The sequence below is a fragment of the Paenibacillus sp. CB74 genome (assembly GCF_055687625.1).
Window position 1 is genome coordinate 3,747,388 of the sequence record NZ_CM146009.1, and the last position, 230,686, is coordinate 3,978,073.

192 protein-coding genes, 3 pseudogenes and 1 other annotated feature (1 of these 196 cut by a window edge) are annotated in these 230,686 nt (G+C 46.7%); of the genes and pseudogenes, 51 read left to right on the forward strand and 144 right to left on the reverse strand.

All coding sequences use genetic code 11. The annotated features are described in order from the left end of the window. Positions 1–27: 27 nt before the first annotated feature. The 5 genes from ACX9NY_RS16765 to ACX9NY_RS16785 form a co-directional block, all read right to left on the reverse strand. Positions 28–315 carry a hypothetical protein gene (locus ACX9NY_RS16765; RefSeq protein WP_339240332.1) on the reverse strand — a complete coding sequence of 96 codons (288 nt, stop codon included), beginning with the start codon at positions 313–315 and terminating at the stop codon, positions 28–30. Positions 316–503: 188 nt separating this feature from the next. Then, a complete protein-coding gene (locus ACX9NY_RS16770) occupies positions 504–992 on the reverse strand; it encodes a DinB family protein (protein WP_472473899.1) in 489 nt (162 codons plus the stop codon). A 31-nt stretch (positions 993–1,023) separates the two neighbouring features. Further along, entirely contained in the window at positions 1,024–1,959 is a 936-nt protein-coding gene (locus ACX9NY_RS16775) for a helix-turn-helix domain-containing protein (protein WP_472473901.1), read from the reverse strand. 215 nt (positions 1,960–2,174) lie between these two features. Further along, positions 2,175–3,341: a hypothetical protein gene (locus ACX9NY_RS16780; protein WP_472473903.1), complete on the reverse strand. Its 1,167-nt coding sequence runs from the start codon at positions 3,339–3,341 to the stop codon at positions 2,175–2,177. Positions 3,342–3,403: 62 nt separating this feature from the next. Further along, positions 3,404–4,624 (reverse strand): metal-dependent hydrolase family protein, encoded by a 1,221-nt coding sequence (locus tag ACX9NY_RS16785; RefSeq protein WP_472473905.1) that lies wholly within the window; start codon positions 4,622–4,624, stop codon positions 3,404–3,406. A gap of 497 nt (positions 4,625–5,121) precedes the next feature. On the opposite strand from ACX9NY_RS16785, the gene ACX9NY_RS16790 reads away from it, so the two are divergent. Continuing rightward, positions 5,122–7,176, forward strand: a complete 2,055-nt coding sequence (locus ACX9NY_RS16790) for a helix-turn-helix domain-containing protein (protein ID WP_472473907.1) — start codon at positions 5,122–5,124, stop codon at positions 7,174–7,176. A gap of 5 nt (positions 7,177–7,181) precedes the next feature. On the opposite strand, the gene ACX9NY_RS16795 is transcribed toward ACX9NY_RS16790, so the two are convergent. Then, entirely contained in the window at positions 7,182–8,015 is an 834-nt protein-coding gene (locus ACX9NY_RS16795; RefSeq protein WP_342572165.1) for an AraC family transcriptional regulator, read from the reverse strand. A 126-nt stretch (positions 8,016–8,141) separates the two neighbouring features. On the opposite strand from ACX9NY_RS16795, the gene lacZ reads away from it, so the two are divergent. Continuing rightward, entirely contained in the window at positions 8,142–11,261 is a 3,120-nt protein-coding gene (gene lacZ, locus ACX9NY_RS16800; RefSeq protein WP_472473909.1) for a beta-galactosidase, LacZ type, read from the forward strand. Between the two features lie 401 nt (positions 11,262–11,662). Next, positions 11,663–12,232, forward strand: a complete 570-nt coding sequence (locus tag ACX9NY_RS16805; RefSeq protein WP_472473911.1) for a hypothetical protein — start codon at positions 11,663–11,665, stop codon at positions 12,230–12,232. Between the two features lie 124 nt (positions 12,233–12,356). Here the strand turns inward: ACX9NY_RS16805 and ACX9NY_RS16810 are convergent, their stop codons facing one another. From ACX9NY_RS16810 to ACX9NY_RS16855, 10 genes are all read right to left on the reverse strand, one after another. Further along, on the reverse strand, positions 12,357–12,704 hold the full coding sequence (locus tag ACX9NY_RS16810) for a hypothetical protein (RefSeq protein ID WP_339259447.1): 348 nt from the start codon (positions 12,702–12,704) through the stop codon (positions 12,357–12,359). 88 nt (positions 12,705–12,792) lie between these two features. Continuing rightward, positions 12,793–13,836, reverse strand: a complete 1,044-nt coding sequence (locus ACX9NY_RS16815; protein WP_472473913.1) for a flavin-containing monooxygenase — start codon at positions 13,834–13,836, stop codon at positions 12,793–12,795. 768 nt (positions 13,837–14,604) lie between these two features. After that, positions 14,605–15,618, reverse strand: coding sequence for a hypothetical protein (locus ACX9NY_RS16820; protein WP_472473915.1), 1,014 nt, complete (start codon positions 15,616–15,618; stop codon positions 14,605–14,607). 544 nt (positions 15,619–16,162) lie between these two features. After that, positions 16,163–17,797 (reverse strand): chaperonin GroEL, encoded by a 1,635-nt coding sequence (groL, locus tag ACX9NY_RS16825; RefSeq protein ID WP_094939589.1) that lies wholly within the window; start codon positions 17,795–17,797, stop codon positions 16,163–16,165. 73 nt (positions 17,798–17,870) lie between these two features. After that, positions 17,871–18,152: a co-chaperone GroES gene (gene groES, locus ACX9NY_RS16830; protein WP_153977313.1), complete on the reverse strand. Its 282-nt coding sequence runs from the start codon at positions 18,150–18,152 to the stop codon at positions 17,871–17,873. A 459-nt stretch (positions 18,153–18,611) separates the two neighbouring features. Then, a complete protein-coding gene (tatC, locus tag ACX9NY_RS16835; RefSeq protein ID WP_339240316.1) occupies positions 18,612–19,394 on the reverse strand; it encodes a twin-arginine translocase subunit TatC in 783 nt (260 codons plus the stop codon). Between the two features lie 79 nt (positions 19,395–19,473). Continuing rightward, entirely contained in the window at positions 19,474–19,722 is a 249-nt protein-coding gene (gene tatA, locus ACX9NY_RS16840; protein ID WP_036611264.1) for a twin-arginine translocase TatA/TatE family subunit, read from the reverse strand. 202 nt (positions 19,723–19,924) lie between these two features. Beyond that, positions 19,925–20,410, reverse strand: coding sequence for a MogA/MoaB family molybdenum cofactor biosynthesis protein (locus ACX9NY_RS16845; protein WP_017690080.1), 486 nt, complete (start codon positions 20,408–20,410; stop codon positions 19,925–19,927). A gap of 37 nt (positions 20,411–20,447) precedes the next feature. Next, positions 20,448–20,951 carry a cyclic pyranopterin monophosphate synthase MoaC gene (gene moaC / locus ACX9NY_RS16850; protein WP_223869015.1) on the reverse strand — a complete coding sequence of 168 codons (504 nt, stop codon included), beginning with the start codon at positions 20,949–20,951 and terminating at the stop codon, positions 20,448–20,450. Positions 20,952–20,966: 15 nt separating this feature from the next. Then, a complete protein-coding gene (locus ACX9NY_RS16855; RefSeq protein WP_339240315.1) occupies positions 20,967–21,605 on the reverse strand; it encodes a 5-formyltetrahydrofolate cyclo-ligase in 639 nt (212 codons plus the stop codon). A gap of 280 nt (positions 21,606–21,885) precedes the next feature. Between ACX9NY_RS16855 and ACX9NY_RS16860 the strand changes: the two genes are divergently transcribed. Then, positions 21,886–23,844 carry an ABC-F family ATP-binding cassette domain-containing protein gene (locus ACX9NY_RS16860; RefSeq protein WP_339240314.1) on the forward strand — a complete coding sequence of 653 codons (1,959 nt, stop codon included), beginning with the start codon at positions 21,886–21,888 and terminating at the stop codon, positions 23,842–23,844. 571 nt (positions 23,845–24,415) lie between these two features. Here the strand turns inward: ACX9NY_RS16860 and ACX9NY_RS16865 are convergent. The 7 genes from ACX9NY_RS16865 to ACX9NY_RS16895 all read right to left on the reverse strand — a co-directional run bounded on the left by ACX9NY_RS16865 (position 24,416) and on the right by ACX9NY_RS16895 (position 30,990). Next, a complete protein-coding gene (locus ACX9NY_RS16865; protein ID WP_472473919.1) occupies positions 24,416–25,972 on the reverse strand; it encodes a 2-isopropylmalate synthase in 1,557 nt (518 codons plus the stop codon). 760 nt (positions 25,973–26,732) lie between these two features. Next, positions 26,733–27,090, reverse strand: a binding site (T-box leader). Positions 27,091–27,180: 90 nt separating this feature from the next. Beyond that, positions 27,181–28,236, reverse strand: a complete 1,056-nt coding sequence (gene tsaD / locus ACX9NY_RS16870; protein WP_339303614.1) for a tRNA (adenosine(37)-N6)-threonylcarbamoyltransferase complex transferase subunit TsaD — start codon at positions 28,234–28,236, stop codon at positions 27,181–27,183. After that, on the reverse strand, positions 28,233–28,754 hold the full coding sequence (gene rimI, locus ACX9NY_RS16875; RefSeq protein ID WP_472473921.1) for a ribosomal protein S18-alanine N-acetyltransferase: 522 nt from the start codon (positions 28,752–28,754) through the stop codon (positions 28,233–28,235). The genes tsaD and rimI overlap by 4 nt, the downstream gene beginning before the upstream one ends. A gap of 235 nt (positions 28,755–28,989) precedes the next feature. Further along, entirely contained in the window at positions 28,990–29,838 is an 849-nt protein-coding gene (gene tsaB, locus ACX9NY_RS16880; RefSeq protein ID WP_446723778.1) for a tRNA (adenosine(37)-N6)-threonylcarbamoyltransferase complex dimerization subunit type 1 TsaB, read from the reverse strand. A 2-nt stretch (positions 29,839–29,840) separates the two neighbouring features. Beyond that, complete coding sequence (tsaE, locus tag ACX9NY_RS16885) at positions 29,841–30,323, reverse strand: tRNA (adenosine(37)-N6)-threonylcarbamoyltransferase complex ATPase subunit type 1 TsaE (RefSeq protein ID WP_472473923.1); 483 nt, start codon at positions 30,321–30,323, stop codon at positions 29,841–29,843. 189 nt (positions 30,324–30,512) lie between these two features. Beyond that, positions 30,513–30,689: an H-type small acid-soluble spore protein gene (locus tag ACX9NY_RS16890; protein WP_026081228.1), complete on the reverse strand. Its 177-nt coding sequence runs from the start codon at positions 30,687–30,689 to the stop codon at positions 30,513–30,515. 4 nt (positions 30,690–30,693) lie between these two features. Then, a complete protein-coding gene (locus ACX9NY_RS16895; RefSeq protein ID WP_339240309.1) occupies positions 30,694–30,990 on the reverse strand; it encodes a hypothetical protein in 297 nt (98 codons plus the stop codon). Between the two features lie 226 nt (positions 30,991–31,216). Between ACX9NY_RS16895 and ku the strand changes: the two genes are divergently transcribed. From ku to ligD, 5 genes are all read left to right on the forward strand, one after another. Further along, positions 31,217–32,128, forward strand: a complete 912-nt coding sequence (gene ku, locus ACX9NY_RS16900; RefSeq protein WP_339240307.1) for a non-homologous end joining protein Ku — start codon at positions 31,217–31,219, stop codon at positions 32,126–32,128. A 269-nt stretch (positions 32,129–32,397) separates the two neighbouring features. Continuing rightward, positions 32,398–33,267, forward strand: coding sequence for a VOC family protein (locus tag ACX9NY_RS16905; RefSeq protein ID WP_472473925.1), 870 nt, complete (start codon positions 32,398–32,400; stop codon positions 33,265–33,267). Between the two features lie 182 nt (positions 33,268–33,449). Then, the gene (locus ACX9NY_RS16910) at positions 33,450–34,547 is read left to right on the forward strand and encodes a GerAB/ArcD/ProY family transporter (protein ID WP_442031364.1); all 1,098 of its coding nucleotides are present in this window, start codon (positions 33,450–33,452) and stop codon (positions 34,545–34,547) included. Between the two features lie 54 nt (positions 34,548–34,601). After that, complete coding sequence (locus ACX9NY_RS16915) at positions 34,602–35,552, forward strand: ATP-dependent DNA ligase (protein ID WP_472473927.1); 951 nt, start codon at positions 34,602–34,604, stop codon at positions 35,550–35,552. Positions 35,553–35,591: 39 nt separating this feature from the next. After that, positions 35,592–36,482, forward strand: coding sequence for a non-homologous end-joining DNA ligase (ligD, locus tag ACX9NY_RS16920; protein ID WP_339259435.1), 891 nt, complete (start codon positions 35,592–35,594; stop codon positions 36,480–36,482). A gap of 55 nt (positions 36,483–36,537) precedes the next feature. Here the strand turns inward: ligD and ACX9NY_RS16925 are convergent, their stop codons facing one another. Together ACX9NY_RS16925 and cls are read right to left on the reverse strand one after the other, a co-directional pair. After that, a complete protein-coding gene (locus tag ACX9NY_RS16925) occupies positions 36,538–37,449 on the reverse strand; it encodes a YitT family protein (protein WP_278296378.1) in 912 nt (303 codons plus the stop codon). A gap of 349 nt (positions 37,450–37,798) precedes the next feature. Beyond that, positions 37,799–39,238 carry a cardiolipin synthase gene (gene cls / locus ACX9NY_RS16930; RefSeq protein WP_339259433.1) on the reverse strand — a complete coding sequence of 480 codons (1,440 nt, stop codon included), beginning with the start codon at positions 39,236–39,238 and terminating at the stop codon, positions 37,799–37,801. Between the two features lie 375 nt (positions 39,239–39,613). Here cls and ACX9NY_RS16935 point away from each other — a divergent pair, with 375 nt between their 5' ends. After that, positions 39,614–40,972, forward strand: coding sequence for a hemolysin family protein (locus ACX9NY_RS16935; RefSeq protein WP_339240298.1), 1,359 nt, complete (start codon positions 39,614–39,616; stop codon positions 40,970–40,972). Positions 40,973–41,069: 97 nt separating this feature from the next. Here ACX9NY_RS16935 and ACX9NY_RS16940 read toward each other — a convergent pair whose 3' ends face one another. From ACX9NY_RS16940 to ACX9NY_RS17075, 28 genes are all read right to left on the reverse strand, one after another. Beyond that, a complete protein-coding gene (locus ACX9NY_RS16940) occupies positions 41,070–42,653 on the reverse strand; it encodes an alpha/beta hydrolase family protein (RefSeq protein ID WP_472473930.1) in 1,584 nt (527 codons plus the stop codon). A gap of 50 nt (positions 42,654–42,703) precedes the next feature. After that, positions 42,704–43,804 (reverse strand): DUF1648 domain-containing protein, encoded by a 1,101-nt coding sequence (locus ACX9NY_RS16945; RefSeq protein ID WP_472473932.1) that lies wholly within the window; start codon positions 43,802–43,804, stop codon positions 42,704–42,706. Positions 43,805–43,827: 23 nt separating this feature from the next. Further along, positions 43,828–44,223, reverse strand: coding sequence for a GntR family transcriptional regulator (locus tag ACX9NY_RS16950; protein WP_339240294.1), 396 nt, complete (start codon positions 44,221–44,223; stop codon positions 43,828–43,830). Positions 44,224–44,447: 224 nt separating this feature from the next. Then, entirely contained in the window at positions 44,448–45,521 is a 1,074-nt protein-coding gene (locus tag ACX9NY_RS16955; RefSeq protein ID WP_339240293.1) for an AI-2E family transporter, read from the reverse strand. A 176-nt stretch (positions 45,522–45,697) separates the two neighbouring features. Then, positions 45,698–46,477 carry an ABC transporter permease gene (locus ACX9NY_RS16960; protein WP_472473934.1) on the reverse strand — a complete coding sequence of 260 codons (780 nt, stop codon included), beginning with the start codon at positions 46,475–46,477 and terminating at the stop codon, positions 45,698–45,700. Next, the gene (locus ACX9NY_RS16965; protein ID WP_472473936.1) at positions 46,470–47,378 is read right to left on the reverse strand and encodes an ABC transporter ATP-binding protein; all 909 of its coding nucleotides are present in this window, start codon (positions 47,376–47,378) and stop codon (positions 46,470–46,472) included. Before ACX9NY_RS16965 ends, ACX9NY_RS16960 begins: the two co-directional genes overlap by 8 nt. A 32-nt stretch (positions 47,379–47,410) precedes the next feature. Further along, positions 47,411–47,590 (reverse strand): hypothetical protein, encoded by a 180-nt coding sequence (locus ACX9NY_RS16970; protein WP_036668929.1) that lies wholly within the window; start codon positions 47,588–47,590, stop codon positions 47,411–47,413. Between the two features lie 362 nt (positions 47,591–47,952). Beyond that, a complete protein-coding gene (locus tag ACX9NY_RS16975) occupies positions 47,953–48,474 on the reverse strand; it encodes a hypothetical protein (protein WP_472473938.1) in 522 nt (173 codons plus the stop codon). A gap of 86 nt (positions 48,475–48,560) precedes the next feature. Beyond that, positions 48,561–49,145, reverse strand: a complete 585-nt coding sequence (locus ACX9NY_RS16980) for a VanZ family protein (RefSeq protein ID WP_339259425.1) — start codon at positions 49,143–49,145, stop codon at positions 48,561–48,563. A gap of 10 nt (positions 49,146–49,155) precedes the next feature. Beyond that, positions 49,156–51,315, reverse strand: a complete 2,160-nt coding sequence (locus ACX9NY_RS16985; protein ID WP_339259423.1) for a WD40/YVTN/BNR-like repeat-containing protein — start codon at positions 51,313–51,315, stop codon at positions 49,156–49,158. A gap of 21 nt (positions 51,316–51,336) precedes the next feature. Next, positions 51,337–52,257 (reverse strand): LCP family glycopolymer transferase, encoded by a 921-nt coding sequence (locus tag ACX9NY_RS16990; protein WP_339259421.1) that lies wholly within the window; start codon positions 52,255–52,257, stop codon positions 51,337–51,339. A gap of 13 nt (positions 52,258–52,270) precedes the next feature. Further along, positions 52,271–53,602, reverse strand: a complete 1,332-nt coding sequence (locus ACX9NY_RS16995; protein ID WP_472473940.1) for a UDP-glucose dehydrogenase family protein — start codon at positions 53,600–53,602, stop codon at positions 52,271–52,273. Between the two features lie 32 nt (positions 53,603–53,634). Further along, on the reverse strand, positions 53,635–55,017 hold the full coding sequence (locus tag ACX9NY_RS17000) for a sugar phosphate nucleotidyltransferase (protein WP_339240284.1): 1,383 nt from the start codon (positions 55,015–55,017) through the stop codon (positions 53,635–53,637). Next, on the reverse strand, positions 55,014–56,042 hold the full coding sequence (locus tag ACX9NY_RS17005) for a polysaccharide pyruvyl transferase family protein (protein ID WP_339240282.1): 1,029 nt from the start codon (positions 56,040–56,042) through the stop codon (positions 55,014–55,016). Before ACX9NY_RS17005 ends, ACX9NY_RS17000 begins: the two co-directional genes overlap by 4 nt. Beyond that, entirely contained in the window at positions 56,029–57,405 is a 1,377-nt protein-coding gene (locus ACX9NY_RS17010) for a lipopolysaccharide biosynthesis protein (protein WP_339240280.1), read from the reverse strand. Before ACX9NY_RS17010 ends, ACX9NY_RS17005 begins: the two co-directional genes overlap by 14 nt. Positions 57,406–57,413: 8 nt before the next feature. Beyond that, positions 57,414–58,319, reverse strand: a complete 906-nt coding sequence (locus ACX9NY_RS17015) for a glycosyltransferase (protein ID WP_339259415.1) — start codon at positions 58,317–58,319, stop codon at positions 57,414–57,416. Between the two features lie 43 nt (positions 58,320–58,362). Then, the gene (locus tag ACX9NY_RS17020; RefSeq protein ID WP_472473943.1) at positions 58,363–59,385 is read right to left on the reverse strand and encodes a glycosyltransferase; all 1,023 of its coding nucleotides are present in this window, start codon (positions 59,383–59,385) and stop codon (positions 58,363–58,365) included. Between the two features lie 11 nt (positions 59,386–59,396). Next, on the reverse strand, positions 59,397–60,341 hold the full coding sequence (locus ACX9NY_RS17025) for a glycosyltransferase family 2 protein (protein ID WP_472473945.1): 945 nt from the start codon (positions 60,339–60,341) through the stop codon (positions 59,397–59,399). 21 nt (positions 60,342–60,362) lie between these two features. Beyond that, on the reverse strand, positions 60,363–61,430 hold the full coding sequence (locus ACX9NY_RS17030) for a glycosyltransferase family 4 protein (RefSeq protein WP_339240273.1): 1,068 nt from the start codon (positions 61,428–61,430) through the stop codon (positions 60,363–60,365). A 37-nt stretch (positions 61,431–61,467) separates the two neighbouring features. After that, positions 61,468–61,947: a PssE/Cps14G family polysaccharide biosynthesis glycosyltransferase gene (pssE, locus tag ACX9NY_RS17035; RefSeq protein ID WP_339259410.1), complete on the reverse strand. Its 480-nt coding sequence runs from the start codon at positions 61,945–61,947 to the stop codon at positions 61,468–61,470. Beyond that, a complete protein-coding gene (gene pssD, locus ACX9NY_RS17040) occupies positions 61,944–62,402 on the reverse strand; it encodes a PssD/Cps14F family polysaccharide biosynthesis glycosyltransferase (protein WP_339240270.1) in 459 nt (152 codons plus the stop codon). The genes pssE and pssD overlap by 4 nt, the downstream gene beginning before the upstream one ends. Continuing rightward, positions 62,399–63,775, reverse strand: coding sequence for an O-antigen ligase family protein (locus ACX9NY_RS17045; RefSeq protein ID WP_472473948.1), 1,377 nt, complete (start codon positions 63,773–63,775; stop codon positions 62,399–62,401). Before ACX9NY_RS17045 ends, pssD begins: the two co-directional genes overlap by 4 nt. A gap of 34 nt (positions 63,776–63,809) precedes the next feature. Continuing rightward, positions 63,810–64,508, reverse strand: a complete 699-nt coding sequence (locus ACX9NY_RS17050; protein ID WP_413405052.1) for a sugar transferase — start codon at positions 64,506–64,508, stop codon at positions 63,810–63,812. Further along, positions 64,505–65,407, reverse strand: coding sequence for a UTP--glucose-1-phosphate uridylyltransferase GalU (gene galU / locus ACX9NY_RS17055; RefSeq protein WP_253431548.1), 903 nt, complete (start codon positions 65,405–65,407; stop codon positions 64,505–64,507). The genes ACX9NY_RS17050 and galU overlap by 4 nt, the downstream gene beginning before the upstream one ends. 180 nt (positions 65,408–65,587) lie before the next feature. After that, on the reverse strand, positions 65,588–66,265 hold the full coding sequence (locus ACX9NY_RS17060) for a CpsD/CapB family tyrosine-protein kinase (protein WP_339240268.1): 678 nt from the start codon (positions 66,263–66,265) through the stop codon (positions 65,588–65,590). Next, on the reverse strand, positions 66,246–66,995 hold the full coding sequence (locus ACX9NY_RS17065; protein ID WP_472473951.1) for a YveK family protein: 750 nt from the start codon (positions 66,993–66,995) through the stop codon (positions 66,246–66,248). The genes ACX9NY_RS17060 and ACX9NY_RS17065 overlap by 20 nt, the downstream gene beginning before the upstream one ends. 38 nt (positions 66,996–67,033) lie before the next feature. After that, positions 67,034–67,792: a tyrosine-protein phosphatase gene (locus tag ACX9NY_RS17070; RefSeq protein ID WP_339240266.1), complete on the reverse strand. Its 759-nt coding sequence runs from the start codon at positions 67,790–67,792 to the stop codon at positions 67,034–67,036. Between the two features lie 155 nt (positions 67,793–67,947). Continuing rightward, positions 67,948–68,382 (reverse strand): hypothetical protein, encoded by a 435-nt coding sequence (locus tag ACX9NY_RS17075; protein ID WP_472473954.1) that lies wholly within the window; start codon positions 68,380–68,382, stop codon positions 67,948–67,950. Between the two features lie 348 nt (positions 68,383–68,730). Between ACX9NY_RS17075 and ACX9NY_RS17080 the strand changes: the two genes are divergently transcribed. After that, positions 68,731–69,099 carry a helix-turn-helix domain-containing protein gene (locus ACX9NY_RS17080; RefSeq protein ID WP_047841965.1) on the forward strand — a complete coding sequence of 123 codons (369 nt, stop codon included), beginning with the start codon at positions 68,731–68,733 and terminating at the stop codon, positions 69,097–69,099. 97 nt (positions 69,100–69,196) lie between these two features. Here the strand turns inward: ACX9NY_RS17080 and ACX9NY_RS17085 are convergent, their stop codons facing one another. The 4 genes from ACX9NY_RS17085 to ACX9NY_RS17100 form a co-directional block, all read right to left on the reverse strand. Next, positions 69,197–69,352: a hypothetical protein gene (locus ACX9NY_RS17085; protein ID WP_215078381.1), complete on the reverse strand. Its 156-nt coding sequence runs from the start codon at positions 69,350–69,352 to the stop codon at positions 69,197–69,199. A 226-nt stretch (positions 69,353–69,578) separates the two neighbouring features. Beyond that, positions 69,579–74,177 carry a glutamate synthase large subunit gene (gltB, locus tag ACX9NY_RS17090; RefSeq protein ID WP_472473957.1) on the reverse strand — a complete coding sequence of 1,533 codons (4,599 nt, stop codon included), beginning with the start codon at positions 74,175–74,177 and terminating at the stop codon, positions 69,579–69,581. 674 nt (positions 74,178–74,851) lie between these two features. Continuing rightward, positions 74,852–77,134, reverse strand: coding sequence for a YhgE/Pip family protein (locus ACX9NY_RS17095; RefSeq protein WP_472473959.1), 2,283 nt, complete (start codon positions 77,132–77,134; stop codon positions 74,852–74,854). Positions 77,135–77,340: 206 nt separating this feature from the next. Next, positions 77,341–77,922 carry a TetR/AcrR family transcriptional regulator gene (locus ACX9NY_RS17100; protein WP_339240260.1) on the reverse strand — a complete coding sequence of 194 codons (582 nt, stop codon included), beginning with the start codon at positions 77,920–77,922 and terminating at the stop codon, positions 77,341–77,343. A 381-nt stretch (positions 77,923–78,303) separates the two neighbouring features. Between ACX9NY_RS17100 and ACX9NY_RS17105 the strand changes: the two genes are divergently transcribed. Further along, positions 78,304–79,518 carry an MGDG synthase family glycosyltransferase gene (locus ACX9NY_RS17105; RefSeq protein WP_339240259.1) on the forward strand — a complete coding sequence of 405 codons (1,215 nt, stop codon included), beginning with the start codon at positions 78,304–78,306 and terminating at the stop codon, positions 79,516–79,518. A gap of 275 nt (positions 79,519–79,793) precedes the next feature. On the opposite strand, the gene ACX9NY_RS17110 is transcribed toward ACX9NY_RS17105, so the two are convergent. Further along, entirely contained in the window at positions 79,794–80,639 is an 846-nt protein-coding gene (locus ACX9NY_RS17110; RefSeq protein ID WP_339259394.1) for a cell wall hydrolase, read from the reverse strand. A gap of 130 nt (positions 80,640–80,769) precedes the next feature. Further along, the gene (gene thpR / locus ACX9NY_RS17115) at positions 80,770–81,372 is read right to left on the reverse strand and encodes an RNA 2',3'-cyclic phosphodiesterase (protein WP_472473961.1); all 603 of its coding nucleotides are present in this window, start codon (positions 81,370–81,372) and stop codon (positions 80,770–80,772) included. 206 nt (positions 81,373–81,578) lie between these two features. Here thpR and ACX9NY_RS17120 point away from each other — a divergent pair, with 206 nt between their 5' ends. Beyond that, the gene (locus tag ACX9NY_RS17120) at positions 81,579–82,535 is read left to right on the forward strand and encodes a D-2-hydroxyacid dehydrogenase (RefSeq protein ID WP_472473963.1); all 957 of its coding nucleotides are present in this window, start codon (positions 81,579–81,581) and stop codon (positions 82,533–82,535) included. Between the two features lie 341 nt (positions 82,536–82,876). Here the strand turns inward: ACX9NY_RS17120 and ACX9NY_RS17125 are convergent, their stop codons facing one another. The 37 genes from ACX9NY_RS17125 to ACX9NY_RS17305 all read right to left on the reverse strand — a co-directional run bounded on the left by ACX9NY_RS17125 (position 82,877) and on the right by ACX9NY_RS17305 (position 125,613). Next, positions 82,877–83,854 (reverse strand): TRM11 family SAM-dependent methyltransferase, encoded by a 978-nt coding sequence (locus tag ACX9NY_RS17125; RefSeq protein ID WP_472473965.1) that lies wholly within the window; start codon positions 83,852–83,854, stop codon positions 82,877–82,879. 268 nt (positions 83,855–84,122) lie between these two features. Then, on the reverse strand, positions 84,123–85,835 hold the full coding sequence (locus ACX9NY_RS17130) for a methyl-accepting chemotaxis protein (protein ID WP_472473967.1): 1,713 nt from the start codon (positions 85,833–85,835) through the stop codon (positions 84,123–84,125). Positions 85,836–86,091: 256 nt separating this feature from the next. Continuing rightward, on the reverse strand, positions 86,092–87,147 hold the full coding sequence (locus tag ACX9NY_RS17135; protein WP_472473969.1) for an MsnO8 family LLM class oxidoreductase: 1,056 nt from the start codon (positions 87,145–87,147) through the stop codon (positions 86,092–86,094). 21 nt (positions 87,148–87,168) lie between these two features. After that, positions 87,169–88,584 carry a deoxyguanosinetriphosphate triphosphohydrolase family protein gene (locus tag ACX9NY_RS17140; RefSeq protein ID WP_105597648.1) on the reverse strand — a complete coding sequence of 472 codons (1,416 nt, stop codon included), beginning with the start codon at positions 88,582–88,584 and terminating at the stop codon, positions 87,169–87,171. 718 nt (positions 88,585–89,302) lie between these two features. Next, complete coding sequence (gene htpG, locus ACX9NY_RS17145; RefSeq protein ID WP_472473971.1) at positions 89,303–91,183, reverse strand: molecular chaperone HtpG; 1,881 nt, start codon at positions 91,181–91,183, stop codon at positions 89,303–89,305. Between the two features lie 1,312 nt (positions 91,184–92,495). After that, complete coding sequence (gene nikC, locus ACX9NY_RS17150; protein ID WP_472473973.1) at positions 92,496–93,395, reverse strand: nickel transporter permease; 900 nt, start codon at positions 93,393–93,395, stop codon at positions 92,496–92,498. 41 nt (positions 93,396–93,436) lie between these two features. Continuing rightward, positions 93,437–94,441 carry an ABC transporter permease gene (locus tag ACX9NY_RS17155; protein ID WP_339259388.1) on the reverse strand — a complete coding sequence of 335 codons (1,005 nt, stop codon included), beginning with the start codon at positions 94,439–94,441 and terminating at the stop codon, positions 93,437–93,439. Positions 94,442–94,664: 223 nt separating this feature from the next. Further along, the gene (locus ACX9NY_RS17160) at positions 94,665–96,314 is read right to left on the reverse strand and encodes an ABC transporter substrate-binding protein (protein WP_472479326.1); all 1,650 of its coding nucleotides are present in this window, start codon (positions 96,312–96,314) and stop codon (positions 94,665–94,667) included. A 941-nt stretch (positions 96,315–97,255) separates the two neighbouring features. Beyond that, positions 97,256–98,203 (reverse strand): glycoside hydrolase family 25 protein, encoded by a 948-nt coding sequence (locus tag ACX9NY_RS17165; protein WP_472473976.1) that lies wholly within the window; start codon positions 98,201–98,203, stop codon positions 97,256–97,258. Positions 98,204–98,569: 366 nt separating this feature from the next. Then, positions 98,570–99,067 (reverse strand): phage holin family protein, encoded by a 498-nt coding sequence (locus ACX9NY_RS17170; protein ID WP_472473978.1) that lies wholly within the window; start codon positions 99,065–99,067, stop codon positions 98,570–98,572. A gap of 118 nt (positions 99,068–99,185) precedes the next feature. Continuing rightward, entirely contained in the window at positions 99,186–102,209 is a 3,024-nt protein-coding gene (locus ACX9NY_RS17175; RefSeq protein ID WP_472473980.1) for a pyocin knob domain-containing protein, read from the reverse strand. Further along, the gene (locus ACX9NY_RS17180) at positions 102,210–102,755 is read right to left on the reverse strand and encodes a putative phage tail protein (protein WP_472473982.1); all 546 of its coding nucleotides are present in this window, start codon (positions 102,753–102,755) and stop codon (positions 102,210–102,212) included. It lies immediately after the preceding gene. Next, entirely contained in the window at positions 102,752–103,810 is a 1,059-nt protein-coding gene (locus ACX9NY_RS17185; protein WP_472473984.1) for a baseplate J/gp47 family protein, read from the reverse strand. The genes ACX9NY_RS17180 and ACX9NY_RS17185 overlap by 4 nt, the downstream gene beginning before the upstream one ends. Continuing rightward, positions 103,803–104,216: a DUF2634 domain-containing protein gene (locus tag ACX9NY_RS17190; protein ID WP_472473986.1), complete on the reverse strand. Its 414-nt coding sequence runs from the start codon at positions 104,214–104,216 to the stop codon at positions 103,803–103,805. The genes ACX9NY_RS17185 and ACX9NY_RS17190 overlap by 8 nt, the downstream gene beginning before the upstream one ends. Further along, entirely contained in the window at positions 104,213–104,470 is a 258-nt protein-coding gene (locus tag ACX9NY_RS17195) for a DUF2577 family protein (protein WP_175383663.1), read from the reverse strand. The genes ACX9NY_RS17190 and ACX9NY_RS17195 overlap by 4 nt, the downstream gene beginning before the upstream one ends. Positions 104,471–104,476: 6 nt before the next feature. Beyond that, the gene (locus tag ACX9NY_RS17200; protein ID WP_449005325.1) at positions 104,477–105,487 is read right to left on the reverse strand and encodes an XkdQ/YqbQ family protein; all 1,011 of its coding nucleotides are present in this window, start codon (positions 105,485–105,487) and stop codon (positions 104,477–104,479) included. Positions 105,488–105,500: 13 nt separating this feature from the next. Then, the gene (locus ACX9NY_RS17205; RefSeq protein ID WP_036668863.1) at positions 105,501–106,196 is read right to left on the reverse strand and encodes a LysM peptidoglycan-binding domain-containing protein; all 696 of its coding nucleotides are present in this window, start codon (positions 106,194–106,196) and stop codon (positions 105,501–105,503) included. Continuing rightward, a complete protein-coding gene (locus tag ACX9NY_RS17210) occupies positions 106,197–108,170 on the reverse strand; it encodes a hypothetical protein (RefSeq protein WP_472473988.1) in 1,974 nt (657 codons plus the stop codon). A 201-nt stretch (positions 108,171–108,371) separates the two neighbouring features. Then, the gene (locus tag ACX9NY_RS17215; RefSeq protein WP_342572128.1) at positions 108,372–108,794 is read right to left on the reverse strand and encodes a phage tail assembly chaperone; all 423 of its coding nucleotides are present in this window, start codon (positions 108,792–108,794) and stop codon (positions 108,372–108,374) included. A 171-nt stretch (positions 108,795–108,965) separates the two neighbouring features. Next, positions 108,966–109,424 carry a phage tail tube protein gene (locus ACX9NY_RS17220; RefSeq protein WP_017690162.1) on the reverse strand — a complete coding sequence of 153 codons (459 nt, stop codon included), beginning with the start codon at positions 109,422–109,424 and terminating at the stop codon, positions 108,966–108,968. Position 109,425: 1 nt separating this feature from the next. Further along, positions 109,426–110,742, reverse strand: a complete 1,317-nt coding sequence (locus ACX9NY_RS17225) for a phage tail sheath family protein (protein WP_472473991.1) — start codon at positions 110,740–110,742, stop codon at positions 109,426–109,428. Next, complete coding sequence (locus tag ACX9NY_RS17230; protein ID WP_472473993.1) at positions 110,742–110,951, reverse strand: YqzN/YkzM domain-containing protein; 210 nt, start codon at positions 110,949–110,951, stop codon at positions 110,742–110,744. The genes ACX9NY_RS17225 and ACX9NY_RS17230 overlap by 1 nt, the downstream gene beginning before the upstream one ends. A 125-nt stretch (positions 110,952–111,076) precedes the next feature. Beyond that, complete coding sequence (locus tag ACX9NY_RS17235) at positions 111,077–111,508, reverse strand: phage tail terminator family protein (RefSeq protein ID WP_472473995.1); 432 nt, start codon at positions 111,506–111,508, stop codon at positions 111,077–111,079. Between the two features lie 413 nt (positions 111,509–111,921). Then, a complete protein-coding gene (locus ACX9NY_RS17240; protein WP_472473997.1) occupies positions 111,922–113,076 on the reverse strand; it encodes a tail fiber protein in 1,155 nt (384 codons plus the stop codon). Beyond that, complete coding sequence (locus tag ACX9NY_RS17245; protein ID WP_472473999.1) at positions 113,076–113,666, reverse strand: YmfQ family protein; 591 nt, start codon at positions 113,664–113,666, stop codon at positions 113,076–113,078. The genes ACX9NY_RS17240 and ACX9NY_RS17245 overlap by 1 nt, the downstream gene beginning before the upstream one ends. 212 nt (positions 113,667–113,878) lie before the next feature. Beyond that, on the reverse strand, positions 113,879–115,018 hold the full coding sequence (locus ACX9NY_RS17250; protein ID WP_472474001.1) for a baseplate J/gp47 family protein: 1,140 nt from the start codon (positions 115,016–115,018) through the stop codon (positions 113,879–113,881). 4 nt (positions 115,019–115,022) lie between these two features. Next, complete coding sequence (locus tag ACX9NY_RS17255) at positions 115,023–115,478, reverse strand: DUF2634 domain-containing protein (RefSeq protein WP_339259378.1); 456 nt, start codon at positions 115,476–115,478, stop codon at positions 115,023–115,025. Further along, a complete protein-coding gene (locus ACX9NY_RS17260; protein WP_472474003.1) occupies positions 115,471–115,881 on the reverse strand; it encodes a hypothetical protein in 411 nt (136 codons plus the stop codon). Before ACX9NY_RS17260 ends, ACX9NY_RS17255 begins: the two co-directional genes overlap by 8 nt. Further along, positions 115,874–116,860 (reverse strand): XkdQ/YqbQ family protein, encoded by a 987-nt coding sequence (locus ACX9NY_RS17265; RefSeq protein WP_472474005.1) that lies wholly within the window; start codon positions 116,858–116,860, stop codon positions 115,874–115,876. Before ACX9NY_RS17265 ends, ACX9NY_RS17260 begins: the two co-directional genes overlap by 8 nt. Then, positions 116,857–117,486: a LysM peptidoglycan-binding domain-containing protein gene (locus tag ACX9NY_RS17270; RefSeq protein ID WP_339261335.1), complete on the reverse strand. Its 630-nt coding sequence runs from the start codon at positions 117,484–117,486 to the stop codon at positions 116,857–116,859. The genes ACX9NY_RS17265 and ACX9NY_RS17270 overlap by 4 nt, the downstream gene beginning before the upstream one ends. A gap of 54 nt (positions 117,487–117,540) precedes the next feature. Next, on the reverse strand, positions 117,541–119,304 hold the full coding sequence (locus ACX9NY_RS17275) for a hypothetical protein (RefSeq protein WP_472474007.1): 1,764 nt from the start codon (positions 119,302–119,304) through the stop codon (positions 117,541–117,543). A 182-nt stretch (positions 119,305–119,486) separates the two neighbouring features. Next, a complete protein-coding gene (locus ACX9NY_RS17280) occupies positions 119,487–119,921 on the reverse strand; it encodes a phage tail assembly chaperone (protein ID WP_017690174.1) in 435 nt (144 codons plus the stop codon). A gap of 256 nt (positions 119,922–120,177) precedes the next feature. After that, positions 120,178–120,585 carry a phage tail tube protein gene (locus tag ACX9NY_RS17285; protein WP_472474009.1) on the reverse strand — a complete coding sequence of 136 codons (408 nt, stop codon included), beginning with the start codon at positions 120,583–120,585 and terminating at the stop codon, positions 120,178–120,180. Positions 120,586–120,680: 95 nt separating this feature from the next. Then, positions 120,681–122,144, reverse strand: coding sequence for a phage tail sheath subtilisin-like domain-containing protein (locus tag ACX9NY_RS17290; protein WP_472474011.1), 1,464 nt, complete (start codon positions 122,142–122,144; stop codon positions 120,681–120,683). After that, complete coding sequence (locus tag ACX9NY_RS17295) at positions 122,144–122,344, reverse strand: YqzN/YkzM domain-containing protein (protein ID WP_472474013.1); 201 nt, start codon at positions 122,342–122,344, stop codon at positions 122,144–122,146. The genes ACX9NY_RS17290 and ACX9NY_RS17295 overlap by 1 nt, the downstream gene beginning before the upstream one ends. A 179-nt stretch (positions 122,345–122,523) precedes the next feature. After that, positions 122,524–123,432: a hypothetical protein gene (locus ACX9NY_RS17300; RefSeq protein WP_472474015.1), complete on the reverse strand. Its 909-nt coding sequence runs from the start codon at positions 123,430–123,432 to the stop codon at positions 122,524–122,526. Positions 123,433–123,762: 330 nt separating this feature from the next. Further along, a complete protein-coding gene (locus ACX9NY_RS17305) occupies positions 123,763–125,613 on the reverse strand; it encodes a DUF4127 family protein (protein WP_472474017.1) in 1,851 nt (616 codons plus the stop codon). Between the two features lie 345 nt (positions 125,614–125,958). Between ACX9NY_RS17305 and ACX9NY_RS17310 the strand changes: the two genes are divergently transcribed. Next, positions 125,959–126,441 (forward strand): hypothetical protein, encoded by a 483-nt coding sequence (locus ACX9NY_RS17310; protein WP_472474019.1) that lies wholly within the window; start codon positions 125,959–125,961, stop codon positions 126,439–126,441. Positions 126,442–126,549: 108 nt separating this feature from the next. On the opposite strand, the gene ACX9NY_RS17315 is transcribed toward ACX9NY_RS17310, so the two are convergent. The 7 genes from ACX9NY_RS17315 to ACX9NY_RS17345 form a co-directional block, all read right to left on the reverse strand. Next, the gene (locus ACX9NY_RS17315) at positions 126,550–127,509 is read right to left on the reverse strand and encodes a hypothetical protein (RefSeq protein ID WP_472474021.1); all 960 of its coding nucleotides are present in this window, start codon (positions 127,507–127,509) and stop codon (positions 126,550–126,552) included. 161 nt (positions 127,510–127,670) lie between these two features. Continuing rightward, on the reverse strand, positions 127,671–128,306 hold the full coding sequence (locus ACX9NY_RS17320) for a VOC family protein (RefSeq protein WP_472474023.1): 636 nt from the start codon (positions 128,304–128,306) through the stop codon (positions 127,671–127,673). Beyond that, the gene (locus ACX9NY_RS17325; protein WP_472474025.1) at positions 128,303–128,761 is read right to left on the reverse strand and encodes a VOC family protein; all 459 of its coding nucleotides are present in this window, start codon (positions 128,759–128,761) and stop codon (positions 128,303–128,305) included. Before ACX9NY_RS17325 ends, ACX9NY_RS17320 begins: the two co-directional genes overlap by 4 nt. A gap of 45 nt (positions 128,762–128,806) precedes the next feature. After that, on the reverse strand, positions 128,807–129,382 hold the full coding sequence (locus ACX9NY_RS17330) for an NADPH-dependent FMN reductase (protein WP_339259357.1): 576 nt from the start codon (positions 129,380–129,382) through the stop codon (positions 128,807–128,809). Between the two features lie 189 nt (positions 129,383–129,571). Beyond that, a complete protein-coding gene (locus ACX9NY_RS17335) occupies positions 129,572–130,306 on the reverse strand; it encodes a response regulator transcription factor (RefSeq protein WP_339259355.1) in 735 nt (244 codons plus the stop codon). Between the two features lie 18 nt (positions 130,307–130,324). Next, complete coding sequence (locus tag ACX9NY_RS17340) at positions 130,325–132,043, reverse strand: GAF domain-containing sensor histidine kinase (protein WP_472474027.1); 1,719 nt, start codon at positions 132,041–132,043, stop codon at positions 130,325–130,327. 55 nt (positions 132,044–132,098) lie between these two features. Beyond that, positions 132,099–132,581, reverse strand: coding sequence for an ArpU family phage packaging/lysis transcriptional regulator (locus ACX9NY_RS17345; RefSeq protein WP_017690187.1), 483 nt, complete (start codon positions 132,579–132,581; stop codon positions 132,099–132,101). Between the two features lie 882 nt (positions 132,582–133,463). Between ACX9NY_RS17345 and ACX9NY_RS17350 the strand changes: the two genes are divergently transcribed. From ACX9NY_RS17350 to ACX9NY_RS17360, 3 genes are all read left to right on the forward strand, one after another. Next, positions 133,464–133,907, forward strand: a complete 444-nt coding sequence (locus ACX9NY_RS17350) for a helix-turn-helix domain-containing protein (protein WP_339240212.1) — start codon at positions 133,464–133,466, stop codon at positions 133,905–133,907. Between the two features lie 42 nt (positions 133,908–133,949). Continuing rightward, positions 133,950–134,366: an ImmA/IrrE family metallo-endopeptidase gene (locus ACX9NY_RS17355; protein ID WP_339240211.1), complete on the forward strand. Its 417-nt coding sequence runs from the start codon at positions 133,950–133,952 to the stop codon at positions 134,364–134,366. A gap of 173 nt (positions 134,367–134,539) precedes the next feature. Beyond that, a complete protein-coding gene (locus ACX9NY_RS17360) occupies positions 134,540–136,339 on the forward strand; it encodes a 5'-nucleotidase C-terminal domain-containing protein (RefSeq protein ID WP_339240209.1) in 1,800 nt (599 codons plus the stop codon). Positions 136,340–136,948: 609 nt separating this feature from the next. Here the strand turns inward: ACX9NY_RS17360 and ACX9NY_RS17365 are convergent. Together ACX9NY_RS17365 and ACX9NY_RS17370 are read right to left on the reverse strand one after the other, a co-directional pair. Continuing rightward, positions 136,949–138,733: a proline--tRNA ligase gene (locus tag ACX9NY_RS17365; protein WP_472474030.1), complete on the reverse strand. Its 1,785-nt coding sequence runs from the start codon at positions 138,731–138,733 to the stop codon at positions 136,949–136,951. 343 nt (positions 138,734–139,076) lie between these two features. Beyond that, positions 139,077–141,038: an FAD-dependent oxidoreductase gene (locus tag ACX9NY_RS17370; protein WP_472474032.1), complete on the reverse strand. Its 1,962-nt coding sequence runs from the start codon at positions 141,036–141,038 to the stop codon at positions 139,077–139,079. Between the two features lie 426 nt (positions 141,039–141,464). On the opposite strand from ACX9NY_RS17370, the gene ACX9NY_RS17375 reads away from it, so the two are divergent. After that, positions 141,465–142,136: a 3'-5' exonuclease gene (locus tag ACX9NY_RS17375; protein ID WP_339259345.1), complete on the forward strand. Its 672-nt coding sequence runs from the start codon at positions 141,465–141,467 to the stop codon at positions 142,134–142,136. Between the two features lie 50 nt (positions 142,137–142,186). Here the strand turns inward: ACX9NY_RS17375 and ACX9NY_RS17380 are convergent, their stop codons facing one another. The 3 genes from ACX9NY_RS17380 to ACX9NY_RS17390 form a co-directional block, all read right to left on the reverse strand. Further along, positions 142,187–143,164 (reverse strand): helix-turn-helix transcriptional regulator, encoded by a 978-nt coding sequence (locus ACX9NY_RS17380; protein WP_342572106.1) that lies wholly within the window; start codon positions 143,162–143,164, stop codon positions 142,187–142,189. A 158-nt stretch (positions 143,165–143,322) separates the two neighbouring features. After that, entirely contained in the window at positions 143,323–144,027 is a 705-nt protein-coding gene (locus ACX9NY_RS17385; RefSeq protein ID WP_342572105.1) for a hypothetical protein, read from the reverse strand. Positions 144,028–144,234: 207 nt separating this feature from the next. Further along, positions 144,235–144,402, reverse strand: coding sequence for a hypothetical protein (locus ACX9NY_RS17390; protein ID WP_339259341.1), 168 nt, complete (start codon positions 144,400–144,402; stop codon positions 144,235–144,237). 331 nt (positions 144,403–144,733) lie between these two features. Here ACX9NY_RS17390 and ACX9NY_RS17395 point away from each other — a divergent pair, with 331 nt between their 5' ends. The 6 genes from ACX9NY_RS17395 to queF all read left to right on the forward strand — a co-directional run bounded on the left by ACX9NY_RS17395 (position 144,734) and on the right by queF (position 148,874). After that, positions 144,734–145,189, forward strand: a complete 456-nt coding sequence (locus ACX9NY_RS17395; protein WP_472474035.1) for a hypothetical protein — start codon at positions 144,734–144,736, stop codon at positions 145,187–145,189. Positions 145,190–145,206: 17 nt separating this feature from the next. Beyond that, complete coding sequence (locus ACX9NY_RS17400; RefSeq protein ID WP_339240194.1) at positions 145,207–145,911, forward strand: AIM24 family protein; 705 nt, start codon at positions 145,207–145,209, stop codon at positions 145,909–145,911. Positions 145,912–146,291: 380 nt separating this feature from the next. Beyond that, positions 146,292–146,972 (forward strand): 7-cyano-7-deazaguanine synthase QueC, encoded by a 681-nt coding sequence (gene queC / locus ACX9NY_RS17405; RefSeq protein ID WP_339261333.1) that lies wholly within the window; start codon positions 146,292–146,294, stop codon positions 146,970–146,972. Next, on the forward strand, positions 146,969–147,460 hold the full coding sequence (queD, locus tag ACX9NY_RS17410) for a 6-carboxytetrahydropterin synthase QueD (protein WP_339259335.1): 492 nt from the start codon (positions 146,969–146,971) through the stop codon (positions 147,458–147,460). The genes queC and queD overlap by 4 nt, the downstream gene beginning before the upstream one ends. Beyond that, a complete protein-coding gene (queE, locus tag ACX9NY_RS17415; RefSeq protein WP_342572103.1) occupies positions 147,453–148,226 on the forward strand; it encodes a 7-carboxy-7-deazaguanine synthase QueE in 774 nt (257 codons plus the stop codon). The genes queD and queE overlap by 8 nt, the downstream gene beginning before the upstream one ends. Positions 148,227–148,382: 156 nt before the next feature. Then, complete coding sequence (gene queF, locus ACX9NY_RS17420) at positions 148,383–148,874, forward strand: preQ(1) synthase (RefSeq protein WP_017690202.1); 492 nt, start codon at positions 148,383–148,385, stop codon at positions 148,872–148,874. Positions 148,875–149,011: 137 nt separating this feature from the next. Here the strand turns inward: queF and ACX9NY_RS17425 are convergent, their stop codons facing one another. Further along, positions 149,012–149,224 carry a hypothetical protein gene (locus ACX9NY_RS17425; RefSeq protein ID WP_339240188.1) on the reverse strand — a complete coding sequence of 71 codons (213 nt, stop codon included), beginning with the start codon at positions 149,222–149,224 and terminating at the stop codon, positions 149,012–149,014. 210 nt (positions 149,225–149,434) lie between these two features. Here ACX9NY_RS17425 and ACX9NY_RS17430 point away from each other — a divergent pair, with 210 nt between their 5' ends. Beyond that, positions 149,435–150,709 (forward strand): MFS transporter, encoded by a 1,275-nt coding sequence (locus ACX9NY_RS17430; RefSeq protein WP_339240187.1) that lies wholly within the window; start codon positions 149,435–149,437, stop codon positions 150,707–150,709. Between the two features lie 861 nt (positions 150,710–151,570). On the opposite strand, the gene ACX9NY_RS17435 is transcribed toward ACX9NY_RS17430, so the two are convergent. The 7 genes from ACX9NY_RS17435 to ACX9NY_RS17465 form a co-directional block, all read right to left on the reverse strand. Then, complete coding sequence (locus ACX9NY_RS17435; protein WP_472474039.1) at positions 151,571–152,416, reverse strand: EcsC family protein; 846 nt, start codon at positions 152,414–152,416, stop codon at positions 151,571–151,573. A 197-nt stretch (positions 152,417–152,613) separates the two neighbouring features. Further along, a complete protein-coding gene (locus ACX9NY_RS17440; protein WP_339259325.1) occupies positions 152,614–153,594 on the reverse strand; it encodes a glycoside hydrolase family 43 protein in 981 nt (326 codons plus the stop codon). Positions 153,595–154,941: 1,347 nt separating this feature from the next. Then, the gene (locus tag ACX9NY_RS17445; protein ID WP_472479329.1) at positions 154,942–156,363 is read right to left on the reverse strand and encodes a family 43 glycosylhydrolase; all 1,422 of its coding nucleotides are present in this window, start codon (positions 156,361–156,363) and stop codon (positions 154,942–154,944) included. Between the two features lie 56 nt (positions 156,364–156,419). Next, positions 156,420–157,262: a carbohydrate ABC transporter permease gene (locus tag ACX9NY_RS17450; protein ID WP_339259323.1), complete on the reverse strand. Its 843-nt coding sequence runs from the start codon at positions 157,260–157,262 to the stop codon at positions 156,420–156,422. Between the two features lie 26 nt (positions 157,263–157,288). Then, positions 157,289–158,179 carry a carbohydrate ABC transporter permease gene (locus ACX9NY_RS17455; RefSeq protein ID WP_036611613.1) on the reverse strand — a complete coding sequence of 297 codons (891 nt, stop codon included), beginning with the start codon at positions 158,177–158,179 and terminating at the stop codon, positions 157,289–157,291. A 156-nt stretch (positions 158,180–158,335) separates the two neighbouring features. After that, on the reverse strand, positions 158,336–159,679 hold the full coding sequence (locus tag ACX9NY_RS17460; protein ID WP_472474042.1) for an ABC transporter substrate-binding protein: 1,344 nt from the start codon (positions 159,677–159,679) through the stop codon (positions 158,336–158,338). Between the two features lie 132 nt (positions 159,680–159,811). Further along, a complete protein-coding gene (locus ACX9NY_RS17465) occupies positions 159,812–160,780 on the reverse strand; it encodes a glycoside hydrolase family 43 protein (RefSeq protein ID WP_445252810.1) in 969 nt (322 codons plus the stop codon). A 337-nt stretch (positions 160,781–161,117) separates the two neighbouring features. Here ACX9NY_RS17465 and ACX9NY_RS17470 point away from each other — a divergent pair, with 337 nt between their 5' ends. The 4 genes from ACX9NY_RS17470 (at position 161,118) to ACX9NY_RS17485 (ending at position 164,395) form a co-directional block, all read left to right on the forward strand. After that, a complete protein-coding gene (locus ACX9NY_RS17470) occupies positions 161,118–162,035 on the forward strand; it encodes an ArsR/SmtB family transcription factor (RefSeq protein ID WP_339240179.1) in 918 nt (305 codons plus the stop codon). Between the two features lie 269 nt (positions 162,036–162,304). Then, positions 162,305–163,222, forward strand: a complete 918-nt coding sequence (locus tag ACX9NY_RS17475) for a helix-turn-helix transcriptional regulator (protein WP_472474044.1) — start codon at positions 162,305–162,307, stop codon at positions 163,220–163,222. Between the two features lie 82 nt (positions 163,223–163,304). Beyond that, on the forward strand, positions 163,305–163,814 hold the full coding sequence (locus ACX9NY_RS17480; protein WP_105600771.1) for a DinB family protein: 510 nt from the start codon (positions 163,305–163,307) through the stop codon (positions 163,812–163,814). An 11-nt stretch (positions 163,815–163,825) separates the two neighbouring features. Beyond that, positions 163,826–164,395, forward strand: a complete 570-nt coding sequence (locus tag ACX9NY_RS17485; protein ID WP_472474046.1) for a YdeI/OmpD-associated family protein — start codon at positions 163,826–163,828, stop codon at positions 164,393–164,395. Between the two features lie 135 nt (positions 164,396–164,530). Here the strand turns inward: ACX9NY_RS17485 and ACX9NY_RS17490 are convergent, their stop codons facing one another. Further along, positions 164,531–165,394 carry a helix-turn-helix domain-containing protein gene (locus tag ACX9NY_RS17490; protein ID WP_339259313.1) on the reverse strand — a complete coding sequence of 288 codons (864 nt, stop codon included), beginning with the start codon at positions 165,392–165,394 and terminating at the stop codon, positions 164,531–164,533. A 173-nt stretch (positions 165,395–165,567) separates the two neighbouring features. Here ACX9NY_RS17490 and ACX9NY_RS17495 point away from each other — a divergent pair, with 173 nt between their 5' ends. Continuing rightward, positions 165,568–167,082 carry a glycoside hydrolase family 43 protein gene (locus ACX9NY_RS17495; RefSeq protein ID WP_472479331.1) on the forward strand — a complete coding sequence of 505 codons (1,515 nt, stop codon included), beginning with the start codon at positions 165,568–165,570 and terminating at the stop codon, positions 167,080–167,082. A gap of 314 nt (positions 167,083–167,396) precedes the next feature. Beyond that, the gene (locus tag ACX9NY_RS17500; RefSeq protein WP_472474048.1) at positions 167,397–169,697 is read left to right on the forward strand and encodes a helix-turn-helix domain-containing protein; all 2,301 of its coding nucleotides are present in this window, start codon (positions 167,397–167,399) and stop codon (positions 169,695–169,697) included. Between the two features lie 161 nt (positions 169,698–169,858). Here the strand turns inward: ACX9NY_RS17500 and ACX9NY_RS17505 are convergent. The 8 genes and pseudogenes from ACX9NY_RS17505 to ACX9NY_RS17540 all read right to left on the reverse strand — a co-directional run bounded on the left by ACX9NY_RS17505 (position 169,859) and on the right by ACX9NY_RS17540 (position 181,305). After that, positions 169,859–170,905, reverse strand: a pseudogene (locus tag ACX9NY_RS17505) (glycoside hydrolase family 18 protein). 5 nt (positions 170,906–170,910) lie between these two features. After that, complete coding sequence (locus ACX9NY_RS17510; protein WP_472474050.1) at positions 170,911–173,544, reverse strand: transglutaminase domain-containing protein; 2,634 nt, start codon at positions 173,542–173,544, stop codon at positions 170,911–170,913. Positions 173,545–173,551: 7 nt separating this feature from the next. Continuing rightward, positions 173,552–174,573, reverse strand: a pseudogene (locus ACX9NY_RS17515) (carbohydrate-binding family 9-like protein). 63 nt (positions 174,574–174,636) lie between these two features. Beyond that, positions 174,637–175,923: pseudogene (locus ACX9NY_RS17520) on the reverse strand (alpha-L-fucosidase). Positions 175,924–176,035: 112 nt separating this feature from the next. Further along, positions 176,036–177,631: an extracellular solute-binding protein gene (locus ACX9NY_RS17525; RefSeq protein ID WP_339240164.1), complete on the reverse strand. Its 1,596-nt coding sequence runs from the start codon at positions 177,629–177,631 to the stop codon at positions 176,036–176,038. Positions 177,632–177,672: 41 nt separating this feature from the next. Next, complete coding sequence (locus tag ACX9NY_RS17530; protein WP_105600785.1) at positions 177,673–178,581, reverse strand: carbohydrate ABC transporter permease; 909 nt, start codon at positions 178,579–178,581, stop codon at positions 177,673–177,675. 15 nt (positions 178,582–178,596) lie between these two features. Then, on the reverse strand, positions 178,597–179,568 hold the full coding sequence (locus ACX9NY_RS17535; RefSeq protein ID WP_339240163.1) for an ABC transporter permease: 972 nt from the start codon (positions 179,566–179,568) through the stop codon (positions 178,597–178,599). Positions 179,569–180,381: 813 nt separating this feature from the next. Beyond that, positions 180,382–181,305, reverse strand: coding sequence for an S-layer homology domain-containing protein (locus ACX9NY_RS17540; protein WP_339240162.1), 924 nt, complete (start codon positions 181,303–181,305; stop codon positions 180,382–180,384). Positions 181,306–181,666: 361 nt separating this feature from the next. On the opposite strand from ACX9NY_RS17540, the gene ACX9NY_RS17545 reads away from it, so the two are divergent. The 3 genes from ACX9NY_RS17545 (at position 181,667) to ACX9NY_RS17555 (ending at position 185,874) form a co-directional block, all read left to right on the forward strand. Continuing rightward, on the forward strand, positions 181,667–183,409 hold the full coding sequence (locus ACX9NY_RS17545; RefSeq protein ID WP_472474053.1) for an ABC transporter ATP-binding protein: 1,743 nt from the start codon (positions 181,667–181,669) through the stop codon (positions 183,407–183,409). Continuing rightward, positions 183,402–185,213: an ABC transporter ATP-binding protein gene (locus tag ACX9NY_RS17550; protein ID WP_472474055.1), complete on the forward strand. Its 1,812-nt coding sequence runs from the start codon at positions 183,402–183,404 to the stop codon at positions 185,211–185,213. Before ACX9NY_RS17545 ends, ACX9NY_RS17550 begins: the two co-directional genes overlap by 8 nt. Positions 185,214–185,364: 151 nt before the next feature. Next, positions 185,365–185,874 carry a hypothetical protein gene (locus ACX9NY_RS17555; protein ID WP_472474057.1) on the forward strand — a complete coding sequence of 170 codons (510 nt, stop codon included), beginning with the start codon at positions 185,365–185,367 and terminating at the stop codon, positions 185,872–185,874. 29 nt (positions 185,875–185,903) lie between these two features. On the opposite strand, the gene ACX9NY_RS17560 is transcribed toward ACX9NY_RS17555, so the two are convergent. Further along, positions 185,904–186,335: an Lrp/AsnC family transcriptional regulator gene (locus ACX9NY_RS17560; protein WP_339240158.1), complete on the reverse strand. Its 432-nt coding sequence runs from the start codon at positions 186,333–186,335 to the stop codon at positions 185,904–185,906. A 131-nt stretch (positions 186,336–186,466) separates the two neighbouring features. Between ACX9NY_RS17560 and ACX9NY_RS17565 the strand changes: the two genes are divergently transcribed. Further along, positions 186,467–187,219: an MBL fold metallo-hydrolase gene (locus tag ACX9NY_RS17565; protein WP_472474059.1), complete on the forward strand. Its 753-nt coding sequence runs from the start codon at positions 186,467–186,469 to the stop codon at positions 187,217–187,219. 563 nt (positions 187,220–187,782) lie between these two features. On the opposite strand, the gene arfA is transcribed toward ACX9NY_RS17565, so the two are convergent. Continuing rightward, the gene (gene arfA, locus ACX9NY_RS17570) at positions 187,783–189,288 is read right to left on the reverse strand and encodes an arabinosylfuranosidase ArfA (protein WP_339240155.1); all 1,506 of its coding nucleotides are present in this window, start codon (positions 189,286–189,288) and stop codon (positions 187,783–187,785) included. A 182-nt stretch (positions 189,289–189,470) separates the two neighbouring features. Here arfA and ACX9NY_RS17575 point away from each other — a divergent pair, with 182 nt between their 5' ends. After that, positions 189,471–190,376 (forward strand): ArsR/SmtB family transcription factor, encoded by a 906-nt coding sequence (locus ACX9NY_RS17575; RefSeq protein ID WP_472479333.1) that lies wholly within the window; start codon positions 189,471–189,473, stop codon positions 190,374–190,376. A 130-nt stretch (positions 190,377–190,506) separates the two neighbouring features. Here ACX9NY_RS17575 and ACX9NY_RS17580 read toward each other — a convergent pair whose 3' ends face one another. From ACX9NY_RS17580 to ACX9NY_RS17600, 5 genes are all read right to left on the reverse strand, one after another. Continuing rightward, positions 190,507–191,301: a C40 family peptidase gene (locus ACX9NY_RS17580; RefSeq protein ID WP_472474061.1), complete on the reverse strand. Its 795-nt coding sequence runs from the start codon at positions 191,299–191,301 to the stop codon at positions 190,507–190,509. A 465-nt stretch (positions 191,302–191,766) separates the two neighbouring features. Beyond that, on the reverse strand, positions 191,767–195,042 hold the full coding sequence (locus ACX9NY_RS17585; protein WP_472474063.1) for a glycoside hydrolase family 48 protein: 3,276 nt from the start codon (positions 195,040–195,042) through the stop codon (positions 191,767–191,769). A gap of 305 nt (positions 195,043–195,347) precedes the next feature. Continuing rightward, positions 195,348–198,269 (reverse strand): glycoside hydrolase family 9 protein, encoded by a 2,922-nt coding sequence (locus tag ACX9NY_RS17590; protein ID WP_472479335.1) that lies wholly within the window; start codon positions 198,267–198,269, stop codon positions 195,348–195,350. 411 nt (positions 198,270–198,680) lie between these two features. Next, positions 198,681–200,396, reverse strand: a complete 1,716-nt coding sequence (locus tag ACX9NY_RS17595; protein WP_472479337.1) for a methyl-accepting chemotaxis protein — start codon at positions 200,394–200,396, stop codon at positions 198,681–198,683. A 240-nt stretch (positions 200,397–200,636) separates the two neighbouring features. Then, positions 200,637–201,188: an undecaprenyl-diphosphatase gene (locus ACX9NY_RS17600; protein WP_339240148.1), complete on the reverse strand. Its 552-nt coding sequence runs from the start codon at positions 201,186–201,188 to the stop codon at positions 200,637–200,639. A gap of 184 nt (positions 201,189–201,372) precedes the next feature. Between ACX9NY_RS17600 and ACX9NY_RS17605 the strand changes: the two genes are divergently transcribed. Both ACX9NY_RS17605 and ACX9NY_RS17610 read left to right on the forward strand, forming a co-directional pair. After that, entirely contained in the window at positions 201,373–202,368 is a 996-nt protein-coding gene (locus tag ACX9NY_RS17605) for an LCP family protein (RefSeq protein ID WP_339240145.1), read from the forward strand. Positions 202,369–202,546: 178 nt separating this feature from the next. Further along, entirely contained in the window at positions 202,547–203,800 is a 1,254-nt protein-coding gene (locus ACX9NY_RS17610; protein ID WP_472474065.1) for an acyltransferase, read from the forward strand. A gap of 37 nt (positions 203,801–203,837) precedes the next feature. Here the strand turns inward: ACX9NY_RS17610 and ACX9NY_RS17615 are convergent, their stop codons facing one another. Next, complete coding sequence (locus ACX9NY_RS17615; RefSeq protein ID WP_472474067.1) at positions 203,838–204,575, reverse strand: hypothetical protein; 738 nt, start codon at positions 204,573–204,575, stop codon at positions 203,838–203,840. Between the two features lie 219 nt (positions 204,576–204,794). Between ACX9NY_RS17615 and ACX9NY_RS17620 the strand changes: the two genes are divergently transcribed. Then, positions 204,795–205,742: a hypothetical protein gene (locus ACX9NY_RS17620; protein WP_472474069.1), complete on the forward strand. Its 948-nt coding sequence runs from the start codon at positions 204,795–204,797 to the stop codon at positions 205,740–205,742. Between the two features lie 54 nt (positions 205,743–205,796). Further along, positions 205,797–206,039, forward strand: a complete 243-nt coding sequence (locus tag ACX9NY_RS17625) for an NHLP leader peptide family RiPP precursor (protein WP_017690236.1) — start codon at positions 205,797–205,799, stop codon at positions 206,037–206,039. 76 nt (positions 206,040–206,115) lie between these two features. Here the strand turns inward: ACX9NY_RS17625 and ACX9NY_RS17630 are convergent, their stop codons facing one another. Together ACX9NY_RS17630 and ACX9NY_RS17635 are read right to left on the reverse strand one after the other, a co-directional pair. Continuing rightward, positions 206,116–208,014: a sensor histidine kinase gene (locus tag ACX9NY_RS17630; protein ID WP_339240139.1), complete on the reverse strand. Its 1,899-nt coding sequence runs from the start codon at positions 208,012–208,014 to the stop codon at positions 206,116–206,118. A 152-nt stretch (positions 208,015–208,166) separates the two neighbouring features. Beyond that, positions 208,167–208,448 (reverse strand): hypothetical protein, encoded by a 282-nt coding sequence (locus ACX9NY_RS17635; protein ID WP_062832955.1) that lies wholly within the window; start codon positions 208,446–208,448, stop codon positions 208,167–208,169. A 145-nt stretch (positions 208,449–208,593) separates the two neighbouring features. Between ACX9NY_RS17635 and ACX9NY_RS17640 the strand changes: the two genes are divergently transcribed. The 4 genes from ACX9NY_RS17640 to ACX9NY_RS17655 all read left to right on the forward strand — a co-directional run bounded on the left by ACX9NY_RS17640 (position 208,594) and on the right by ACX9NY_RS17655 (position 210,076). Next, positions 208,594–208,755 carry a hypothetical protein gene (locus tag ACX9NY_RS17640; RefSeq protein ID WP_221819028.1) on the forward strand — a complete coding sequence of 54 codons (162 nt, stop codon included), beginning with the start codon at positions 208,594–208,596 and terminating at the stop codon, positions 208,753–208,755. A gap of 119 nt (positions 208,756–208,874) precedes the next feature. Next, positions 208,875–209,246 (forward strand): hypothetical protein, encoded by a 372-nt coding sequence (locus ACX9NY_RS17645; RefSeq protein ID WP_339259284.1) that lies wholly within the window; start codon positions 208,875–208,877, stop codon positions 209,244–209,246. A 39-nt stretch (positions 209,247–209,285) separates the two neighbouring features. Beyond that, on the forward strand, positions 209,286–209,480 hold the full coding sequence (locus ACX9NY_RS17650; protein ID WP_339240136.1) for a hypothetical protein: 195 nt from the start codon (positions 209,286–209,288) through the stop codon (positions 209,478–209,480). Positions 209,481–209,653: 173 nt separating this feature from the next. Beyond that, positions 209,654–210,076 carry a VOC family protein gene (locus tag ACX9NY_RS17655; RefSeq protein WP_472474072.1) on the forward strand — a complete coding sequence of 141 codons (423 nt, stop codon included), beginning with the start codon at positions 209,654–209,656 and terminating at the stop codon, positions 210,074–210,076. A gap of 196 nt (positions 210,077–210,272) precedes the next feature. Here the strand turns inward: ACX9NY_RS17655 and ACX9NY_RS17660 are convergent, their stop codons facing one another. After that, positions 210,273–211,487: an MFS transporter gene (locus tag ACX9NY_RS17660; RefSeq protein WP_472479339.1), complete on the reverse strand. Its 1,215-nt coding sequence runs from the start codon at positions 211,485–211,487 to the stop codon at positions 210,273–210,275. A gap of 256 nt (positions 211,488–211,743) precedes the next feature. On the opposite strand from ACX9NY_RS17660, the gene ACX9NY_RS17665 reads away from it, so the two are divergent. The 3 genes from ACX9NY_RS17665 to ACX9NY_RS17675 all read left to right on the forward strand — a co-directional run bounded on the left by ACX9NY_RS17665 (position 211,744) and on the right by ACX9NY_RS17675 (position 214,145). Then, complete coding sequence (locus ACX9NY_RS17665) at positions 211,744–212,394, forward strand: peptidylprolyl isomerase (protein ID WP_472474074.1); 651 nt, start codon at positions 211,744–211,746, stop codon at positions 212,392–212,394. 484 nt (positions 212,395–212,878) lie between these two features. Next, complete coding sequence (locus ACX9NY_RS17670; protein ID WP_339240130.1) at positions 212,879–213,142, forward strand: YqkE family protein; 264 nt, start codon at positions 212,879–212,881, stop codon at positions 213,140–213,142. Positions 213,143–213,350: 208 nt separating this feature from the next. Beyond that, positions 213,351–214,145, forward strand: coding sequence for an SDR family oxidoreductase (locus ACX9NY_RS17675; RefSeq protein WP_472474076.1), 795 nt, complete (start codon positions 213,351–213,353; stop codon positions 214,143–214,145). Between the two features lie 139 nt (positions 214,146–214,284). Here the strand turns inward: ACX9NY_RS17675 and ACX9NY_RS17680 are convergent, their stop codons facing one another. Continuing rightward, complete coding sequence (locus tag ACX9NY_RS17680; protein ID WP_472474078.1) at positions 214,285–215,046, reverse strand: YwaF family protein; 762 nt, start codon at positions 215,044–215,046, stop codon at positions 214,285–214,287. Between the two features lie 241 nt (positions 215,047–215,287). On the opposite strand from ACX9NY_RS17680, the gene ACX9NY_RS17685 reads away from it, so the two are divergent. Then, positions 215,288–216,262 carry a ring-cleaving dioxygenase gene (locus ACX9NY_RS17685; RefSeq protein ID WP_472474080.1) on the forward strand — a complete coding sequence of 325 codons (975 nt, stop codon included), beginning with the start codon at positions 215,288–215,290 and terminating at the stop codon, positions 216,260–216,262. A gap of 165 nt (positions 216,263–216,427) precedes the next feature. Here the strand turns inward: ACX9NY_RS17685 and ACX9NY_RS17690 are convergent, their stop codons facing one another. The 3 genes from ACX9NY_RS17690 to ACX9NY_RS17700 all read right to left on the reverse strand — a co-directional run bounded on the left by ACX9NY_RS17690 (position 216,428) and on the right by ACX9NY_RS17700 (position 219,726). Next, a complete protein-coding gene (locus tag ACX9NY_RS17690) occupies positions 216,428–217,135 on the reverse strand; it encodes a stalk domain-containing protein (RefSeq protein WP_339240124.1) in 708 nt (235 codons plus the stop codon). A gap of 269 nt (positions 217,136–217,404) precedes the next feature. After that, positions 217,405–218,250 (reverse strand): hypothetical protein, encoded by an 846-nt coding sequence (locus ACX9NY_RS17695; RefSeq protein WP_339259272.1) that lies wholly within the window; start codon positions 218,248–218,250, stop codon positions 217,405–217,407. Between the two features lie 198 nt (positions 218,251–218,448). Beyond that, positions 218,449–219,726, reverse strand: coding sequence for a methyl-accepting chemotaxis protein (locus tag ACX9NY_RS17700; protein WP_339240122.1), 1,278 nt, complete (start codon positions 219,724–219,726; stop codon positions 218,449–218,451). A 333-nt stretch (positions 219,727–220,059) separates the two neighbouring features. On the opposite strand from ACX9NY_RS17700, the gene ACX9NY_RS17705 reads away from it, so the two are divergent. Next, entirely contained in the window at positions 220,060–221,493 is a 1,434-nt protein-coding gene (locus ACX9NY_RS17705) for an aspartate ammonia-lyase (protein WP_339240121.1), read from the forward strand. A gap of 121 nt (positions 221,494–221,614) precedes the next feature. Here ACX9NY_RS17705 and rpoN read toward each other — a convergent pair whose 3' ends face one another. Then, positions 221,615–222,919: an RNA polymerase factor sigma-54 gene (gene rpoN, locus ACX9NY_RS17710; RefSeq protein ID WP_472474083.1), complete on the reverse strand. Its 1,305-nt coding sequence runs from the start codon at positions 222,917–222,919 to the stop codon at positions 221,615–221,617. 129 nt (positions 222,920–223,048) lie between these two features. After that, on the reverse strand, positions 223,049–224,596 hold the full coding sequence (pruA, locus tag ACX9NY_RS17715) for an L-glutamate gamma-semialdehyde dehydrogenase (RefSeq protein ID WP_339303722.1): 1,548 nt from the start codon (positions 224,594–224,596) through the stop codon (positions 223,049–223,051). A 259-nt stretch (positions 224,597–224,855) separates the two neighbouring features. Here pruA and ACX9NY_RS17720 point away from each other — a divergent pair, with 259 nt between their 5' ends. Both ACX9NY_RS17720 and ACX9NY_RS17725 read left to right on the forward strand, forming a co-directional pair. Further along, positions 224,856–225,779 carry a proline dehydrogenase family protein gene (locus ACX9NY_RS17720; RefSeq protein ID WP_339259266.1) on the forward strand — a complete coding sequence of 308 codons (924 nt, stop codon included), beginning with the start codon at positions 224,856–224,858 and terminating at the stop codon, positions 225,777–225,779. Positions 225,780–226,249: 470 nt separating this feature from the next. Next, positions 226,250–228,097: a sigma-54 interaction domain-containing protein gene (locus tag ACX9NY_RS17725; RefSeq protein WP_472474085.1), complete on the forward strand. Its 1,848-nt coding sequence runs from the start codon at positions 226,250–226,252 to the stop codon at positions 228,095–228,097. 47 nt (positions 228,098–228,144) lie between these two features. Here the strand turns inward: ACX9NY_RS17725 and ACX9NY_RS17730 are convergent, their stop codons facing one another. Next, positions 228,145–230,214: an ATP-binding protein gene (locus ACX9NY_RS17730; RefSeq protein ID WP_472474087.1), complete on the reverse strand. Its 2,070-nt coding sequence runs from the start codon at positions 230,212–230,214 to the stop codon at positions 228,145–228,147. Positions 230,215–230,578: 364 nt separating this feature from the next. Continuing rightward, a protein-coding gene (locus ACX9NY_RS17735; protein ID WP_339240112.1) for a hypothetical protein crosses the window boundary here: on the reverse strand, positions 230,579–230,686 show its 3' portion. Its footprint extends 24 nt past the window's final position; only the last 108 of its 132 coding nucleotides appear in the window; its start codon lies off the right edge, out of view — the gene reads right to left on this strand; it ends in the stop codon at positions 230,579–230,581.

The following is a 230,686-nucleotide window of genomic DNA, read 5'->3' on the forward strand; positions in this document are numbered from 1 at the left end:
CAGAGGTTCAACAAGTACATTACATCATTAGAAATCAGATGTTGCAATTTGAATCGTACCCGTAGATGCACCAGCTGCACTGGTCAATAACGCAGCGACGAGCAGCAAATCTACAGACAGTGTAAGGCTGTTGCCAGCAGGGATCAAATACGTGATTACCGGTGCATTCACACGAGTAACAACCAGGTCAACTGCGAACGGACCAAAGTTATTAACCGTAATACTCGCATTGGTTCCTCCAGTCAGATCTTCGTAATACGACTTGCCCACACTTGGATCCAGATTGTAAATCTGTTGCGGTAAAAGGATGGCCATTTGAAATCACCTCCTTTTGCTTTGATACGTTATTCTATGCTTGAAATCTATTAAAGCAACGGTGAATTACCCTTGTCATAGTGTCCATTTTTGATAGACTTCATAGATTAATAGACCACTGTACGCCAAAAGCCCCACCGGAACGTCCGATGGAGCCAACTACTCTTACTTTAATATTACAGATTTAACTACGAATACAGCATGAAGAAATTTAATTCATGGCCCTGCTGCTTCAGATAATTATAGAGCTGCGAGCGGTGATGGAATACATGCGTTAACGTTTCAATCTGCCATTGTGCCTGCAAGTGACCGTGTTCCATATAGAAAGCTTTGGTAGAGCGGTTCAGATAATCTTCTTCGCTTAATCCCGTGATATAGGCTTTGTAGGATTCGAAATTACTCCACAATGTTGCTTCAAGCTCCTCGATATCCTGAGTCCCCGACAGGCTATTCTCTACCAGTCCAACCTCAGCTTCATCTTTTTCCTGCATGATGGCAAGGTCCGATGCGGTAATCTGGATAAAATGATGTACAAGCTCCACCAATGAACGCATATTCTCCTGTGGACGATACGACCAATCCTCCGGACGGATCAATCGAATTAACGAAGCCCCTGTCCGTACTCCTGTTTCCAGTTCAGTTAACAAATGATCCCGAATCTGCAATGTTCCATTCATATATGATGTCTCCCTTATCTTTTATTCTCACTCATGATCTTAGTATAACTGAAGACTCTACAGATCTATTGTACAAATCGGACAACATCCTGCCATGCTCTCTGGCTGCCGTCAACGGAGTCTCTCCATAAAACTTGCGAAATTGCCGAATCAGATGGGCTTGGTCAAAAAAACCATGATTCTGGGCAAGCATGGCCCAGTCTGCCGTGTTCCCCTGATGAATATCGCTCAGTACACGATGAAAACGAACCACCTCGCTGAATCGCTTGGGGCTGATTCCGACCCATTCCGAGAATCTGCGATGCAACTGCCGTTCACTGATCACTTCACGCATTGCCAGCTCCTGGACACTCATACGTCCCCCATCTATAAAAATACGGTGCAACACGTTTTTCATCAGATCGTTCTCAGATGTGCTGGTCTGCACGGACAACGGATTCAAATATGCGTTCATGACCTCTACCCGTTCTGCAAAACTATTCGTTTCAGCCATCCGTTCCTGAAGCTCGTTCAGCCCCTCCGGCCAACATTCCTGAAGGGCAACTCGCTTATCCGTAAACCACTCCAGAGGCATGCCATGGAAGATATGCGCTCCACCTGGGAAGAACCGGACACCAAAAGTATAATCTCCAGCAGGAGGACCATCATCAGATGGCTCAGGTATAGTGAATGGCTGTGTATAATTGCCACAATATGCATAGGCGTACTTTGAACGGACGTGATCATATGTAATCAGCATGTCCGTGCAACCATCAGGCAATACTCGGGCAGGTACAGATATCACCGACTGATCTCGACCTGCTCCCTTAGCAACATCCCTGCGTGTGCTTGAAAGAGATCCCGATTCCCAATAACAGGCCACATATGCCATTAAGCCAGTAGCAGGTATTTTCTCAACATAATAACTGTTCAAATACGTTCCATTCATCTGAATCGGCTTAAACAACGGGTGCAAGCTGTGATCCACTATGCAATCCTCCGATCACTAGAGTTGGTTACACATTATGTATTCATCTATCATACCATCAACCGCACAAAGGAAGAAAAAAAGTGCCCTACCGGAGGACAATCCGATAGGGCCAGTCACACATCTATTTAACACGAGAAGGGGTTTACAAGACTTATCTTACCTCCGTAACCTTAATAGAAACTGAAATTGGGATGAAAAGAACATCAATTTTTCTAAAGTGTCTTGATCAGTATGGACGCAATTAACACAGATGCTGTTGTGACTGTTGTGAATCCACCCACCAGCATTGGCGTTAAAATCTCATCGAGGATGGCTTTGCGTTCATTTTCATCACGTCCAACCGAACGGCTTACTTCCTCACAGATAATATAGTCCCCCGGAAAACCGAATAGTGCGGTCAGTGCTACAGGCAGACCTTTGAGCGGGTCCCATTTGAACAGCTTGGAACCGACAAATCCACCGATTAGCACCCCAACTACACCGATTGCGATAATGAATAACACCGGAATAATGGAACTAACCACCGCATCGAAAGTGATCGACTCCATACTTGTCATCACGACTACGATCAGACCTGTCATGGCAATCCCCGATGTACTTGCTTTATCCAGAATACGAGATGGGAATAGTCCAATCAGATGTCCTAGCACCCCAAGCAACAGAGCCCAGATACTGTAGCTAAGTCCGGTTACATTGCCTAGATAAATGGAGAGACTGCCCATAATGAACAAAAGCAACAGCAGAATAGGTGCGGTTTGGAAACGTTGTGGAAGGAATATTTTGGCATTCGCTTCTTTAATGTTCACATTGGATTCGCCTGCAACCCTGTTCTCAAAAGCACCCTGTTTCTGTAGTTTCAGCGCATATCTGCGCAGCATGTTGGTTGCAATCGGCATTCCCACGAGAGAGTGAATTCCCAGAATAACGGCTGGTATCGTAATCAGATGCCCCAAGTTCATCTCCTGCAACTTCGTCGTTGTGATCAGATATGAGATAATGCCACCGACAACCGGACTTGATCCGGCAACAGCGGTAGGATAACCATAGAACGGTGATACGATTAACAGGATAAGACCTGTCGCCGTGAGTGAGGCGAACAAAGAGATCAGTATTGCTTTATATTGGGAACGTATTAACTTCAGCGGTATTAATGTGCCCATGTGTACAATCAGCGGAGCCACCATGAGAGCCCCGAACGCAGTGAGAGCGGAGCTCGATACTACTCCTTTGGGAAATAACCCCGCCCAGTTCAGCAGCAAATATCCAATCAGAATCACAAGCAAGGAAGGAATTCGTGCTTTGGACCAGATCGAAACCAGTTCCCCTATAGCTAAAATAACAAGTAATACCGTGGCGATATATATCGGTTGACTAAACATGGTGGCTTCTCCCCATTCTCTATGTTGTCAGTGCAGTACACGCAGAACCATCTTTCTCTTTCTTATTTCAAGCGTTCACCTGATAAATAGACCTGTTCGATATTCTCTGTGTTTTCGAGCAGTCCGATATCCGTTAACGGATTCATATTTAATACCAGCAGATCAGCAGCTTTCCCCGGCTCAATCGTCCCAATCTCCGCTTCCATCTGCATCGCTCTTGCTGCATCTCGTGTTGCAGCCACGATCGCTTCCATCGGCGTAAATCCAACATCTTCCACAAGCAATCGCAGTTCGAGTGCATTCCCGCCATGCTCAACAGGTGCACACGTGCAGAAATCTGTCCCTACTGCAATGGTTACGCCTGCCTTACGCGCAATAATCATGTTCTCAATATGCTCCTGATATACACTTTTGGCTTTGCGGATGCCAAATTCGGGAACACCGTATTTATGCCCTTCTTTGATAATCCGATGTACAATGGCCAACGTTGGAACCAGAACCGCCTTTTGATCCAGCATCATGCTAATACCTTCTTCATCAATGTAGATTCCGTGTTCAATCGTGCGCACGCCCGCTTCCAGCGCATTTTTGATCCCCTGTGTACCTTGCGCATGTGCAGCCACATATGACTGTACCGCTTCCGCTTCATACACGATCGCCTTCAGCTCATCCAAGCGGAATTGCGACCAGCGAGGGTCATCTTTCTCCGAAAGCACCCCGCCTGTGGAACACACTTTAATGAAATCCGCCCCTTCACGGAACTGCGTACGTGTTGCCTTAATCACTTCGGGAACGCCGTCACACACGGTAAACATATTCAGTTCCGTTGGAATCATATGAATATCTGCATGTCCACCCGTCTGAGAGAGCATATGACGGGATGTTTTAATTCGCGGCCCCTTCACCACACCTTCCTTGATCAGGTCACGAATGTACACAGCAACGTGGCTGCCTACATCCCTGACGGTTGTAAAACCCGCGTTGATCAGCTTCGGCAGATCCTGAAGTGCTCTCCCCATCTGAAGTTCATTGGCTTCCAGCGCCACCGCAGCCATATTCAGGTTTTTGGCTCCATGCACGTGGACATGGGCATCAATTAATCCGGGCATCACCGTTTTGCCTGTTACATCAACAAGCTTGGCACTTTCCGGAACTGGAACGGTCGCCTTCGCACCCGCAGCTATGAATTTTCCGTTCTCAACCAGGACCACACTATCGGAAACAGGCTCTCCACCTTGTCCATCAATCAACAATGCACCTACAAAAGCAGTAATTTGACTCATCTGTACTCCACCTCATTTTCAGACTTGGTTGTCAGTTCAATTAAAGAATATTTACACTTCCACTCCGATGACAGAATAACCTTCCGATCACTGTTATCCCCAGATTTTTTTGATCCCCTTCTCCAAAGGGAAAATCCGGGGATAGCGTATGCTTCCGAAGCAGCTTTCTTTCAGAAAGCTTTTAGGCGAACGCTTTGCTTCTTCACGTTATTTCTGTCCTCTCCGTTCTCGTGTAAAAAGTTAAGTTGAACTTCAATATTACGTGTACACGTTTGACTTATAACTCTATTGCTGTACTACGATGAAATTGTATAGTGTTAAAGTTAATGACATTATATAAGTTGCAAATGTATAATGTCATTGTTGATAACAACAGCATTTTGATATTTATTATGGTGATATACACAATATCGAATATAAATTACACAGCATAGTGAAGGTCATGTTATATATGTAAGCATTTGCCACCGTGTGAACACGAAAGGAGTACGTTTGCTATGATTCATGAAGCAGTTCGCTCATTTATGGTTAAGGTCTTTGGATCTGCTTCGTACGGAATCTGGATGAAGGACGAATACGATTTCCAATGGAATAACTGGCTGCGCGAAGGAGAGGTACCTGAATATACAGATCAAGAACAGATCGAGCCATCCTGGAAGATTCTCAGGTATACGTTTGATTTTCTGTCCAATATCAAGATTCGTGTGGTGATCGATACCCAGAAACAACTCACCCTGCTACAAAGTGAACGTCTGGAGTCCTTGATTCGGGAAGGACTGCTGAAGCAGCAGATTGAGATGGAACGTGCACACAATGATCGATGGTTGACCGGACTGCGGGAGCTGACCTGTTCCCTGGAGTTGAACGACTTGTTATTCAAAATCATGGAGAATGCACTGCATGTCATCCCTTCTCTTTCCTGTGGACTGTTCATGATGGTTGATCCGGACTCTGGCAAGATGATCCCTAGAGCCAAGGTCGGTTTTCAGGATAGTGTGTATCAATATCAGGGCGAGCTGGATGAGGGCATTACGGGAAAAGTATACGAGGAAGGCATTGGCCGAATGTACAGCACACCGGATGATGCCTTTAAGGATATGGGCAATGTCAGTCAGGAGAATGCGGATATCATTGTACGTTCATTGCCTGATGGTGTTATGGCGAAAGGGCTTATCGCCGTTCCTGTGACGATGAACACCCATAAAATCGGAGTGATGCTGGTATACCAATTTGAACAACACAGACGATTTGCCCCACATGATCTGAATGTGATGCAGGGATTCGCGGATCAGGCAGCCATTGCGATCTCCAATGCCACCATGTATTCAGAACTGCTGGAAACGAACCGATATCTCGTTAGCCGCAATGAAATTCATAATCAATTCACGGCCCTTTCCATTGAACATGTGAGCCTTGAACATATCATTGAGACGGTTGGGTCGATGTTGAAGCTTCCTACCTATTATGTGGACATGGCCAGAAATGACTGGTACCCCGTTCTCCCAGAAAGTGTCTTGTTAAGTGAGCTAGATATATACACTGCTCTGGACAGTCAGTTTAACCCCATCATCTTATCCGGGGGAACGGATCAAAGCGATTATTACCTGTATCCGATTGTGAACGGATCTCTGATGCTTGGCTGTTTTGCCATCCAATTAGATCATCCGTTAGGTCAGCTGGATCATGTGATTTTGGAGCAAGGCGGAGCTATTGTCATGCTGGAGATGATGAACACCTACTCCCTCACTGAAATGTCCTATCGAAAAAACCAGGATTTCTTCAGCGATCTGGTGCAATATAGAGATCCACAGCAGTTGGAGGCACGACTTTCCAGCTTTCAATTGCCAGCCCATCAGTCCTTGTTCGTCGCACAATTGCAGCTCTATGGGGAACATCCCGATATGAAAACCACTGAAAATTGGGTGCGCAAATTGATTGGTTTTATCGAAAAGGAACTAGGCACCCGTGAACATCTGTTGTTCAGTGCACATCACAAAATTACGATTCTGGCTGCGGCACCCGAGCCCAAGGTCAGACATTGGATCATCAGCAGGCTGGAATCGGCTGTAGAGAAATGGACCACCTCCAAAACCCCTGCCCTATCTATCGGTATCGGCGGACTTTATCAAGGGCTTGAGTACGTGTCCAAAAGCAATGACGAGGCTACACGCTCGTTATCCTTTTTGCTGAAACAAAACAAAGCGGGCCTGATGCTCTACGAAGAAATCGGGATCAATCGGCTGTTTCTGAATCAGGAACCGTCTGATATTGAGAACTACATTGATGAAATTCTGTCGCCTCTTCAACAGCAAAAATCAGGAGAGCTTGAACTCACACTCAAAACCTACATTGCCGCAAATCGATCTGTGCAAGTCACAGCCGAACGTCTTCATATTCATACCAATACGCTGTACCTGCGTCTGCGCAAAATAGAGGAGATTCTACGCGTGGATCTGAACGATTCCGAGGGTTGGATGAAGGTGTATCTGGCATGTCATTTAAGTGATGTGTACTCTGTTGCCCCTAGGGCAGGTGGAGCATCAAAATTGTAACTTCATCAATTCAGTCCATGCAGTTTGCGAAAACGTTCGGGACTCATGCCTGTATGCCGTTTGAACATCGCACAGAAATAACTGGCGTTCTCGTAACCCACTCGATCAGCCACTTCATAGATTCGCAGCTCTCTTTCACTGAACATAAGTTGTTTGCTCCGATTGATCCGTTCTTGGTTCACGTAAAATACAGGCCTGATATGGAGCGCCTTCTGAAACAGCCTGCACAAATATTGGGGAGATACTACAGCCACATCGGCCAGTTCCTTCAGTGAAAGTGAACGATCCAGATGCTCTGCAATATAACGCAGCACAGGCTTCAATCGCTCCAGTTCATCATTATAATTGGCGGAAGCGATGAGCATTGGCTTTAGATCCAGCAGCAGGGCATATAATTGTTTGGAGCATTCCACATCGTAATCTGCGTAATCCGTCGTATCCCCATGCTCTCCTCTAACCAGAAGTTGCTCCAGGCCACGTAACAGCGTGGCTTTTCTGAGTCTGCACACGCTTGAACCGGTTATCCCCGCGTAAGATAATAACTGGCTGGCCTCTCTCCCCTGGAACGACACCCAAGCCAGCTCCCAACGATCACTGATGGGCATATATCGATGCGGAATATCAGGATACAGAAAGAAAACGTCTCCCGGGCTGACGATATACTCTTCTTCCTGTATAATCAGTCTCCCCTGGCCATGAATAATCTGATGGATCTGATAATCCGGGAATCCCTCTGGACGCTCGGTTTCATATTGGTGTTCCCAGTAACCAACCGTGGTCATATAGATGGGCAGGCGAGCAGCTTCTTCTGTTTTACCAAAAAAAATCCGGGTATCCATCCAGTCCCCCCCTTTCTCCATCGTTAGTTTCATATTGTGATATATATGGGCAATATTCTTTATTCTCTAAGTCATCATTCAATTCTATAATGACAATATTATAACATTTCAGAAGGAGTTGCTGTTATGCGAAACAAATTGGTATACACCCCTCCGGCTAATGGATACCCGGAATGGAACAACAATCCTGAGACTTTTCAAGTAGGCCGTCTACCCGCACATGCGTCTATGGTAGCGTTTCCATCTGTAGCAGAAGCGTTATCCAATGAATCCAGCGCATCGCCATGGTACGCATCACTGAATGGTCAGTGGAAGTTTGCCTTTGCGGAGACACCGGAGCAACGGATCTCTTCCTTTTATGAGAACAACTATGATGCCAGTGACTGGGACGAGATCGCCGTTCCTTCCAACTGGCAGCTACAAGGTTACGATTATCCCCAATATACAAATATGACGTATCCGTGGGTCGAGCGTGAGCCTGAATTGAAGCCACCCTTTGCACCAACGACTTATAATCCGGTGGGTTCGTACATCCGTACGTTTACGGTTCCTGCAGACTGGAAAGACCGGCCTGTTCTGCTGCACTTTGAGGGCGTTGAATCCGCCTTTTATGTATGGGTTAACGGGGAGCTCGTCGGTTATAGCGAAGACACGTTCACACCCGCAGAATTCGATATCACTGCATATCTGACGGAAGGTGAAAACAAGCTGGCTGTGGAGGTATATCGATGGTGTGATGCGAGCTGGCTGGAGAATCAGGATTTCTGGCGGCTAAGCGGCATATTCCGTGGTGTATACCTGCATTCACCTTCACCGGTTCAGATCGCCGATTTCTTTGTTCGCACTGAACTGGATGATGCCTATCAGGATGCGGAGCTGCTGCTGGATGTAAAATTATTCAATCATAACGCGGTGCAGACCACAGCCGGATTGTCCGTTCAGGCACAGCTCTATGATGCACAACAGCAGACTGTATTGAAGCAACCACTTACTGCGGCGGTCACTTTCCAGGGTGAGGATGAACTTTCATTCCAATTGTCAGCAGAGGTTATCCAGCCGCTTCTATGGAGCGCCGAGACTCCTCATCTGTATACACTTGTGCTGTCCATTCAGAATGAATCAGGCGAAACGCTGGAAGCGGTTCGCAGCCGGATCGGATTCCGCAAGTTTGAACTCAAGGATGGCCTGATGCAAATCAACGGCAAACGCATTGTATTCAAGGGCGTGAATCGTCATGAATTTTCCCCGGATACAGGTCGAGCCATTGGTCGGGAAGACATGGTCCGTGACATCGAGCTGATGAAGTCCTATAACGTTAACGCTGTGCGTACATCCCATTATCCGAATCAGTCACTCTGGTACGAACTGTGTGATGAATATGGCCTCTATGTCATTGATGAAACGAATCTGGAGACTCACGGCACCTGGTACTATGGGCAAAAGGAAATGAATGAGAACAACATCCCGGCAAGCAAACCGGAATGGCGTAACAACGTCATCGATCGCTGTAACTCGATGTTCCAGCGGGACAAAAACCATCCTTCCGTTATTATCTGGTCTCTGGGTAACGAGTCCTTCGGCGGCGATAACTTCATCGCCATGTACGATTATCTGAAACAAGTCGATCCGACCCGTCTCGTTCATTATGAAGGGACATTCCATTATCGCCCTTCCGATTCGGCAAGCGACATTGAATCGACGATGTATATCAGTCCTGAGGATGTGGAGAATTATGCTCGCATGCAAGGACCGAAGAAACCTTATATTATCTGTGAATACAGCCATGCCATGGGTAACTCCTGCGGCGGCCTGCATCTGTATTGGGAATTGTTCGATAAATATGATGTGTTGCAAGGTGCATTCATCTGGGACTGGGTCGATCAGTCCATTCGTACCACGACGGCAGACGGTATAGAATATCTCGCATACGGCGGAGATTTCGGCGAATCCCCTCATGATGGCAATTTCTGCGGAAACGGACTGATTCTGGCCGATAAGACGGTTACACCGAAGCTGGAAGAAGTGAAGAAATGTTATCAGAACGTTCGTATGGAGGCTATTGATGTCAAAGACGGCCTGCTGCGTATAAGAAACCAGTTCCTGTTCACGAATCTGAGCGAATATTCGCTCGTATGGACAGTAACACACGATGGTGTATCCGTAGAGAACGGCACGTTGGACATCGCGGTACCGCCTGGCGAATCAGCTGAAGTGCGTATCCCTTACACGCCATCATCCGATCTGTTCCAGGAAGCGGTGCTGACTGTATCTCTGGTAACCAAAGTCGCAACCAAATGGGCAGGAGTCGGTCACGAAATTGCCTGGGATCAGTTCGTGGTATCTCCGCGACTGCGTCCAATCCAACCGGTACACCAAGGACAAGGCAATTCACCACAGGTACAGGAACTGCAAGATGAATTGAAAGTAGCTACAGGGCAAGTCACGTTGAGCTTTAACCCGACTACTGGCGTGTTAACGTCTTATCAGATCAACAATCAGGAACAATTGCTGGCACCGATCCGGCCGAATTTCTGGAGAGCCATGACAGACAACGATATGGGGAACAAGCTGAATATGCGTTCTGCTTTCTGGAGAGATGCTCACGCTACCAGTAGATTAATTCGCTTTGAACACCATTCAGACGAACAAGGCATTCTCGTGACGACCGATCATACGTGGGATCAACATCCGGGATGTACGTTGTCCATCTCGTACCGTATTGATATGGATGGTGTATTGGAAATCAGTCAAACGCTTATTCCAGGCGAGGGCCTACCTGATCTACCAGAGTTCGGCATGTTGCTGCAACTGAGTAACAGCCTGGATACAATCTCTTGGTACGGCAGAGGCCCGCATGACAATTACGCAGACCGCCTAACCAGTGCACGTCTCGGCTATTACACAGGTGCGGTTCGAGATCAATTCGTTCCATACCTGAAACCACAAGAGTGTGGTAACAAAACCGATGTACGCTTTGCTGAAATCACGTCAACGGATGGTCAAAGTGGCCTGCACGTTGAAGCCAACATACCATTTGAGATCAATGCGTTGCCGTGGACACCTGAGGAACTCGAAGCCAATGATCATGTGTATAAATTACCTCAGAGTACACAGACTGTCGCCCGCATTAATTATAAACAAATGGGTGTCGGCGGGGATGATAGCTGGGGCGCACGTACCCACGCTGAATACACCTTGCCGGCCAACCGCGCGTATTCCTTCACCTTTACGGTAAGACCTGTATAACATCAAGCAAGCACTGCTGGCAGTATGCCGGCAGTGCTTTTTTTTGTTGGGGACAGTGAGCATTGGAAGTTTGAACTTTTTGATGGAACCATTATAATGAATGAGGCGCAAATGGAATTGTGCCCGCTGGAATAGGCCCAATTCTACATATATCATTTTGGGCCACAGATGTTGAGACACACTTATTAAGCATTTGATACAGTACTATTCCAAATACCCGTCTACTACGAGGTGAGCATGTGCAATACCTTTTTACAGTCATCTTTATTCTTGGCTTACTTCCTTTCTTGGGATTTCTTGTTTTGATGATCCTCTCCATGCGCAAACATAACCGGATAACGATAAGACATACTATTCTATCCGTGCTATGCTTCGGAATGGCTTCAATAGGGTTATATGGCATGCTGACTTTATCTTCGAACTCCGCTCAGACTGGACAAGATCAGACAGTGGAACGAAATTCAGGTAATGTTACCACAGACAAAGAACAGGAAGCTGCAAATCAGACGAGTCCCTCAGGCTTCCACATGACTACCGAAGAGTTTAAAAACAAGTTTAATGGCGCCGTGGGCAAATACCGACTGAATGGGTTGAGTATTACCCGCTTGAATATGAAAGAGTCTTCCAATCAGGTTACTAGCACTTTCGAGTATGTGTTCAATGACGAATTGCGCCTGGTTGGTGTAGTGAATGCAGATGAGAGCTTACAGGAAGTCACGTTATATGATACTGGTGATACCATAGAACCAACGGGTGGAATTTTTTTGACCGCTATGGCCACGCTCATTCTCACAACCAATAGTGAGTACACGTATAACGATGCACAAGATGTCATTCAGGATATCGGTCTATTGGATCGCGATGTGAATCAGTCAGATTTTGATGGGGCAACGGTTAGAAATGGATTGGAATATCGCTTCAGCATCCAGGATCATGAACAATCTACTTTTGAAATAACTGTTGCGAAGTGAGATGCATTGGAGTAAAAAGGCCGCTCCATGAAGGAACGGCCTATCGGGTGATATGTTCTATGTACTATAGATTGACTCAGTGGTTGCCACCAAACCAATGATGAACACCTCCGCCATGCGAGATTTACTCAAAAGTTATAGTCTCGCTTTGATTGTTCCAACTCATTTTAAAGGTAATCGGATCTTTCATTTTCTCCGTCTCAGTTATTGTTCCCGACATCGTGAACGGTACCCCTTCTTCATCAAGTGATTTCCCCTGTTGTGATAAATTGTTGCCCGTAAGGTCAAACACAAAATCTTTTATACGCTTTTCATCACCGATGTAGGTTATCGTATAGATCCCTGTCGATCTCTGAAGAGATATATTCCAGTTATCGCTCTTTCCGCGGATGATATCATCCGCACCACAAGCTGAGACAATAGATACAAGCACTATAATACAAAGAATCATTGGCAGTTTATATAATTTCATAAAATCCCTCCTTTTAGGAATATACCCAAAAATGTGAGATGTGATATTTGCCTAATTATCCCCAGCATCTGCTCCAGTATAATGTGTCTTACCTTTGAATCACATGACTAATGATCTTCTGAGCATCGTACTTGACCCATCCCAACAGTGCTGAGCCCCGAGATGTTTGCCAAGGTAGTCCAACATAGTACAGTCCAGCAACCGGTGATACGCCTCTCTCGTGTATCATTTCACCTTTGGAATCAAAAGCAGTATGGATATCGATCCAACTATCATTTCGCTTAAATCCAGTCGCCCAGATCATATTGTCTATTCGTGTCTCACTCCCATCCTCATATAGGATGCGGTCATCTATCGCATTAATGGCACGTTGGCGCATGTTGACCTTCCCCTGGGTCATCAATTCTTTTAACGCATAGCCATAGACGTACTCAGGCTGATTCCGCAACCATTTTCCAACCATACGGTCAGCACTTGCACGTAATATTCCGAGCTTTTCGAAATACCAGAATATACTTCGTTTCATAATATGCAATGGCCTAAAGGTAATATTTCGAGCTATGGATATGTACACGGTTTGTTTATCATCTGATGCTAACTCTACAGCGATTTGGGCGCCTGAATTCCCTCCGCCTACAACTACTGTTATGCCAGGGAGCAATTGAGAGATATTTTTATACTCTGATGAATGAAGCTGAATTACACTCTCGGATAATGACTTTGCAAAAGATGGAACATTTGGGGTCTGGAAAGGCCCTGTGGCAACGATAATATTGCGCGCTTCAATTATTTCATCATTGGTTTCAGCATAGTACACCTCATCTTGCTTGGAGAGACGGGAGATTAAACAGTTTAACTTTATGGGAAGATGCATTTGCTTGGCGTAACTTTCAAAATAATCTGCAATTTCATCTTTGCTTGGCAGATCATTTTCGTTTCCACCAAGCGGCATTCCCGGTAACCCATCATACATTCGTGGAGTAAAAAGACGCAAGGAATCGTACCGTTTACGCCAAGATTCCCCGACAGATGAAGCAGCGTCAACGATTACAAAGGTTAAGCCCGACCTCTGAAGATAGTAACCTGCTGCCAATCCTGCTTGCCCAGCTCCGATAACCAATGCATCGTACATATGAATCATCTCCAATATAGTTTATATATTAATATATGAGCGCTTGTTCATATATTATTTTACTTAAGAATTTGCTGTTTAGCAACAGAAGAAATCATCCGTACTTTTTTGAAAAAATCAACATAAAAAAGACTCCCTCACGGGAGCCTTTGCTCATTTTAGTGTACCATGAGATCCCATAAGGGATGTCCGCTGATAATGCCCACAGTAAGCCGTTTAGTTCGACACTAAAGTCTGAAACGTTCCACCTCGAAGATCTTAGGTGCACAACGAAGGCAATCGTTGAACAGACTCTTTAAGTCTACATCAACTTCTGAAACTTCATTCGGATTCAAGCGAAACTAAACAAACAGTCTCAGATAAAATTCCGATGACGGTTGCTAAAGCCTACAAGGTGTCTTGATTCTTGTCAATCAAAAGGGGTTCAGTCCCACACTTGTAACAAACCTCTTTAATTTCGAGTTTGTGTGGTAGTCATAAATTTATTCGGAACGTATGTTTCTAATGCGGGAATACACGTCTTAGTTCACATTTTGTTGGGGTAGGTTAAAGCATGCTTTCAATAATGTTCGAGCGCTTATTCTATAAAGATTTTAGACTTTTTCACTACAAGTGTTTACTCAGTCAATCCCGCACTTTTTCTACATCAGTTTTAGATATGTACATTAAACGAGTTCATCCCTAAACTTGTAATCGCAGTGAAGTTTCTTTACATGAAAAACACTATTTGTACTATTCGAATGCATCGACTGTTGATTGACTTAATAGTTATTCAAGGATTAACTCTAAAAACATCTGATTTATAGAATTTTTATCCTCATTCTTTGAATTATTTAATCGTAGAATTTCTCTTTTTTCTGTTATAACTAAAACCATTAGTTGACGAATTAAAGAATCCAATTTTTCTGATATTTGCTGTAAAGACTCCTTAGTTTTTCTTTTTGAAGTCATATCTTGGTGTCCATGTACAAATTTTGAACGTATATCATATGCTATTTTAATTAACTGATAGTTTTTTATTCTTGTTTCTAAGTCGCCAGCAAGGAATAACGATGTTCTTTCACAAACCATATGCGTTACTTCACCTGAACCTGTATTAAATAGACATTCTAGGGTGGCAATGTAAAATGAAATCTTAATTGGAATAAAAGAATTTTTTCTTGCTGTACATATTAAAGTGTGTGCTCTAGAAAGCTTGCTATAATTATTATAAGGTAAGTCATTATAGAGTCCATACCCAAACTTGATGTTGTCCACTTCATCGAGAGAATCTACTTCTTTAAAACATGATACGTAGAATAGAGCTTTTTTAATTTCATCTATAGTGAACATGTTTGTTTGTAATTCGCCTCTGCTGGTTGAAAATATTAAGTATGTTATGTGATGGAACGTTTGTTCCAATGTTTCATTTTCATTTTCTATATAATTATTAAGAAATATACTATCTATATGAGCACTATTATCTTTAACTAACCATAGACATGTAAAGAAAATTTGAATTACTCCTTTAACAACATTAAAGATTTCATCTTCATCTTTAATTCCAACAATATCTAATTTATCATAGATCGACCGCTTTCCTGATCCATTGCAAAAAATGTATATCGAATCCTTAAGTGATTTTTCTGATATTTTACCTATATTCTCAATTACAGTGTTATTTAAAATTTGACTTATTGTAGCCTCTTTGTTTGATAATCTCAATCCACTCATTATATCCAATGAAGTGTTTGCTACTTCTAATTGAAAGTATCTAACAGTAGCAAATAAATTTTGTTTCAATTCAAAACGCCCTCCCTAATCTGATCAACATCGCCCAAGTATTTAATAATAACTGATTGAAATTTTTAGTAGATTGTGATGGAAATAGTTGATGCCCACTTTATCGTCTTGTAATACTTTTAAGCTAACATCTTTTTTTGAAAGTGCTCTTCATCTTCTGAATTGTTAATTGTAAATATGTGTAAATTTTCGTTTCAGTATATCTTTATATCTGTGAAGTGTTCTTTTATATACTCATCTTCCCCTTTCTGTTTTAATTTCTATAATTACGAATTATTACTTTATAAGTGATTAATATTTGACATTTAATAAGATCAATACTCCCGATGATGTTTACAAGCTAGTTGATACTGAGTTACGTCATTTTAAGAGCACTTGGAGCTGTTTGAAAAATATTTGTTGTAGCTTTTGAATCTATAACTTATTTTAAACACTTAGAAAACAATTAAAGAATAGACCATTCGTAGTAATACGAATGGTCTATTCTTTTTGATGGTTTCTTATCAAGGGAAACCATGATGCATTTAAGGTTTTTACACCTTTATTACATCATGCCGCCCATTCCACCCATACCGCCCATGTCAGGCATTCCGCCACCAGCACCTGCTGGTTCTGGTTTGTCAGCGATAACTGCTTCAGTAGTCAGGAACATTGCTGCTACGGAAGCAGCGTTTTGCAATGCATAACGTGTTACTTTCGCAGGGTCAACGATACCTGCTTCGATCATGTTAACCCACTCGCCAGTCGCAGCGTTGAAGCCTACGCCAGTTTGTTCTTTTTTCAGACGTTCCACGATTACGGAACCTTCTTCGCCAGCGTTAGCTGCGATTGTACGGATTGGTGCTTCCAAAGCGCGCAGGACGATGTTTACGCCTGTTTGCTCGTCACCGGAAAGGGCTACGCCTGCAACCGCGTTGTATACGTTCATGAGCGCTGTACCACCACCGGATACGATACCTTCTTCAACCGCAGCGCGAGTTGCGTTCAGGGCATCTTCGATGCGAAGTTTGCGTTCTTTCAATTCTGTTTCAGTAGCTGCACCGACTTTGATTACTGCTACACCGCCGGACAATTTAGCCAGACGCTCTTGCAGTTTCTCTTTGTCGAACTCGGAAGTTGTTTCTTCCAGTTGTGTACGGATTTGGCTAACACGTGCATCGATATCGGATTTGTTACCAGCACCGTCAACGATGATTGTGTTTTCTTTAGTTACACGGATTTGACGAGCTGTACCCAGTTGTTCCACAACAGCGGATTTCAGGTCCAGACCCAGTTCTTCCGTGATCAATTGGCCACCAGTAAGGGCAGCGATGTCTTGCAGCATTGCTTTACGACGGTCACCGAATCCTGGAGCTTTAACAGCTACAGCATTGAATGTTCCACGCAGTTTGTTCACAACCAGCATAGCCAGTGCTTCGCCTTCGATATCTTCAGCGATCAATACCAGTGGTTTGCCTTGTTGAACGATTTTCTCAAGCAATGGCAAGATGTCTTGCGTGCTGGAGATTTTTTTGTCTGTGATCAGGATGTACGGATTGTCCAAAACAGCTTCCATTTTGTCCGTGTCTGTGATCATGTATGGAGAGATGTATCCACGGTCGAATTGCATACCTTCAACCACTTCAAGCTCCGTAGCGAATCCACGGGATTCTTCTACAGTGATAACGCCGTCTTTACCTACTTTTTCCATAGCCTCAGCGATCAGTTCGCCTACTTCTTCGTCAGCTGCAGAGATTGCTGCAACTTGTGCGATGGATTGTTTGGTTTCAACCGGTTTGGAGATGGATTGCAATTCAGCAACCGCAGCTTTAACCGCTTTGTCGATCCCTTTACGGATACCGATTGGGCTAGCACCTGCAGTTACGTTTTTCAGACCTTCTGTAATCAGCGCTTGCGCGAGTACAGTTGCTGTTGTAGTACCGTCACCGGCAACATCGTTGGTTTTAGTAGCTACTTCTTTAACCAGTTGTGCACCCATGTTCTCGAATGCATCTTCCAGTTCGATTTCTTTAGCAATCGTTACACCATCGTTAGTGATGAGCGGGCTTCCGAATTTTTTCTCCAGAACCACGTTACGGCCTTTAGGACCGAGTGTTACTTTTACTGCATTAGCCAATGCATCCACACCACGAAGCATGGAGCGACGAGCGTCTTCACTGAATTTAATGTCTTTAGCCATGTTAAGAAAACCTCCCTAGTTTTTGTTGGAAAATGGTATTGCTATATGGTTCGGTTATCCGATTAAATTTGAATTAGTCGAGAATCGCGTGAATATCGCTTTCTTTCATAATCAAATATTCTTTACCTTCGAACTTGATTTCTGTACCGGCATATTTGGAGAAAATAACGCGATCTCCTTCTTTCACTTCCAGAGCCACACGTACGCCGTCTTTCAATGCTCCAGCACCAACTGCAATGATTCTACCCTCTTGCGGTTTTTCTTTGGCGGAGTCCGGGAGTACGATCCCGAAAGAAGTTGTTTGCTCTTGCTCCAGTGGTTCTACCAATACGCGTTCACCTAAAGGTCTGATCATGAAAAATAGCCTCCTTTTGAAATTATATAACGTTACATTGTAGGTTGTAGCCATATGTATTAGCACTCGACAGTGTTCAGTGCTAACAACCAACTTTATGATACTCAACTTGAAGCATGATTTCAAGTCCTTTTGACGAATTCCTATGAGAATTTACCTTGAATTTACACGAACATAGCCAAAGTACACCCGCTGTGCCTGGTTCTATGTGGAAATTCACTATTCTTATTTTACGAAATTCTTGAGCCCTTCTGCAACGTTAGCAGACAGTCCCTTTCCCATTGTATCCATTGTTGAACATAATATGCCTGCTTGTCCTGCCTAGCTGCGGAACAATCTACAACAATAGCCCGGAAAAGAACAAACCGTCTTCTCCGGGCACATTACAGTTACTGATCATCCTCATTCACACGCATACCAGTCATATACCAGTGTTCCATTTTGATACCATCTTATGTTCTAACCCGCATGCTTCTTATCCTCGGCACGGACGTAACGGGATTCGATCTCTTCATCGGCCGCAAGCTGCTTGCGGTATACAATTGCGGATAATAACACACTGATCTCATATAACAGGAGCAAGGGAATCATCACCAGCAGATCGGATATGAAGTCTGGAGGTGTAATCACCACTGCAATGAAGATCAGGACAAAATAAGCCACTCTGCGCATCTTGCGAAGACGAATGGGATTCAGAATCCGCAGTCCTGTCAGAAACATAATAAGCAAAGGAAGCTCGAATAACAGGGATACAGGCAGCACAATGCCAAACAGGAAGCTGAAATACTGTTTCATCCCGTAGGTCTCCACAAGCCCCATCTTCTCCGTAATCGCTGTTGTAAAGGCGAGTGCCATCGGAAATATAACATAATACGAAAAAGCCATCCCTATAAGAAATAACAGAAATACATAGGGAACATACTTCAGCGTTGCTTTTCGTTCGCGCGGTTTAAGCCCCGGACTAACAAACTTCCAGATCTGATACACCGTAAACGGCAGCGTAATGATAAGTGAAAATAAACCTGCAATCTTCATGTAAATGCCAATCCCGTCCCAGAACGAGAAGGCATGCAATACAAAACCTTTGGCCGACTCTGACTTGGTCAGATATTGGTATACCGGGTCCGCTACAAAAAATCCTGCAATCAGTCCCAGCACAAAAATACTTAATACGTAGATCAGCCGCTTCCGCAGCTCACTCAGATGTTCCGTAATCGACATTTCTTCCATTTGCTGCGTCATGCCTGCCCCCCCATTATTGCCAGCTTAAAATACAAAACCCTTCCGGCAGGAAGGGATTTCTCTTTCATTGCCGTCAAGATTATTCCGGCAGGCGTTTATCAGCAGGCTTGTCTGCAGGTGTGCTCTCAGCCGCCAGTGGTTTTGCCTTCTCCTGCTCTTTGCGATTGGACGAGTCATCCTCAGAGATAATCTCGCGAGCGCCCTCTTTGAATTCACGGAAGGTACGCCCAACTGCACGTCCCAGTTCCGGAAGTTTGTTGGGTCCAAACAACAGCAATGCAATCACGGCCAGCAAAATAAAACCCGTTGGTCCAATGGAACTTAACATTGATATTCCTCCTCGTCTCAAGCTTCAAAGATGCGCATATTCGGCCAGATGTTCATAGATGTCTTCTGCGTCGTTCTTAATTTAAGCCCATCATACCACAGATGTAACCACTTACATAACCCGCAATATTCACAAATAAGAGATATTACCTGAACAATGGTTTATGTCTAATCGAATATCATGCACGAGAGTCCGTACTCGCTTATTGCTTGAACTGACCGGTAACCATCAACAGCGCTTCCGGAAGCTGATCCATAATGGCAGCCAGATGTTCGTGCACACCCTTTGGCGTACCTGGGAGATTGACAATCAGCGTGCGGCCACGAATGCCACAGACCCCACGGAAGAGCATGGCAGAACGGTTTTTGCTCATTACACTGTACCGCATAGCCTCTGCCATCCCTGGAACTTCCCGTTCAATTACGCGCCGGGTCGCTTCTGGAGTAATATCACGAATGGCCAGCTCCGTTCCACCGGTAGTCAGCACCAGATCGGCGTGAAAATAATCCGTCATCTCAATCAAAGCCGCGATAATCTCATCGGGTTCATCCGGAACGATACGGTACTCCACGATTTGACCACCCAGCTCTTCTTCCACCAGCTCCCGAATGACTTGTGCACTCGTATCCTCACGTTCCCCGCGGGCTCCTTTGTCACTGGCTGTCAGGATTGCTGTTCTCCACACCATAAAGATCACCCTTCTCCTCTATGAAAATAAATATTGTCTATCGGCTGTAATCACCGTTTTTGCCACCACTCTTGGAATTCAGCATGGTTGGACCGATAATCATATCTTTTTGCATGGCCTTGCACATGTCATAGACCGTCAGTGCTGCAGCCGAGGCAGCCGTGAGCGCCTCCATCTCAACACCCGTCTTACCTTCGGTTTTGACAGTAACTTCAATGTGTAATTCATCCACTCCGTTATCATGAAAACGAATATCCACACCCGTCAGTGCCAGCGGATGGCACATCGGAATCCAGTCCGACGTTTTCTTCGCGCCTTGAATCCCGGCAATCTGAGCCACAGCCAGAACATCACCTTTGCCGATTCGGCCCTCCCGAATCGCTTCCAGTGTATCTGGATTCATCGTCACCTTGGTTACGGCCACAGCCGTACGCACGGTAATTTCCTTACCCGAAATATCAACCATCCGGGCCCGCCCCTGTTCATTAAAATGGGTCAGTTTTCCACCCGAAGCCTGGCCGTTGTTCACTTCTGAACTCAATCACATCACAACCCTTTATTCGATATGTAATATACCTTCGGTTGTTATCAACAGATCCATCCGCAGATCGAGCAGGTCCATCGGGATCTCCTCTTGTAACTGACCCGGCAATACCATCGCAGCCATCAAAGGTTTCTTGCCCGTCATCACACATGTTGCTGCAAGCGTCTCGGCAAAACGATCATAATAACCGCCACCGTAACCAATACGCCCCCCATGCAGATCATAACCAAGCCCCGGTACCAGTACGAGATCGATATCCGGCCAATCTTCAGGCTTGAGAACTTCACAGGAATCCTTGGGTTCCGGTATCCCCCATATGCCTGGCTCCAGATCCCGTTCTCCGGTCACTCGCCGTAGCTCCATTCGAGGTGGGTTCGCCAACACTTTCGGTGCATACATCACATCTCCATGATTCCAGCCCTCTTGAAAAAGAAAAGCTGTGGATGCTTCGCTTCCATAGGACAGATAACTGAATATGACGAGTGGTCTGTTCATGACCTTACTCTTGGCCTGTCTAAGGCGATCCAGCTCACGCCTCATTCCAACGTTAATCTTAGTCATCGCCTGCTGATGCATGCTCGCATCCATCAGATCACGGCTCTGTCTCAGTCTGGATCGAAGCTGGCTTTTCAGTTCCGCATGATCCTGCATATCCTTGAATAACCTCCTGTTGATAGGGAAGGTACAAAAAAGCGCTCATTAAAAAACAATTTATATGTTATGACCAGTTGTCATCTTGTTGAAAAGGTTAAAATGATTCATTTTCTGCAAAATCCTCATGTAATAACATGCCTTCTTTCAGTTTATCATTGATTGATCAAAAAGACTACATGCCCCATGCGTTCCCAATCGGTGCAATTGCTCTGTATTTCATGTAAACTGGGATATAGTTGTCATATCAAGAACTGGACCTATGGAGGAACTTAATTTTATGCTGCTGCAAGTATCCGGAATTATCAAACGTTTTGGTGTCGATCCAATCCTGGACGGCGTGAACTTACAAATATTAGAACGCGAGCGCATCGGCCTCGTTGGTGTAAACGGTGCAGGAAAATCCACTTTGCTCAAAATTGTAGCTGGTGAAATGTCTTATGACGGGGGACAGATTTTCAAATCCAAAGAAACGACGCTCGGTTACCTGGCTCAGAATAGCGGGCTGCAATCCGATCGCACCATCTGGGAAGAAATGATGAACGTGTTCGCTCACCTGACACAGGCTGAAGCCGATTTGCGTCAGATGGAGCGCGATATTGCCGACCCTGCCCAGATGGAAGACGAGAAAAAGTACGCGGACCTGCTGGAACGTTATGCGAAACGCTCCGACTGGTTCAAGGACCATGGCGGTTATGAGATGGAAACCCGCATTCGCAGCGTATTGCACGGGATGGGATTCGGGGAATTTTCGCCGGACACCCCCATTGCTACGCTGAGCGGCGGGCAGAAGACACGCCTTGCACTTGCTCGCATTTTGCTTCAGGCACCCGATCTGCTCATGCTGGACGAGCCTACCAACTATCTCGATATCGCAACCCTCACCTGGTTGGAAGATTATCTGAGAGGTTATTCAGGCGCATTGCTCGTGGTATCCCATGACCGGTACTTCCTCGATCGGCTCGTAACGACCATCGTAGAGATCGAACGGCATCGCTCCAAAAAATATACGGGCAATTATAGCCGTTATATGGAACTCAAGGCTGCCGAATATGAGACGCAGATGAAGCAATATGAGAAACAACAGGGTGAAATCTCGAAGATGGAAGATTTTGTCCAGAAAAATATTGTACGTGCATCGACGACCAAACGGGCTCAAAGTCGCCGGAAGGCCCTCGAAAAAATGGAGCGCCTAGATAAGCCGATGGGAGATTTGAAAAAAGCTCATTTTTCCTTCGAAACAGCCGTGATGTCTGGCAAAGAAGTGCTTCGTGTGGATCAACTGTCTGTCGCTTATGACGAGGCTTCTCCATTGTTCCGCAATGTATCCTTTGATCTGCGGCGCGGGGAAACCGTTGCTCTGATCGGTCCAAACGGTATCGGCAAATCCACCATGCTGAAGTGTCTCACCGGAAGTTTACGTCCGGTATCCGGGGATATCCAATGGGGAACGAAAGTCCAGATTGGCTATTATGATCAGGAACAGACGGGGCTCAATCCGTCCAACACGGTTCTGGAAGAACTGTGGAGTGCCTATCCGGGGATGGAAGAAGCACGTATTCGTACCGTACTCGGGAATTTTTTGTTCAGCGGTGACGATGTGCTCAAGAAAATCTCTTCCCTCAGCGGCGGCGAGAAAGCACGTGTCTCTCTATCCAAGCTGATGCTGAAGGAAGCCAATATGCTCATTCTGGATGAGCCTACGAACCATCTCGACCTGTTTGCCAAAGAGGTGCTGGAAGCGGCGTTAATGGATTATGAAGGTACCCTGCTGTTCATTTCCCATGACCGATACTTCCTCAACAAAATGGCCGAGCGCATTGTCGAGCTTCATCCAGGTGGAACAGAACACTATCTCGGAAATTATGATGATTATGTGGAGAAGAAACAGGAGCTTGAGGACATCGCACGCGAAGCTGCTGAGGCACGTCAAGCTTCATCCAAGAACTCTTCCAAATCCGATCCGAGTACAGCAACAACCGAAAAATCTGGAGCGGCTTCGTTCGAAGCGGAAAAACAAGCAAAGCGTGAAGAACGTAACCGGCAACGCAAGCAGGAAGCTCTGGAACAACAGATCGCGGAACTGGAAACGAAAATTACAGAGCTTGAGGAGCAGATGGCTCTGCCTGAAATCTACCAGGATTATATGAAGCTGCAAGAACTCCAGCAACAATCGGAGGAGCGCAAAGCAGAGCTCACCAAGGCGTATGAGGAGTGGGAAGAACTAGCTATGGAATAGCCCAAATTGAGAAACATGGCTTGAACAAGTCCTTACAAATATAGTTGTACCTCGGCTGATTCCTTACTGGGATCAGCTTTTTGTTTAAGTTGGGGTGACTTGTTTTGGATTTTGTCAAATTCACTCGAATGAGGAGAAATATTTTTATACGCCCATCTTTCATACTTATCCACAGCAAAGCAAGATAGCAAGCACATTAATAACCTTAATTATACAGCGGTAGAATAGCCTTTTACACACAAAAACCATATTTATCCACCAAGTTATCCACGTTATCCACAACTTTGTGGATAGTAAGGAGTCGTTCTATCCCCTAAACCCTTTTCGTTTCGAAAACTGCACTGGTTTGACTTTATCCCAGTTACCCACAATTTTCACTGGATATGTGGATAACTATAGTCACACCTTGACAAATAGACTTTCCCTCTCTTCATACTTCCTCCATAAAAAGACAAAAGCAGACCTCTGTCGTTCAAGGCCTGCCCGTTGTTTACTCACATGATGCAATGTAGATCAAATCGAATCGCGATGAGTACTATACCTGCTGCACATACGATCTGACCCAGATGATCTACGCATGTGCTTGTTCATGATGTTCGGAAGGCTCCGCCTTCAGCCCAGCAGCATTGCAAGCCGCCACATAAGCCAAACCGGCAGCCATGACGATATCATTATGTGTTGCCGTTCCCCGGAACTCACGTCCTGCACGCTCCACGGTAACTACAGCCTCCGCACTTGCACCCTCTCCACCGCTCAAGGCATGCATCTCCATATCAACAAAAGCAATGTCATCCGAAATACTCTGACCAATCGCACGAATGGTCGCATCCACTGGACCCCCGCCAACGGCAGAGTAAGACTGTTCTCCAGCACTTGTACGAATACGAACGGCGGCCATTCGATCGGTCATGCTGCCCGCCGTCACCTGCAATTCAACCAGCTCATAATCCTGTGCAGGAATATTCATGGTCTGGCTAACCATCTGCAGCAACTGGTCGTCACTGACCACTTTTTGCTGGTCTGCGGTTTCTTTGAACACCTCATACAATTGCTCCATTTGTTGCTCATCCGGCTCAAAACCGTATTTGCGAACCCGATCCTTCAGAGCGTGACGACCAGAGTGTTTGCCCAGAATAATCATGCTGCGAGGGATACCCAGCGCTTCCGGGTCCATAATCTCATAAGTGCTCCGATTCTTCAGCAGACCATCCTGATGGATGCCGGATTCATGCTGGAATGCATTACGTCCCACCACCGGTTTGTTGTATGCAATCGGGAAGTGCATGGCACGGCTAATCTGACGAGAAGTCTCATACAGCTGGTTCAGCTTAATGTTGGTCGTTGCACCAATTGCATCTCCCCGGGTCTCCAGAGCCATAATCAGTTCTTCCAGTGCACAGTTCCCCGTCCGTTCTCCGATACCATTGATCGTCACTTCAATCTGGGAAGCCCCATTGGCAATCGCGGCCAAACTATTCGCTACAGCCAGGCCCAGATCATTGTGACAGTGTGCACTATAGCGAACCTGATCGCCGCCTCTTGCACCCTCACGTACCCGGCGGAACATCTCACCATACTCATGTGGAAGAGCATAACCAACGGTATCCGGCAGGTTGATAATACTCGCTCCAGCTTCAATAGCGACTTCAACCATTTCAATCAGATCGTCCATCTTGGTACGAGCCGCATCCATAGCAGTGAACTCTACGATGTCCGTGAACTGACGCGCATAAGATACCATCTCACGAGCGGTAGCCACCACTTCACTACGCGGACGGCGCAGCTGATGCTCTATATGAATATCCGAGGAAGAGATAAACAGGTGAATTCGGCGCCGTGCTGCATCCGCTGTTGCTTGAACGGCTGCATCAATATCACCTTTGACCGCACGCGCGAATCCACAGATCTCCACGTCCTGCAACTGTCTCGAAATCGCCTGAACCGCCGCGAACTCACCTGGACTGGAGATCGGGAATCCAGGCTCAATGACGTCAATCCCCAGAGATGCCAGTTGGTGTGCCAGTTCGATCTTTTGCTCGGGTTGCAGACTCGCTCCCGGTGCCTGTTCTCCATCGCGCAGCGTTGTATCAAAAATCTCAATCATGCGTTTGTTATTAATCGTTGTCATATTCATCAACCTCCATCAAATTTTATATTCATTTTTGTTACGATCCACGAGCCATAGAACACCCGCTGATCGCCTTCAATGTTGTTATATATTTTGTTTGTAAATGCGTATGTCGTTAGTAGCTTAGTCCTTGGTAATCATTAGAGCCTATTGCATATTTAGTGCCTATACTTGATATTTCATGTTCATTTACTCGATGTTCCATATTCATTGCTCGTTTGTTAAATAGCCTACTTGCTTGTGACAGGTTGTACGTCGACTTACACCCTGTCTTTCTCCCTTTTCAATCTCCATATGGTTTATCCCACGCCCACCCTGCTGCCGGCAGCAAACACAAATAACCCGCCATCTCATATAAGAGACGGCGGGTTATTCTCCCCTCCGCGGTACCACTCTTGCTTGATGGGCCAGACTTACGCCGGACTCCATCCACCTCGTCGTCTCCGAAATCCGTTGGATGTGTGTGCACGTACGACATCACTGGAATTCGGAGAAACACCCTATAACGCGGGTTAACCGTTGCTGTGTAACACATGTCGTTGTCCATTAGGACAACTGGGCTATTGAAATCGTCCCCACGCTTCCACAACTCCGTTCCCGGGCGAGATTCGAATGACTCAAGCCACTGCGTCGCACCACCCCGCAGCTCTCTGAGCGCTTTATCATTCTACTGCTCCCGTTCATCACATTTAACCTATGACCTAACTTCATTCATCCTTATTTTAAAAATCAAAAAAAGCCTGCCACCTCATGCAATAATGCAAGAGACGACAGGCTGTTCACCTTCGCGGTACCACTCTTGTTGACTTCCTTCCTGTTCATTCAAGAGAACCCCTAGATGCTTTCGCACCTCCGGATCACTTGAAGCAGCCTGAAAGCCCCCTCAGTTATTGTCGGCAATCCTTGTAATAACGGTCCTTCCGACAACGGCCCATTCACGGAGGCAACCCGTAACCATGTACTTTGGGCCATAATCGGCCTTCGGATTCTCCCGGGGAGTCACCGTGTTCCATCGTTCCGCTTCCAGGTGAGTTTCAGGTTTCCTTCGACTGCGTTGCACCAACCCGCAGCTCTCTAAACCGGGAATTGACCTTACTATTCCTGTTCATCGCGTTTAACCATTCAGGAAAATAACTTCCTGTTTAAATTTGTAACTAATATACATTCTTCACATGCAGGCTGTCAACTCTTAATCTCAAACGGCCTGTTTATAGGGACTGAACGGACCATGCCTCCAGGGAAAGCCCCGGGTCAGCTTTGGCATCAAATTCAGAGATTTCTCCCCGCTGCCATTTCAGATATGCAGCCGCTCCGATCATGGCCGCGTTATCCGTACAATATTCCATTGGCGGGATTAACAGCTCAAGCCCTTCCTTCGTGCATCGCTCCTGTAATGCAGAGCGCAATCCCCGGTTAGCGGCAACACCACCACACAACAGCAATTGTTTTGAACCATACTCACGAACGGCTCTTACTGCTTTCTCCACCAGGACTTCTACGACAGCTTCCTGGAAACCACGTGCAACGGCAGATGGCTCCAAGGTTTCTCCGCGCATTTTAGCCTGATTGAGCGCATTCAGTACAGCAGACTTCAGACCACTGAGACTGAAATCATATGAACCTGCTTCCAGCCATACCCTTGGTAGTGGTACCACATCCTCCGCTTCAGACGCCATCCGGTCCACATGCGGACCTCCCGGATAAGGACAGCCCAATGCACGTGCTACTTTGTCATAGGCTTCGCCGACGGCATCATCTCGCGTACGACCAATCAACTTGAACTTGCCTTCGGATTCCATATGCACAAGTTCTGTATGTCCACCCGATACGACCAGTGCCATCGCCGGGTATTGCAGTTCATGGGTAAGTCGGTTGGCATAAATATGCCCAGCAATATGGTGTGTGCCAATGAGCGGTTTGCCGAGTGCCATCGCCAGCGTTTTGGCCGCAACGATTCCGACCAGCAATGCCCCAACGAGTCCCGGACCTTGCGTCACAGCAATCGCACTCAGATCACGCGGACGAATGCCGGACTGTTCAATCGCCTGTTCCAGCATCAACGTAATGACTTCCACGTGTTTACGTGAAGCGACTTCAGGGACCACACCACCAAATGCCTTATGCGTCTCGATCTGACTTGAGATCAGATTGGACAGCACTTCCCGTCCGTCCTTGACTACAGCTACCGATGTTTCATCACAGCTTGTCTCCACCGCCAAAATGTAAGATGGTGCAGAATTTATTTTTTCATTGAGTTCGTTCATGAATCCAGTACGCTTCCTTCCTCTTCGCCGCTCCGGCCTGCAGACGGCAAGTTCGCCCACATAATCATCGCATCTTCCCCATTATCGGAGTAATACCCTTTACGAAGACCCGCCGATTCAAACCCTTTTTTCTGATATAAACGCTGAGCTATGCTGTTCGACACTCTGACCTCCAGCGTCATTCGTTCCATCCCGAGATAAGCCGCTGTACTCATTAATTCATCCAGTAACTTTTCGCCAAGCTTGCGTCCACGATACGTGCCTCTGACTGCAATATTGGTAATATGGGCTTCATCCATAATCGTCCACATTCCGGCATAACCAATGGCTTTGCCTTCCAATTCCATCACCATATATTTAGCAAAATGATTGTGTGTCAATTCATTTTGAAATGCTTCTTCCGTCCAGGGCAGGGTAAAGGCCTCATGTTCAATCTCCATCACATCGGGAATATCCGCGAGTGTCATGAACCTGAACTGAAGCGATGCTTCCTGCTTGTTATTCGCCACGTTGTCCATCTGCTTCCCCCCTTTAGTGCGTGTTCAAAAAGATCGGTTTTCAGTACCGAGAAGATGGAATGAAGCTAGAAATGGAGTAGCGGAGCGTAGTCAAAACTACGTGAGCAACTACAATGTTTCCAAAGGAAACATACTTCGTAAGCCCCCGCTTATTTCGGCTGAATTCCATATTCGATGCTGATGATGCCACTAGGCATCCTTCGTAATCAAAAGTGGACTTTTTGAACAACCTCTTTTAGCTTTTGCGCAGCAGATTGGCTTCCGCTTCAGACAACTGGGTGTAGTTCGGCACCAGCGCATGCACGTCATCACGCTGACCTGCAAGCAGCGCGGCGGCGCCAAGCCGCCCAACCCAGCGGCCTTCCAGCTCATAAGGTACGAGCTGGAGCGCCGTTCCTGCGGGACAGCGAAGCTCCGCCGCTGCCGCAGCATGAGGGCCCGTCTCGCCGACGAACCAGACGGCTGCGGGCCGCTCTTCCGGCGCCGCCTCCGCCATTCGGGCGGCGAGGGCTTCCAGCCATCCGTCCATCTTGCGGATGGCATCAGGCGCCAGACGCCGGGGCGCATCGCTCCCGGCGGAGGCAAACAGCGCGGTGCACGCTTGACCGCGCCTTGCATCCACAAGCGGAACGATCCAGTGGACAGGGGCAGCACCTGTGCTGCCCTGGTCCGCGGATGGCGTTCCGCCAGCCCCTGCTGCGGCATCGTCTGCCGCAGCTTCCGCCTTGGCGGCAAGGCCGCTGTGCCAGCCGCCCCAGGCGAGGGCCTGAAGGCTGGACACCCCGGCTACGGGGATGTCCCATGCCCAGGCTAGTGTCTTCGCCGCGGTCACTGCAATGCGGATGCCCGTGTACGAGCCTGGCCCAACGCCAACGGCAATGCCATCCAGTTGGCCAGGCTGTGTGCTGCTGGCGGCCAGCAGCTGTTCCATCACCGGTACAACGTGTACCGAATGGTTGCGCTCAGCCCGTTCATTGCGTTCTTCCAGAAGCGCATGACCTTCCATCATCGCAGCAGCCATTACTGCGGTGGATGTATCCAACGCCAAAAACCGCTGACGCGGCTCTTTTTGTAAATCTTCCATCATCATTTGACCCCATTCTGTCTGAACTGTCGGCACAAGGCTGCATAAGTCTCGCCGTACCCATCCAGTGTAATCGTTCGATCCTCCAGGCCCGTTGTTTCAATCTGCACATGCAAGTGCTCTTGCGGCAGCAATTCGGGAATGATACTAGACCACTCCACCAGACTGACTCCGGCTCCATAGAAATATTCATCAAGTCCAAGCTCATCCGCTTCTTCCAGCGATATGCGATATACATCCATGTGATATAAAGGCAGACGCCCTTCGTACTCCTTGATTAGCGTGAATGTGGGACTGCTCACCACATCACGTACACCCAAATGCCAGGCAAATTTCTGCGAAAATGCCGTTTTACCCGCACCCAGATCACCATTCAAAGCAATTACCATGCCGGCGTTTGCCTGTCTGGCGAGTGCGGAAGCGAGTGCTTCTGTATCTGCAATGCCATGGGATAAAAACACCCACTGCTCGTGCGCCTGATTCAATATTCGCCCCACCTTTGGCGGTCTAGCCGCCTGAGTTCACTTTGAACCTTATTATATCGGTCCCTTTCTTCCCCCGCAACAACCCTAGCAAAAACCAAAAACCGGCACCTCCCGGTACCGGCTGTGTTAATACATATATTCAGCTTTTATTCATTCTCGAATTGCTTAATAACAATATGCTACTTGTACTTACTCCTCCAAGCGATCCACACGTACCGTCTGGGTATTTCCTGGTCTGCTGCCAACCTGAACGGTCGCCATACCATTGGCTTCATCCACGTTCTCGATCCAGACCGGATCTCCTTCCAGCGTAACGGCAATCGTATCCTTGGAATCATATATCGCTTTGGCACGCTTTGCATCCATCATCTTATTCATACTCCCCTTCCGGATCCTCATGTGATTCTCGAACCATGCTATCTGTTGTACTTTCACCAATATAACCGTTATCGTCCGTAACTTGTCCCCCGCCTAACCCTTCATTCACCATCCGGTCAATGTCAAGCATGAACGACTCCCGATCAAGGGGCAATTTTTCTGAGGTTACCGCTTCCCAGTTCACAGCTGTAGCGGGTGTATAGAATTCTTCTGCGCTTTCGGCTTCCGCAAGAGGATACGGAGAAAACGCATGCTTGTGTGCTTCCTCTTCATCCCGTCTGTTCTTCATTTCAGCACCTCCCAGCTTAATCATTGTGAGATCACTTCTGTTATCATCCCCGAGTCTCGTCGAACCATACGAATTCGTTCGTCCATAAGACGATTATCCCTTGCGCCATATGCCCATACTATTGAATATAAATCCGTGTTCAACAAATCCGTTTTTCAGTAACGGACATTCGGCTGAGGTAATTAAAAGCTGAATTTTTGAACACCCTTTCGAAAGGAGCCGACCTATGCATACCGTCTGGAAAGGCGCAATCAGTTTTGGCCTTGTTCATGTCCCTGTCAAAATGTTCTCGGCTACCGAAGACAAAGACATCTCCATGCGCTATATCCATAAAGTCTGCGGCAGCCCGCTCGCTTATGTTCGCCAATGTCCATCCTGTGAAGTGGACGTCAAATGGGAAGAGATCACCAAAGGCTATGAATATGAAAAAGGAAAGTTCGTACTCTTCGAAAAAGATGAATTAGAAGCGCTAAATGATTCCACCAACAAAACCATCACCATACTTGATTTTGTAGACTTAACTGAGATTGACCCGATTTATTTTCAGAAAACATATTATCTTTCGCCCGATCAGGCCGGGGGAAATGCCTACCAGCTGTTGATGAACGCGATGCGGGATACCGGCAAAATCGGCATCGCCAAAATCTCCATTCGTTCCAAGAGCAGTCTGGCTGCCATACGCGTGTTGGAAGATTGCCTCTCCATGGAGACGATTTTCTATCCGGACGAGATTCGTCCTGTCTCCCAGGTGCCCAACTTGCCGGAAGTGCAAAACGTGAATGAGAAGGAACTCACGATGGCAAAGCTGTTGATTGATCAATTGTCTACGCCTTTTGAACCTGGTAAATACACCGATGACTATCGCAACAAACTGCTTGATCTTATCCAGCACAAAGTGGCAGGCGAAGAAATCAAGATTGCTCCAGCCAAACCTGAAGCTAATGTGATGGATTTGATGGCTGCCTTACAGGCAAGCATCGAGGCGGTGAAACCTATTCCGGCTGACCCTGGGACAACAACGGCCAAACCGAAGAAACGCGCAGCGCGAAAAACGTCCGCTCAGGCGGCTGCCGGAGGGGAATCCGATGCACCTGCACCAGCCAAAAGGAAAAAGGCAGCACCCAAACCAAAAGTTTGAATGTCGTCAAGGCAAGAACGATTTTGTTATCTGCTCATGTAATGAAATTTACTCCAATCCGGCTTCACAGTCGGATTTTTTGTTTTTGTAAAATGCGATTGACGAAAGCTGATTTATATTTTATATTAACTTATGAAAAGTAACTTATTTATGAATATACAGTCACTCTGCAATCCTGCTTTAACAACATGCAATCTAATAATTCATCTTCAACGCATATACACATTCAAACGAGAACCCGTATTATTTATTATCAGGAGGAAACAATCATGAATACGCCGTATCAAATCCCTGCCACAACCCATCTGGGTGAAGTGAGTCTCCGAATTATGAATCTGGACCGTTCGATTAAGTTCTATACCGATGTAGTTGGATTGAAATTACTGGAGCGGAGTGACAAAGTGGCTACGTTGACAGCCGACGGTGTACAGTCCCTGCTGCGATTGGAAGAGCTCACGGATGGCATTACCCTGCCGGAACGCTCACACGCTGGCTTGTACCATTTCGCCATTCTGCTGCCTGACCGTAAGTCCCTGGGTCTCGCTCTTCGTAATCTGGCTGCATCCGGTATCGATATCGGTCAAGGCGATCACTTGGTCAGTGAAGCCTTCTATATCTCCGATCCTGATCAGAACGGAATTGAGATCTATGCTGACCGTGCACGTGATACCTGGAAACGGGATAGCGACAATAACTACGTGATGGCAAGTGATCCGGTTGATGTGGAAAGCCTGTTTGCCATATCGGAGAATGAACCTTGGCAAGGTCTGCCTGCTGGCACAGTTATCGGTCACGTTCATTTCCACGTCCGCAGCCTGGAAGAAGCCCGCAACTTCTACACCGGCATACTCGGTTTTGATATCGTGGGTAACTTCGCCAACATGTCAGCACTATTTGTATCCGCAGGCGGCTATCATCATCATCTGGGACTCAATATCTGGGCAGGAGTGAATGCACCTGTCAATCCAGATAACGCTACAGGAATTGATTACTTCACCATTGTGTACGCCACCAAGGAACAATTGGAACAGGCACTTGAACAATTACGTCAATCCGGTGCAGTCGTTACACCAGTAGAGGACACTTGGTTTACGGTAGACCCACAGAATATTCGTATACGTCTGACAACTGCGAACTGATTCTATGTAGCCGTTACAATACAATATGATTGCTTAACCACATGTTAATAAGCCCGGGTAACTGATTTCTCTACATCACAGAGAGATCGGCTGCACGGGCTTTTTACGTTGGCTTTTATAAAACTGGCACAATTGGTGCATTCTAACCAATACATAGACATGATCTGTTAAGGAGATACCTCATGATCGAAAAGGGACGTTTGACTGTTAGACAGCTCGCTTCACTTATGTTCCTGTGCACCATCGGGGAGCAAATTCTCGTCTTCCCTTCCATGATCACATCCTATGCTCATCAGGATGCCTGGTTATCAGCCTTGTTGGGAGTCGCAGGGGGCCTTGGAATACTCTTCATTATGCTTGTTGCCTACAGAACGCATCCCCGGCTGAATCTGATTCAAAATGCCCTTCGAACATTGGGACCCTGGATCGGGACGTTGTTTGGTTCTTTTTATATTTTTTATTTCCTAATCAGCACCTCAACGTTCATTAGGGAGATTGGCGATTTTATGTCTACCCAGATCTTGCCGGAATCTCCATTAATGATCCTTCATTTGGTTTTTATGTGTGCGCTTGTCTGGGGGCTTCTTTCCGGTCTGGAGAGCATTGGTAAGACTGCTGAGGTCTTTCTTCCTCTAATCGTGTTGTTTCTGCTTTTTCTGACGGTATTTCTAATCCCCCATATACGTATAGCTAACATCCAACCTGTGCTTGCACAAGGCTTTCTTGATCCATTCAAAGGTTTTGTTGCTGTACTCACCTATCCTTACTGCGAGTTGTGCATCTTCATGATGCTTTTTCCCTACACGAAAGATGAGCCCCATCTGCAAAAGGACATTCTGTTCGCTGGCATGATTGGTGGATTGTTACTCACATTGACGCTAAGTATGTGTCTGTTCGTTATGGGACCATGGATGACGCAGCATCACTGGTTCGCTTCATTCAACCTTTCACAGAAGATCAATATCGGAAACTTTATGCAACGCGTCGAAGCCTTCATAACATCGGTCTGGATTATTGCTGTTTTCTTCAAAGCTGCTCTGTTCTTCTACGGTTTTATCCTGGGCGTCGCTCACCTGTTTCACTTGTCCAGTCACCGTTCTCTGATCCTGCCGGGTTCCATGCTTATTCTCGCCATGTCTATTCTAATCGCTCCGAACGAGACCTTTTATCTCAAGGTCATCATTCCCTATTGGATTGATTGGGATCTGACCTGTGGTATTGCACTTCCGTTACTGCTCATTCTGGTGCATCATATGAAGTCCCGCTTCCAAAAAATATAACAAAATTCTGAATGAACCTGCGCCGGATCATTAGGGCGAGGAAGGAGTTCCCCCATGTTCAAACCCCTGATTCCGTTCGAACCCATCTCCAGGGATACCTTGCCCACAGGACCTCAATGGATTGCACAAATCAAGTGGGATGGAGTCCGTATGCTTGCTTATGAGGACGGGCATGAGCTTCGCCTGGTGAATCGCAGGTTACATGATCGAACCGCACAGTATCCCGAGTTGGTCACACCACGTAATTTATGTTCAGGAGCATCCTATATCTTGGATGGAGAAGTAATTGCACTGGACCCGGACACCGGCAAACCTTCGTTTTATCACGTTCTGCGGCGGGATCGCATGAGCAGACCGGAAGGCATCGCCCAAGCCATACATCAGATTCCGGTCACGTATATGGTATTTGATATCCTGTTCTATGAGGGACAATGGGTGACGGATCAGCCTTTGGCAGATCGACAGCGCCTGTTGCACGAGGTTCTTAACAGCGCTCCCCATGTTCAGGAGGTTACCAATACACTTGATGCCGCATCCCTGCTTACGGTCATGAGACAGCATCAGATGGAAGGCATCGTCTGCAAGGATCTCACCAGCACTTATGGCGTACAGGGTAAGGATCAGCGCTGGCAGAAGGTCAAAATCATGCATGATGTATATGCCATGATCGGGGGTGTCACGTACCGAAGCGGTATTGTGAACGCCATCGCGGTTGGCGTATATGATGGGCCTAACTTTGTCTATATTGGTCATGTCGGGACAGGCAAGCTGAACTCCAATACTTGGCGTGAACTCACCCATCAGGTTGAGCCTCTGATTAGGCAGGACCGACCGTTCCATAATGTACCCGAACGCAGTGCGGAAACCACCTGGGTAGAACCACGAATAGGTGTCAAAGTGCAATATATGGAACTGACGCATCATCGCACACTACGCCATCCCAGTATTCAGACCTTCGCAGAGGTAACCCGTGAGGATTGCCTGGCGAATCAGCTTCTTCAATGAATGAGTTCGTATATAGATTACGTATAGGAGGTGTTCGGTGTGGCCCCTAAGATTCAAGGAACCATCATAATAGAAGGCACAGAGCTAACCGTTACGAACCCGGACAAGCTGTTATGGCCGGAAGCAGGTGTCACCAAAGCAATCTATCTGCAAAAGCTGGCAGCTTTAGCTCCATATCTGCTCACATATACAAGCAATCGACTATTAACCACCATAAGATACCCCCATGGAGCGGGAGGGACATTTTTCTACCAAAAGAATGCCCCCGAACCCGTCCCGGATTATGTTCGGACTGAAGTACACGATGGCATCCGTTATGTGGTAATGAATGGACTGCCTGAATTATTGTGGCTCGGCAACCTGGCTGCACTTGAATTCCATCCTTCTCTTCATGCTGTCGGAAGCCTGCTGCCCTGTGAATGGATGATTGATCTGGACCCCTCTCAGGAACATGAGCCACGGATCATGCAGGCTGCACTCATCGTTGGAGAAACCTTGACTTCTCTTGGTCTGAGGTCCATTCCCAAAACTTCAGGGGCAACCGGCGTTCAGATTATCGTTCCTATTGTGCAAGGTGTAACCTTTGATGAGTTGCGGGATATCGGTTATTTTGTTGGCAAATATGTCACGCAGAAGCACCCCGATCTGTTCACACTGGAACGACTCAAAAAGGATCGTGGAGACCGCATATATTTTGACTACCTCCAGCATTATGGTGGCAAGACCCTTGCGGCCCCCTATACACCTCGTGCCAAATCAGGAGCCACCGTATCTACGCCACTTACCTGGGATGAGGTTCGAAACAACGTCTCCATCCAGGATTACCATCTGATGAACATTGTGGAGCGCCTGAATGATATCGGAGATTTGATCGCAGCCGTCGAGCCGCAACCGGTTGAACTCATTCTCAAGCATTTGAAGAAAAAATAGCCGACCCCCTTATCACAAGGGAGTCGGCTATTATCATATATGCGTGGATAAATCGCTAATGGATACCTTTTTTCTTGAAACGTCCGCCCTTCACGTCGTGAATGTTACCGATCGCCACAAAAGCTTGCGGGTCCCAATCTTCAACGATGGACTTGAGTTTGGCTTCTTCCAAGCGGGTAATGACAACAAAGATGATCTTTTTCTCGTCCCCGCTGAATCCACCCTCGCCATCTAGGAAAGTTACACCACGACCAAGACGGTCTGTCAGGGCTGAACCGATATCACGATACTTCTCACTAATGATCCATACCGATTTGGACTGATCCAGTCCCTCATTCACGATATCAATCATCTTCATCGCAATATAATATGCAATCATGGAATACAGGGCATTCGGCCAACCGAATACAAATCCTGCACCTGCGAAAATAAATACGTTAATGAACAATACAATCTGTCCTACAGACAACGGTGACTTCTCACTAAGCAGGATAGCCACAATCTCCGTACCGTCCAGTGAACCGCCAGACCGAATAACGAGTCCAACACCCACACCCAGAATCAATCCGCCAAAAACTGCTCCCAGCAAAGGCTCACCCGGTGTTAATGCAGGAACATGGTGCAATAACGAAGTCCCGATGGACATGACCACGATCCCCAGCAATGTGGATAACGCAAATGTTTTACCAATCTGCTTGTAACCCAGAATCAGGAACGGCAAGTTGAGCAAGGTCAGGAATACGCCGAGTGGCAGATGTGTAAGCTCTGACACCATAATTGAAATCCCCGTAATCCCACCATCAATAACACCATTCGGTACGAGAAATACTTCAAGCGATACAGCCATTAGTGCAGCACCGATCAGAATCATCACAATACGTTGCAGCAGCTTTAAAGTAAACACCGAGCTTTTGACCCCGCGGTCAGCTTGCTTGGCTGTTAGTTCTTTCACCGTTACATTGGACATGGTATCCCCCCCGTTAAATCAGTGTGTGAATCCATTTTATAAATCATTTAAATACTCAGGGTGAATCGACATATAGAAAACAGCAAACTGCGTTCTACATGTACCCTGGCCATACAAGCACAAGCATCTAAAGGCGATATAAAATGGATTCAAAATGTTCTTCATCCCGGTTTGTACTTTCAAAAGAGAGCAAAAGGGAGCCTGTTTTCCCGCAGACTCCCCTCCTTCGCCAAGACATGATTTATATATCTATTATATCATAAAAGATCAAATTTGCGCAAAATACTAAGCAAAAAGAAGATAAATTCACAAAAAGTGAACTTATCTTCAGAAATCTGTCCTAAATCGGCTAAAGAAGCGGAGAAAGCATCCGAGAAAGCATTTCTGCGCCTTTTTGTCCCCGTGAACGCTTCTGAAATACCTTCCCATCGATCTGACTGCATTCCCCGAGATCACGTTCAAAGTCATTCATCAAACGCTGAATCGCAGAGGATTCGAACAGGACCGCCGTCAACTCGAAATTGCAGAAAAAACTGCGCATATCCATGTTGGCTGTTCCGACTGTAGCGAGCAACTCATCTACAATCATCACTTTGGCATGTACAAAACCTTTGCGATATTGGAAAAACTGCACACCTGCTCGCAACAGTTCCTCCACATAAGAAAGTGACGCCAGGTGTACGAGTTTTGAATCGGATTGATACGGAATGATAATTCTCACATCGACGCCACTGACTGCAGCTGTTTTGAGCGCCTCATATAGTGCGGGATCAGGTATAAAATAAGGTGTGGTAATGTAGATCCGTTCACAAGCTACCGAAATGGCCCCAAAACACATCTCCTGAATCGCATCCCAGTCCTGATCCGGTCCGCTAGCCAATATCTGAATTCGCTCTTCCCCGCTACAGATATGCGGAGGAAATAATTCTGCAAGCTGGGGTTCGGTAATTCGCTCACCAGCAGCCAGTTTCCAGTCATTAAGGAACGTACTTTGCAGAAAGTATACAGCGTCTCCCTCAATCTGCACATGTGTATCCCGCCAGAAACCTACCTCTGGATATTGTCCAAGATAATCATCACCTACGTTAATACCGCCCACAAAGCCAACCCGTCCATCCACAACAACAATTTTGCGGTGGTTCCGGTAGTTCACTCTGCGGTCAATCGTAGCGATCAGCGGTGGGAGAAAATAATGGAATTCCACACCAGCATCCTGAAGTTTGCGGATAAAGCTTCCACTCATCTTGTGGCTGCCGAGACCGTCGCAGATAAACCGAACCTTCACTCCCTCTTGCGCCTTACGAATCATGACATCCTGAAACATGGTGCTGATGACATCATCACGAAAAATATAAAATTCCACATGAAGATGGTGCTTTGCTTTTTTCATTTCTCTCAGCATTGCCGCAAATGCCTCTTCACCATTGGTGAGTACCGTACTGTGGTTACAACCCGTGATCGGGCTCTCCGACAGATGGGTTAACAGGTTAAACAATCGATGTTGATGGCTGAAACGATCGCCAGGCATCTGTTCAACATCCCCGATGATGTGGGCTTGTTTCCAGATCGTTTCCTTCATTTCACGGAAGATTCGCGATCCACCCTTGCGGAGTTTTTTTCGTTTGTTATAATCCTGCGCCACGAAATAATACACTACAAAACCGATCAAAGGCACGCAGAACAAAATAAACAGCCAAGCCACAGCTTTAGCCGGATTCCGAAATTCCAGCAAAAGAATCGTGGCTGCCTGAAAAATAAATACGACTAATATAATGACCAGCCAGAACATTCGGCTTCCTCCTTAGGTGGCAAGCTTCATGACCTTGCCGTTCTCTCACTTACACAGCTTTGACGATTATGCATACAGCTAATCATAGATACCCAATGTAGCCCCTATTCGTAACGTTTGCTTAGATAAAACTTTACATAAGCAGACCGCATACTTGATTCTGGTAATCGGAATATCTCATCACAGGTTGTATATTATGACTGTGTTACCTTCTACATATCAGATTAATCATGATACAGAACCGCATTGCAGCGCCAATTTGCTCATCGTCCCTTCCAGACTCTTCCTCTTTTCTTCATGAGAAGGTGGTCTTCTTACGTAAAATTAGATATAATACTCGTTAAAAACTTATTACTTAAAGGAGAACAGTAGTGAATGGACAGTGAGAGGTATGCGTTAAATTTAATATTGGTTGCGTTTTTGATAGGACTTTCGGCGTTTTTTGTTGCAGTGGAGTTCGCTCTGGTACGGGTTCGTCCAAGCCGGATCGACCAAATGATTGCAGAAGGAAACAAGCGTGCGCTGGCTGTGAAACAAGCCGTTGCCAATCTGGATGGATATTTGTCCGCCTGCCAGCTCGGCATCACGATTACCTCTCTGGGACTGGGCTGGTTGGGTGAACCGACGGTAGAGAAGATTCTCCACCCTGTGTTCGAAAGCTTGCAAATTCCTGAGGCGGTTTCTTCATTCTTATCATTTGTTATTGCGTTTGCTTCCATCACGTATCTGCATGTTGTGGTTGGTGAACTTGCTCCAAAAACGATTGCAATCCGCAAAGCAGAGACTGTAGCCCTGCTGACGTCTACACCTATCATCTGGTTTAACCGAATTATGTATCCTTTTATCTGGCTGTTAAACGGCTCAGCGAACCAACTGGTGAAACTGTTCGGAATCAAACCTGCTTCCGAGCACGAAGATGCTCACTCTGAAGAAGAGTTGCAGATCATTATTAATGAAAGCTTCGAAAACGGTAAAATAAACCAAGCCGAGTTCGGTTATGTAAGCCGGATTTTTGCTTTTGATGAGATGTTAGCCAAAGAAATCATGGTACCCCGGACCGATATGGTCTGCCTTTATGTAAATAGAACGAATGAGGAAAACCTGGAGATTATTCGTGAAGAACAGTATACCCGTTTTCCAGTAGTTAATGAGAGCAAAGACGATATTATCGGTATCATTAATACGAAGCAATTCTTCCTGGAACTATACGGAAATGATGAGCCTGTCGATCTGTCTTCCCTGATTCAGCCTGTATCCGCTGTTCACGAAACAACTCCTGTAAAGGACTTGCTCAAGAAAATGCAGAAGGATGGCGTGCACATCGCCGTGCTGGTGGATGAATATGGAGGAACATCCGGAATTGTAACCATCGAGGATGTGCTTGAACAGATTGTCGGTGAGATCCGCGATGAGTTCGACGCAGACGAAGTGGAAGATATTCAGGTCATCAATGAGAACTATGTCATTATGGATGGTAAGGTTTCCTTATCGAAGGTGAACGACATGTTTATGTCCAGCCTGGATGCAGATGAGTGGGACACCATTGGTGGATGGCTCTACAGTCATCGTCCCGAGATGAACGAACAGGAAGAATATGAGTTCGAGAATCTTACTTTTGTTTTGCTGGAAAAAGACAAGAATCGGTTCTACAAAGTGGCCATTGTCCCCAAGGAACCATTGACGATGTCTGATTACACCGATGAAGACGACAAAGAGTCCAATCGGGTTAAATAAAGCACATTCATAAACAAAAAAAGAGGAGCAGCTGCCTACATTGGCAAGTGCTCCTCTTTTATATTATTTTAGGCTCAATGTGTTACTCTTCTCCATGTCATTTTAATACCCAATTCGCTATATCATCGATAATGGCTTTGGAGACATTAGACGGCTCAGCGTACTCTTGACCAATCGAAAGTCCATCATAGCTGGATAAAAGATGATTTACCTTTGGATAGCTATTGTACGTTACATTGGAATGACCTTGAAGAGCCGATTTCCAGGTTTGGAACTGATCCATAGACACTTGCACATCGTTTTCGCCTTGTATAACAAGCATAGGAGTATTTTGTGTTTTAGCCAATTCCGCAGGCACATAATCTCTCTGCTCAAACCACCAATAAGCAGGTTGGAGTGGAAATGCCTCAGGAAGATGATCCATAGAGTATTGAGGATCTTTGACGATCGCAGCAGCATTTTTATAAAAAGCAGCTTGTTCTTTGATGATCTTCGTGTCTAAACCTAGCCGCTCCATCCGGTCTACCAATTCGTCCTGCTGCTCGATAAGCACATCCGCAAAGCTGCTACTTGGCGCAGCAAGCAGAATGCTCCCTGCAAGATCATGCTGCTTATCGTCAGCAATGATTAACGGTACTGCAAACCCGCCTTGACTATGTCCAGCCACAAAAATGGCTGTAGGATCAATATTTGAATTCTTTTTAAGCAAATCTACTGCATCGGCTACCTGATCTACACTTTCTTGTTTTAACGTGAATTTAGGCTGTGAAGCGACCTTATAGGTATGCTCATACGTGACCTTATCGTATCTCAATACGGCAACGCCTTGTGAAGCTAAACCTACCGCAAGATCACGGAATGGCTTCGCCCCACCAATGGCAGCGTCTCGATTGCTAGGCCCAGAACCGTGTACCAGAATGACAACCGGGAAAGGACCCTCTCCTTTGGGCAATGTTAATGTTCCTGGTAAAGCTAAATCGCCCTGACCCACCGTTATGTCTTGTTCTATGTACGCAGATGGGTCGTCGTAGCTTGGTTTTTGATACACATCTGGAGTAGCGGCGGCAATATGCAAGTCATCCACAAGTCCATTATCATTCATTCTGACCGTAATATTAATACGAGTAAGCTCTGTCTTGAACGTGTAGGTGACATTGCGATGCACGGTGTTATTTTCTACGTGTTTAGCTATGGCTTTATTTGTGATTTTACCATTTTGTCCTTCTAATGCTGTCCATAACTGACTCAACAACGTAGGAGACAACACTCCACTCACAGAGCTATGAACATACTTCGCAGCTTCCTTGCCATTGCCCTCACTTATAAGTGAAATGAACCGATCCTCAGTTGATGTCTTCAAAGTCTCGTTAAGAAATCCTTCATCCATGAAGGTAACCCCTTTCGTTAACCGAACAGGATTGCTTATGGGTACGACTTGCCCATTCACTATCGCCTGTTTCTCCCCTACCTTAACTACAATGATAAGTTCATTTTTGCGTATCGTGATCTGTCCTGTTTTTTGTTGCCAAGATACCTCTGCACCATTCTGTTCTGCAATCTCACGAATAGGAACCAGATTTTCATTCCCAGCTTGTTCTTCAGCAGCTGCTGAGATCGATGTCACTGGCAAGATGAGACATACGAAACTAAGAGACAGGAGTAGCTTTTTCCAATTGGTCATGGTCATATTTCCTCCAAATCATTTTTATAATATGCATAGTCTATGAGCCTTTATTGGCTCAGAACTCTGCTTAAAACAACAATAGCAATAATGAGTAACACTAGGACCCAAGATAGTGGACGAGCAAAGTTAATCGTCCAGCCTATGCCATAACGTTTTTCTACGGTAAAAGAAGGATCATTGGCATTGAAGTAAATAAAGCCAAGCTTCCAATAATCATCATCATTCACAGGCTGCTCCTTGGACCGTTCGCGATCTTCCTGATGATTCCTAATTTTCCCACCGCCTTGTCTGCCTGTGAGAGACAATAAAATAGCACCTAATAAGATCCCCACTGAGGTGATCAGACTAATCGCTGTTAACAAGACCTGATTAGGAACGAACATATTTATCTGAATGAAGGCAAATAAGATGGTAAGAAGCAAGCCTGTTATGATCGTAAATAGAGACCACTTACGGCGGAATCGGATATGATCAGCAGCAAATTGGGCAGGATTAGATGGAGCAAGCTGTTGTTTGCTTGTTTTAATACTCCAGTTCACCAACATCATCAGTGCAATGATACCTAGCTGTACAAGGTTAATAGCCAGTACCGAAAGATAGGTTTTGGGCACACTGGAAGTGACATTGCCCTGAAGATCATATTTCATCGGAATGACGTTAGGCAGTGCGTTATAATTCAAGATTGTAATGATCGCAATGGCTACAATAATAGCTATGTGAACGAGAAACCAATAGTTGGAATAGGTGAGTTTATTTTGGCGGAAGGTGGTGTCGATTTTAACCCTTTGAGGTGCTTCTACAGTTGTAAGTGTTTCTTTTATCTTTTTCATCTTGAAATGAAATACTATGTGTAGTGCGGACCAGTACACAATGAATATCATGGTGCAAACACCGGTGATCATTGCGGTAGACTCTTCATTGGCAGATCGGAGTACATACAGACAGGCAAGAATAATCAGACCGTTTCCGATCAGACTTACTGTGGTAAACGTTCTCCGGAGCTTACGTAAGACCGGTGTGTAGTAATTATATTGACTTACCGTAACCCCAAAGCTGATGGTTTCCCTTGTCACATAAGGTGCAAAGGATAAAAGTAGGGCTAATGGAGCAAAGATTAAAATGATAGGCAATATACTAAATAGTTGCATACATAACACACTCCCTTGATTCTTTATTCTTTGTTGTGACCCATCTTTACATCATCATACATTTGGTCTAATACCGCAGACAGTTCCTCTTTGGTCATTCCGCGACATATTGCTTCGGCAATAATCGGTCTTAATTCTCTTTGTTGCTTTTTCAAAAAATCATCCGTTAAATTAGGCATTCCATCAGGGTTTACCACAACGCCCTTTTGTCTATGAACCAGAATGTACCCGTCTTGCTTGAGTATTGTATAAGCCTTGTTGACTGTATGAAGGTTAACACCAATATCTGCGGCCAAATTCCGAACCGAAGGTAACGCCTCACCTAGCTGTAACTCTCCACTGGCAATGCCTTCAATAATTTGATAAACGAGTTGCGAATATATGGGAAGTTCAGATTGCATATCCAGTTGAATAATCAAGGGTTCACCTTCTTTTTTGTTATCTGTTATATATCAAGTATAACAGCTATAACATAAGTGAGCAATAAAAATGAAAATAAAAAAATAAAGCCGCATATCCATCGTGAGTGCCAACTTACCTGACCCATCACCATTGATATGCGGCTTATCCTATTGAGCTTATTCTATGTGATTCAAAATAACCTTAGTGTTATCCTATGACAGCGGGATATTTAGAATGCTCTTCAAAGTTCAGTCTTATCTTCGACAATCCGATAATGGATTTTGCGAACGATAATTTTCAATATCATATACAGCGGAATAACGATAATCATGCCCAGGATATTCCCCAGATCGGCACCCACGAGCAATAGAATAACGGTAGTGAGAGGATGAATATCAAGCTGTTTGCCATAAACGTAAGGTGAGATCAGGTTATCCTGAATTTGCTGTGCGATCACAATAATCACCAGTGACCAGATCGCCATCGAAGGGGATTCAATAAACGCGACAATGACAACCGGAATAGCTGCCAGCAATGCACCCACATAAGGGATGAAGTTCAGAATAATCGACACAACAGTCAACAGCAATGCATACGGCAGACCCAAGATAAGAAAACCGATGTACATCAGAATGCCCAGAGCAACATTAACAATGACCCGGCCAACAATATAGTTGCTTAGTGCTTCATCGATCTCATGGACGGTTTCTTCTCCATCCTTCCGATAATGCCTTGGCAACAATAAGGTCAGATTCGTTCCAAACTTGCTGCCTTCCTTGAGCATGTAATACAGCATGATTGGGAACGTCGCCAGAATGATAACCAGATTCGATACTACGGAGAATAACCCGGAGACGTAATCGGTAACCTGCGTGATCCCTTGGCTCAGAACATCGGATAATCGTGAGAATAGATTGGAATCATCAGGTAGGTATCTGGATACAAAATTGCTCTTTTCAAGTGCATTCAACTGTTCGCTGAGCGAAGTAACCAATGCTGGAGCATTCTCCACAAAATTCAGCAGCTGCTCTCTCAATGAAGGCCATACCAGTACACTGAAACCTGCAATCATCAATGCAGTCACGACATAAATGATCAGAACTGACAATGCACGCTTAATCTTGTGCCTTTCCATATAATCGACGAGCGGTCTCAGCAGATAATAGAAGAACCCGGCAATCAGCAGCGGAATGATGATGATATGAATCAGTGAGGTCAGGGGGCTGAATATAAAGTTTACTTTATCCCCAAGGTACACAATGAGCAGCAACAAAATAATTGCTGTACATATGCGGTAGAACTTGTTGTTAATCAAGGAACGTGATCCCTCCATGCGCTGCTCGGCCAAAGTGACTGCGGCGTTCATATGTATATCTAGTCATTTACTTATGGTACTAATTACCCTTAAATGACAGTCATGCCACAGGCGATGCTGATTATACACTGTTTTCTTACCAAGACAGCATTGGAGCAAAAAAAAAGAAGCAGGCGTTAGCCTGCCACATCTCTTTTGCTGAATACAACCCAGGAAATCACCATGAAAATAACATAATACACTGCCAGGACTGCAATGGAGAAACCAAGTGTCATTCCTGCACTCGGACCACCCATGAGCGCAAAATCCGCTCCCGAGTTCATGTATTTGCTAAGGTCCATGTTGTTGAATAGAACATACTTGGCCCACTCATAACGGGCCGGATTAAATATGAGTGAGAAGATACTTTGTGAGAACATAATGAACAGGGATAAGCCAATTGCAAGTGCGCCTGAACGGAATACGGACGACACCATGAAGGCAATCGCAAGTGTAATGAACAGATCAACGTACAAATATCCCCATAACGTTAGTGCATTGCCACTCCCCGAAGGAGCATCATGCGAGAACAGCAGATAGGACATCCCTGTTGCCATGACAATGACAACCAGAGTACTCAAAATGCTGAAGATGATCACAGTGAGGTACTTGGAAGCCAGAATTTTGCTTCGTGACCATGGACGAATAAGCAGCAGTTTGATTGTTCCCCAAGTAAATTCGCCCGCGACCGCTTCCGCTGCAATCACAACACAGAAGATCGTATTCAGAAAGAATACAATCTGAACAGTGGTTACAGCCGCTTCCCAGAATGGAACACCAGCGGAACCCATTCCTTCTCGCAATAACACGGGCATTAACAGTGAGATCAGCACCAGAATTGATAACATGATCCAGGTACGTGGACGACGGAATATTTTCATATTTTCATTCAATATCAGATTACCGAAACTACCCAATGCCTCCACCCCCAGTGACTTGCAAGAATTGTTCTTCCAGGGTATGAGTCACGTTACGAATACCGTATACCTGAAACCCTTCGCTAACCAGCTTGGCATTGATATCTGGAATCTGCTCACGAGACACCCGTGCCACAAGCACATTGCCCTGTGCAGTAGCACCCTGAATCAGGTTGACAGCGCGTTCTGCATCATTCACTTCAAAAGCCACTTCAATTAATGCATCCGCACCCGTTTCAGCTCGAAGGTTTCTTACATCAATCAACTTGCCGTTCTGGATAATAGCCACCGTATCACACATCAGTTCCATCTCCGACAGCAAATGGCTGGAGACGAAGACCGTAATGCCTTCCTCTTGGGTGAGCTCACGCAAATAGTCTCTCAGTTCCCGTATGCCCTGTGGGTCCAGTCCATTGGTTGGCTCATCCAGTACAAGCAACTTCGGTTTATGTAATATCGCTTGTGCGACACCCAGACGCTGGCGCATGCCCAGTGAGTAGGTTTTGACTTTATCGTGAATACGGGCGGTAAGCCCGACACGCTCAATCGTTTCCGCAATTCGTTCCTTGGTAACTCCAGGTGACATGCGGGCAAAGTGTACGAGATTCTGATACCCGGTCAGAAACTTGTACATCTCCGGATTTTCCACAATGGCTCCTACCTGCGCTACCGCCTGCTCGAACTCATTCTTCACACTGTGTCCCGAGATTAAAATGTCACCCTTACTGATGGACATCAGTCCAACCATCATTCGGATCGTCGTTGTTTTCCCCGCGCCATTAGGTCCTAAAAAACCAAAAACCTGCCCCGGAGAAATATCCAGAGTCAGGTCGCTGACCAATGATCGGGAGGATATGATTTTGCTGACGCCCTGAATCCGGACGACCGGCTCCTGCTGCATTCAATCCCCTCCTTCATGGACGAACATATACATCATGCCCGTTTCTCATATGCACATAGTGTATCATAATCTTTAGTATATTGTCCCGCAAACTGGGATTTCCCCTGACGTTTCGCTTCAACTACACACGCTTCACAGCATCCAAGCGGCATTTCACTCCGGTAGAATCCGGTGCGAAATACGTGATTGCCTCCATTGCCCTCTTCCTTCATTTCGACAGAGCTCCTAGCGACCGACACAATCATCCCACAACTGACACAGTAAAAGCGGCCCGTTTCGATCAATGATATTCCTTCCCCTCACAAGGAGCTTAGAAGTCCTTGTTATTTGTCGTTAGACGCTGAAAATTGATACATTTTGTATCTATCTCGTAATTTACTTGACACCGGGACTGTTGTCAAGGCTTTACAGCCATAAAAACGAGGAAAACACAAAAAAAGCTCCATAAATGCGACAAAAGTCTCGCATTCACAGAGCTTCATGTAAGGTAAATGATACAATATGGTTCAATGTATAGGTGAATATCATCATGACAGAGTTCCAGTCTCTCTCACAACGATCCCACGATGCCGGATCAGTCACTATTGTCGACATGTGAGGTATCCTTATTCTTCTGATTTGGATAATACCAGAGTAATGTCCACTCATCACCGTCCTCTACCAGATAACAGGTCTGCACAATATCGAATTGGCCGAAGGTACCGGAGTACTTCTGGGTGACACGGATTCTGTAGGCTTCAGAAAATGGCTTAACGCCATCGATCACGGTTACATCGAATTCGCGCTCCGGCTTTTCCATCTCCAGTTCAAAGGTCTCCACGCCAAAATGCTGCATGAATATATGTGCTCGGTTCTGTACATATGCGCTTTTCGGAAACCGCTCTTTCATCAGCGGATGAAAGAGTTCCCACGAACTGCCGAAGTCACCCGTCTGCTCATATTTGTAAAATTCTTCAGCAACAGCTGCAGCTTCATCCGGTGTATCTGCACGAAATACATATGGAATGGTTCTGCCGATTAACCATAGTAACATTAGAATGATCGCAATGAAACCGATCTTCTTAAACATAGCATTCCTGTTCCTTCTTCGCAGCATGTCCCCGCCCTCCTTGTCCTACTCCATACTTATGATGGTTGGAAGACAAGTAGAAGCAGGTTCTGAAGACAGCATTTCCTGGGAAATCACTTATCGTAGATGGAAGCACGCCTTTTCTTTATAATCCTGCGAATAATGGAATGAAGTCCTGCATATATGGCAATTCCACAGCAACCACCGAGCAAATCCACTCCAACATCACGTATCGAGCTTGTCCGGTCCGGGCTGAACTGCTGAATATACTCATCGATAGAGGCTATGACGAACACTACAGCCAGAGCAGACACGATACTGGTCAAAAGGGATGTTCTCCTGTATCGAAGCCCGCCATACACAAGCATGGCAAGCACAGCGTAGACAAATAAGTGCGCACTCTTGCGAAAGATGAACTCTGCAAAATCATACGGCCTCTGTTTCAGTGAATACTCGTACTCCCCGTAAGTGAATTGCACATCGGGAAGCGTAAAACCGATGTGCAATTTTTGAGACCATTTATGAAGCCAAGGCTGAATGTCTTGCTGTTGAGAGGATTGCGTTGACATGGACCAGATGACCAGAATCCAGATCACAATCAACAGCAGAGCAATGAGAAACCCGTACGTTCTTCGTACATGCTTTTGTCTCGCGCGCCCGGAGCCCTCCTCCATCATGTTGATCTTCACCACTTTCATATCTCTCTCGTTATTCTATTGATCCAACATACATGCCTCTGCCATTCGTACCTACATATACCTGACCATAGATTTGACGGTCTGCCGCCATAATTTGCGGCTCATTGCCTAGCCCAATTCCTTCACCTACTGGACCTATATTGTTCCAGGTTACTCCCATATCATCTGAACGGAAGAAACCATGCACGTTATTAACGGTGCCGTATACATAGACGGCTGGAACCAATTTTCCTGGCTTAGCTTTTCCAAAGGCAAATAATTTGGAATTCTGCACGCTCTGGATTTTGGAAAATGTATTTCCCGAGTTCGTCGATGCATATAGTCCATCGGTTCCCAGACTTACCCATACGGCATTCGCCACACCTGGGGCAGCCTCGACTTTAATGAAGCTCGTATTGATATCCGTGTTAACAGGAAGACGAACCGTATTGGCTTTGGACCAGTTCGCACCTGCATCCGTTGAGCGATACATATAACCAGCAGCGTACATATAAAATTTATATCCATTGATGCGATCCGCAGCCAGTGGATGGTTATAGGCGAAGACCATATTTCCCCCAATGGCCTGAAAAGGGGCACCATTCATATTTTGCCACGTTGCGCCACGATTCGTGCTTCTGACCGGATTACCTGTCTGAGGGTAATAAACAATTACATTTGGATTAATGGCAGAATAGGCCACTCGCCCCAGTGTAGAGCCTGCCGGAACATTTACCGGAGTTACTGTAACTCCGTTATTAGAAGAGACAAATAAGCGTGTGGTCGTACCATACCAGTCACTGCTTCCGAGAAATATCATGTAATTCGGATTTGCCTCATGATAGTCAATACTCACAATTTCTCGCATACCTGCGAGCGGAATTTTATTAAGAGGAACATTATTTACATTGTCATGTCTAAATCCGACCTGATCCGTTAACCCACTAAAGAACGATACACCTTGAGGCGGTGTGGATGCAGTGAGTGCAACGACTTCTTCATGACCATCGGTAATGGCTTCCCAAGTACTCGACGTATTGCCAGTCAATCCATTGGTACCATTGATATTTTCCGTCTTGTACACGCCAAACCAGTCTGTAGCGTATACGGTGCCCGGATGAATTGGATCAAACTTGATACTGGATGTTGCTGAGAAAAACATGTTGGGTGTCCACCATGATGGTTTGGATACCAGCGTTTTATTAACTACAGTCCAACTAATTCCGCCGTTTACCGAACGATACAGGGGCAGATTATCTCCGCCTGTACGAACGGCTACCAGGATATGATTATCGTTATTGGGATCGATGGTGATCCCATAGTAAGAAGAGTAACTGGAACTTGGTGTGATATTCGTCCACTGCACACCATTGAACTTATAGACGCCCTGATTATCCGTGGTGACATATAAGGTTCCGTTCTTCGCCACAGTCATACGCGCAGGATATTCGGGACTTCTCCCGGTAAGCTGCCATGTGGTCTGCCCATTGCTTCTAGGTGCTTTGCTATAGACACCAATACCGCGAACTCCCGCATACACAACCTGACCTTGTTTCGTCACCGGATTTAATCCATATGCTACACTCCGTATGCCCTCACCGGCCAACCCGTTTGGTACATCCCACACTTTGCTCCATGTGGCTGCCCCGTCACTGGAGGTATACAATCCATCATATCGTGTACCAACGTGCAGGTAATTGGAATTGGTTGGATTCACAGCGATGCTCTCTCCCATGGCTCGATGGATATTTCCATTCGATTCATTCCGAAGATTAAGTCCGGTTCGAATCCAGGTTTCTCCTCGGTCTGTAGATTTTAGAATATCGCTTGGCCCCACATTCCCGTACTTCCCAGCAGCGATATACACGACATTGGGATTTTGCTGATCCAGCGCAATGCCATCCACACCATACAGATTGCTATCCTCATCTCCAAAATGATCAAGCAGTGGAACCCAATCTCCTGAAGTTACATCCAGTCGGTAGGCTCCCCCCACATCAGTTCGAGCGTATACCAGATCAGGCTCAGTCGGATGAATGACCACACCTGTAACGTACCCCCCTCCACCAATGGGGATATTTTTCCATTGATAGTCTTGGGCTGATTGAACAACGTTTGTACTTGCGGGTATCATGAGCATATACATTAGTAGCACAATCAGGGATAATTTCAATAGCCTGGAGATACGCATCTGGTTCACCGCCCTATCTGATCATTTTAAATGGCCTTCAATCATCTGATGTATTCTGTCTCGCTCTGACTGTTCCACGATATAGTAATACACGCCGTCTATTTTCTTGCCTGTGCCTTTGATCTCTACAGATTCAATATGATTCAGCACCGGACGATAGTTGGAGAACATCTGCTTCATTTCATCAAAGGTAACGTCGGTTCTCACATGTGCACTGACTTCGTCCAGCAACGTCTCTAGTTGCAACACATTGGATACCTGGACCGTATTCTTCAGCACTTGTTTGATAATCTCCCGCTGGCGGTCATTACGCCCGAGATCTCCCTTTGGATCATCATAACGCATCCGCGAAAATCCCAAAGCAGCTTCACCATCCAGATGAATATTCCCCTGTTCAAACCGGTAACCCTCGTAGTCAAATGCGAACGGGTTATTCACGTCCACTCCACCCACCATGTCGATGACCTGTGCAAAGCCCTCCATATTCACTTTCATGTAGTAATGTATGGGAATGTCAAGCATTTGTTCCACCGTTTGCACAGACATGTTAACGCCCCCAAAGGCATAGGCATGGTTGATCTTATCCTCCGTACCATGCCCAACGATACTAGTTCGGGTATCCCGGGGGATGTTAAACATAAGTACCGATTGTTTCGCAGGATTAACACTCAATACAATCATGGTGTCGGAGCGACCCCGATCATTCGAACGCTCATCCACACCCAGAATCAAAGCATTGAAAGGTTCCTCATTCTCCATGTCCACGGGGAAATCTCCCCCGCCCCTCTGGTCGACAATAGATACCTGCTTGATGGGCTCCCGGGGTTCATACATCTGATCTGCCGCTGATTTAACATGCAGATACAGATACACAGAATATCCAATCATAACGACTGCAACAAGGGAAATGGCACCTATTGTTATTTTAATCCCGCGTCTCATGTTATGGCCTCCGTCAGATAACTGCTGTTTTTCTTCCATCGATATTGGTTAGACCTGGACGACCGACGGAGTAGTATTGAAAGGGGGTGTCTTGAATCTGTTCTTCTCCATAAATATTTCTTCCATCAATCAGAATGGGCTGATTCATATGTGCTGCCAAATCGGTCAGATTAACCTCCATGAACTCTTTCCATTCGGTCAGAACACAGAGTGCATCAGCGCCCTCCGCTGCGTTCATCGCACGATCCTCCCACGTAATGGATGAAGAATCCACCTCTTTGCGGAAGTTCTCAGTAGCAATGGGGTCGTACGCCCGAATGACTGCTCCTTGCTCAAGCAAACGCTGAATGATCTCAATTGCCGGAGCATCCCGAACATCATCCGTATCCGGCTTGAAGGCGAGCCCCCAGATCGCAATCTCTTTCCCTTCAAGCGAGCCCAACGCGTCTTCCAGTTTGCGAATGACGTTGAAGCGTTGATCCTTGTTCACTTCCACCACCGACTTCAACAGTTTGAAGTCATAATCCACATTACCTGCAATTTGAATCAGAGCTTGTGTATCCTTAGGGAAACAGGACCCTCCGTAACCAATGCCTGCCTTGAGGAAGGAAGCACCGATTCGTCTGTCATATCCCATCCCCTCAGCAACGCGGCTGACATCTGCGCCTACTTTTTCACAGATGTTAGAAATTTCATTGATAAAGGATATCTTGGTTGCCAGAAATGCGTTGGATGCATATTTAATCATTTCGGCTGAGCGAATATCCGTGACAATAATCTGATCGGTTAATGGCTGATGCAGCTCTTTCAAGGTGGCAACTGCCCGATCGCTATGTGTGCCAATGACTATCCGGTCAGGATACAGTGTGTCCTGCACAGCGGTACCTTCACGCAGGAACTCTGGTACCGATGCCATGTCAAATGGATGATTCGTCAAACTGCTGATCCATTCCTGAATACGATCGTTAGTTCCGACAGGAACAGTGCTTTTAGTCATTATTATTTTATAATTATCCATATGAGAACCAATTTCTCGTGCAACAAGCTCAATATAACTCAGATTCGCTTCGCCATTAGGCAGGGATGGTGTCCCTACAGCGATGATAATAATATCCGAACGACTGATGGCATCCTGAATGTTCGTCGTGAAGGACAGCCTACCCGCTTTCATATTGGCATTCATAATGTCCTTGAGACCCGGTTCATAGATCGGAACCTGACCATCCGTCAACAAATTCACTTTTTCCACATTATTGTCGACACAGATCACGTTATTTCCCAGTTCCGAAAAGCATACGCCTGATACCAAACCCACATACCCTGTGCCAATCACCGTAATATTCATTCCATAATCTCCCCCATGTCCTAATGTGTTGGTTACGCGTGCTTCACATATGTCTGAACAATGTCCTGCCATTCGGTAGACACTCTAACGATATCTTCCTCGATCAACTGGCTTCCGATCTGTACTTCGATGATCTCCAGTTCCGTAACGGCTCTGACGGAATGAAGCATGCTCCGGTCAATGACCACCGTATCTCCCTGCCCGATCATTCGGCTCTGCCCATCCAGAATCAATTCGCCTGTTCCCGATACAACCGTCCACACCTCATTGCGAAGCAAATGGTATTGATAACTCAGATTTTTCCCGGCACTGATGCAGATTCGTTTGGTAAGAACCTCACCACCAGCTTCGTTTCTGGTGTAATCCAGAACCCGGTAGCAACCCCACCTGCGCTCCTCATACATGGGACGTTGATCCTCGTTCTTCAAGATTTCCTTGATGCGTGGACTTGCCTCTTTGTCACTGACCAGAATGCCATCCGGACTTACGGCCACCACCACATTCGACAAGCCCAATATGGCAACCGGAATGTTCAGTTCATTGACCAGATGTGTGTTCAGGGAATCGCCTGTAATCCACCCTTTTCCTACCACCGAAGTTCCCATCTCTTCCGTGAGTGTGTTCCATGTGCCTAGATCTTTCCAAAATCCGTTATACGGAATAGCGATAATCTGATTCGCCTTCTCGACAACCTGGTAATCAAAGCTGATCTTGTTCAACCTTCCGTATTGCTTCAGCATCTCGTCGTACTGGATCGGCAGTTCCATCTCAATCAGCAGATTGATCAAATACCCCAGCTTAAAAGCAAAAACCCCGCAATTCCATAATGCGGCCTGCTCCATCATAAGGACCGCATCGGATTCGCAGGGTTTCTCCTGGAACTTCGCTACATTGACGTATTCATCGTTATTTTCACTGGAAGATCGGGATTGCGGAATGATGTATCCATACTTCTCTGACGGATAGGTCGGCACAACTCCCATTAAGGCCAGATCGGCACCTGACTTATCGAGTATCTCCGGCAAGGTTGCCAGCACTTCGAAGAATTCTTTTTCAACAAAAGGATCCACCGGCAACACTGCAATCGTCTCATTCAAACTCACACTCTCTACGGAATAAAGATAGGAGGCTGCCAGCGCAATTGCAGGAAACGTATCTCTCCGTTCTGGCTCCACGACCAGTCTCACATCATCTCCCAACTGAGAAGTCAGAATCTCGACCTGTGGCAAACTAGTTGCGATCAGCGCCTGTGATGCAAGTCCGGCATGATTCAACTGTCGCCATACCCGCTGTACCATGGATTCCGGACTCCCCCCCGGCCCATGGAGCACTTTAAGAAACTGCTTGGATCTGGAATCATTGGATAACGGCCAGAGTCGCTTGCCAGAACCACCGGATAACAGAATACTTCTCATAGGGCTGCACCATCTGACAGTACAACCGAACTCGCTCCCTTGCCGGTCTCGGTCTGCTTGGTATATGTGCTGGTCTGATTGGATTCGAGTCTGCCTGCTGGGTTGCTCTTGGTCCAGGCTGCATAATAATTCGAGTTCTTGCCATATGAATTATCCAGCAGAATATTCGGTTGATCCAGGAGACAGGCCAGAATGTGTCCATGCAGACGGGATGTCGTAATGGTTTGGTACTTATTGAATTCCTTAATGGCCGTATGTACCATCCGATCAGAGTATTTGTACCACAACCAGCGGGCGAAAGAGCTTCCTTTCCCTGACTTCAACCGGGATGTAATCATGCGAATGATTTTCCGGTCAACCCGGTTGTACAATGTCTCCCAGTCTTTAAACGTGGCTTTAGGTCCACTGACGGATTCGTAATGCACCTGATTCTGAGTCTTCTCAATGTCTTTACGGAAGAAATACAACATCTCTGCATTGGGCTTGCTCTTGGACTTCAGTGGCCACAATTGATGCGCCATATCGGGAGACAGATAAACATTTGTTTGTTGAAATTCTTTACTGGCTATCTCATAAGATAAGGTATCCCGGACAAAAAAGTGCACATCCTTATGACGATTGAATACTTGGGCTGTTTTTTTCAATTCAATATCACTTTTGTAAAACATCGTCTGAGGCAGAATGACAATCCGATGATTCGGATGCTGGGCAATCATTCGTTCTCTCAATTTCTGATGAGCAGGGTACAGGTCACCAAAGTTACCTCCCCCATGCAACACAATTGTGATACCTTCCGGTACCTTGAGAGACAAAGGGCAATCCAGAATGCTGTATCTGGCACGTACTTGAATATCATTGTCCCGGAAGAAAGCCTCAGTCCCTTTCATAATCAACAAGTCGCCACCATTGCTATGCACCGGGTAATCCAAATAATAGATTTCGGTACGCGGTGGAATGACCTTCAAAATCTGACGTAAATGTCCCTTCAACTCTTCCATTGGATGAATATTGTTAGTGCCCAGCATCTCCATCTCCTCCTTGGGTGACTCTTCTTCTTTTTTTGTTTAACCGTTCATAGAGAAACGGCAGATCTTCCTTGTCATAGAACATGGCGGCGAACTTCACCTTGAATACAATCTTCATCGCGGCCACAGTGACTACCATTCGTACAATGGACCCGATCAATAAAGCAATCGCAATTCCGTTGAGCCCCCATAGCGGGGTGAACACGAAGAACAAGGCCACCGTCACCGAGAGTGCAATGAGCTGTCTGATCATCACAAGCCCTGGTCGTCCAAGCGCATTAAATGCGGATGCCAGAATCCATGAACCACCACCAATGATGCATTCCACAGCCAAAATATAAAATGCGACGCTCGCTTCCAGGAATTCGGAGCCAAACAGAAGACCCATCAGGTAGTTCCCCACAAACATGGTAGGAATTACGATGATCATCATGACCATGAGCGAGATGCGGAAGGCTCTGCCAACCGTTCGAATAATCTGCTCTTGAGGCAATCCGGTCACTTTTGGGAAAACCACATTGCTAATCGCCGTCTGAACGGCATTATAGATTCGGGATAAGGCAAATACGACAGAATACAGTCCAAAATCACGCGGGGTGAGCAAAGCCAAAATAATGATTTTATCGAACTGGGTATACAGCGTTCCTAACAATTCAACGCCATACACCCTGCTGCCATAACCAAAAAGCTTCTTGGCTGAGCTCCGGTCCACCCGATCCTTGAACCATCTCAGTCTCAATTCATTACGGTTGGCATAGATGGCCCATGCCACCACGGAGAAGCTGGTTACAAAATAGATCGCAGCCGCGAGCTGAATGCTCAGCATGCCCAGACCCCATAACACAAAAAGCCCACCTACATTAAACAGGGGGATCATTAACCGGATGCCATTATATACAGCAAATTTCTCCCGACTCTGCGAGAGGGCTGATATGAGATTGATGACAATAAGTACAGGAACCGTAGCAATCGTATACCATCTGGAGATCTGCACGACCTCCGGCGGAAAGCTGGAGAGCCAGAAAGGTAATCCAAACCAGGCCACAACACCAATGATGATGCACACCGGAACTTGAAAAAGAAAACTTAATCGAACATACTGTGCACTCTTCTCGGTTGCACTCTGTTTGATGTTATAGATGATAGACGTGGGTAGTCCGAATCCGACCAATCCGGTTAAGAGCGCAGGCCAGAACAGGATGGCCGAGAACGCGCCCTTTCCCTCTACGCCGAACATGCGTGACGTCAAAATGGAAGACAGCATCGTCAGTGTCATGACCAGCAGATTGGTTCCACTTGTCTGAAATATGGCACTCATTAAGCCATTTCCTCTGAATACTTTGCGAAGTGCAACTTGCGCCATAGCGATCCTCATCCCTTACTGTTTTGACGAAGCGACCCAACAATCATGCCGTTTCGGTAACATACTTTGGCAAGCTGACGTGTGAACCGATCTGCATTATAGATGTAGATCAGAGAAGTTGTTATCCCCTGTGCCAGCTTGATGCCATGTTTGGCCGTACGCACAACACCACGATCCTGATCACGAATGGCATCACTCACACCCTGCCAATAGATTCGGCGCAGAAACCAGTTCTTCGTCGTTCGCTCTTTGGCTACTTTATGTTGTACTGCCCCATACGGCGTGTAATATACCTTGAACTTTGTCCGTATTCTTGCAATTAACTCACTCTCTTCACTGGAGAGAAGATTGTTTCCCACTCTTCCAAGGTCTTCACGGAAGGGAGCCAGTTGATCAAAGACGGATAACCGAAAAGCCACATTCGCACCAAATGGAATATAGGGGCTTTTCATTTCAGTGACTTCATCTGCAAAATCCAGAATGGTGAACAGTGACCTATTCTCGGGTGGAATCCACATCGGTTCTGGCACTTCCCAGATCGGATCAATCTTGCCACCGACACATCCGATATCTTCGCTCATCTCAAACACACTAACGATCTGGCGAATCCAATCCCTGCAAGCAAAGGCATCATCGTCAAGAAACAGGATATACTCGCCGCGCGCCTCGTGAATGGCCCGGTTACGGGCTACAGACAAGCCTTGCTTTTCTTCCAACACATACCGGATCGAATGGGTCTCATGCTGCAAGATCGTTTGAAGCACGATTTCCCGTGTGTTATCTTTCGAATTATTATCAATCAGTATGATCTCATAGTCGCTGCTTGCGTAATTCTGTTGTATTGCACTTCGTATCGCCTCTACCGCATCATGTGCACGGTTATACGTACAGATCGCGACGGTTACCTTCATCATTTCATCCCCATATTGTTCAATTAGGTCCACCCTCTCATCTGCACTAACTGGAGTACAGGGTAAGTGTCCTTTGGGCAATCACTGGCCAATCCAGCCGCTCTAACGCTTTGACAAAACCACTGCCTTCCTGAAACACCGATTGTTTTAAACGGATCATATTCATCGCTTTAAGCAATCCATCCGGATCGGAAGGTTCATAGAGTACTGCACAATCATCGGGCAGGTATTCCTCCAACAAGCCAATCCGTGGTGCCACCACCGGTTTACAGAAGGTCAAAGCCAGAATTGCACTACCAGAAGTTGCAATTTGCTTGTATGGCAGAATGATGGAATCGACCGCATCAAAATAGTCCGAATATTCATCATCTTCAATAAAATGAAAATGGGTATGAATATGACCGCTCTTGAGGAATTCTTCACCGAGATCGTAGTCCTTCACTTTTTTACCGGCAATCAACAAATGGGCCTGGTCCGAATCCAGTTCCTTGAATGCCTCCAGCAAATCATCCACGCCCTTGTAGGGTGACACCTGACCGAAGAACGCGTACACATAACTATCCTCCGGGATGCCAAACCGGGAGCGAATATTCACGCCTTTTCCCTGATACACGCCCTTGTAATGTCCATGCGGAATAACCTCGATCCGGCTGGGATCAATCCCGAACGTCGAACAGATCTCAGAGATCAGGGGTTTGCCCATGACAATCAGCTTGGAGCAGTTTCGGACAAGTATTTTTCTCATCCAATAATCGAAGCGCGTCTTACCGCTGTTGTGAGGCCAAATGTTGTGCACCGTCCAAAACAACTTGACACCGCGCACACGCGCAAAACAAATCATCAAAACATATAGAATGGATTTGATCACGGTTGACAGCACGGATGAACCTCTGTAATAGAAGCTGGGCCAATGAAAATGCAGCACATCATTTTTTCTCAGTTTGATTAGATCTTTTTTGGTAAACTGTTTTACTTCCCATCCCTTGTTCTCAATGGAATCGGATAACAGCTCATTGAATTTATTGTTCTCAATCATCTTAGGCAGCATATACACCGTCGGATTTTCCATCCAGACACCTCTTACTTTAGTTTCATTCGCACAGGTTCCTCTGTATACGTTCCAACTGCGCGTCTTGCATGAAATCTCATCAGAAAACCTTGCATCATAATTTTGGTATTACGCTTGAGCAGCACCCAATCTTTCCACCAGGGATACAGCGACAGTGCTTTTTTCAAATAAACGTTATTGCGCAGAGTATTTCTCGACCATTCGAGCATTCGATAATGATGTAATTGGCGGCGTTTCTGTTCCTTGGACATATCGTTGTAGTATTTCAAAATAATCTTGCGTTGGCCTTTGTACTTGGCCGTTGTGGAGGTTGAAATGCGCGGCCCACTATGGATATTGATATCCACGAGCGGTTCTTTCACATTCACGGCAATGTAGCCTCGTTTCAATATGCGCAGATAAAAATCATAGTCCTGAGCGGATGTCAGATTCTCATCGAATCGAACTTCACGGGCAAGCGAGGTGAGTACCATGATTTTGGACGTTTCCCCGATCCAATTGAATGTAAGCAGATCCTCATACCGTACAACATCACGAGGCTCCACCGACAATTTCCGTTTGACCACCTGATGCTGCTCATTCGTGTATGCGAGATACTTGCTGCAAAAGGTAAACGATTCCTGCGTACGCTCCAGCACTTCCGCCTGGGTTTTAATTTTGTCGGCCATCCATTCATCATCATCATCCAGGAAGGCAATGTACTTGCCATTGGCTTGGGATATCCCCACATTCCGTGCATGATTGGCTCCTTTGGGATATGGAACCCGAATGTACCGAATCCGTGAATCATCCCGGGCCCAAGCCTGACAGATCTCTGGCGTCTGGTCTTCTGATCCATCATCCACAATGAAAATCTCCAGATACGGATGTGTTTGCTCTCGTACACTTCTCAACGCATTTTTCAATAACTCGGCCCGGTTATGGGTCGTAATGATGCAAGATACCAAGGGGTTCATTTCATCACCTTTTCCTGTTCACTAGGATACCTTCACTTGAAGTGCATCATATATTCCTGACAGCCTGCCTACGAGAAGATTCATATCGAACCTATCCGATATAATCGCTCTGTTATATGAACCCATTCTTGCTCTAATCTCTTCATCCGTAATGAGATATTCCAGTGCTGATGTTAGCCCGTGCACATCTCCCGGCTCGATTAACAGCCCATTATGACCGGATGTAATCACTTCGGGAATGCCTCCGACGTTGGTCGATATAATGGGCAAGCCACAATTCATTGCTTCAAGTATGGCCATAGGTAATCCCTCATGATAAGAAGGCAGGACCAGCAGATCCGCTTCCCGCATCAGCTTTTCCTTTTGCTCTCCGTTAATCCAGCCGAGTACGTTGACACGCTCTTCGATTCCATACTGCTGTACAAGCGCTTTGACCTCTTCGACTTCGCCATCCCCCGCCAGATTGAAGGTAGCTGTAACGCCCAGCGCCTTTAATTGCTGAATAGACTGAAGCAGATCATAGACGCCTTTTCGCTCACCCAGTCTTCCCATGAAGAGAGCATTAACTGCCGCCTTCTGCTCCTTCGCAAAGGGCTCTTTCACAAAGACTCCGTTATAGAGCACCTCAATAGCTGTCTCCGGAACAATCGTGACAAAGTATTCTTTCCACGTCTGGGATAAGACAATCAATTTATCGGCTTGATTCAAAATGTAGTGACAATACTTGCGCTGCAGGGCGAATCGATTGTAGAAATCATCAAAGCTGGCCGCATGAATATGCAGAATGACTGACTTTCGAAACAATTTTCTTGCGGTTAGCAGGAATAGTGACTTCCGATAAAAGCTCCCGTTGTTCGCCATATGAATATGAACAATATCCGGCTTGAACGTGTACAGCTTCATCCAGAATTGAATGAATCCCCGTATAAAAATAAGCAGCCGTGAGAACACGCTGCCCGTGATATACGTTTCCACCCGCTGCATGGCATACATATCAGAGATGGAAGAATCCTCAATGTTTTTGATGACACTCACAATTCCACCCATATCCTTCAAGGATGATCCAACAACCAATACTTTTGGTTTCATGATAGACTCCTTTTTTCATGGTTAATCTTCAGAATACTTACAGACTATTCACGTAATTTTTGATGGATGAGATCAGATCAGACTGTTTTCTCACATAAGGCTGGAACGTCTGCTCCTCTATGCAAGGAACCAGTTTTTGTAATTCAGCCTGACTCTCTGCAACGGCAACATAGCCGTTCTCCTGAAAAACCTTAGAAATCTCAAGTTGATGATCATCAACATGTTCACCCCACTCTTTCCGGCGCGGAATGACGATCACCGGCTTGCCGCGTTCGAGACAATTCGTGATGGAGCCAACACCCGCATGAGTGATAATACATCTGCTGCGCTGCACGTATCCATTCATCTCTTCCTGCGTCAGGAAAGGAATTGCAGTGAAGTTTCGCGGCTGATACTCCGTATATCCCGACTGGGCAATAACTTCCTCTTCAATAATTCCAGCCTCAATCGCCTCATCAATAAGCTCGAACATGCGATTGAAGGGAAAGCGCTGGGTTCCAACAATAGCAAATATCAAAATAAAGCCCCCCTGTATTTTGCATTGGGATAGCTATCCTGCAACGTTTCCCACTGGATAAAGAACTCATCCGAGATTTTGTACATCAATCTCCCGGTTGCGCTAGAGGAATAGATTTTGGCATAACTTTCGATATAAATCAGCTTGGCACCGAAGATTTTACCGATGAGGCAAAATGGATATGTGGCCCCTGCCCCTGTCGTAATGATGACCTTTGGACGCTCGCGCAGATATAAAAAGAATGATTTGATAATGTTAGCCATAAAAATCAGCAAAAACATCGCATTCTTACGCTCTTGCTGCATTAAGAAGTATATTTTGCCCTGAGATGAATCTACTTTTCTGCTTTTGTTCTTCTCGGTAATCAGGAAATAATCATGTTCTTCAACCGCAGGTATAATCTTGGTCAATTCATCAAAATGACCGCCTGTAGAACTGATCAAACAGACCTTCATGTTCTAATCTCCTTTGAAAAGGATGCGTCCTTGGCTCGCTGTACCTGGATATCCACTTCTGCTTCCGCCCCTGAGTTGGAGTGTACTCCTTTTCCCGTAGCATATAATGCGTTCAGGAAGATACAGAATGGAGCAATCAGATGAACGGTGGACAGGGTATTGTCAAAAAAGGAATAGGTCAGGAAACCGATAATCATACCGGCAAAATACAACCGGATCATGCCGCTCAATCGGAAGAATACGGCACGGAATACCAGAAGCAACGATAGAAACAACAGGATGGCTCCAACTAACCCGCCATCGTAATAAAAACGAATGTATTCATTATGCGGAACGACGAAGCCAGAAAAGATACTTCCATCATTAGCCACGAGCGTTGAGCCAAGCCCACGTCCAAATATCGGATACTCATTAGCTTTACCAATGAAATAGTTCCAGGCTACATCCCTTCCCGACAAGCCTTTGCTCTCTGATCTCATCTCATAGTTGTCCCACTGCGCAATCACCATATAGGCGACGGCCACAACGAATAGAATGAGAGGAATAATGGCACTGACCCTGCCTTTGATGAAGGCTTTCAGTTGATCAAAAAGATAGACCAGAATAATTGGAATGAGTGCAATAAGTGGTCCCCTTGTTCCTGTCTGGACCAGAATAACCAGATGTGTCAAGGTAAGCATGTAATACAGTACAACCTGATGGCCTTGCTTGATCTGGATCAGACAGACGCAGATCGAGATAAAACACAACATGGCCAGATGCGCGGCGATATTAGCTCCCTGTAACCGGGTTACGCCCGACATCTCCAGGTTCGTAATGGACAATATGCCGGCGAGTTGCAGAATATAACCACCAGCGAGACTGAACAGTGGTAACCATGCGAGTACACGTATAATTCGTTGACTGATCTCTCTTGAAAAATGGGGCATCAGCAACAAAAAAGGAACAATGACTCCTAGAAAGGCCTTGAATGGATCCAGCGGATTAACCTTACTGGGCAGATCCGATAGAAAATAACTCTCCACAAATAAAAAAACAATTGCGAGTGCAGGATATATCAGATCTTTTCGAATACCAAATCGTAAAAAAAGAGAAATGACAAAACCCAGAATCGCCAGCTTGTAGAAGGACAGCGAATCCAGTCCTGCCAGATGAATGCTAAATATCTTATCAATGGACAATGAGAAACTTACAATAAGAATCATAAAAATCCAGCTGGGCTGTTTAATATAAACGCCCAGCAGAATCACAGCTATAAGTGCAACAACTGAAACTAGCGGAAGATAGATTGCTGCGAAGACGATTATCAGTGAAAACAAAATGATGTTAAACGACTTCAAATTTAATGCAGCAAGTATACCGGTTTTTTGCATATCTGCTATGCCACCTCAAAGCCAGAATCGTGTTTCAAAACGCATCCTTCGAACCTACCAGCACCTTGAACGTTCTGAAGATAATTTTGATATCCACCATCATGCTGCGTTCACGGGCATACGTCAGATCCAGCTCTACCATTTCTTCAAACCCAACACTATTGCGACCGCTGACTTGCCATAATCCCGTACATCCCGGGATCATCTGCAGGCGTTGTCTGTCATAGGAAGTGTAGTTCTTCACTTCTCTGGGCAGAGCTGGTCTGGGTCCAACGAGACTCATCTCACCTCTGAACACGTTCCACAACTGAGGCAGCTCATCCAGACTGGTCTTCCGAATGAACTTGCCAATGCGGGTAATGCGGGGGTCGTTTTTCATTTTGAACATATTCCCGTTCACTTCATTCTGATCGATCAGTTGTTCCAGCAAATCTTCAGCATTCGCAACCATGGACCTGAATTTGTACATATGAAACTCTTTCCCATTCTGTCCAACCCGTACCTGACGAAAAAAAACAGACCCCTGAGGGGCCTCGATTTTGATTAGTATTCCGATGACCGCAAACAAGGGGCACAAAATGATCAAACCTATGAAAGAACCCAGCAAATCGAGCATTCTTTTCATAAATAGATACACTTTATCCGCATTTTGTCCTGACATCGTTGATGCGTTGTACCCCAGACTTGGGTCCATAACAATCTCCGCTTCCTTCGTTTGGGGAGATGGACTCATTCAAACTCCCCCCCGGCTGCATATTCTACCGACTCTTTTTCCAAAATATGTTGCAGTGCTTGCAGCATTGGAATTCTAAGTTCCTGTTTTTGCAGAGCGAAGTCAATGGTTGTCAGGATGAATCCCAGTTTCTCGCCCACGTCATAACGTACTCCCTCGAAATCGTAAGCATACACTCCTTGTGTCTCATTTAAACGCTGAATCGCATCTGTTAATTGAATCTCTCCCCCTTGGCCAATCTCTTGTTGTTCCAGATGTTCGAAAATCTCTGGACTCAGTACGTATCTCCCCATAATCGCCAGGTTGGAAGGCGCTGTGCCTTGGGCAGGTTTCTCTACGAACCTGAGAACCTCTGTCAAACGGCCATCCGATTGAAGCGGGTCCACAATGCCGTATCTGTCTGTTTGTTCAGCAAGTACGGTTTGTACGCCAACAATGGAATGTTGAACCTGATCATATTGATCAATCAATTGTTTGGTGCATGGCACTTCCGATACGACGATATCATCTCCGAGCAACACGGCAAAAGGTTCGTCACCGATAAAGTTACGTGCACACCAGACAGCATGACCAAGTCCTTTGGCCTCTTTTTGTCTTATGTAGTGGATATCCACGTTAGAGGATTTGCGAACCTCTTCAAGCAGGCCCAGCTTCCCTTTTTCCAGCAAGTTATGTTCCAGTTCAAAAGCGTTGTCGAAATGATCTTCAATCGCACGCTTCCCTTTACCTGTTACGATGATAATGTCTTCAATTCCAGAGGCAATGGCTTCCTCAACGATATACTGTATAGTTGGTTTGTCCACAATAGGGAGCATTTCTTTGGGCATCGCTTTCGTGGCTGGCAAAAAACGTGTACCCAGTCCAGCTGCAGGAATGATTGCTTTTCTCACTTTTTTCATAAATACCACCCTATCCTCTTTTTTTAGTTTAAAAGTTGAACCAGGGCATCTAACCCGTCCTCACGTCATACCTTCGACGATTAACGTCTAAGGTTCACTGAACCCACAGCATGACCGAGTGCCTACAGTGATAAAGGTGCAGTAGACATTACCTGTTTACCTGGAGCAACGGACAGAACTTTATTTCTCTCCGTAACCCACCGGAACTGCAACGTTTTTGATATTGTTCAGGATTGCGCCCAGGATTCGTGCATTCACATGCTCCAGAGCAGCCTTGGTCTTCTTCACCAATTCCTTCTTGACCTTGCCTGAGTTCACGACCAGCAGCACACCATCACACAGCGAACTCACAATGAGCGCATCCGTTACTGCGAGCACCGGTGGCGTGTCAAACATGATGACATCATATTGATCCTCTAACTTCTCCATGAGCCTCTTCATCCGGTTGGAACCGATCATCTCGGACGGATTGGGCGGAATTGGGCCGGAAGTGAATAACTGAAGATTATCGATATAGCTCTCTCTGAGCACTTCTTCCACACCGTACTGATTGGACAGCACACTGCTAAGCCCGATATGATTGGGTACGGAAAACACCTGGTGCAAAGAAGGGTTACGCAGATCGGCATCAATCAGCAGAACCTTTTTGCCTTCCTGAGCATAGGTGACCGCCAGGTTGCTAATGGTGGTGGTCTTGCCTTCACCGGCTTCGGCCGAAGCCACCATGATTTTTTTGATATGACTGTCGATTGAGGAGAACTGAATATTGGTCCGCAATTTACGGTACCCCTCCGAGATTTGAGATTTGGAGTTAAAATAGGTCACCAGACTGTTATTATCATTGGTTAGCCGTGACATATTTGCCATCCCCCACTTTCTGTTGAGATACGTAATTTTTCGTATTTTTCAGATCATCTTTTTTCATCTTGGATATCACCGTAAGCACAGGCAGGCCTAGTTCTTTTTCAAGTTCAGTCTCGGATTTGAATGTGTCATCCAGATAATCCATCAGGAATACAAGTGCAATCGCGAGCACAAAACCTGCGAACAGACTGACAATGATGCTTAATGTGGTTTTCATATTAATTGGAGATGCGTTACTATCCACTTTGGCTTCGCTGAGGATAGCGACATTATCGATTTTCATGATTAGGGGGATTTGAGATTGGAACACGTTGGAGATGGCATTGACCGTTTTTGCGGCTTTTTCGTAGGAAGTCCCCTGTACAGTTATGCTCATCACTTGGGATTCGCTGGCTGTAGAGACGGAGGTGCTATTCATGAGCTGTGCTGAGGTTAAGCCAAGGTCTGGATACGTGGAAGCCACTTTATCCATAATGGCTGAAGATTTAATAATTTCTCTGTAGGAGTTAATGAGTTTGATATTGGTTTGAATCATGCTGAAGTCCATCATCGCCTGGCCTTGAACATTGGAGGTCTGGTTCACGATAAGCTTGGAACTCGCCTCATAGATCGGTTGGGTGAAGAAAATACTTTTGACCCCTGCACCCACACCCGCTACCAGAGCAATTGCAACAATCAACCACAGTTTCTTTTGTAAGAGTCGAAAATATCCTTTCAGTTCCACTTTCATTCCTCCTATACGTTGTGATCTATCCTATGTAACTACCAGATGGACAGTAGCCATTTGCGAGGTTTCCAGCGTTCTGTGACAAGACACGAATTCGATAGGATGTGCGACGCATTCTCTGCAAGCCTCTTAACGGCCTCAGCTCCAAAACGACGCTCAATCACCCGCTCCCCTTCACTTATGGCAAATGTCCTTTTGCACGTATCATGTGCATCTGATGAAATGAAATGAAACCCGTTTTCTTTACAAAAATGAAAACACCACTGCCGAACTTTCCGTCCGAAAAGCCCAGTGAAAGATTGAGCCGTAAGCTGACATAGCCCGCCTTGACTCAAATAATCCGCCAACAACTTTGGCTTCTTCAAAATGATACGATTGCGTTCCGGATGAGCAATGATAGGGGTAATTCCCGCTATTCGTAATTCATGCAGTATCCTGGGGAACTGTGAGGGAATATGACCAAAGGGCAGTTCCAGCAACATGTAACGACTTCCGGCGAGTGTGCAGCACTTTCCTGCATATAAGTCTCCAATCAGGTTGTCATGCACCCTGATCTCCTGTCCGGGACGGATCTCCAGGCGAATGTTACGTTTGTGAAGTTCTGCATGTAGCAGGTTCACGGCCTGATTAACCACCATCGGTTCATTGTTGTATTGCCCGTTCAGGTGATGCGGAGTAGCAATAATGGAGGTGATTCCAGAGGCTGCCGCCTTCTCAGCCATCGCAACGGACTGCTCCATTCGAACAGGACCATCATCCAGACCGGATAATATGTGGCAGTGCATTTCAACCATATCCAAACTTCCTGAAATAGTATGAGCCCCCTCGCCCATTTATTCATTGCGCAAATGCTTTTGGTGTTAAAGAACTAATGCATAACGCTATGAAATATAGTAAAATGGCGTTAAGTACATGTTTTGTTCAGAATTTGTTAAGAATCGACTTGGAATTATATGGTGAAATCAATGTAATGATAGGTTTTCTGCAGATCCTTCTGCTCTGTTGCCTTTTCATACTGAGAACGGGAAACCGTGGGAAACTGAACTTCAGTAAGCATTGTGTTTAACTGTCCAGTTATATATAGTTTCTGTTCGTGCTGAATATGCAAATTTGAATGATACATTGTGAGCTCTCCGAAGGGCTGTTTCCATTGCAACCTTGCGTGAAGTCTTACACATACATGCTGATCTTCAACATCCAAACCTATGAGCATTTCTGATGATACTGGCAAGTTCAGGTCGCTCAGGAAGGTGATTGCTTGAGTGTCCATTCCAAGTAACAGAACAGGGCGTCTTTTGTGGTCTACCATTTTCTTATGAAACTCCTGAATGTACATATGGACATTTAATTTCATATCAGCCCATTCCTGAATTATTGATTGCATGGTTTCATTCCTTTAGAATGGATTAGCCTACATGGACTGCCTCTACTTCCTTCTCACAGGTATATGGTCCAGGCAACAAGGAGATACTTAAAATATCCCAAATGATACATTTTGTAACTCCATACGTCCAATTTACGATACAAAACGTATCATGTCAAGCGGTATTTGGACATGGTTCTTTTGATTTACGACAATTTGAGATGTCCTTAGACAGACCTATTTACAAATGGAAATGGGTTAAAGGAAACTTATGAGGAGTTACTCTTTTGCAGGAAAGCTGCCCTGATCAAAAACTTGGCTCAGGATTGTTTCTATATATATTTGATGTCGTTCAGGGGGAAATAGCTTATGAGCTACGGAAATCGCATTGCTGAATTACGGGAACAGCGGGGACTTACTCAAGAAGAACTTGCGAGCTCCATTCATATTACCAGAGCTGCTCTCTCCCACTACGAGAAGAACCGACGTAAACCGGACTTCGAAGTGTTAACGAGACTTGCTGACATCTTTGATGTGTCTATTGATTATCTTATAGGACGTACGAAGCAAAGCGATGTCGTGATGGATGAGGACGTACGTGAATTCGTTGATACCTTGGAGTTATCGGACAAAGAAGTGTTAGAACGCTTCGATCTGATGATTGATGGGAAGTCCTTAACGGAAGAAGAGGCACGTCGTTTTATTGCGTTTGTCCGCATGGAACGCAGCATGGACTAAACCCGAAAAGAGGACCCAGTTCCCAAGAGATGCTATCTCTGGCTTCTGGGCTTTTTTTTGTGTCCTAATTCCCTCCATTCCATGGTTATCTATTGTGTCAAGGACGCTTGTTGTTGACGGAGGATATGAAATGGTTCCAACGCTCCGGGTCGATTCCGCATTGCAGTAAAACTTTCATGATGTCCATCTGGGTTGCTTCGACTTGTTTCCCTGTCGGCCTACGATCGTCCCTGTTTGGATGCTTCATATTCATTCCGCTAACCTCTCTTATCTATATACTTTCCCTGCCCTCCAAAACTAGCCTTATTATACTTGAGAACGTTCCGTGATGTTGTCGTCTCATGACGATAACGTTTTTTGAAGGGGTTCTAATTTTGTCGAAAGCCAAATAGGAGCTATATGGTGCCAAAATGGCAACCATATAGCTCCTATTATTCTTAATACAACCTGTTCATGCACGTTCACCTTTGAACAAGGAGTTAACCCCCAGCACGTGCAAGTTCACGCATATTTGCTTCAAACGCTGCAAGCAGTGCTGCTTCTCCAGTCAAGCCCGTCGCCTGAACCCGTTCAATCTGCTCAGTCATACGCTTGAAGTCCTTCGGAATAACCCGAACGAACTGGTTCACCGCATCTTGCCAGTTATCCAGAACGCGCTGACCGACAGCACTTCCTGTATTGGCAACATGACGTTGAATCATGCCTCGCAGATCTGCACTTTCGGCAACATCTTCGATACGCTCCAAAAGAACCATTTCCAGATTACAACGTTGCAAGAATGTGCCTTCCGGATCATAGACATAGGCAATACCTCCGGACATCCCTGCTGCAAAGTTACGACCTGTATCGCCGAGTACAACGACACGTCCACCCGTCATATACTCACAACCATGGTCGCCTACCCCTTCAACGACTACTTTGGCACCGGAGTTACGTACAGCAAATCGCTCACCCGCAATACCACGGATATACGCTTCACCGCTTGTTGCACCGTAGAGAGCCGTGTTACCGATAATGATGTTATCTTCCGCCTCAAACGTTGCTTTCGGAGAAGGCATCACGATCAGTTTACCTCCGGACAATCCTTTACCTACGTAGTCATTGGAATCCCCTTCAACGGTCAAGGTCATGCCTTTAGGTACAAAGGCCCCAAAGCTTTGTCCGGCAGAGCCCACAAATTTGAATTTAACCGTATCTTCAGGCAATCCTGCGAGTCCATATTTACGTGTGATCTCACTACCCAGAATGGTACCTACTGCACGGTTAACGTTCGTAATTGGAAGCACCGCTTCAACCGGTTGACCGGATTCAATAGCAGACTGTGCCAGTGGCAACAATTGCTGCATATCCAGCGTTTCTTCCAATTGGTGGTTCTGATGCTGTGTACGGTAACGCGCAGAGCCTTCCGGCATTTCAGGCACGTGCAGCAATACAGACAGATCCACACCTTTTTTCTTCCAGTGATCTACGGCTTCTACCGTTTCGAGGCAATCTGTACGTCCGACCATCTCCTGAATAGTACGGAAACCAAGATCAGCCATGATCTCACGCACATCTTCAGCAACAAATCGCATGAAGTTAACCACATGAGCCGGATCACCCATATAATTTTTACGCAACTCCGGATTCTGTGTTGCTACACCCACCGGACAGGTATCCATTTGACAGACACGCATCATGATACAGCCAAGTGCAACGAGTGGTGCGGTAGAGAAACCATACTCTTCAGCTCCAAGCAAAGCTGCAATCGCCAAGTCACGGCCGTTAAGCATTTTGCCATCTGTTTCGAGTACGACGCGATCACGCAGATTGTTCAGCATCAACGTTTGATGTGTCTCTGCAAGACCCAGTTCCCACGGCATACCCGCATGTCGAATCGAACCTTGCGGAGATGCACCTGTACCACCGTCATAACCGCTGACGAGGATAATATCGGCACGCCCTTTGGCTACACCTGCCGCAATGGTACCCACGCCCACTTCCGATACGAGCTTCACGTTGATCTCAGCACGCGGATTGGCATTTTTCAAGTCATAGATCAGCTCTGCCAGATCCTCGATCGAGTAGATATCGTGATGCGGCGGTGGCGAGATCAGACCTACACCCGGTGTTGAACCACGGACTTCAGCAACCCAAGGATACACTTTGCGTCCTGGCAGTTGTCCGCCTTCACCCGGTTTTGCCCCCTGTGCCATTTTGATCTGAATTTCGTCGGCATTAACCAAGTAGTTGGAAGTAACACCGAAACGTCCGGATGCGACCTGTTTAATAGCACTGCGACGGGAATCCCCGTTGCTATCTTTAATGAAGCGAGCCGGATCTTCTCCACCTTCACCGGTATTGGACTTACCTCCAACACGGTTCATTGCAATGGCAAGATCTTCATGCGCCTCTTTACTAATTGAACCGAAGGACATTGCACCCGTTTTGAAACGACGCATGATATCTTCTACGGATTCAACTTCTTCAAGTGGAATGGAAGCTCCAACCGGTTTCAGTTTCAGCATGGAGCGAATGGTCAACAGCTGATCATTCTCACCTTGCACAAGTTTGGAATATTTTTTATACAGCTTGTAATCTCCGGTACGAACTGCGTGTTGCAACGTATGAATGGTTTGCGGATTGAACAGATGCTCTTCTCCGTCGTTACGCCATTGATAATCGCCACCGGAATCCAATACTTTATCGTTACCGTCTTTATCCGTAAAGGCACGGTTGTGATGTGTCAGCGCTTCGGCTGCCACTTCTTCCAACCCAATTCCACCGATCCGGGAAGGTGTCCAGGTAAAGTAACGGTCAACGAAGTCTGATTTCAGACCCACCGCTTCAAAGATTTGAGCGCCACGATATGATTGAATCGTAGAAATCCCCATTTTGGACAACACTTTCGTAACGCCTTTGGTAGCTGCTTTAATGTAGTTTTTCACTGCTTTCTCATGCGAAATGCCACGAAGCAATCCTTGCTGAATCATGTCATCCAGCGTTTCAAAGGCCAGATAAGGGTTCACAGCACTCACACCGTAACCCAGCAGTAATGCGTAGTGGTGAATATCACGCGGCTCTGCTGATTCAAGCAAAATGCTGACTTTTGTTCTGGTTCCCTGACGAATCAGATGGTGATGCAGACCTGCTACAGCAAGCAATGCAGGAATGGCCGCATTCTCTGCGTCTACACCGCGGTCAGACAGGATCAGAATGTTATGACCTTTGTCGATGACACGGTCCGCAGCTTCGAAGAGCAGATCCATTGCTTTGCGCAGTCCTTCTGCTCCTTCCGCAGCGGTGAAGAAAATCGGAATCGTCATGGAGCGGAAGCCTGGGCGACGCACATGGCGAATCTTTGCAAAGTCTTCATTGGACAATACCGGTGTATCCAGACGGATCTGGCGACAGCTCTCCGGTTCAGGGTTCAATAAGTTGCGCTCAGGACCAATGGTTGTTGCCGTAGACGTTACAATCTCTTCACGGATTGCATCGATTGGCGGGTTGGTTACCTGGGCGAACATCTGTTTAAAGTAGTTGTACAGACGCTGCGGACGATCCGACAGCACAGCCAGTGGTGCATCATAGCCCATCGAACCGGTAGCTTCCATACCTGTTGTCGCCATTGGCTCCAGGATTTTGCGAAGCTCTTCAAATGTATATCCATATGCCAGCTGAAGCTGGGTCACGTTATCATGTTTTGGATCAGGAAGTTCCGGTGCTTCCGGCAGCTCGCTCAGATCCATCAAATGCTCATCAAGCCAATCCTGATACGGATTCTCGGCTGCAATGATCGCTTTTACTTCTTCATCTGAGATGATGCGGCCTTCTTGTGTATCCACAAGCAACATCCGACCTGGACGCAGACGATCTTTGTACAGGATCTCTTCAGGCGCAATATCAAGCACCCCAACTTCTGAGGACAGGATAATGCGGTCATCCTTGGTTACATAATAACGAGCTGGACGCAAACCGTTACGGTCAAGTGTGGCACCAATCTGCAAACCATCTGTGAAGGCCATTGCTGCTGGTCCATCCCAAGGCTCCATCATTGTGCTGTGATATTCATAAAATGCCTTTTTGGCAGGGTCCATGCCCTCATCTGTGCTCCAAGGTTCAGGAACCATCATCATGGCCACGTGTGGCAGTGAACGACCACTGAGATAGAGGAACTCCAGTGTGTTATCGAACATCGCTGTATCGGAACCATCCGGGTTAATGACCGGTTTCACTTTGGCGATGTCGTCACCGAACAATTCACTCTCGAACAAGGACTGCCGTGCATGCATCCAGTTCACGTTACCACGCATCGTATTGATCTCACCGTTGTGGATCATGAAGCGATACGGGTGGGCACGTTCCCAGCTCGGGAAGGTGTTCGTACTGAAACGGGAATGCACGAGTGCAATCGCAGATTCCACGAGATCATGCTGCAGATCCAGATAGAATTCTCCCACCTGTTCCGTTGTGAGCATGCCTTTATAAACAATTTTGCGACAAGACAAGCTTGGCAGGTAGAATGAACCACCTTCTGCTTCATCTGCCGAATATCGAATAGCCAACTCAGCGCGTCTGCGAACAACATACAGTTTACGTTCGAATCCAAGCTCATCCTTCACATCTGCGGATCTTCCAATGAACACCTGACGTACATAAGGTTTCGCTGCAAGTGCAGAACGGCCAAGCATTTCATCAAAAGTAGGCACATCCCGGAAACCCAGGAACGTCTGTCCTTCTTCTTCAATAATCTTCTTGAGGCTCTCTTCGTGCGCACTACGGATGGCAGGGTCTTGGGACATGAACAACATTCCCACGCCATAGAATCCCTGTTCAGGTAATGCAAAACCAAGACGGTCTGCTTCCTGTGCAAAATAACGATGTGGAATCTGAATCAGGATACCTGCTCCGTCACCGGAATTCGGCTCACTTCCCTGTCCTCCACGGTGCTCCATGTTACTGAGCATGGTTAGTGCCTGACTAACGATATCGTGTGAAGGTACTCCTTTGATGTTGGCAACAAAACCCATTCCGCATGCGTCTTTTTCGAACTGCGGGTCATATAGACCCTGTTTTGGAGGTAATCCGATGTGTCTCATGGAACGCAACCTTTCTATAATGAAGTATTTCGGAAAGATCAAGAACATAGGCAACAGGCAACAATGAAACGGGAGGAGCTGGCCTTTCGCTTGCGATAGAGCCTGCTAGATAGAAGAGGTGACAGCATGAGACTGTCAAAAATAAGCCTGCTATTGGGCAGAAGCCATTGAATGAGATGGGCTGATCCGGACGATCCGGCAAACAGCATCATGTATAAATCAACACGCAGCCGCTGGCACGGCTACTGAAATGGAGCGACGTTTTTTTGATATAGTTATATTATTTTAACACCGACCTAACATCAGCGCAATTTAAACTTTTTAATACCTCTGATAAGAAATGTTTTGCAGTACAGCTTTACAGTAGTGACGTTTAAATTCATCTCTTTTTCGAATAATTATACACTTTTTAAGCCAGAGTACAACTGAATTAAATTGCTGACAGAAGAAAATCGTTCCATGTACCGCCTGCGTTTATCCATAATTCAACCAAATTTCCACTGCGTAAGCCAGCGAATCTTTACTTCTTTATGCATTTGTATACAAAATAGCCTGTAACCCCTTTTTGGGGTCACAGGCTATTTGCACTATTTGACTACTATATTGCATAATTTCACTACAAGAAAATAAAGTTTTTATTCAAAAATATGACCCTGCTGAAGATCAGGTTCGACTTATGCCGTCACAACTTGACCGGAATCAGCCTGTTCGACTTCTTTTTTCGGACGTCTGCCATTCCAAAGGAAGTAAGCAAGCGTCAGCAGAATAGATGCACCTGCATAGATACTAAGAATTCCTGCCTGATGCCACATCACATCCAGATTACCACTCGATACAACAGCTTTGAAGCCCATAATGCTGTGTGTCATTGGCAACCAAGGGCTAAATGCCTGAAGCCACGATGGAATCAGTTCTACCGGGAATGTACCTGCACTAGCCGCAAGTTGGAAGACCAGCAGCAGAATGACAACATAACGTCCAGGCAGATCCAGCCAGGTTACAAGCGCCTGAACGATCAACATGAAGGTCAGCCCTGTAATAATGGTAAACAGATAGAACAGCCCTACACTGTGCGTCTCCAGTCCAAGACCATATAACATGAAGCTTGCCACGATAACCGATTGGAAGATACTCACGGAGCCAAATACCAGTGTCCGGCTGACAAAACGATTCCAGCCTGTTGCACCAGGTACGGACGTTTCCCGCATTTTTAATACAATCGTCGAAATCAATGATCCCACAAACAGACCGATCGACAGGAAGAACGGTGTCAATCCTGTACCATAATTGCTCACGTTCTCTGCTGTGTTCTCCGAGGAGTTCACCGGTTCAGCGAACATGTTCACCACATCATCCGTTTTCTTCACTTCGGATGTTTTCTGCGCGGCATCATTCAGCTTGGTTGCCAGTTCACTTGAACCATCTTTTAGCTCAGTAAGACCGTCAGCCAGTTTGCCTGCGCCATCACCCAGTTGCTTGGAACCATCGGTTAGTGAACTAACGCCACCACTGAGTTTGCCCACACCCGTTTGCAAAGCTGTTGTACCTGAGCCCAGCTGCTTGGCACCATTCGCCAACAATGTACCGCCACTTGCAGCATCACCCAATTTGCCGCTGAACTGCTTCAGACCATCGGAGAGTTTCGCTCCCCCTTGACTAAGCTGTCCGGCTCCAGCCAGCAATTGCTTCTGTCCATCTACCAGCTGGTCTGCACCAGCAAGTAGTTGCTTCTGACCACCATGGAGCTCGGACGCACCCGCGGCCAACTGCTGGTTGCCCTGATGCAGCTGATCTGCACCCTGTGCAAGCTTCTGCTCGCTCTCATGCAGTTGCGCACTTCCATCAGCAACCGCTTCACTCGCCGCAAGCAGTTTCTGTACATCCGCATTTTCGGCGAGTTCCGGGTTCGATGCAGCAAGCTGCTTCAATCCGGCGGCTACGCTCTGTGCTCCGTCCGCAACCTTCCCACTGCCATCCACAGCCGATTGCAGGCCTGTTGCTAGTGTACCGCTGCCCTGAACGGCACTTTGCAGACCGTCAGACAGCTTCTCACTGCCCTGTTCTGACGATGCCAGGCCAGCCTGCAACTTACTTGTACCATCCAGTGAAGATTGAAGGCCCGTTTCCAACTTGGCACTGCCATCCTTCAACTGATCTGCTCCGCTCTGAAGCTGGCTCGAAGCGGCTGCCTGAAGCTGTTGCAGACCCGATACAAGATTCGTTGTTCCACTTTCAAGCTTGGTCGCACCCGTGTGCAACGCGTTAACCCCATCACTTAATGGAGAAAGTCCTTCCTGAAGTTCAAGCGTCCCGGATGCAAGCTTCGCCAAGTTATCCTTGAGCTTAACTGCACCATCATCCAGTTTGCCTGCGCCGGTATTCAGTTCACCAGCTCCATCACCCGCCTCCGCTAAGCCATCAGATACTTCTGAGAACTTGTCGAGCAAAGTCTCTGCATAGGATTCTGTTACTTTGGCTGAGACTTTGGCTTTCAGATCCTTAATCGCAGTCTTGCCGATCTGTGCACCGACAAAGCTATAATTGCCATTCGGTTCATAGATCAGGTCAGCCGGTGCTGGCTTGTCATCGAGCAACGTTGTTGCTTGGGATGAGAAGTTCTCCGGAATCGTAATTTGCATATAATATTTGTCATTACTCATGCCTTCTTTGGCTTGGCTCGCACTGACAAAGTCCCATTTAAAATCTGCATTTTTCTTCAGCTCATCCACCAGATCATTACCTACATGAAGTGATTTGCCCTCCAGCTCTGCGCCTTTATCCAGATTGACAACGGCAACCGGCATCTCATCCACATGACCATATGGGTCCCAATAAGCCGCCAGATAGATGCCACTATACAGGATCGGTATAAACATAATTGCAATAACAGGGATCAACACCTTCGGGTTTCTCACGGCCGATCCCACATCCTTGAAAAACACGGATAAAGATTTCATGTCATTTTCTCCCCTTAATCTCTCTGCTTCATGAGCAGGAATAACTATAATGAAATAAAATGTCGCGTTCCAGAAAAATTACCGAAACACGAAGTGACCATTTTCCTCAAACGGTCAATTTAAAGCAAAAAAACAAACCTGTCTTCCGACAAGCCTCGCTGCCATACATGTATGATAACCCTTATTTATAGTAGAATAAATTCGGATTACGTTACAGCAGCAATTCCTTCCATTAAGAAAAGGCGAAAGTAATTCTTGATTTCCTCTTTGCTCAGTGGTTGATGTTGTTTGTTCCAATCAGAGGTGAGTGCAATATACAAGCGAATCATCATAAAAGCGACCACTTGCGGATCACAATCCCGAATCTCTCCATTATCCTTCGCTTTCTCAAGCTCCCGGGCCAAAAAATCGGAAATAACTTTCTCCACTTTGTCCAAACCTTCCTTGGCCTGCAGTGTTCCAAAGTCCTTCAATTCCTGTGATAACTTAACCAGCAGCTCGTGATCACGGCGGAATTCCAACAACGCATCCAGCACCCGAAAGAGATTATCAAAAAATGCACTTTCCTGATGCACTTCACGATGTGCGATGTTCTTCATTTCCTGAATCACTTCTACCAGAATCTGATCAAACAATTGTTCCTTGTTGGTGAAAAACGTATAGATCGTTCCTTTGCCCACGTTCGCAATCTTGGCGACCTGGTCCATCGTAGTTGCTTTGTATCCAAACATGGCAAACGACTGGGCTGCTGCATGAATAACCTGCTGTCTCCTGTCAATCGGAGCCATCATATCCCTCCTTTTACTCCATTCAATGTTCATTCGTCCTACATGAATGACCAAAAATACAATTCGGTCATTCGGTCAAAATATACATTACCACCTCAGCAATAAGATTGCAACCCTAACATTTTAAATATTGTGTTAATTTTTTTTAACCGAAATGCAGTGGAAACTCCTTCTGTCGTCGTCTATAGTGTAAGATGACTCAAACATACGTATATAAATGAAGCCAGACTGTCTCAGACCAAGAGATATGGTGTAAATATTTATGGATGAAACATGATTCTGCGCTTCAATGTATATTCATGTAGTAATGTATGATCCATAGCTAACGAAAACGATGAATATCTTCATTATGAATTAAAACTTATGAATAAAGGTGAACTCATGCGAAAACCAAGAGTGCTCTTATTATCGGAAGGATTCGGTACCGGTCACACTCAGGCCGCTCATGCGCTGGCACATGGCATCAAAAAAGTCAGTCCACATGTTCACAGTCGTGTCATTGAACTAGGCAAATTTTTAAACCCAACGGTAGCTCCATTAATCTTTTCTGCATATCGGAAGACACTGTCGGTTCAACCCAAACTGGTCAGTCTGTTGTACCGCACACAGTACAACAAGTCATTAAATGGCTTTACCAAGCTGGCGTTGCATCGAATTTTCTATACACAGACAGCACAGGTCGTATCCCAACTGAAACCAGATGCGGTGATCTGTACCCATCCTTTTCCAAATGCAGTGATCTCCCGGCTCAAACGCCAGGGCCTGAATATCCCGCTCTATACCGTCGTGACGGATTATGACGTGCATGGAACATGGATTAATCCGGAAGTGAACAAATATCTGGTCTCCACCCCTCAGGTCAAAGCATTACTTGAAATTCGAGGGGTCGATCCCTCCCACATTCAGATCACGGGAATTCCTGTGCATCCTGACTTCTGGGAAGCGGGCGACAAAGTAAAGCTGCGGCAAGAGATGGGGCTTCAGAACATGCCTACCGCGCTGCTTATGGGTGGAGGCTGGGGACTTTCTTTTGATGAGGATCATATGAAAGCTCTCACGTCCTGGGCAGATCGTGTGCAATTGGTGTTCTGTCTTGGTAGCAACGAGAAAATGATTGCAAAAATGAAGGAGATGCCTTGCTTCCAGCACCCTAATATTCGTATTCTGGGATATACCCGTGAAGTAAGCAAACTGATGGATGTATCCGATGTGCTAATCACGAAGCCTGGTGGCATGACATGTACCGAAGCGTTGGCTAAGCGGTTACCCATGCTGTTCATTCCTCCGCTGGCGGGTCAAGAAGAAGAGAACTGTGAATACTTTGTACAAGCCGGATACGGCCAGGTCATCCACTCTGCCGACGTGATTACCAAACGTTTCAGCCAACTCTGTGAACAGGCTTCCACTCAAGCTGAAAGCCCGCTGAACGTAGCACATATTACCGGCAGCCGTTCAGCCTATGATCCAACGTGTTGCGCCCAAGCTGTTCATGATTTATTATTCCCGACGACTGCCGAAGTTACGAAAACACCCGTAGAGCGATTCTCAGCCGGAATTGCTGCCACGTCCTTATCAGGTACCAGAATCCCATTCTAACGTCTCTATGGACCTATAGAACTGCTCTCATGAGGTGTTATAGAGGACAAGGCAAGTGCTCACGATATACAAAGAAGGTTCCCTTCCGAATTATTGGAAGGGAACCTTCTTTTATTTTCATTGATTTTGACCGTATGATTTGGCAGAAAAAAGGGTAATTTAGAGTATAACCATATTTTAAATAACGAAATAAAACTACGATTCAGGCTTTTTGAAGGGCCGTGTGAAGCACACACTGTTAACTACCCTGCCTGTTTGCAGAATTTACGGGTCGATTACTTGTAGAAAGTATGATGACCGATCGTTTTTACTTTTTTCTGCGAGCGGGCAACTGTCAGATCGTCCGCAAGCGTCAATGATAAGAAATAATACGTATCATCGGCAACTTCCTTCTTCCCGTTCAGCGCAGCATTCACTGCTTTGATACTGTCCTCGTTGGGAACCACACGTTTCAAACGTCCGTTCGCTACAGGACTGAACTGGGATTTCTGATAGATCACCTTGTAAATGGTATCGGGAAAATTGGCTGACCGCAGCCGGTTTAAGACAACATTGGCAACTGCCACTTTGCCTTCGTACGGTTCACCTTCCGCCTCTGCCATGACGATTTTTTGCAGCAGATGCAGTTCTTTATCGGACACACTGTATGACCAGGTTGCGAGTTTCGAGTCTTCCTGGTTCAGAAGTTTGGTCCGCGTAAAGTATAGTTTTTGGGGGGGAGTTGTTACAGCAGCCACCGCTTTGGCACGTTCCACTTTGGCCAATTTCAGTGCAGCTTCTTTTTTGGCTTTGGCCGCAGCTACAGCTCTAGCTTTGTTCTTGGCCTTGGCTTCTTGCAATTCCTGCTTTTCTTGAGCAGTCGTCAACCAGTTCTTCGCTGGCAGAGATTCAGTCCACGCTACGGTTTGTGTAGACAGACTTGTCCCATCTTCCATCATGCGCCTCTCTTCTTGCGCAGATGTTTGTTTATTTTGCACAGAAGCCGCAAGTTCGGTCATCTGTTTACTATCACTAGCTTCATTCCACTTCCCCGTCGCCTGAACGACATTTACCCCCACTATACATACAAGCAGCACTGATAACATCGGTGCTACCCAACGATTCTTGCTTATAATGTTCATTCGAAGATTCCTCCTGTCGAAACATTTCCCTTATCTAAGTAACCCAAAAAAAAGAATTTGAATAACGATGGCTAATATTACATAGGGATAAACGTAATGTCAATGTGATTTTATGGCATAAAAATGATTATCAGGAAAAAGAGAACGTGTCCACGACCTCATACATTGGAGATTGTCCAAGCCTTGTCACATAAAGTACAATGTCCTCCACCATCCATGAATTAACACCTGAGGTATGTTCCGGAAGCACTCCAGATACCCCTTTATTCTCATTACCTGGGAGTTGTCCCAGATATTTTCTAGCAACGGTGATGTGGGGAGCATATGGTCTTAATTCAGCTTCGAATCCAAGAGTCGATGTGGCCTGAACGATTTGTTTTTGCAGTGAAATCAACCGATCCATCTCTCCGCTAACACCCTTCCATAATACTTTAGGCGCTTCTTCAAGTCCAAATGTGCCCCAATCCGCAAGCTGAAGTTCAAACGCCTGGAATTCAACTGCTACTGAGCGCAACGCTTTCCGAAGATGTCCAATCTCACTAACAAGTGTATCCCCAAGAAATTGCAAGGTTATATGATAATCCCGATAATCTGTCCATTTACGAAAATCAAGTTTGTTCTGTACAAGCCTCGCGTCCATCTGAAGAGACTGCTGAACAGGACCAGGAAGACGAATCGCCACAAACAATCTTTCCCGTCGGGATGAATGATCCTGATGTGATTGGTTATTCATTGCATACACCTCTCTAAAGTTCGCTCTATTATTTCATAACTATACATATCGTTTCAAGTTGGGTAAGTATAGAGTGACACAAAGATAACCATTTGCAAATAAGGCTAGATTCCTGCATTCACCACCTTATGCACATCCAACATCAAATCTGATACACTTCAATTATCAAACTTATCAAACTATTGATCTCAGGAGGACCACACATTATGGGTAAAATTGTATGTTTTCCATCTCTATCCGAAGAACAGAAACAACGCATTCAGAACGCCGCACCGGGGTACACCCTGACATTCGGAAAAGCCAAGGAATTGGACCCTGCTGAGTTGAAAGAGGCTGAGATTATTCTCGGTTGGTCACCTCTTGTCACTGAACATGCATTGAGACAAGACAGCCTGTTGAAGTGGGTTCAGGTCTGGTCCGCTGGTGTGGACAATCTTCCTTTTGCAGATTTGCAGCAGAAGAACATTCAGGTCACCAGTGCAAATGGAGTTCACGCCATTCCAATCACCGAAATTATTCTGGGCATGATGTTATCCCACAGCCGCTGGCTGAGACAAGCCATGTTGCATCAACAGCAATCCGAATGGAAAGCTCCCGCCAACCCCCTACCCGAACTGCACGGTAAAACAGCGGTCATCGTTGGTGTAGGTGAGATTGGAACCGAAACAGCCCGCATCCTCAAAGCACTCGGCATGCGAACGATCGGAGTTCGTCGCTCAGGCAAAGATGTCCCCAACGTGGATCAGATGTACGACATGACCGGGCTGCATGAAGCCTTGAGCCAAGGCGATTATGTGATTAACATTTTACCGTTGACCGATGAAACCAAACATATATATGATCAAACTGCATTTGAGCATTTCCAATCTGGTGCATGTTTCGTCAATGTGGGCCGCGGCCCCAGTGTGAAAACGGAAGCCTTGCTGAATGCACTCCAAAACGGCCAGGTTGCCTTCGCCGCACTGGACGTTTTCGAAGAAGAACCCCTTCCGGCAGACCACCCGTTATGGGGTATGGATAACGTCTTAATGACGCCACATATCGCAGGAAGCACGGAGCAATACACGGATCGTGCCCTCGATATTTTCGTCAAAAATCTGGAAGCTTATGTAGCTGGCCAGACACTTCCGCTTAACCTGGTGGATTATAGTCATAAATATTAACACAAACATCCGTTCCCATGCAATATTGTGCAAATCAGATCAACGATATCAATTGAACTAAACAATATTTACACTTACAACTCCGATGACAGAACAACCTTCCGCTCACTGTTATTCCCAGATTTTTTTGACTCACTTTTAGAAAAGTGAAAATCTGTGAATAAAGGCGAAGAGTATGCTTACGATGCAGCTTTCTTGCAGAAAGCTTTTAGCTCCGCTTCTTCATTTTTTTCTGTCCTCTACGTTTCTCGTGTAAATCGTTAGTTCAATTAAAATGTACACAGTAAAAAAACTCTACCTCTGGAAATTTCCTTAGAGGTAGAGTTTTGTTTTTTTTATACTTACACACACAACCAGATATGACGTATAAACGTGCCTTTGTTTACTGTTCGGTACTCTTTTACTGTCCATCCCGCTTCCAACAAGTGCTCTTCTACCCACTCTGTGGAAACAATCACTGCCCGCTGGGTCAATCTGCGCAAGCTCTTCAGCATGTCTCGTTGCTCAGCATCTGGGAGTACAGAACAGAGATTATAGGGCATGTCCAAAATCGCTGCATCATACCGATCTTGCAGTTCATTCATATCCCCTAACGTGATTCGATCCGAATCATATCCATAATGCGGCAGATTGATACGTGCACCTCGGACAGCCAGAGGATTCAAGTCGTTACCTCTCGCATCAATTCCCATGGATAAAGCTTCAATGACAACTGTTCCCATACCGCAGCACGGATCAAGTAATCGATGGTTTTCCACGTTCGGAACAGCAATATTCACCAGCGCTCTGGCAAGCGTGATGCCAAATCCCGTCGAGTAGTTTTGCGGCTTCTGCCGATGTATCTGCCATGATCGATCAGCTTCTGTCCACTGGCCCAAGATCCATTTTTCTCCTGTTTGGATTAGGCCGAAAGTCACTTTTGGTTGCTTCATCTGTGCCTTGCCTTTAATGCACATGCAGACTTCTTTTTCCAGTTGACGAGACTGTGCATAATCAGGGGCATGATCCCCTTCTTTCAGACAAATCACCTTAAATGTCTCTTCTGGCAGCAGCTGAATCTCTTTGGCAAGAGGGAGCAGATCATTCACCGTATCGCCTTCACCGATTAGATCTAATCTGCCATGGATAAAAGGACTACGTCCAGGTGATATATGTCGTTCAGACCACACATATGCTCCCCTATCCATACCGATCTCTGAACTCGGTTCAAGCAACGTATTCAGCTCCAGCATGCATAATTCACGCTCGTTCTCGTGGCAAGCAAAGGTGTAGAGGTATTTCCCAGAAGTAGTGTAACTACCAAGTGTTTCATCAGGCAAAATTTTCCTCTCCTTCCTTCATTAATCATGTTTCTTCTATATAGATAGTAGCTCAGTGTATACATATCAAATATCAGCTGTTACGAATGCTTCAGGTAGTCATTGTATACAATGTTAGACGGCTAGACAACTATCCATTTCTTTGGAGGTAACTATTTGGAAAGAAAAAAATAAGGTGTCCCCAGGATCGAGGAACACCTTATTTTATTTTGAGATTCTCAACAGCCCGCCCATGCACGAGCCAGTTTCTTCTATTATAAGAAGAAGGTTATATTTTTAATTTTTCAATGGATGTTAGCAAATCTTCCGATAATTCTTTCAGACTTTGAATGTTGCCACTAATCGTTTCCATGGAACTGACCTGCTCTTCCGCCGATGCAGAAACTTCTTCCACACTTGCTGCTGATTGTTCCGAAACAGCCGAAATCTGCTGACTGAAATCATTCATTCGTCCGCTTGCTTCCTGCATTCCCGCGAGGCCATCTGTCATGGTGCTGATCACACCTACCATGCCTTCCACCGATTCATTAATCGTACGGAAGAGCTGACCTGAAGCAAGTACATGTTCCTGACCCAGTTCGGTCTCCTGAACGCCTGTACGCAATTCCGCAACCACCCCTTGTGACTCCTGCTGAATATCCTCGGTAATCGCCGTGATCTCTTCGACCGAAGTCTGCACAGCTTCCGATAACTTCCGCACTTCTGAGGCCACTACGGCGAACCCGCGTCCACTCTCTCCCGCACGGGCTGCTTCAATGGAGGCATTCAATGCCAGCAGGTTGGTTTGGCGTGCAATGTCATGAATGACCTGAACCAGCTTGGAGATATCTTCATTTTTACGATTCAGCCGTTCCATTTTATTCATGGAAGTTGAGACCGCTCCGGAAATCTGTTGCATCTGCTGAACTGACTGTTCCATCGCCTTGCGACCATTCAGCCCTTGCTCCAGTACAAGATCCGACATGACGCGTAGCTGACTGCCTTGCTCCGTATGATTCTGGATGTGATCATTCAGCACTTCAACCGTACGAGCTGATTCCACCGCTGTCTCTGCCTGACTTTCCGCAGCCTTGGCCGACTCTTCCATGGTCATTGCAATTTGGCGACTGCCAATCTTAACCTCTTCGGAGGAGATTGCCAGTTCCCCGCTCTGACGATTGACAGCTTCCGCAATTCGTCTAACGCTCAGAACCATGGAAGTCAGGTTACCTTTCATGTCATTCACCGCTTTGGCCAGAACACCGACTTCGTCCTCATGTCTGGTATGTATATCCTGTACATTCAATTGGCCTTCTGCAATCAGTTTTACCGCACTAATAACACGCAGCAGTGGTTTCACGACCTGTGAACGAATAATCGGAATACTGATCGCCGTAATGACAATCATGACAAGAACACCGATAATAATGATTATTCTACCATCCTGAACCGATCTGATCGTTTGGGCCGCCGCAATATCGGACTGTTTTTGATTGTATTCCACAAGATAATCCAGATCGACTTGCATGGCGTCAAAGGAGTCTGCACCTTTTTCAGCGACTTCCTTGGCCAGCTGTGTCTGACCCTCATCACTCAGTTTGATTGCTTGCGTATTAATCTTAAGATACGCTTCCCATTTATTCTTGAACGCATTCCAGTGTTCGAGTTCCTCCGTAGACTTTTCCTGCTGGTCATAAATTTTAATCGCCTGTGTCGTTTCACGAATATACTTGGTACGCTCTTCTAACAAAGCTCCCTTGTCCGATGTATCCGCGTCAAAGTGACGATAACTTAGCGAAAGAACGTGCTCCGTAGTGTAGTTTAACCGGTTAATTTGCTGGATTGATGGCATCCAATTGTTTGTAATCTCATTTGTGTTGGATTCGATTGAATTCATGCGGGTGACAATGGTGACACTCAAAATAATCAAACAGAGGATTAACAAGTAGAACGCGATGCTGATACGCAGACCGATACTTTTGATCTTAAATCTGCTGAACATATGATTTCCCCCTTGACCTCTTCGGTCATCCCGAATTCAGGTGCTTTTGTCATTGTTTTCCCCTTCTTTTGACCTCTTGTCAAAAGAACTTATCTATATTATATCGATAGGAAAATAGACGTAAAGTATTATAACATTATTTTGTTATTAAGAAGCTTAATTTAGTAAAGTCTTGTTGAATTTTGGCATATTCTAAAATAAAGAGCTGCAGCATACGGTAACATCCCGATCTGCAGCTCTCTGCTTTATTCAAATTTTAACGGTTTGCATCATAAAGTGCTTCGCCTACTTCAAGATTGCTCTGTCTTTGCTCGGCCAGCAATCGGTAAGAATTCAGCCTGCGCTCATAATCGGGTCCTGCCGTAACCAGAAGCAACCGATCCGTATTCAGTCTGCGACTTACTTGTTCCAATTGAGCCCATACCTGCTCAGGTGTACCTGCATAGTGCCGCTCAGCTTCATGAAGATCAGCACTGGCTGAATCATTCGTGCCGGAGACCTCGATACTATTCGAATTCAGCTCGCTTAAACGTTCTTTTCCATCCGCCCTGCGTCTCTCTGCCATGTCACGACTCCAGGCCAAGGCATCCGTCTCTGACTCCGCACACAATACGCTGACTGCCACCATAACTTCAGGTTCCTTCATGGTTGCACTGGGAACAAATCCTTCTCGGTATCGCCTTACAGCCTCTGTACCATCAGCATCACTCATGAATTGACCAAAGACATAGCCCATGCCGAACCGTGCCGCAAATTCTGCGCTCTTTACGTTGGTCCCCAACATCCAAAGCGATAACGGGAGCTTGGGAATCGGACGAGCCGTCACAGGATGATCCTCGTAGGTATATCGATCTTCAAGCAGTTCGGTCAGTGCTGCAAGTGATTCGGGCAGCTTGGACACATGTTGCAAGTAATTGCCACTGAGTGCCATCGTCGCATGAGGACCACCGCCAGGAGCACGTCCGAGCCCAAGCTCAATGCGCCCCGGATAGAGGGTAGCCAGGAGACGGAACGACTCTGCAACCTTGAGCGGACTGTAGTGTGGCAACAGGACCGCTCCAGAGCCAAGCTGGATCGTTGTCGTTCTTGCTCCGATGTGGGATAGCAGTACTTCGGGAGAGGCCGATGCCAGTTCAGCCATATCATGATGCTCTGATGTCCAGTATCGGGTGTATCCCCAAGCCTCAGCCTGTTGCGCAAGTGCCACGGATTGTTGAAGTGCCTGTTCCGCTGTGGCATCGTTTAACCTTGGAACAAGGTCAAGTACGCCCAGACTGAACGTCTCACTCATTCTTGTAGCCAAGCGTCTCATCTCCCTTTATATCGGTTCATTTTAATCCAGATCGTAGATGGAACCTACCTTCAGTCCATAAAGTTCATTGTATATTTTCTCGGCAAATGCATCCGTCATTCCTGCAATATAATCAATCACCATATGTTCCCAGGTCCAGATCGGTTGCGCTTTGGCCTGATCCTTCTCATACCGCTGCAGCCAGTCGGATGGAATAATGGATTTGGACGTTTCCGGATCGAGGAATGCATCCCATAATCGCTTAATCATCCACTCACTTCGCTTCTGTAGCCGTTGCACACGCAGATCACGTATCATCGTCACCCATGCAAAACTCTTAAGCACACTCACCGTACGCAGCATATCAAGGTCTTCAGCCCCTTCACGGACAAAGGTAACCTTCTTCCAGTCACCATCATCAATAACACCTAGGCTGCCTACAAAGAAACTCACCCAATAAGCTTTCACCTCACGTCGGGTACGCGAGTAATCATGCTCACAGAACGGCATCTTCTCATTCCAGATGCGCAGGAACGAAGCGAGCACCTCTTCTACCTTTTGCCCAATTGCTTCCCGAGTCCATCCGTTCCAGAACAGATCCTCCAACGTTGTAATCTTATCCACAATCAGTCGATTCACATGAGGATCTTGCAGGAAGTGCTCGTGTACTTCAATTTTGCCTGCTTTGATACCATCCTCCAGGTCATGCGAGGAGTACGCAATATCGTCACATAGGTCCATCAGCTGTGCTTCAAGCGTCTTCTTGCCTGCCGGCACGTTCCAACGTTCACGGATCTCACGAATATATTGCCACTCATGATGATACATGCCTTTCTTGCTCTCTGTCCCGGGGTACGGATACTTGTTGATTCCCAGTAATACCGCATCAGACAGGTTCAGTCCGTCGATATCCTCACGCTTCTCCAAATGCATAATGAGACGGAAATTGTGTGCATTTCCTTCAAAATGCTCATATTTCCGTTTTAGCTCGGCACGAACCTCAGACTCCACCTTGGGAACTTTGGCGCTGCGGCTTTTTTTCATAATTTTCTTAGCCTCGGTGTTAATAAGGTCATCCAGAATACCGTCTAATACTTCTTCACCTTTATGTCCAAACGGCGGGTGACCGAAATCATGTGCGATTGCAGCACACTCCACCACTTCTGAATCAATAATAAGGCCCGGGTTATCGGCACGGTCCCAGTCCACCTCGGGAAAACGACGAATCAGGCTGCGGGCAGCCTCTCGTGCAATCTGCGCCACCTCCAGGGAATGGGTCAAACGAGTACGATAATAATCCCCCGTTCCTGCGCCAAACACCTGTGATTTGCCCTGTAACCGACGGAAGGTCGGTGAATGAATGAGTCTGGAATAGTCCCGTTCGTATGCTGCACGAGATCCATCCAATTTGGTTAGTTCAGGATATTGTCTATGTTCTCTCAGATCGTTCCATTGCATGGGGATCACTCCTAGCCGACTGTCTCTATTTTGAGTGATTATACACAACATCTGTGGTTTCGAAAAGTAAAACCTGTCTGCGATTGTCATCTCTTCTTACATCAACTTGTAATAAACAGTCCTATTCTTTTATTATACCCTGCCAGACTATCATTCGTGCACCTAAATGATCATGATTCTATATTGAAAGTGACTTATGATGAAAAAAAAGTGCATGATACAGTTGGCGTGGCCGTTCCGGTTACGGATCGTTCTTATGATCGCTGTTATTCCCAAATTTCTTTGATTCCCTTTAGAAAGGGAGAAATTCGGTAATAGCATGTGCTTCCGATGCAGCTTTCTTGCAGAAAGCTTTCAGGCGAACGCTTCGCTTCTTCAGAATCGATTCCGTCCCCTTCACTACTTTTGCCGTTTAATTCACACCCAATCTAAGTGACAACACATCCCCTAGAAAAGGGGATTTCATCACATTTTTGAATGACTAAAGAATTCCATTAAGATGTTTATCCATCGCTGCAATGATAGTCTGCCTACCCCGCACCCTGCCCGTTGTGGGGGAAAAGACAAAAAACCGACAGAACGGAAATGCCCTGTCGGATAAATATGGTAGATGCTTCGAAGTAATTTAACTTCCAGCCTTAATGCTCAAGCCATTTAACTCTTGAAGCGGTTTGAATTTTTGCATCAGGGATGTTATGGCACCCTTGTATAACTGATGTTACACCATAACCTTGCAGATATCGTTGGTGAACTCTACTGGATCCTGAATAGGCAATCCCTCAATCAACAGTGCCTGATGGTACAACAAGCTTGTGTAGAGGTTCAGTTTTTCCTGATCCTGTGCGAAAGCGTCTTTCAGCGATTTGAATACATCGTGATTCACGTTGATTTCAAGCACTTTGTCGGCTTGTACGTTTTCACTGTTCGGCATAGCTTTCAGGATTTTCTCCATTTCAATCGTCAGCTCACCTTCAGTAGACAAACATACCGGGTGGCTTCTGAGACGTTTGGAAGCTTTAACGGCTTTGACTTTACCCGCCAATTGAGCTTGCATCGCTTCAAACAGCTCTTTGTTATCGTTGTCCTGAGCGTCCGTTTCTTCTTGGTCCGCGCTATCTTCGATACCCAGGTCACCACTGGAGATGGATTTGAACTCTTTCTCCTTGTAGTTCAAGATCATCTTGATTGCGAACTCGTCGATATCATCGGTGAAGTACAGTACTTCGTACCCTTTCTCAAGAACGCCCTCGATCTGTGGCAGCTTCTCGATCCGGCTAATGGACTCACCGGATGCATAGTAGATGTACTTCTGATCTTCCGGCATTCTGGAGACGTATTCGTCCAGGCTCACAAGTTTGCCCTCTTTGGAAGACGTGAACAACAGCAGATCCTGCAATGTATCCTTGTTCACCCCATAGTCACTGTATACTCCATATTTCAATTGACGACCAAACGCTTGGTAGAACTTCTCGTAGTTCTCACGCTCGTCCTTCAACAGGCTTTGCAGTTGGCTCTTGATTTTGTTCTTAATATTCTTCGCGATCAGGCTAAGCTGACGGTCATGTTGCAACATCTCACGGGAAATGTTCAGGGACAGGTCTTCCGAATCCACCATACCTTTGACAAATCCGAAGTAATCTGGCAACAGATCCCCGCATTTATCCATGATCAGTACACCGTTGGAGTAGAGTTCAAGGCCTTTTTCATACTCTTTGGTATAGTAGTCAAACGGCGTATTCTCCGGTATAAACAGGATTGCATTGTATACCACAGCGCCATCTGCGCTGATGTGCAGGTGTTTGAGCGGTTTGTCAAAACCGTAGCGTTTTTCCATATAGAAGTTATTGTAATCTTCTTCGGTTAATTCGCTTTTATTTTTACGCCAGATCGGTACCATGCTGTTCACGGTTTGCTCTTCTTGGTATTCCTCGAACTCGTTCTCCGTGCCCTCTTTCGCACGTTGACCCGTCACATCCATCTTGATCGGGTAGCGAATGAAGTCGGAGTATTTCTTGATGATGGATCTCAGTCGGTACTCTTCCAAAAATTCGTCATACGAATCTTCTTCGGTATTTTCTTTGATCGTCAGGACGATCTCTGTACCTACGGAATCTTTCTCAGCCGGTGTGATCGTGTAACCATCCGCGCCCTCGGACTCCCATTTCCAAGCCTCGTCGCTGCCCAGCGTTTTACTTGTTACGGTAAGCTTGTCCGCCACCATAAATGCCGAGTAGAAACCAACCCCGAATTGTCCGATGATATTATGGCCGTCTTTGGCTTCATTTTCCTTCTTAAACGCCAGGGAACCACTTTTCGCAATAACGCCCAGATTGTTCTCCAGCTCTTCCTGTGTCATCCCGATTCCGGTATCCGTCAGTGTGAGCGTGCGATTTTCTTTGTCGATGGTAAGCTTGATGAAGTAGTCCTCTTTGTTGAAAACGAGCGTATCGTCTGTCAGTGCTCTGTAGTAAATTTTATCAATGGCGTCACTGGAGTTGGAGATCAATTCTCTCAAAAAGATTTCTCTTTGGGTATAAATGGAGTTGATCATCATATCCAGCAAACGTTTGGATTCTGCTTGGAATTCTTTTTTAGCCATGAATGGTTGGACTCCTTTCAGATTTGAATATCGAATGATTTGATTGAAAATAGAAATAACTGAGATATTCCTGCGACCATTAGGAGACTCAAAAACCTTTGAGCGCTCTAGTCCTCAGATAAGGTGACTCACACTAATGAGTCATTGCAAAAAATAAGTACATGACGTTCTGCAATGTAGCCGTTCCGGTTACGAATCGTTTTTCGGATCGCTGTTATCCCCAGATTTCTTTGATTCCTTTATATAAGGGAGTAATCCGGTGATAAAGGCGAACGCTTCGCTTCCTCCTAATCGATTTCGTCCCCTGCACTACTTTCGCATTTAATCAGGAACTGGTATGAGGATTAGAGCCTTCTATTTAGATGGAGTCTGTAGATTAAGCAAACATTTCGCTTCTTCAGGTCTGTGCGTCCCTTGGCTTCGCATGTCCTACTCAGATTCAATATCTATTTTCAAAAACAGAATCATTCCATATGTAGGCGTATAGTAAAAACATCATTTGTTAGCACTCTAATGATCGGAGTGCTAAACCCTTCCTTTTATATAACATATGGGAAAATTGGGTGTCAATACGCAGGCGGTTATTTTAACAAAAAGATCGAATACCCCTTTAACTTTGACACATCACCAATCATTTTAACGTAATCCCGCAGGTAAAACAAAAGCCGCCTCGAACCGAAGTTCGAACCGGCTTATTGGGGAAGATCGTAATCTGTCCATTGGTATCGTGGATGGCTTTAAAACTTGTCTATTTAATGCGCCTCGGAATATCCTCGGGTTTGCAGTGTTGAGACTGCCGTATCGATGTGTTCGTATTGATATGTCCGTATTGCTATTTTTGTGTTGATATATTGTGTTGATATATTCGTTGGTATATTGGTAACTTGGTCCTGTGATTGCTTGAATGTCTTGAGAAGTATGGCAGTCGCGCTAACGAACCTCAGAGGCGTTAAATGGCCTTTTTTGGATGAATTTGTAATCTAACGAACCCTAGACACGCTATTGCTCAATTTAATCCAATCTATGGAGCACATTCGAAAGTTTTTCACATATTAGGGTGTGTGAAGTTCGTTAGATTAGGAAATCAGCTAAAAATCGTAGAATAAGGCTTCCCAGGTTCGTTAGAGATGATGCAGAAGTTAGCGTTACAGCTACACATAGGATTACGGCAGAAAGTTAGCACATACGGTTAGTTTAGAGTTATCTGTAGCGTGTAAGGTGCGGAACAGATAAAATCAGAGTACAAATTAGGGTTATAGGTTACGGTTACGGTTTGAGTTTGAGTTTGAGTTTGAGTTTGAGTTTGAAAATTCTAGTTTTTTGCCATTTTCGGATCAAGGGTATCGCGGAGTCCATCGCCCATGAGGTTGAAGCCGAGGACGGTCAACATGATGGAAACGCCGGGGAAGATGAGTGTCCACGGTGCTTTTTGTATAAACTGACGGGAGTCCGACAGCATTTTCCCCCACTCCGGGTCGGGTGGTTGTGCACCCATGCCCAGAAATCCAAGTGCTGCGGCCTCGATGATCGCCGTCCCAATACCGAGCGTACCCTGTACGATCAGTGGAGTAAGGCTGTTGGGTAAGATGTGGCGGAATAAGATCCGCCCGTTGCCCGCCCCAAGTGTCCGTGCCGACGTAATGAATTCCTCCTGTCTCAAGCTGAGTACACGTGAACGCACCAATCTTCCGTAGGTCGGGATGTTCACGATGGCGATGGCGAGCAGTGCATTTTGCAACGACGGGCCTAATATCGCCACAATGGCGATGGCCAGCAAAATCCCCGGGAATGCGAGCAGGATATCAAATAAACGCGAGATGAGCATGTCCGCCCATTTTCCATAAAATCCAGCAATCAGACCAAGCAGCGTACCCGCGATAATGGAACCAATGACAGAGAAGAAGCCCACCCACAAGGAAATGCGCGCTCCATGCAGCACTCTGGAAAACACGTCACGCCCCAGATCATCGGTACCAAACCAATGCTCTGCCGAAGGGGCCTGAAGCCGATCCACCAGCACCTGTTCTTTGTAATCGTAAGGTGCGATGTATGGCGCAAGGAAGGCCAACAGGATAAAAAACACGATAATAATCAAGCCCGCAAGCGCAAGCCGGTTTTTCCGAAACGTTCTCCACGCTTCCCGCCAAGGACCGGATGTGCTCGCCGACGCAGCATCAATCGATTGTCCGGTATTAGTCGATAATTTGGCCATGCGGCGTCTCCTTTCTTGGATATGAATGATTGATGAATTTCCTATTTATAACTAATACGAGGATCGAACACGGCGTAGAGTAAGTCCACAATCAGATTGATCACCACGAAAAAGAATGCCACGATCAGAATGCCACTCTGGATTACCGGATAGTCCCGCGAACTAATCGCTTCATATATATAACGTCCCACTCCTGGCCATGCAAAGATCGTCTCAGTCAGCACCGCACCCCCAAGCAACGATCCCGTCTGGATGCCGATAACCGTAAGCACGGGGATAAACGCATTTTTGAGTGCATGCCCATAGACAACAAAAAACGGCCCCAGTCCCTTGGCTTTTGCAGTACGAATGTAATCGGAACTCATCACTTCCAGCATGCTGGAACGGGTCATCCGGGCAATAACGGCCATTGGAATGGTGCCCAGCGCAATACTCGGGAGCAACAAATGTTTCGTTACGGTCCACAACTGATTCCATTGTCCAGCAATCATCGTATCCAGCACATACAAGCCCGTAATGGCTTCCACCGGATCACGTGCATTCATGCGCCCAATGGATGGCAGCCACTGCAATTTGTTCGCAAACAGCCATTGTTCCATCAGGCCGAGCCAGAAGATCGGCATGGATACACCCACTAGAGCAATGACCATACAGCAATAATCAAACCAGGAGTTGTGCTTCCATGCGCTGATAATCCCCGCATTCACCCCGATAATGACAGCAAACAACATACTTGCCATCGTTAATTCGAGGGTAGCTGTCAGATAAGGCACAATTTCCTGGGCAATAGGCACCTTGGTGCGGATGGATGTTCCGAGGTCGCCTTTGAGCAAATCGCCCAAGTAGGCGAAATATTGCTGGAACCAGGGTTTATCCAGACCGAGCTGGTCACGAAGGGCCTGCTTGGATTGTTCGGTTGCCTTTTGCCCAAGTATGGTCTCGGCCGGATCACCCGGGATGGCGTGGATGATGGAAAAGACAATCAGGGTCATGCCCAGCAGTACGGGCAGCAACACAAGCACACGTTTGACAATATAGCTGTTCAATCCTGTTCACCTGCCTTCGACATATCGTGCAAAATAAAAAGCGCTGGCAGATACGCATGCTTTGGATAGTTACGTCCGGATGTGGGTTCTGCCAAGCATTTCGTCTCACCAGCGCTTTAATAGAAAGAAATTACACCTACTCACTCCGAGGTGCAGTGCCCTCTTCAGAGTGATTCTCCACTCTCCGTTATCCTGAAATGGATAAGTTCAGCTTACGTCTGTATTATTCGAAGTAGGCACCAGCATAGGATTCACTGCCTAGCGGAGATGGTACAAAACCTTTCAGGTTCGATTTACCCGCCAGAATTGGCGTGGTGTGCACAAGTGGAATCCAAGGTGCGTCTTCCTTGATAATCATCTGCGCTTGTTTGTACAGCTCGGCACGTTTCTCCTGATCTGTTTCTTTCTGCGCATCCGTCAGCAGCACATGCAACTCTTCGTTGACGTAGAAGCTACGGTTGTTGCCCGGAATGGCGTCTTTGTCCAGCAATGTATACAGGAAGTTATCCGGGTCCCCGTTATCCCCCGTCCAACCGAGCATGTAGATATCGTCTTTCTCCCCGGCTTTGGCATCATCCAGATACGTCGCCCATTCTGGGGATTCGATGTTCGTGGTCACGCCGATTTTCTCAAAATCAGCCTGGATCGCTTCCGCTACTTTCTTGCCATCAGGCATATACGGGCGGGATACCGGCATGGCATAGAAGGTTACCGGATCAGGCAAACCGTCAGGGAAGCCAGCTTCGGCGAGTAGAGCTTTTGCTTTTTCCAGATCATATGGGTAATCCTCAATGGTATCGTTGTATCCCCACAGCGTTGGCGGCATCGGATTGACAGCAGGCTCAGCTTGTCCAGCAAAGAACGCATCAATAATGGCCTGCTTGTTCACCGCATGGTTGAGGGCTTGTCTGACTTTGACATTATCAAATGGTTTCTTCTTGAAGTTAAAGCCGATATACGCCACGTTGAACGGTGGACGCTCAATCTTCTGCAACTCACTGTTGCCTTCAAGGATGGACAGATCGTCCGGGTTCAAGTCTTCCATGACATCAATCTCGCCGTTTTGCAGGGCATTGAAGCGAGCGGTATTATCCGGAATCGAACGCACGATAACTTTGTTCAGCTTCGGCAGTCCTTCTTTCCAATAATCCTCGTTTTTCTCCAGGGTAATGGAGTCGTTACGCTTCCACTCTTTGAATACAAATGGTCCGGTGCCCACAGGCTCGCTCTTGAAGTTTTCTTTTTTCTCCTGAATCGCGGTTGGACTGGCAATGCCGAATGGCGTCATCGCAATATTTTGCAGAAAAGGCGCTTGTGGCTGGTTCAATGTGAACTCCACCGTAGTCTCGTCCGTCGCCTTCACTTCCTTGATCACACGTCCGTCCTCTGGACCAAACATGGAGTCGTAATAATCGAAGGAGTCTCCTTCGAATTTATATTCACTCGCCGGATCACCCCAGCGGTTGAAGTTGAACACAACAGCCTCAGCGTTGAAGTCAGTTCCATCATGGAATTTCACACCGGACTTCAGCTTAAACACATACTTGAGTCCATCCGCCGAAATCTCCCAGCTCTCTGCCAGTCCAGGAACGACTTCTGTTCCGCCTTCCTTGTAATCCAGCAACGAGTCAAACACCTGATGTCCAATCTTCAGCGACTCTCCATCGGTCACAATCGCCGGATCGAGTGCAACGGAATCCCCGCCACGCCCCATGATCATCGTATCTTGCGCTTCTGTCACTTCGGCTGGTGGCTCACTGACTTCCGCCGGAGCAGGTGAATTCCCAGCCCCCTCATTGCTCGAACAGCCTGACAACACCAAGACGGTACTCAAAGCCAGAGTCAAAAAACCGGACATCCATTTCTTTCTCATTCGCATACGTACAACACCCTTCCCTGTCTCATAATGTGTGTAATGCTGGCATGAAAAAACTTCAATGATAGCCATTGGTTCGGTGCTTGCTTGTATCAATGAAAGGCTTTAGGTGCCTGTGATACCTGAATTAAAGTTCCGGGAGAAGTAAGGCATGTATATGAAACTTAAAAAAAGTATGGTAGAAAGATGAATAATGGATATAAGTAAACGCCAGATCATCCTGCGCATGGATTACGGATATGGACGATTACTTTTATAGAGAAAGAAGACGTACAACAAAACAAAGTGCCTTGTGAGATGACTCTATGAAAATGAATGAGATTGTTGCGATTTATTTGAACTAAGGTCAATAAGTAATAGCGAACGGTTACGGACCGGTAAGACCAAGTTCAAGTCACTAGATCAGAAATACAAATGGGCATATGGATACTACGCTGCTGGGTACCAATAACGTCTGTTCCTTGAGCGGGTCGCGGGTCGTCTTGAGTATGCAGTGTGGGAGCTGGACTAGGTATCGTTTGCAATACGTACGAAAGAAAGTCAACATAGGCTAGGTTGTTTAAATGTGTGAGTTGTTTATTAGGGTGGTTATCTCTTGCAGATTGGATGTGTAAAACGTATGAACGAGTCATCTTGAGATGTTGGATTGTACAACAGGGAGACATTACAATAACTTCATATGTTATGGTTTTGTCATGATGAGGAGGATTGTGTAAATAAACTGTGGTGAAAAACAATTTCGTGTAACTTACTTTACATCACATTAATCAATTAGACAAGAGATTTACAGACATAAGTCTTCAACTTTATTATATGCGTTAATATTACTTACACAAAAGACAAAAAAGGAACACAGTTCGACAAAAAGCGTCTCGTGTTCCTTCTCCATTCCATCCACATTCATATAAAATTAATATTTTAATTAGCTAAGAATCAGCTCACTTTTTAAACAAACCTCTGCGATGCATCACGGTAATAAAACGGTAAAAATCATAACTCGCCCCATTATCGATGCTGAACAATGGATTTTTGGTGTCATATTCCAGCGCTGCATCCACAGCTGCTTTTGCCCATACTGGAACTTCCATTTGCTGACGCGCCTGCAGTTTGTCGACTTGGGATTTGAGCGCATCAAACGCTGCTTTCTCTTCGGCTGTCATCGGTTCGCCCCCTTTCGGTGGTTCGGTTGGTGGATTCGGATTACTTGGATTCGTTGGATTGGTTGGCTCCGGAGGTTTCGGAGTGACTGCTGCGTATCTTGCTCTGAGTTGTGCCGCCGTTCCCTCGAATTCGTTCATATCCACGTTGCCGTTGATGCCATTCACCTTGCCTGAATCCGTATACTGATAGAACGTCCAACGCTTCCATGCCGGCTGGTCGTCCGGTACACGGGTGCTGCTGTAACGCGCGATCCACAGATCGTATGAGCTGAGTGATGTGTCAAAATTCCCGGCAAATGAATTGCCCGTGTATATGATCGGTTTTACACCTGTCAGACGTTGTAATTCGGTTAAAAAGGCTTTCGCTACCGTATTCATCTGTGCTTTGCTCAGGTTGCCGGGATTGTTCTCGTAGTCCATGACGGGTGGCAGCTGTAACGCCTTGGCGCCTCCAACTTTGTTCAGGGTATTGGCGTAATGCGCCGCTTCTGCCTTTGCAACATCGATAGAAGTCGCGCGGAAGAAATGGTACGTTCCCACCAGCATGCCCGCCGCCAGTGCACCTGTTACGTTTTTCTGGTAATTCGGATCGGTATACGTCTGTCCCTCGGTTGCCTTGATGAATACAAATGTCATGCCACTTGCCTTCACTTTGGCCCAGTCAATATTGCCCTGGTACCGGGAGACGTCAATGCCCTGTGTGTTGCCCGAACTTCTCGTTTGCATGTTTCTCACACCCTTTATGCGGCAAATTGCCGTTTGTATATAGTTAATGCGGTTGAGTTAGAGGTTGCTTGTGTGCGTGTCCCTTGTTGATGGTAATAGCTATGTTCAAATAGTATCTATCCTCTTAGGAAAAAATATCAAGCGGTACGCGACCGTTCCAGATACGGATCGTTCTTATGATCGCTGTTGTCTCCAAATTTTTATGATTTTATTTCTAATGGTTAAAATTTAGAGACAAAGGCGACCGCTCTGCTTCTTCAGAATCGATTCCGTCTCTTTCACTACTTGTAGGCTACTGGTGCAGACTTTCGACTCTGTAGTACTCTATATCTTGCCACAGGACAATTTTTAATGAATGCTGAGTCTTTACTTCGTTTCATCTCTAATCTGTTGATCAACGTCCTCATGATCTGACTGTACAAAAGATTCTTTGGAATCAGGAGTATAGTTACCCGAGATCCCCCCGGTTCCCCCTTTTCCCTTAAGCACTTCAATGGCTTGCCGAATCACAGGCGGAATCGGAGCACCCAACTTACCCCCGTTTTCAATGATAGACAACAACTCATTTGCGATATAAAAAAAGGCGACCGCATCCCTGAACAAATGTCCGTCTCCCAGAACACCGTCCACCAGATGAGCCACCGATACCATTGCAAATATAAATACCTTCCGCGCAATACCGAACATGCCGACATTACTTTCTAACTTGCCACTCATACCCGCAGCCACGATGCCGGTTAGGTAGTCGAGGATGACGAACACGAGCAGTACGCCGAGTACTCCTGACCAACCCCCAAAGAAGTAGGTTACTGAGCTGCTCATGAGTGCAATTCCCCATTTCCATAGGGTGTCCCATCGTTCCATAATTTCACCTCCTTTGGTTTTAATTCTAGTCGTTGAACTTCTAAAGCTAAGACTTTAATTCCTTTTGGTTACATACAAATTCTTCATATGCCAAACTATAAAAACTATTGGGACACCGCTACTCTGTTGCAAAATAGTTGTATGTTCTTTGATCTGTTATTCCTGTACCACTCACATTAAAACCATTTACAGTAGGTATGATTTTATCATCAACAGACAAGCCGTTATCTAAACCAACCACTCTGTTAAGAACACGTGTACCACCAGTACCATAGTTATTCCTTGGTGATTCTTCACTGTAGATACCATAATAAATATAGTTTGGAGTATTAGTAGCATTTGCAAATGTTATATGGCGCGGCTTAAATGCCAATCCATTCACTGAACCAGTTCCATTTGAGCCTATAACAAATTGTCCTGTCGCAAATTGCTTACCAGTTTTAATTTGCTTTATCTTGTTTGCTAATGTTGACCATGTGTCATTCATGGATGCGCTTGTTCCCATGGCGCTAATGGCATCCACGATCCCATTTTTAGCATTAACGCCAGATTGAAAAACATCAGGGCTCCATGCGCTCCATATATTATCCATACATGTTCGCATGTATAACGTTGGTGTATTATGCGTATCCAATCTCGATGCACGTTGAATTACATGAGTTGGTGCGTTTGAATGCACAAGGACTTCGACGTAAAACCAAGCGTTAGCCACACCACCTGGTCCATTTATAGCGTTGAAACAATCGTAGTGCCCCCCTTTTTTTATATCATTTAAGTTCGAACTGTGCGGAAGTTGAATAACACTCCCATTATCTTGTGTGATTTTAAACTTTTGCCATGGCTTATTATCCACATAATTTTTAATCCGCCCCCCATCCTCAATAGCAATTCCCAACACAGTGGTCTCAGCCACGTTTTGCTGCACAATATCGCTTAGACTTGTAAGCAATGCCTTCTCGTTGATTGCATATGAGCCACTAAATGAGACTGACGGAGACACATCCAGCATCAGGTATGTGACACTGTATGTGGCAAACGGATCAAAAAGCGTTACGTCTATAAACGCACGTTCTAATCCATAGGTATTCATATCTGTAGACCTTGACCATTTATCTACTCTGCTATTTTTATAAACCTTTAAGACTTTTTGTGCTTTGTATTTTAGAGGATTCGGTGCTACCGACCCCACTGTATTGACTGAATTTATCTCATAAGTACTATACATCTTAGACAGCGGGGGCATTGTACTCTCGCGCAGCACAATTCCCGTTCCGACCTCCACCAAATTACTGTCCTCAATTAACGTCAATTGTCCTTCAGACGTGATTGGTTCGACAATTGGCGTTGCAAGTTGATAGATGAGCTGGTATGGCCTCCAGTTCGGTGCTTGAGTTGTCGGCAGCGTCGTCGTCCCCGTTCCAGGTGTTGTAATGCCATCAGACAGCTTATGCCAATATTTCGTGCCTGTCCCATTGTAAGGCGTACCCCCAGACGAACCATCATACATACGCCAGCCCATGAAATACGCCTTAATCTCATCGTTGGTTAGGCCTGTATAACTGTCTCCCCATCCACTGTCTTCGTTAGATATCGATACTTGGAATTCAGATAGATTTGCCATTGGGAAATAACAGTTATCAGGGGTCAACATACTTGCCGTACTTGTTAGAATTTTTCCATCGTATTTTTGTACGGCCAACTTATCATACTTAATAGCAGCGTTGAACCCCACCGAACCGACTATCTTAAACCCAATCGCTTTGCCAGGAGAATACCAAATCGACGCCCCGTCCAAGACTACCTTTTTCCATTTCGCCAACTTGAAAAACTGACCGTCTCGTTCGAACAATTCATCAGCATGCGCTCCTGTTATTGGATCGGCGCACAGATCAGTTTGCATTGCGAGCATGGCGTCTTCACGTGGTTTGAATGGCAATGCGACACTTCCGATATTGAACATAATATTTTTAAAAGTTTGCGATTTAATTGAACTTGTGGACGAAAAATCGTCAACAACAGCAAACAATTGTATATACGTCGCACCATCAGGGACAACGTAAGTGCCTCTGTACTTTCGAGTCGTAGTGTCTTCTCCGGGAAGTCTTTTGCCGTCATTGCCCGCCCAGTAAAAAAACAATCCATCTCTATCATCAGCTTCTGATTTAAATACTTCCCCGCTTAATGTATATGTTTTTCCGATAATAACTGGAATGAAAGTTGATAGTGAAACGTAATTCGATGAGTCTTTAGATTCTTGATAAAGTTCATATGGCTGAATAATTGTGTTTTTAAAAGACCCCGCCGTGAAGTAACTCCATTCATAAAACGGTGGTATCAAATTCCCCCCGTAACGAATCGCATACGGGTTTCGGACAGGCTGAATGCTATCAACATAAGGATATTTAAATCCGACTTGTTCCGGCGTCATGTTGTCCAGTGAAGCGTATTCAGCTGCGCTGACTTCGTAAAGACGCACATTGTCCGCATTGAATACTTGCCCAGAGACCCCACCACCTACAACTGCAATCGCATGGGTTGAAGCTGTCGCCGTGAACTTAGCGAATGAGGTTCCAAATGTAGATCCCGTTACTATATTTCCGTTAATTACAGTGGATATCGATACGAATGTACTGCTAGTCGATACGTTTTTGACGTCCGCTACCAGTACATATGTCTTACCAACTGACGTAGACACTGTCTTGCTTATGTTACTGTTGGTAGAGGCAAGGGTTACCTTTAATGAACTCATACTACCTTTGGCATACACCGTAGTATCTAAAATCGCTGACGCTGCGCCTATCCCCCAGTTACTGTAACCTTCGAAACCACCATCACGCCCTAACAAATTCACCAATGTGCGCCCCTTCAACCCTTCCAACTTAAATGCCGAGGCACGTTCAGCATTAATGATCTGCAATCCTGGCTCCAACGTCACTGATCTACGCTTCTCCGTATCCAACCGTTCCTGAATACTACTCACCTGTGCCGCAATTTCCTCAGCCTTTTCTTCCACTTGACCTACACCCTCATCAACATTCTCCCAGTTCTGATCCAGATACTTATCCAGATCAAAATAGGTCGTTGATGGCGAAGAACGGTCAATTTTATTCAATCCCAAGTTTGGTGTTTTTGGTTCAGTCATTTATGCTCCACCTCCTGCAAATTTATCCTGCCGGGTCTGTTCGATCTCCTCCAGCGTCATGCTTTCAACCTCCGAAATCGTCAAATACCGTAGACGATAGTCAACGGTCATATGTGCTGGTTTAATATCCTCAATCGCTGCCTTCAGATCGTCCAAATTGGGTGGCAAGCCCCATGTGTCGATGAAGCGGATTCGGATCAAATATTCCTCGGGCGAAACGGATACATCAATCCCGCCACTTTCGTAGGCCTGCGCCACATTCTTGAGCATGGAGCCAGAGACTTTGCCGCTGCCGCGCATCTTGGAGATGATCACGGATGTTCGCTGGTCGTCTGGCTTGGCTTGATTCGTTGGAATCTGCAAATCCCGCTCATAACGTTCTAATGCCCAGGTCGCAGACTCCGGGTAGAATTGATCCAGCACACTTTCCAAAACCACCGTAAGCTTGTCCAGCTCTACACCTTCGGTCTCGGTAAGAAGCTGCATCTCCAGCACATTTTCATACAACGGGGGCAAAAGAGTCATTAATGCCTCTGCGTTACTCATGTCACCTTCACCGTCCCAAGAACAGCTACGGCGCCGGGGGCGATCTCCAGATTGGACATCCCACCATTCACCAGCAGATCACTGTAATCGATCACGGGCGGAATATCCAGAATGACATTGGCAATACGTGTCCAACGAACTAACGGATCGGCAAAGGCCAGTTCTTTCAGATACGCCGTAACTCCCTTTTCAATTAGTGTCTTCACGCCCTCGTACGTTGAACCAGAAGCAAGCGTGACCTGTACCTCCACATCGATGGGTACTTCTTCCGCCCCCACCACCGTGACCACGGGTCCAATTGGAGCAGCACCTTCGCCCATTCCATCCTGAGTTGGATCGATATATTCCTGCACCGCCTCAATGACCGCCTCAGCAGGTGTTTGCATTTCATTATTCAGCAATGCTACTTTGACTGTACCTGGACCATCCCACAGTGGAAAAGCCTTTGCTTTGCCAACCCCGGAGTTTTCCCGTGCCCATAACTCATACTGATATTTGTTGGCACTCGTGACTGGACGGGATACTTTATCCTGATATCGGTCATACAAGGCCTGATCCGTTTCCTCGTCTTCGCCAGGAACAAGCAACTGTGTCAATTCAGTCGTCGTCAGGCCAGCAATATAATCGATGGGCAGCAGCGCCCCCGTATATTCATTACCTTCCGCTCCCGCGACTTCACATTCCAACACATATCGTCCTGCCGCGATGCGCTCCACTATAACGTACACCCGATCCCCCGTGGAAAAACGACTCTCTAAAGGAACCTCAACAGGCTTACCTTCGTTATCCCGGAAACTGCCAACCCAACGTGCCTTCGTGGCCGCTTTCCGACGAATGCCAGACCAAGCCACCGCGCGATCTAGATACTCTCCAGATGCTGTATCTGCAAACTTCAGATTGGCGTTCACATCCAGCTCGATATACATCTGAGCCATTTCCACAGCTGCTGGCGCAAGCGCATCATAGATAATACTGCCTTCACGTTTATCCACACCATCCGGTACCCTATCCAGCATTCGGTTTAAAATAACTTCAAACGTCTGCTCATCATACATTCATGTTCACCTCCGTCTCTTCCCTGAAGCTGCCAAAATCCGTTTCCACGGTAAAAGAAACCCGCACCCCATCTTCCTCGTGGACAAAATCGAACTCGGTTACATCCGAAATGCGATCATCTGGAAGCAGCGCTTCGCGAATCCAGCGTTCCAGTTCCGATTCAACCATGGATCTCCCTGCCATTCCTTCCCAGGACCATTCCATGCCATAATCCGAAGAATAGATTAGATGCTCATAGCGGCGTGTGGACAACGCTTTATACACCGCCTGTTTTACCGCATCTTTTCCATCCAGTTGCAATCTTCCAATTCGTTGTCCCGAAGCTTGAAATACATACGTCAGACTCGGAAGCACAGCAGCTTCTTCCAGATCTTCTGCGCTAATCTGCGCACCCTGTGGAATCATGGATTCACCAGCCGATCCAGCACAACAAAGCTGTCTCCACCTTGAACACGTAACAACAAGACATGGTCACCCACGGTCCAAGCTTTGTTCACTACGGATTCCGGCAGTACCAGAAAAGGCTCAGCCAATGCCAGCCGTTGTTCAACGGTAATCTCCAGAGGCTGTGTGTTTGTCACGCTTCCGTACATTACCTGAACGGGAGACTTGGCATCTACAGCGGCCACCGCCGCCTTTTTAATCACGTCCAGCATCATTTATCGTTACACCACCTTCAAATCCAGTGACATCGTATGCACGCCCCCCTGTACCTTATGCGTACATTCGTCTACCAGAAAATATTGATTAATCTTCAGTTCATTGATCTGGATGTTGACAAAACTGCCTGCCCTCACCTTGAAATCACCAAGCGCATCCACTTTCAACGTCTGCGTCTCGCGGTTACGGAGGGTCATCAGGGTCTTGAGCATTTCATCAATCTGACCTTCGTTCAGGCCATCATCCGCTTTTTGGTACAAAAAAAGCAGCCCCCATTGACGGATGCTGCCTGAATCCTGATGAACAAACGTTTCTCTTTTTCCCGTATCCTTGTTATCCCGATACAGCTTGATCTTGTTATATGTCTGGTCGTCAATCGACCTTGTATAACTGTAATCCGTGAGCAGACTGTTATCCCCGATGACAAAGCCGTAAGGCATCTCTTCCACATCCCGAAGCACAAGTTTGCCGAAATCATCGTAGAAGATATAGTTTTTACCGCCATAGATCAGCGTTCGGTCGAGCGCCTCACAGATCATGTCAATCAGCTTTTTGTTATCGAATAACATACGCGGAATAACATATTTCGGCTGAATCAGATCACCAGTCTTCAACAGGAAATCCTTTGAAATTCGTTTAATTACATCCGCAGCAGTGGCATTAACGAACTTGTACGTCTGATTCGCGGTTAGATAACGAGTCTGGTCGTAGGCCTTGATTTTGACACTTTCGTCCTTACCGCTATCCACCGAGAAGATATATCCGTAAAATATGCCTACCTCGTTGCTGATATATTTCACGACATATCCATTCTCATATGTGAATTTCTTATTCTGGTACAGACTGCCCTTGATCAACGTGAATTCCAGAGAGGAAGGTTTGCCGATGCGGGAGGTTTTGTACGTAATGTCACCGGCAATTTCGCTAATGTCCCAGATGTTGCCCTGCTTGTCATCCAGTAATAACCGTTCCTTCATGTTTGCCAGCTTATCATCCAACCTGATCTGCTCTTGCATATTGCCTCTCCTTTCACGGAAGCTTGATCACAAGTCCAATCGGCAGCTTCTTCAGTTGTGCATCTTTGATGCTATTCAGCTTTTGCAACTCTTTCCAGCGAGATCCATCTCCCAGATGGGCTTTAGCTACAGACCACAAGGAGTCTCCGGCTTTGAGTGTGACGGTCTTTGGCTGAATTTTTTCATTGGGCCGAGAGGCTTTGGTTTTTGTTTTCGAAGCAGCCGTATCCTTGCTGTCCTTGAGTGGCACTACTTTTTTGGCGGCATAAAAAATGAACTGCTTCAGCTTGATATCGTACTGGATATCCCCCACCGTACCCGCTGTCTCCTTCCAGTCGAAGCTCTCAATGGAAACCGCCATATTAATGGTGTACCTTGCACTGGAAAAGAACAGTCTGACGGGTCTGCCCGTCTGCATCCAGCGGATGATCTTTTTAACATATTCATAGGGATCACGGTAAAACTGCTTCTGAATTGCCGGATGTCTTGCATCGTAGTTCAGATGATAAGGGCTGTAATCTGCCGGAAAAATCCCGCTGAAACTGACTTCGCGCAGCTTCGGCGACTTGATCACGTTAATTTCACCTAAAGCGCTCACGTTAAACGTACTACCGTCTCCCGAATCCGAAAACTCAATGCTCTCTGGTGTCACCGGGAAAAACATGTATTCAGAGCGGTTATTGAAACTCAGTTGAATATAATATTCCATTTATCCATACACCCCCTGGGCACTGGAGACGATCTGACTGTTCAGTCCATCGGTGATTTTGCTGATAATGCTGTCCACATCATGTCCGCTGTTGATATCCCCTGTGGTGACCTGAACGGTTGGCGTCAGACTGACAAATCGCTGAATCGCCTGCATCTCTGCAAGCTCACGCATCAGTTTCAGATCCTCGCTCGTCACATCCACTGTGCCGTCCACGTCACCGATCTTGTCCACCTGTCCGATATTGTTGATTTTGTTGATGTTACTCATGTTGCTATTGGGAACAACGGTGGGAGCAGGTGCAGTTGGCATCGATGGCATGGAAGGTGTTTTTGGAGTTGAGCCGCCGAAGTTTCCGGGTAATTTTGTTTCTTTGGAATTTGGATCAGGCAGAGAAGGTATTTTTGATAATAGTTTTTTTGCTGCATCTTGTCCCTTGTCAGAAACCTTTGGATCGAATTCTCCGTCCATTCGATTCATGTGGAATACATCTTTGTCACTCTGTGGCTCAAATGATTTCAATGTATCCATCCAACCCTTGACGTTTTTACTAGCAATGTTGATATCGGCTTCGGACATGACAGCAAAATTTGTACCAAAGATATCATTAATAAAGGAAGCTACCTTCCCAATTGCCCCCATCGCTTTGCCCAGAAAGTCCTCAATTCCTACAATAAGATTGTAAAATATCTGCATCCCGAACATTCCCAAATCGTAAAGCAATTTCTGAAATGCATAGAATGGGTCTTTGAAGACATTGGCTATGAACTCTGCGAAGATGGCAAAATAATTCCACATTGTAGCGATTACAACTCGTACCATCTCCCCAAGCAGTATAAATGTACCGATAATCGCTCCCAAAATCTCAGTTCCCGATATTCCCATCATCCTTAAAATATTAATAACAGCTGCGATGGCGGCAATGACGAGCAGAATAGGCCAATTCAGTAATAACCAGGCTGCAACCAGACTGTAAACTTGGATAATGACCAAAGCCAGAGCCACAAGCGCAAGCGCCATAAGGATGGGCTGAATAATATCCCAGTTTTGTTGGATCACACTCGCGATATACAAAATCCCGTCTACCAACATCGTCAGCGCGTTTGCAGCAACCGTAAATGCATTGCTAAGCCATTCAATAATGCCAGTGAATTCACCATTGGCAAAAGCCTCATTTAATCGATCTAGTAGAGGCGTCAAGGCAACAAGAGCTACCTGTCCAATTTGTCCCAGAACCCCATTAAACTGATTCACAAGCATGTTCCATTTCTGTAGTGGTGAATCCAACATGGTATCAAAAGCCTGTTGGGTATAGCCTTGTTTTTGCAAAATAACATCAAGCTTTGTGATAAATCCATCCAGATTAGATGAATCAATGGTTTGTTGCAGACCTGCTCCGTTTAGAGCTTCAGCAGGAATGTTAAAAGAATTGGCAAGTTCACCATTGTCTCCGTTCATGGCAGCAACCAAGGCACTGGATGCATCCGACATGTTTTTACCATCTGGATTTAGCATGCTCAACCGCTTAGCCATATCCCTCAGTTGATCAACTTGGTCGGTATTCTGTGCATACGGAATAAGAGATAGTGTGCCTTTCAAAGCGTCTGTAACATTCTGTCCGCTCTTGAAAGCTTCCGCACGGTAGCGATTAAAGATCGTCTCCCCCTGAGCATCGTCACCCGTAGCAGCCATATAGCGATGCTTCAAATCCTCTTCTTGTGCTGCTGGAACAAGAACCGCCTGTCCTGCTGACTTGATCATGCTGATCCAGGATCGCACGCGCTGGGCTCCTTCTGCAAAAGCTGCGTTTACTTTGGCTTGTTCCTCGGATACCCCCTGTAACAGTTTGGATGCCATTGCAATACTGTTCAGTCGAGCAGAATTAAACATGGCAGTTATAGCAGCAGGTAATTGTTGAAATTGCGTTACTATACGTGTGGAAGTAAGGTATAGTCTTGCAAACATGGCATACATTCATTTCTCCCTCCTTTCCTTTTTATTTCTTCCGGGCGCGGCTCTTGGACCGTTCTTTCTTCTCTTCCTCAACCCGGATGGAGATCATCGCATAAATGGCCGCTCGTTCTCGCATGGAGAAAGCCATTAGCTCGTGCGGCAAAATGTTTAATTCATGGAGAGCGTAATAAGCCAGATTGGCTTCGGAATCGCCCTCTTTAATTAGTTTTTTACGTCATCCACCAGTTCGTTCATGTCCTGATTGAAGCCGTTCAACTTCTGGACCTGTTCGCCAAGCGAAGCAAATTCCCCAGGCAACAGCATTTTCCGCAAAAGCGATTCCGCCCCCATCACGCCATATGACCGCTGGAGTTCTGCGTTTTTCAAATCGGGAAATACTACACTTGCGCTCATCAGGCGAGCCATGTAATCATTCGCATCGATGTCGGGTGTGTAGACACCGTTCTTGCCCTTGATTTTGCGAGTAGCTGCCTTGCGGCATTCCTGGTTTTCGTCCTCGGTCATGCTGCGCAGTTTCCAAGCAACGGGTTCACCTTTCTCATCTTTAAATCGGGGGGACACGATATACTCCTCCGTTGTATCCATTGCTGCATTTTGGGCAAAAAACATACTCAATCCACTCATATATTGTTCCTCCTCTAAAGTTAGGCTCCCCGCCGCATGAAGCGGCGAAGAGCAGAAATATGACACGCCAAATAGCCCGTAACACAGGCAAGTTGAACAGGTTTCTTTTACAAACCCGCTGCTAAGTTAAACTGTTTATAAATCTTAAATTACTAAGCTTTCCACGCTAAATTACTTAGGAAGGTTGAACGATACAGGCATATCGACATCTTCAAAAGTAAAGCTCACTTCTTCCTCCAACGCCTCAGCCTCGGTATCCAGAGATGCCATGATCACACTGTCGAGGTTGACACCTTTGAGGGTCACGGTCTGTTTGCCAATTGTAGAGGAAGGATCTTCGTTGGTCACTTCAATGTCGAAGTACGTGTCCACACCATTTTGCATGTACTGGAGCATCAGCTCGCGGAAACGGGATGTGGTATAAAAGATCGTCATGGAACCCGAACCGGACCAACCGGTTGCTTTGTGCTGTACACCACGACGGCCCAACGTTTTGACCTCTGCTTTTTGTTTCTCCACTGTTGCTTCCAGCGTCTTCACATAAAACATTTCTTCCGTCTGTCCGTTAATCGTTGCGTATGCGCGGCCTTCCTGGCCGGAGATTGTGTCGCTTGCTTTCAAAAATGCCATCTTAAACCACCTTCACTTTCATATATACTTTTTCAACGGAATCCACAGGTTGGACCTGAATCTCGATCAGAATACTGTCGGTTTCATTGCCCGGAGCAACAGTGATGTCTGTTTTGGAATCAAAATTTTGAATGGCACCAATATCCTGAAGTTGCTTCAGATAAGTGACACATTGGGAACGGAACAGGCTGCGCCCATCTTCGTTGTTGTTCACTTTGCCGATGTAGTAGGACTCAAAGATCCGTTTCATGTCGTTAGCGATACCATCGAGAACACGGACAACACGGTTTTTGACAAAATGACGTGCCTTATCCGGTGTCACCGAACGGAACGTATTTACATCCTGCTCCACCACTGCACGGTTGCTGCTCGCGGTAAAGACAAACTCGCCATTACGCAATGCTGCTTCTGTCTCGCTATGCGTCAATCTGCCATTCACATCCACGGCATCGTCATACGCACGGAACGTCAGGGATTCATTCAGGTTAGCTCCCGCTGTTGCACCGGCAGTCCATGCTACCGTTTGTTTTGGCGTAAGAACGGTACCGTCTGCAAGCACAACACCATTTTTGACACTGATGATACCTTCATGATCTGCTGCCGGATAATCGGACAGAACCAGTTGCACCTTCTTGCCTTCGGTATCACGCAAACGCTTGATGTAAGCTGTGTAGACTGACTTGAGTGTGGCATCGTCTGAGATCAGACCAACCGTGTTAAAATCCAATACTTCCAGCTTGGTCAGGAAATCAGCATGCTCTTGGTTCGTTGCTGTACCATCCAATCCACCTGTTAGTGGAAGTGACGCTGTAGCTGTGAGTGCACCTTCACCAGTAAATGTGACGTATGCGTTGGATTCCAGAGCTTCGATGGTGGATGAAGTTTGTTTGTCCACTTCTTTACCAGCAAGCAACGTGGAAACGTCCAGTTGTTCTGGATCATTGATATTGGCGGAGACTACAACTGCCAGATCGTTACCACGTACACCACCGTGTTGAGCAGTCACTGTCAATTTGTCCAAGGTTGCCTTGGCCTGGGTCCCTGCATTGAGTCGGTACAGAAGCAAGGTCTGCGCCCGTTTCAATGCCTCGCGGATCAGCAGTAATTGCGGTGCTGTCCAGTCATAGCCCAATTTGGCTTGTACATCTTCACCTGCTTGTACCGTCAGGATTGTACCTGCTTGCCCCCATGACAATGGAAGCGCCAAAGCGACCGTTCCTCGCTCTCCTACCGTACCCGGCAATGAGCCCTCTGATGCAAAATTCATATATACGCCGGGGCGTACCTTGTTTTGTGTTGTCCATGTTCCTCCAGCCATTATTGTGCCTCCCCATTCATAAATTGTTGGATGTGTTGCTGTGCTTCTTCCAATGTGTATGTTTGTTGTTCCAGTAGAACTGCTGCCAAAATATCTTTCTCGATCCGGCTAAGTTGCCGGGATTCAGCGAACTGTGCTTTGCTGTATTTTGGATTGTTTTTCTGTTGGGCTTCCGGTTTTTTAGGGTCCTGTTCTTTTTTCGTAAACATTGCCAATGCGCCTCCTATTCCTTTCATGTAGATCCCCTCATTCGGTTAGTTAAGTTCAATAAAAAAAATAGCTATACTGACCACTTTAAGGAAAGGATAACCATCGTTCGGTTGAACTAATATAGTTATTCTCTTGTAGCCTTAAGTGCGGTAGGTCGCTGTTCCAGTTGTTGCATGGTACGGGCGGACTCCGACATTTTGGTGGTTCGCATGGTGTAATACACCAGCATTCGTGGCGTATCGTTCTCCGTCTCCCAACGCATCTCCGTTGCGCGATAGGGTGTACCCTCCACATCGATGGTCTCCAATGCTTCGAACAACTCGTCCGGAAGGGTTGCTGGGATATCGTTTGGATCGAGCCACCGAATTTCAAAGGCGTGAGATTGCACGAAGCGATCGCTGCGTTCCCGAGTGAGTTGAGCGGACAGCAAGTGGTAGGAGATGCCTTTTTCGGCAGGAGCCGAGTTACCACCTACTGATGCTGGGTGGATCGGGATGTTAGGGAAATGCTGCGTCAGAGCATCAGCAATGGCAGTGGTTAGTTGGTTTATGGTCATGGTTCACCTCCCATTTTTGATTAGAATTGATATGAAGTATGATTTTGTATTTAACAAGCGGTAGCTTACGATCTTATGTGTTCTAAATATAAGTTCAGAACTAGTCTTAAGACACAAGCGATTCACCTGTTGTCATATCCAGTATTAGATAGAATTTCATTGAAAATATAAACCATACGACTGCACCCTAAATATGGTGACCATCATCTAGGAGGACATCCATCAGTTGATCTATAGCCAACATTATGAAAATAAACGTCTTACCTTCAAATTTTAAACAATCCCATATTGTCTTGAGCTGCCGGCGTCAACAATGACACTACCAGTTGGATACTTTCTCCAACTCAGTTGCTCAAAAAAGTCTCCTAATTACTCCAGAGGACTTAATAATCCGCACCACTTTAGCACATCTTTTACATTGATTCGACTATTAATGCACTATTGTTACCTGGGAAATTCACAGATCCCTCACTAACTACAATTAAACTAAAGTTACGACTATTATCAAAACCACCGTTAGGTTTCGTGGTTGAGTTGCTATAACCGTAACCACCTTGATGCACATTATTCCACGACACATACGAATCAACTCGTGCAACCACCATCGCAACTCCCGATAGCAGGTTTACATGTATTTGTGCAATTGACCAAAATGAATTTACGCTATCGTTTGTAGTACCATTACTTCCAATGTAATTATGAGTTGATAGGATCCAGTCAACCCCGTTAGCATCTCTTAATCGAAGTTCAAACTTATCAGACGCTTTACTCTGAACAGACCATCTGTCATTGAATATACTTGATCCAATAGGCGTACGCCCATAAGCCGATATAATACTTGTACCACCTGGAAATGTTGCAAGTACAAACGGGACACCCGACCCTGAATTAATAAAACCTGCGGGTGAAGTTGTTGACTGATAATACGCTTGTTTAACTTTAGTTACATTACTCGCCATCGTTGCGAAAGAAGCATTTGCCGCTGTTAGTACTCCCTTGCCAGTAATCGCAGCAGCAATTGATGCTTTACCGTTACTGACAGATTGCTTTAAATCAGAAAGTGCTGTCACTCCGTTCTTATCTCTGAATAACAATTCTCCTCCGTATTCGTTTGCGATTGTAAAGTCCTTCCCACCGGGAGTACCAAATCCGACGTATCCCTTTCTACCTGAGTTCTGGCCTTCTGGCAAGAAACCTTGATAAACATGAGTTGAACCCACGAGGTGTAATACTCCTGCATCGCCAACTATAGATCCCCCGGACCTTGGCAGGCTAGCATTCTTCGCATTTGTCTCAGCCGCCACCCTCGCATCCCTTATCGCCTTCTCCGTTGCCGCCACCGTCTCAGATGTCCCATCCGTCTTACTGGACAACTGCACCTTCCCTTTCTGCGTCAAAGACGCATCGGGAATATCCATCTGACTCACCGCTTCACGAAGCGCATCCAAATCCGCTTGCGTTGCAACACCAGCATCAATCTTTTCAAAAATCCCGTTAATACTCTCCCGGGTCACATTCTCATTCCCCAAGGGAAGAGGTAATTTCAGTCGATCTGTTTCTTTTGGCATTACGCCCACACCTCCAGTTCATTCCACGTAAGTGACGCGGCATCGAGTTCGTCCCATGTTTTCTGCTTCTTGTCCAGATCATCCCAGACCAGATAGCGATACTCATATTCCACGGCCATATGGGCCGGTTTTAATTCCTCAATCGCCCGTTTGAGATCATCGATATTAGGCGGGATGCCCATCGTATCCACAAAGCTCACCGTAAAACTCCACGCTTCCGGCCGAAACGTTACATCCACCTTGCCCCCGGCATATGCCTCAGCTACATTCGCAACCAACCTGCCAGAGAACTTTCCGGCACCACGGAGCTTCGACTCCACCACGGCACGCCGCTGCTCCACTGGTTTGAGACGATCTGTCTCAATGCCAAGCTCCTGTTCCCAGAAGTCCAGCCCCCACGTCGCTGTACGGACAAAAAATTGCGCCAACGTCTCATCCAGCGCCTGATACAGCATATCCATCTCGGTGCCTTTGGCCTGCATATCGGCCTGCATGACGCGCGAAGTCTCATAATACCTTGGCAAATACGAGAACAACTCCCGCCCTTTCTCACTCGTCAGTCCAACATCTACAATAGAAGGAGCACTCATGCCCTGTCCCCTCCCTTCCTTGCACATCGATGCAAACCGCTTCGCTCAAATGCTCAGTTCCCGAGCCGCTTATCTCACGACCCAAGCACTCTTCTGGCCCACCACTTTCTTCATTTCCAGCTAAACCAGATGCCGCATAGTCAGAACATTTCCGATGTCCTACATTACCGCTGCCCCCACATCCGTACTTTGCTCTCACCATCTGCCCAACACTACTCATGCACATCCACCGCCCCCAGCACCGCCACCTGACTCGTGGTCATCTCAATATTCTGGTCGCTCACACCGTTCACGGTAAGCTCTGAATAGTCGATAATGGGCGGAATATCCAGCAGGATCGCGGCAATGCGAGTATAACGCACGAGCGGATCGGCAAAAGCCAACTGCTTCAGATACGCGGTCACCCCGCGTTCGATCAGTGCCCGTACATCAGCCAACGTTGCATCACTTGCCAGCGTCAACTTCACCTGAATGTTCATCGGTACTTCTTCTGCTGGCATCACGGACACCACCGGCCCCGCCGGCGCAACACCTTCACCTTGTCCATCCTGCGTTGGATCGACGTACTTCTGTACGGCCGCCACCAGATCGGTACCCGCAGCACGTTTGTCCGTATCCAGCAGATACAATCCCACCGTGCCCGGCCCCTGCCATAACGGAATCACACGCGTTGCACCAACACCTGGCACTTCACTGGCCCATTGCACATATTGCGACTTGTTGCCGCTGGTCCCCTGGTTGCGGACTTTGGCATAAAAACGCTCCAGTAGCGCTGCATCGGCCTCGATATCTGCACCGCCTTTAATCACATCAACGTTCGTGACTGAAGTCACGCCACTTACAGGTGTAGACAGCACAGTTACCGTGCCCGCAGGTACATTGCTCTCTTTTCCGGCAACAAGCGCTCGCACGCCTACTACCCCGAAGCCCTCTGCATCCAGTTCCACACGTCCCACTGTCTCATATTCGAGCGAAGCTTCGGCAGATACTTCATCCGCGAGTGTAGCTACGACCGTTCCCGCAGGCACTACTTTCCCCGGCGTACCCATAAACCTCACCGAACCCTGCGCCGCCACCGCGGCCCGCCGCGTGATACCGTGTTCTCCCGCCCGCAGATCCAGCTCTTCCGAACGAAAATTCGGATCACTGCTCGCAGCCGTACTTGCAAACCCCCGCCGGAGTAATTCCTGCGCCCACAAAGCCGCCTCAGACAGCATAAACGCTACCGGAGCTTCCGCATCCCACAGAAACGAACCCTCCGACTTATCCAGATCCGCGGGCAGACGATCCAGCATACGCTGCATAATCTGTTCCTCCGTCTGGTCCTCCAAATAACGCGGAATCTCAGCCATCCCGTCAGATCACCTCACTTTCCAGAATAAACATCTCTTCCTGCACACTCGCCACCCGGCACGAGAACATGCACTGTTCCCGATTCCAATCGAATGTAAACTGGTCTACCGAATCCGTGCGTGGATCAGCCAACAGCGTTTCCGTCACCATCCTGGTAATTTCACTTTCCATCACGCCGCGACTATCACCATGACCCACCAGCTCCTCCAGCTCCGAACCATAGTCCCGAGAATAAATCACATGTCTGTACCTTGGGGTTTTCACGGCCTTGATGCACCATTGCACCCAGGCTTCATGCCCATCAGCAGCAGCGACTTTGCCACTTGGGGTCAGCACAAAATCGCCTGTATCGTAATCAAATCGCCAACTTCGTCCAAAGCGTACCTCTTCAGATGCCGCCCCCGACAGATCCTCCTCATCTCCCCAGACCATACCCGTTTCCGGGAACAAACTAGGCATTGGCACTCACCACCTTACACAGCACCACAATGTCGTTACCGCCATTCACCCGCATCGCCAGTACGCGATCTCCCGCTTTTAATCCTTTACCAAGAGACCACACCGCTTCTTCCACTTCCTCTTCTTGCAAAAGAAACCGTCCCGTGCCCGTCGTTCCTCCGTTTGCCACGTCAGATATACCCGAGATCACGCCAGTAGCCTCGCGCTCCGGCAGTCCAAGCGTGCCCGGCAACTCGGCCACGAGATAATCCTGCACTTCGTGCTTGAAATCATCCAGCTTCACGCCTGACGAGGTCATCGTACCCAATACTGCTCCCAGACCGCTCACGGCCTGACGAGAATGGGTACTCATCGCACCCCGCATGACGTCGGCAAAATGCCCATACGGATCATCTTTATTCAAGGTAATACCTCCTTTTCACCAGTTCAGCCGTCCCCAGTTCTAATGTCATTGTTCCAGGTCCGGCAGACAGATCACGGCTGACCGACATGACGATTAGCTTGAGCCCTTTTAACAACACGGCGTCCCCGGCGCGAATCGTATTCACGTCCGGTGCGGAGATCGTAAAGGTCTCCTGAATCCCCGTCAGATGACTTTTCGCCAGTTTCTTCGCGGCGGTTGTCGATTTTACCTGATCGTCCTCGATCAGCTTTTGCAATGTGCCCAATTCTTCCACACCATTCTGCTCAATCGCGAGCACTTTGGAGGGAACCTCTTTGCCACTGCCAGACTCCGATGCCGCCATCACCTTCACTTTGGTGACCGCTCCTTCGAGCGTACGCATCTGGGTCAGATCAATCAGCCGATCCAGCTCATACACCTTCGCATTACTTCCGATCTGGAAGAGCTGCAACCCGCCGGGTGTCATCCTCGGATGATACATCTCCCCGCCAGACTTCGCCGTTTCCTTCAGATCAGCAAATATCATGGAGAAAATCGTCTGTGACCGATACACCGCTTTGCCCAGCTTTGTCTTGGTATCAGGCAGTGAAGCGTATGGAATCTTCCACTCTTTGGCGTAGGTTTTAAGCCGCTGTGTAGCCGTCTGATCCTTTGGTAGCAGGAACTCGTCCTCCGATTTCTCCAGATAGATCATCCGGTCGTACACCGTGAGAGATAGCCGCTTGGTGCCGCTATTCGAGCTTTCCACCTCCCAGATGACCGCAGGATGCAGCAAGTGAACCATGGATTTTTCGCCAAAAGGAACCCCGCTAATCCGCACCGCCATGCCCGGTGAAATCGAAGGCAGACCCGAAGATGCAGACACCGCCAGCCGGATGTTGGCCTGATACGCAATCTGGTCGAGCGAGTCCTTCAGCGTAATCGTCTCTACCAGCTTGGTGATGTCATATTTATCGTCGACAATGACCTTGTAGGTCATGGCATCACCAGCTTTTGCCCGGGCTTGATCCGGTTCGGATCAGTGCCGATGATCTTCTTGTTGAGCTTGTAGATCTCGTTCCATTTGGAACTGCTGCCCAGCTCAAGCTTTGCTATTTTGGACAGAGAGTCACCGGATTTGACGGTGTAGGTCTTGCTAGACTTTTTCAAATCCGTACGAGAACCTGACTTGCTCCCGGATGCGGCAGAACCCACCTTCTCCACCTTGGAATCCCGCCATGTGCGCAGGGTTAGGTCGAAGTAAATATCTCCGCTCTCGCCGCCCCGGAAGGTCGTATTGTGCGAGATCAGATATACCGGCACATTCACCCCCGTGTTGGTGATGATGAAGCGCAGCGGCTTCTTCGATATCAAAAACGTATTCAGCATATTCATCGCTACCCGCGGATCAGGCAAATCTTCGTACATGCAATAGGACGCATCATACTCTTTGGGAAAAAAAGAAGAGAAGGTGATCTCCTTCACCTTCTCCCCCTGTGCAAAATCAAACTCGCCATGCTCCAGCATATTAATCGTTTCGTACCCTTTGGAACGTGAGATCGTCAATTCTTCCGGTTTCACTGGAAATTGAAACTGCGTTTTCCCATCGATCAGGGTAAATTCTATTCGGATCTCTTCCACTGTATCTTCAAATACAGACATACACGGCCTCCTTTCTGCTTAGGCCATAATCGTTTTTCGGTTTTCCATCGCACGACGCACTTCCCCTACAATACGTTGTCCAACTTGACGTGACAGCCCATCGTAGTCAATGGCATTTTCACGAACGGTCACCTGCACCGCGCCTGGTGGAATATTGATCGCAATCTGATTGGTAGTTTCGGTTTTGAAATCCTTCAAGTAACCGGACAGACTGCTCATCTGGTCTTCGGATATTTGTACCGTCATCGTGGACGATTTTCCATTCGTCTGCGTAGCACCGTTACCAAGCGCCATGGCTTGGTTTTGCATCATGCTTGTTCCCATGAAGCCAGCAGATGTAGGCTGACCGACCTTGCTGTTCATATAAGCCGTTGGGCCTGTCATGGCCAGTGCTGGTGGAATATAAGCAGGTGCCATCTGCGGCCCTGTTGGTAATTGCGACGGTGCAGCTACTGTTGCTGCCGAGACCGTCTTCTCTTCTTTTTTGGAACCAAAGCCGAAGAAGTTGGATATGCCATCGGTGATTTTTTTGGTTTTCTCAGAGACATAGTCCGCTGCACCCGACAATGCATCCCCTACACCCTCGCTAGCACTAGACATAAAGTTTCCAATATCCTTCGCTTTGTCTCCGATCCAACCGCCTGCTGCACTTCCGGCCCAACCACCTACTGCACCACCAACCCATGTCCCTATACCAGGTAAAAGTACACTACCGATGGCGCTACCAATCGCAGTGCCTGCTGTGCCGCCAATCATGGAACCTACCGCTCGACCACGTTCTTCCGGGGGTGCTGTCGCTACATTCGCCACATCTGCGAGCATGCTTATGGGTCCGAGAAGCCTTTTGGCACCTTTGGCGAAACCTCCGCTCAAGCTGTCCATCAACCCACTACCTGCCAGCATATCGGTTAATGATCCGAGTGAACCAGAGTCTGCGAAGCCTAAGCCACCCATACCTCTAACTCTTCGTCCTCTTCTCCCATTTCTATTTCGATCGGGTGGAGGATTAGGCGGATCAGGTACAGGTGGCCTCGGTACCGGATTTGGTCTTGGGCCTGGATTCGGGCCGTTGCCTGATCTTCTACCACTTCGGTAGCCTCTTCTGCCCCGATCAGGGCCTCCTCCACCGTTCGCATTGGGTGACCGAACTCTGCGGTTCTTGCCCATCTTTCCACCTGTACAACAGCAGCATTTGGAAGCAGGGCTTCTGGTTGGATCTGGTGCAGGACTGTCATCCTTTTTCTTTTTGAATAAACCAATAATATCCCCTACATTAAACGCTGCATCTTTCACATCATTGAATGCTTGAATTCCTTCAAGCCACTTTTCCCACCACTTTTTAGGTTCTTCTTCCTTGGCAGAATTATTGACCGTATTATTATTGCTCCCAATGTTCAGTGCCAACGAAGGCCCACTCGCCGGGTTCATCTTCCCCATCGCCACTTCGATCTTCTGCCGAACCTCAAGTGATACTGTACCCGAAGCCGTAACCATCTGGTCCCTGAAACTGTTCAGTTTCGCCAATGCGCGATCCAATGCTGGACTGAGCTTATCAATCAACCCAACCGTCGGTGTAATTCGCAGCCTACTGATTCGCACAGCCATACTATAAATATGCTCCAACCTGCGCCCAGTCGTTCTCAGTTCATTGTTCACCTTGATTAGACTCTGATATCGAACTCTTCCCAGCCGTTCCGTAGAACGCTGGATCTGATCCAGGTATCGAAGGGTTGTCCGCATTTCGGCATTGGACTTGGATAGACCTACAATCATTTCTGCCATTTTTTCACCTCCTGCCTTATATCGTTATCGATTCATTTGCGCGGTAATCGCTGACATTTCCTCTTCCGAGAACGCAATCAACAGCGAACGCTCCCCGCGTGGCAAAGACCAGAACTCTCCGGGCCGGAGATGATGACGCACCCACATGTGATACAGGAACGTGGTCATCCCGCCGGAGTGAATCAGTTTTTTAGGTCTTCAATCTCCACACCGAAGCCGGACAGCTCCAGCACTTTGTCACCTACAGCATCCAATTCACCCGCGAGCAGCATACGGCGAACCGCCTGTTCTCCACCAGACAGCTTCATGCGACCGGTAATGCGGGTATCCCCCCAGCCGGACAGTTCCAGGCTGCGTACTTTCAATTTCACGGTTGCTTCGGAAATGAGAAGCGCGTTAAATGTTTCCGTATCCACCTTTTCCTCGGTGCGGCCTTTGGTCGTTTTTCGAATTGTACAGCGTTCGCGAATGTGATCCACTTTGGAGGACGTCAGTCCACGCAAGGTCAACAGCAGATCCAGACGCTGAATCCGCACATTCTCCTCTGGCAAACGTTCTGCTGCTTCAAACAATTGATCCAAAATCTGTTCTTCGGACATATTTTCATTCATACTCATTGGGCGTTATCTCCTTCTTGCTCACATTTTGCAATCATAATGGTACACTAGCCACTCCGATGACAGAATAACCTTCCGATCGCTGTTATCCCCAGATTTTTTTGATTCCCCTCTTCAAGGGAAAATCCGGGGATAAAGGCGAACGCTCCACTTCTTCACGTTATTTCTGTCCTCTCCGTTATCGTGTAGATACTAAATTTGCTTTAAGTAGACAACAAAGAGACCGAGATCATCTCGGCCTCCATTAAAGTCCTTTTTAGTTCGCCACAATCGGATTTAACAATTCAAATCCTTCAAACGTAAAGCCCGTTTCCTCCGGTACTTCCTCACCCGCTGTCCAGTTGGCAAGCTGGATTTTGTCCACCATGCAACCTTTTAGCAGAACACTCTCGTGTCCATACGATTCAGGGTCGTTCAGCTTCGAAATAATCTCGAATTTGGTGAAGCCGCGCAGGATCATATCCGAAGTGACCTTGTAGCCCGTCATCGTGCCTGTTCCTTTTTTTGCGCCGTTTTTGTGCACTTTCCAGTCGTTACCGACCAGGCTCAGCTCACGCTTTTCAATCTCCACACTCGCTTCCAACTTGTTAATGTTTGTCTGCCACACACCATCAATATGCAGCTGACCATGGGTACCGAGAATTACTCTTGACGCATCCAACATATATTTTCCTCCTTGAAATTAAAAAATATCGTGTAAACCATCAGCTCAACGTGCAGTAATTATTCTAGAAAACAGTTCTTTCCTTCCACACAACCTTATTGCACGTAAAATGTACCAAACAACTGCTCCATCACATCCGTCAGCTTCACATTCCATTGCAGGAATACCTGATCCGCTTCCGGTTTGAGAACTGGAGCAGTGCCATAATACGCCGGATCAAGAATGACATCGTAACCGTCAGCTTCAATCACATTGCTCTGTGCGAGCAGCGCCAAATAGGCCTTCATGGCACTAATCAGTGCCTGACGACCCTCTTCAGTATTGTTCACTTTACCGATATACGTATCTTCCGCGGAACGTTGCAGATCCGTGTTAATGGCGTCCAACACACGAATAGATCGGATTTTTTTCCACGCATTATTCTGGCCAGCCGCTAGGGTTACCAGTGTGTTTACACCACGAAGGGCTTTCACCTGACGTCCATCATGGAAGAAAATAAATACGCCATTCTGTACCGCCTGCTCCTGTTCCGTGCGCGTCCAACGACGCGTCACATCATCGAACGGAGTAGCTGCATAAGTTGTAGATTGGTTCAGACGTTGTCCCGCGATCAGTCCGGCAACATAAGCAGACGTTTCTGCCGAGCTGTAAAATGCATCTCCAAGGCGCACGCCTGTACCGACGTTAATCACACCTTCATGGTTGAGCGCAAGCGAACGTGCTGCTGCTTTTTGTGCTGCTGTAGCGGAGGTATCATCCGCTGCGGAACCGCCAAATACAGCCATCACTGGCTTGCCTTCACCACGCACACGTTTCACCCATGCCGCAAAGCTCGCAAGCAGAGGTGCATCAGCCGCCTGATCCAAAGCCAAGACGTCGAATTGCTCTCCTTCCAGCGCACCCTGCACAGCAATGTATTCCGCATTGGTTAGGTCATCATTGCCACTTACGCCGCCTTTGAATGCCGCACCCGCAACAGTAGCTACCACACCCGCACCATCACCAATCGCCTGCGCCGTCACCCAGACATTTCGTTCATCCGAATTAATCTCTTTTGCCAGAGAAGCTGCTGTGATATCCGCAGTCAGGAGCGCATACAACATCCGGTTACCTTCAAAGAGGCGCACTTCATGTTTCGTATTATCAATTACACCTGGCTGGATGGTGACGTAGAATCCATTCGCACGATCCCCAGGATACTTCGCATCCAGTTGCAGCACATTGGCATCACTGCTGTCCTTCAAGGTGAGCGTAGCTGTTTTGGCAGCAGCATTTGCTACCCGATAAGCGAGCAACTTCTTCGGCCCGCCCAACAGGGCAAGCTTCAAGGACGTATAAGCTGTACCGTTGTCCAGCGCATTCGCCGCATAGATACGTTCAATCGCCGCTTCGCTCCCTACTTCAACAAAAGTCCCTACAGGACCCCAGTTGGCCTTGATAGGCACAACGACCGTTCCCCGCGTACCTGCCTGAATGGCCGAGGATGCTGCCGCCTGAAAATTCATATATAAGCCCGGAAGGACCGGACGATTCGTTTGTTCCCAAGTTCCACCTGCCATTATGCCTTCACCTTCGCTTTCATAAATTGGTTAATTCGTTCTTGTGTTTCTTCAATGGAAAACGTCTCTTGCGCCGCTTCGTACAGCGCACCGTACAGCACCTCTGCCTTAACGGCAAAGAGGGCTTCTGAATGATTCATCAGTTCTGCCCTTGTATACCGCGGAGCGGTCTGTTTGTTTTTTTTCACTGAGCTTGCCATTGCCATCTCACCTCATTTGTTGGACTGCTAATTTCGTTAACATTGATCTTTAAGCGTAACCTATGAATTTTCGACCCTATGAACCTATGAATTTGAAGCTATAATATTGAAGCTAAACCAATCTACTCAAAGCTATAATCTGGAACCACCTTTAATAGAAGGTTCCTCTCGACTAACGTTTACTCCATACCTTTGCTATGGTAAATCTCACGGATCAAAGGTACATTCGTACCCGGACGACGAATCCGCTGTTGTAGTGTCAGACGAATCTGACCATTCAGATACGCATCCGCCTGCAGATCTGCGGTGACCTCATCCACTGTAATATATCTCGTGTTACCTTCGTGCGCTTCGCCCCCCGTTTCATTAACGGCAAGACGAGATTGCACAGCAAGCTTTTCGACCAACCGAGTAACTGTGTGCCGTGTTAGCACTGTATGATCGGTGAGCACATGCCCAATCCACTGTTGTCGAACCTCCAATGCGGAAGTGCCCGCCACAGACGTGCTGCATCCGGCCAATCGCCATAACACAGACGGCGTATCGTATCCACCAGGCCAGGCATCACCATATACCGACCAGTTCGAGCCAAGTTCCTGCTGTGTCCAGCCTTGAAGCGCAGCTAACCACGCATCCTCTGATTCAACGAGAGCAGCTCCCGAGTCTTCGGGAACATACACTCCGAACCGCAGACTGCGCGTAAACATTCCAGACCCTGCATCCACCCGGTCACTATCTGAAGAACCCAGATAGATACAAGTGAAGGACTCACCTGCTTCATCCACTAGCCTTACTTGATGCAATCCTTCTATTAGTTCAGCGGACCAAGCTTCCACTTGTTCAGCGCCGCCATCTTCCGGACGAGCGTATGGTGAGATTTTAATAATCCTTCGATATCCCGCCCAGGCAGACTTCGGCACTTCTTCGGCAAACGCAACCACGGCACAAGGCCCAGCCAACACTTCGCCTGAAGCAGGTACATCCAGCACACGATCATCCCAATCTGGAACAAGGACCGCGAGCTTCTGTTTTAGCGTTTTTTTTATGAGCGTGCTCATGATCGTGCTAATCTCATTGTTCATAGACACATTCATTTCGCCCCCTTTGGCTGCAAGTTTGAGATCTGCCCACACCGTGCAGCGACAATGCAGCAGCAGTAGACTCCCCCTTTGAACTCAGAGTCTGTATTCCGATCGAACCAGTACCGGGACTAATTCACCGCATCAAAAAGACCGGCCACCTGGCCGGTCTGTACATTAGCGTATGTGCTTTCGGTGCGTCCCTTGTTATTGATCCGATAATACAATCTTACACTCTTTCATCCCTAGCGCGGATGGTGTTCCGTACGACTTCGGTGCGATAAAGGGGGTCGTTCGGGTGGAAAAAAGACGACATAACGCGTTCTACTATTTCAAACCTTAGTTCAAAGTAACCTTCGGGTTCAACGTAATCTCAAATGCACGGCCCCAGATGAAATCGGGATTCGCATATTCCAGCAGTGCACTGCCATACGTGGCATAGGACAATTCGTCATTACAGATCTGCTTAATCGCCACATTGCCTGTATGGAAGGCTGTCTTATTCGCAAGCGCCGTGGTATAAGTTTGCATCAGATCACGGAGCAATGTTTGCAGATGGGCATAATCTTCCTCCGAGTTGAACAGCAACATATTTTGATCTGAAAGAGTAGCCACATTGGTATACAACGCGTGAGCTCGGGAATACGTGCGAATCTCTGCAATCGCTACCGCTTTATAGTAATAATCCTTCAGGAAACGTTTAAACAACAGTGAGCCATGTGCATTCATTGCATCTCGCAATTTATGCTCATGCTTCTTTGTGGTGATCAACGCGTACCTGGACTGCCCCATACCTACGGCAATACCGATCTTGTTGCCCGGTGTATTCCAAGCACTGTATCCCAACACCCGTCCGGTATATGGACTGCTCAGCAACGCTTCAGCAACATCAACATTCGCTGGACCTTTTCCCACAAAATCAATCAACACCGAAGGCAGACCTTGCTCCCCATTCAGCGTCAACTGCTCCAACGCAGCCTGCACCTGATCCAGAGCGGTAATCGCAATAATCTCGATGTCGACGGCTGTGTTCTCTCCGGAATTTCCCGGGTGACCCTTTGTCATACGATCCAGTTCGGAAGCCATATCAAATGGAACAACTTGCTCGACTGATACAGCCACCAGCTGTTCATTATCCACACTAGTCATCGGATCCGTCACCACCTCCGGTTCAGGATATGCCGAATCGGCCACAAGCACACCGCCCACAATATCCACATGACGAACCACATTCTCGTGTACGTCCATGTATTCATATGTGTTAATGATCGTATTGCCGTGAGGACCAAAATATTTCACGGCGTAACGTGTCTTCGCCCCGCCTCGGAACAACTGGTTAGCCATGCGAGCAACCAAAGCGTGCCCCAGACCATCCGCATCCGGCAAGATGATGGCACGATCCGGATTTTGTCCATTGGTTCCACTGAGCCATTCATTGATCCGTGCTTCTACATAGTTGATTTCATTAATCTGAACACCCTGCGTGTTGGCATCGTCGACACCCACGGCGAGGAAATCGATATAACCTGAGCGAGCCAGCTGATCCAAAATGTACAGATTTGTTTTGAATTTATGCTGTCTTGTATTGTAATACTGTTCTTTATCAAAATAGGTCGTTGTCCCATATTCCACTCCATCCGGGGACAGGTTATAACCTTGAATAATATCTTCAAATTCGGTGTATGTCTGACGCGGCTGCTGCATCAACGCACGGGACTCATTATATGCATCGAGTGCCAAACCATCTGCAAAAGAGGTTGTAGCCAGACGCATGATGGTATCCATTACGAACACAGGTTTACGTGGATATTTTTGCTTGATTACGCGGATCACATCCAGCAAACGCGTAGTTTCTTCATCGTACTCTGGATAGGAACCTCCCCCATCTTCGCGGAGCTGACGACTACCAATCAGACCGCCATAGGCGAGCATATCGGATGAGATAATGAATCCGTCGACCTTGGCAGCATGTTTCAGAATAAAGTCGTGAATCTTGGACGGTTTGCCATAAACCGGCGTGGAGGTGCCGAGCAGCGTTGTGCCATCTACGGTTTTCTCCGAGTCCAGACGATTCTTAATATCACTCAGGCTCGGTGTAACGATATGGATACCGGCTGCTTTCCCTTGCACAATCACATCATCCAGATTCGCTGGACGATCATCCAGTGGAACATACAATACTGTTTTCATATCACGTAGCCTCCTGTTATCTGTTTAGTCTTATTACCCGATCAGGGCAAGGGAACAATCACCGAATTAAAAAACCGGCCCCATGGCCGGTCTGTACTTTAGCGTATGAGCTGTCAGTGTTGTCTGCCTTGCTGCTGATCCGATAATACCATTTTACCGCCTTTGCCCACTCGCGCTGATGGTAATCGGGATGAATTACGCCTGAATGTGGTCGTCTCTATGGCGGTTAAATGCCGATTTATTGTGAGGAATTCCTATCGTTAACCCAACCAAACCCATCCTGTTGATGTTTATATGACGTAAGCAGCTTTCAAATTCTACGAACAATAAAGGATGAATATGACCATGAAGAAAAGGTATTTCTTCTATCTTTGGATTGCTGTCACCAGTTATATGGCGGGCCCCGCTATGTATGCGTTGGCGATGTACATCTTATATCAGGAAACAGATGTTGTAACAACATCTCTCATTGGATGGACCGCGGCAACATTCTTATCCGTTGGTATCCTGTTTATCCTGATCACAGTCATCGTGCTACGAGTGTTCAACATCTATTATTTCTGGCTGCAAACCCTGCTCTTTGAGTTGTTTTTCCTTGTCCTCGTCTATATGACCACTGTTCTTCTTGGGGCTGGCAACAGGGGACTGCCCCAGCTGTCCTTTCTATTTACGCCAGAAGGCATCTCCTTATGGATTTTCTGGGGGAGTATTGCACTTATGAGTTCCTGGGGTATATGGGCAGCACGTCAGCCTATACGAAAATCGCCATACATGTTGGTGTCCCTAGTCATTCTGATCCTTTTTATCCTTGAAATTTGGCCCCGTTAAAAAGGTTCAGGATACCCACGATTCGGTAGACCAGAATAATGCCAAAAAGGGGTGTCCTCCGTCAAACTCATGACTGACGGACACCCCTTGTAAAATGTATGTTTTATCTCACGCGATGATATAACGAAAGTTCTCCCATGTTTCCGATACGGGCTCCCCATTCTTGGCATGATGATAGAAGCTGAACGGGAATTTGAATACATGACCTCCGTACCAGTCACGGGAACGTCTATCGGTGAGCCAATATTCCAGTTCATGGGGCAACGCCACCGACCGTTCCGCTCGTGCTAGTGGCAGTAGATCTACAGGTGATTGTAATGTCGGCATCGCCTGTTCAATATCCACATCTCGGCTTAATCGTAATGCCTTCACCATGGTAAGGAATGGCGGGATGCCTTTGTGGAATAATGCCGGATAACCCAGTTCATATAATATGTTAAGCGCATGTCCGTAAGTCAGCATATGACCAATCAGGTCATGATGCGCTTCCGCGTGATAGATCGTTTGGAACGCACCAAGTTCATCCAGAATCAGACGTGACAACTGAACTGGATCTTCGATCTCGGGGAAACCATCACTTTTCTCTGGCTTCAGACTGCGAATTTCTTTCATCGTTGTGTTCATCCAGGATCTCCCCGGAATGGTTCGATCGAATGAATCGATCAGTTCAACCAGCCGACCAATATCCTCCGCAGTGCCCCATCCATCCAGTTCACGAATGGCTTTCAGACTGATTGCCCCGTAGATGGCCTGGTGTCCAACCCAGTGCAGCTCTCCAATGGTTCGATCCAATGCGTCCGTAATACACGCTTCGGCATCTTCCCTGGGCATCATCTCACCTATTGGAGAGGTCTGACCAGGGCTGATTCCATGCTGGCGAAGCATGGCTTTTGCTTCGGCGGTAACACTGCCGGCGGCAAGGGCAGTGAGACGATTTTCCCGCACCCAAAAATATGCCGCAATCGCACCCGCCCCATAATGGGCGTGCCACAGATCTCCTGTACGCTCCCGACTGGAAACGATAATTGATAGTCCTTCTTCCAACAAACGTCGATCCAAGCTTGCCACCACCCTTCATCATCTGTATTACGAAGTAGCTTTCTTCTGTCCTCTCTGTTATCGTGTAAATGTAGTTCAACTTATCTATTCTGGTTAATAAATAGAGCGCTTACTTCTATAACATGATGGAAATGCTCCACATATGCCCGTTTTGCCCCGGAATGCAAAGTTTAGCCTATTCGAAGCTTGCCCACGTCACGGATGGATACTTCCAGTGGATAGATCTGTGCTTTTTGCGTAGAGAAAAACCATGTTCGATTCTTCTTCACCACAATAAATAAACCATGTACATCTCCTACAGGAGCAAAAGTCTCACTTATCTCACCCCAGCGAGTAAATCCGATCTGCTGAAGCTCATTCACCGTAGACAGAACATCATCCGACACCAATCCAACCTCACATACCTTTACGATGTCTTTCGCAGAGAAGTTATGATCCCTCCCGTTCTGAATACGATGATGAGCAATCAGCTCGATAATATTACCTGCCGGATCTTCGAAATAGAGAGAATGAGAGTTCCAATTCGTAGAGTACGTCTCATCCCGCTCCCCTTCCTTGCTTAAAACAACACGGGATGCAGCCCACTGTTTCGCTTCTTTGAATCGATTCGTCGGAATCATCCAGGCCACATGATAGAAGGGCTCATGATCCGTCTCACACTGTTTGAATATCATCCTAGTCGATCCAACCTGAAGGTGGAAGGCCTGATCCGTCTCGTTGGACACCTCCATGCCTAACGTAACACTATAAAAATGCTTGAGCTCCTCCAGCCGAGTTGTGTATAACTGTAATTCTTCGATGATCATACGCTTCGCCCCTGCATCTTCTCCCACTCACTCCATGGCACCATGCCAAGTTCAGGCTTCGCTTCATCCGGGAGCATGGCTATGAATTCAAGTGAATGACCATCCGGGTCGGTAAAATATACAGATACCGCAGGCATCCAGCCAAAGACGTACAGTTCACCGATATCATCATCCAGGAAGTTGCGTGTCTTGATCCCTTTATTCTCCAAGTGAGCCACCGCATGTTTCATATCCTCGAGAGATACTTGAAAAGCAAAGTGCTGACGCTGCACCTTGGAAGGTTCCTTTTGCCACAACCCCAGCATGGCATTGCCTTTTCCACCTATCCAGTAGAAGGAGTTTCCGCGTTCTTTCTGCCCATAGGCATGAGGTAAACCCAAAACCGTTTCATAGAAATGATGGGATCTCTCCAGATCCGTCACGTTTAGATGTGTTTCAAATATGCCTGTAATCATGATGCTCAACCTCTTTTCCATTTTCGCCTTTTCTTCAATTCTTTCTTAACTCGTGGATGCATTCCGCGCATTCGTTAACGTCTGGGCCAGATTCAAAAACGATCCAATAACCCGCTGCACCCGGTCCTCTATATCCTGACTGCCTTCGTATTCTTCATATCCGTCAAATGTCGCTTCGAATCGTCTGCGCTGTGCACCCCCAATGGAGATCCACTCTTGTGCATTAATGCCATGCAGATTACGGACAATCGCTTGCAGTTGTAAAAGCGAACTTACCCCCACTGCTCCGCCGGAGGAGCTAATGGACAAGACGGGTTTGCCGCTGAAATGAGCCTGACTCAGGTGATCCAGTGCATTTTTGAGCACACCGCTAATACTGCCGTGATACTCCGGTGTAGACAGGATGATTGCGTCCGCAGCGAGCATTCGCGTGTTCAGGTCTGCCAGATGTTCGTGATCCGCTTGTTTCTCATCTGGTGCGTAGAATGGGAGCGGTGACTTATACAGGTCAAACAGGCTAGCCTGATGTCCTTGACCCAGAATAATCTCCACCGCATACTCTCCCAGACGTGTACTGGTTGCATTATTCCGATTGCTGCCTGCCAAAATAACAATATTCATTCATGTCACTCTCCTTGGTTTTTGGGTTCAAACGCTAACGTTCCTTCAACCGATCCGTCTTTGACTATCCTTATCTTACCTTTTTTCCGCATTCAATTCGTCAGCAGATAGACTTAACTTGAATACCAAAAAAACTCAACCTTTAGGTTGAGTTTATACGACTTAAGTATGAAGATATGTCGGAAATGGTTAGACGACCCAACCATTTCTTAACGCATGAAGAGCCGCTTGTGTCCGATCCGCCAACCCCAGTTTGTCGAGCAGATGACTGACATGGGTTTTGACCGTTTTTTCGGTAATGACCAATTGAACCGCAATTTCCTTGTTGCTCAGCCCTTGAGCAATCAATCCCAAGACCTCTTGTTCACGGCGAGTGAGCATATCCGGACCGCCAGGAGATGTTTGCGTTGTTTTCTCCACCTGCTTCAGCTCTGGATGTAGAGTGTCCGCCGACTGATCTGTCGGTATTTGCTTTGATAACTGTTCGCTCATCGACCCATCGGATGAAGCCATCACATGCATCAATTGACCTGCTGCCGCAGGATGTAATTCCACCTGACCCGCATGCACATTACGAATGGCCACAGCCAAGTCCTCTGGTTCAATATCCTTGAGCAGATATCCTTTCACCCCAGCGCGCACAGCAGGAACCACATGATCCTGATCGGAAAACGAGGTGAGCACAATGATTCGGGTTGTTGGCATTAGTGTACGCAGCCGTCTAGCTGTTTCGATTCCGTCCATGACCGGCATATGCAGATCCATTAATACCACGTCGGGTTTTAACGCTTCCGCCTGCGTCAGAGCTTCTTGTCCGTTCGATGCTTCACCAACAACCTCCATGTCTTGCTGTGTGCTCAAAAAAACGTGCAGTCCTCGTCTCACCATCGCATGATCATCTGCGAGCAAAATCGTAATTGGCATCTCTTCTCCCCCCTGACTTTATACGGATTCGAACGGAAGTGGAATGACTGCCGTTACTGTTGTTCCCTTGCGGGAAGAACTAACGATCTCCAACCTGCCCCCAAGCGATTCGGCCCGTTCCTTCATAATGGACAGGCCAAGTGAATTTCCAGACGATGTCTTTGGCCTTTGCGCACCGCCTATTCCGTGATCTGCAACGGTGAACACCACTTCATGCTCACTTAACTTGAGGCTGACCTCAGCAGAAGGAACATCCGCGTGTTTCCGTATATTATTCAGCGCTTCCTGCCCAATTCGCCATAATGCTTCTTCTATATTACGCGGTAAAGACCGCATTCCCGTCCGATTCATCACCACTTGAAGACCTTGGCTGGTACCGTATTCCTGTAACGCATGGAGTAGCCCTGCTTCCAGTCCTGCAGGACGTAGCTGCATAATTAATGCGCGCATTTCCTTAAGAGCCTCCTGAGACAAAGTCCGAATATCCTTCATCGCTTCCGCTGCCGGGTGGGCCTGTTCGGATGCTGTCAACATACTTTCCGCACCTTTAGCAGTTAACGATAGTGAAAATAGAATCTGATTAACCGAATCATGAAGATCACGTGCCAACCGGTTTCTCTCTTCCAGTCGTGCCAGTTCTCGGCGATTCTCCGCCAGCTTCAGACTCTCCCATGCAGCCGCAATATGCTCAGCCAATGCTTCCAGCACTTCAAGGTCTGCCTGTACAGGACCTGCTGTTCCTGTTCCTATTCCGATCACCAGAACTCCCGTTTCCCCTGGCGTATGATACGGGAGAGAAACAACCATTCCCGAGGCAATGGAATTCATCGTCTGGTCAGGCTCGTATAGACTAAGTATCTCAGCCACCTCTATTGCAGACAGAGATGTGGCACGATGACTATGGATTACCCGGTTCATGTGGTTTGCCGCTTCCGAGGATACCAGCGCACTGGATAATGTTCGAACCTTATTGTCTGCATACACTGCCTGCAAAACGAACATTCCGTTTTTCTGCTGAATGATTGCGGCAAAAGGCCAGTCATAATGCTGTCCAAGCAGCTGTACAACTTTTACAGAAAAGGCATCCGAATTGCTGCATTCGTTCACCGCAAGGCCCAAGGCCGTGCTGAACTCCCCTAGCTTGGCATACAGATCAGCTCGCTGCTGCTCCGCACGATACAATCTCATCCGATCCATCGCACTACCAATCTGGTACGCGACGCCCTGTAACAGTGCCAGTTCACTATCGCTAAAATGTTCCTTGGCTGGCGCAGCCACGTTGAGCAAGCCTAGCATTTTATCACCTGACCGCAGCGGAACGGTCGCATGGTGGGTAATATCGTGGGTATCTCCCCATTGGAATTCCACGGCATCCTCCAACCGTTTACAGTTAATGATGTTGACCGCATGATTCAGACGACCGTCCCTGAAGCGGTTCACACACCAACAAGTACCCGTTCGCATGGGCTCTTTATCTTTACGCAGTAATGCCGGGGGCAGATTGTAATCCGAAACACAGGCATAGTCTCCACGTTCATTAATCAGAAACATCCAGCCTGCTGTTAATCCGGTCAACTCCAGTAATTTGCCGACCACGGTATCCAGCATGAGGTTCAGATCATTGGACGTATTGAGCGTTTCTGCGATTGTCTTCAGCGTGACCATTTCCTGCATTCCGACTTCTTCCGACATGACAGTCTTCTCTCCTTTGGCTAATGCCAACTGTGGTTTGTTCAACTATTGTAACCAATCCACCTTGGATATTAAAGGATCAACTTCTTCAATCGATAACTTAGCCCAGCTTCTGCCGCTCCTTGCGGGACACAGACAACGGCTCCATATTAATTAGTCCTCGATCTGATAGAGCCAGCGCCATTTTGTAGAAAGCACGCGTACGAATCTTCGTATACGTGTCCTTGCTGACAGGCGGATCAAACACATGGTTATACACTTTATAATCAAACACATCATCGTCTTTCAGATATCGTTCGCATACGAGAACACGTTCCTTTTCACTCAGGCGGGACACCACAAAATCAATCGTATCGCAGTATGCCTGACGCGCTCGCTGCACATCCACATTATAGATCGCCGTTCGTGCCGTGGAATCCCCCGTCACATTGGTTGCACCGTGGAAACGCTCCGCATAACTTGCCGTCACCATAACCTCTCGTTCTTCAAATGCAATCGTTTTATAGATTCGATATTTCTCCAGCGCAGCTTCAACAGCCGTTTGCGTTTTGCGTCGGTCCAATTCGGGCAGCATCAATTCCATATTTATCTTCCTCCTTTAACATTAGGTATAGAATGAAAGTCTAGTAGCTTCGCATATTCACTCTGATGACAGAATAACCTTCCGATCGCTGTTATCCCCGGATTTCTTTGATTATATTTTCAAAAGTGGAAATCCAGTGATAAAGGCGAACACTTCGCTTCTCCAGCTTTTTTCTGCCCTCTTCGTTCTTGCGTACCTTAAAATTCATTCTATAAAAGTTAAACCCTCATGCTCTCATCTTTATTAGAGTTATCCAGATCTCTGAAATAATAACGACATTTTTTCAATTTCCCGCTGTTGCCTTTTGGAATCACTCCAAATCGGTATAATCCGGGGAATTCCCTTCTTCAAAGGATGGTTTCTTAAACTCCAACCTGTGTCAATGTTACATTTTGTTCGTATGGTGTTCGTATTTCTATTTGAGGATACCACTTTCTGGAGATCGGAGTAAACCTTCATTTTGGTTCGTTTTGACGATAAAATAAAACCTTCGCTCTCATTTCCTATGCCTTTTGGCATAATTGTTTCATATCCCTTTACCTAATGGTATATATACGTTATAGTACTGTTTAATTAATGAACTTCCGTATAAGTCATTTGATTTTTAATATTAAGAAGATGCCTTTGAAATATGTGTTAATGCACTTACCAAGAGCCAACGTAGTGGAGGAGACGAAATCGATTCTGAAGAAGCAAAACGTTCGCCTTTAGCAACGGATTTCACCCTTTAGGAAAGGGATATAGGAAATCCGGGGATAACAGCGATCAAAAGAACGATCCGAATCCGGAACGGCGCACCCGCAGAGCTTTAGGGTTGTCGCATTCACCTTTCTTCTTAATATTAATTTCAAGCACTTGTACGAATCGAAGGAGTTGGCATACATGGTGGAGCACGCTTTTGGTCCTTATATGAAACAACTGCGCGAGCAACAGGGATACAGCATCAATCAGCTCGCCGAAGCAGCCGGAATAAGTAACTCACAGATTTCACGTATTGAAAATGGGGTCCGGGGTGTGCCGAAACCAGCAACTATCCGCAAGATTTCAGATGCACTCTCGGTGCCTTATACAGAGATGATGAAACAGGCTGGTTATATCGAACCAGGGAGTGCCACCGAACTTCAGGAAGTACCGGAATGGGCTACATACAAAGACCGTCGTGATTTCAAAAAGATGCTGGAGGACGATGATGATCTGATGTTTGACGGCATTCCACTTGATGAAGATGACAAGAAACGAATTAAGGATGTACTGACAGGTCTGTTCTGGGAAGCCAAACAGATGAACAAACGCAAAAAGACAGACGAATCGGACAATCGCCCATGAGGCACGACGAACTGAATTTAATGAAGCAGCAGGTGAGATCATATGGATGATATCGTAACAAAGCTGATTCGAAAACACCGGACCAACTGCCCTTTCAGCATTGCCCGCGCGGTTGGAATACAGATTCGTTTCACCAATTTGGGGAAATCCACCAAGGGGCTGTACTTCCGCAAGCTCCGGCGCAGGTTTATCGTCATACACAATGATTTGCCGCCGGAATGGCAACGGTTCGTGTGCGCCCATGAGCTTGGCCATGACCGGCTTCATAAAGGGATTAATCGATTCTTTCTGGAGGAACATTCCTATTTTGCTCCAGGCAAGCTGGAAAGACAGGCTAACCGTTTTGCCATTCAGTTACTAACCTCCGGGGTAATGCCTGAACCGGATGAATCTTTGGAGAAATTTTGTTTACGTACCGGACTGCCGCGTGAAGTGCAGCATTTTTTTTACACCATTTAAGAACATACGTTCTTTGCGGAGATTATTTTTACCAGTACCAATTTAAACATGTCACTTTCAGGTTACTTATTTTTACGTGATTCGCGAGATTTCCTAATAATAGTCTGTTAAAATACTATTTGAGCTATGTAAACGCTCTAGTAGATTATTATTTGGGGAGGTATCGGATTCATATGAAAATCTGGAAGAATTACGTTTCACTTCTGCTAACGGTCTGTTTGCTGTTTGGCAGTGTAGGTATTGCCGCGGCTGCAACGGACACCACTCCGGGCACAGGCAAACACATTACCATTCTACATACGAATGATACGCATGCCCGTGCAGTTGAATCTTCACCTGCCATGGGTTTTGCCAAAGTAGCTGGAATTGCTGACAAATATCGTAGCGAAAACCCGAACACACTCCTGCTGGATGCCGGAGATGCTGTACATGGTACAACTTTTGCCACTCTCGTAAATGGTGAGAGCATCGTAAAAGTCATGAATGAAATGGGATACCAGGCCATCGTACCGGGTAACCACGAATTCAACTATGGTTCGGATCGCCTGATTGAACTGGCAGACATGATGAACTTCCCCATGCTGAGTGCCAACGTGAAGAAAAAAGACGGAACACGACTCTTTGATCCTTATCTCATCAAAGAGGTGGATGGCGTGAAGATCGGTATCATCGCTTTGACTACACCGGAAACGTTGTACAAAACGAATCCGAAAAACGTAGAAGGTCTTGATATTACAGATCCATCTGCGGAAGCCAAAGTTCTGGTAAACGAAATTCGCAGCAAAGTAGATGTTGTTGTTGTCTTGGGACACCTTGGACAAGACGCATCCAGCACGGATACTAGTTTCAAAGTCGTTAAAGAAGTTCCTGGCATTGATGTATTCATTGATGGTCACAGCCACACTGTACTGCAAGATGGTCTTGTATCCGATAATGGAACATTGATTGCAAGTGCAGGGGAATACACCAATTATGTGGGTGTCATCGATCTGTGGGTAGACGGTGGTAAAGTAACGAAGAAACAAGCAACTCTAATTGATGAAACGGAAGCAAAAGACATCAAACCGAATGAGAAAGTTGCAACTCTCGTAAACTCCATTCAAAAAGAACAAGAACCGATTTTGAAAGAAGAAGTAGCCAATACAGCTATACTGCTGGATGGTAAACGTGAACAAGTACGTGCAGGTGAAACTAACCTGGGTGACCTGCTTGCAGATGCCATTCGTGATGTCAGCAATGCCGATATCGCACTGACTAACGGTGGGGGTATCCGTTCTTCCATTGAGCAAGGTGTCGTAACCAAAGGTGATATCATCACCGTGCTTCCTTTTGGTAATCAAGTGGTAACTCTTGAAGTGAAGGGGTCCGATATCCTGGCAGCCCTTGAAGTCGGCGTAGCCTCCTATCCGGAACCAAGCGGTGGATTCCCGCAAGTATCTGGAATCAAGTTCAAAATCGACGCTTCCGCTGCTGAAGGTAGCCGTGTACATTCCGTGACTGTTGGTGATAAAGCCCTTGATCCGGAAGCCACATACACGCTGGCAACCAATGATTTCACAGCTGTTGGTGGTGACGAATACACCATGTTTGCCAAATACCCAACAACAGGTATGTATGGCGCGCTGGACGAAGCATTGATCAATTACATGCAGAAGCTTGGCGCAGTTAACATCAAAACAGATGGTCGGATCAGTGAAGCGAAAAAACCTGCAGTAGAGCCGGAAACTCCGGCAACAGAAACACCAGCTCCAACCAAGCCACAACCAGAAACACCAAAACCGGAAAAACCGGTTAAACCAACCCCAAGCAAACCAGCTCCAGCGAAACTGCATGTTGTGAAATCTGGGGATTCCCTGTACTCTATCTCCAAACAATACGGCACAACTTGGCAGGCATTGCAAAAGCTGAACAATATCAAAAATCCACACTGGATTTATCCAGGTCAACAATTGAAATTGCCTGCAGCTTCTTAAGCTCAGCAAAGTGCGTATAGGCGTGACCGCTGATATGGTTCAATTACATCACGAATCTAGCTTGCCATAACAAAAAGGGAGTCCCTCAAGCCAGATTACTGGTTAAGGGACTCCCTTTTTTTCTATTCCATTTTTTAATATCTGTTGTTAAACATCCACCCATATCAGTTATGTTGAACATTTCCCGTGGACATATCCTGCTGATCTTGACAATCATTTGAAGTAAAAATAAATCCCTGCATGGACTTTACGGACCAAGTTTATCACGTGCCTTCGATACCGAACTATATAAAAATTCTCCAAAATTACTGTATTCATGCGGTTATTGTACATTTGATTTCGACATCTCTGTCTTCTCAAAATTGCATACTTGCACATCAATCCGCCCTGAGCATGACGATCTCGAATCCCTTAATCATAAAACCATTTGTATACTGAATACAATGATCCCCATTTAGTTATTTCGTCTGATACAACAACTACAATCTCGCTTATTTATATGTCTATAGCCCTCTTTTTCATACTCGAATTGGAATTTTGGCAATCAAAATGATCGACCGCATGATATTCGGTACTACTATATGAACTTATATCATTAGCCAAATAGATCTAGGAAGTGAGCTGTTCCTTCACATAACACACGGCTTCCTGGGCCGTTAACGAGATTCGCTTCGATTCACCTGATGCAGCAAGGGCGTGTGATCCCAGTTCAACCTGTCCTTCTGCTGCTCCTCGGCCAATCACGATCTGTACAGGCAATCCGATTAGCTCCGCATCCTTGAATTTCACACCTGGTCGTTCGTCCCGGTCATCGACTAATACAGTGAAACCACCCTCGACCAATTGTTGTTCCAGTTCCAGCGTGAGTTGACGCTGCTGCTCATCCTTCCAGCTTACCGGAATCAGATGCACATCATATGGCGCCACAGTCGCAGGCCAACGTATGCCTTCATCTCCTGCATACTGTTCAGCTATCGCAGCCATCAGACGGGATACGCCAATGCCGTAACACCCCATGACTGGCGCACACTGGCGACCATTACGATCCAGGAATGAAGCACCCATGGCATCACTATATTTCGTTCCCAATTTGAAGATGTGTCCAACCTCAATGCCTTTGGTAAAACCAAGTGGTGAGCCACATGTTGGGCAAGCATCCCCTTCAGCAGCAAAACGGATTCGTTCTACTCGCTCCAATGCAAAATCAATGCCTGGGCGTACACCGGAAATATGCATATCCACTTCATTGGCTCCTGTGATTGCACTCTTCATCACTGCCACGTCAGCGTCCACCACCATCGGCAGATTCAGTCCAATCGGCCCCAGAAAACCGACCTTCAGACTCGGATGTGCTGCAATGGCTGCATCGTCTGCAAGGATCAGTTCCTCTGCACCCAACAACTGCTTTAATGCGATATCATTCAGTTCATGATCTCCACGTACAAGGGCAGCAACGAGCCGACCGTCTGCCAGATAAAGCAGTGTTTTGATCATATGATTAGCAGCTTCGCCCACAAAGGCGCTTAACTCTGTAATCGTACGAACGCCAGGTGTCGAGATGCGTACTACGTTTTCCGCTCCTGAATGTTCATCCGCTTGAAGAGCGGAGTCTGCACTGGCAGCGTCGACTGGAACTTCCAAGCTTCCTTCTTTTTTCTCCGTATCTTCTAAAGTCTGATAATCAGCTTTCTCCAGATTTGCGGCATATCCACAATGTTTGCAGGTGACAATCGTGTCCTCACCCACATCAGCAAGAGCCATGAACTCGTGTGTCTCCCCCTGACCGCCAATCGTTCCTGCGTCCGCCTCGACACGGATATAGTCCAGACCACAACGTTCCAAAATGCGACTGTAAGCTGTATTCATCGCCTGATAAGTCCGATCAAGTTCTTCCCAATCGGAAGCAAAAGAGTACGCATCTTTCATGATAAATTCACGACCGCGCAGCAATCCAAATCGAGGACGGCGTTCATCCCGGAACTTGGTTCCGATCTGGTACAGCGTGAATGGCAGCTTACGATACGAGTTCACCTCATCCCGCGCTAACGCAGTTACCACTTCTTCATGTGTTGGTCCAAGAGCAAACTCCCTTGCATGACGATCCTTTAGACGCATTAATTCAGGACCATACTGGGTGTACCTTCCGGACTCTTCCCACAGTTCGGCTGGCTGCATAATCGGCAGTAATACTTCCTGACAACCGGCACGATCCATCTCTTCTCGAACGATCCGTTCAACGTTCAACAATATACGGCGTCCAAGAGGCAGGTAACTGTAGATTCCTGCTGCCAGTTGGCGAATCATACCGGAGCGCAGTAACCAGCGATGTCCTGCCGCATCTGCCTCCGCTGGCGCTTCACGTAATGTTGGAACAAACATTTCACTTTGACGCATCTGGACCACTCCCAATCTTCTTTTTTTATTATCAAAATACGGCGTGTAAACAACAAAAAGACACATCCGTCAAGGGACGAATGTGTCGTGGTACCACCCTTGTTTAACTGCATATTCATCCGTTCGCAACCTATGCGATCTGTAAAATGCAGTCCTACGGGGCATAACGGGCCCTGCCGGCGGATGTTGCAACCCTGAATGAGTATTCTCTTCCGCAGCTCGCGAGGTAGGAATTACGAAGCAGCTACAGGAACCTTACACCATACTGTCCCCTCTCTGTTGAAGCTGGCTTGCACAATCATGTCCTCGTTATAACGCTGTTATCATTTTTGACCACATTAGTTCATTTACAAGTAATTGTCAACCAACCAACTCCTGAATAATACTCCACTACATCACGAATGAGCATAAACGCATCCCCATTGGTAAGATTGTTCTTGTCATGAATGCCAGCAAGTGTGTCGTCACTTATAAAGTTTTGCGTTTGCAATTGAGCAAGTGCATCTTCAAGTGAAGTTTCAGCTTCTGCAGATCCCATTGCCAGACATAACATATACGCAGCCTGATCCAACGTTAAAGGTAGACTTGAGGCATTCTCCATAGTGGCCAGAGCTTGATCGACACTGCCGGTGTAGGCTTCTGGGAACATCGACTGCATTCTTTTCAATTTACTTAAAAATCGTTCCGGATTCATTCCTTTATCCAGTTCCCAACCATCGTTATTATAATTGCCTGAAGTCATATACATACTCGCGGCAGCCAGCAATCCCTTGTAATCCTTATGTTCCATATATTTAGGCTGTTCGAAATGATGTACCTTTAGATCCATACCCTGTTTTTCCAGCATTTTGCGTAATTCAGATGCTCGCTCTTCAGAAGCTGAGAGTTCTCGGAAGGACTCCTTATGGACGTAGGCCAGTTTGACCGCCGCTCCTGCCGCTTCTCCCTCTGCCATTCCCAGCGGTACAACTCTCGCACTACCATGTGGGATTGTATCATAACTTGCTGCACGTCCGACGACAAGCATACCATCCACCTTTAGCGGAACAAGAGAACGAAAAGGTACACCATATTGAATCGGACTTAACATAATCGTGCCGGCATTTCCAACACTCGTGCTCTGAATATCAATATCGTATGAACCGTATCCAATGGCATCCCAATGATCACGATTTTCCATGACATCCGCTAAAGTTAATCGATACTCGCCATAGATGTGACGTGACTCCCTCACATAAAGCTCATTCGCTGTCCCAGCATATTGCAGCCCTGCGAATTCATCATAATTTTTCTTCAGAAAATCAACAATTCGTGGGGCTTCTTTATTCCCGATCTCCAAACCTTCTTTCACAGATATGGGATCTAACGGGTCTACCCCAAAGATCTGCATCGTGTTAACCAAGATTGTATCATCATTTTGTCTTCCAATATTCAGACTACGAATCTTAATATGTTGTGGATTGGAGGATTCATATTTTCGAGCATCACCGTACCCCCAAGCACTCATCTTATCAACCCCGGTTCCCTCTCTTTCCCTAAACTTTTGCCATACCTCATCTGTAACACCGCTTAGCTTGAATACGAGCGTAGAGACCATTTTGGATTTACCATCTCCAATATCTTGTCTACCGATGGAGTATGGAACTCCTGCAGCGGCTGCAATATCCGCATCTTGCGTCGCATCAATAATGGAGCGGGTTGATATCTGAACCGTTGTTCCGTCTTCTTTCGTTATGCTCATCCCCGTTATTGTCGTGTGATCTCCCGTAGATTGTTCAGTAAGAGGAACTAATTCCTTCGCGTTCATCAACAGGTCAATATTAGGTTCAGAACGAACCATCCGATAGAAAACGTTAGCTGCTGTATGGGTATCAAAAGAACTGCCCTCGATCTGGTCAAACCATTCCTGGAAAATGCCCTTGTTCAAAAAATCAGGCTGTCGCAAACTACTCAATAACTGCGGTTGTTCAGGGGAATAATTTAGATCCAGCGTATTAAGGCCTCCCTCGGTTAACAATCCGCCCAACATGTTGCGATCTCTGGCTTCCACCAGTAACACACGCATCCCATTACGAGCAGCTGATAAGGCAGCGGTAATACCTTCAGGGTCCGTTCCAGCTACAATCACGTTATAGGAATCTTTCAAGGTTAATGTAGATTCTACGTTCTCCAGTGGCTGCCATACATAATTATTATTAAATTTATAATTCTTGTTCCAAATATAAAATGCACCATAAGCAGCGCTCATTAACACAACAAACACACTAGCTGTAATTGCTGTTATTTTCATTTTTCTGCTAATCAAAGAAACAAACCTCCATATGTACTGTAAATTCAATAATACGAACTCGTGAAGCAGTTTTCCTATGTTATACCAACAACCGACTAATTTCTCTCCTTTCCTGCATGAATAGGCATAAATAACAAAAAAACTTCCCAACATTTCAAACTGTGTTAGGAAGTTTTGATAATAATTCTACTTTTATGTTGCCATAAATACAGACCAATATATAGGAAAGCCCCTAACTCCACTCATTATAACGACCACTTTTTGCGAAGTAAAGACTTACCAAAACCGGAAATGCATCTGTTAGATAATTAAACATTCAAACAGTTCGTTCATCCTGATTACAATGAATTCTCTGGCGATGGCTGACATGGAAGCATGTTCCCTGTAATATAGAGAAATAGAAATCTACCACAGGTATTAATCGATAAAGGAGCTTGTCCTATGCCATATATCATATATGATCTTGAATTCACGGTAAGCCGCAATACTCGCTATTCTTCTGAAATCATTGATATCGGCGCCGTCAAAGTTACGGAAAGTGCGGATGGATTGGCCGTTACGGATACGTTCCATACGTATGTTCGTCCTTCCAACAAATCCGTTCTGTCCACTGACACGATTCAGTTTACAGGCATCACGCAGAAAGATATTGATGCAGCCCCACTTTTTCCGGCAGCATTGAATCAATTCATTGCCTGGATGGGAAGTGACCCCTATTACATGTGTTCCTGGGGACCCGATGACCGCAGCAAACTGATCTCTCATTGTCGCACCCATCAACTGGATGTGGCCTGGATCACCAATCATAACGATCTCCAGCAACAATGGTCGCGCACCGTTCGCAAAGAAGGCAAGTTCCGTCAACTCGGTCTCGCTCAGGCTCTTGAAATCTGCGGCATTGAATTCGATGGTACCCAGCACCGCGCATTGGATGATGCCATCAATACAGCCAAGGTATTCATGCATCAATTCGACCGATTCACGCTGGAAAATAACTGTGCAGCCGATGATGAAGGCATTGCATCCAAGGTTGTCTATTCCAGCTCTACAGAAGATGAAGAGAAAGAATCTCCGTTTGGCAACCTGGCAAACCTGTTCAAATCCAAAGAGTAGCTCTCCACAGCACGGTGCCTAATCGTGTGTTGTGATAGAATAGGAGCCTTCTAATCTCGACTTCTATTGTACATTTGCTGCCAATAGTTCAGGCGTTCTTTCATCTTGATGCGGCATATCTCTGGTTCGAGGATCTCCGCATCAGGTCCATATTTGGATATCCATACGAGAAACTCCTCAACGTCACTTAAAATGGCTTCAAATAACAGGCTACCTTCCGGTTCTATGGTTAAGATGGGGCGTATATAGAATTGTTCCTGCATTACACGCTCCACAGCATGGGGTGCAAATCGAATTTTGAACGCAGTCCACTCCGTACTTCCCTCATATGCCCAAGGAATGCGGAAGTGTGATTGTATGAGATAGTCCTCTTTTCGAAACGTACGCGGCAAGATCCGTATCCTTAGCAGCCGGCTCACCTGAAATATTCGAAGTTTCTCCGACAGGTGACAATACCCTAACAGCTCAAATCTGTATTCTTGCGGGATAAGACAGTAAGGATCTATGCGTACAATTCCTTTTTTCCCTTGAGACAGATACTCCGCTTCAATAGTGTTCTGTGAGATTCCAGCCTGAAGCAGGGTAATCAGAGATTGGTTCTGTGAATCATTATTTTCATGTTGCCATACGGGCAATCCCACTTTGAATAATCCACTTATTTGCTCCGACCATTCCACACGTTCTGTTTTGTTTTTCTGACTCGAAGCAACCACTTTCTCATACGCGCTCTCAAAAGCAGGTTTCAGCAAAGGACGAATATTCTCCATAACTTCAGCAAGATGCATGAAAGCTTGGGCTTCTTCATCAGACCAATTAAGCGGATACATGGCAAAATGGCTGATAAACATGTACCCTTGTCCGTGTCCCATATTGGCGATCGGGATATGCATTGCACTGAGGGCCTCCATGTCGCGGTATATCGTCCTTTCCGTCGTCTCGCATCGCTGGGCAAGCTCACGCGCCAGAATGCCTGGCTTGGCTTGTACCAGCGTGATAATGCGCATTAATCGGATTAGTCGGTCTGTCATTTTGCCGGACCCTCCACGATGTTGTTTCAATAAATTTGATACAACTCCATCCATAGTTTAATATGATATTGATACATACATTCGACCTTCTCCTAAACTTCACCTTCAAAACATATGTAGACTCGTTCTCTCTATACCGTAACCATCTGAAATCAACCCTATTCGCCTAATATCTTTTGTTCACGGTCATGATATCCGGTTGTAAACGTGATTTCATAATGACAACGCAGCTTCTCAACGATCTCGGCTTCTGTGTAATAATCCAGATCCTGCTTGCGTGCGGCTTCAATTAACAGCGCATCTGCATGACGACGCAACATATGACTCCCCTCTTGAACCCGGCCCCTTTCATAGGCACGTAAGGCTTGCTTGATCAACGGTACAGTTTCACTTAACTTAATGGTCTTTTCCACCTTCGGATCTTCCGGCTGTCTCAGCATGCCGAGATGACTGGTGTACTGAATATACAACTGCTCTCTTCGTAACAATACGCGTTGACTTTGCTTCAACTTCCTTGTGCTCCAGTAGGCTGAACATACCGCTGCTTTTCCTGATACATGGGGTCCCATGACGAATTCAAGCAAAATTTGTTTGCTCTCCCCTTTGTATACATCACCAAGCCTGAGTAACCAACCAATATCTGTTTCTTTGGAGCGACATCCATAGATGCCTTTGAGCTGTACCCCATATTCCGGTTTGAGCAAAAGTTCCAAATCTCTTGATACAATTTTGGGTGCTATTTTCCTAAGTCTTTTGGCAGGGGCACCGTTACGCCACTCTACCATCATATATACGGGGTCGGCTCCCCCTGTCGGTATGGCCTCTTTATTCCACGAATAAGATACTTCAAAGACTGAGTTCACTGGTAGTCTCTCCCCCGATTTATGTGTATTATCTTCTAAGTTATCAGGGTGAATGGACACTATATTGTCACGGAACACATGTTCCCATTAAATTTTTCCAATATATTAGTTTCTCGTCCCCAAATCCGCCTGAATACGACAATAAACGACGAAAAAGCCTGGCACTATGCCAAGCTTTTCAATCCTAAATCTATGACAAGTCCCAAATTAAACTGTAGGATGATCAATTCCCATTTTGTGTAAGTATTGTGCACCATCTGCTTGGGTTACCGGAGCATAGGTGACACTGTCAATGACCAGCTTACGCCCTACTGGTTCTCCGTTAACAGTGATCATAATTGTTTTGGTTGATGTGTTCTGATCTGTCGTATACATATGTTTCTACTCCTTCATGTTCGCGATCTTATATTCAATCGGATATATTGGTATCGTTCATTAAATTGCGTATTTGTGAATAGCATGCACCCGGAACTGAAGTAAAAGTTCTGTTAAAACGGTCCGGTGTGCTTGCCTATCGTTCTATTACCCCACAGATTTATATGCTAAACAGCCCTGTTCCTAAATCATTTTAAATATTTCGGGTAATAAAACGATATCATCTTGAACCCATCGTCCCGATTTTGACGTATAATGTAAGAGCCGTATTTCAACAATAGACGACGATTTCGGCGATTGCTCGATCTAACCGAAGAAAGAGGTGTTAACGATGCCAAAATCCATTCAGGGTTATTTCATTCGGGTGTTATTCACCACATGCATTCTATTTACCGTTTCGATCGCTTCGACAGCAAATGCAGCCAGTGCCAATATTTTCACGGATATATATAGCGGCTGGGAGCGAGTCTCCGAATTGCCTGGAGAAGTGAACGCTCTGCAGGAAAGTTACAAACAAACCATGGAGCAATTGAATCAAACATCCGATCAGCTGGGACAAGCTCAGGCCAATGTCGAAGCATTTAAGACCCAGAACGAACAGCTACTGGCTCAGAACCAGAAACTTACTGAAATGGTAAGCAAATTGCAAGATGACCAGAATGCCAGAGCGGCTGCCAGCAAACGAATTCAGACGATGATCATCACTGTCGTTTCTCTCATATTGGGTTATTTTGTTCTGATTCGTGTGATGCGTTGGGGAATGCGTCGCCGTTCAGGCCGAGTATAAAAGACAGGAGCAACTGCATGAACATACACCTGAACCATGCTGAAGCAGGCGGAACTGGACAAGTCGTCACATTTTCACTGATTAAAGATGACCGCCTTCATATTCTGCATCCACAGCAAATAGTGGCCTTCCGCGGTCCAAGTGGGAGCCGCAATGATAAATTCATGAATATTACAGGCATATATCGCAAGAAAAAGCTGATTAAATCTGAAATTACCGGACCTTGCCAATTTGTGGCTGCCCTGCCTCCCGGATTCACCATGAAGGAAGTGGAGCTCACGGAGGACAGTGATCTGCTCTATGATTTCCGCCACCTGTTCTTCTACTCGGATGGTGTAACGATGCATACCAAAATCCAAAAAATCAAAAACATGCTGATCACCCGTGATGCAGTGAAAATGAAATTTTCCGGCAGAGGTAAAATCGGATTGCTCACTCAAGGCCAAGTCTGCCAACAGGAACTTCACCCAACAGCACCGCTGTATGTGGATGCCGGTAGCATCATTGCCTATCCCGAGAATGCACATCTGGAACTCACGGTATATGGTAACAACCTTGCCAGTCAGCATATGAATTATCATTGGAAGATGACAGGACATGGATCTGTACTCTTTCAGGCTGGACGTGAGAATCGTCGGTTGGAACAGGATCTCAACGATGAGGGTCTGTTCAAACGAATTCTGAAAGAAGTGATCCCTTTCGGGAATGTACTGATCAAATAAACATATCAAACAGACTGTCACTAGATAAAGCCGACCGATTAACTGCCACTGTGCTCCAGTGGGGTGGTCACCACGCGGTTTCATGTTATAATGGTTCAGACAATTGAAGAAGAAAATCCGTGCCGATGGCATGGGAGAGGTTCGCGAACTCCCTCTATAAGACTTGACCTTGTGATGGTCAGTATAAGTCTTGCGTACACGTTACTTAACGTAATGTACGTAAAAAACTAAGGACACTTGCTCATGGCTGCTTTTTTTGAAGCGGTTATCGAGAAGGTGTGTTTTTTGATGGATGCCAGTTCATGAACTTCTCTGTTCTTCCGACACTCTATGCCTTCGTGCATGGTTTGATCTCAAGAAGATAGAGAGGTTTTTTTATGTTGAACGAAGAAAAAGCAGTCGTTGTATTCAGCGGCGGTCAGGATAGCACCACGTGTCTGTTCTGGGCCAAACAACAGTTTGCCGAAGTCGAGGTTGTTACGTTTGATTACGGTCAGCGCCACAAGCTGGAGATTGAATGTGCTTCCGAGATCGCTCGCGATCTGGGCGTGCAGCAAACGGTTCTCGATATGAGCCTGTTAAACCAGCTTGCACCCAACGCCCTCACGCGCACAGATGTTGAAATTACACATGAAGAAGGCGAACTGCCAAGTACATTTGTGGATGGACGGAATCTGCTGTTCCTCAGCTTTGCAGCGATTATGGCCAAACAAAAAGGAGCTCGTCACCTGGTTACAGGTGTATGTGAGACGGATTTCAGCGGATACCCGGATTGCCGGGATTCATTTGTAAAGTCGATGAATGTGACACTTAATCTCTCGATGGACTACCCATTTGTCATTCATACGCCACTCATGTGGCTGGACAAAGCCCAAACGTGGAAGATGGCAGATGATCTCGGTGCCTTCGAATATGTGCGTGAGCGTACCCTGACCTGTTATAACGGCGTAATTGGCGATGGATGCGGAGAATGCCCTGCTTGCAAACTGCGCAAAGCCGGACTGGATCGTTATGTACAGCAACGTGCTGCTGCTGAATCGGCGGGAGTGGATGTACGATGAGAGAGCCGGGAACATTCCGTATTGTGGAGCATCTGCAACGAATAGGTGAAGATATCCTCCCCACCCAGCTGCGCTATCACCGCAAACGTGTGCTTGTAAGCAAAGAATTCACCTTTGACGCGGCACATCATCTGCATTGTTATGAAGGCAAGTGCAAGAACTTGCACGGTCATACGTATAAAGTGATATTTGGCATCAGCGGTTATCCGGGTGAAACCGGGCTGACAGTTGATTTTGGACATATCAAGGATATATGGAAAACTCAGATTGAGGGTTATCTGGATCATCAGTACCTCAACGAGACACTTCCTTTAATGAATACAACAGCTGAAAATATGGTCGTTTGGCTGTTCGAACAGATGGAACATGCGCTTCAGACAGAGCCATATGTTGGGCTAACCGACGGCGGACGGACAGAGTTTGTAAGGCTCTTCGAGACACCAACCAGTTACGCGGAAGCGAGACGGGAGTGGATGATTGATGAGTAGTGTTGTAGAACATGGGCCGTCGCGTGAACGGAACCAAGAGGCTCGCATCCCTGTGATGGAGATTTTTGGTCCGACGGTTCAAGGCGAAGGCATGGTCATCGGGCAAAAAACGATGTTTGTTCGCACCGCGGGTTGCGATTATCGCTGCTCCTGGTGCGACTCGGCCTTTACCTGGGACGGCAGTGGCAAGGACCAGATCCAGATGATTACGCCGGAGGGCGTATGGGAAGAATTGCGCCGCGTTGGCGGCACGCGTTTCTCCCATGTCACCATCTCCGGCGGTAATCCCGCCCTGCTCGCTTCGCTGGGCGGATTGGTTGCCCTGCTGCGGGAGAACGGCATCCGCACCGCGGTGGAGACGCAGGGCTCCCGCTGGCAGCCTTGGCTGGCGGACATTGATGAAGTCACCGTCTCGCCCAAGCCACCCAGCTCCGGCATGGACACGGATTGGTCCGTGCTGGATGATCTGATCGGACGGCTAGCCGCTGGCCCGGCAGAACGAAGCCATAGTCTGAAGATCGTGATCTTCGATGAGACAGACCTGGGCTATGCCCGCCGTGTGCATGCACGATATCCGGGCACGGATCTATTTTTACAAACCGGGAACCCGGATGTGACTTCCGCCGATACGCCAGATCTGGCGTCCTCACTGCTTGCTCGTTATGAATGGCTGATTGACCAAGTCAGTGCATCCGATGACCTGAATGATGTTCGTGTGCTTCCACAGCTTCATACGTTGGTATGGGGCAACAAACGCGGCGTCTAATGGGCAGTATGGGTGGATTGAATGGCATGATGTACGGATGAGGATGAAATTCACTCAGACAATGAAGAGAATTAAACAGGCACGATTGAAGACGGCCTATTCATATATACCGCGAAGCTTCGGGCTTTGACGGAAACAAGGAGCGCTTAATAACCGATGAGACAACCTGATGAGATGCAAGATGTGACGTTGCTGGGCAACCAGAACGTTAAATATACGTTTGAGTACGATCCGGGCATTCTGGAGAGCTTTGATAACAAGCATCCGTACCGTGATTATTTTGTTAAATTCAACTGCCCGGAGTTCACCAGCCTGTGCCCGATTACGGGTCAACCGGACTTTGCAACGATCTATATTAGCTACATTCCTGATATCAAAATGGTCGAAAGCAAATCTCTCAAGTTGTACCTGTTCAGCTTCCGCAACCATGGCGACTTCCACGAGGATTGTGTGAATATCATCATGAATGACCTGATCAAGCTGATGGACCCGCGCTACATCGAAGTATGGGGCAAATTCACACCGCGCGGTGGTATCTCCATTGACCCGTACACAAACTACGGTAAGCCGGGAACGAAGTACGAGCAGATGGCCGACCACCGTATGATGAATCATGATATGTATCCAGAGACGATTGATAATCGTTAAAGTAGTCTGGTTCATGCAATCTCTATAAAATAGAATCATTGAATGCCAAAAGCCGAACTCTTCCATCTGAAGAAGTTCGGCTTTTTAGTATAAACCTGTAGAACCTCCGTGTCTCAATCCTAAGTTTGGAGTCAATTTCAAGTAGATTGATCTTCCTTCAGTTCTTTGACTTTTTTAACGTAATGTCTCAACATCAGAACACCAATCGATTGAAAAATGATAAATATGACGATAGCAGCAGATAGAGATTTCGGTGCAACATAGAGAGCCTGAAACGTGATTACAGCCATATATACAATGGTCATTACCAGTTCACGTCGAGCTGATTCATAAGGCGATAAGGATTTCAATGCCATCCCTCCCCTTTCCTTTTCATTCTAAAATATGGAATTTATTATTATGAAGTCTAAAGTAATACATTTCTTTTGTAAATGTACGTTTTCTCTTGTTCCCCTTGTCGGTCCAATCAATCTATCCTATTATGTAACAATATGCTTACACGCATAGAATACAACATCAGGCGCTGATCCCTCGTGACCGCGACCAAAGGAGAATTGTACATGTCTACACAAACCTCATTATCCAAGGACGCCGCAGCGCGTTCGAAAGCCCCACCCGGATTGGATGCACAAAGCACCGTTTACCGGATACTTATTGCGATCAGTCTGGTTCATCTGTTCAATGATTCGATCCAGTCGGTCATTCCAGCTATTTTCCCGATTCTGAAAGACTCAATGCATCTCACGTATACTCAGATCGGATGGATTTCTTTTGCGATCAACTTTACCGCATCCATTATGCAGCCTGTCGTAGGCTGGTTTGCTGATAAAAAACCAACGCCGTCCATTCTACCCATCGGTATGGGTTTTACATTTACAGGCATGTTGCTGTTGGCCTTTGCTGACAGTTATATGGCTGTCCTGATATCCGTTATCTTTGTCGGTCTGGGTTCTGCCGCTTTCCACCCGGAAGGTTCGCGGGTATCCCATATGGCTGCCGGTCAGCGCCGTGGACTGGCACAGTCCATCTTCCAAGTGGGCGGTAACGCGGGGCAGTCTCTTGCCCCATTGCTTACACGCTGGATCTTTATCCCGTTTGGACTGTTCGGTGCTATTGGATTTACAGGCATTGCCGCCATGGGGATCGCCGTTCAGATCTACATCGCCCGTTGGTATGGACGCATGCTGCAATCGGGTGGATATCTGCGTAGACAAGCTGCTGCCCGGCGTGCACCCAATCCAGCATTGCGCAAAAAGATCACTGCCGCCATTACGCTATTAATTTTGCTTGTCTTTGTTCGTTCCTGGTATATCGCTTCCATTGGCAGCTTCTACGCGTTTAATCTGAAAGATACCTTTGGATTGTCCACAGAGGACGCGCAGATCTATATCTTCCTGTTCCTGGCTGCGGGAGCACTCGGCACGTTCTTCGGAGGACCTCTTGCGGATCGGTTCGGCAAACGTAATCTGATCTTCCTGTCCATGGCCGGAGCTGCTCCACTTGCTCTGTTGTTACCTTATGCGAATCTGTTCTGGACAGGTGTACTGCTTACCATTATTGGTTTTATCATGTTATCCAGCTTCTCGGTTACGGTGGTATATGCACAAATGCTGATTCCAGGCAAAATCGGAACGGTTTCCGGTCTGATCACGGGTCTGGCATTTGGTATGGGGGGGCTGGGTGCACTCGTGCTAGGGAACTGGATTGATGTTTTCGGTGTATCACCCGTGATGCAAATGTGCAGCTTCCTGCCCCTGCTAGGGATCTTCACATTCCTGCTTCCATCCGATAAATTACTGAATATCTGGGCGAAAGAAAACGGTAGCGAAGAGTAAGCCATACATCAACAGGTGTCCACTATTTATTCTATATTGGATCCAATCCTTGCGTGGCAGCATCGCCCTTATAAGACGTTAGCTGTGCTAAACAACCTGATAGCCCTTATTTGAACGAATATCACATATTTCGTAATCTAATGAATCTGAGCAACGCTATTCCCGAGAAAACGACTGAAAACCTTGGGATGTGCGTGTGAAATGAGTAAATAACGTGTCTGAGATTCTTTAGAAATCAGGATGAGTTAATCATCGCCAAATAACGTCTGCTGAGTTCGTTAGATTTCACTTTAGTCACTACATTTGAAGTCTAAATTAACGATTTAAACCATAACAACAAAAGGGGTTCCGCCAACTCTGTATTTACAGATCGGCAGGAACCCTTTTTGTTATATTTAGATTTTCTCGTAATGATCCTCAACCATATCACTCATGTCTCACATCACAACGCTGCTAACCTGGGCTGTATGCAGTTCCTTCACATCTTCAAACTCAAGAAATACCATCACCGTATTTTTTATCGGATGATATGCTGCGTCATTTTCCATTTATGTGCCCTAGCACGCCTTAGGAAAACTTCCTTCATGGAACGAAAATTTGGAAAATCAGCTTCTTTGGAGTTGTCAGACACGCTATATAGCTTCATATAAAGAATATTTACACGGACACTCCGATGACAGAACAACCTTCCGATCGCTGTTATTCCCAGATTTTTTGATCTCTCTTTTAAAAGGGGAAATCCGGGAATAAAGGCGCACGCTTTGCTTCTTCAGATTCTTTCTGTCCTCTCCGTTATTGTATAAATGTTAAATCGAACCTATATAGTATTCTTCTGCAATATTATGTTTTCTCTAATCCTTATTACTTCAAACGCTGAAGGATCAGACGTTTTTTGTACAGCATTTTGCCTGCTTCGGCTACATCCCGGATCGTATTTTTGTTGCTTACTGATCCAAACACCATGCCGGCAATTGGAATGAGCTGGAACAGCTTTTTCCAACCAAAGGATTCACTATAGGAGTTAAATACTTCTCGCCAGCCCTGCATCTGCGATACCACTTCAATGGGCTTGTCCGGGTCGTCGTATGCGGCGAGTTCTTCAATGATCGCTTTCTTGCCTACGATATCAGCAGAAGAGAATTGCAGACATTTGACGATAAAGATACGCTCCAGTGGTTCATCTGGATCATAACCGTAACATAGCGCCATCTCCTGCAGCACCTTCAGAGAAAGCCCCATCACCATCGGAATATCTGCTGCAATAGTTACAATGCCACCGAAGCCTGTAGCTGCTCCCTGCGCCGCAGCAAATTTGGTTCGACTCTCGGTAATGTTATCAGCCACCTGGTCCAACACTTGAAGCGGCAACTTTTCCACACTATGAATCTTCGTTGTGCCCTCGGTTTCAGCTTCCTGCTCCAAACGATAGGTCGTATCTATCATGCAATAACCGGACTTCTCGGCTTCCTCTTGCAGCAGCTTAGCTACTTTTTTCTTCTGTACGAGGAACTTTCCCCCATGCTGGACATACTGCCCAACGTCGTTCAGGGAATCTCCAATTTTCTGTTTTAACGCTTTAGGCATCACTTTATCCAACATCGCAAAGGGCAAACGCCCAATTTTATCCCATATAAACAAGTCCTTCTGTTGTTTTTCCCATTTCAAAATCTGTTCCAGTTCCTGGTCCAAGGTTTCGCGTGAATCCATATATAATCCTCCTAATAGGTTGTGCATCGTAATCTGTATCTTTCTCATACGCAGAAATCATCGTTGTGGTTGCTTTGTTTTATATCCAACACATTGACACCCATACCGCTCTTTCCTATCGTTTCCATACAAAAGAGCCCTTAAATCAGCATCACTCGCTAACCAAGGGCTCTCGTATTGAAAAGACATACTACATCTTATTTCGTTTCTGCTACTGCTTTTCCATCCGGTACCGGAACACCAAAATCAGGTGTGCCATCTTCACGCCAGCGAATCACTTGAGCACGGGCGTGACGGTTTGGATCATACAATGGATCGCCCTCGATATCTTTGTAATTACGCGCATGATAGATCAAGATATCCGTCTTGCCATCTGGTGATACAGTAAAGCTGTTATGACCTGGACCGTACTGTCCGTTCGCTTCACAGGTCTGGAACACCGGCTTGGGTGACTTCACCCAACTCGCCGGATCAAGCAGGTTGGCATCTTCATCCGCGGTGAGCAAACCCATACAATAATTGTAGTCGGTCGCGCTCGCCGAGTATCCAATAAATAACCGTCCATTGCGATGCATTACCGCAGGGCCTTCATTCACTTTAAAGCCGATGATTTCCCAATCATACTCCGGCGTAGAGATCATGACCTGTTCGCCGCGTAGCGTCCATGGGTTTTCCATTTCGGCAATGTACAGGTTCGAGTTACCCACGATATCGGGATCTTTCTGTGCCCAGACCAGATAGCGGATTCCCTTATGTTCAAAGGTCGTTGCATCCAGCGCAAATGATTCCCAGCGTGTATAGATCTGTCCCTTTTCTACCCACTCCCCTTCGAGTGGATTCGTAGAATCGTTCTCCAGCACATACATCCTGTGATCAAACAGACCTTCGTTGGTCTCACTGGTATGAGCCGCAGCGTAATGTATGTACCATTTGCCATCGATAAAATGAATCTCCGGTGCCCAGATGTTGGCACTCATCGGCCCCGTGTCACGCTTGGTCCAAGCCGTTACCGGCTCAGCATCTCTTAACTCTTCCAACGTCTCTGCTCGCCGGATCTCAATCCGGTCAAAGGCTGGTACGGAAGCGGAAAAATAATAGTAGCCGTCTGTATGACGGTACACCCACGGATCAGCACGCTGCTCCAGAATGGGATTAGTAAAGGTAATGGAATCTGTCATGGGAATGCTCCCCTTTCAAATGTGTGTGTGATGGCTCGGAGTTGAGGATGTAACGCATACGTGAAAAGAACAGGCAAGACATGGTGCACAGCGGACGTTCAGGGGTGGGAGGGCCTTGGTGCTCTCTTGTCCTCCGATTTCTTTTTCCACCGCTCCTGGCGGTTGAAATCGGATGCCAAACTCGCTCCTGCGGCTCCTTCCTCCCCCTCACTGCTTGTGCACCTTTGGTTCAGCAGCTCGCTCTTACCGCGCTCGCTGGGTTACGACCTCACTTCGAGCCTTATATTGGCTCGGTCTAATGGGGTTGACCGCTTCGCAGGGTCAACTCCCCCATATTTAAGTACTTGATTGGCCTCAGACATTGGCCAGTATAAATGCATCTTGAATGTTTATTAGCAGCAATGTCTTGTGCGTTAGCGCGCCTTAACAGGAAATATTTGGAATACACTGCGGACGTTCGGGGGTGGGAGGGCCTTGGTGCTCTCTTGTCCTCCGATTTCTTTTTCCACCGCTCCTAGCGGTTGAAATCGGATGCCAAACTCGCTCCTGCGGCTCCTTCCTCCCCCTCACTGCTTGTGCACCTTTGGTTCAGCAGCTCGCTCTTACCGCGCTCGCTGGGTTACGACCTCACTTCGAGCCTTATATTGGCTCGGTCTAATGGGGTTGACCGCTTCGCAGGGTCAACTCCCCCATATTTAAGTACTTGATTGGCCTCAGACATTGGCCAGTATAAATGCATCTTGAATGTTTATTAGCAGCAATGTCTTGTGCGTTAGCGCGCCTTAACAGGAAATATTTGGAATACACTGCGGACGTTCGGGGGTGGGAGGGCCTTGGTGCTCTCTTGTCCTCCGATTTCTTTTTCCACCGCTCCTAGCGGTTGAAATCGGATGCCAAACTCGCTCCTGCGGCTCCTTCCTCCCCCTCACTGCTTGTGCACCTTTGGTTCAGTAGCTCGCTCTTACCGCGCTCGCTGGGTTACAACCTCACTTCGAGCCTTATATTGGCTCGGTCTAACGGGGTTGACCGCTTCGCTGGGTCAACGCTCCCGTCTTAATGCAGGGCTGGCCGCAAAGCTAGTACAGATGATTCTTGATTGTCCAAAAGCACCAATATCTTGTGCGTTAACGCGCCTTAACAGGAAAGCTTTGGCATACACTGCGGACGTTCAGGGGTGGGAGGGACTTGGTGCTCTCTTGTCCTCCGATTTCTTTTCCCACCGCTCCTAGCGGTTGAAATCGGATGCCAAACTCGCTCCTGCGGCTCCTTCCTCCCCCTCACTGCTTGTGCATCCTCGGCGTAGAGCTCGCTCTTTTCGCGCTCGCGGGTTACACGCTGCTTCCTGCCTTACTCCTCCGCTGCGCTAATCTGCTTGCCCCAGACCGCTACACCGCGGTCATTAAGTCCTGTTACCACCAGCGCAGGCTGGCTTCGCTCCCAGTCCCAGGACGGGAGCAGCTTCAGCTCTTCTATGGAAGCTCCGCCCCATGGACTTTCTTTCCACGTCAGTGTCAATGTTTGTTGGCCATCAAATGTCCAGGTTCCAGAACCATTTTCGCTTTTAATTTTACCGTTGCTTGTTAGGGTATAAGGCACTGCCTGAATCTGCCCGTCCACGGACGGATCAAGCGCCATGCCTTCCCACTCCCCGGCAATCATGGATTTCGGAATATCCTGGGCAGTCTCACCGGCGTACCGCTCAGGTGACACCACAGGCCAGCCGTCCTTCGTCCATACCATTTTGCGTACGTGCAGATAGGGCCAGTTTTTATCCGTCTCGCCCCGAGCATGATGCACGATATAATAATCGTCTCCGTCCTTGAGAACAGAGTTATGTCCGGGCGCTACCCAGCCCTCACCTTCTGTGAAGCGATAACCCCCCAGAATTTTGGTGCCGATCTCATATTGAGGCAGATGTTCTGTATCCAACATGTTCATGCCATTCATGTCCGTGTACGGTCCTGTGATTGAATCGGCACGCGCAACCCGTACGTTATAATCTTCGAATAAGGAATCATAAGAGACGAACAGATAATACTTTTTGAACTCCGGGTTATACACGATGTAAGGACCTTCGACTGCACCCTCTTCGGTTGCACGATCCCGTGCAGCAATGCGGGTACCATAACCCTCGTCCTTGAATTTTCCGGTATCCGGATCGAGTGGGGCAATATAGATGCCATCAAAAAACGAACCATATACCATCCACGAATTGCCCTCGGCATCCACAATGGGATTGGCATCAATGGCATTCAGTTTATCCTGTTCATTCGCAAGGGTTTTCACAACCAGCCCTTCATCTGTCCATGGGCCTTCCGGGGACTTAGCTGTCTGCAAACCAATGGTCGACTGGGTACTACCGAAACTGGATGCCGAATAGTACATCCGATAGGTGTCATCAACCTGAATCACATCCGGCGCCCACAGGTTCACTGCACCTGTCCAATCCAGCGCTTCTTGGGGAATGCCTGGCAGAGCCTGGCCTACCCATGTCCAGTGGATCAGATCATCCGATTTGCGTACCATGACGCCGGGTTTCGGTTCTCCCGCTACACGAACGTCTGTGGAATAGACGTAGTAACCCTGGTCTGTTTTGATAATGGCCGGATCATGTGCATTGTTTACTGTCCAACGGGACTCGTCATCCAATATGGAGGTATCATACAGTTGGGTATCTTGAGGAGCTTCAGGAAAGACCGGACGGGACACCGTTTCTCCAGCCCCTTCTCCAGCACATCCCGTAGCCCCAGTAATCAACAACAGCAACATGGAAGCAACAACCCCTCTCTTCGAAAATGTCCACCCTCGGAAGTTCTTCCGCTGATTCATCCCTTCACTCCCGAGATGGCAACCGATTCAATAATCTGTTTTTGGAAGATCAGGAAGATGATCAACACTGGTAACAGAGCTACGATGGACGCCGCCATAATAAGTGGGTAATCGGTTTGAATCGCATACGTGGCATTGAAATTCGCTATAACGAGCTGTAACGTCTGCTTCTCCGGTGAATTCAGATAGATAATTGGTGCCAGATAATCGTTCCAGATGCCCATGAACCAGAGAATCAACTGTGCAGCAATCGCCGGTTTGATCAGTGGAAACGTAATGCTGGAGTACAGCCGGAAATAGGAGCTTCCATCGATTTTGGCCGCCTCAATAATCGCATCAGGCACACTAAGCAGATATTGGCGCAGGAAGAAAATCATGATGACGTTACCGAACAGGCCAGGAACGATCAGTGGAAGCAGCGTATCCACCCAGCCCAGCTTCGCAAACATGATGAATTGCGGGATCATGACGGTCGGATAAGGAATCATCATGGATGCCAGCAATGCGAGGAACAGTTTATTTTTGTGCGGGAATCTTAATTTGGCAAAAGCAAATGCAGCGATACTGGACGTAAACGTACCCACCACCGTTACACTCACCGCAACGATGAGGCTGTTTTTGATCCCGCTGAGCAGCGGCCCTGCTTCCCAGATTTCTTTATACTTTTCAAACTGGAATACTTCAGGTATCCATACAGGCGGAAGCGCGAACACATCCTGCTTCTCCTTCAATGACGTGGACAACATCCAGATCAGTGGTGCAATCATCGCAATTGCACCAATCGCGAGTACGATAAAAATGATCGAATTCGTTAACTTCCTCTTTTGACTGTAAGACATCTCCGGTTCACTCCTTTCCTTGACAATCAATCCCCATCATAGGCTGATTTTTCGTTCATTTTGAATTGCACAAGGGTAATGACAAAAATGAAAATACCCAGAATCATGGCCATCGCTGAGGCATAACCCATCTGCAAGTTACTGAAGGCCTTCTGCCAGATGTAGAAAACGATTGATGCCGAAGAATATTCAGGACCACCCGTAGGTGTCATAATGTTCATCTCGGTGAAGATCTGGGAACCGCCAATGATATTCGTAACGATCAGGAAAAAGGTAACCGGCTTCACCATCGGCCAGGTGATATTGCGGAAGATTTGGAATCCATTCGCTCCATCCAGCTCTGCCGCCTCGTAATATGTACGTGATACACTTTGCAGTGCTGCCAGGTACAATAACATCGTGTATCCCAAGCCTTTCCACACCGTCATAATAATCAGAGCGGGTTTGACGGTATCTTTGTTCGCGAGCCAGTTAGGGCCTTTAATCCCAAACAGGTCAAGGAACTGGTTCACCAGACCGTAATCTCCGTTGTACGCCCAGTTCCACATGATGGACACGGCAGCGAGTGAGGAAATAACCGGAATGTAGTAGATCACTCGGAATGTCGTTGTGCCCGGGATTTTACGATTCAGCCCCATTGCCAGCAATAGCGCCAACAACAGACCAATCGGGATACCAAGCATCAGGAAAAATGTGTTAAACATCGCTTTGTAAAAGAGGTCATCCGTGAGCAGATCCTTGAAGTTGGCCAGACCAATAAAATTCATCTGTCCCAGTCCGTCCCAATCCGTAAAGGAACCATAGAGGGAGTAGAGGAACGGGAACATGACAAAGATCAGCAATCCAAGAATCGGAGGTAAAATAAACAGATATCCGTACAGCATCTCTTTGCGATACAAACTCGATTTCGTAATCACGGCGTTCACCCCTGTTTCTAGTATCAGCATGTGGCATTCTTCGATTGAACCTTGCCGATCAACGAATGCCACATGCCCGTATGGAACTCCACAAATTCCAACACGAATGATGCCAGCAGCATGATTGCACTCTGCCGGCATCGCTCTACCTATCTACTATTTCTGTGATTTCTTCTCTTGTTCAACTGCTTTATCGAGCAGCTTCTGCATTTTCGGCTGTTGCTGCTTCACATAGTCTGCGGCTGTAATCTTGCCATCCAATACCGGCTGAATGTCGGTGAAGAACAGATCATACCATTCCGCATTGTACGTGTAGTTACCTGGCAGAGCCCGGCCATAATCCTCTACGATATCAATGAATTCCTGTTTATTGGCTGGTTTCGTGGATGTATCTTTGGCCCACTCGTCTGCCATATCAAGCAAGTTTGGAATCTGTACCTTGGCATCCACCAGTTGCTGCATGCCTTCCTTCGAAGCCGTAAGGTAGTTCACCAGTGCAGCAGCTTCTTCCGGATGTTTCGTTTTCGCGGATACCCCGATTCCGAGAGATCCAATCCACGTTGCCGATTTGCCAGTAGATCCCGCAGGGAATGGCAGCAAATCATAATCGAAAGGCAGTTTCTCAAATGTACTCATATCCCATGGTCCAACAGGGAAGAAAGCCATCTCACCTTTCATCCAGCGTTGGTACGTATCCAATGTTTGCGCTTCCTCAATGGAAGGTGTGATTTTGTATTTGTTTTGCATATCCGCGAAGAATTGCAGTGCTTCCGCGAATTTCGGATCATCAATCGTTACTTTTGTTTTAGTCTCATCCAACCAATCGCCGCCATTGCTCCATACAAAGGATTGCAGTGCCCACTGTACGTTGAAGCCAGTACCGTACACATCGGGTTTACCGTCCCCATTAGTATCCTTGGTCGCTTGCTGGTTTACTTTAATGAACTCTTCCCATGTATATGGTTTATCCTTGTCAGGGAAGGGAATGCCTTCTTTTTCAAACAAAGTTTTGTTGTATCCCAGTGCAAATGGCCCCAGATCCTTCGGCATACCGTAGATGTCGCCTTGTCCTGACATTTGGCCATCATAACGGTACAAGTCCACACCGTATTTCCAGATATTATCGAGATCAACATCCGGGTTATTTTCAACATACGGTGTAAGATTCATCAGTACATTACTGTTCACATACGCTTTCACATCGCCCGGATTGATGTAGAATACATCAGGCAAGCTGTTGCCTGTAATTGCCGCTCTCAACTTGGTTGCATATTGATCCGCAGCCGTTACAATAATTTTGACTTTCACACCCGGATGATCTTCTTCGAATTTCTTGACCACCGCCTGGTATGCTTTCTGCTCGTCCGTACCGCCGCGGAACATAAACGTTAACTCCTTGTCCCCATTTGAACCGCTACTTCCTCCTCCGCAGCCCGCAAGTACCAGTGCACTTACCAGCATTAGAAGCATAAATGTGACCCAATTCTTTTTCTTTACCATCTGAACCCCTCCTGATCTGGACTTGTAACCGTATTCAATTGGATGAAATAAGATTTCTGTTGTTAAATTTATCAAATCCAGATCACTTTAGTCAACACTTTTATAAAACATTTTATATTTATATAAAATAAATCAATACATAGGCCAGCCACTGGCATCCCAAAGCAAGTCATTAATCAGCAATTTCGGATTGCCATTATCCTCTGCATCATAGGCATGTCTTGCGATGACATTACCGTTGTACACGTCCTGACCACCTGGACCTTTCCATTTCACATTGCCTGTATCCAATATCGTACCGCCACCATTCAACATATTGACTCCGTTTTTGTCCACATAAGGGCCTGTTATGCTGGTCGAACGTCCATAAACCATTTTGTAGGTACTGTTCACTCCTTGGCAGCAAGAATCGATGGAGGCAAACAGGTAATAATAGCCGCCACGGTATACAACACTTGGTCCTTCAATAGCACCTCCGTTATTCGGGCGCGCAGCAATGGAAGTTATGCTGCCTGTCGGTTTCATCGTATTTTTGTCCAGCTTGACAATCTTCAGACCGCTCCAGAAAGAACCGAAGGCCAGCCATGGATTGCCTGAAGCATCAATGACCAGATTCGGATCAATCGCGTTATAATTATTGGCGGTCGTTGTCTGAAGCACCATCCCTTCGTCCTTCCATTGCCCTGCACCGATACTGTTCGCGGACGCGAGACCAATCGCAGACCGATTAGAACCAAAGGTGGAGATTGAATAATAGAGCCACACTTTTCCGTTATACTGCTCTACGTCCGGTGCCCATACATCCAATCCACTCTGCCCCGGAACCGCAGAAGCCCACCAGGATGGCTTACTCAGGAAGATTTGCGGAACCCGATACCAGGACGATCCATTATCCGATTTCAATACCTGAATGCCCGGCCCCGTTGAGAAGGTGTACCAGGAACTGCCCTCTTTGATAATCGATGGATCATGAACAGCGATATCTCCGGTCAGATTCCAAAATGCTGCAAAAGCCCGTGATTGACCTGCAAGCAGCAACACTAAGACAAGCAATGCGGGTAATGCCCAACGTTTCCTTTTGAACTTTTGCACCGTCTTCAACTTATCCAAACCTAACTCCACCTTTCAAATGGTTAATTTGGTTCATGATGTATTGAATCAATTTAGGTATAATAGGATTATAAAAGCGGTTACATTACATTTCAATGGTATATTTCAAATATACATGAACTGATTAACACTTATTTTAACCGTAATAGTGAACAAAAAGTGGATTACATTTTCATATTTGCGCTATACAGAAGGGTTTTGGCTTCTATTTCTCTGCCCTTCCCTTCCATGAGGGAATGATTTATAATTATCTGAAATAAAACATATAAATGTGCAAATGTCTGCATTGAAAAGAGACTTTGTTCAGAACGGGGAAAGGAATCCACCTATGATTTATATTAAAGATCTGATGTCGGGTGTGAATATCTTCAAAGCGCTCAGTTCAGAAATCCGGATTCAGATCATCGAGCTACTGGCCAAGAACCAAAGTCTTAATCTCAATGATCTCGCAACCAAACTGGGGCTGAGCAATGGCGCTATCACAATGCATATTAAAAAGCTTGAGGAGAGCGGATTGATCGAGATCAATACCGCCGTTGGCAAACATGGCATTCAGAAGATATGTTATCTCAATGAGGAAAAATTGATGGTTGATCTGCGTTCACAGGAAATAAATAATCGATACGAGGTTGAAATTCAGGTAGGCCACTACAGCGATTATCAAGCTGCACCTACATGCGGCCTTGCTACCCGGGACAGCATTGTTGGGGAGTTCGATGATCCGCGTTACTTTGCTGATCCACTGCGAATTGATGCGGAGATGATCTGGCTGGCTGAAGGTTACTTGGAGTATCGTATCCCCAACTACCTCAAGCCCAATCAGTTGTTTAGCGAAATTCAGCTATCCATGGAGCTGGGGTCGGAGGCACCTGGTTTTTGCGACAATTACCCTTCGGATATCTATTTCTACATCAATGGTATTGAGATTGGCTGCTGGACGAGTCCAGGCGATTTCGGCAATACACGCGGTACCTTTAACCCGGAATGGTGGCCTCCCCACTTGAATCAGTACGGCATGCTGAAGCTGATCCGGATTACGCAAGAGGGCAGCTATATCGACGGATGCCGCATCTCGGACGTAACGCTGGACCAGATTGGGTTGGATTACAAGAGCGATATTCACTTCCGCATTGCGGTTACGGACGGACCTTTGAACAAACGAGGCTTAACGATCTTTGGTAAAAACTTTGGTAACTACGGACAGAATCTGCTCGCTCGGGTTCTCTATAACGTGCAGGAAGAGTAGAGCCCACTCTACTCTAAACGTTGGATTAATAGCTCAACCAAACTTCTAAAATAACTGTTCCATACAACAACAACAATCTGTCTTCGAAAAAGGGTGCTATCCAGCACTCTTTTTTTCATCTCGGCTAAGAACTTATTCAACCAAACTGGAATAAACCCACTGGATGATATGACTTTTACGAACCCTTTGTATTCATCCATTGTGTTCATCATGTCGTGATATAATATAGGCCTGTAATGACAAAATGGAATAACGGGCGGGGATATTTCTTGAAATTGGAGCGATTAATCTCAATCATATACAAACTGCTGAACCACGAAGTGTTGTCTGCTTCCACCTTGGCAGAAGAGTTTCAGGTGTCCCCGAGAACGATCTATCGGGATATTGATGTAATCTGTGCAGCCGGCTTCCCCGTCATTTCCCATCAGGGACTCAAGGGCGGCTACGGCATGATGGACGGATATAAAATGGATAAAAGCTTGCTTGGTTCATATGATGTCGATTCTCTGATTACGGTTCTTAGCAGTCTCTCCACGGTCTTTGAGGATGCACGTGTACAGGGCACAATTGAACGTCTGCAAACGATTGGACCGGAGCATCAGACCTCAAGTCTATCTGTGGATCTGGAGACTCGCCGAACGGAGCCTGATGCCCTTCCTCATCTGCGTACAGGGATTACGAAGCATCAGGTTGTGCGTTTTGACTACATCAATACGAAAAATGAACATACCCCTCGCCATCTGGAGCCGGTAAGACTCCAGTTCAAATACCGTAATTGGTATGTATATGGATTTTGCCAGACACGGCAGGATTATCGCGAGTTCCGACTGTCCCGGATGATGAATGTGGCCCTGACATCGGAACACTTTCAACCACATCTTGAACTTCCTCAGGCGGAGGTTGTGTCCGATCCATCCTGGCAAGATCAAGTAAGTGATGTGGTATTTCGAGTGAACCCGGAAGCGCTAGCAGAAGCCATGGATCATTTTCAACAGGCAGATAAGCAATTTCACGAGGATGGCAGTATGACGATGCGCATCTCGGTTCATCAACCGTTACAAGCCAAGTGGTTATGGTCGTTTCTGCTTAGTTTGGGAAGTGGCGCTGAGGTGCTTGAACCGATTGAATTACGAGGTATTCTGAAAGAACAGCTTCGAGACGCACTTAAACTCTATGAAGAAGTATGACACGCTGTTGTCATACTTCTTTTTTTATAATCATTTTAGTAAGTAACCACATTCTTCGCCAAATTAAAGGAGACGATCATTCATGAATCATCCGGAACAAATGTATAACTACAACGCATGGGCTAATCAAACCATCCTGAACAGAATTAAAGAACTCCCCTCTTCTGTACTAAGTCAGGAAGTGAACAGTTCATTTCCAACCATCGCCCATGCTCTCAGCCATATCTATGCAGTGGATAAGATGTGGTATCTGGTGTTAACGGGCACCGGTATGCCCGAGGCACTCCAGGCATGCATGCCTCTCAATGGTGAAATTCATGGTTCAATAGATGAGTACATGCAAATGTTTGCCGATCTGTCGGCACAATATAGCGAATGGCTCCAAGGCCAAACCAATCTGGAACAAACCGTGCTGCTCGATAATCCATTTGCCGGCGTCCGCGAAACCAGCTTATCGGAAATGGTATTTCATCTGGTCAATCACGGGACCTACCACCGAGGTAATGTGTCTACCATGCTCCGTCAATTGGGGCATGCTTCCGTCATGAATGATTATTCTCTCTTCTGGTATCAAGAACCGGCTCAAGTCTAGACAATGAGCTGATGGAAAATGTACATTGTATCCCCGTGACATCGAGGGAAGAATTGAGAAGTTGGTTGCAGGAGCATGGAAAAGTCCAGAAATCTTGCTGGGTCATTGTTAGCTTGAAACCAACTCCGGATACCCTGCTGTATTTGGATGTGGTTGAGGAGGCGTTGTGCTTTGGCTGGATCGATGGGGTCAAAAAGAAACTATCCGATACTCAATTAGCACAGAGATTGTCGCCTAGAAGCAAACGCAGCTCATGGACTGAATTGAACAAGGAACGTGTCCGCCGTCTTGAAAAGTTAGGCCTCATGCATGACGAGGGTAGACAGGTACTACCTGTTATGGACCCAAATGCTTTCATTATGGATAGTGTGATCGAACAAAGGTTGAAAGAGAACCCGCAGGTTTATGCGAATTTCGCGGCATTCCCTGCCCTGTATCGAAACGTTCGAATCGATACGATTCAAAGTGTTAAACAGCAGCCCGCCTTATTCCAGAGCAGATTGGATAAATTCATAACCAACACGAAGGAAAATAAAATGTACGGTCAATGGCATGACAATGGACGGCTATTGGACTATTAAGATGCCTTGAAAATACGAAAGCAGGACCTCCTCGTAGGATGGTCCTGCTTGTTTTTTTGCATTTATACGTTGGCGAATCTCGGCCCAGACTCTCTGTTCACCTCTCCCCGCTCACACATCATATTCATTCGGGTGTTAATGATTCTGCCTGTATGTTTTGGGAGACTTACCAAAGGTCTTCTTGAACTGGCGGGTGAAATAATTACTGTCGTTAAATCCACATTCATACGAAATTTCCGTAATGGACATATTCCCGTTTTTCAACAAATGGCATGCCTTCTCCAGACGCAACTTCTGCAGATAAGAGATCGGGGTCATCTGATAATAGGATCGGAAAATCCGATTCAGATGCCTTATGGAGATATTCGACTTCCCCGCAATATCCTCCAACGACAGCGGCTCAAGATAATGATCTTCAATAAATGAAATGGCATTGGCCAGATGCATGAGATTATTACCTTCGATCCCTTTCTCCTGCGTATCATATTGTCTCGACAAATAAACGACCATCTCCGTAAGACGTGAGATCAACATGGTCTGATACCCTTGCTGTTTACTCTGATACTCCTCAATCATGAACGATATCAGTGATTCCACATACTCCAGACTGGAAATGGATAACGAAAGTTTACTCGGAAATGAATGAATATTACGATAAAACGGTTCCAAAACAAATAGCGCCTGGAAGCCGTTTGATTTTCTCAGATCGGGCCCGGCCGAAGCAAGCATCTCGGGACTGAACATAATATTACAGATTCTAAAATCATAAGGGTCTTTATAAGCGTGATGGGTGTCGCCATTAATTACAAATACGTTCCCCTTTTTGATAAAAAACTCCTCGGTGTTCACCACATGGGTTGCATGACCACTCAGAACAATGACAAGTTCCGTAAAATCCACATGATTATGAAGCTCCATGTCTTGGTCGTGTCCACCATACTGAATGAAAAATGGAAACTGCTGATCCGAAGTAAACCATCTCAAATATGCATTACTCAAAAGCATTCCCCTCCGCAAGCCATGTTGGGTTGAATGTCTATATCATGCTATTCGAGGACCGAAAAATCAAGGTTGGAAATGATTGAAGACGATATAATTCCCCTTGTAGCAAGGATACAGCTCAAACACTAAGGTCCATATTACACTTTCGACATGAATAGGAGCATAACATGATGAAATATACCAATCCGGTAATTCCGGGGTTTTATCCGGATCCAAGTATCTGCCGTGTAGATGAAGACTATTATCTGGTAACCAGCACCTTTGAATATTTCCCTGGCGTGCCCATCTTCCATAGCAAAGACCTTGTGAACTGGCGACAGATCGGCCATGTCCTCACAACAACGGAGCAGCTCCCTTTAGCAAACGCAGGCAGCTCTGGCGGCATTTTTGCCCCAACACTGCGGTACCATGATGGCTGGTTCTATATGACAACAACCAATGTCAGCGGCGGCGGAAATTTTTATGTACGTAGTACCCAACCCGAAGGACCATGGTCTGCTCCGATTTTTGTTGATCAGGGGGGCATCGATCCCTCTTTTCTCTTCGATGAAGATGGACGAGTGTATTTTCAAACTGCTTGCAACGGTGATGAAGGCGAGGGCATCTATCAGTGCGAAATAGACCTTAAGACCGGAACGAGACTGTCAGATAGCCGACTAATCTGGACCGGAACCGGAGGAGCAGCCCCCGAAGCTCCCCACATGTATAAAATAAACGGCCTCTACTATCTGATGATCGCTGAAGGCGGAACCGAGTATGGCCATATGGAGACCATTGCTCGAAGCACAGAGCCATACGGACCATATGATCCATGTCCTCATAATCCGATTCTCTCCAATCGGAGCATGAAATCCAGCATCCACGCAACCGGTCATGCAGACCTTGTCCAGATCCAGGATGGAAGCTGGTGGGCTGTATTTCTTGGCATTCGTCCAGCGGGTTACCCCATGCGGCACCATCTGGGACGCGAAACGTTCCTGGCACCCGTCACTTGGACGGATAACGGTTGGCCGATGATCGGTGTTGACGGACATATCGAGCAGGAGATGACGGGGCCTTTGCTAACTGAGCACCTTTGGTCGGATGAGCCTATCCGGGATGATTTTGACGAAGCATCATTAGGCTTGAACTGGATTTTCTTGCGTAACCCGGCTCCGGGTAGTTGGACTCTCACAGAAAATCCAGGACGGCTCATCTTGCGTGGTCATTCGGTTTCACTTGATGAGGGTAGAAATCCAGCCTTTATTGGGCGTCGATTGAGCCATTTCTTATGTAATATGGCGACCGAGCTATATTATGAGCCGCGTATGAACGGTGAGGAAGCCGGATTAACTGTATTTATGAATCATAAATACCATTATGATTTGGCTGTAACTCGGATTGACGGTCAGAAGAAAATCGTATTGCGGCGAACCGTCGGCTCTATGCGAACCGAACAGGTGCTTGATTGTGACAAAGGGCCAGTTGTATTACAAATCAAGTCTGACCGTAATCACTTTACGTTTCTATATCAGCAGGGTTCATCCGATGCCATTGAAGTGGGTTTAGGAGAAACACATCTGTTATCTACCGAAGTGGCGAGTGGTTTCACAGGTGTGATGATAGCCATGTACGCCTATGCTCCATCAGAGGAGTGTACACCTGCAAGTTTCGATTGGTTTGACTATGAACCGCTGGATGAATAATCGTTTTAACTCCTATATTCAGTAATAGAAAATATAATATATGATCAGCTAAAGTTATCCCCTTAAAGTAGATACTCTTACCAAAGCCTTATGTGGTAGCATAAGGAAATGAGTAAACTTTGAGGGGATTTTGCTATCTGTATATTTTTCTCGAGGATTGCTCTGAAATATATAAAAGAACCATTGCTTTATTAGAGAAGTTCTCCTAGTATTTTTAGAAGGAACACCCCAGCAGCTCCCATTTTGGCAATACCTTCACTGCCCATATGAGAGCGCTATCGCTGCAGCACGAAAGAAAACGGGAGGTTGCAGATATGAAATGGAATCACTTCAAGTCCAAGCTTCTGCTTAAGTACACACTATCCTATATCTCCATCTTCCTTATCCCTCTTGTTATCCTAACCATCATTATTTATCACAATGCTGTGGACACACTCCGTTCAGAGATAGAACAGACCAATGTTAATCAGCTCACTCAAGCCAAAACGGTCATTGATGATCGCATGAAGGAACTACAGGACATCGCGTTTCGCATCGCCTATGATGAGCAGTTAACGCGGTATTGGACCCACCATCCCTACTATAGCCGGGAATCCATTAACGCATTGGTCAAATACAAAGCCACCAGTTCCATTATCGATGAGTTATTCCTGTTTTTCCGCGGAGATGATAACATCTACTCTTCTCAAGGCTCGGAGAATCTGGATGTATTCACGGCCCGCTACAAATTTAATACCTGGAACCAAACGGACATGATCCGGGATTTGAATAACGTCCCGTTCCCCACGATACGACCAGCCGAGCAGGTCGTCCAAGGAACCCGAATCCCCAATTCCATGCTGGCCTACCTTGTACCGATTGCACCTAACAATACGCCCGCCCACGGAACCGTCATGTACCTGATTCACGAGTCCAATCTGACAGGCTTAATTGATTCCATCCTGAGTGATTATCACGGGATGACTTATATTTTCGATAATTACGGGCAAGTACTGGCAGCCAATTACAAAGGAGAAATCATATCCGAACAGGAAGTCAGCGCTCTGTTTTCACTTGAACCCGGTACGCACAGCATCTCCTTAAATCAAGAACCCCATTCGGTTGTATCCGTTAAATCGGATGCGGGTTGGACCTATGTCACCGCTATGCCAAGCAACCAGTTTTTCAGCCGAATTGTCCATATTCGCACCTTTATTATCCTTGTATTCTCGTTTGTGGTGACGATGGGCACGATCCTTGCCATCATGTTGGCCCGAAGACAATACCACCCCATTTCAGACTTAATGGAGTTCATTCGGTTGAAAAATGCTCCTGATACTTCTGCAACCACCAACGAGCTGGAATGGATCAAGAAAACACTGCATGATTATAGTCAGCGTGTAGATCTTCAAGAGCCCTATGCGCGCAATCATATTTTACTCATGTTGTTGAAGCACGGTCACACCGGAGATTTCCCTGCTGAATTTACGGATAAGCTTGGCATACACTTCAACCGATCCCATTATTTTGTCATGACCATGGGCTGGGAGTTGCATGCTTTGCGTATTGGGGATGACCCCGAGCAGCCTACGGTCATGCAGCTGATGAACGATGTGGAGCTGCCGGAGTTGTCTGCATATGCTTACGGTGTGGAGTTGCCACAGGCAGACCAATTGGCCCTTATCGTGGGATTCGATGCCGAAATTGGGCATGAAGCTAGTCTCAATGCCCGTATGGAGCCTATTGTTGAAAAACTGCAATGGATGGTAGCAGAACACACCGGGGTCGCGCCCGCAATCGGGATAGGCAATCGATACACTTATCCGAAACAACTGAATCAGTCCTACATCGAGGCATCGACCGCTCTGGAAGCATCGATGCTGCACGGACAGGGAAGCAGTACATACTTTAACAACCTTTCCGGTTCCGCTGTGCAGAATTCTTCCTTCTGGGTCCCTAAGGATGTGTTATTGAAGCTGGTCCAGAGCTTAAAACAGGGCAGCTATGATGTGGCGGTTCAGATGGTTTCGACCGCGTTGAACAATTTGAAAACTGAAATGCCATCTGTACCGCTACTGCGTTGCATCTGCTTTGATATCCTGAATACCATGCTCAAAACCGCCTCGGAGCTTGGAATCCATCATGTGGTTGATCAACTTCCAAGGATCACGTCCTATGACTCATTGGAGGATCTGGAGAAGAAGCTGACAGGCCTTGCCGCTGAAATCTGCGCTCATGTCGAGGCGAAGAGTGAGACGGAAGAAAGCTCCCTGATGGATGAAATCGTTGCTTATATTGATGCCAATTACTCGGATTATGACCTCAGTCTGGGTACGATCTCATCAAAATTTACAATCTCTTCATCCTATTTCAGTCGTTCTTTCAAAGAAAAGATCGGCATGAATTTCACCCAATATATCTGGCAAAAACGGGTGGATGAGGTCATTCGGCTACTGCTTCATACAACCGACCCGTTAAAGGATATCATCACCCGCGTCGGTTATCTGGACACACCAAACTTCATCCGCAAATTCAAGAAAGAAACAGGTTATACCCCAGGGCAATACCGTAAAATGCACCGTCCCAACGGCTCATCCGATTCCCCGGATGATGATGACGAGGAGTGTATTGGATAAATGGAGATATCACCTCTGTGACGCAGTGCGTGATTCATTAGACCAAAATAATGCAAACAAGGGGCCGTTCCATAAGTCATGCTTTTGACTTATGGAACGGCCCCTTCGTATGTTTTTAGTCCATATACATAATCTGATCCGCCTGATCCGATTTACTTATCCTATTTTCCAGCCGGAAAATAATGAAGTCCTTGATGCAGTGCACCAAGCAAACGGTGGGTCGGATCACAGCCGTACTCCCAGAACATGATGCCGGCCAGACCTTGATCCTTTACGTAATCACATTTGCATTGGATCGATTCTTCATCATCATACGATATGAGACTGGACCCATTGAACAGAAACGGTGCACAGGCTTCCTCATCCCAATAACGGGTATAACCATTCTTGTTGATGTACTTCGCTTCCAGTTCGGCAAAGGATGGGCCGTAGCCGCCTGTGCTGCCAGCCATTTGATGAAGCCCGTGGTTTCGATCAGGAACCTCCGTCCAGATCCGGGAATAAAATGCGGAGCCGATCACAATCTTCTCTCTCGGAACGCCGGCGCGGATGAACAGATTTACGGAAGCATCCGTACTAATTCGAAACAGATCTCCTGTTGACGTGTACAGATTCGTATGGTGTCCGGTCAGAACCTGAAAACCGCCGCGCATATCATAGGTCATCAACTGCACGTAGTCCAGATACTGCTGCACCTCGGCCATCTCTGTACCATCAACGTAGTATTGATCAGCACCTGCCGCAATGGTGAGCAGATAATGACGACCATCCACTGCGCCCTTGGTATCCATCGCCTCCCGAATCGTCTTGAGAAGCAAGGTGAAATTCCGTTTATCATCAGGGCTGGATGCAATACCGGCTTCACCGTAACAAGGATATTCCCAATCCAGATCGATCCCGTCAAAAGGATATTTCCCCAGCACCCTAACCGCCGATGCAGCCATGCTCTCCCTTCCAGACTGGGTTGAGGCGGCTTCGGAAAAACCGCCCGCACTCTATCCCCCTACAGACAACAGCACCGTAAGATTCGGATGATTTCGCTTCATGTTCGCGATCACATGGCCATTTTTTAAATGCTCGGTAGTGATCGTATCATTCTTAACATGTCCGAAGGCTACGTTCAGATGTGTTAACTTCAACAGATCCTCATGTGTCATGTCAGGAAGAGCAGAATCCACGGCATAACCTGCAACAATATATTTCGTCACCCGCTTCACTCCAATCCATTCGATGATTGTGTTATCGCAGCAGCTATCTGCAAGGCTTCTTTCCCAGTACCGATCTTGTACCCGGAAGCCGAGTAACGAATCTGAAGCTGGTTATCCAGCACAAACAGATGTGGGTAGCCTGCTTCGTGAGCTGCAGGTTTCGAAATGAAACCGGACAAGGAAGCATAATTGGAATCCCGTACAAAAACCGTGCATATTGGCAGCTTAGGATAACCAACAGGATCAAAGGAAGCGTTCCATTCCATATCTCCAATTATGAGCACGATGGGGATGCCCAACTTATCCAGCGGCTCTGCCAGCTCGCACAGTTCACGAATCAGATGTTTCGTTGGTTCACGCTCAGGTTCAATCCAGGCAGCTATGGCGCCCTCCGATCCCAGAAGTTCTTCCAGCTCCACCTCTGAACCATTCAGATGGGTCAGTATACTTCCTGGTGCAAGTTTACCCAGTACAGGAATATCAACCTCAATCTCGCGATAAGTTAACACAATCTCAGTTGTATCTCCGGCATTCACGGTAAAGTACACGAAGCGTACGTTTACCGTTCCATCTTTTAGACGAATGCCTGTCGTTAAGCGATAAGCGCCCGGTTCAACCTCATATGGCTCGCTATAGACATCCGTACTGCCATAAGGATATATCAGTGTCTTATATATACCATCTTCCAGACGGGCAAACGAGAAGTTCTCAAAATAAGATGCTGCAGGGGTATCCTGCGTAGATTTTGGATCTCTACAAAGTTGGAGCTTTCCCCAGGTTGTACTTCCCTGAGTTGGAGGTAAGGTGAGACTAAACACCACGTCCTCCCATCCTCTATCGCATAGATACTGTGGTTTCTGAGCGCTCGGATGTAATCGGGCCGGAATACCCAAACTGCGACATACCGCCACAAACAGTATATCCAGCGACTGAGCGTCTCCCTTCATTAGACTAAACGTTCCAATCGGATTCCCTTTGCCTTTTAGATTAGGAAGATCGTCATAGTATTCATATTGTTGTTCCAGCATTCGGACAAGTGTCGAGGGATTCTCCCTGAACGCTGCTGTCTCATCTGCCGAAAATGCATTCTGGAATACACTTCGATAAGGGACCAGCATCTCATAGGAGATCCGCGGACAGAGGATGTATCTCACAAACGTATCTTCCGCCCATGATCCTTGCTGCGAGAGCGCACCAATCAGATGATCGTGCAGCGTCTGGCGAGAGGTATCAATTAAATCTTTTTCATTCATCGACTCCAGCAGACGAAGCGGCCACTCACCGTATACATTGGAGCATTCCTCTATGAAAGCTGCAATTTCACGACTGTTGCCTCGTGCCTTCTGGAGAATATCCCACACCCGCACCTGGGGTAGTCCAACCGAATGAGCCAGTGAGACGGCCTCCTCTTGCCTCAAGAAAGTATCCTCATACTCGCTTCGGGTCTGTGCTCCTTCCTCCAGACGACGATTATGAATCTGAATCTGCTCTTCCGATAACGCAACCGTGTTCTCTCCATCCCCTTCTGGAGGAGGAACCATATCAAAGTCCACGCTCCCTGCCGGCTGCTCTGACGAATCCAGCACAAGCTCTACATGGTCGTTCCCCTGAGCCTTGAATAGGATCTCCCTCCACTTACCCTCACTGACCGCACGAATTAACAGGTCGCCATAGCCTGTCTTTAAGGCCACTTCCCCTTGTGCGTCCGTCCTCACTTCGGCAATCGGATAGAATTCCGCCGCATTATACAGCTCAAAACGGACGCTGGCATCGGGTACGGGTTCTCCCTGCTCATTGTTCACTTTCACATGAATGGTGCGTGTCGGTGCATAATTCTCAAGCGGATTAATTTCCGTAAATCCCTTTTCGGAGAGCGTTATATCCTCCGGTCCGGGATAGTTGGCATATATTCTCGTATTAATGAGCATGGCCCTGCGGGCTGGCGGACTGAACCATCCTTGATTCAGACGGGCTTCCGGCTCGCATGCCCCAATGTAATACCATTGACCATCTGCCCAAGCTTCTACCCAAGCATGATTACTGTCACAGTGAGCCCAGCGAGGTGTATAGACCTGACGGGCAGGAATGCCGATGCTGCGAAGAGCGGCCACCGCCAGCGTGGATTCTTCGCCGCATCGACCACGAGCATTTCGGATCATTGTCAGCGGTGATATCGTACGCAAATCACTGCCAATATAAGTCGCTTTCTCATGACACCAGTAATTGGTCTCCAGAATCGCATCTGCCATGGATAACTTCGCTGTCCGCTCAGCTAATTCGTCATAGATAAAACCGCGAAAATCTTCAATATTCTCCGTATTTATCCGATAAGGCAACACAAAATGAAGGAACAGATGATCCGGAACGCGATCTCCCCAAGGCACACGTATGCGGGTGTCCAAAGCCCGGCGCACATGACTCAAGAACAAGTCCCCGTTATAATCAGCCATGTCGTTTACCGGCATATAGGCATAGACATATTTCAACGCCCATGTCTCTTCTTCCGTTAGCTCCTGCTGAAAAATATCAAACAACTCCGATTTGCGGGCCTCTGCAAACTGCACCTTCTCTTGGAACTTCTCCTCGATCCTCGCCAAAGACTGTGCATCAAGGGAAAATATCAAGGTTTGACTGGTCATTATGTTCTCACTCCTTCCACAGCTTTCCGTCTTCCCGAATACAGATTAAGGCCGTGCCGTTCGAAGAAGGCGCAGTAATCTGAAACAGGCTGCGCGTCGTTTCAATTACAGGCTCACAACTCCACGAATCCTCACCCATAAGCAACTTCATATCTTGGGTAAATTCGCCATGGGTTTCATAATAATTGCGTTCACGGTAATAGAGCTTGCGAAGCTCCCATTTGATTCGTTCATCTTCCGGCAACGCAAACGACTCATCCGTTCCGTCATCCGAGAATACAACATACCCCCATAACTCCGGGTAGTGCATGTTAATAATGCCCATAGGTGACCACACCCAGTTGTCCTCCGGAAAGGTCTGCCTGTCTCCGGATTCAGCACCTTACGGTACTCACCGCCCTGTACCTCGGTCTGCCACTCCACACGTGAGAAGTTGACACGCCAGAACTCACCTGGTGCAGGTGGACGGTTTCCTTCGGCACATTCCTTTAGACTGGTCCAGGGAATCGCGACTTCCACACTCCATTTCCGGTTATCCGCCCCAGGATTGTTCAGTTCTCCATCGATATATACGGCCGTCTTGAGACCGCTGATATCCCAACCGTTAACCGGTGGCCCACCATCCCGATAAGGCTTCACCAATAACAGATCCCATACCGTATTGAGCGCATTGATCTCGAACTCATAATATTGATGGGAATCCCCGTCAGGATCGATAAAAATCTCGAAGTCATTATCATAGAAAATAACGGAATCACGCTCAGTCAAGGTAGCCCATATCTGATCTTCCATCAGCTCGGCAGCAAAGTAGAAATAGTCGTCATCCCACAGCATCTTTACCCGAGTCTGTTTCTCTGGCTTCGGACGAAGATCACCTTCGATATCAACGAAATCATCCGTCCAAGGGGCCGCCTCCCAAAATGCCTTATCCACACGGCCGTCTAACACCAACGGTTCTTGCGCACGCTTGCATATATAATGTTTGGGAGCATACTCAATCCTGGGCTCTGGCACTCCACTTCTGTTCATGTCACTCTCTCCAATTCGTAAGGGAGGGCATGCATCTATCGGCACACGCCCTCCCCGTAATGGTTAGTTATGGGTGACAACGGCTCCAGCGCCGCCGTACATTTCCAGCTCCTCATCGAATTCAAGCTTAAGAACGGTCACCTGTTCATGTGTGTCCTCCGGGGTCATTTTAATCCACGTTGTTCCCGGGATATTGAACCATGGCACGCCTCCATGAATCTCATGATGAAGCTCTTTGCCCGAATGCAGCACGGTAATCTTTTGGATCGGATTGCAGAGACCTTTGATGCACACATTCTCTTTTGGATCATCATACACAAACAGATACAACGTCTTTCGATCCCCGGATACCGTGCTGCCCCCCAGATAATAGCGGGACATAATGCCTTCACCCGTTCCGAAGACAGCCTCCTCATGGGTTCGGATCCAAGCTCCCAGCCCAAGCAGAATATATTCCTGCCTCTGATCGATGGTGCCATCTTCACGCGGACCTATATCCAGCAACATATTACCGCCCATGGATATACAATCACAGAACATCCGAATGATCTGATTCAGGGATTTATATTTATGATCAGTTGGTACATATCCCCAGGATGTGTTGATCGTGGTGCAGAATTCCCAAGGTCCCTCCGGTCTTGTAATCGGAATGCCCTGCTCAGGCGTTTTGTAATCCCCATACCCTTGAAGGCGGGAGTTGATGATGATATCCGGGTTGAAGGAGTGCAGGTAATGCTTGAACTCCGGCAGATTCCACTGCTGTGCACTCCGTTCCCAATCCCCATCAAACCATAGCAGATCCACCCTTCCGTAATTCGTTAATATCTCCCCTAGTTGATGGTTATTGAATTGCAGGAACTTCTGCCACTTTTCCTGATCCTGAACGCCGTCCACCGGACTTGAATACGGGTTGACATCGCTGAGATCGTCCGGCACCTTTTCCCCTTCATACACGCTAGGATAATCCGGGTGTGACCAATCAATGAGCGAGTAATACATCCCCAGATGAATCCCTTTCTCACGGATCGCTTCCGCATACTCCCTCACGATGTCCCTATTCGCCGGTGTCTGTTTGACGACGTTCAGGTCACTATATTACGTATCCCATAATGCAACGCCATCATGATGCTTCGTTGTCAGTACCGCATACCGGGCTCCAGACTTCTCAATCAGGTCCGCCCACTTCTCTGCGTTGAATGCCGAAGCCGTAAACCCATTCAGTTGCTTCATATATTCATCGTAGGACATCCTGCCGTTATAGAAGGACCAAGACTCCGCAACCCCGTCTACCGCATAGATGCCGTAGTGGATGAATATCCCCAGCTTGGCTTCTTCAAACCATTTTTGCATATCTGTTCACACCTCCCCCGAGCATTGTGATATACGAAAAATATGAAAATCACTGAAGCTTGCGGTTATCTTTCTTCCTCCCTGGGAAATATGTTGGATCGACAGACTTTTTTTATTGCCCGGAATTCCAGCGGTCGTATGCTCCCTGATACAGTTCGATGATACGGTCACTGCCCATTTTCTTCATCTGTGCAATGTACTTATCCCAGTTCTCAAGGGGTTCCTGACCCGTCACAAACTTTGCTTCCATCTGCTTGACGTACGTATCCAGGTCAGACAATAGAGCGGTTGCTTCGCTTTGCTCTTCATTTGTCAGATAAACGTTAGGAAATGGTGCTTTACCAATAGGTACCAACTTCTCTTGATTCTGCTGGTCAATCCACTCATCAAATTCGGTGCGAAGACCCTTCGCTACTTCGGGATCATTAATGCCCGGTGTCAAGATACCGAAGTTCGGCGTGATCTTACCCCGATATTCTTCACGATCTCCACCCCCAGGAACGGGGAGCCACTCTTTTACGTGATTTTCCTTGTCTTTGAATTGCCATAACACACCTTCCGGACCTTGATTGAACAGAGTCGCACCTTCATAGCTGTACAAGTAATCAATCCATCTCATCGTCGCCTCAGGTGACGGGTTGCTGCTCGTAATCGCAAAGGTACCGCGAGCCGACATACCTGGGTGCTTGCCGTATACCGGAGAGTCTGCCACTTCGCTCTTCACGGGTGTCATCAGCGGATGATCCGTGCTTGGCTCACCACCGAGCGTGAAGTATGGATGGTAATCGTTGAACAGTGCAAGTTTGTTGCTTACACCTTTTGCTTTTTTCTGATCGCCTGTTTGAGAGAAGGTCTCATGATCCAGCAAATCTTCTTTCCACAAGCGATTCATGAATGTCAGATACCCTTTATAGCCTTCTTCTTGATAAGGGTAGTGAACTTTTCCGTCCTTATCGGAATAGATACCTTCGTTGTACATCCCCCAGAAGCCGAAGAAAAACATGCGAAGATCATCCAGTTTTACAGAAGTTAGCGGAATCTCATCTTGCTGGCCATTGCCATTAGGGTCTTCTTCTTTGACACGCTTGAGATACGTATACAATTCTTCCGTGGTCTTAGGCTCTTCTACGTTAAGTGCCTTTAGGAACTCCCCGTTGTACCACATTGGGCCTCTATACCACACAGCGGCTTTATCAATGAATGGGAGTGCATACATATGCCCATCAGGTGTTGTAAATGATTTGCGGACATCCGGGTTCTCATCGAGAATCTTTTTGATATTCGGGGCGTAACCTTCGTCAATGTATTTCTCCAACGGGATCAGGATGCCTTGGCTGCCATATGTCACCTGCTCGGCTGGCTTGAGGTCCGCAGCATAGAACATATCCGGCAAGTCCCCACTGGCAAATACCAGATTTTTTTTCGTTTCAAAGCTGTCGATCGGTGATAGCTGGTATTCCAGCTTGATGCCCGACAATTTCTCCATCTCTTGCAGCACAGGCATTGTGCTCCAGTCGGCTACACCCGCATCCTGGGACATGACCTTCAGCGTTAGTGTTTTGTCTACAATGGGGAAACCTTCTTTTTTGACCCCCTCAATTGTGGAGGTCGCACTTCCTTCTTCATTGGTTGAACCACAGGCTGCAAGCAATGTTGCGAATAAGGTGAGACAGAGTGTAATGGATGAAGCCTTGCGAAGCTTTTTCATGACAACAACTCCCCTTGTTTAATGTGGTATATGGATTAAGATCAGCCCTTAACGGAACCGATCATAACACCCTGGACAAAGTAACGCTGAAGGAATGGATACACTGCAATGACAGGAAGGGTCGCAACAATAATGACAGCATATTTAACCAGTGCAGCAATCTCCGCTTTGGTATTCATCGCCGTTGCTGAAGAGGTATCAATGGCTCCTCCCCCTTGAGCTGCCATTTCCTGAAGCACGAGAATCTGCCGTAGAAAGAGCTGCAACGGATACTTGGAAGAATCATTCAGATAGATCATGGCGCTGAAATAGCTGTTCCAGTGTCCGACTCCATAAAAGAGTGCCATCACTGCAATGATTGGCATGGAGAGCGGAAGCACAATCTTGATGAACAACCGGGTGTTGGTACACCCATCAATATGCGCCGCTTCCTGCAACTCCTTGGGAATCGTCGATTGGAAGAACGTACGACATACGATAATATTCCAGATGGATGCAGCTCCAGGCAGAATAAGTGCCCACATGCTGTTCACCATACCAAGATCCTTGACTAGCAGGTAACTTGGGACAAGCCCTCCGCCGAAGAACATCGTTACCATAAACATCGCCATGAAGAATCCGCGCCCCACAAAATCCGAGCGGCTGAGCGCATAGGCTGCTGGTAACGTGACAATCAGGTTGACGATGGTACCTACGACAGTGTAGATAATTGTATTTTTGTACCCGATCCAGATGTTGGTGTTCTCAAACACTCGGGCATAGCCCTCAAATGTAATTCCTTTCGGAAGTAACCACATCTCCCCGGAGCTTACGTATTTGGGATCACTAATTGAGGCACTGATAATGTATAGTAGCGGATACAACACAATCACGAGTGCTACCGTTAGATAGATGTAATTGCACACTAAGAACACCTTATCGCTTCTGCTTTCTTTCACTGCGGATGACATGTGTATTCCCTCCTTTTACCACAGGCTGTTTTCACTGGTACGACGTGCGATCTGATTCACGGTAATGAGCAGAATCGCATTAACTACGGAGTTGAACAATCCCACCGCCGTGGAGAAACTGTACTGTGCATCCACCAGACCCGACCGATAGACGAAGGTGGAGATGACATCGGACGAGCCCATGTTCAGCGGATTTTGCAACAGCAGGATTTTCTCAAATCCGACGCCCAAAATACTACCCATATTTAGAATTAACAAGATGGTGATCGTAGGGATGATGGCTGGTATGTTAATATGTAAAATCCGTTTAAACCGGCTCGCACCATCCACCACAGCCGCTTCATGCAGTTGCGGGTCTACGCCAGATAGGGCGGCGAGGTATATGATCGTGCCCCAGCCTGCGCTTTGCCAGACTCCGGACAGTACGTACACTGTTTTAAACCACGCAGGGTCCGTCAGGAATTGAGGTGCCTGAAATCCAAGGGCTTCCACCAAATTGACAATCATGCCTGATGAGGGAGACAAAAAGGTAATGATCATGCCCGACATCACAACGACCGAAATAAAATGCGGTGCATACGTGACGGTCTGCACAGTACGCTTGAAGAAGGAATCCTTCACTTCATTGAACGCTAACGCCAGAATGATTGGCAGTGGAAAACCTATAGCCAACTCATATAAGCTGATGCTAAGTGTATTCCATAGCAAATCCCAGAAATAATAAGAATTGAAGAAACGGATGAAATGATCGAATCCGACCCATGGGCTTCCCGTGACACCAAGCGTTGGAATAAAATTTTTGAATGCAATTTGTATGCCGTACATCGGACCATAATGGAATATCAGAAAGTATAGAAAGGCTGGCGCGATAAACAGATACAACTCCCAGTTTCGAATCATCCTTCTCCCTAATTTATTTTTCTTACTGCTCGGATTGGTGTATACCGATAGGTTTTGCGACAAGGTGGACTTCCCATCTGGTTGCATCAGTTGTTTCCTCCTTTTTTGGTAACGCTTACATACCGAGTTTATGGTCCATTTCCCCATCCGTAAATATGCCATTTCAACCTTTCCATATAAAATCACCGAATATACTGTTACAACAGGGGTTTACACTTATGTTGCCAGCTTGTCATTGTCATTATGGGGAAGTAAAACATGTAGAATTTGACCGGTTTCCCTCCTTAAGTGTCATTTAGGATTCCGTCACATGAACCTGGAAAGATGTCAGATCTTAAATGAGGTTAGAAAACAGGCATTAAAGTCAAAACCCACATATACGATCAGACACCGTGTTCATGTTTACAAGCATCATGCTGAATGTGGAGGTTTACAGATGTTACCGATGCGAAACAATGTAATATTACCTATCATACATCTATCGCATTTTACAAGCCCGTCATTGCTTGCTTTTATTCTATATTTCTCCTGTCTCTTTCGTATATATGTTGTTTTTATCTTTGCCTGCAGGATACAAAAACGCTTATAAACATTGAGTTTTCGAAGTTATATGTGTAGATTTTGCACAAGGTTTGCACGCTTATACCCATAGATATTTGGGAAAATACTATTTAAAAATCACCGATTTCATAACATGAATTGGCCTTATAACCCAAGCAGTTATCCATTCAATCGATTTAAATGTAATTTTATTTTTCTTTAAATGTAATATAAGTGAACATATAAGAACTTTTTTACGTTTGAAGTCAAATAAAAAAACCACTCTCCATATACGTATGGAGAGTGGTTTCCAGGATACAATTCGTTTATCCAGGATAGTTTATAGGGTTTGAAGTGAATTTACTTGCCTGAAGGTTGAGCTTCTGCCGTATATCCTGTTGGGATATCCGTTTCTGCAGTCACATTCGTGATAACCATCGGATACATCATGTCCGGGTCAGGTTGAATAATGGAATAGAGCACGATCGCGCGTCCATCCTTCTCCAGTTTCACATCATCAATCTTCAATCCATAACCAGGGTGTGGCATTTCAGCACTGAGTTTAACTTTGGTTGTTTTGTCATCAACCTTCGTTGTAGTCACTTCAGGTACGATCGCTTGTTGGCCTTCACCTGGATTGGTTGGAGCCGGCTCTGCTGAGCCGCCATTGCCGTGTTTATCCACGAATTCGAGTGCATTGAAGATCATGCTTGCAGCCTCCATACGGGTAAGCGACTGATCTGGACGGAAATTACCGTCCTTATCCAGTTCAATGATGTTCATGTTCAGCAAGTTCTGGACCGCAGATATGGCGTCCTTACCGATTTTATTTTCGTCCTTAACAAGATTATACTTCATGATGACCGGATAATTCCCGGTTGTGTTAATACCTTCATGAAGCAAAATAACAAATTGCTCGCGTGTCATTTTGCCCTGCGGGTTTACTTCTACCGGAATAGACAATCCATTTTGGGTAGCGGCCTGTACAGCATCCGCATACCATGTGTCCGGACTAATTTTATTCTGAGCGGCAGACGCCGCGTATGCATTTTTCAGACCAAATGCATTCACAATCAGTTGAACACCCTGTGGCTCGGACAATGCAAGATCTGGACGGAACAGATCCGCTGTTACTCCGTTAATCACACCTTTTGTTTTCAATGAATCCACAATCGACTTCTGACCCTCATCTTTCACATCTGAGAAAGCAAATACGGATGCACCTCCTGCTGTCAAAGAAACGCAGAGTGCAAGCGTTGCAGCCAATCCTTTTTTATGTTTCATTTCCTGGCACCTCCATATGATTAGTAAAGCCTATTTTTTACCTCTTCATTCCTACAGACGGGGTACCTCTAGAAAATGTTTCAGTAATTTCGACATCTGGTGAATACAACACGGGAACACTGCATAGAACTTTTCTCCGCAGTCACTAATCCGATCCACCTGCCTGCTGCTAACTGACTTCGTTGACATCCCATCGGATTAGCGCAAAAATAAGAATAGAGAAATCCATCGGATGACGGATAAACAGCGAACCGGATCGCATACAGTAAGAGGGCACGACGCGCTAATAACAGGTGTCGGCCCTTTTCTTGACTCCACCCGCTGAACTGACTTCACCTATAACAAAAGGAGAACAATGCTTATGTCCAAGAAAGGATTACTTCGCGGTTATGTCGTATCGAACTGGCCTATCTATCTGTTTGCTGTTCTTCTGATTATTGCCTCCAATGTCGGGCAAGCATCCCTGCCCCGCATACTCGGCAGTTTCACGGATCAATTGATGCAGAACACACTCCAGATGCAGACAATCGTAAGGTACAGCCTGTCCCTTCTAGCTATTGCCATCGGCTATAATCTACTGTTCGGTACCGGACAGTTCATGATTATGAAGCTTGGTCGACGCTTCGAATTCATGACGCGTGAGCGTATATTCAGTAAGTTTTCCGAACTTAGCGAACATTATTTCTCCAAACAAGGGAACGGAAAACTGCTCAGTTATGTCATGAACGATGTTACTTCCGTACGTGAAGCAATATCCAATGGCGTGACACTCATGACCAATGCCACCTTCCTGCTGTTGTCCTGCATTGTGATGATGCTGCTTAGCGGGATTCCGTTGACACTCATTCTAATCAGCGTTGTACCTTTGCTGGCGATTCCATTTTTGGTCGTATTTTTCGGTCCGCGGATTCGCAAGCGCTCTCGTGAAGTACAGGAAGCCCTTGCAACCATGACGGAATCTGCAGAAGAACAGCTGGGCGGCATTCGCGTAACCAAGACGTTTGCCATCGAAGACAGTGCTCGTGCACGTTTTGGAACTACCGTCGATGCAATTAAGAGCAAACAGCTTCGTCTTGTTCGTCTGTCTTCCTTGTTTCAAGCCTTGCTCCCGCTGCTAGGAGCCATCTCATTGGTTGTTTCTCTGCTTGTCGGAGGTATGATGACCATGCAGAATTCCATTACACTCGGGAGTTTTGTCGCCCTAACCTTATATCTGCGAATTATTATGGGACCGCTTCAACAGATCGGTAATGTCATTAATACCGTTCAGCGCTCAGGCGCATCCCTGGAGCGGGTGAATGACCTGCTCAGCGAAGTAGCGGATGTGCGTGAACCTCCCGAAGCCACAGCGCTCCATACCGTACAAGATATCACCATGGAGAATCTAACCTTCTCCTATCCTGGCAGTTCATCCCCTGCTCTCAAACATATTCAACTCCATATTCGTGCCGGGCGAACGGTGGGTATTGTAGGCAAGACCGGCTCAGGTAAAAGCACCCTCGTTAAGCTGTTGCTGCGTACATATGAACCACCTGAAGGAACGATTCGCATCAATGGTACCGATATTCGGCAGCTATCGCTGGAAAGTCTGAGATCGCGCATCGCCTATGTCCCTCAGGATGGCTTCCTGTTTAGCACCACCATCCGGGATAACATCGCATTCAGCGACCGGGAAGTATCGCTGGATACAGTGGAACATAGTGCACGGCAAGCCATGATCTATGAGAATATTGTCCGTTTTCCTGATCGCTTCGATACACGTCTTGGCGAACGCGGACTCACCCTGTCTGGTGGACAACGTCAGCGAACCAGCCTTGCAAGAGGACTGATCAAGCAAGCACAGTTACTTATTCTGGATGACAGCATGAGCGCGGTTGATGCCGTTACAGAGAGCGGTATTCTGCGCAGTTTGCGCGAGATCGGCAAGGGCAAGACCACATTGATCATCTCTCATCGCATCAGCGCGGTCCGTCACGCGGACGATATCATCGTTCTGGATGAAGGGCGAGTCGCTGAGCAGGGAACACATGCGCAGTTGATGGCTGCCAAGGGGTTATATGCGGCCACCTACCGTTTGCAGGAGGAGGGATTACATCATGTCTAACGCTGAACTTCGACCAGATGCAGAAGAAGATCAGAGTAAACGAACTTCGTTCAAAGCGATGATGGCATACGCCAAACCGCATAAATGGGCTTTTGCCGGCATATTCTTCTGCTCACTGCTTGGCATATCGGCAGATCTACTGCAACCCTATCTGGTGAAGATCGCCATCGATGATCATCTGGCCATCGACCAGACCAGTGTGGGCTTTCTCGTTCAGCTCGCAGCCATCTTTCTCGGGCTGGCTGTTATTAGTTTTATTTTTACCTATGTGCAGAATAATCTGTTGCAGCATGTGGGACAGAACATTGTATCCCGGATTCGAAAGGACCTGTTCAAACATATCTCCAAGATGTCCATGTCTTTCTTTGACCGTTTTCATATCGGCAGTCTAGTCACGAACGTATCCAGTGATACGGAAACCATCAGCAGCTTTTTCACCCAAGTCCTGCTCAGTCTGATTCGAGATGGTATGATGCTGGTGCTCATTATCGTCTTTATGTTCCAACTTGACCCTGTGCTCGCGGGTTACTCCCTGATTGTCCTGCCTGTCATTGCAGTGGTTGCGGTATTATTCCGTAGTCGACTGCGGAAGGCTTATCAGAATGCCCGTACGCGTCTTTCCCGTTTAATCGCATTTACAGCGGAGAACCTGTCCGGCATGTTCCTGATTCAGGCTTTTCACCAGGAAGAAGAACAGAAGAAACGTTTCTCGGAACAAAATGCGCTCCATCTGAAAGCCAACATTGCTCAAGCCCGCTCCAATGTCATATTCAACCGGACCTTTGATATCCTTGGCAATGCGGCACTGGTCATGATGGTCTGGCTTGGAGGTCGCGCCGTTCTGGGTGAGTCCCTGCAAGTCGGGGTATTATATGCGTTTATCAGTTATATTCGGCAGTTCTTCCAACCAATCAACCAGATTACGATGCAGTGGAATACATTCCAGTCCACCACCGTATCCATGGATCGCATCTGGAACATTCTGAATACGCGGCCTGAAGTTGCCGATCCTGAGCCTAAGCAGGCCTCTTCGCTGGAACCTAGGAACGTGATGGGCCAGATTGATTTTAATGATGTGTCGTTTGGTTATCAGGCAGATCGGCCCCTGATCCAGCATATGAACCTGCACCTCTATCCAGGTGAAATGGTAGGGATCGTGGGCACAACCGGCGCTGGCAAAAGCACCCTGATCTCCCTGCTCAATCGCTTTTATGATGTAGACAAGGGCAGTATCGAAATTGATGGTACCGATATTCGGCAGTTGCCGCAGGCCAAACTTCATCGGATCGTGGGTTTGATTCAACAGGAACCATTCCTCTTCTCCGGTTCCATCATTGATAATGTGAGAATGTTTCGTGAGGATATTACGCGAGAGCAAGCGATTGAAGCCTGCCGTTTTGTCGGAGCACATGCCATGATTTCACGTTTGTCACAAGGATATGATACACATCTGTCCGAACGCGGAAGCGGGCTTTCCGCCGGGGAACGGCAGTTGATATCGTTTGCCCGGATCGTTGTGTTCCAGCCCCGAGTGCTCATCCTGGATGAGGCAACGGCCAATCTGGATTCACACACGGAACAGCTCGTGCAGCAGGCTCTGGAATCGGTATCCCAAGGACGCACCACCATTGTCATTGCCCATCGTCTGTCCACAGTGATGCATGCGGACCGAATTCTGGTGATGGAGAATGGCGAGATTGTGGAGGAAGGCTCGCATCAAGAGCTGATTGAGGCTCAAGGCGTGTATGCCGATCTGTACACACATGCGCGTGATGCAGGTAAAAATTCAGCGATATCAGGGTAATGGACCTGAGTTAAGTTCGTGTTAAACTATAGATCGGGCTAATGAATTCATCTGAGCCTGTGTTATAGCCAATAACGTTGAACATGCCGCTCTGCTCATGCAGGCGGCACGTTTGGCATATCGATCAGCATTGTTATGAGGAGGAACATCTATGCAGCAATCTGGAATACCCAAGCATGATCATCAGCAGATATATTACCGACGCAGCACTGCTCTATGGAAAGCAAGTCTATGCTTCCTTTTCCTTCTCTTGTGTGTGAGCCTATTATGGATCATCGTGGACGGACAAGCCGAAAGACTGGAGACAATATACTATTCCATCGCTGCCGTGCTGGGCATGTGGTTGATCGGACCGCTATTCTTCATGTTCGTGTCACGACTAACCAGAAGCCCTGCCGTGTTGTTATCCTGGGATGATGATGCGTTGAACACGGGCAAGCGGAAGATTCCATGGAGCCGGATTCGCAAAGTCGAACTTGCCTCACCTGCCCGCAGCAAGTGGCTCCTGTCTGCTTCTCCCATGATCGTTCTGTTCCTGAAGGACGGCACCCGGTCTCATATTCAGACCGATCATCTGCTCAGCAAAAAAGAGCTGAACCAAGCGGTGACTTTGCTTCAGGAGACTTTGCATGATCAGCAGCAAGATCATGGACTATCGTGAGGGATGAGACAAGCCTCCCACACCACACATCACTGTGATTTCTCCACACCTATGGACAGGCTGACTCTGTAATTGCCGTAAGGCAGCAACGCTTCCAACAGTTGTCCAAGTTGCTCTGTGGTGCTGGTCTGCACCCGCATCAGATAACAGCCCTCTCCGCTGACGCGATGGACTTCAACGATGTCCTTACGATCAGCAATGAATGTACGAAAGGCAGCATGTCTGTCACCGGAGTTCAAGAAAACCGTGACAAAGGCCTGTAGGCCGAGGCCAAGGCGTTCCGGGTTCCATTTTACCGTGTACCCTTCGATTACACCCAGGTCTTGCAGCTTGCGCACTCTTGCACCGACGGCCTGTCCCGTGAGATGAACCTCTTCACCGATCTCTTTGTGAGAACGTTTGGCATCCTGAATCAGGATCTGCAAAATACGGATATCTGTGTCATCTATCATTTCATTCATCTTGCTTCAGCAATCCTTTCACGGTGAAATTAGCTTAGCCTAATTCCATTCATCATGTTATGTACGCCGTTAAACGGGTTGTATACCATATAGGGTAATACTATTCAACAACCCGAAGGAGTGCAAATATCATGAAAATTCAATTGATTCGCAATGCAACACTGTGGCTGGAATACGGAGGGCTGAACATTCTCGTTGATCCCATGCTGATGGACGCCGAAGTCATGCCCGCATTCCCCAATACACCCAATGAGTTACGTAATCCAAGAGTAGCTCTGCCTGAAACCGAAACGGATTATCTGAATCCAGATCTGTTGATTGTGACACATACCCATCCCGATCATTGGGATGAAGCAGCAGCGAAACAACTTGGTAAAGACATTCCTCTAATCTGCCAGCCTGGGGATGAGCATGTATTTTTGGGTGCCGGTTTCACAAATGTAACAGCTGTCGAAGAAAAACATGAGCATCACTCTGTCCGATTCGCCCGCACATCCGGGCATCATGGCACAGGTGAAATCGGAGAACGTATGGGCAACGTGTCCGGTTTCGTACTTGAAGCAGATGGAGAACACGTCACCTATATCGCTGGGGATACCATCTGGTGCGAAGAACCTGCTGAAGCCATTCGTCAATACACACCTGAAGTCATTATCGTGAATGCCGGAGGCGCACGCTTCCTGGAGGGTGATCCCATTACAATGGACGGGCCTGACGTTGTAGCCGTGAAGCGCCATGCGCCGTCTGCTCATGTCATCGCTGTGCACATGGATGCGATTAATCATTGTATGACGTCTCGTACGGATCTTGCCACTTATCTGACATCCGAGCAGTTGGATGGTCAGGTACTCATTCCGCGTGATGGCGAAAGTTTTGAGTTTTAAGTTTTAAGGTTGGAGGTTGAAGTGCACGCTACGCTGAAGAGAAATAACCTTTCAAACGGGCGGGTGATTGTAACGAACTCAGCACACGCTATTCGTCTGTTTTCGGCTAATCTAATATTCTAACGAATCCTTTACACGTTATTCGCTATCTGGATGTGCTTTTCCCGAGATTTGCCCGTCATTTTACTATGATAAGGTGTCTCAGATTCGTTAAATTTCAACTATAAAGATAATCGACATAATAAGGTGTCCCAGGTTCGTTAGCACGTACGCAGATGACTGTGTACATGCAGTGTGTAATACGTACTATTTACTCCGTACTGTGTACTGTTTACTACATGTTCAACACACGTGTTACATCGATACCCTGCTTGCTACGCGTCAGCCACATTATTGCCCGTGTCGCCATGCCTTCTGTTCCGCTATAAAATACGACGAAAAAGCTGGATGCATTGAACTTGCACCCAGCTTTTTTGATACATGAACCAAGCTAACCCGCAGGCATCCCTCTCGGACATCCAACGTGCAATCAGGTTCCCGTGCCTCACCTTTTACCTGATCCCTTATTGCACTTTCAAACGGATCACGTTCCATGACGCTTTCGCCAAGCTCGCTGTAATCAGGGTCTCGGATACCACTGCACCCCCGCGATTATGAGGAGCAACGCGGTTTGGTTGTGCGGCTGTATTCGATGCTTTGAGGTCATCGCTTTCCAGCACGATATGCTCGATCAAGCTGCATTTCCCGAAACTGCGCAGATCCACTTCGAGCGGAAGCGCTTCTTCCAGATGACGGTTGACTGCGAATACAGTCACTTCACCCTGTTCTTCGTTATGAACTGCAATGCCCTCGAGATAAGGAACATCTGTGATTTGTTTGGTATCGTATTTCGGAGATTGGATCAATGGCACCAATGCTGTTCCACGTCCGAACAAGGATGTATGCATGAATGGATAGAAGATCGTCTGTCTCCACGAACCACCGCCCGTCTCTGTCATGATCGGCGCAATAACGTTAACGAGTTGTGCCAGACATGCCATTTTGACCCGATCCGCATGTTTGAGCATACTGATCAACATACAACCAACGAGCAGTGCATCCTCATGGTTGTAGATATCCTCCAGCTGTGGCGGAGCAATCTGCCACGGATCCATTTTGGAGTCACTTTCATGGGAGTGATACCATACATTCCACTCGTCAAAGGACAGATACATGGTCTTTTTGCTGCGTTTCTTCGCTTTAATATAATCACAGGTTGCCTTCACGGTATCGATAAAACGATCCATTTCAAGTGAGCGTGCCAGGAACGTTGGCGTATCCTGCTCCTGATTACCATAGTACTGATGCAGGGACAGATACTCCACATGATCATACGTATGATCCAGCACGGTTGCTTCCCAATCCGGGAATGAAGGCATATTCAGATTCGAACTTCCGCAGGCTACCAGTTCAATGGTCGGGTCCGTCCACTTCATGACTTTTGCCGCTTCAACAGCTGCACGTCCATACTCTTCTGCCGTTTTGTGACCGATCTGCCAAGGACCATCCATCTCGTTGCCCAGACACCATGTTTTGATCGCATGCGGTTGCTTGTATCCATGCTTGATGCGAAGATCACTATAATACGAACCTTCCGGATGGTTGCTGTACTCTACAATATTGCGGGCTGCATCGGCGCCACGTGTTCCCAGATTAACGGCCATCATGACTTCGGAATTGGCCTGTTTCGCCCAGTCCACGAATTCGTTGAAGCCAAATTCATTGGTCTCAATTGTTCTCCAAGCCAGTTCCAGTCTGCGTTTGCGTTCTGACACAGGTCCAACCGAATCTTCCCAATTGTAACCGGATACAAAATTACCTCCTGGATAACGTACAATCGGTACGTGCAGCTCTTTGACCATCTCCAGCACATCCGTGCGAAAACCCTGTTCGTTCGCAGATGGATGTCCAGGCTCATATATTCCACCATACACGGCACGTCCAAGATGCTCAATGAATGAACCGTATAAACGCTTATCAACTACTCCAATAGTAAAATCTTTGTCTACCGTCATTTTTGCTTTTTCCATAATGAATTTCAACTCCCTAAGATTAATATAAAAATTAATTGATATTCTATGGATCAACGTTCATATTTATATTAAAATCGATTATAGCCTCAATTTCAACCTGAATTTTGCAAAATGTTATTCTTTTTACTGAATTTATGTTTAACTTAATTCTATAAAGACATAATGGAGGAACAACTGTGATCCGAGCAAATACCGATGCCGAATGGCTACCCCTATATGAAGCACTTGCCAGTGAAGTACGTTTACAGATTATCCGCCTTGTTGCCGAGACACCCATGAATGTGAAAGACCTCGCTGCTTCATTGGGTCTGAGTAGTGCCATCGTGACCATGCATGTCCGCAAACTTCAGGATGTGGGCATTATTCAGTCCAAAATGATACGCAAAGACGGTGGCACGCATAAAATGAACAGCCTTGCTGTAGACTGGATTGGTATCTCCATGCCGCAGGAAAGCGGCACAGCCCGCAAGCTGCACGAGGTTTCTGTACCTGTGGGACACTACACCCACTTTGACGTCTATCCAACATGCGGGCTGGCAACGTCCACTCAGGTGATTGGCCAGTACGATGACCCTCGCTATTTCCTCGACCCCGAGCGAATGCATGCCCATATTCTGTGGTTTGGCCGTGGATTTGTGGAATACAAAATTCCAAACTATATTTTATCCGGACAGCAGATCAACGCCATTGAACTGTCCCTGGAGATCGGATCAGAAGCCCCATCCGTTAATCCTAATTGGCCCTCGGATGTTACTTTTATGCTCAATGGCATCCGATTGGGTGAATGGACAAGCCCTGGAGATTCAGGCAACGGACGCGGCATGTTTACCCCTGAATGGTGGAGCGACAGTGTCAATCAATATGGCATGCTCAAGGTACTGCGAATCACCAATGAGGGTACATTTATTGATGGACAACACCTATCCGCAATTACACTTTCAGATATCCCTGTCGAACGCAACCAGTGGACCCTTCGTCTATCTGTAGAGGAAGATGCCCAGCATGTAGGCGGACTCACATTGTATGGTGAGGGATTTGGCAACTACAATCAGGACATCCTGTTCCGCCTGTACTATCAGGATTGAACTGTTCGGTTCAATAGATAACACAAAAACACCTCCCACTCGCCCGTCAAAGGCAGAATGGAAGGTGTTTTGTATCCCTATAAACATCCGCAGAATATCATAGAGGTTCTAAGAAAGTTCTTGTTCTAACCTATAGCGCACTGCCACCAAACAGGAAGCGGTACTCCCAATGTTTGCCAGAGATATCACTAATCGTTACACCACCGCCGGCGTTGGAATACGTATGTAATACCTTGCCGTCGCCCAGGTAGATCCCTGTGTGCGTAATGGTTGCGCTGGATTTATTCACGCCCGAATACGATGATGCAGAACTGCCTTTATATGACATGAAATACATCAGGTCCCCGCGCTTCAGGTTTTTCCAGTTGGTCTGAACAGCACCCTTAGCTTTCACATATGCTCCCTGTTTACGAGAATCAGCTGGAAGCTTGATGCCAAGTGCATCGATAAAAGCCTGACGTATAAAGCTGGAACAGTCAAACGTAGCTGTGCTGTTACGACTCGCTCCGAATTCATACGGTGTACCCCAATATTTCATGCCCGCCGCAATAACTTTCTCCACAGACGCATTGCCGGTTTCCGATGTGGCACTATTTGAACTTGACCCGCTTGTACCGCCACTTACAGCTTGTGTGTATTTGGATGAAGAAGATATGTAGCCTGTCCGATTCGCAGAATCCTTAATCTTATACCAATCCGAACCGGATTGCTGAAGCACTGTTACCGTTTCCCCTTTAGCGATCAAGCGAACAACTTTCGCAGAAGAAGAAGGTGTTGTGCGTAGGTTTACGCCCCAAATTACTTTTACTTGTGAATTCTCAACAGCAGCTGCTGATACCTGTGCCGTTAGTGCTCCTGTCGTCAGACTTCCCATCAGCATCGATGCTGTGACACTTGCTGTAATAATTGTTTTCTTCCAATTCATGATGTCGAGTTCCCCCTGATGTTACAGAATTTTAACCTGGGTTGCTTCTCCCCGGCTTGCCCCATTGTAAACGGGCTATCCATAACGTTCATCAGCCAAAAGTCCTGTATTGATGTAGGCGCACTTGAGCACTAAGTAACAGGGTCTGTCCATCCTTTATTGGCAAAAAGCACTGCTGATTCCTTCTTTTACAAAGGTTAAATTATTGTAACTATTTGATATGCTTCATTTTTCAACGATAAAAGAGTTAGGTCAATCCTCATCCAGTACATGGGTCATATGAACTATATTTTAATGTTTAAAATCGCAAATATGGTAAATATTACTATGGTTCAATTTCTAATTACCGTTACCCATTTGAAGGTTTATTATAAAAAAAGAAAAAGCCAGGGATTTCTCCCCAGCTTAATCTGTATTTCTCGTGTCCTTAATGATCCTACTACTGGTTAAGTAGCTGTTTATTGATTAAGGTTCAATTCCCCATACCTTCGCGCCGTCCTGATAAGCTGTCACTTTCGTCCAAGCACTGAAGGCCGTTTGGGTGGAATCAAAGGAATAATCATTCGTTAGATCAAAATTCGTCCAGTTGTTTTTCGAGAAGCGCACCTGGATAATTCCGGTCTCGGCACCCGCTGCCAAACTGCCCGCACCCGATTTGAATCCAATCTCCAGATAGGTATCTGCCGTGCCCTTGGCCGGATCGATCGAAACAAAATGTCCTTCCACGTTACTGCTTCCAATCTGGGCATAATCACACCAGAAACTCAGATCAGCCGCACTATCCTTCGTGAAATAATACCGGAGCTTCACTTTGCTCAAGTCCACAGCAGTTGTACCTGTATTCTTCACATTGAACTGTGGAGTGATCGCATTGCCTGAAGTTCCTGAACCACCATTGCGATATTGTACTTCAAGTGCTCCCGTTGTGACCGGAGGGGCTAATGGGGTCAATACCAAGACATTCGAATTCGTCTGACCACTCGTATTCACGGCTACGATTCGGTAATTATATGCCGTACCATTCACCGCTGTAGCATCGGTATACGTCAGTGCAGTCAACCCCGTTGCCAGATCAGTATACGCCCCGTTGCCTACCGAACGCTGTACCTTATAACTTGTTGCTCCAGTCGATGCTGTCCATGTCAGTACCGCCTGGGCATTCCCAGCCGTTCCAGTAAGGTTGAATGCGCCTGGCACAACGACACCTGCGAGTGGTGTTGCAGATGCCTGTGTCGACGGTGCAGACTCACCTGCGGCATTCACCGCAGTGATGACATAATAATACGTTGTGCCGTTGGTCAAGCCCGTATCCGTGAATGTTGATCCTGTGACCCCTGTTGCTACAGACGTATAAGGACCACCGTTCACTTCTGCACGTTTCACAGTATACGAGGCTGCACCAGCGGCTGCGTTCCAATTCAGAACCACCTGCTCGCTTCCTCCGGTTGCTGTTACGCCAGCAGGAGCACCGGGCACTTCCACTCCCGGACTATCGGAATCTCCGAGGAGTCGATCATACTCTCCATAAGCTGTGGCCATATCCACCTGTGACCAGAAGCGGTGATACGTAAAGGTAGGTGCTCCGTTCTCCCACTGCTTCGTGGTCGGGTTATACGACGTTTTGTACAGGTTATCCAGGTAAGCCCATGCCGGATCTTGCTTGATGGCCGGACGCAGGTCGGAGTATCCAATGTATACGCCATTGCCGCCTTTCGCTGGATCGGAAGGTACACCTGCTGTACCTGGAATCGTATTGCCTTGACCAAAGGTTCCGGACCAGTTGGCCGGGATATAGATCTCTTTGGCAAAGAAGCGGAAGTAGTCTTTACGCTCTTCTTCGGTAACGATACCCACACCATCATTGTAATCCCAAGCAGTATCCAACAGAGCTTCCGCCAGATCCTTGGCTTCTTGACCTTTCACACTAAGTGTGCCGTTCTCCGCCTGTGTCCCTGCCGCGAAGAAGGTCAGTGCTTTAACGTAACTTCCCAGAACTCCTGTGTCCTGCACGGGATCTTTGGTCGTTACACGGAAGTTCGGATTTTCCGTAAACGAACTGAAGCCGTTCCATTTGTCCGGCTGACCCTGCCATTCCTGACCACCCGGAATCCAGAACTCTCCCGGAGCCGGTGTTGTCGCTACCTGAACATTGGTTCCACCCAAAATGCGCTGTCCTGCCGCATTCAGATAGTAGCCTTGCGCATCCGTCACCGGACGCTCACCTACAAATACATAGTCCTTGGACCAGTCAATCCACTTCGTGATCACTTTCTTGGCCATCTGGAAGTTCTCAGAGGACAGATCACCGCTCTCGGCAAGAATATAATACATCTCGGCTACACGCTCCAGCGGCCATGCCTGAAATCCAAACCATGTGTTGGAATCCGGGTCACGATACACGGGTGCTTCTTGATAGGCCATGTCATAGAAGGTACTGATTCCTGCCGGATAGGCCGCATAGGAACCACCGATACTGTTGGTTGCCCCCCCGCCAATGGCTCCTTCATGGGATTGCAGCCAAGTGTAGAATTCCAGCTGACGTTTGAGCGTGGCATTCCAATCTGCCTTCGCTGTTGCTGATTCAGGAATCAGGCCGCCAGCCGGGTCAGACAAGGCATAGGCTGCAACCGGGTTTTGATAAGCCTGATGGGTATGACTCGCTCCAATGCGCCAAGCCCAATCCCCACCTTGACCCAAACCACCGCCCCATGACGTATACCAAGCCATGAGATACATGTTGGAATCTTTACCTGTACCCGGCGTCGGTGTACCGTTCTTAGCACTTCCAATTTTCTGGAAGTATTTATCATACATGCCATAGCGCAGGTAGTCGCCCATCTTCTTCGCTTTATCCAGATATTCCGGGTTGTTGTATCCCATCTCCTTCGCCCAGTACAGAACCTGAACAGCACGTGCATCGGCATCCGTTGCGTTGGTGTAACGCCATTGCGCTGACGGCGTCTGATTTTCCTTGGTGAACAAGCTCATAAAGCCTTCGTTTGCCTTACCAAAGGATTTATCATCCTGGGATGGATGCGGAATCGCTTCCCACACAGATTCCTGCTCCCCACGCTGGAATGTGTTCACATAGGTAGCCGTATGGGATGGATTCAACAGGTTACCATATCCATACCAGTTATCCACATCCACCAGCCAGTGCATGAGATAAGTCTGATTGTCACCATAGGTCGCCTTCAGTTCAGTATCAATCGGGTCTTTACCCGCTGCATACTGCCCATTAAGTTGTGATGGATATTGATCAGGGAATGGTTTTTCCCCTGCATACGTAGCAGGGCTGTTCGGGTTGTATGAGCTCATCGTAGGCTGCTCTTCCTTGCCGTCACCTTCGTTGACCGGGATAATGAATTTTTCCATACTGTCCCATGCTGCTTCCAGTTGGGACCAGTCTCCCGTATAGTGACCATACATGGTCTCTAGCCATAGCCAGTAACTGTATGCCTCGGACGTCGTCATATGACCATAATCCGGGGCCTCACTCAGCAGGGTCTCAATGGAATGATAAGGCAGACCCTCTGGCGAGAAATATCCGTTTGCCGGATCTTTCAACTGTTCATACAATTGCAAAAACCGGGCTTCATTGATGCTGTCGGACTGAATCTCGATGGCCTGATCTGCGGCGTGTGCCGCTTGCGGCCCTGCCCACAGTCCAGTGTATCCGGTCAACATGACAGTACCCGCCAGCATGGCTGTTAAACTTTTTTTCGCAGCTGATTTCAACATTGATATATACCTCCCTGGAATAGTGGAATATAAATGCGTGTTCAAAAAGAGCGGTTTTCAGTACCGAGAAGATGGGATGAAGCTAGAAATGGAGTAGCGCAGCGTAGGGAAAACTACGTGAGCGACCACAATGTTTCCCAAGGAAACATTCTTCGTAAGCCTCCCACTTATTTCGGCTGAATTCCATATTCGATGCTGATGATGCCACCAGGCATCCTTCGTAATCAAAAGCGAACTTTTTGAACATCCTCTATAAGTGCTGTTGGTCTGCCCATGCTGCTCTTCGACTTATGACATTCAGCCAGTTACGGCTCCAAGCCCCATACTTTGTTGGTTCCCTGATACGCGGTTACCTTGTTCCATGCGGCAAAAGCCGTCTTGGAGGCATCATAGGAATAGTCATTACTTTGATCGAAATTGCTCCAGTTATTTTTGGAAAAGCGTGTCTGGATCACGCCGGTCTCTGCTCCAGCGGCCAAACTGCCTGCTCCGGACTTGAAGCTGATCTCCAGATACGTATCAGCTGTACCCTTCGCCGGATTCACCGCGACAAATGTTCCTTCAACATTGGCCGTACCCATCTGGGCATAATCACACCAGAACGTCATATCATCGGTACCATCCTTGGTAAAATAATATCGGATCTTCACTGTACTAAGATCGATTGCCTGTGTGCCGGTATTTTTCACATTGAACTGCGGGGTCACCGCATTGCTTGAATTCCCGGACCCTCCACTGCGGTACTGCACTTCGAGTGTATCCGTCGTCACCGGAGGTGCAGAAGGCGTCAGTGCCAGGACATTGGACAGCGTCTGCCCGTTCGCATTCATGGCTGCAATCCGGTAATTGTACGTGGTGCCATTCAGCGCAGTCGTATCCGTGTAAGTCAATATGGACAATCCGGTTGCCACATCCGCGTATGTTCCTCCTGCCACCGAACGTTGTACCTTATAGCTGGTAGCGCCCGAAGCTGCTGTCCAGGTCAGGACCGACTGTGCATTGCCAGCCGTCCCACTTAAAGTCAGTGCTCCCGGCACTGTTGAAGCTGCTTGCGGCGTAGCCGACACCTGCATAGAACCCGATGATTCCCCTGCTGAATTCACGGCAGTCACTACATAATAATAAGTGGTTCCATTCGTCAGCCCCGTGTTCGTATAGGTCAATCCATTCACACCCGTCGCGACAGTGGTATATGGCCCTCCACTTACCTCGGAACGCTTCACCGTATACGATTCAGCCCCGGAACCAGCTGTCCAGGTCAGGTTAACCTGACTGCTTCCCGCCACAGCCTGCACGCTAGCAGGTGCGCTTGGAACCGTAACTGGTGCCACACCAGGCTCCTGTCCGTACACCTTCACTCCGGCATCATAGACTGGAAGGTAGATGCTCTTCACAGGATTGCCTGTGGTCAGCGACTGGAACGAATGGTCATTGTTTGCATTCCATGCGCCCTGTGGGCCTGTAATGCGGAACTGTACTTCTTTGCGATAATTCCCTTCCCCACCGGGATAGATCTTCGTATTACCAAAGTTCGCCGTAATCGCATAGATATGCTGGGCTGCATTCACCACAACCGGTTGGGATACCGTCGCTCCCTCCGTATAGGAGGTGGTCACATGAACGTCCGATACAGTACGTCCAGCAGCATACACTTCACTCAAATCCAGGAAATATTTAAAAGAAAGTTGATCTCCCATTCGGGCAGGCCAAGCGGAACGATTATTAAGCTGTGCCCGGATTTCCGTATAATTGGAACCGGATGATTTGATGGCAGCTTCCACAAAGAACTCCTCACCCTTGACCTCAGGTGCAGGGAAATTCGCAAGGGGTTGATGATTCTGACCAAACAATAGATTCATCTTTGCCAGTGCACCAGTAAAACCGGCATTGTAATCAGTTGCCACCTCATTGCTCACATAATCTCCGATATCATCGGTATATCCATCTGATGCATCCGGTCCGCCGACCATGGCACCATACAGAATGTGGCGATGGTTAGCCGGGATATCCTCGTTATTCAGCCACGAACCGTGAGCGGTTCGATGATGCGGATGTTGGGGTGCATTTTGCCCGTATCCGACCACATAACTGCTCTGACGCGGGTTATCACCCAGAATATAATTCATCTGCGAGACGGCGAAATCCTGATATCTTGATTTTTTCACAGGATCACTGACCCAGTCGGAGTATACGAAAGAAATAAAGGCTGCATTCGCTGCATAACGGAGCGAGCCCCATTGATCCAGCCACGCAAGACCTCCTGGCGTATACTTGACTCGTGTCCCATTAACTCCAACTGTCCAGTAATCCAGGTTGCGTTCTGTCGACTGAATAAATCTCGTCGCCTCCGGCATGTTCAAGTTGGACGTAATCCGGGCAAGCAGGATCTGGGCACCATAATGTTTACTGTCCCAACCTTGTGTCCAGGTATACGGCCAATTGGCTGAGCCTCCGCTAGAAGACCAACGGTCCGTAGCTGCAATGGCTTTGGACAAGTAAGCGCTATCATTAGTGGCTAAATATAACCATGCTCCACCCCATGCCAGCTCGTCTTCGTATCCTGTCCACGAGTTATAGAACGCTGCGGCATCCGTGATACAATCGGTGTATTCCCCACGATACGTATCTGCAAAGTTGTACAGCTCTTTGGCATGTTGGAGCAATCTGGCCGAGTATGCCGGGTCATCATCTGCAAATACAATCGACGACGCTGCCAGTGCTGCCGCTGTTTCTGCCGCCAGATCACTGCCTGGGCAGGTAGCATCAATCTTGAACGAAGGACGGTTCATCTGCATGACCTCTGCCGGTCCCCACCAGGCATGATCCGTATTACCTGCTCCGACTTGTCCCCATAATTCATTTGGTTTGGTATGCGCTCTCATAAAATAGTCGGTCGCCCATCGGATATTATCCTTGATCTCCTCCAGTTGTCCTGCCTGTTCATATCCGTCGCCGTATTCCACGACAGACCAAGCGAGCATCGTAGCGGAAGCAGCCATCGGAAAGCCGAATTTCACATGATCCCCGGCATCATACCACCCTCCGGTCAGATCGATGCCTACATCAGACCCATCCTGCATGCCTGAATTACCACGCCATTCGACCCGATTATTTGCTGGTAATGGCCCCGAACGCTGGGCTTCATAGAAGTAAATGGCTTTTTGCAGTGCTTCAGCATAGTTCTGATCTCCGGCGGCCGCATCCGCCTTACGAAGTCCTGTGTTCATCGAGAAACTCCCTGCCAATAATCCTGCCGATAACGCGATCATGGCGACTCGTCTCCACCAGCTCCCCTTCATGTTCAACTATTCATCTCCTCTTCATGAATATTCCTTATGCATTACTCTGGACTGCAAGTTTATATCGCTCCTCTCCATGGTGTATTTGAGTGTAAGTTCCACCATTAATTACCATTATAGCCGTTTGTTTTACTAGCTATATAAGCGTTGGTGACTTCTGAAATAACATTGTTGTGACCTAGTCTGCGTCAAACGACAAAAAAGCTGTTTCTCTAACCCATATACGCGTTAGAGAAACAGCTTCTCGCCCTTGCTATAATCAATACCACAAATTAAATGGCATTCTGACCATTCCGTCTGTATATTCTTCTACCCTTAGGTATCCAAACATCTTAATGATTATACTTTGAACTTGTTAATCTGCTCCTGCAGTTCTTCAGCCATTTTGGATAATGCACCTGCGGATGAAGCGATCTCTTCCATGGAAGCCAACTGCTGTTGAGTTGCGGCAGACACATTATGAACCCCGCCTGCTGCCTCTCCGGCGATGTTGGAGATCTGACTTACATAGCCTACGACTTCAGTCGTACTCGCTGACATTTCTTCTGAACCAGCGGATACTTCTTGAATTTCACCCGCTACTTTGTTAACCGCATCCGAGATCTGCTCGAACGCTTGTCCTGCCGCAGTAACCATCTCGATTCCTGCTTCCGTCTCACTGCTGTTCACTTTGACTGCCTGAACAGCATGATCGGTATCTTTCTGAATCAACTGAACGAGATCCGTAATCCGTTGGGCTGATGTGGAAGATTCCTCAGCAAGCTTACGCACTTCTCCTGCAACTACAGCAAAACCACGTCCATGCTCTCCTGCTCGTGCGGCTTCAATGGCTGCATTCAGTGCAAGCAGATTGGTCTGCCGGGCAATGTTGTTGATTACTTCGGTAATGGTTCCAATCTCTGCTGAACGTTCCCCCAGCCCTGTTACCAACTCTGTAAGTGAAGCAATGGAATTTCGAACAGAACCCATCTGTTCAACCGCTTGCTGAATAATCATGTTCCCTTCGGAAGATTGATTCGCCGCATCCACAGCAGATACAGATACACTCTGGGCAAGCTCAGCAATCTGCTCCGACCCGAGAGCCATCTCATTCATCGCCTGTGAAGAACGCTTCACAATATCGACCTGATCGGACGTACCCACAGCCAATTCCTCTACCGTTTGGGAGATCTGTTCCGAAGCTTGGGTATTCTGCTCCGCACTTGCAAGAAGCTCTTCCGATGAAGCAGCTACCTGTTCGGAAGTCATTGATACCGATTCAATCATCTCGCGCAGATTACCCGACATGGTATTAAAGGAATTAGCCAACGTGCCTAATTCATCCTTATTCTTCAGTACAATTTTCTCGCCTGTCAGATCACCACTTGCTATTGCCATGGCAGCTTCATTCATCTTTTTGATTGGACGTGAGATGATGCTTGCAATGAAGAAGGCAATGAACATCGCAACCAGGAAGGCAAAAATTGTAACAGCCAAAATTACATTAAATGTATTTTCCGCAAGCAAAACAGACTCATTTGTTGCAGCATCCGATCCTTCATTGCCCAAATTAATTAACTTGGTGATAGAGTCATTTGCTGTGTACCACATCGGATAAGCCTCTGTGTGTAAACGACTAGACTCATCATAATTGTTGTTCAAACCAAATTCGATAAATGCCGGCATTTTCGCTACATAAGCATCATAATTCGTACTAAAATCATTATAGAGCTTAAGCGCTGCATCGTTGTTTGCAATCAACGTTTGTAACTGTTTACGCTCATCTTCAATCTTGGTAAGCAGCAACTGTAGCGCTTCGTTCATCTTAGCCGACTCATCTTCGTTCTGTTCAACGATGATTCCCAGAGCCAAACGCTCTACATCGGAAATATCACCATTCATCTTTCCCAGTAAGCTCACACTCGGCATCCAGGTCTGATCCACTTCATTCGCCTTGCCAGACATACTATGAATCTGGACTAATGCGTAGCCACTTACAAAAACCAGCAGAATTACGACTGCCAGAAAACCAGTCAATAACTTGCCTCGAATCGTTAACCTCAATTTCCCCAACATATTCCCCCGCGTGTCTTCCACATTCCCCACTCCTCAACTTAGCGCATAAACTAATGCATATGAATAATATATCGTCACCTCTAGTCATGAATTGTAGATGTCAGAATTCAATTTCTACAAATTTCATGTAACTTCGAAAATAAAGCAAAAGAAGCCTCCCATCTTTGGAAAAACCAGAGATACGAGACTTCTTTCAATAATAATAACTACCATCTATTCACTAGACATTTCTTTCAATCGCTAACCAAAAACACGCCGGTGTATGTTAATAAAGAAGTCAGGTATCGACTTGGTATAATTGCGGGTTGTAATCAGAACCACACTAAGCAGACTACCGAGAAGGAATCCTCCCAGAATATCTCCTGGATAATGCACACCAACGTATATACGAGACACCCCTGTCAACACAGCAAGTAATAGCATCCATAACCCCAAGCGACGCCCAATAAAGAATGAAGCAGCCGCGAGAGCAAATACAAAGGAGGCATGCTTACTTGGAAAAGATGGGTCAGGTACATGGGCAACCAGTTGATGTACGTTTCCCTCCACAAAAGGTCTTGGATGGCCGACCGCAGGTGATATGCCCCATTTCGCCAGAACTAACGCTGCAATGGATGCCACGCAAGCATAGAAAACGATACGCTGTTTGGATGGATCGCCAAGAAACCATACAATAACGAGTAGTGCAATCATAACCCAGACCGCATACTCCGATGATGTAATCATAAACCAGTCCAGAAATGGAATTTGGTCTGCAAACTGATTAATCCAATGAAATACGGATTGATTCATAACTGGCTTTTAATACCTCCATTACACACAACAAGATTATTTTTTACATATTAAATATTCACTAACTATTTGTCAAACAATCCTCACATTGACCGAAGTTACGAAATCAAAGAGGACATTTTACTTTCTTTTTGTTAAACTAGTTTGGGTTACATATCAGTTCAAACATAGAAAGGTGAAGATTATGCTTAAAAAATGGTTATGGGGTACAGCCCTGACCCTGATGCTTGCTGTCACAGGGGTCGTTGTATATTACGGATATTCGATTGTTCATTTTGCCAATAGCATCTCAACCACTTCCGGGACTTCATCCAACGCTTCCTCATCTGGCACAGACAGCGACTCAGATACCCAAACGACAACGATTCCCAGATGGGAGGGCCAGGAACGGGTGAACATTCTGCTGCTTGGCGGAGATTCAAGGGGTGACGATGCGGGACGCTCGGACTCGGTCATGGTCGCTTCTATTGATCCCGTCACGAAGAAAGCCCATCTATTCTCCGTACTGCGAGATACCTATGTCGCAATCCCCGGTCATGGAAAGAGCAGGCTCAATGCAGCCTTTTCCTACGGAGGTGCAGAGCTGACCAAACAAACCGTCAGTGATCTGCTCGGTATTCCCATTCAGCATTATGTGTACACGGACTTTACAGGCTTCATGGCACTCGTTGATGCGGTAGGTGGTATTGAGATTGATGTTGAGAAAGATATGTATTACACCAGTAAAGCGGATAAACATATGTATGACATCGATTTAAAAAAGGGATTGCAGCATATGGATGGCAAAACAGCCCTTCAATATGTTCGTTTCCGCCATGATGCTACCTCGGATTTCACCCGTACCGAACGGCAGCGAATCTTCATGACCGAACTGGCCAAAAAGATGCAGAGTACCACTTCGCTCTTCAAAATCCCGGATATCCTGGAAGCGATCGCACCTTACATAGAGACGGATCTTAGTCCGACCCAAATGTTGAAACTGGCGTCCCTTGGCTTCGATATCCATGCGAACGAAATAGACCAGCAGCAGATTCCACCGAACAAGCTGCTCACCAATGAACTGGTCGGCTCCGCTCAGGTGCTGGGTGTCGATGTAAGCAAACTCCAGTCCTATATTCAGAAACTGTTTGAAGAAGATGCTGCGCCCTCGGAGTCTTCATCATCAGATGAACAGAACTGAGAATAACAGAGTTGAAAATGAAGCGATTATTAAACAACGTATATTTCAGTTTAATACCCACAAAAGAAGACGGCTTCGGCCGTCTTCTTTTGTACCTATTTTCCCCATTTAATGCAGCCTTAATGTTTAACAGGTACCCTTATATGATGAACTCCGGTTCCTGGAGGGAGGATTACATGTGAAAAAACCGCGAATAGCGGAATGGACCGAACTGCGTGGCATAGCCTTTCTGGCGATCGTCATGCAGCATAATATCGCCGAGTATATCTATCGCGCCGATATTGAACAACCCGATTCCATTATGCTGACTATGATTTATCATCTGACCCGTTTTGGTACGCCAACATTTGTATTTCTGTCGGGAGTCATGTTGTTTTACCATCACCATAACACCAAACCGGAATACCCTCGCTTCATTCGAAAGCGATTTGGCGATATCTATATGCCGTTTGTGGTATGGACACTCATCTATTGGCTTGCTGTCCGAATTTTCACCCCTGCGTTCTGGGCCAGTGGCATACCGGATATGCGCAGTCTGGTTCGTGAACTGTTTCTACCACAGACCGGATATCATCTCTGGTTTGTCATTATGGTGTTTCAGTTCTATATTCTGTTCCCCCTGTTTTGGACAGGAGCAAAAGCCATTCAGAAGCGTATCCAAAACGTCATACGTTTCACGCCAATGCAAGTTATTGTGGCATTAATTCTCTTTGCAGCTGCACTCTACGCCCTGCTTATGAAGTGGTCCTACTACAATATGGGGGGCTGGACAGAATCTATGTCTGAGCCATGGTCAACGTTGCTGCAGTATCGCTCCTATTCATGGATGATGTACTGGTTCTACTTTTTACTGGGTGCCGTATGTGCCTGGTCAGTCGATAGCTGGAGAAGTTGGACCACCAAGTTACTGCCATGGACCATCTGTCTGTTTATTGGGATGTATATATGGCTTGGTTACGATGTGCTCCGCGGGTCCGGGGATGTTGTTAATCTGAATATCTCCACCTATTTGAAACCAACCACATTTCTGATCATTATGGCCCAGATGCTTATGATGTATGGTTTCCTTGTACTGATGCGGAGCAAAGACACATGGTTTCAGCGCCTATTAGCCTGGATTGGCCGTTATTCGTTTGGTGGATATCTGGTTCATGCACTGGTGATCTACGCGATCGCTTACGTAACCAGACCGCTCCAACTCAGTGGATGGCATCTGCCTGTAACATTGCTATCGTTCCTTGTTACGGTTAGTATTGCTCTTGCAATCAGCTGGGCACTCTCCAAACTTCCTGGCTCACGTTTCACCGTAGGGTTAATGCGCAAACCACGTTCAACCCCGGATTCAGCTGGCGCTGTGGACAAAAGAAATTTACCTGAGCGAAACCCCTCACCCGGTGCAACTCGCAGTCCGGGAACAAGTGAGCCGTTTTAAAATAAAGAAGCGCGTCCCCTGATGGAGACACGCTTCTTTATTTTGCTTCGCTCGACGTTGATCGTCCCGGAACAGGTTCCTGGGGACCTGGGGCTGGATGCACGTTGCCCTTCTGATTCACAAATCTCTTCAGATCACCCGTTAACTGTTCCTTCAGCTTGTTAACCAGCTGTGTTTCGCTAATGCCTTTTGCCTGAGCAATCTCAGCCAAGGATTTTCCTCCCTGAAGCTGTTCATGAAGTTGAGCAGGGGTGACTCCAATAAACCGGGCAATTTCGCCTTTATCCACCATGGGACGTTTGCCATGGTGGGCAAATTCACGCCGCAAATCACGCAGCGGGGTATTGATGACCTTTTTTAACTTGGTATCCATGTCCGCCTTCGTGGCTGCAGCCTGATCCTTGGTGAGACACCCCTCTTCTACTGCTTGATCCAGACGCTGTGCAAGTGTAGGCTTCAACTTCTGCAATAACTGCTCCTCACTAAGTCCCTTACGCTCTTTCGCAATCTGGGACAACGTCTTGCCAAGTTCCATCTGTTCTTTCAGATCCCGAAGCCCAATCCCAAGCAAGTCTGCCGTTTCACCAATCATGAACAGACCGTGTCCTGCCTGCATGCATGGCTTCGCTGGTTTGCCGGAGGAAGAAGCTTTTGATGCACCACCATATTCCTCAGCCCGAGCCGTTGAATCAGCGAATGCTACATGTCCTGTTGCTACTGTTATAACTACGGCTGCCAATCCGGCTGCCATCCATGTTTTCCATTTCAAATTCATTTTTCTGCCGCCTTTCCGATGTCGAAATCTCTGTACCTTCCTAGTTTGAGCCTAAAATCCACTTTTTTATGCCATAAAATACAAAAAGTCATCATTTTTCTCACAATTGATCACAAAAAATCCTATTTTTTTCAGTTTATTTCAGCTATACTGAATGTACTTCATGATTCAGTCGAACAGTCCTGGACCACCTTATCGCAGGAAGGACGAGACGTAACGATGCGGAAAGATTGGTTAGATCCGTTTAGCTCCGATCTGGAGGTCGTTTTTGCTTCAGCGGAACAACTCGTACGGGAATATCCCGAACCCTTGTCAGGACATGCATTGGAGCAACTTCATTCGGTTAATCCCCTGTTACGAGATTCGGGGCACAGTTATATCGGGTATATCATCCCACTTTGGATGCAGTACTCGGATCAACTGCCTCAGGAGAAAGCACACCAATTAAGTACAGCCTGTCTGATTCACATGTTATATTTTCTGAATCAGGACGACGTGATGGATGAACAACCGGAGAATGCCGCTCTGAAGTTATCCCTGGGCAATTTATATTACATGGATGCACTTCAATCTTACTCGGCATTATTCGATCTTTCCTCCACGTTCTGGATCTATTTCAGACAATATGTAGTGGATTGGGCCGTGAGTGTTACGGGTGAGCATTTCATTGATTATTTTCAACAGAATCCCTTGTTGATTGCGCAAAAGGCTGCCCCTCTACTCATCGGAGCTACGGGTGCACTCCTTCTGTTGAATCAATCCGAGCGGATCATCCCAGTATGTTCTGCCATCAACATTACACTCATGACACTCCAGATGACCGATGACTTCACAGATACGCATCAAGATGCTGTGCATGGAAACTACAACAGCTACCTCTCCCACATATCCGCAGCACTGAATCACAACTATCCCGCTCATCCTCTTAGCGAACGTATACATGACAATGTATACAACACTCAACTCATGAACTCTTATGTAGACATTGCATTTCACTATAATCGTACATTAACATCGTCTAACTTAGGGATATCGCATCTCGAGGTGTTTGATTCTTATTTATGCAGCACTTTAGTACAAGCTGTTCAGGACATTACACAACGGAAGAAACGGCTCCTCCAAGGTGGGTTTCATCACTGGATCAGCGATCAACAGTTGGAATTATAAGCATAAGGACTAAGCTGATTCAGTTTAATTTCAAATATGAAGGGAATGTTGACGATGATGGTATCAGAGAAAACGTTGCATGAGGATATTATTGAAAAGGCTTGGACTGACGAGCATTTCAGACAACAATTGCACTCCAATCCGAAGCAAGCGCTTCGTGAAGCTTTCGGAATCATAATCCCGGAGCACATTCAGGTACGTACCGTTGAGGAGCAGCAGAATGATTATGTTCTTGTCATACCTCCCAATCCTTCCAAAGTAAATTATGATGTGAATTGCGGACCTTGGAGAAGTTAAATCGGGTGAGTTAAATTGGTAACGTAAGTGATTAGGGGTAGGGACAAAAAAGCCGCTGTATGCTTCTGTGAGTTCGTCATTCGACGAACTCAGCAAAAGATACAACCGCTTCTGTTCCTACCCCTTTGGTACTTGTAAAGCTGATCTGTCCTTGCATCGCTTCAACAATTCGGAATGTCACCATCATGCCGAGACCAGTGCCTTTGATTTTATTGGAGAAATAAGGCTCGCCCAACCGGGAGAGTGCTTCCTCATCCATTCCCTCTCCATTATCCCTGACATGCACCTTAATAACCCCATCCTGCTTGTAAGCCCAGATATCAATCTGGCCTTGTCCCTGCAGAGCTTCAATACTGTTCTTGATAATGTTGATAAAAGCCTGCTTAAACTTCGAGGAATTGCCCCGAATATATAAATCTGGCGGAATGTCAGTGGTGATTTTGCCACCTTCCAGATTAGCCATCGGTACAAGGATACCTTCAATATGATTGAACTCATCCGAGATATTAAGCGAGATAATATGGTCGAATTCAGGTTTGGCAAAGGTAAGAAAGTCCGTGATAATGCCCGAAGCACGGTCAAGTTCCTCCAGTGCAATACGCACATATCCCTTATTTTTGTTGTCTTCCTGTTCTGTCATAAGTTGCAGGAACCCTCTTGTCACCTGAAGCGGATTACGTACTTCATGAGCAACGGAAGCGGCCAATTCGCTAATAATCTCCATCTTCTCGGATCGCTGCAACTCATTGTTGAATAACTCCAGTTCCTTGGAATACTCCAGCACTTTGGTGTGTTTTTCGGCAAACCGACTTCCGAGAATGGCAATCAGCGAGATCACAAATGCAACCATGGACCATTTCCACCATAACAGATGATACGTCCCACTCCGCTGATAATACCACAACAGTTCAGCCACACTGATCAAGGCAAATGTACCGAATCCTGTCGCAAGCAGGATGGCTTCCCGATTTCGTTGCAGTGCTTTGGCGATGGTTCCAACCAACAGAATTGTCAGCAGGATGACCAGCACCATACCGACCACACGCTGTACGAGCAGATTGTAGAGAAACTCCCATTGCCCACCTGAAGTAACGTAGATAAATAGAGAGAACACAGCGATAACTGAATATATGAATGTTATTTTTCGCAGTTTGGTGAAGATACCATGCAGTCCCGGCCCGATAATCTGCTCAAAAAAATAACATAGCGCTGGCATTCCCAGCAGCATAGCCAGATCAAAGACTACCGAATACAGGTCACCATATACCTGATAGAATGTATACAAAAATTGCGAATACGTGATGATCATTGTGCCGATGGAACCCATCACCATGCATAGTGAGATCCACAATCCCTTATGGAATTTGCCAAGGAAGAACGTACAACTCAGCATCGTAATCGCTGTGAAAACAAAGGTCGCACCCAAAATGACATCAATAAGCCCGTTATGAATATATCTCTCCTGTAACGCAGCATAAGGTCCAACTTGAACAGTACCTTGTATGCCCAGACGACCTTTCTCATTTTGCGACCATACATAGAGCGTGTCACCCGAATTTTCGCTGGATAAGGGTAGTAACACCGCATTATTATCATAATTGTAATGGTAGTTCTCGTAGACCTTGCGGTCCTCCAGATAGATAACAATATGATTTCCTTTAATGTTCTCAAATCGAATGGCTGAGCTTTCTTCACTCAATTCAGGGATGGTCAGGCGAGTCCATAAGGAACTCGATCGATCCGTATTGCTATACTCTAACTTATCGATGCCCTGCTTTTCCCATATCTCATCTGTTCCCTTAACCTCACTTATGAACCCTTGATCGTCAACGTTCCCCCATTTTACTTCCCATCCTGTAATGGATGCAGGTTGCTGAATCGCTCCTGTAGTTGCAAAGACCATTCCATGTGGCATACCTAGAATAATCAATACACTCATCCATAAGATGACGATAGCTTTGGGCACATTTTTCATTCACAGCACCTCAAAGTTCCAATTTTCCCTATCTTAGATTCTCTCATTTATCATTCGCCACCATTTGTCACGTCACCTTCTTAGATAAAATGAATTTTCACATTTAAGTCGATTTATAGTTTTATTTCCATTTTATTGTTATGCATATATGATTAATCACGCAAGTCTTCGAACTGGTTCTCTATCATTTCCCGCTCTTTCTGTTCAACTTGACTACGGAATTCAAGCCACTGCTCTGTTTCCTCATCATCATAGATGGTCCATATATCGGAAAAAAGGAAATCCCGCAACTGTACAACTTGTCCGGACCATATTCCGCCTACCCAAAATAAACCGTCCGGACGACGGATGACGGTACGGGAGAAACCGGGTGTAGACGCCTTTTGCCCGATACGGATGCGTGTAATCATATTGCCCAGTGTGAACCAGTCCACTTGAGACCCCTCCCTTACATATTCAAGCTTAATCATAACATAGGCAAAACAGGAAAAGCTGTAAAAACGGTGACCGAGATTCAATCCTTTGCTTCAGGTGTAATGGTTTCTCAAAGCAAACAAACACGCTAAGGAGATGATTGCAATGAATGAGCCGCATCGTACAGTTGAGGTGGAACATAAGGATGTTCAGCATAAATCGGATTCAAGTATGGTCGCTTCCACATTTATTAAATATGCCGCTTATGTGATAATCTTTTTCGGATTCTTATACTTCCTGGTTAAATATGTATTTCCTAAATTCTAAGGCATTCATATCGTAGCAAACCCCGGGGATAATAAAATGTGCAAGATTACAACAACAGCGCTTTGGGTAACTACGGGGTAAGAAGCTTGGGCAACCAACAATGAAAGGAAGTGTTATTGATGTCTGACAAACCAATTAGTAACGAAGAGAGCGACCGCTATTATGACCGTTATCAGAGGTTCCGCGATATTCCGCCAGAGACGGAAGTCCCGGAAGGCGATATGGATACCTTTGATGAAGTTTCCGGCAGACGGATTGTAACGGAAGATGCGGAACTTGCACCGGTAGCCGCAACGGCTGTGGACGAGCCGGAATTGGATTCACGTTTGGCGGAGACACCGCTGGAATCTGTACCGGATGCAGACCTGCTGCAACCAAACAGTCCAGTTGATCCTGCTGCCCCCGATCCGGATGCACTGCATGGTACTGATCTGCTCAATGGTGCTGGTGCAGATGCCAAACCCGAGAACGATGTCCCACCACGACGTTAACGGCAGTAATGACATCCTGAATGAGGAGGTGCATACACGATGAAGGAAGATCGCGACAAACATACGCATGAACCGGATAATCTTGTGACCGAAAGGGATATTGACCCGGACTTCGGACTGTTCACTGAGGACTCCTTCCCCGAAGCACTTGAGGATGAGGATCAACGTGATGCGGTGGAGCATGCCATTCCTAAAGAGAAGGCTTCTCGCAAGCCCTCTTCGGATGGTCAATAATCACTTGGACAATGATAATTCCAGACTTACAGAAACCTCTTGAAAAGGGGTTTCTTTGACGTTTAATCACTGATTGCTGACATGACAGTATAGTCAAAAAATTGCCCTTCCATTATTATTATAAAAGATACATATTACAAAAGTTATTACGGGTAGTGAAGGAGATTGATTATATGATTCAGTCTATCGTACATATTGCATTGGTTGTGAAAGATTATGATGAAGCAATCGCATTTTATACAAAAAAGTTGAACTTCACATTAGTTGAAGATATATATCAACCGGAACAAGATAAACGGTGGGTCGTGGTTTCTCCTCCTGGCTCTGTTGGTACTACAATCTTACTTGCCAGAGCATCTAAACCTGAGCAAGAGCCATTTGTTGGTAACCAAGCTGGTGGTCGGGTATTTTTGTTTCTAAACACTGATGATTTTTGGAGAGATTATAATGAGATGGTCACTAAAGGGATCGAATTTGTTAGAGCTCCCCAAGAACAATCTTATGGAACAGTAGCTGTATTTAAAGATCTGTATGGAAATTTGTGGGACCTACTGAAAATGAATAAGGATCATCCCATTTCCAAGCGCGTTAAGTAATCTCCAAGCTTCCGAGATCAGATTGGGATTAATGTGTTATAAACATGTGACTTATATTCCTCTATCTGAATCAAAGAGAGATGACCACTGCATGATTACAGCGCCATCTCTCTTTGATTCTTTATAGAATGCTTATCTTATTTCTAAATATCCTTTTAACTTCGAGGATTTCCGTTTTTAATGGCTGCTCCAGCGGTCACCGCTTAGCGGAGATCTTGCCTGTTCCAGGCAGTTTGTGATCCAATCCCGACCACTTCGCTACAATCGCAGTGATGATCAGTGCAAGTCCATTAATGATAAATATCCAGCGTATTGGCAACCAGCCACCGAGAACGCCACCAATAATTGGTCCCGCCATCGTCCCGATCTGGGCAGCGGACTGGTTCAGACTAAAAGCCCTTCCCCTGAAACTTGATGCGGTAGCCTGCACAATCATGGCGTTAATGGCCGGAAATACAGCTGCAAAGAATAGACCATACACGAATCGCAAAATGCCAAATGCGATATAACCTGTTGTAAAGAACTGTAGAAGATTGCCTACAGCCCCGCCAACCAGTCCAATGATCAGCACTTTACCGTATCCGATCCTTGTACCAATCTTGCCCCAACGCGGTGCCATAATAACTGTTGCTACCCCCACCGCCGAGAAAATAATACCTGAGCTAAGTGAGGCACGATCAGGCTGAACGCCCATTTCCATCACATAGACCGTCAAAAGGGGCTCCAGAATCATAACGGAGAATGTACATATGCCCATCATGCCAAGCACCGTCATAAACACACGATTCGCTCTCGCTTCACGAATGTCATCCATGACATGGGAACGAGCTTTATTTCGGTTGAAGTTCTCTTCTTTTACCCAAAAGGTTGCAATAATAGCTGATACCAATACAACAATTGCCGAAAACAAAAATGCATTCCGGTTGCCGTAATAGTGACTCACCACGCCACCAATTAACGGTCCAATAATACCGCCAGTGGCTCCAGCAGTAGACATAATACCCAGTGCATAACCGGTCTTCTCCTCAGGTGTATTGGTGCCTACCAGGGCAATTGCTGCTGGAACAAACCCTGCAAGCAGACCCTGAAACAATCGAACAACAATTAGCGAATAGGGGTCCTGCACGAAATAATTGATAAGATACAAGACGGCAAGGCTGTATCCTGACCGGATGAGCATAGGTTTGCGCCCGTATTTATCAGCCAGCGAACCCCAGAACGGAGACACGAGCGCACTCGCGAGAAACGTAATGCCGAAGGCAAGTCCCGACCATAACTCCAGGTGATCACGAATCCCCAAGTCAGCACTTAGAAACAGGGGTAGAAATGGAATTGAGATCGAATACGCCGTGCTGCAAAAAAATACACCAATCCACAATATGATGAGATTTCGCTTCCACGAGAAGTTCATATACCCGCACGCCCTTTCCGTTACTGACGCCGGGACTGCCGTATATTGGAGCGGACGGAACAGACCCGTACGTCCCCGATGCGGAAGCATTTTCCTTATTTTACACCCAACATTCCATGAAGGCCATCCCTTGTTCACCACAACTACACGTATTACATTGCCATTCTGTCCACAAAAACGGTATGATAGTTGGGTAAATATCCAAATACGATTTGGAGAAAATATATCATGCAGAGATGCAAGGAGGAACGTTTTCATGTCTTTACGGTGGAAAAAAACAACCGCAGTATCGCTCGTTCTTGCGATGCTGCTTATCGTCATTAGTGGTTGCGGGCGCCCTGCGTCCAGTGCCGAGCAAACGCCGGTGCCAGCCGCACCTGAAGGTCCAAACCCTGTGGCAACCATTGAGATGCAGGATGGTCAAAAGATCGTTATTGAGCTCTATCCGGAGATTGCGCCCAACACAGTGTATAACTTCATCTCCCTTGCGAATAAAGGGTTCTATGACGGCCTGATCTTTCACCGGGTCATTCCGGGCTTCATGATTCAGGGTGGAGATCCAGAGGGCAACGGTTCGGGCGGCCCAGGTTATACAATCAAAGGGGAGTTCACTTCCAATGGTCACAAAAATCACCTGAATCATACTCGGGGAATCATTTCGATGGCACGTAAATCGGATAATCTGGATTCTGCAGGCTCCCAATTTTTCATCATGTTAGCAGATGCGGATTACCTGGATAATTCATATGCCACCTTTGGCAAAGTTACTGAAGGCATGGAAGTTGTTGATGGAATTGCAGCTCAGGAAATAGGTGAAGCTGACAAACCCGTTAAGGATCAAGTTATGAAAAAAGTTACGGTAGATACCCACGGTCTGGAATATCCAGAACCGGTAAAAATGCCTTAATTTACATCCTTGCCAAACGGATGATAATCCATGGTTATGACTTGTTAATGAAATCTAAACAAACAAAAGCTCTGTCCTGTGCGAATGTCACAAGGCAGAGCTTTATTTAATAATATTAATGATAGCGGTTACATATATGACTTTATATAAAATGACCTCTTCCGGCATCATCCTCAATACATCCATCCCATCAAACGTAACCAGCCGATAATCGCAATCCATAACGGGCAGCTAAAGGCAACACCCCATGCAAGCCCTTTCAGTAAACCACGGTTTACTTCCACGAACAACGACTCCTTTCTCCAGGGAATAGTCGCAGTATCGGTAATAGTATATGATTTTATACCCGAATTCATTCGCCACGCAACCCTCATTTTCCTGCTTTTGTTCCGCAGATTCATGGAATGCTTTACGGGAACCTGATATACTATGACTACTGTACGATAAATGGAACCTGATTCATGTTTGGAAAGGAGATTTTCCTATGGCAAAATCCAAGAAACGCACTCCTGCTCCCAAAGCCGCAGTAGCACAGGATAAACCCACAACACTGAAAGATCTGCTTAGCAGTGATGTGCTGGAGAAGCTGAAAGCTCAGGCAGATGAGGCGAAGGCTGCCGAGGCTGCACTTAAAGAGAAGGAACGCCAGCAAGCAGAAGAAGCTCGCCAAGCGGAACAGAAGCGCCGGGATAACGACTTCGAATATCTGCTGAATAACAGCGCGATGGACTGGAAGAAACATAAGTAAGCCAGGGCATGATCTGAGGGTGTCTACTACCTTCCACATGCCAAAATAATATTGCAAGCCGACAGATCATGAAGCCGATCTGCTCACAGGACAGGGCCGCGTTGCGGTCCTGTTTTTTTGATATGGACACATATTGATTCACCAGTCTTGAGCCGGGTATGTAGAAGTAGAAGGTACAACGATAATCTAACTCATGGAGGGATCAGAGATGACTGAACAACGTTTGGAAGGCAAAGTTGCAATAGTAACTGGAGGTGGGTCGGGTATTGGGCAAGCTACCGCCATTCGATTCGCCGAGCATGGAGCCAAAGTATACATGCTGGATCGTACACCGGAAACTGCAGAGGAAACCAAGCAGACGATTGAAAAGGCTGGCGGAGAAGCGTATGTGATCGAATGTGATATCTCCAAACCGGACCAAGTGCAGAAGGCGATCAATCAGGCTGCGGCTGAAGCGGGCAAGCTGGATATCATATTTGCGAATGCCGGCATCAACGGAACGATGGCTCCGATTGAAACGATGGAAATGGAGGACTGGGACCAGACGATGGAGATCAACATGCGCGGAACCTTCGCAACCGTCAAATATGCCATCCCTCATCTGAAAGAACATGGTGGCAGCATCATAATCACCAGTTCCATCAACGGTAACCGGGTTTTCTCAGGAATCGGATTCTCTGCATACGCTTCCAGCAAAGCAGGACAAACTGCATTTACGAAGATGGCTGCATTGGAGCTGGCTCGTTATAAGATCCGTGTTAATGCCGTCTGCCCAGGTGCCATCGATACCAACATTGATGATAACACCTACCCGTCCGATGATCTGAAAGAAGTACAGATTCCAGTTGAATTCCCTGAGGGTCATGAACATCCGCTTAAGGGCGAACCTGGAACGTCGAAGCAAGTAGCTAACCTCGTTCTGTTCCTTGCTTCTGATGAAGCCTCTCATGTTACAGGTTCACGAATCTACGTGGATGGTGCGGAATCTCTGCTCCGTGGATAAACATATCCATATACGTTGGCCCAATACAGGGACAACGCCCAAATATCCCGCAAGCGATCTGATCCGGTCAGATTACTGCGGGATATTTCATTTAGAGGAAGTTTATAATTCGGTGCAGATGCAACTACAAGGATTATCCCTATATCGCGGAGCTTTTATTCTTTTTCACACGATCCTTCATTCGGTCTGGAATGGCAAAGAACAAGACGTACATCAGCGAGAACAAGACTAGCGCAAGCATCTCTTCCCCAAGGATGTACATGGGATACGGACCTAACATATCAAGCACTGAGGGTGTACTCGGCTTGTATCTCAAAAACATGTAATTTGCGTCAAGCAAAACATCTACAACGTATACAATGAGTGCTGCCACATTCACAAATATCATGGAACCTGCTACAGATCTCCAGCTAGGTCGCAGCTGCTCCACCCAGGTCATGTAGAGTAAAGCCAGAATGATACAGGCATGAGCGACGAAAAATTGAATGAATCGAAAATGCGCATAAGCATAACCCAGATTAGGAGTCAGGATCGCCATAAGGGCTCCAGCAATGCCTGCAAACAGCAGCGCAGAATGTAACAGTCGACTGCGTGTCAGTAGTAACAATGCCGATAATAGCAGAGACACACTGCATAATTCGAGTGGCAGTGATGTCTGCAGGCTCCATACGTCACCGTACACATACCAGAGTTGAAGCACGATTTCACAGGTAAACATGATACAGGCCAGAACAATCCGCAGTTTGCGGCGGGCCCCTTCTGACCAAGATCGAAGACGGTGTCGAAGCAAAAACAATAGCATAATAATTAATGCAATTAAGCTAATGGTAACGATATGTGAAGTGGAGAACAGGATAAACGGCTCTGCATCATAAGGGTCCAGCGGTGGTGGATACGCCATGCATCTCTTCTCTCCTTTGCAAACATCTCAGCTACATTATCTCTCTTTAATATTAACTTTTTCATTTTGCCATTGAATGAAAGAGCTGTCCAGTTGGAATTCTAAATAAGCATTGTAATTTAAATATCTTTATGTTAAGATAAATCCAGAACCAAAACAAACGAAAAGTTAGTAACTTTCTTAAACGGAAATCATTTTAAATAAACTCAAAATTTGTTCAATTGAACTAGGAGGAATTATTATGCAAATCAAAGGACTTCACCACGTATCCGCGCTAACAGCACATGCCGATCAGAACTATCGTTTCTACACCAATGTCATGGGTCTGCGCCTGATAAAAAAAACAGTCAACCAGGATGACGTGTCCGTCTACCATCTCTTCTATGGCGATGAGAAAGGCAATCCAGGTACAGAACTTACCTTCTTCGAGATTCCGATGGCTGGACAGACGCGTGAAGGTGTGAACAGCATCTCGGCAACATCACTGCGCGTTCCAAATGATGCGGCACTTACGTACTGGCAGCAACGTTTTGACGAATTCGAAGTCCCGCATGGAGAGATTGTTGAACGCGGTGGTCGTGCCACGCTCTCGTTCACAGACTTTGAAGGACAACGTCTGATTCTGGTCTCGGATGAAAACAATGCAGGTGTTGCTGGGGGTAAACCATGGGATCAGAGTCCGGTGCCTGCCGAATATGGCATTTTAGGTCTTGGTCCCATCCATCTTACGGTAAAAGATGCTTCCCTTACCGCTCCGGTTCTGACCGAACTGCTTGGTTTCAGAGCGAAAGGAAGTTATCCTGCCTTCACTCCTGGTCAGCCTGATGTACTCGTTTTTGAATCCGGTGAGGGTGGTAGCGGCTCCGAGGTGCATGTTGAGGAACGTAATGACCTTGCCCAAGAACGTCCAGGACGTGGCAGCGTACACCATGTTGCATTCCGCGTGGACAATGAAGAAGAACTGAAACAATGGGTGGAACGGGTTCATAACTTCCAATTCCCTAACTCCGGTTTTGTAGATCGTTTCTACTTCCGCTCCCTGTATTTCCGTGAAGCAAACGGGATTCTGTTCGAGCTTGCAACCGATGGTCCGGGATTTGATACAGACGAAGAAATGGAGCATCTGGGAGAATCATTGGCGCTGCCTCCATTCCTCGAAGGACGCCGCGCTGAGATTGAAGCGAATCTGAAACCACTGGATACCGTCATTCGTTAATCGCGCTTAAGCTGTACAATCCGGCTTGAATCGAAAATAAAAACGATGTTCACCAGGCAACTCTGAATACCGGATACGGTTCAGGGATTGCCTAGTGAATCATCGTTTTTTCTGTGTATGCTTGCCTTGCCCCTTCTGTAAGGTGGCAAACTTGCAGATTGTGTTTTACTTCGTCAGATACGATGTTGTGAGCGGTACAAACAGAGCCGAACCCGGATCTTCAGATACAATCTCTACATAGACAGCGTCTGTACCTTTAACATCCACATCCAGACTCATCATACCGCTTTCTGGAGTGATATTGAACTTTTTGAGTGTCGCGAGATCCTGATCATAGATATGAATCTCCTGATTTCCTGTTAGCGCGGCAAGTTCCAAGTGTAGAGAAGAATACTTTTTATCCGTATTAATCTGGATATCATCCCCCTGTTTCTTAGGATCATTATGCAGATAAACATCCTTGTAATCCTTGCCTTTATATGTGGTATCCTTAGGATCTTTGGTGTGCCAAGCGGTAGATCCCAGTACGGATGTTCCAAGTGCACTCAGCGTTACTTTTCCGCTCGTTACGGGCGCAGATCCATTTGTTCCGCCAATCAGGACGGATGAAGTTGCACTGTCATACGTGATCTCTGTCCCAAGCAATGATCCCACAGCACGCACAGGCAAATAAGTTGTTCCGTTGTAAGTGATAGGCAACACCGTTTTACCATTGGCATCTTTGGCTGTCACCGTGGCACCATCCATTTTTAGCGTAATCTTGCTGTTTAGATAGGCTTTAATCTGCTCCAACCCTGTTGCTGCGAGCGCACCCGTCCCGATCCCAAGCGTTAATGTGCCTACCATCAAACCTAGTACAACCTTCTTCTTCATCAAAATCCCTCCTGAACGTTAAAATGATTTGTCCTTTATACATTTAAACCACTAAAGTGATAATGTCAATTGTTTACTGCATTTTTAGTACAAAGTTCCTATCTGTAGGCAGCACAAAAACGAGGCAGTATGTCCCAATTTTTTTCAGCCTCGCCCTGTTTCCCACTGTCTGCAAACGCAGATAAGGGATATTCTGTTCAGACGCTCACTACATTTCACATTCGAGAACTTCCAAATTCCCGCTGCACTACGTTATCAACACGATGTTATCAATCAAAGGATTCATAATATTCTTCTTCATATACTTCCATGCTGTATTTCAAATCTACCGCCTTCCACTCACCATCTTGATAGGCGTAAGCGAATGTCAGATCACCCGCATATAAAGCCGCACCATAAGATCCTGCTGCTGATACGACAAGTCGGCCATCCTCCACACTGTAATAGGTTACTCCACCGAATCCCAACTCTTTGTTATAAACGCCGCCACTCGTATCTTCCTCGATCCGTAAAGGTTCTGCTTGAACGCCATCAACGGCGACATCCACATCCACACGGTCTGATCGAACCGTAACTTTTGACTTCACATGCTGTTTCGCAATCTCATCCAGAGATTGCATCTTCATCTCTTCGAGCGTTACCGGATTAATGATACGTGCTTGTCCCAAATAAATACCTGTTCCATGCCCTTCCGTGTACAGAACAACGATCTCTTTCTGTCCGTCTCCATTCAGATCCAGCTCGTGCACTTCGGGTTTGTAAGACCCGCCTTCTCCTTGCCAATCACTAAATTCTCTTGTCTTGCCGTCCACTTCCAAAATCATTCCGTTATATATATATCCCGAACCCTCAACTTTCATAGGGTATAATCTGACATTCTCATTCTCTGGAGCTACCGAAACGTATTCCTCTTTCACCGGGGTTGATTCCTGTGTTGTCTTCGCTGTGTCATGCAATTTATCTATATTGGAAGCCTCGACCGCTGCGGTCTGGCTGGATTGATCATCTATATTAAGCTGTTTTTGCGATTCATTCATGGTTCTGGCAGCCGAAGTTGTACTAATCGTAGCTACCGCCAAAATAATCATCAGCAGGATACCTGTCCAAGTTTTCAATATACTGGGCTCCTTTATCTGTTGTGATAATCCTATTATATCTTCATTTATCGCCCGCAAGTTGCGAATTTGTTAATCTTTCATAAAATAATCTTTACAAATTTCTGTTTTCACGAAAGAACGTTCGGCTTTAACCAGAATAAGCAAATTATTATGCCAAAACTGTTCTCAAAAAGCAAAAAAAATCCCGAACACAGCTTAAGGCTGCATCCGGAATGCTTTGGTTTTGTCCAATAACCGATCGGTTAATTGTCTCAGTTCTTCAGCCGAGGAAGAAATCTCCTCCATGATGGCTGTCTCTTCGTGTGCGGCATCCATGATTCGTCTCGCCTCATCCGAAAACGATCCGGCTTTCCCCTGGATCTTCTTCACATGACCATGCGTTTGCTCCACGCGGCCAGTCTGTTCTGCGATCTTGGAACCGATATCATGCGCGCCCTTCATAAATACTTCCACCGTGCCTGTCAGTTCATGCAACGTCTGATCCACAGAGATGGTCCGCTCCGATTCATTAACCACAAGACCATGCTGCTCATGAGACAGTTGTGCTGTCTCCCTGATTCGCTGCTGCACACGACTAATTAGCTCATTAATCCGATGGACCGATTCCTTACTCTCGTCTGCCAGCTTACGAATCTGCTGCGCCACGACTGCAAAACCAGATCCTTCTTCGCCAGCTCGTGCAGCCTCAATGGAAGCATTCAAGGCAAGTAATCCTGTTTCCTCAGCAATATTTTTGACAGACTGGGTAATTACCTCGATATCAGAGGCTTCCTTCTCCAATAGTAGCATTATGTCGCGGGAACGATTGTGCGACTCGGCCAGCTCGTCCATGCCTTTCATCAGCGATGAGAATGTCTGTTTCGTATGATCCACCGATCGTTCCATCTGACCGGACATCTCTGTCATGTCCATGGACTGGCTATGCATACGCTGGAAATCGTTCAGCATCTCATCCGCCGTGATCAGGGATTGATGGGAAGTAACCTTCTGCTCTTCTACACCTACCGCAATATGATCCACCGCTTCTGACATCATCTCGATCTGCTCCGCAGCTTGGGTAATCGCTTCACTAAGCGACTGCGCATTCTGTGATGTAGTTCGTGTACTGTCCGAAATATCGTTCACAATACTTCTGAGATTAGAGACCATTACACGAAAAGCATCATATAATACAGTAAGTTCATCCTGTGTACGCCGCTGCGGAATCTCCGTTGTCAGGTCACCAGATGAGACCTGTTGCGCCGCACGAGACAGATGAACAATCGGACGAGTCAGCCAGCGAGAGGCAAACCACCCGAGAATTCCGTTCCAACATACCCCCATGATCAGGATAATCGATATGTATACCCAATTCGGAATATCTAACGTAACCCAGTCTTTGACAAAAAATATAAAAAAGCCGCTAGTTCCGTACGTAATAATTGAGATTAGTACCAAACCTGCGACTGTCTTTGCGCCTAAAGTCCATTTCATGTTTACACCCCGTAGTCCTTTTTTCCTATTTTACCAATCATGTACCAAATTTCATGTGATATACATCACTGAAAACGTTCTATCCGCCCCATATTTACCGTTTATGCATGACTTCTCTATCATGAAGCGCATAATATATAAGACAAGCTTAGCCGCCCTCCTTTTCTCATAAAATTGAATAATATTCCATTTAACATCTTTAATTTTATTTATTATCGGCACAAGAGGCTAAATGATTTAGATTGGCATCCATTTTGCTTAAATGATATACTGAGTGCGCTTCGGCATTGCCGGAGCTGACCTATTTATTGGATGCCACTGGAGGCGAACGAAATGTCTACTATGTCCACAAGGACGGAGAAAGATTTTATCGGTGAAAAAGAAATTCCGGCTTATGCCTATTACGGCATTCAGACGGTGCGGGCCGTGGAGAACTTCCCGATTACCGGCGTTCCGGTACACCGGGAGCTGATCACAGCTCTGGCTGCGGTGAAAAAAGCAGCGGCAATTACGAATATGGAACTGAAAATGCTACCAAGCAAAATCGGCGAAGTGATTGTCATGGCAGCTGAAGAAATGATGAAAGGCCATCATCTGGATCATTTTATTGTAGACTCCATTCAGGGCGGTGCAGGCACCTCCATGAATATGAATATGAACGAAATTTTGGCCAACCGCGGACTGGAACTTTTAACCAAAAGCAAGGGAGACTACTTCCACTGCAATCCGAACAACCATGTTAACATGTCCCAGTCCACCAATGACGTGGTACCTACAGCACTGCGTATTGCGGCATATCAACTGTCCGAGACGTTACTCGCTACCATGAAGAGACTGCAGGAAGCGTTCCATAAAAAAGAAGAAGAGTTCAACGATGTTGTCAAAGTAGGCCGTACCCATCTTCAGGATGCCGTGCCTATTCGCCTTGGACAAGAATTCGGAGCTTATGCCCGTGTCATCGGCAGGGATATCGAGCGTCTGGAATTCGCCAATCGCCGATTGCTTACGATTAACATGGGCGCAACTGCCGTAGGTACAGGGCTTAATGCGAAACCTGAATACATCGTTAAGGTTACGGAACACCTATCTGATGTTACCGGACTCCCCCTACAAACAGCTGAGGATCTCGTGGATGCGACACAGAACACGGATGCCTATCTGGAACTTTCAGCGGCACTGAAGGTATGTGCAGTCAGTCTGTCCAAGATCTGTAACGACATTCGCATGATGGCCTCAGGTCCGCGTGCAGGATTCAATGAACTACTCCTGCCACCGCGTCAGCCAGGATCGTCCATTATGCCGGGCAAAGTCAATCCGGTAATGGCAGAAGTGATTAACCAGGTATCCTTCCAGGTGATGGGGAATGACCATACCATCTGCATGGCGTGTGAAGCTGGTCAATTCGAGCTGAATGTCATGGGCCCGGTCATTGCGTTTAACTTGCTACAATCACTGAAAATCATGAATAACGGGATTGATGTGTTCACACGTTATGCGGTTGAAGAGATGGATGCTAACCGTGAGCGCTGCGAATTAATCATGAAACAAAGTTTCAGTGTGGTTACGGCTTTGAACCCACACTTAGGTTATAATGTGGCGGCTTCCATTGTGAAGGAAGCGCTCAAAACTGGACTTACCTTGCAAGAGATCATTCTGGAACGTGGACTGCTGACTCCGGAAGAACTGGAAGAGATTCTTCATCCGGAGCAGATGACCACGCCAGGAATTGCCGGAGAACATTTCCTGCGCAATATGGAACGCTTGTAGGAACTCTGGAAATCTAACGCAGGAACCGATACACCAATCATGCAACAAGAACCCCCGCAGACCGTTCATCCGGTTCGCGGGGGTTCTTGTGTTCAGACATGGTAAGACACCAGCTATTTGGTTAAGCCCATCGTTTACGCTCAAGGGAAGGCAAGATCTGAAGTTCCTCCCTGTACTTGGCAACCGTTCTGCGGGAGATGACAATCCCCTCTTCGGCAAGCAGTGTAGTCAAGTGACTATCCGAGTATGGCCGCTGTGTCTGTTCCGTACGAATGATTTCTTTTAATCTTCGTTTCACTACTGATGCTGATGTTTTATTCCCTGACGCTGTACGGATTCCCGAGGCAAAAAAAGCCCTGAGTTCATATACACCATATGGCGTGTGAATGTACTTACCACTGACGGCACGACTTACCGTTGATTCATGCATGCCAATCTTCTCTGCAATAATAGCCAGATTAAGCGGTTTTAACGCGGATGGGCCTTTGACCAAAAAGTCCTTTTGCTCTTCCATCACGGCCGCCAGCACACGCACTAAAGTCCTGCGCCGCAGGTGTACACTCCGAATGATCGCCCTCGCTTCTGCGGCGCGGTGAGCCCAGATTTCATCTGGCGCCGCTTCCCTGATCCAGCGGATGCACGCTTCATTCATCGATACACGAGGGTTACCTGACACATGTAGGCTAAAATGGGCCTCACCGTTACGCAACCCTACAATGGCATCTGGAATAATGTAATGTGGTCGTTCCGTACATCCGATGGATCGGCAGGGCTTGGGGTCGAGACGTGTAATATAGTCGTAGGCAACCTGAGCTTCCCGTGAAGTCATACCTAATCGACTCCCTGTTCTACCTGGGTGAAAAGGAACCAGTGCTTCCAATCCCGCTTCCACCATCCGCTCCGCATACAGCGCAGCCGATGAATCACGTCTAATCTGGAGCAACAGACATTCCTGCAAATTCCGCGCTCCTACACCAGCAGGGTCCAGCGATTGGAGCAGCTCTAGTCCCGCTGCAATTTTGCTCATCGGTTGCTCAAGCGCTACCTGCACCTCTGCCAGTTCAACGGTCAGATAACCATCATCATTGACGCATCCTGCCAAATATACTGCCGTTTTTTCCAATTCGGCTGGAATTGTCATCACTCGAATTTGCGCAATCAGCAATTGTTCCAATGTAGACTCGGCACCTCTGACCTGAAGCAGCGGATCGTAGGAATCATACCTGCGCTGATTCAATCGCCGTGGAATTCGGGCAAGGGGCCCAGCTTGTTCTTCCAGTTCAAGAACTGGATTTTCCTCTGCCGCATCCAGCAAGTAACGATTCAGATCCTGTCCGGACATGGTTAGCAAATGAAAGGATTGTTTCATCTCCGGCGTGATGGACAGCCGAATACGTTGTTCCTGCACCAACTGAACACCTAACATCCGTTTCCCTCCTTATGCCTAGCTGAGTAATAAGCGCTTGTTTTTTATACGAACAAAAGGATTTGCAGGGATAATAGCATACTATTCACGCGATTGTAAGAGGAATTCCGTCCGATTATGAGTTCCTGTCTAGTATTTCTCCGATACCAGCTTCGCCTGTGTAAACAGCAGCAGATAGTCTCTTCCACCTGCCTTGGAATCTGTGCCTGACATGTTAAATCCGCCAAAAGGATGCGTGCCTACCAGTGCTCCGGTACATTTCCGGTTGAAATACAGATTACCCGCGAAGTACTCGCGTCTGGCCTGTTCCAGATGTTCACGATTACGCGAGATCACCGCGCCGGTCAGTCCATAGTCGGTATTATTGGCGATATCCAATGCGTCCTGGAAAGATTCGGCTTTGATGAATGCAAGCACGGGTCCAAAAATCTCATCCTGAGCAATCCGGGCTTGGGGGTCCACATCGGCAATGATGGTTGGTTCAATGAAATAACCTTCAACATTCCCTGTACCGCCACCGTGCACAAGACGCCCCTCTCCCTTGCCAATCTCAATATACTCCGTGATCTTCGCATATGCCTTGTCATCGATAACCGGTCCAACCTGACTGCCAACTTCAAGTGGACTGCCCATCGTCAGTTTCTGTGTCCGTTCAATCACTTTTTGCAATACTTCATCATATACATCCTTATGAATAATGGCACGGGAACACGCCGAACATTTCTGCCCGGAGAAACCAAATGCCGAAGCGGTAATGGACTCTGCCGCAAGCTCCAGATCACTGTCACTGTCTACAACGATGGAATCCTTGCCACCCATCTCTGCAATGACCCGTTTGATCCATTTCTGGCCTGGAGCTGTACGTGCTGCACGTTCATTAATTCGCAGTCCTACATCTCTGGAACCGGTGAAACTGATAAACCGAGTGAGCGCATGATCCACGAGATAATCGCCCACTTCACTGCCTGGTCCTGGTAAAAAGTTCACGACGCCATCCGGCAGGCCAACTTCTGCGAGCAGTTCCATAAACTTCGCGGCAATTACCGGAGTTGTACTGGCGGGCTTTAATACCACCGTGTTGCCAGAGACCAGTGCAGCAGAGGTCATGCCTGCCATAATCGCCAGCGGGAAGTTCCAAGGTGGAATAACAATGCCAACGCCCAGCGGTATATAACTCAGTTCATTATCTTCCCCTGCAATCCGTACGAGGGGCTGGGGTTCACTCAGTCGCTGCATATCCCGTGCATAGAATTCCATAAAATCAATGGCTTCCGCTGTATCCGCATCGGCTTCAGGCCAGGTTTTGCCGGCTTCATAGACCATCCAAGCGGAGAATTCATGCTTGCGACGGCGCATAATGGCAGCTGCTTTGTATAGATATCGAGCCCGTTCATTCGGATCGGTATGTTTCCAAGTGTGGAATGTCTCCGCTGCTGTCTGAATGGCCTTTTCGGCCAATTCCTGATCTGCCTGATGGATCGTTCCGACGACTTGATTCTTGGCCGCGGGGTTCACGGACGTTAACGTGCGGCTGCTTGTTATTTTTTGCCCACCAATAATAATCGGGTATTCCTGCCCAAGTTCAGCTTCTACCTGACGAAGTGCGTCTTCAAATGCTTCCTGGTTCGCCTGGACCGCAAAGGGTGTGAATGGTTCGTTAACAAAAGGGATATTCATCAATGATTCCTCCTTCAGGATGTGGGGTTCACTGGCTGCTCGCCTGAATTATTTTGCATGTTACTCTTCACCAAATATATGTAGCAAAATCCGTGCCAACTCCGGTTGGACCTGAAATATTTTTCTTATTAAATTTTCATGAAAAATAGTAGAGCCTCGCCAAATCTGGCATGCTTCTTGCTTCTATTAAGGGATAAAAAAAGCATGATTCCACCGAGCCTGAATCGAATGATGCACAATGCTGAAGGAGGAAACGAAAATGAGTGTAGGAACGGAAATATATCGCAAGACCTTATTGACCGTGGCAGGCAACAAAGCGGTAGAGAACCTGTCCATCAAATATGGCAAGAAGCTTGCAGGGAAGTTTATTGCAGGAAACACCTTGGAAGAAGCTCTCGATGAGATCCGCATACTCAATAATAAAGGCATAATGGCTACCCTCGATCATCTGGGCGAAGGTATCACCCGCCTGAGCGAAGCGGCATTATACAGGGATGAGTATATACGACTGGTAGAAGGCATCGCACGTGAAGGTGTAGACTCCAACGTGTCACTGAAACCAACCCAGATGGGCCTCGCACTGGACCCGGAAGAGGGCTATCGAAATATCCGTGCCGTTGCCGCACAAGCCAAATTGCATGATCTATTTGTCCGAATTGATATGGAGGATAGTCCATTCACTCAAGCAACGCTGGATATTGTTCGAAGACTGCACTCGGAAGGACTGCACAATACGGGCACAGTCTTGCAAGCCTACCTGCATCGCACCGAAGAAGATACGCGTGATATGATTCGGGAAGGCATCCGGCTCCGGCTCGTTAAAGGTGCATACAAAGAACCCGGATCAGTCGCCTATCAGAATACCGCTGAAGTCATTCATCAATTCAAAACGATGATTCGTAATCACCTCGATCAGGGTGTATACACTGCGGTGGCCTCGCATGATGATCACATCATCCACTGGACAAAACAATATGCTAAAGACCGTGGAATTTCGCCAGATGCCTTTGAATTTCAGATGTTATATGGACTGCGCATGAGCGAACAGGAACGTCTCGCCAAAGAAGGCTATCGCATTCGCTGTTACGTCCCTTATGGCACCATGTGGTATCCGTACTATACGCGCCGTTTGGCCGAAAAACCGGCTAATCTCTGGATGGTCGTTAAGAATATGTTTCGATAAATAAATAACCATGCTCTCCTGTTTTTTGGGGAAAGCATGGTTATTTGAGCTATAATACTGAATTCTCAAATTTACACGATATCAACTGATTCATATGTCTAAAAAATAAGAATCCCCAAATTGAAATGTCCAATATAATAGACACATCTGTACCTCTTCATAAAGTTAAATCACAAACTTTCCTATTTAGTCCGTTCTATCTGCTCTATTTCTCAAAGATATATACGTTATGTTTTATAACATAAAATTCACTTAGAGGCTTTGGATTCTAGCTAAAATCAACGCTTATCTTCGTTTCGATCCAATGTAATCGCATACAATTAAAAATGAATTTTTATTTATCGAGTCAATATCCCAACCTGCACACCTGATGTCAAAAAATATATACACAGCTTCATCAGAACGTTATAATATACATAATTTCACATTTACATTTTTTATAAGTATATGCTGCAACCGAGGTGATCCTGATGAGACATTTACTTCCTGAGCTGAATGCTTTGTTACGAACAGATATGAGTATTTTGGATGAAGTCCTATATGACGAAACCACACCTCAGTCTATACCATCAGAACTCCATATCGGTACGGACAGACCTGTCTTTGTACGCCGCAATACAGAATATGCCTGGTTGTACAGCCAACCCAATGGAACATTATCATATGGTCGTCTTCCTGTGCCTGTCGTCTCTGCTTCGATCGAACTTGCGGAAGTGATCCCTTTGTTTGCTAAGAGTCCCCTGTTATTAATAAAGAATAATCAGGGCGAATACGTGGGATATATCGCCGTATCCGATGTCCTGCATGCCATGATGCATGCGCATCGCCTGATAGAAGCTTATTTTGAGACCACACTGGAGACAGCAGGCTCAGCTCTGACATTAATTAATGAAGAGGCCAGGGTAGCCTACTGGACAACTGGCGCGGAGCATGTTTTTTCGATCAGCAAAAAAGACATCATCGGACAACCCGCAGCGGACTTTTTCCCTCCAGATCGGCTACAGTCTCTCAAGACGCTGTATACCGGCGAAACGGTCTATCGCAAACAGCATCAGCCACGGCCCGACCTGTTCGCTCTAATTAATGCCCGTCCTGTCCAACTGGATGGACAGATTGTGGGCGCAGTTGCTGCTGAAGTGGATATAACAACTGAAATCCGATTACATCAGGAACTCTTACATATGACTTCCAAAGTCCAGCATCTGGAGAAAGCCGTTGCTCGGCTACGGCCCGAATCAGATCCATTCGCCAGAATCAAGGGCAGCAGCCCGGTCATTCAGCAGTGCTTGGAGACCATTCGCAAGATCAGTACCACCTCAGCAACCGTACTGATCCTCGGAGAGAGCGGTACAGGCAAGGAGTTATTCGCCAAAGCCATTCATGATCTTCGTGAATTGCAGACTGCACCATTCATCGCGATTAACTGCGGAGCAATCCCTGCTTCATTGTTTGAAAGTGAACTTTTTGGCTACGAGAAAGGCGCGTTCTCCGGAGCGGATCCCAAAGGCAAAAAGGGCAAGATTGAGCTTGCCGAAGGGGGGACGCTTTTTCTGGATGAGATCGGTGAGATGCCATTGGAATTGCAAGTGAAGCTGCTTCGGGTGTTGCAGGAGAAGAGTTATTTCCCCGTGGGCGGAACACGCATGAAACAGGCGGACTGCCGGATTATTGCTGCGACCAATCAGAATCTGCTGAATATGATTGCACGCAATCAATTCCGGGAAGATCTCTACTATCGGCTGAATGTCATTAACCTCGTCATCCCTCCACTTCGTGTACGCAAGGAGGATATATATGAATTAACCCAGACGTTCCTTCAAGAATTCTCTCTGCTCTATAACCGTCATATTGAGCTGGTTCCACCTGAAGTGTTTAAGTTGCTGTTCCAGTATGATTGGCCAGGCAATGTCCGTGAATTACGAAATGTGATAGAACGCTTGACCATCCTGACGACAGATGGCGAGGTGAAGCCGGAATATCTGCCTGACACCCTCACCTCCCTCATCGTGCATGAGCAGTCCGAAGTTCAACTGACCTCGGGAATCCATCCACAGGCCAATAGCGAATATCAGCAACATCCGAAGAAGTTGGGAGACGAACAAGAACCTCGAACTGTTGAAGCTGCAGACGAATTAGAGCATTCAGAGCATTCAGATCCAGTCTCCCCTGTTACCTTCCAGCAAAAATTGGACACCTATGAGGCGCAACTTCTGGTTCAATGTCTGAAAGAAGCAGGTGGCAACAAACGAACACTCGCCAAACAACTCGGCATCTCCAGAGCAACGCTCTATAATCGCATGAAGAGGCTTGGTCTATGACCCGCCTCTTCTTGTCGTAATTACGGTTTGGATGGAACGGCAGCTACCTACAAAATCCGCACCAAGCGAGTCAGCGCTGTTCTAAGATGGCGATAGAAGGTCGCCCGACTCATGGAACACGTCTGGGCTGCGGCAGTTGGATTGCCAGCATGCGTCCAGTAGGCCGCGTACAACAGCATCTGATCCTGCGGGGACAGACCATGAACTCTGCCTTCCAACAAATCCATGACATACAGCTGTAATTGCATACCATCCCTTACTCCTGTAACTCTGCCAGCGTATTCATGTAATTCTCCAGGAGATCGAAGGTATCCCAACATCTTGCGAACATCCTGTTCAGTCCAGACTGAGTCATCTGCATCCGTTGTTTCCGGCTGTATCCGATTCTCTGTTGCTTCCGGATCAAGCAGAGACATGACCCACTGTCCGAATTGCCCACTACGCAAATCCAATTCAAGTACGTCCGCCTGATGCTCAAAGCTGTCGCAGACCCGGGTGCTTGTTCTTCGCATCTGGAATCCAATACTTTGCAAAAACAGTTTCAGATGAGGATTCGTTGCGACGAGCATCGCTCGCGCACCATCACCCAGCAGAGCCAGTCGGTCCAGTGTCATGTATCCAACGAGTTCTTCCCGTGTATAACCAGGCACATCATCTCTTGCGGCAGCCAGCAAGGCAAAGTGCGTATCACTCTGATCTGGGTCATTTTCCAGCTCCTGTGGTGTGAAGCATTCATACATCTCATTCGGAAAATATTTTAACAGCAGCTCACTACTATCCTTATGCACAAGGACTGTAATGAACATGGCGATTGTCTCCCCAAGCTTGTCACGCATTAATACGATTCCTTCGGGATAACGGTGTGCCAGTTCATCCAGGAAGGGGCCATAGGGTACAGCCTGCCATGGTTCTACACTGTACTCGCACCATTGTTGTAACAGGCTGTGCAGAGCTGGCAGATCCTCGCTTCTCATCGTTTCCAGAGGTGAGAACAAGGAATCACGGGATACATCCGCGTACTTGCGGTATTGAAGCATGGATTCCTGACAGAGCAACAGCATCTTCCGGGCGATCTGGCGACGCTCATGTGGCCCCGCCTGTTCATGCAGTGGTTTTAGCAATTTCACAATCTTGATGCGCATGGTCTGCAGCCGATGAGGCTCACGTTGACGAAAGTCCCGGAGTAGATGTACCCTGGCCATATCATGCAGGGCAAGACCATCCGGGCCGGAACGGATAAACGACATCTGTCTCAGCATGTGGTACTCTTCTTGTGTCACGGTCATATCCAGTACGGATGATAACAATTCCTGATTGGCTGTCTCAAGCAGTGTCAGCACCTCCACCATGGGATGCAGACGAGGTGTAGTCAGTTCCAATAATAATCGAGCACTGATCATATGCGACAGTTCAGCCCATTCGGATTGCGGAAGATTCCTTCTCTGATCCGCAGCTTCTACAGCTAAGGCCAGACCCAGTGGATGCCCATCGGTCATTCTCGTAATGGTGCCTGCCATGCCCTGATTCAGAGAGCCTGCCACCATGATATATTCCGTAATCTCATCAACTGTAAAATGTTGAAGCCGCATCTGTATAAATCGCTGATGCAATCGGGGATGTGTCCGCCAAGTGGATGCCAATTCCGGGCGTGATGCAAGAATGACAAGTATGCCTCTTAACGGAAGTTTGGATACAAATACTTCCATAAACCAACTTTCTAACAGGGCCAGCTCTTCATAATTATCCACTGCAAGGACCATTCGCTTCTCGATTGATGTGTCTTTCAGCAGACTCAATGGCCGTGGGTATCCTTCTCTATCCAATGTTTCCAATCCTAATGTAGAGGACAAATAATCCATAAAAACGGAAGGGGTCCCCCCACATGATCGGCCGTCCATCCAGATTGCTGTCGCACCTCGATTCCGAGAGACAGATAACATCTCTGAAAGCAATGAAGATTTACCGATACCTCCCATGCCGGTAATTGAAAATATGGTCAATGGGGCTTCTGGATGATTGAACCACCGTTCCAGTGTTGTCAGTTCCTTGATTCGACCAACAAAACGTTTGCCATCCTCAACATACTCGTCATATTGAGCCTCACTACTGTTTCCCATATATGTCCTCCGTACTAGATACTGGTACTTTTAATGTATTTATTTTTTCAACAAAATTGAGACTATATTGAGACGCACAGCTTCATGTGAAGTGATAGAATCTTGTTAAAAGCCAATTTATAGGGAATTATCAAAAAAGCGGATAGGAGAACATTTAACAGGGTATACATAATCCCCTCCGCGCTACTTCTCAATATAATGGATCATTCCGCCGATCAAGTTACGATTACCATGTACATGAGCATTTACTGATCTCGAATTCATGCTTCCCTTTCAAACCCTACTACCAGCCCGATATTCCAGGAAAGGCGGATTTGTGTGAGAATAAACCTCGATATCTGTAATCTGAGCGGACAACTCGGAATCAATCCAATACGACTTCAGGAGTGGCTGCACCAAAGCGGCATTTCAGCGGCAGCCATTGAAGCAGAAACAGACGGACGCCCCGACCGGTCATCACCCCCGTATCGCC

Bases quoted from the DNA above. Each gene is read 5' to 3' on its own strand.
- ACX9NY_RS17650 (WP_339240136.1), top strand. From the start codon at position 209,286: ATGAAGGAAGATCGCGACAAACATACGCATGAACCGGATAATCTTGTG.
- ku (WP_339240307.1), top strand. From the start codon at position 31,217: ATGCATACCGTCTGGAAAGGCGCAATCAGTTTTGGCCTTGTTCATGTC.
- ACX9NY_RS16795 (WP_342572165.1), bottom strand. From the start codon at position 8,015: ATGGATACCCGGATTTTTTTTGGTAAAACAGAAGAAGCTGCTCGCCTG.
- ACX9NY_RS17350 (WP_339240212.1), top strand. From the start codon at position 133,464: ATGGTGGAGCACGCTTTTGGTCCTTATATGAAACAACTGCGCGAGCAA.
- ACX9NY_RS17215 (WP_342572128.1), bottom strand. From the start codon at position 108,794: ATGAGTGGATTGAGTATGTTTTTTGCCCAAAATGCAGCAATGGATACA.
- ACX9NY_RS17095 (WP_472473959.1), bottom strand. From the start codon at position 77,134: ATGAAATCTTTATCCGTGTTTTTCAAGGATGTGGGATCGGCCGTGAGA.
- ACX9NY_RS17080 (WP_047841965.1), top strand. From the start codon at position 68,731: ATGAGCTACGGAAATCGCATTGCTGAATTACGGGAACAGCGGGGACTT.
- ACX9NY_RS17015 (WP_339259415.1), bottom strand. From the start codon at position 58,319: ATGATGAAGGTAACCGTCGCGATCTGTACGTATAACCGTGCACATGAT.
- tatA (WP_036611264.1), bottom strand. From the start codon at position 19,722: ATGTTAAGTTCCATTGGACCAACGGGTTTTATTTTGCTGGCCGTGATT.
- ACX9NY_RS17655 (WP_472474072.1), top strand. From the start codon at position 209,654: ATGATTCAGTCTATCGTACATATTGCATTGGTTGTGAAAGATTATGAT.
- ACX9NY_RS16770 (WP_472473899.1), bottom strand. From the start codon at position 992: ATGAATGGAACATTGCAGATTCGGGATCATTTGTTAACTGAACTGGAA.
- ACX9NY_RS17645 (WP_339259284.1), top strand. From the start codon at position 208,875: ATGTCTGACAAACCAATTAGTAACGAAGAGAGCGACCGCTATTATGAC.
- ACX9NY_RS17390 (WP_339259341.1), bottom strand. From the start codon at position 144,402: ATGTATACGACAGATCAGAACACATCAACCAAAACAATTATGATCACT.
- ACX9NY_RS17120 (WP_472473963.1), top strand. From the start codon at position 81,579: ATGGGTAAAATTGTATGTTTTCCATCTCTATCCGAAGAACAGAAACAA.
- ACX9NY_RS16985 (WP_339259423.1), bottom strand. From the start codon at position 51,315: ATGCGTATCTCCAGGCTATTGAAATTATCCCTGATTGTGCTACTAATG.
- lacZ (WP_472473909.1), top strand. From the start codon at position 8,142: ATGCGAAACAAATTGGTATACACCCCTCCGGCTAATGGATACCCGGAA.
- ACX9NY_RS16790 (WP_472473907.1), top strand. From the start codon at position 5,122: ATGATTCATGAAGCAGTTCGCTCATTTATGGTTAAGGTCTTTGGATCT.
- ACX9NY_RS16975 (WP_472473938.1), bottom strand. From the start codon at position 48,474: ATGCTGCGAAGAAGGAACAGGAATGCTATGTTTAAGAAGATCGGTTTC.
- ACX9NY_RS17730 (WP_472474087.1), bottom strand. From the start codon at position 230,214: ATGGGAAACAGTAGTGAGGCTCAATATGACGAGTATGTTGAGGATGGC.
- ACX9NY_RS17220 (WP_017690162.1), bottom strand. From the start codon at position 109,424: ATGGCATTTTTGAAAGCAAGCGACACAATCTCCGGCCAGGAAGGCCGC.
- ACX9NY_RS16970 (WP_036668929.1), bottom strand. From the start codon at position 47,590: ATGAAGGAAGAGGGCAATGGAGGCAATCACGTATTTCGCACCGGATTC.
- galU (WP_253431548.1), bottom strand. From the start codon at position 65,407: ATGAAAAAAGTGAGAAAAGCAATCATTCCTGCAGCTGGACTGGGTACA.
- ACX9NY_RS17600 (WP_339240148.1), bottom strand. From the start codon at position 201,188: ATGAATCAATCCGTATTTCATTGGATTAATCAGTTTGCAGACCAAATT.
- ACX9NY_RS17495 (WP_472479331.1), top strand. From the start codon at position 165,568: ATGAAATATACCAATCCGGTAATTCCGGGGTTTTATCCGGATCCAAGT.
- nikC (WP_472473973.1), bottom strand. From the start codon at position 93,395: ATGGCCAAATTATCGACTAATACCGGACAATCGATTGATGCTGCGTCG.
- ACX9NY_RS17660 (WP_472479339.1), bottom strand. From the start codon at position 211,487: ATGAACTTCTCGTGGAAGCGAAATCTCATCATATTGTGGATTGGTGTA.
- ACX9NY_RS17585 (WP_472474063.1), bottom strand. From the start codon at position 195,042: ATGTTGAAATCAGCTGCGAAAAAAAGTTTAACAGCCATGCTGGCGGGT.
- ACX9NY_RS17535 (WP_339240163.1), bottom strand. From the start codon at position 179,568: ATGCAACCAGATGGGAAGTCCACCTTGTCGCAAAACCTATCGGTATAC.
- ACX9NY_RS17430 (WP_339240187.1), top strand. From the start codon at position 149,435: ATGTCTACACAAACCTCATTATCCAAGGACGCCGCAGCGCGTTCGAAA.
- gltB (WP_472473957.1), bottom strand. From the start codon at position 74,177: ATGAGACACATCGGATTACCTCCAAAACAGGGTCTATATGACCCGCAG.
- ACX9NY_RS17335 (WP_339259355.1), bottom strand. From the start codon at position 130,306: ATGCCAATTACGATTTTGCTCGCAGATGATCATGCGATGGTGAGACGA.
- pssD (WP_339240270.1), bottom strand. From the start codon at position 62,402: ATGAAGGTCTGTTTGATCAGTTCTACAGGCGGTCATTTTGATGAATTG.
- ACX9NY_RS17640 (WP_221819028.1), top strand. From the start codon at position 208,594: ATGAATGAGCCGCATCGTACAGTTGAGGTGGAACATAAGGATGTTCAG.
- ACX9NY_RS17555 (WP_472474057.1), top strand. From the start codon at position 185,365: ATGCAGCAATCTGGAATACCCAAGCATGATCATCAGCAGATATATTAC.
- ACX9NY_RS17060 (WP_339240268.1), bottom strand. From the start codon at position 66,265: ATGTCACGGCTAACCAATGATAATAACAGTCTGGTGACCTATTTTAAC.
- ACX9NY_RS17705 (WP_339240121.1), top strand. From the start codon at position 220,060: ATGTCTACTATGTCCACAAGGACGGAGAAAGATTTTATCGGTGAAAAA.
- ACX9NY_RS17005 (WP_339240282.1), bottom strand. From the start codon at position 56,042: ATGCTGGGCACTAACAATATTCATCCAATGGAAGAGTTGAAGGGACAT.
- ACX9NY_RS17595 (WP_472479337.1), bottom strand. From the start codon at position 200,396: ATGTTGGGGAAATTGAGGTTAACGATTCGAGGCAAGTTATTGACTGGT.
- ACX9NY_RS16940 (WP_472473930.1), bottom strand. From the start codon at position 42,653: ATGACCAATTGGAAAAAGCTACTCCTGTCTCTTAGTTTCGTATGTCTC.
- thpR (WP_472473961.1), bottom strand. From the start codon at position 81,372: ATGAATAACCAATCACATCAGGATCATTCATCCCGACGGGAAAGATTG.
- ACX9NY_RS16815 (WP_472473913.1), bottom strand. From the start codon at position 13,836: ATGTACGATGCATTGGTTATCGGAGCTGGGCAAGCAGGATTGGCAGCA.
- ACX9NY_RS17530 (WP_105600785.1), bottom strand. From the start codon at position 178,581: ATGTCATCCGCAGTGAAAGAAAGCAGAAGCGATAAGGTGTTCTTAGTG.
- ACX9NY_RS17685 (WP_472474080.1), top strand. From the start codon at position 215,288: ATGCAAATCAAAGGACTTCACCACGTATCCGCGCTAACAGCACATGCC.
- ACX9NY_RS16810 (WP_339259447.1), bottom strand. From the start codon at position 12,704: ATGAAATTATATAAACTGCCAATGATTCTTTGTATTATAGTGCTTGTA.
- ACX9NY_RS17020 (WP_472473943.1), bottom strand. From the start codon at position 59,385: ATGGAAAATCCGACGGTGTATATGCTGCCTAAGATGATTGAGAACAAT.
- ACX9NY_RS17225 (WP_472473991.1), bottom strand. From the start codon at position 110,742: ATGGCTGGAGGAACATGGACAACACAAAACAAGGTACGCCCCGGCGTA.
- groES (WP_153977313.1), bottom strand. From the start codon at position 18,152: ATGATCAGACCTTTAGGTGAACGCGTATTGGTAGAACCACTGGAGCAA.
- ACX9NY_RS17050 (WP_413405052.1), bottom strand. From the start codon at position 64,508: ATGAGTCCATCTCCCCAAACGAAGGAAGCGGAGATTGTTATGGACCCA.
- ACX9NY_RS17100 (WP_339240260.1), bottom strand. From the start codon at position 77,922: ATGGCTCCGATTGACAGGAGACAGCAGGTTATTCATGCAGCAGCCCAG.
- ACX9NY_RS17195 (WP_175383663.1), bottom strand. From the start codon at position 104,470: ATGATGCTGGACGTGATTAAAAAGGCGGCGGTGGCCGCTGTAGATGCC.
- groL (WP_094939589.1), bottom strand. From the start codon at position 17,797: ATGGCTAAAGACATTAAATTCAGTGAAGACGCTCGTCGCTCCATGCTT.
- ACX9NY_RS17380 (WP_342572106.1), bottom strand. From the start codon at position 143,164: ATGACAGACCGACTAATCCGATTAATGCGCATTATCACGCTGGTACAA.
- ACX9NY_RS17105 (WP_339240259.1), top strand. From the start codon at position 78,304: ATGCGAAAACCAAGAGTGCTCTTATTATCGGAAGGATTCGGTACCGGT.
- ACX9NY_RS17500 (WP_472474048.1), top strand. From the start codon at position 167,397: ATGAAATGGAATCACTTCAAGTCCAAGCTTCTGCTTAAGTACACACTA.
- ACX9NY_RS17540 (WP_339240162.1), bottom strand. From the start codon at position 181,305: ATGAAACATAAAAAAGGATTGGCTGCAACGCTTGCACTCTGCGTTTCT.
- ACX9NY_RS16945 (WP_472473932.1), bottom strand. From the start codon at position 43,804: ATGCAACTATTTAGTATATTGCCTATCATTTTAATCTTTGCTCCATTA.
- ACX9NY_RS17565 (WP_472474059.1), top strand. From the start codon at position 186,467: ATGAAAATTCAATTGATTCGCAATGCAACACTGTGGCTGGAATACGGA.
- ACX9NY_RS17000 (WP_339240284.1), bottom strand. From the start codon at position 55,017: ATGAGAAGTATTCTGTTATCCGGTGGTTCTGGCAAGCGACTCTGGCCG.
- ACX9NY_RS17245 (WP_472473999.1), bottom strand. From the start codon at position 113,666: ATGAGTGCTCCTTCTATTGTAGATGTTGGACTGACGAGTGAGAAAGGG.
- ACX9NY_RS17310 (WP_472474019.1), top strand. From the start codon at position 125,959: ATGAAGAAAAGGTATTTCTTCTATCTTTGGATTGCTGTCACCAGTTAT.
- ACX9NY_RS17025 (WP_472473945.1), bottom strand. From the start codon at position 60,341: ATGAACCCCTTGGTATCTTGCATCATTACGACCCATAACCGGGCCGAG.
- ACX9NY_RS17590 (WP_472479335.1), bottom strand. From the start codon at position 198,269: ATGAACACAGGACTTCGTAAGGCGGATGCGGCCGCCGGAGATCAGAAC.
- ACX9NY_RS17400 (WP_339240194.1), top strand. From the start codon at position 145,207: ATGAACATACACCTGAACCATGCTGAAGCAGGCGGAACTGGACAAGTC.
- ACX9NY_RS17460 (WP_472474042.1), bottom strand. From the start codon at position 159,679: ATGGTAAAGAAAAAGAATTGGGTCACATTTATGCTTCTAATGCTGGTA.
- tatC (WP_339240316.1), bottom strand. From the start codon at position 19,394: ATGACGCAGCAAATGGAAGAAATGTCGATTACGGAACATCTGAGTGAG.
- ACX9NY_RS17160 (WP_472479326.1), bottom strand. From the start codon at position 96,314: ATGAGAAAGAAATGGATGTCCGGTTTTTTGACTCTGGCTTTGAGTACC.
- ACX9NY_RS17190 (WP_472473986.1), bottom strand. From the start codon at position 104,216: ATGATTCCACAGGGTGCGCAGATTAGCGCAGAAGATCTGGAAGAAGCT.
- ACX9NY_RS16965 (WP_472473936.1), bottom strand. From the start codon at position 47,378: ATGCAGCAGGAGCCGGTCGTCCGGATTCAGGGCGTCAGCAAAATCATA.
- ACX9NY_RS17675 (WP_472474076.1), top strand. From the start codon at position 213,351: ATGACTGAACAACGTTTGGAAGGCAAAGTTGCAATAGTAACTGGAGGT.
- ACX9NY_RS17185 (WP_472473984.1), bottom strand. From the start codon at position 103,810: ATGTATGATGAGCAGACGTTTGAAGTTATTTTAAACCGAATGCTGGAT.
- ACX9NY_RS16805 (WP_472473911.1), top strand. From the start codon at position 11,663: ATGCTGACTTTATCTTCGAACTCCGCTCAGACTGGACAAGATCAGACA.
- ACX9NY_RS17720 (WP_339259266.1), top strand. From the start codon at position 224,856: ATGAGTGTAGGAACGGAAATATATCGCAAGACCTTATTGACCGTGGCA.
- ACX9NY_RS17630 (WP_339240139.1), bottom strand. From the start codon at position 208,014: ATGAAAAATGTGCCCAAAGCTATCGTCATCTTATGGATGAGTGTATTG.
- ACX9NY_RS17440 (WP_339259325.1), bottom strand. From the start codon at position 153,594: ATGACAGATTCCATTACCTTTACTAATCCCATTCTGGAGCAGCGTGCT.
- ACX9NY_RS17305 (WP_472474017.1), bottom strand. From the start codon at position 125,613: ATGAAAACAGTATTGTATGTTCCACTGGATGATCGTCCAGCGAATCTG.
- rimI (WP_472473921.1), bottom strand. From the start codon at position 28,754: ATGGACAACGTGGCGAATAACAAGCAGGAAGCATCGCTTCAGTTCAGG.
- ACX9NY_RS17550 (WP_472474055.1), top strand. From the start codon at position 183,402: ATGTCTAACGCTGAACTTCGACCAGATGCAGAAGAAGATCAGAGTAAA.
- ACX9NY_RS16765 (WP_339240332.1), bottom strand. From the start codon at position 315: ATGGCCATCCTTTTACCGCAACAGATTTACAATCTGGATCCAAGTGTG.
- ACX9NY_RS17285 (WP_472474009.1), bottom strand. From the start codon at position 120,585: ATGTTGGATGCGTCAAGAGTAATTCTCGGTACCCATGGTCAGCTGCAT.
- ACX9NY_RS16990 (WP_339259421.1), bottom strand. From the start codon at position 52,257: ATGAGACGCGGGATTAAAATAACAATAGGTGCCATTTCCCTTGTTGCA.
- ACX9NY_RS17180 (WP_472473982.1), bottom strand. From the start codon at position 102,755: ATGAGTAACGCAGAGGCATTAATGACTCTTTTGCCCCCGTTGTATGAA.
- ACX9NY_RS16865 (WP_472473919.1), bottom strand. From the start codon at position 25,972: ATGACAACGATTAATAACAAACGCATGATTGAGATTTTTGATACAACG.
- ACX9NY_RS17395 (WP_472474035.1), top strand. From the start codon at position 144,734: ATGCCAAAATCCATTCAGGGTTATTTCATTCGGGTGTTATTCACCACA.
- ACX9NY_RS17140 (WP_105597648.1), bottom strand. From the start codon at position 88,584: ATGCAATGGAACGATCTGAGAGAACATAGACAATATCCTGAACTAACC.
- ACX9NY_RS17665 (WP_472474074.1), top strand. From the start codon at position 211,744: ATGTCTTTACGGTGGAAAAAAACAACCGCAGTATCGCTCGTTCTTGCG.
- ACX9NY_RS17130 (WP_472473967.1), bottom strand. From the start codon at position 85,835: ATGTTCAGCAGATTTAAGATCAAAAGTATCGGTCTGCGTATCAGCATC.
- ACX9NY_RS16845 (WP_017690080.1), bottom strand. From the start codon at position 20,410: ATGGTGTGGAGAACAGCAATCCTGACAGCCAGTGACAAAGGAGCCCGC.
- arfA (WP_339240155.1), bottom strand. From the start codon at position 189,288: ATGGAAAAAGCAAAAATGACGGTAGACAAAGATTTTACTATTGGAGTA.
- ACX9NY_RS17085 (WP_215078381.1), bottom strand. From the start codon at position 69,352: ATGAATATGAAGCATCCAAACAGGGACGATCGTAGGCCGACAGGGAAA.
- ACX9NY_RS16860 (WP_339240314.1), top strand. From the start codon at position 21,886: ATGCTGCTGCAAGTATCCGGAATTATCAAACGTTTTGGTGTCGATCCA.
- ACX9NY_RS17525 (WP_339240164.1), bottom strand. From the start codon at position 177,631: ATGAAAAAGCTTCGCAAGGCTTCATCCATTACACTCTGTCTCACCTTA.
- ACX9NY_RS16935 (WP_339240298.1), top strand. From the start codon at position 39,614: ATGGACAGTGAGAGGTATGCGTTAAATTTAATATTGGTTGCGTTTTTG.
- ACX9NY_RS17110 (WP_339259394.1), bottom strand. From the start codon at position 80,639: ATGAACATTATAAGCAAGAATCGTTGGGTAGCACCGATGTTATCAGTG.
- ACX9NY_RS17625 (WP_017690236.1), top strand. From the start codon at position 205,797: ATGATGGTATCAGAGAAAACGTTGCATGAGGATATTATTGAAAAGGCT.
- ACX9NY_RS16925 (WP_278296378.1), bottom strand. From the start codon at position 37,449: ATGTCCAATGTAACGGTGAAAGAACTAACAGCCAAGCAAGCTGACCGC.
- ACX9NY_RS17230 (WP_472473993.1), bottom strand. From the start codon at position 110,951: ATGTTTACGAAAAAAGAACAGGACCCTAAAAAACCGGAAGCCCAACAG.
- htpG (WP_472473971.1), bottom strand. From the start codon at position 91,183: ATGGCTAAAAAAGAATTCCAAGCAGAATCCAAACGTTTGCTGGATATG.
- ACX9NY_RS17365 (WP_472474030.1), bottom strand. From the start codon at position 138,733: ATGCGTCAAAGTGAAATGTTTGTTCCAACATTACGTGAAGCGCCAGCG.
- ACX9NY_RS17280 (WP_017690174.1), bottom strand. From the start codon at position 119,921: ATGAGTATGAATGAAAATATGTCCGAAGAACAGATTTTGGATCAATTG.
- ACX9NY_RS17345 (WP_017690187.1), bottom strand. From the start codon at position 132,581: ATGGAATTGATGCTGCCCGAATTGGACCGACGCAAAACGCAAACGGCT.
- ACX9NY_RS17375 (WP_339259345.1), top strand. From the start codon at position 141,465: ATGCCATATATCATATATGATCTTGAATTCACGGTAAGCCGCAATACT.
- ACX9NY_RS17135 (WP_472473969.1), bottom strand. From the start codon at position 87,147: ATGAGACGCTTGGCTACAAGAATGAGTGAGACGTTCAGTCTGGGCGTA.
- ACX9NY_RS16915 (WP_472473927.1), top strand. From the start codon at position 34,602: ATGTTCAAACCCCTGATTCCGTTCGAACCCATCTCCAGGGATACCTTG.
- ACX9NY_RS17670 (WP_339240130.1), top strand. From the start codon at position 212,879: ATGGCAAAATCCAAGAAACGCACTCCTGCTCCCAAAGCCGCAGTAGCA.
- queD (WP_339259335.1), top strand. From the start codon at position 146,969: ATGAGAGAGCCGGGAACATTCCGTATTGTGGAGCATCTGCAACGAATA.
- ACX9NY_RS17680 (WP_472474078.1), bottom strand. From the start codon at position 215,046: ATGGCGTATCCACCACCGCTGGACCCTTATGATGCAGAGCCGTTTATC.
- ACX9NY_RS17330 (WP_339259357.1), bottom strand. From the start codon at position 129,382: ATGAATATTGTTATTTTGGCAGGCAGCAATCGGAATAATGCAACCAGT.
- ACX9NY_RS17480 (WP_105600771.1), top strand. From the start codon at position 163,305: ATGAATCATCCGGAACAAATGTATAACTACAACGCATGGGCTAATCAA.
- ACX9NY_RS17450 (WP_339259323.1), bottom strand. From the start codon at position 157,262: ATGTCTTACAGTCAAAAGAGGAAGTTAACGAATTCGATCATTTTTATC.
- ACX9NY_RS16980 (WP_339259425.1), bottom strand. From the start codon at position 49,145: ATGAAAGTGGTGAAGATCAACATGATGGAGGAGGGCTCCGGGCGCGCG.
- ACX9NY_RS17580 (WP_472474061.1), bottom strand. From the start codon at position 191,301: ATGAATTGGAAGAAAACAATTATTACAGCAAGTGTCACAGCATCGATG.
- ACX9NY_RS17295 (WP_472474013.1), bottom strand. From the start codon at position 122,344: ATGGCAAGCTCAGTGAAAAAAAACAAACAGACCGCTCCGCGGTATACA.
- ACX9NY_RS17010 (WP_339240280.1), bottom strand. From the start codon at position 57,405: ATGGCGCAAGTTGCACTTCGCAAAGTATTCAGAGGAAATGGCTTAATG.
- ACX9NY_RS17045 (WP_472473948.1), bottom strand. From the start codon at position 63,775: ATGCAAAAAACCGGTATACTTGCTGCATTAAATTTGAAGTCGTTTAAC.
- tsaB (WP_446723778.1), bottom strand. From the start codon at position 29,838: ATGGAAGATTTACAAAAAGAGCCGCGTCAGCGGTTTTTGGCGTTGGAT.
- ACX9NY_RS17200 (WP_449005325.1), bottom strand. From the start codon at position 105,487: ATGCAAGAGCAGATCAGGTTGGATGATAAGCTGGCAAACATGAAGGAA.
- ACX9NY_RS17690 (WP_339240124.1), bottom strand. From the start codon at position 217,135: ATGAAGAAGAAGGTTGTACTAGGTTTGATGGTAGGCACATTAACGCTT.
- ACX9NY_RS17205 (WP_036668863.1), bottom strand. From the start codon at position 106,196: ATGGAATATTATATTCAACTGAGTTTCAATAACCGCTCTGAATACATG.
- ACX9NY_RS17210 (WP_472473988.1), bottom strand. From the start codon at position 108,170: ATGTATGCCATGTTTGCAAGACTATACCTTACTTCCACACGTATAGTA.
- ACX9NY_RS16905 (WP_472473925.1), top strand. From the start codon at position 32,398: ATGAATACGCCGTATCAAATCCCTGCCACAACCCATCTGGGTGAAGTG.
- ACX9NY_RS17700 (WP_339240122.1), bottom strand. From the start codon at position 219,726: ATGAAATGGACTTTAGGCGCAAAGACAGTCGCAGGTTTGGTACTAATC.
- ACX9NY_RS17075 (WP_472473954.1), bottom strand. From the start codon at position 68,382: ATGCAATCAATAATTCAGGAATGGGCTGATATGAAATTAAATGTCCAT.
- ACX9NY_RS16780 (WP_472473903.1), bottom strand. From the start codon at position 3,341: ATGTTTAGTCAACCGATATATATCGCCACGGTATTACTTGTTATTTTA.
- ACX9NY_RS17545 (WP_472474053.1), top strand. From the start codon at position 181,667: ATGTCCAAGAAAGGATTACTTCGCGGTTATGTCGTATCGAACTGGCCT.
- ACX9NY_RS17320 (WP_472474023.1), bottom strand. From the start codon at position 128,306: ATGATCATCGAAGAATTACAGTTATACACAACTCGGCTGGAGGAGCTC.
- rpoN (WP_472474083.1), bottom strand. From the start codon at position 222,919: ATGTTAGGTGTTCAGTTGGTGCAGGAACAACGTATTCGGCTGTCCATC.
- pruA (WP_339303722.1), bottom strand. From the start codon at position 224,596: ATGAATATCCCTTTTGTTAACGAACCATTCACACCCTTTGCGGTCCAG.
- ACX9NY_RS16855 (WP_339240315.1), bottom strand. From the start codon at position 21,605: ATGCAGGATCATGCGGAACTGAAAAGCCAGCTTCGATCCAGACTGAGA.
- ACX9NY_RS17175 (WP_472473980.1), bottom strand. From the start codon at position 102,209: ATGACTGAACCAAAAACACCAAACTTGGGATTGAATAAAATTGACCGT.
- cls (WP_339259433.1), bottom strand. From the start codon at position 39,238: ATGTTCTGGCTGGTCATTATATTAGTCGTATTTATTTTTCAGGCAGCC.
- ACX9NY_RS16910 (WP_442031364.1), top strand. From the start codon at position 33,450: ATGATCGAAAAGGGACGTTTGACTGTTAGACAGCTCGCTTCACTTATG.
- ACX9NY_RS17355 (WP_339240211.1), top strand. From the start codon at position 133,950: ATGGATGATATCGTAACAAAGCTGATTCGAAAACACCGGACCAACTGC.
- ACX9NY_RS17485 (WP_472474046.1), top strand. From the start codon at position 163,826: ATGGAAAATGTACATTGTATCCCCGTGACATCGAGGGAAGAATTGAGA.
- queF (WP_017690202.1), top strand. From the start codon at position 148,383: ATGAGACAACCTGATGAGATGCAAGATGTGACGTTGCTGGGCAACCAG.
- ACX9NY_RS17325 (WP_472474025.1), bottom strand. From the start codon at position 128,761: ATGATTACAGGCATATTTGAAACACATCTAAACGTGACGGATCTGGAG.
- ACX9NY_RS17435 (WP_472474039.1), bottom strand. From the start codon at position 152,416: ATGGATTCACGCGAAACCTTGGACCAGGAACTGGAACAGATTTTGAAA.
- ACX9NY_RS17605 (WP_339240145.1), top strand. From the start codon at position 201,373: ATGCTTAAAAAATGGTTATGGGGTACAGCCCTGACCCTGATGCTTGCT.
- ACX9NY_RS16995 (WP_472473940.1), bottom strand. From the start codon at position 53,602: ATGAATATTACGGTGATTGGCACAGGGTATGTGGGTTTGGTATCAGGC.
- queE (WP_342572103.1), top strand. From the start codon at position 147,453: ATGAGTAGTGTTGTAGAACATGGGCCGTCGCGTGAACGGAACCAAGAG.
- ACX9NY_RS17235 (WP_472473995.1), bottom strand. From the start codon at position 111,508: ATGACCATAAACCAACTAACCACTGCCATTGCTGATGCTCTGACGCAG.
- ACX9NY_RS17360 (WP_339240209.1), top strand. From the start codon at position 134,540: ATGAAAATCTGGAAGAATTACGTTTCACTTCTGCTAACGGTCTGTTTG.
- ACX9NY_RS16890 (WP_026081228.1), bottom strand. From the start codon at position 30,689: ATGGATGCAAAGCGTGCCAAAGCGATATATGATTCCAAGGATACGATT.
- ACX9NY_RS17240 (WP_472473997.1), bottom strand. From the start codon at position 113,076: ATGCCAAAAGAAACAGATCGACTGAAATTACCTCTTCCCTTGGGGAAT.
- ACX9NY_RS17510 (WP_472474050.1), bottom strand. From the start codon at position 173,544: ATGACCAGTCAAACCTTGATATTTTCCCTTGATGCACAGTCTTTGGCG.
- ACX9NY_RS17165 (WP_472473976.1), bottom strand. From the start codon at position 98,203: ATGCAAACGAGAAGTTCGGGCAACACACAGGGCATTGACGTCTCCCGG.
- ACX9NY_RS17470 (WP_339240179.1), top strand. From the start codon at position 161,118: ATGATTTATATTAAAGATCTGATGTCGGGTGTGAATATCTTCAAAGCG.
- ACX9NY_RS17170 (WP_472473978.1), bottom strand. From the start codon at position 99,067: ATGGAACGATGGGACACCCTATGGAAATGGGGAATTGCACTCATGAGC.
- ACX9NY_RS17250 (WP_472474001.1), bottom strand. From the start codon at position 115,018: ATGGCTGAGATTCCGCGTTATTTGGAGGACCAGACGGAGGAACAGATT.
- ACX9NY_RS17615 (WP_472474067.1), bottom strand. From the start codon at position 204,575: ATGAATTTGAAATGGAAAACATGGATGGCAGCCGGATTGGCAGCCGTA.
- ACX9NY_RS17275 (WP_472474007.1), bottom strand. From the start codon at position 119,304: ATGGCAGAAATGATTGTAGGTCTATCCAAGTCCAATGCCGAAATGCGG.
- ACX9NY_RS17265 (WP_472474005.1), bottom strand. From the start codon at position 116,860: ATGACCTACAAGGTCATTGTCGACGATAAATATGACATCACCAAGCTG.
- ACX9NY_RS17255 (WP_339259378.1), bottom strand. From the start codon at position 115,478: ATGCCTAGTTTGTTCCCGGAAACGGGTATGGTCTGGGGAGATGAGGAG.
- ACX9NY_RS17560 (WP_339240158.1), bottom strand. From the start codon at position 186,335: ATGAATGAAATGATAGATGACACAGATATCCGTATTTTGCAGATCCTG.
- ACX9NY_RS17030 (WP_339240273.1), bottom strand. From the start codon at position 61,430: ATGAAACCAAAAGTATTGGTTGTTGGATCATCCTTGAAGGATATGGGT.
- ACX9NY_RS16785 (WP_472473905.1), bottom strand. From the start codon at position 4,624: ATGAGTCAAATTACTGCTTTTGTAGGTGCATTGTTGATTGATGGACAA.
- tsaD (WP_339303614.1), bottom strand. From the start codon at position 28,236: ATGAACGAACTCAATGAAAAAATAAATTCTGCACCATCTTACATTTTG.
- ACX9NY_RS17070 (WP_339240266.1), bottom strand. From the start codon at position 67,792: ATGGTTGAAATGCACTGCCACATATTATCCGGTCTGGATGATGGTCCT.
- ACX9NY_RS17290 (WP_472474011.1), bottom strand. From the start codon at position 122,144: ATGGCAGGTGGAACTTGGGAACAAACGAATCGTCCGGTCCTTCCGGGC.
- ACX9NY_RS17620 (WP_472474069.1), top strand. From the start codon at position 204,795: ATGCGGAAAGATTGGTTAGATCCGTTTAGCTCCGATCTGGAGGTCGTT.
- ACX9NY_RS17445 (WP_472479329.1), bottom strand. From the start codon at position 156,363: ATGTTGCTGTTGTTGATTACTGGGGCTACGGGATGTGCTGGAGAAGGG.
- ACX9NY_RS16895 (WP_339240309.1), bottom strand. From the start codon at position 30,990: ATGAAGAACAGACGGGATGAAGAGGAAGCACACAAGCATGCGTTTTCT.
- ACX9NY_RS17725 (WP_472474085.1), top strand. From the start codon at position 226,250: ATGAGACATTTACTTCCTGAGCTGAATGCTTTGTTACGAACAGATATG.